Origin of the sequence: Halovulum marinum, assembly GCF_009697225.1 — a bacterium.
GTDB classification, from domain to species: domain Bacteria; phylum Pseudomonadota; class Alphaproteobacteria; order Rhodobacterales; family Rhodobacteraceae; genus Halovulum; species Halovulum marinum.
Genome location: NZ_WIND01000002.1, coordinates 226284 through 451371 on the forward strand (window position 1 = coordinate 226284; position 225088 = coordinate 451371).

Below are 225088 nucleotides of genomic sequence, written 5' to 3' on the forward strand. Positions count from 1 at the left end.
ATGTAGGCCGAGGACAGGGTCGAGATCATCGAGCCGCGCACCACCTGCAGGATCAGCCCGAACGGGCGGATGAACAGCACCCCGATCGGCAGGATCCAGTGCCAGGGCGTGCCGGTGCCGCTGGTCGGCACCCAGCCCAGGTTGACCGAGAACAGCACGATGGCGACGATGGCGATCCAGAAGTCCGGCGCGCTGGCGCCGATCAGCGAGAAGAAGGTCGCCAGCCGGTCGAACAGGCCGCCGACGCGGAACGCCGCCAGCGAGCCGATGACGATCGCCAGCAGCGTGACCAGGACCATGGTGATGGCGGCCAGTTGCAGCGTCCAGGCAAAGCCGCGCAGCACCGCGTCGAGCGCCGGTTCCGCGCGCCGGATCGACATGCCGAAGTCCAGCCGCGCCAGATCGCCGACGAAGCGGCCGAACTGGACCATCAGCGGGTCGTTCAGCCCGTGGATGTTGCGGAAGTTCTCGCGCGCCTCCTGGCTGGCGTCGAGCGGCAGGTACAGGTCGGTGGGATCGCCCGTCAGCCGGCTGAGGAAGAACACGAGGATGATCAGCCCGACCAGCGAGATCGCGCTGGCGATCGCGCGTTTGCCCAGAAAGCCTTTCATGGCGGCGCCCCTTTCGGTCCGGGGGCGGACGGCGCCGCCCCCGGAATTCGTCCGTCAGTTGAACGAGACCTGCGACAGCTGCAGCTCGCTGTTGGTGCGGATCGTCGGGGTGAAATCCAGGCGCGGGTTCACCCGGCTGAAGCCCACCATGTGGAACAGCTGCACGTCATAGACCTTGTCGGTGTGGATGTACTTGAACAGCTCGGCCCACTTCGCTTCGCGCTCGTCGCCGGTGGCGGTGGTCGCGTCGAGGATCATCGCGTCGAGCTCGGGGTCGCGCACCGCCGACTGCAGCCCTTCGGAGGCGTACTTGAAGAACACCGAGAACACCGGGTCGCCGTTGGCATTGTCATGCTGCGCGGCGACGATCTCGGGGCGACGGTCCTCGGGGAAGGGGTTGGAGTAGTGCTCCAGCCACTCGGCCACCTCGACCATCTGCAGCGACATGTTGAAGCCGGCGTCCTGCCACATGGCCAGCAGCGCCTCCATCGTCTCCAGCACGTTGCCCCAGTTGTTGGTGCGCCCGATCAGCGTGATCTCGGTGTCGACCGGCACGCCGTCGGCGCGGGCCTCCTCGAGCAGCGCCCTGGCCTTTTCCAGATCGAAGGGATAGGGCTCCAGGTCGTGGTTGTAGCCGATCGTCGACGGCGGCACGAGCGCGGTGGACAGCAGCGTGCCGTCGGCCAGGATCGTGCCCACGAACGCCTCGCGGTCGACGGCGTAGTTCAGCGCCTGCCGGACCCGGATGTCGTCCAGCGGCGCCATCGTGGTGTCGGGCCGCATGTAGACGCTTTCCGAGTTCGGGTACGAGAAATCCATCGACGCGTCGGAGGCGTCCTGCAGCGCGATGTTCGGCGCGATGTCGGCCTCGCCCGCCGCCACCATCGCCGCGCGCACCGCCGAGTCGGACCGGAACACATAGGTGGCGTTCCTGACCGCCGGCTCTTCGCCCCAGTAGTCCGGGTTCAGCGACAGCTTGATGTGCTGGCCGCGGGCGTATTCGTCGAAGGTGTAGGGCCCGGTGCCGACCGGCGTCTCGACGAACGAATCCATGGCCGTTTCCGAAGGCACCACGGTCACGGTCGACATCAGCAGCGGCAGGATCGGCTGCGCCGGGTCGGCGGTGATCTCGATCGTGGTGTCGTCCACGACATTGGTGGTCAGATCGATGCCGCCGAAGAACTTGGCGCCGATCTCGCACGAGATCTGCTCGGACTTGATCCGCTCCAGCGAATGCGCGACGTCGGCGGCGTCCAGCGCGGTGCCGTCATGGAAGCTCACGCCGCTGCGCAGGTTGAACCGCCAGGTGCCGTTGCCCTTGTCTTCCCAGCTTTCGGCCAGGCGCGGCTGCAGGCCCGATCCGGGCACCAGCTCGGTCATGGTCTCGGCGATGTTCTGCAGCACCACCCGGCCGACGTTGGACCGCGACGCCTCGCAGGGGTCGACGATGTCCAGTTCCTCGGACAGCACGACGGTGATGCTGTCCTCCTGCGCCGCCACCTGACTCGCGCCGGCGGCGGCGAGCATGGCCGCGGCAATGCACACGGTTCTTCGGATCATAGGGTCCTCCCACACTGTGCGGCCGAGGTGCGGCCGCGGTTTCCGCCATCCGTTCACAGCGGACGACGTGGTTTTCGCTGCCCCGCGACCTTAGCGTGTCGGGGCCGCGGCGATATTTCAATACTGGATCACTGCGATACAAAACTTGTATCGTGGATCCGGCCGGCGCCCCGCCGGCACGGCGGAGGCGCGATGGGCAGCGGCAAGTTCGAACTCAACCAGCTGCGCTGCTTCGTCTGCGTCGCCGAGGAGCTGAGCTTCCGCCGCGCGGCGCTGCGGCTGAACATGACGCAGCCGCCGCTGTCGCGGCAGATCATGATGCTGGAGCACGCCGTCGGCGCGCGGCTGCTGGACCGCAACAACCGCGTCATCCGCCTGACCGCGGCCGGGCAGAGCTTCCTGGCCAGCGCGACCGAGATCCTGGAGCGGGCCGAGTTCGCGGTGCTCAGCGCCCGCCAGGCCGAGCGCGGCGAGATCGGCGGCGTCGAGATGGGGTTCGTGCCCTCGGCGGCGTTCGGCTTCGTGCCGACGATCATCGCGGCGCTGTCCGAGCGGCTGCCGGACGTCACCTTCAACCCGATCGAGATGATGAGCTACGAGATCGTCGAGGCGCTGCGCTCGGGGCGGCTGGACTTCGGGCTGACCCGCTCGCGCGGCACCGAGGCGCAGCTCGACACCGTGCGGGTGATCAGCGAGACGTTCCTGCTGGCGCTGCCCGCCGACCATCCGCTGGCCGCGGCCGCCGAGGTGCGGCTGGGCGATCTCGACGGGCAGGCGTTCATCGGCTACTCGACCGAGCGCGGCGGCCATCTGCGCCGGGTGCACCAGGGGCTGTTCGCCGCCGCCGGGATCGCCCCGCGCCTGGTGCAGGAGGTCAGCCAGACGCACACCGTGCTGGCGCTGGTCGACCGCGGCCTGGGCGCGGCGCTGGTGCCGGCCTCGGCCGGCGCGCTGCGCATGACCAACCTGACCTTCCGGCAGATCCGCATCCCGGCGCGGTTCCGCTCGGACATCTACCTCGCCTCGGGGCTGCGCCGCACCGGCGCGCTGCAGCAGCGGGTGCGCGGGGTGATCCGCGACGCGCTGGCCGAGTACGCCGGGGCCGGGCCGGCCTGACCCCGGACGCGGCGGGCGCGCGGTCATATCCACCGGCTCCGCCGGGTGCGCGCGGTCCGCGCCATCATCAGCGAGGCGGCGAAGATCACCGCGCCGCCGACATAGGTCTGGAGCGGCACCAGCTCGCCGAAGAACAGGTAGGCGAGGGCGGCCACCACTGGCAGCCGCAGGAAATCGAACGGCACGATCAGCGAGGCGTCGGCCAGCGACAGCGCGCGGGTGACCAGGCCCATGTTCAGCGCGCCGATGACGCCCTGGGCGGCCAGGAACAGCCATTGCTCGGCGGTCGGCGTGACCCAGACCAGCGCCGCCGGAACCGCCGCGATCGGCACCGTGACGATCAGGTTCCAGGCCACCAGCGTCTCGGTCCGGTCGCGCGCCGACATCGGTTTCAGGATCAGCTGGATGATCGACAGCAGCAGCGCGCCCAGCAGCGCGAACAGCAGCCCCGGCGGAATGCCGTCGTGCTGGCCGGGACGCAGGATGATCACCACGCCGGCGAACCCGGCGATCACCGCCAGCACCCGCGCCGCCTGCGGCCGTTCCGACAGGAACGCCCAGGCGCCGATGGTGACGAAGATCGGCGCGGTGAAGGCGATCGCGGTCACGTCCGCCAGCGGCGCCAGCGCGAAGGCGGCGAAGAACGCCACCAGCGAGCCCAGTTTCAGCGCCGCGCGCACCACGTGCATCCAGCGGTAGCCCGAGCGCAGCACGCCGGGCCGCATCAGGATCCAGGGCAGAAAGACCAGCAGCCCGAACAGCGCCCGGGTGAAGCCGATCACGAAAGGATGGACGTCGGGCGAGACCGACCGCACGATGACCGCGTCGATCGCGTTCAGCACCGCGACCAGAAGCATGAGGATCACGCCCAGGACCGCCGCCCGATCGGTGTCGCTGGCCTTCAGGCTGCCGGTCATGTCGTCGGTCGTCCCCCCTGCGGCGACTCGGCGGTCGCCTTCTGCCTGGCCGCCAGTGTTGGCGGGAGCGAGCAATATGTCAACTGTCTTGCAGGGGCGGTGCCGGACGCTGATCGGATCGCAGAAATAGTTGTGCATTTCTAATCCATTGCTGGTTGCATGGATCTTGCGCGATGACTGATGACATCAGTTACAACTTGACAACTTGTGTTTTGCACCGCATTGGTGCGGCGAGTGACCAGGGGGGATGCAATGGACGCCAGCGACGATACCGGCCTGCCGGAGCCCACGCCCGACCGGATCGCGGCGGGGATGGACGGGGTGCTGCGGCCGACCGCCCCCGGCCGGCGCGAGGCGTTGCTGCCGTCGCCCTGCGTGCAGAATCACGCCGCCTTTCTGGCGCTGCAGCCGCAGGGGCTGGCCTGCCTGTGGTTCGGCGGCTCGCTCGAGGGCAAGGCCGACATCTCGGTCTACCGCTCGGAGCTGGACGGCGGAACCTGGCGCGCGCCGCAGGCGATCAGCGACGACCCCGACCGTTCCGAGCAGAACCCGATCCAGTTCGACGCGCCGGACGGACGCCGCCTGTTCCTCCACACCGCGCAGCCCGGCGGCGATCAGGATGCCTGTGTCGTGCGCCTGCGTGCCGAGGGCGGCCCACCGCGGGACCTGCCGCTGCCGCGCGGCACCTTCGTGCGCGCGCCGGTTCAGGTGCGCGCGGACGGCGCCTGGCTGCTGCCGCTGTTCCGCTGCGTGCCGCGGCCGGGGCAGCGCTGGACCGGGGCGCACGACACCGCGGCGCTGGCGATCAGCGCCGATCGGGGCGAGACCTGGCGCGAGATCGAGGTGCCCGGCTCGACCGGCTGCGTGCACATGACCCTGGTGCCGCTGGGCGACGGGCGCATCGCCGCGTTCTTTCGCCGGCGGCAGGCGGATTTCGTCCATCGCAGCGAAAGCGCCGACGGCGGCGAAAGCTGGAGCGTGCCGCAGCCGACAGACGTGCCCAACAACAACTCGTCGATCTCGGTGGTGCCGCTGCCCGACGGGCGGCTGGCGATGGCCTGCAACCCGATCAACGCGGCGATGCACCCGGACCGACGGGCGTCGCTGTACGACGAGCTGGGCGACGATACGCGCCCCAGCGCCAGCGGCGGCTGCAATCCGGTCTGGGGCGTGCCGCGCGCGCCGCTGAGCCTGTGCCTGTCCGAGGACGGCGGCCGCAGCTTCCCGCTGCGCCGCGTGGTCGACGACAGCCCCGGCACCTGCCTGTCGAACGACAGTCTCGACGGCCGCAACCGCGAGCTGTCATACCCGTCGCTGGTGGCGCACGCGGACGGCACGCTGGATCTGGCCTATACCTTCTTCCGGCGCGCGATAAAGCACGTCAGGCTGGCGCCGGACTGGACGGAGACGACATGATCGGAATCACCATCGGCGACCCGGCGGGGGTCGGCCCGGAAATCACCCTCAGGGCGGTGGCGGACATGGCGCCCGCGGATCGGGCGCGCACGCGGATCTACGGCTGCCGGCGCACGCTGGCGGCCGCCGAGGCCGCCATTGGCGTGCCGCTGGCGGACGGGGTGGCGGTGGTCGACCTGCCGGTGGCGGACGCGCCGCTGCCGTTCGGCGCGGCGGACCCGCGCGCCGGCGACGCCGCATACCGCTTCATCGCCGCGGCGGTGGCGGCGGCCGAGGCCGGCGAGATCGGCTGCATCGTGACCGCGCCGATCAACAAGGCGGCGCTGAACGCCGCCGGGCACCATTACGACGGCCACACCGGCATGCTGGCGGCGCTGACCGGCGAGACCCGCGCCTTCATGCTGCTGGCGTCCGCGCGGCTGAAGGTGATCCACGTCTCGACCCATGTCAGCCTGCACGACGCCATCGACCGGGCGACGCCCGAGCAGGTGCTGGCGACGATCCGCGCCGGGCACGCGCACCTGCGCCGCATCGGCATCGACGCGCCGCGGATCGCCGTCGCCGGGATCAACCCGCACTGCGGCGAGGGCGGGCTGTTCGGCACCGAGGACGACACCCAGGTCGCCCCGGCGGTCGAGGCTGCCCGCGCCGGGGGCATCGACGTGACCGGTCCGGTGCCCGCCGACACCGTGTTCCACCGCGCCTATCAGGGGGCGTTCGACCTGATCGTCGCGCAGTACCACGACCAGGGCCACATCCCGATCAAGCTGGTCGCGTTCGACACCGCGGTGAACGTCTCGCTGGGGCTGCCGATCGACCGCACCTCGGTCGACCACGGCACCGCCTTCGACATCGCCGGCAAGGGTGTCGCCAGCCACGAGAACATGAACGAGGCGATCGCCTATGCGCGCCGCCTGGTCGCAGGAGGAAAGACGTGACCCATCAGATCAGCGGCGTGCACTGCGCCGCGGCGACCCCGGTGACCGCGGACGGCGCGCCGGACCTGGCGCTGTTCACCGCACACTGCCATGCGCTGCTGGAGGAGGGCTGCCACGGCATCGCCATGCTCGGCACCACCGGCGAGGCGAACAGCTTCGGGCTGCGGCAGCGGATGGCGCTGCTGGACGGCGTCATCGACGGCGGCGTGCCCGCCGCGACGCTGCTGCCCGGCACCTCGGCGCCCTCGGTCGCGGACACGGCCGAGCTGACCGCGCACGCGGTCCGGTCCGGGGCGAAGGGCGTCGTGCTGCTGCCGCCCTACTACTACAAGGGCGTCGGCGACGAGGGGCTGTACCGGTTCTACGCCGGCGTCATCGAGGCGGTGGCCGACGACCGCCTGCGGGTGGTGCTGTACCACATCCCGCAGGTCACGCAGATCCCGCTGGGCCACGAGCTGATCGCGCGGCTGCTGGAGGATTTCCCCGGCATCGTCTGCGGCATCAAGGACAGCAGCGGCGAGATGCCGAACATGGAGGCGATGTGCCGCCGGTTCCCGCAGCTGGGCGTTCTGGCCGGGGCCGATCCGCTGATGCTGCCGCTGCTGCGGATGGGCGGCGCGGGCTGCATCACCGCCACCTCGAACCTGCGCGCGGACGCGCTGCGGGTGGTGTGGGACGGCTGGCAGGACCCCGCGCGGGCGGCGGAGGTCGCGGCGGCGCAGGCGCGGATCGACGCCTGGCGGACGCTGACCAACCGCCACGTTCAACTGCCGACGGTGAAGGCCATGCTGGCCCGCAGCCGCGGCAATCCGGGCTGGCTGGACCCGCTGCCGCCGCTGGTCGAGCTGACCGAGGCGCAGCGGCAGGACGTGTGGGACGAAATGGACCGCCTGGGCGGCTGAGGAGCGGGCGATGAGCGACATATCCCGGGCGATCACCCTGAACCTGCCGCCGCGGATCGAGATCGGCAAGGGCGCCGCGGCGCGGCTTGGCGACTGGGCCGCGGGATACGCGCGCGTGCTGGTGATCGCGCAGCCGGTCACCGCGGGCATGGTCGGCCGGCTGGGCCTGAGCGGCGAGATCACGGTGTTCGACGCCGTCGCGCCGGAGCCCAAGGACAGCGACCTCGAGGCCGCGCTGGCCGTCGCCCGCTCGGTGCGGCCGGATCTGGTGGTCGGGCTTGGCGGCGGCTCGGTGATGGACGTGGCCAAGCTTGTCGCGGTGCTGTGGAACGGCGCGCAGACGCTGGCGGACGTGGCCGGGCCGAACCGGGTGGCGGGCAGGCACGCGGCGCTGGCGCAGGTGGCGACCACCGCCGGCACCGGCTCGGAGGGCGGGATCCGCGCGCTGATCACCGACGGCGCCACCGGCATGAAGGTGGCGGTGGAAAGCCCGCACATGCTGGCGGACCTGGCGGTGCTGGACCCGGAGCTGACGATGACCGTGCCGCCCGCGGTCACCGCCGCCACCGGCATCGACGCGCTGGCGCATTGCGCCGAGGCGTTCACCAGCCTGCGGGCGCACCCGCTGATCGACGGCTACGCCCGCATGGGCATCGCCCTGGCCGGCCGTTTCCTGGCCCGCGCCGTCGCCGACGGCGGCGATGCCGAGGCGCGCGGCGGCATGCTGCTGGCGTCGTTCTACGGCGGGCTGTGCCTGGGGCCGGTGAACACCGCCGCCGGCCATGCGCTGGCCTATCCGCTGGGCACCCGCGCCGGACTGCCGCACGGGCTGAGCGTGGCGCTGCTGTTTCCGCAGGTATTGGCGTACAACGCCCCCGCCAGCGCCGACAAGACCGGCGAGATCCTGCGGATGCTGGGGCTGGAACCGGCGGCCGAGCCGCAGGCGGTGGCCGGCCAGACCAAGGATTTCTGCACCGCGCTGGGCATGACCATGTCGCTGCAGGCGCACGGCGTCGCGGCCGGCGATCTGCCCGGCTGGGCCGCCGAGGCGCACGGCATCCGCCGGCTGATGGACAACAATCCGCGCGACATGACCGTCGAGGCGGTCGAGGCGATCTACCGCGCCGCGTTCTGATCCTCAGGCCCGGGGCGGGTCAGCCCGGGGCCCTCGAACAGCCGGTCGCGCGAGCCGATCAGGTGCCGGCGCATCAGCGTCTCGGCCAGCGCCGGATCGCGATCGACGATCGCGTCGTGGATCGCCCGGTGCTCGTCGAACACGTGACGCAGGCCGTCGGGCGTGGCCTTCAGCGACTGGCCGTGGAACTGCATGCCGACGGCGATGTGTTCCTTCAGCGCCTCCATCGCGGTGGTGAAGTAGCTGTTGTCGCTGGCGCGGGCGATCGCGCCGTGGAAGGCGAAATCGGCATCCTCGCGGTGGCGCTTGCGGGCGGTGGCGTCGCGCATGATGTCCAGCGCGGCGCGGATCTCGGCCAGGTTGGCCTCGGTCCGGCGCTCGGCCGCGGCGGCGGCCACGGCCGGCTCCAGCGTCAGCCGGAACTCGTAGCAGCGCTGCAGCCCGGCGATGCTTTCCAGCGGGCCGAAGCCCAGCGGTTCGCGCACGCCGGGCTGGCGCACGAAGCTGCCCGCGCCGCGGCGCGAATAGATCAGCCCCTGGTCGCGCAGCCGTTTCAGCGCCTCGCGGATCACCGGGCGGGAGACCTGGAACTCGGCCGCCAGGTCGAACTCGGTCGGAAGCCGCTCGTCCGCGGCGTAGGCGCCGGACTTGATCGCGTGCATCAGCCGGTCGAACACCATGTCGCCGAGGTTGCGCCGGGTGCGCGGCGTGCGGCGGTCGGTGCGGGTGCCGGGGGCCATCGCGTCAGGCCCCGACGCCGGCGGCCACGCCGGCCAGCCGGAGCAGCGCGTCGGCGTCGCCGAAGCCGCCGGACTTGGTGACCACCACCTGGTCCCCGGCGCGGCACAGCGGCAGCCCCGGCAGCGCCTCGCCGCGCACCTCGAGCAGCGCGATCCCGAGCCGGTCCAGCGCCGCCTCGGCGGTGGCGCCGCCGGTCAGCAGCATGCCGCGCGCCCGGCGCAGATGCGGCGCCAGCGTTTCGGCGAAGGCGCGGGCGACCCGGTCCGGCGGAACGCGGCCGTCCTCGGTGGCCTGCAGCAGCGTCAGCTCCGCCGCCGGCGGCGGTGCGGTGGGCGCGGCCGGTAGCCCCGACGGGCAGGGCAGATGGTGCAGGTCCGGGCAGGCGGCGCGCAGCCGCGCCACCTGCGCGAGGGTGATCGGATCGGTCGAGCCGACGGCGATGCAGGCGGGCCGCGGAAGCGCCGGATCGACGGTCAGCGGCGGTGCCGACATGAGCCCCGCCAGCGCCTGGGCCAGGCCGCGCGCGCCGACCAGCACGGCCGCGGCCGGCGCTGCGGCGACCGCCGCGGCGATGTCGGCCTGCACCTCGGCGTCGGGCGCATGCGCCCGGTCGGCGGCCAGACCCAGCGCCCGGCGGACCGGGACCGGATCGGCAACGCCGAAGCCGCACAACGCGCCGTCGCGGACGACGCGGCCGAAATCCGGGATCGCCGGCAGCACCAGGAACCGCCGGTCGCCGAACGCCGCAAGCTCGGCCGGGATGTTGCCCTTCAGCCGCGAGTCGATCTTCTTCATCACCCGCACGTCGGGCGGCAGGCTGGCCAGCACCTCGGCCACCGCGCGGGCGGCGGCGGGGGCCGAGATCTCGCGCGATCGGGTCGATACCGCGACCACCGCCGCGCCCCGCGCCAGCGCGTCGGGCAGCGCGGCGGGCGAGGTCGCCGCGACCACGCCGCCGGCGATGCCCGCGAACGGCGCCGAGGCGTCCAGCGCACCGGTCAGGTCATCGGCGACTATAACGAGTCTGGGGGCGATCATCGGGCGCTGCTGGACCGTGGTGAATTTGTATGATGATTTCAGATTAACCCTTACAGGTCAACGCGCTTTATCTTTGCTGTTGATTACATCCGGGGGGCGGCGGGCGCGCCCGTGCGCACTCAGTTCATGTAGCTGCCGCCGTTCGCGTTCAACGTCTCTCCGGTCACGAAAGCCGACTGGTCCGATGCCAGGAACAGGACCACGTCGGCGATCTGCTCGGGCGTGCCGAGCCGGCCCAGCGGCACCCGCCCGAGGACCGTCTGGCGGTAGTCCGGCGGCCATTGCGCGGTCATGTCCGTCTCGACCGGGCCGGGGCAGACCGCGTTGACCCGGATGCCGTGCGGCGCCATCTCCTGCGCCAGGTGCATGGTCAGGTAGTTGACCGCCGCCTTCGAGGCGCCATAGGCCGGCGCGGCGTTGCGGTGCGGGGTCTTCGCCGCCGAGGAACTGACGTTGACGATGCTTCCGGCGCCGCGCGCGATCATCGCCGGCAGCACCGCGCGGCAGAAATGCAGGGTGCCGTTGAGGTTCACGTCCAGCACCCGCTGCCAGTCGGAAAACGCCATCTCGAGCGTGCCGGAGCGGGTGTTGATGCCGGCGTTGTTGACCAGGATGTCGACCGCGCCGAACCGCTTCGCTGCGGCGGCGCCGACCGCGGCGGCGGTGTCCTGCCGCGCCACGTCGCCGGCGACGGTCAGCGCCTCGGCGCCCAGTTGCCGGCAGGCCTCGGCCACGTCCTCCAGCAGGTCGGCCCGGGTGCCGTTCAGCACCAGGCGGGCGCCGCCTTGCGCCAGCCGCAGCGCGATCGCCCGGCCGATGCCGCGGGTCGCGCCGCTGACGATGGCAGTCTTTCCGTGCAGCATGACAGGTCCCCTTGTCCAGCGGTGCAGATCCATCCCTGCACCGGCCGCGGGCGCGGGGGCCATCGCCGGGATTCGATCTTGACGGGCCGGCCGCGACGGGGGATCAGTTTACCGCGAATGGAATAAATACCGAACGGCATTCATCGGCAGGATCCGGTCACGGCAGTCTTGTCATACCAAACGGCACCATTCGGCTTGCCTGCCGGGCGCGATCGCGGCATGTATCGGCCCGCGGGTGACGCTGCGGCAGGGGCCGCGGCAGCCGGCGCCGGATCGGTCCGGTCACGGGATCAAACGAAGGGCGGCGCAACCGCCAAGGAAGGGAAATGGCATGAAATTCGTACGTTTCGGCGAGCGGGAGAATGAGAAACCGGGCGTTCTGGACGCCGACGGCACGATTCGCGACCTGTCGGGGAAGATCGACGATCTGGCGGGCGATGTCCTGACCGACCTGGACACGCTCAAGGGCGTGGACCTGGCCGCGCTGCCGGCGGTGTCCGGCGCGCCGCGCCTCGGCCCGCCGGTGGCGGGCACCGGCAAGTTCATCTGCATCGGCCTGAACTACGCCGATCACGCCGCGGAATCCGGTCTCGAGGTGCCGCCCGAGCCGGTGATCTTCATGAAGGCCACCAGCGCGATCTGCGGCCCGAACGATCCGATCATCGTGCCGCGCACCAGCGAGAAGACCGACTGGGAGGTCGAGCTGGCGGTGGTGATCGGCAAGCGCGCGAAATACGTCTCCGAGGACGAGGCGATGGCGCATGTGGCCGGCTACGCGATCACCAACGACGTCTCCGAGCGCGCCTTCCAGGCCGAGCGCGCGGGGCAGTGGACCAAGGGCAAGTCCTGCGACAACTTCGGCCAGATCGGGCCCTGGCTGGTGACCCCGGACGAGGTCGCCGACCCGCAGCAGCTGAAGATGTGGCTGACGGTGAACGGCAAGACCATGCAGGACGGCAGCACCGCGACGATGGTCTACGGGGTGAAGTTCCTGGTCAGCTATCTCAGCCAGTTCATGACCCTGCACCCGGGCGACGTGATCTCGACCGGCACGCCGCCGGGCGTGGGCCTGGGCATGAAGCCGCCGCAGTACCTCAAGCCCGGCGACGTGGTCGAGGTGGGCATCGAGGGCCTGGGCCAGCAGCGCCAGGACGTGGTCGCCGACGACTGACGGCGCCGGCCCGTTTCCGCGCCGGTCGGTTCCGGCGCGGATGCCGTTTGGGCCGCGACCCCGAGTCGGGGTAGACTTCCGCCGGCATACATTCATGCCAGAGGGGGGAACGCGATGAGCGTCGCACGTGTCACGGAAATCTCGGCCACGTCCGCGAGCAGTTTCGAGGATGCGGTCAACAAGGGCGTTGCCCGCGCGTCCGAGACGTTGCGCAACGTCAAGTCGGCCTGGGTCAAGGAGCAGCAGGTCCGGATCGACGGCTCCAAGATCGTCGAGTACCAGGTCAACCTGATGGTGACCTTCGTCCTCGAGGACTGACCGAATGGCGTCGCTCGCCGGCGTCACTCGGTGGTGAAGGTGCCGCGCCAGAGCTCGAGGAACCGCGCCCGTTTCTGCCGGTCGAGGCCGACCAGCAGCACCGGCGACAGCGGGATCTGGCGCAGCACCGCGCTGCCCGAGGGCAGCGTCAGCAGCGTCTCGTCCGGCTCGTCCAGATCGACGATCAGCCGCGCGGCGGCCAGTTCGCGCCGGCCGGCATCCGACAGCAGGAAGTCCAGCAGCAGCCCCGCGTCGTCGGGGTTGCGGGCGCCGGCGGGCAGCATCGCCGCGCGCGACAGCACCAGCGTGTAGTCGTCGGGGGCGACCACCGCCAGGTTCGGCGCGGTTTCGGCACGGGCCAGCGCATACGAGCCCAGCACGTTGTACGCGACCAGGAACCGGCCGGCGATCACGCCGTCGATGATCTCGGCCGAGCAGCAGGTTGCGACCGCGCCCGAGCGGCCGAACGCCTCGATCAGGCTGCCGAAGGTGGTGGCCTGCCGCGAATCCACGAACGCGAACAGATAGCCCAGCCCCGACGCCTCGATGTCGTAGGTGGCGACGCGGCCGGCGTAGGGGCTGTCGGCGGGCCGCAGCAGGTCGATCAGGTCAAACCGCGAGCGCGGCGCCTGGCTGGCCGGCACCAGGTCGCGGTTGTAGACCAGCACCGCCGGCTCGCGGGTGATGCCGAAGATCTCGTCGCGCCAGCTGGCGCCCGCCGGCAGCCGGTCGGTGCGCGCCGAGCGGTAGGGGCGGGCGCAGCCGTCGTTGACCAGCTTCACCAGCTGGTCGACGGCCGAGCTGATCAGCAGGTCCGCGTCCGCCGCGTCGGCGGTGCAGGCGGCCTCGCCGGCGGCGTAGAGCCCGTTCGAGCTCCATTGCTCGTATTCGACGCGCACCTCCGGGCTCGCGGCGACGAAGGCGCCGAGCACCGGGCCGAACAGCGCGATGTCGGTGGTGCCGCGCACCAGCAGCGTGCGCGGCGCGTCGGTCGCGCCGAAGCCGCGCGTCGCCTCGGGGTCGGCCTGCGCCGATGCTTCCGGCGCCAGCAGCAGCAGCGCGAGCCCGAGCAGCGCGCGCAGGCTCATGCGCCGCCCCGGTCCGCGGCCGGCAGGTCGATCGCCGCCTCGAACGTGCCGCCGGCGGTGCGGCGGAACGCCAGCCGCCCCTTGTGCGCGGTCGCCACCGCCTGGACGATGGCCAGGCCCAGCCCGGCGCTGTCGGCGCTGACGCCGCGGCTGCGCGCGAAGCGGGCGCCGGCGTCGGCCCATTGCGCCGCCGGCATGCCGGGCCCCGCATCGCGCACCGCGATGCAGGCGGTGCCGGCGGCGACGCGCACCGTCAGGGTGACCGGCGGCTGCCCGTGGCGCAGGGCGTTGAGTACCAGGTTCTTGCTGGCCTCGACCAGCGACAGCGGATCGCCCTCGGCCCAGACCGGGTCCTCGGGCAGGTCGAGATGCGGGCGGATGCCGTCGCCCAGCAGGTCGTGGTCGGTCTGCTCGAGCGTGCGGATCGCGACGGTGCGCAGGTCGATGCGCGCCAGCGCCGCCGAATCCGCGCGGTGGATGATCAGCGCGTGGCTGAGCAGCTGGTCGGCCAGCCGGCCGAGGGTGACCGAGCGGCGGTGGATCCGCGCGACGGCGGCGCGCAGGCGCTCCGGGTCGGTCTCGTCGGCGGCCAGCTCGGCCTGGGCGCGCACCGCGGCGATCGGCGTGCGCAGCTGGTGCGAGGCATCGGCGATCAGGTTGCGCATCACCCCGACCTGCCGGTCGAGCCGCGCCACGAACCGGTTCAGCGCCGCGACCAGGCTGGCGATCTCGCGCGGGACGGCGACGGTGACCGGGGTCAGGTCGTGCGGCGGCCGCCCGGCGATGTCGCGCTCGATCCGGCGCAGGGGCTGCAGCGCCGAGCGCACCGCGAACACGGCGAGGCCGGACATCACCAGCCCGGCGATGCCGGCGGCGATCAGCGCGTTGCGGGTGATCTGGTTGGCCAGACGCGCGCGGGCGCGGGTGGTCTGCCCGACCAGCACCTCGACCACCCCCGAGAAGCTGCGTTCGGCGAACGGCCGGCGGACGTGGGCGACGCGCACCGGCTCGCCGCGGAAGGTGGCGTTGAAGAAGGTGGCCTGCGACGGCGGCGGGCGCAGCGTGTCATAGCCGGTCAGCAGCCGGCCGGCGGGGTCGTGGATCGCGTAGACGATGCGATCGTCCGGGGCGAGCGAGAGCAGTTCGAACGCCGAGACCGGCAGGTCCACCACCACCTCGCCGCCGCGCACCGACAGCGCGTCGGCGATCTGCGTCGCCGCGCCGATCAGCAGCCGGTCGTAGGACTGCTGTGCGGCGCTGCGGCCGTAGGCCAGCGCCGCCACCCCGACCGCGATCCCGCCCAGCGCGAAGATCAGCGCCAGCGCCCCCGCCAGCCGCGCGGTCAGCGACAGGCGCAGGGCCGGGCGGCGGTCAGCCCTCGACGACAAGCTGGTACCCCAGACCGCGCAGCGTGCGGATCGCGACCGAACTGCCGTCGAGCTTGCGGCGCAGGCGCGCGACGTAGATCTCGACCGTGTTCGGCCCGACCTGGTCGTCGTCGAACGAGAACATCCGATCGAGGATCCGCTGCTTGGGGATCACCCGGCCGCGGTCGGCCAGCAGCGCCTCGAGCAGGCTGAACTCGCGCCGGGTCAGCGCCAGCGGCCGGCCGGCGGCCTCGACGGTGCTGCCGGCGGGATCGAACACCAGATCGCCGAACCGCACCGTGCCCGAGCGGTCCGGGCCGGTGCGCCGCGCCAGCGCCCGGACCCGCGCCTCGAGTTCGCGCAGGTCGAACGGCTTGACCAGGTAGTCGTCGGCGCCGCCGTCCAGCGCCGCGACCCGGTCGTCGATGTCCGAGCGCGCGGTCAGCATCAGCACCGGCGTCGCCTTGCGCCGCGCGCGCAGCGTGCGCAGCACGTCTGTGCCGCTGCCGTCGGGCAGGCCGATGTCCAGGATCGCCACGTCGTAGTCCTGCACCGCGATGCTGTCCTGCGCCGCCTCGACCGAGGCGACGTGATCGACCGCGTCGCCGCGGCGGCGGAAGCTTTCGGCCACCGCGTCGGCGACATCGGTGGTATCCTCGACCAGCAGGATGCGCACCCGCGCCGTCCCTCCCTGACTGCGGCTCTTGCCGGCCGCCGGTCCACTATAGGTGCCGCCGGGGCGGGTGCAATCCGCGCCGGCTTCGGCCGATGACAGGTTGGTGACAGCTTGGCGCTGTATCAGGCCGGGGTCCGGGCCGTGCGTCCGGGGCCAACGAGACACAAACGAGGAGGAAACCACGATGTCGCATCCCGTCACCCTCAAGCGCGGTATCGCCGCGACGCTGATCGTCCTGGGCGCCGCGACGGCCGCGCCGGCGCAGGACTTCGCGCCCGAGTCGCCCGAGTGCATCGCCCCCGCCAACCCCGGCGGCGGCTGGGACTTCACCTGCCGCCAGGTCGGCAAGTCGCTGCAGGACCTGGGCATGATCGACAAGACCATGCAGGTGGTGAACCTGGCCGGCGGCGGCGGCGGCGTCGCCTTCGCCGAGGTGGTGAACAAGCGCAACGACCAGAACGACCTGATCGTCGCCGCCTCGACCGCGACCGCGACCCGTCTGGCGCAGGGCGCCTATCCGGGCAACACCCGCGACCAGGTGCGCTGGCTGGGCACCATCGGCGCCGACTACGGCATGATCGCCGTCGCCGCCGACAGCGAGGTCGAGACCCTGCCGCAGTTGCTGGACATGATCAAGGAAGACCCGCGCTCGGTCTCGGTCGCGGGCGGCTCGGCGGTCGGCGGATGGGATCACCTGAAGGTGCTGATCGCCGCGCAGGCCGCCGGCATCGAGGACGTGCGCCAGGTCAAGTACATCGCCTTCAACGGCGGCGGCGAGGCGGTGACGCAGCTGCTGGCCGGCTCGGTCCAGGCGTTCACCGGCGACATCTCCGAGGCCAAGGGCTTCGTCGATTCGGGCGACATCAAGGTGATCGCCGTGCTTTCGCCCGAGCGTCTGCCGGGCGAGTTCGCCGACTTCCCGACCGCCAAGGAGCAGGGCATCGACGTGGTCGGCGCCAACTGGCGCGGCTTCTACGCGCCGGGCAACATGAGCGACGACGCCTACAACTTCTGGGTCGACACCATCGGCAAGCTCTACGACACCGAGGAGTGGAAGCAGGTGATGGCGCAGAACGGCCTGGCCCCGCTGGACCTGCAGGGCGAGGAGTTCGAGGCCTTCGTCGCCGATTCGGTCGGCAGCATCACCGAGATCTCCAAGGAAATCGGCATCATCAAGTGATGCGATCCGGCCGGCCCCGGGATCCGGGGCCGGCTGCAACCAACATTGGGCGGGAGGGGCGCATGAGCGACCGCGTGTTCGGCGGCGTCGGCCTGGCGCTGGCGGTTTTCTACATCTGGCAGGCCACGCTGATCGAGGAAAGCTTCATCCAGGACATGGTCGGGCCGAAGATGTTCCCGTTCATCATCGGCGCCGTGCTGGGCCTGTCGAGCCTGTGGTTCCTCCTGCGGCCCGATCCCTCGCCGCGCTGGCCGGGCGCGGGCCGGCTGTTCGAGATCGGCATGGCGGTGGCGGTGATGGTCGCCTATACGATCATGCTGCCCGAGCTGGGCTTCGTGATCGCGACCGCGATCGCCTCGGCCTACCTGACCTGGCGGCTGGGCACCCGGCCGCTGCAATCCGTGGTCGCGGGCGTCGCGACCTCTCTGGGCATCTATGTGGTGTTCCGGCTGATCCTTGGCCTGTCGCTGGCCAAGGGTCCGCTGGGGTTCTGAGAGAGAGGGACCGATGGACGTTCTTGCATCCCTTGGCGACGGTTTCGTCGTCGCGCTGACCTGGCAGAACCTGCTGCTGGCGCTGCTGGGCTGCCTGCTGGGCACGATCATGGGCGCGTTGCCGGGGCTGGGCCCGTCGAACGGCGTGGCGATCCTGATCCCGCTGGCCTTCACCCTGGGCCTGGGCGCGACCCCGGCGCTGATCCTGCTGACCTCGGTCTACTATGGCGCGATGTACGGCGGGCGGATCAGCTCGATCCTGCTGAACATTCCCGGCGACGAGCCGGCGCTGATGACCTGTCTCGACGGCTATCCGATGGCGCAGGCCGGCCGCGCCGGCGAGGCGCTGGCGCTGTCCGGCATCGCCTCGTTCGTCGGCGCGTTCTTCGCCACCTGGGGGCTGGTGTTCCTGGCGCCGCAGCTGGTCAAGGTCGCGCTGCTGTTCGGGCCGGCCGAGTACTTCGCGCTGTTCACCCTGGCCTTCGCGACGCTGGGCGGCATCGCCTCGACCAACCAGGCCAAGGCGGCGTTCGCCGCGGCGCTGGGGCTGGGGCTGGCGACGGTCGGCGTCGACGGGCAGACCGGCGTGCCGCGCTTCACCTTCGGCGAGGTGCATCTGTACGACGGCATCGACTTCCTGGTCGCCATCGTCGGCCTGTTCGCGCTGTCCGAGGTGCTGATCTTCCTCGAGCACCGCGGCACCGACGCCGACGTCACCGGGCGCAAGATCGAGGTCGGCCGCATCGTCCCGTCCTGGAGCCTCGTGCGCAGCTGCATCCCGACCATGGGGCGGACCACGGTGCTGGGCTTCATCGCCGGCGTGCTGCCGGGGGCGGGCGCGTCGCTGGGCTCGTTCATCAGCTACTCGATGGAAAAGCGGCTGGTGGACCGCGAGGGCACCTTCGGCAAGGGCGATCCGCGCGGCGTCGCCGCCCCCGAGGCCGGCAACAACGCCGCCGCCGGCGGCGCGCTGGTGCCGATGCTGGCGCTGGGCGTGCCCGGCTCGGGCACCACTGCGGTGCTGCTGGCGGTGCTGCTGGCGCTGAACATCACGCCGGGGCCGCTGCTGTTCCAGAACAACCCCGACGTGGTCTGGGGCCTGATCGCGGCGCTGTTCATCGGCAACTTCATGCTGCTGGCGATGAACATCCCGATGGTGGGCCTGTTCACCCGCGTGCTGCTGGTGCCGCCGCGGCTGCTGATGCCGGTGGTGGCGATGGTCAGCTTCGTCGGCATCTACGGCATTTCCGGCTCCAGCTTCGATCTGCAGGTGATGGTCGGCTTCGGGGTTCTGGGCTGGGTGCTGCGCAAGCTGGACGTGCCGCTGGTGCCGGTGATCCTGGGCACGCTGCTGGGCAACGAGATGGAGGCGAACCTGCGCCGGGCGCTGACGATCTCGGACGGCGACTGGTCGGTGCTGGTCGGCAGCCCGCTGGCGATCACGCTGTGGGTGATCGCCGTCGTCGGCTTCGTGCTGCCGATCCTGTTCGGCAAGGTGCTGAAACGCCGGATGCGGATGTCCCGCGACGAGGAAGGCGCGCTGACCGACTGAGAACGCGCCGGCACGCCGCCGGCTGCCGCATTACCCGGCGCGGCGCGGCCCGGGCCCCGCGCCGCCGTTGACAAGCGCCGTTCCGGGCCCGAACACTGCCGCGAAACGGCAGCGGAGGACGGCATGAGCGCAGCGGAAGCGGACCGGGGGCAGGGCGCGTGAGCCTGGGCGTCGGCGTCATCGGGGCGGGCATCATGGGCGCCGATCACGCCCGCATCATCCGCGAGGAGACGGCGGATGCGCATCTGGTCGGCGTCGCCGACGCCGACCTGGCGCGCGCCGAGCGCGCCGCGGCGGGGGCGCGCGCGGTCACCGACGGCATGGCGCTGATCGGCGCCGGCGACGTCGACGCGGTGATCGTCGCCTCGCCCGATCCGACCCACGCGCCGCTGACGCTGGCGGCGATCGCGGCCGGCAAGCCGGTGCTGTGCGAGAAGCCGCTGGCGGTCACCCCCGAAGACTGTCTGCGCATCGCCGAGGCCGAGGCGAAGGCCGGCCGCAAGCTGGTGCACACCGGCTTCATGCGCCGGTTCGATCCGGCCTATGGCGAGCTGAAGGCGGCGATCGACGGCGGCGGCCTGGGGCCGGTGCGGCTGCTGCATTGCCTGCACCGCAACCAGTACGTGCCCGGCTGGTTCCAGCCGCAGATGGCGATCACCAATTCCTTCGTCCACGAGATCGACGTCTGCCGCTGGCTGCTGGGCGCCGAGTTCGTCGCCGCCACGGTGATCCCGTCGACCTCGGACGCGTACGATCCGCTGGGCGATCCGCTGCTGATCGTGCTCGAGACCGACGCCGGGGCGCTGGTCTCGACCGAGGTGTCGATGAACGCCGAATACGGCTACCACGTCCACGCCGAGGCGGTGTGCGCGCGCGGCACCGTGGCGATGGCCGAGCCGGCACGCACCCTGACCCGCACCGACGGCGCGCGGCGCAGCGGCTATCCGGTCAACTGGATCCCGCGCTTCGCCGACGCCTACCGGATCCAGGCCCGCGCCTGGGTGGCGGCGATCGGGCAGGGCTCGGTTGACGCGCAGGCGGCGGACGTCTGGGACGGCGCGGTGGCGACGATCCTGGCCGAGCAGATCGTCGAGGCGCTGCGGACACGGCGGCGGGTGGCGCTGGAGTTGCCGCCGCGGCCGCAATGAACAGCGCCGGCGGCTAGCCTTCGATCCGCTCGATCATCCTGTAGTCGCGGGCGTAGTGCGCGCGGATGATCGTCCGGGCCCGGTCCGAGACCGCGACCGGGGTCGGTGCGGACTGCCGGTGCCGGTGCCGGAACGGCTCGGCGGCGGCCTCGCCGACGATGCCGGCCATCGCCCGGTGCAGGCCGCGCAGCGGGATCGCGTGGCTGTACCGGATCGGCATCAGGTGATCCGCCTGCGGCCGGCAGTGCGGATCGGCGTTCAGCCGGGCGAACTCGCAGAACCGCTCGAAACTGCCCGGTTCCTCGCCCATGGTGCGCCGGTAGGTCGCCAGCAGATCGGTGTTGGTGTCCCGGTCGAGGATCTTGTTGCGGTACAGGCTGACCAGCCGCTCCTCGGGGTCGCGCCAGACGAAGATCGTCGCATCGTGCCGCCGCCACGGCCGCCACGGGTGCGCGCGCGCAATTTCGGCGATGTGCGTCGCGTCATCGTAGCCCAGCGCCGCCTTGAAGGTCGAGCAGCCGTTCTTGCGGATGTAGGCATAGGCGATCAGCCTGCCGCCCAGCCGGAACGACAGGTGGGTGCGGCCGATCCGGGGCGGGAAGCGGTTGTCGTACATGGCGGCAATGTGGGGTCCGGCGGCGGCGGACGCAATCGCCCGGCGGCAACGAGAAGGGCCAGCCGCGCTTGGCGGCTGGCCCCCGGGGTCCGTGCCGGCGGGGCTACTGCGCCAGGCAGTCGCCGGCGTTGGCGTTGGTGCAGACGTCGAGACCGGTGAAGATCGGATCCTCGACATCCTTGCCCTCGGCGAGGTCCTTCATGATGAACATCGCCCTGTAGCCCATCTCGAACGGCCGCTGGCCGACCTGGCCGTTGGACAGCCCGTCGCTCAGCTGCTCCATCTGCATCGGCAGGGTGTCGGCGACGATGATCGACATCTCGCCGGAATCCATCCGGTCCTTGTAGGGCTCGACGGCCTGGCGATAGGCGTTGTCGAACCACTGCGTGAACGCGCCGGTCGACACGAACGCGGTCAGGTCCGGGTTCGCCGACAGGATGTCGGTCATGCCCTGCACCGCCTTGTTGCCGTCGTCGTCGGTGATCAGCGGACAGCCGGAAATCTCGGTCCAGCCGCCCTGGCCGCTCAGCGGGTCGCCCGGCGGGGTGCCCAGCGTCTCGCCGGACAGGGTCTCGCGGATGCCGAGCAGCCGCTCGTTGTGGTTCGCAGCCGCGGCGCCGCCGGTCTGCAGGCAGATGGTGCCGCCGTCCGGGTGACGCTCCATGGTGAGCTCGGCGAGGTTCACGCCGATATCGTAGTTCTTGGTGCCGACATAGGTGCTGCGCAGCGCCTTGTCCTCCTCCAGCAGGTCCGAATCCCAGGTCATCACCGGAATGCCGGCGTCGGCCGCCGCCTTCAGCGCCTTGGCCATCGCCGGCGCGTTCGACGGCGCCACGGCGATGCCGTCGACGCCCTTCGAGATCAGGTCCTGCACGATCTGGATCTGCTCCATCTCGGTGTGCTCGCCCGGGCCGATGTACTCGCAGGTGACGTCGGGCAGTTCTTCCTGCGCCTTGTTGCAGCCGTCGCGCGCCAGGTCGAAGAACGGGTTGTTCATCGCCTTCGGCACCAGCGCGAATGTGTAGTCCTGGGCCAGTGCCGCTCCCGGCATCAGCAACGCGGCCAGCGCCGCAGCAGTCATCAGTCTTCTCATGGTTCCCTCCCTTGGGGTCAGTGGCACGGGCGGCTTGGTTTTTATTGCCGCCCGCGGTTGCGGATCTGTTCCAGAAGCACCGCGAGGATCAGGAACAGTCCGACGAAGAACTGCTGCCAGAGCGCGTCGATGCCCGCCAGCAGCAGAGAGTTCCGGATCAGCTCCATCAGCGCGGCGCCGATCGGCGCGCCGACGGCGTAGACCACGCCGCCCATCAGGTTGGCGCCGCCGATCACCGATGCGGCGATCACGTTCAGCTCGTACGTCAGCCCCAGCGCGTTGGTGACCGAGCCGAACCAGCCCACCATCAGGAACGCGGCCAGCCCGGCGCAGAGCGAGCTGAGCATGTAGACCGAGACCACGACCCGCTCGACCGGGATGCCGGCCAGCTTCGCCGCGTGGGCGTTGCCGCCGATGGCGATCACCCAGCGGCCCCAGATCGAGTAGCGCCACACCCACCAGAACACCGCCGTCAGGATGATCAGCACCCAGACCGGGTTCGGCACGCCGATGACGCTTTCGCCGCCGATCCATTCGAACAGGTCCTGGTCGGGGCCGAACTCGTAGATCATCTTGTTGTTGGACACGACCATGGCGATCGAGCGCGCCATCGCCAGCATCCCCAGCGTCACCACGAATGGCGCCATCCTGAGATAGGCGATCAGCACCCCGTTGACGAAGCCGACCGTCGCCGCCGTGGCCATGCACGCCAGAAAGCCGAAGACGATGCCGTAGCCGGCCTGCATCACCAGCCCGGCGACGATCCCGGCCAGACCCATCAGCGAGCCGACCGACAGGTCGATGCCCGCGGTGCAGATCACCGCCGACATGCCCAGCGCCATGATTCCGAAGAAGGCGAAGTTGCGGGTGATGTTGAACAGGTTGCGTTCGCTGAGGAACACGTCCGAGACGAAGTTCATCACGATGCCGATGGCGATGATCGCGACGAACACCCAGAACGGCTGCGTGCGGATCGCCGCCTGCAGTGCCGTCATCTCGCTGCGCGAGGTGATGCTGTCGTCGATCTCGGCGTGCGAGCGGGCGGCGCCCTGTTTTTCGGTGGTGTCGGTCATGCGTGCTCTATCGCCCCCGTGATCAGGCCGGTGACTTCTTCCGGGCTGGTTTCGCCGATGTGCTTGTCGGCGACCTTGGCGCCGCGCCGCAGCACCGCCACGCGGTCGCAGACCGCGAACACGTCGGGCATGCGGTGGCTGACCAGGATCACCGCGTGGCCGGTTTCCTTCAGCCGTTCGATCAGCGCCAGCACCTCGGCCACCTGCCGCACCGAGATCGCCGCCGTCGGCTCGTCCATCAGCACCAGCTTGGGGTCCGACAGCCGGGTGCGGGCGATGGCGACCGCCTGCCGCTGGCCGCCCGACATCTGCCGCACCAGATCGCGCGGGCGGGTCTCGGACTTGAGCTCGCCGAACAGCTCGCCGGCGCGGCGGTACATGTTGCGGTAGTCCAGATAGCGGATCGGGCCGAACGACTTTTTAAGCTCGCGGCCCAGGAACACGTTCGCCGCCGCGGTCAGGTTGTCGCACAGCGCCAGGTCCTGGTAGACGATCTCGATCCCGTTCTCGCGGGCGTCCAGCGGCTTGTGGAAATGCACCTCCTGGCCCTCGATCCGCAGCCGGCCGCCGGTCGGCGGAAAGTTCCCGGCGATGATCTTCATCAGCGTCGACTTGCCGGCGCCGTTGTCGCCCATCAGGCCGACCGCCTCGCCCGCGGCGACGGTCAGATCGATGCCCTGCAAGGCGTGGATCGCGCCGAAGCTTTTCGTGATGCCGTCGAGCTCCAACAGGCTCATCACATCCCTCCCGGTATCGGCCGCGGCACTGCTGGCCAGTTCTTTTTGTCGTGCCGTCAGACGAGGATCGTCACAGAGGGCGGCAGTTGTCAATAATTTGTTCAACTATGGATTTAATGCCGAAATGCCGAAATGCCGAAACGCCGGGCCGGCGCGGCCGCTACCGGTTCGGGCGCGACAAGACGAAGGCCGCCGCCGCGGCCAGCACGACGCCCTGGATCGCCAGCATGTAATGCGGCGCGTCCAGAAACAGCACCGAGCCGGCGAAACTGACCGCCATCGCCGCGCAGGCGACGGCCTTCCAGCGCGGGGCGATGGCGCCGGTTCGCTCCCAGTCGTCGACGATCGGCCCGAAATGCCGGTGCCCCATGATCCGTTGGCGCAGCGCCGGCGAGCCCTTGCCGAAGGCGAGCGCGGCCAGGATGATGAAGGGCGCGGTCGGGATCACCGGCAGCAGCGCGCCGATCACGCCCGCCAGCAGAGCCGCGCAGCCCAGCCCGGTCCACAGCGCCTTCGAGCCTGCCGTGCGCACATTCTCCGCGCCGGCGGCGCGGGTCCTGTCCGCAGCGGGTGTGTCGTTTTCGGTTGATGTGTCCACGCGTCCTGAACAAAGCGTCCGCGCCCCTCGCGTCAAGGGGCAGGTCTTGAATGTTCGGGAATAGTTCGCTGTAGTCCGCGTGCGGGTTCCCCGGAAATTCCGGCGTTGCGCGCCGGTGTCGGGATGCACGGAGGTCCGGATGAAGATCGAGATCGACGAAGGCGGCGTCACCGTCGCGGCCGACGAGATTGCACCGCTGCTGGGGCTGGCCCCGGCCGAGGTGCGGGCGAAGATGCGCTCGGGCGAGATCACCACCATGCATGAACAGGGCACCGGAGACGACGCCGGCCGGTTCCGCGTCACTTTCTTTTACGCCGGGCAGCGCCTGCGGCTGACCTGCGCGGCGGACGGCACCGTGCTGAGCCGGGTGCAGAACCCGGTCAAGCCGCCGCCGGTCAGGAAATAGGCCGGTCCCGGGGTCAGTCCTTCGCCCGGTCGCCGGCGGGGGCGCGCAGCCTGATGTCCACCTGCGGCCGGCTGTCGCCCGACAGGAATTCGTCGTAAAAGGCCACCAGGGTCGGCTTCGGCCGGCCGGGAAAGGCCCGGTCCCAGCGCCCGGTGTAGCTGACGAAGATGCCGCGCCGGTGTTCGGGCCGGGGGGCCGCGCCCGCCGGGCGGCTGGCGACCAGCTGGCCGCGGTAGTCGCATTTCAGCTGCCCGTCGACCCAGATCCGGAGGTAGCCGTCCGGCGTGGTCGCGAAATTGGTGTTGACCACGATGTCCACCCAGCGGCCGCGCGCGGCCGCCATGTCGAACAGCCGGCACACATGGCCCCCGTTCTGCGCCGGACCCCAGCCGCGGCTTTCGGCCATGTCGGCAAGCTGCACGGCCACGTCGCCGGTCTGGTCCGGCAGCGGCGTGCAGATTTCCGGGCGACAGGTTTCGCCGCCGGCTTCGCCCGTGCCGGTCTGCACCAGGCGGAAGATCGCGGGCGATGCGCCGGCAAGCTTCCACTGACCGACCACGACGCGCAGCGCATTGTCGGCGGCGAAGGCCGGGATGGTAGCGTTGTAGAAGCTCCAGCCGTACCAGATGTCGGTGTCGAGCCGCGCGGAAACCGCGCTGTCGTCCTGCCGGATCTCGGCCCGGTAGCGGGGCGCGCCGCAGTCGCTGCCGCCGCAGTCGCCGTCGCGCAGTTCGAACCGCTCGCTGCGGCGGCCGGCGCGCACCGGCTCGTCCGCCTGCGCAAAGCGGAAGGCATGCTCGGCCGGGCTGAACAGCCTCTCGTAGTTCGCGGGGCCGCCGGTGCGCGGGCCGCCGCACGCGGCGAGAAGCGCAAGGGCCGCTCCGACGGCGATCCAGCGGGTGGTGGTCGGCATTCTCGCATTCCTCGGCGGTACGCAGGCAAGGCTTCCGGCCCCGGATCTGTGAAGTTGCCGACAGCCCAAGGTCAAGCGACGATGTTCCAAATACCCGCATGGATTGTAAACATCGTCGTCTTTCGCTTCACGAATGTAAATTGACGCCCGGAAACAACAAATCTGTTGCATTCCGGCAACCAATCCGGATCAGACATGATTCTGCCAAGAATGCCATCTATCGGCTTGCTCGCGTTGGAATACGGTGACGCAAAAAAAACAGGGGCCGAGGCAGGAATGGCTAGGATCAGCATCTTTGGAATAGGCTATGTCGGCGTCGTTTCGGCGGCATGTCTGGCGCGGGATGGCCACGACGTCATCGCGGTCGATGTCGATGCCGGCAAGATCGCGGCGATCAACGCGGGACTGGCGCCGATCGTCGAGACCGGCCTCGACGAGCTGGTCGAGGAGGTCGTCGCCGCCGGCAGGCTTCGGGCCACCGACGACGTCCAGCACGCGATCGACGCGACCGAGCTGTCCTTCATCTGCGTCGGCACGCCCAGCGCCGAGGACGGCAGCGTCGGCCTGGGCTACGTCGAGACGGTGTGCCGCGACATCGGCCGGGCGCTGGCCCGCAAGGACGGGCGCCATGCGGTGGTGATCCGCTCGACGACCGTGCCGGGCAGCACCGAAGGCACCTGCATTCCCGCGCTCGAAGCCGCCTCCGGCAAGCGCGCGGGCGCGGATTTCGGCGTCGGCTACTACCCCGAGTTCCTGCGCGAAAGCACCGCCATCAAGGACTACTACGATCCGGGCCTGATCGTGTTCGGCGCGCTGGACCCGGCGACCGCCGAGACGCTGACGGCGCTGAACGCGCCGCTGGGCTGCAAGATCCACGCGGTCGACCTGCGCACCGCGGAAATGGTCAAGTACACCTCGAACACCTGGCGCGCGGTCAAGGTCACCTTCGCCAACGAGATCGGCAACATCGCCAAGTCGGCCGGCCTGGACGGGCAGACGGTGATGGAGATCCTGTGCTCGGACAGCAAGATCGCGCTGTCGCCCTATTTCATGCGGCCCGGCTTCGCCTTCGGCGGCTCGTGCCTGCCCAAGGACGTGCGCGCCCTGCGCCACATGGCGGCCGCGAACGGCACCGCCACGCACCTGCTCGACGCGGTGCTGGAGGCGAACGCGGCGCAGATCGCCCGGGCCGAGAAGATGGTGCGCGACGCCGGGCACAGCCGCGTCGGCTTCGTCGGGATCAGCTTCAAGCCCGGCACCGACGATCTGCGCGAAAGCCCGCTGGCCGAACTGGCCTCGCGGCTGATCCGCGCCGGGGTGCAGGTGGACATCTACGATCCCTACGTGTCCGAGGCCTACAGCAGCGGGCACAGCGCCGCCGGCCGCGGCAACGACGTGATCCCGGACCTGAAGGACCGGCTGATCGACGATCTCGACCGGCTGATCGAGGGCGCCGGCGCGGTCGTCATCGGCAACCTCTACAACGAGACCGTGAGCCGGCTGGAAGAGGCCGCGGCCAACGTGCCGATGCTGGATCTGACGCGGCTGAACCGGCGCCTGGTCTCGGGCGGCCGGTACCAGGGCATCTGCTGGTAGGCCGCCGATGATGATGGCGCTTTCGCATGCCGCGTACCTCGCGGTCGTGGTGCTGCTTGCGGCGACGGTTCAGCCGTCGCACCTGGGCACGCTCGACGGGGCGCGGCAGACGATCGTCATCATCGGCTTTCTCGGCGCCTGGCGCTATTCCTGGGCCGCGCTGAACTTCACCCGCGCGGTGATCTTCCGCAGCTTCGTCTATCCGCGGCGCAAGGCGCGCCGGCACCGGCAGTTCCGGCAGCGCAACGCGCCGTCGCACGCCTACTTCCTGGTCACCTCGTACATGGTCGAGCCGGAGGTCACGGTGCCGGTCTACCGCGCGCTGTTCGCCGCCGCGGCCCGCGCCCGCGACGGCGCGACGATCGTCACCTCGGTGGTCGACGGCGCCGACGAGCGGCTGATCCGCGGCCTCTACAACAGCATGCTCGCCGACATGACCGGGGTGGAGCTGGTGATCGACCGGATCGCGGCCAACGGCAAGCGCGACGCGATGGCGCGGACCTTGCGGATCATCGGCCGCAAGTGCCCCTCGCACCGCGACATCGTGGTGTTCGTCGACGGCGACACCATCGTGCCGCAGGATATCGTCGCCGCCTCCGCGCCGGTGTTCACCGACCCCAAGGTCGGCGCGCTGACCACCGACGAGGGCGTGCTGATCGAGCGGCGGAACCTGTTCCGCGACTGGTTCGTGCTGCGCTTCAACCAGCGCCAGATGATGATGTGCTCGATGGGGCTCGGCAACCGGGTGCTGACGCTGACCGGCCGGATGTCGGTGTTCCGCGGCGATCTTGCGACCGATCCCGAGTTCATCGCGGCGATCAACGGCGACTACCTGGACCACTGGCGGCTGGGGCGGGTCAGGTTCCTGACCGGCGACGACAAGTCGACCTGGTTCTGGCTGCTGAAGAACGGGTACGAGACCGCCTACCTGCCCGACGTGCGGTCCTGGTCGATGGAGACGCAGCCCAGGCCGACGTTCCTGGACAGCTCGCGCACCCTGATGGTGCGCTGGTTCGGCAACATGATGCGCACCAACGGCCGGGCACTGCGGCAGAGCCCGCGCAAGATCGGCTTCTTCACCTGGTGGTCGGTCCTGGATCAGCGGCTGTCGATGTGGACGACGCTGGTCGGGCCGATCACGGTGATGCTGACCGCGATCTTCGAGACGCCGGCGATCATCCCGCTGTACATCGCCTGGGTGATGGCGACGCGCTATCTGTTCTGCGCCATCATCTCGGCGTTCTGCGGCACCTGGTTCCCGATCACCCATCCGCCGCTGCTGTACTTCGGCCAGGTCGCCGGGGCGCTGGTGAAGACCTTCGTCTTCTTCCGGCTCGACCGGCAGAAGTGGACGCGCCAGTCCGGCGGCGGCGGGGCGGTGGGGGCCGTTTCCGCGCTGGCGGACCGGCTCCGCTCGGCGGATTCGGCAGTGCACCACGCCCTGGCGCTGGTGTGGCTGACGATCGGCATCATGTTTCTGATCAAGGTCTGAGGTATCCCCGTGCGCGCCGTGCGAACCGACACCGTAGAAGAGCCTCCCCTCATGGCCTCCCGGATGCGCGAGGTGCCGCCCGGCTTCGCGTTCGACAAGGAACATCCCGTGGTTCCGATCCCGTTCCGCGCCTGGATCGGCGACCGCCGGTTCGAGGGCCGCGGCCTGTCGGTGGCGGCGGCGCAGGTGACGCTCGACGCGCCGCCGGACCCGGCGCTGCTGAACAGCCGCCATGTCGCCCGGCTGGCGTTCGACTTCGAGGACTTCTCGATCAGCCTGTACCCGGAGATCGCGGTCGGCGAGGGCGCGGGGCCGGGCGAGCTGACGCTGCGGTTTCTCGAGCCCACCGGGCCGCACCTGCCGCAGCTGCGCTACATCCTGAACAGCTTCATCGCCGGCGACTTCGTCTCGCTGGGCGCGATGATGGCCTATTCGGGACCGACCAGGCCGAAGGATCCGAAGGCGAAGGACGGCGGCAAGTCGCGCCGCTACCTGCGCAGCATCGCCGCGATCGGGCTGTCGCTGGCGCTGATCGCCGCCGCCGGGCAGACGCTGCTCCAGCGCTATACCCAGAGCTACGAGGCGCGGCCGGCGTTCATCAACCGCGCGGGCAACGACATGCGCGCCACCAGCGCCGGCCAGATCACCTATCTGAACACCGCCGCCGGCGCCGGCGAGGTCGTTTACTCGATCAGCGCGAATAGTGGCGATGTTTTGAACTTCCAGTTGCCGTGCGACTGCGAAGTGTCTGTTGTGGATGGAATTTTCGAGGGCGCGACAGTTCTTCCCGGCGACCCAATTCTGTCGATTTTCGACTCTAGCGTTAACGTCAGAGTGGAGTCGCTGATGAGCGTCGAAGGGGTGTCGAAAGCCATGGGTGGGGAACAGGTCTTGCTGGATCTGAGCGACGGGCGCTCCGTGCCGGTCCGGGTCCTGCTGTCCGCGGCGACCGATGCGGCCGCGGCGCGCGGCGATCTGTATCTGCCGGTCACGATGGTCGCCGAAAGCGGCGACTTCGATGTCGACGACATCGGCAAGACCGCGCGGATCAGGTTGGTCAGGCCGGTGTTCGGCGGCTCGCTTGCTTGGCCCGGAGGACAGCAATGACCACGATCACCCCGCTCATCATCTGCGGCGGCAACGGCACCCGGCTGTGGCCGGTGTCGCGCGTACAGAGCCCGAAGCAGTTCCAGCGGGTGGCGGGGCCCGGGTCGGCGAGCTTCTTCCAGTCCGCCGTGCAGCGGCACCGGATCGACGGCTTCGGCCGGCCGCTGGTGGTCACCGGCGCGCGGCATGCGCGGACGGTTTCGGATCAGCTTCAGCAGATCCAGTGCGACGCCGATATCCTGTGCGAGCCGATGGGCCGCAACACCGGCCCCGCGGTGCTGGCGGCGGCGCTGCACCTGCTGCCGCGCGATCCGCAGGCGCTGATCCTGGTGGTTCCGGCGGACCACGTCATCGAGGGCAATCTGAACGAGGCGGTCCTGGCGATGGCGCCCGCGGCCCGCGACGGCCGCATCGTCACCTTCGGCATCACCCCGCGCTACGCCGAAACCGGGTTCGGCTACATCACCGACGGCGGCGCGATCGAGGCGCATCCGGGCCTGCACCGCGTCGAGGGCTTCGTCGAGAAGCCGCCGAAGGACCGCGCCGAAGCGCTGGTCGCGGGCGGCAGCGCCTACTGGGCCTCGGGCATCAGCCTGTTCACCGCCGCGACGATCGTGGACGAGTACCGCCGCTTCGATGCCGCGACCGTGGCCGCGGTCGAACGCGCCATGGCCGCCGCGGTGCCGGCGCGGCAGGGCCTGATGATCGACCGCGACGCCTTTGCCGAGGCGGTGGCCGGCGCGACCGAAAGCGTGGTGTTCGAGCGCACCGACCGCATCGCGCTGTGCCCGCTCGACGTCAGCTGGAGCGACGTCGGCAGCTGGACCGCGATGTACGGCATCTCCAAGCGCAACCGCCAGGGCAACGTGCTGCAGGGCGACGTGCTGGCGCTGGAGACGCAGAATTCCATGGTCCGTTCGGACAGCCGGCTGGTCACCGTGGTCGGGATGAGCGACGTGATCGTGATCGACACCGAGGACGCGCTTCTGGTCGCCAGGGTCGGCCACTGCCAGAGCGTGAAGCAGATCGCCGAGCACCTGAAGGCGCAGCAGCGCGCCGAGGCCGAGCGCCACCTCGGCACCACGCGCGAGTGGGGCGCGGTCAAGCAGATGGTCGCCAGCGCGCATTTCAGCATGTCGTCGCTGACCGTCAACCCGGGCGCGTCGGTCAGCATCCTGCCGCTGCCGGGGGCCGAGCTGGTGGTGGTGAACGGTGAGGCCCGGCTGGGCGCAGGCGGCGGGACGACGGTGCTCGCCACCGGCGAGCGGACCGTGCTGGATCCGGCCGCCGCCGTGCGGGTCACGAACGCGACCGATGCGCCGCTGGAAGTGCTGCACATGGCGAACGCGGCCAGCGACGCCGTCGAGCCGGACATCGCAGCCGCGCGGTATGCCTAAAATTTTAGACAAACTGTCGCTGATCGCGTTGATCCTGTTCGGGTCGGCGGCGCAGGCGTCGCCGGATGCGGTCGGGGTCGGGCTGCGCCAGCAACTGCGCGGCCTCGAGGCCGCGCTGGCCGACGCGGGCAATGCGCAGCTGTCCAACCGGGCGTTGCTGCAGCGCGCGGGCCTGATGGCCGCCGACGCGGCGCCCGCCGCGGTCACGCCGATCCGGGCCGGGCCCGGCCCGGACCCGGAGGCGCAGGTCGAGATCGAGATGATGGACGCCCGGCTGGCCCTGGGGATGCTGGCGCAGGCCTTCGGCGAGGCGGATAACGACATCGTCCTGGCGGCGCGGGCGACGCGCCGTCCCGGGGCGCTGGTGGTGCGCCAGGGCGTCGCGAACCTGGCCGATCTGCGGCTGTTTCTCGATCTCTACGGCATGCCGGCCCTGGCCGGGCCGCGCGGCACGCTGGACCTGAGGGTGCCGCTGCTGGTGATGCCGGACGCGGCGCTGGCGCTGGCCCCGGGGCAGGGCCTGCGGCTGAGCCGGACCCATGGCGCGTTCCTGGTCAACATGGGCACGCTGCGCGTCGCCGGGGCCGAGATCTCGGTCACCGGTCCCGCCGCGCCCGCCAGCCCGGCGTTCGTGCCCTTCGTCGCCACCGCCGGCGGCGGCGCCGTCGAGGTGACCGCTGCGCGGGTCTCGGGGCTGGGCTTCGGCCAGACGGCGAAATTCTCGGGGTTCTCGGTGCTCGGCAACGGTCTGGCGGCGCGTCCGCGCGCCAGCGTGATCCGCGGCAGCCGGATTTCCGACATCGTGTCACTGTCGGTCGCCGGGGTCGCCGGCATCGTCGTCGAGGACAACCGGTTCCGCCGCATGCGCGGCCGCGCGCTGGTGCTCAGCGCCGCCACCGGCGCGCGGGTCCGGGGCAACATCTTCCACGACGGCGTGCCCAACAACGCGATCCGCGTGACCGACGGATCGGCGCGCGGCATCGTCGAAGACAACGTGGTTCTGGGCGGCAGCCGCTCCGGCATCGTCGTCGACGCCAGCAGCCATGCCACCACGATCCGCGGCAACACGGTCTGGCGCCGCGACGGCGGCGGGATCAAGGTCGACCGCGCCGACTGCGCGCTGATCGGCCGCAACACCGTGATCGACAACCGCCAGAAGGGCATCGAGGTGCGCACCAGCCAGGGCACGCGGGTCACGGGCAACCGGGCGATCGCCAACAGCAGCGCCGGGCTCTGGGTCTCGGCGCAGGACGCGGGCACGCTCACCTACCTGGTGGGCAATGTCGTCGCCGCGAACGGCGCCGGCATGGCCACCGCAAGCGCGGGGCGCATGTACCTGGCCGGAAACGATTTCTCAAACCAGTTTCCGCGCTTTCTGCACGGCGACGTCGCGCGGCAGAGCGCGCTGATCGCGCGGGATCTGAAGGGCCTCGAGCCGATGCTCATCACGGGCGCCGGCGGGCAAGCGGCGGCACGCCCGCCATCGCCCTGCACAGACGCGGGCTGAGGCCGGCAGAAGCGGGGCGCCAAGGGCAGGGACAGCGACGGGGGGCCATGAGACTCGATTGCAAGGCATTGCTGCTGGCGGCCGCGCTGCTGGCGCCCGCCGTGGCCGGGGCGCAGGTGCGCTCCGCCTACGGCTGCGAGGGGCTTGCCGACGCGCCGCAGGTGGCCAGCGTCGAGGGCCGCGCCGGCGTGTTCTACCGGCTGATCCCCGATCTGCAGATGGAGCAGCCGTTCCCCGACGAGGTGGTGGCCGACGTCGCCCGCCTGTCGCGCGCGCTCGCCGCCAACGGCACGCGGCTGGTCTATGTGCCGGTGCCGCCGAAGGGCGTCGGCATGCCGCAGTATCTGCCGGCCGAAGCGTCCGACCACGGCTTCGACCCCGAAATCGCCGCCACGGTGCATGACGATCTGATCCGGCGGTTGCAGGACGCGGGCGTGGCCGCGGTGAATCTGCGCCGCGCGTTCCGCGCGCTCGGCCCCGGCGGGCAGGCCTATTTCGGCACCGATCCGCGCCTGACCGCCGCCGGCGCGCGCGCCGCCGCCCGCGCCATCGCCGCGGCGATCGGCGACGCGGTGCCGGATGCCCGCCGCGGCGACAGAAGGTTCGTGACCGTGCCTGCCGGCAGCGTGGACCTGCGCTCGCACCACCGGATCCTGCTGCAGCGCCACTGCGCCGCCACACTGCCGCCGGTCCGGACCGAAACCTTCCGCACCGACGCGGTCGAGGCTGCCGGCAGCGATCCGCGGCGCGAGATCTTCGCCGAGCGCAGCGAAAGCGGTCATATCGCCCTGGTCGGCACCGAGATCAGCGCCCCGCCCGAGGTCAACCTTGCCGGCTTCCTGTCGGAGTTCACCGGCATGGACGTGATCCAGTTCTCGCTGCCCGAGGGCGGCGCCTTCGGGGCGATCTCGTCCTACATGACCTCGCGGCGGTTCGCCGACGCGCGGCCCGCGGTGCTGGTGTGGGAGAACCCGCTGCAGTACAACCTGGCGCAGTTCGGCGACCAGCCGATGCGCGAGCTTCTGGCGGCGGCCTCGGACGCGTGCCGGACGCCGCTGGCGTTCAGGGTGGCGCCGGGCGGCCGCCGGCTGTCGGCGGATCTGGCGGGTCTCGACCCGGGGCGCGGCTACACCCTGTTCCTCGACGCCGACAGCGATGGTATCGACCGCGCGACCTTTCACCTGCAGACCGCCGCCGGGCGGTCGCGCAGCCGCACGGTCGTGCGCGCGCCCGGCCAGGTCCGGACCGGCCGCTTCTACGTCCCGGCGGACGGGCTGTGGGCGCAGCCGGCGACCGCGGTCGAGGTCGATCTGCCGGCGCCGGCCGGCGCCTCGGTGACGCTGGCCGCCTGTCCCTACGGCGCGGAGGGGTGAGATGACGCGGATCCTGCCATGCCTGCTGACCGCGCTGCTGGTCGCGCTGCACCCGACGCCGGTGGGGGCGCAGGCGCGCACGCTCGACCTGGTGTTCATGCCCCCCGAGATCGAGCCGCGGGACCTTTGCCTGCCGGCCGAGGCGGATCCGGCGCCGGACGATGCGTCGGCCGGCGCGGGCGACGGGGTGCTGACCGAGGCGAAGCGCATCGCGCTCCTTGCCGCGGACATCCGCCGCTACCAGCGCGAGGACGCCGCGCGCTGGTTCGACTTCATCGACGCGCTGATCGCCCGCCGCGAAGTGCTGGACGAGGGCTTCGCCGGAATGCCGGCGCTGCTGGCCCGGGTCGAGCTGTACATCGACGCCGGCCGGCTGGAGGCGCTCGAAGCCGCCGGTCTGGTGCCGCAACTGCGGCAGCGGCTGGACGAGCTGTCGACCGGGCGGCAGCTGACGCTGGCGCAGTTCCACCTGACCGGGATCGGCACGCCGCCGGACCCGGAGTTCGCCTGGGGCGTGATCCGCGAGGCGGCGTTCGCCGGCCATCCCGACGCGCTGATGATGATCGCGCGGCGCCAGCTGGCCGGCGAGCAGGTGCCGGAATGGGATGCGCCGCTCGACCTGACCGCGACGATGGCGTTCAGCGGCATGCTGGGGCAGATGAACGCCTCGGTCTGCCGCCGCGCCGAGCGCATCGCGCGCGAATTCGACGACGGCGGCCTGGTCGCCCCGAACCCGCGGATCGCCTATGCGTGGCGCCGGTTCGCCGCCGACATGGGCGGCCGCGACGCGGCCTGGCGCGTGGTCGGGCATCACCTGGGCAACCGCGGGGTGGCGCGCGACAACAGCCTGATCGCACACTATCTGGAAGTGGCGCTGGAGCGCGGCTTCCGCCCCGACGCGGACCAGGCCGCGCGCCTGCTGGCCTCGGACGCGATCGACGCGCCGCGGCTGCGCGACATGCTGCTGTTCGCGCCCGGCGGCGCCGACACGCGGCCGACGCTGGCGCCGCTGCTGCAGCTGTCGGTCTCGCCGCAGGGGCCGGAGCCGTCCCGCGCCAGCCCCTACCTGCAATACCTGCGCGAGATCGCGGCGCTGGACGCCGCGCCGGGCCGGGTGTTCACCGAGCTGGCCGAAGAGGTGCTGCTGCGCCGCGGCCGCTGGGCCGGGGAGGCCGAGGCCGCCGCCTTGCTGGAGGAGGCGGTGCGGCGGGCCGATCCCGAGGCGATGCGGATGCTCGCCGGCTTCTTCACGCGCCATCGCGACGATCCGGACCGGATCGACCGGGCCGTGGACCTTCTGGGCGAGGCGGTCTCGCGCTTCGGTCTCGCGACCGCGATGGACGATCTCGACGCGCTGTTCCGCTGCCGCGTGCCCGACGCGCCGCAGACCGGGCCCGCCGGGCACTGGGCGCGGGCCTATCGCGCGGCCGGCACCGGGGCGGTGTTCGTCAACCCCACCGATGTGGTCGCGCTCGATCCGTTCGCGACCCCGGATCTGGTGGCGCGGATCCAGTCGCAGGCGCTCGAGGGCCGCACCGCCTCGCTGGCGAACCACCTGCAGCGGCTGCAGATGGACCCGATGACGACCGAGCGGGCGCGACGCTACTGGGCCGACCGGCTGGACAACTCGGAAAAGGCGCTCGAGGAATACGCCAAGCTGGAGTTCGAGCTGGCCACCGGCGTCGGCGACCGGCGCCGGGCGATCGAGCTGCTGCGGCGGGTCTACCTGCACAACGGCGTGACCACCGCGCTGGACCTGGCGATCGCGCTGATCGAGAGCAACGGCCGCGATCCGCAAGTGGCCGCCGAGGTCGAGGAACTGCTGACGCTCGCGGGGAACCGCGGCGAGGGCGCCGCGATCCGGCTGCTGGCGCGGCTGGTCGCCGACCGCCGGCCGATGCGGCAGACCTATGCCGCGTTCGCCGCGCAGATCGAGGCGCGCGGCGACTTCCTGGCGCTGATGTTCGCGATCCCGTTCGTCGAGCCGGAGGTCGCGGCCGACTATCTGGGCCGCGCGGTGGCGCTGATGAACTGCGGCACCAAGGACGTCGTCGAGATGGCCGACGCCCACGCCGTGCTGAACGACGCCGAAGCGGTGCTGCACTGGCAGCGGGTCGGGCTGGCGATGGAGTCGGGCAACGTGCTGGCCAAGCTGCGCCTGACCGACCGGCAGATGGAGAGCTATCGCCAGGGCCGCGCCCCGGACGAGTACGAGGTCTACACCCGCGCCGCGCTGGACGGCGACGTCACCGCCTACCGGCAGCTTTTCCGCCTGACCGCGAACCCGGCGCTGGAGACCTTCGCGCCGCATGCCGCCGCCGGCTACATCGCCGCGCTGCTGGACGCCGGCGACGAGGGCGATCTGCGCTGGGTGCAGGCGCAGTACCGCGATGCGCCGGACGGCGTGCGCGTCGCGGTCGCGCGCGTCGTCGATCTGCGCGGGCTGTACCGCCGCGCGGCCGCAGCCGGCGACGTCCGCTCGATGCTGGAGCTGGGCCTGTTGCTGCGCGACACCGCCTCCGACGGCGATGACCTGCCCGACTCGGCCCGCTGGTTGAAGAAGGCGGCCGACAACGGCAGCATTCCGGCGATGAGGGAACTGGGGCAGGTGCTGGCGTACGGCATCGGCGTGCCCCGCGACAGGCAAGGGGCGATGCTATGGCTGGAGAAGGCGACCGCCGCCGGAGACGAACAGGCCGCCCGGCTGGTCCGTCTGCTGGGGCTGCTCTCGGACGGCTGACCGGGGCCGCGCTGGTGCTGGCGGCGGTCGCCGCGCTGCCGGGCCCCGCCGCCGCCGAGACGCCCGGTGCGAATTGCGCGCCGGCGCCGGCGCCGGTGCAGGCGCTGGCCTACGGCAGCCGCTACGCGGACGGCAGCGAGAACCGGACCAGGCTGGATGCCGATGCCGACGCCGAGGTCGACGCCGCGCTGAAGCCGGTCGACGATTTCCTGCGCGACCTGGCCGACCGCGCCAACGGCGTCCACGCGCCCGGCGCCGACCCGCCCGCGATCGCCGCCTGCGTGCTGGCGCGGCTGGCGCCCTGGGCCAGGGCCGACGCCCTGGCCGAACTGGACACCACCGCGGCGCGGCTGACCGCCGGATCGCGGCTGGCGGCGTTCGCGCTGATCCTGCGCCAGGTGGTGCCGCACGCCGGCGCCGGCGACGGCGACAAGGTCGGGCTGGTTTCCGACTGGCTGGCGCGGCGGGTCGTCGCGCAGATGCGCTTCTGGGAGCAGGACGCCCCCGAGGGCGCGCGCCAGGGCAACCTGCGGGCATGGGCGGCGCTGGCCGCCGCCGCCACCGCCGATCTGACCGACGACGCGATCATGCGCGGCTGGGCGGCGTGGTCGACCGCGCACGTTCTGTGCACCGCCAACCCCGACGGCAGCCTGCCGCAGGAGATGACCCGCGGCCGCTGGGCGCTGCACTACCAGCTGCACGCGGTCGCCCCGCTGGCGGTGTCGGCGGCGCTGCTCGAGCCGCGGGGCTTTCCGGTTGCCGGGCGCTGCGGCGCCGCGCTGGCGCGGGTCGTGCGCTACACCGTGTCCGAGCTGGACGACGGCCGGCTGACGCAGGCGCGCACCGGCGAGGTGCAGACTTTCTTCGACGGCACCCGCCAGCTGGAAGGGTTCAACCTGGCCTGGCTGGAGGCCTACCTGACGCTGGACCCGGACCCGGCGCTCGAGGCGCTGGCGTCGGTCTGGCGGCCGCTGAGCCATTCCAAGCTCGGCGGCGACCAGACCGCGATCTGGGCGGCGGAGCGCGACCGCTAGGCGCGCCGCACCCGGCTCAGCAATAGCGCTCGGGGCCGATCCACTGCGACTCGTTGTACCGGTCGCCGTGCGCCCAGCCCACCGGCAGAACCTTCTCGATCCGGGCCATGTCGGCGTCCGACAGCGCCAGGTGCATGCCGGCCGCCAGCTGCTTCATGTGCGCCACGTCGCGGGTGCCGGGGATCGGGATCACGTGCGGCCCGCGGTGCAGCAGCCAGGCGATCGCCAGCGCCGCGGCGCTGGTGCCCATCTCGGCCGCCAGCCGGGCGAAGCCCGCCGCCTGCGCGAGGTTGGCCTCGAGGTTCGGCGACATGAAGCGCGGGTTGCGGCTGAGGAACTCCAGCGCCGCGACCTTCTCGCGGGTGGGCGGGGTGTCGGTCAGCAGCCCGCGGCCCACCGGCGAGAACGCGACCAGCGCGGTGCCCAGCTCGGCGCAGGCCTGGATCAGCCCGAGGTCGGGATAGCGCACCGCCAGCGAATATTCCGACTGCACCGCCGCCACCGGATGCACCGCCGCCGCCCGGCGCAGCGACCAGGGCGCGATCTCGGAATAGCCGATGTGCTCGACCTTGCCGGCGCGCACGAAGCCGGAAAGCGTCTCGGTCACCTCCTCGATGGACAGGCGCGGGTCGCGGCGGTGGACGTAGAACAGCGTCACCCGCTCCACCCCCAGGCGCTTCAGGCTGCCGTCCAGTTCGGCCTCTAGGTGCGCGCGGCTGTTGTCGAAGCCGCGCGCGCCGGTGTCCGGATCGCGGGTGATCCCGGCCTTGGTGGCGATGCGGAACGGCGTCTCGCCGCGCTGACGGGCCAGGTAGCTGCCGATGTACTGCTCGGACACGCCCCTGCCGTAGACGTTCGAGGTGTCGATGTGGTTCACGCCGGCGTCGCGGGCGGCATCCAGCACCGCGTGCGCCTCGGCCTCGGTGGCGGTGCCGTAGACACCGGCGAAGGACATCGCGCCGACGCCGATGGCCGAGACGTCGGGGCCCGCGGCCCCGAGCTTCCTGTGCTGCATGGTTCTCTCCGGATTGGTCCTGTGGATCAGGCGGTAAGGTGGCGCGCGGTCAGCGCCAGGAAATCGGGCATCGCCGCGCTGCCCAGGCCCGGCGTATCCAGCGAGCCCAGCGTCAGCGCGCCGTCGCGGATGTTCAGCACCACCGTATCGCCGGGGCGGTGATACAGGTCCGGGTGCGCCTGCAGGAAGCCGTCCTGCTCGGCCGCCGAGGCGCCGGCGAAGCCGTGCATGTAGTGATGGCCGTTGCGCTCGACATGGGTGCAGCCGATCAGCGCGACCAGCGCCAGATCCTGCTGCACGGCGATGCCGGCCTGCGTGGTCAGGTCCTCGGCCGACATGAAGTAGCGGTCGGTGCCTTCGGTGTCGTTCCAGTGCGCGCAGCGCGCCCGGTTCAGCAGCGAGCGGTAGAAACCCTTGCAGGACTTGGACGAGACGCCGGTATAGCCCAGCCTGCGGGCCTCGACGAAGGCGTCCAGGCTGCCGTCGGATTCGTCGATCTCGACCGGCTTGACGCGCGCCAGCGGCGAGATGTCGGACGACAGCGCCACGGCGCGGCCGATCGGCTGCTCGATGAACAGCACCGATGCGTGCAGCCGCCGCAGCGCCGGGGTCTCGCCGATGCGGCGCCACAGCGCCAGGATGCCCTCGACGTCGGCGTACTGCTCGTTGCCGTCCAGCGTCGCGGCGTAGGCGGGCAGCCGGTCCAGCACCGCGGCGATCCGTGACAGCCGGTCGATGTCGGCCTCCAGGTCGCCGCCGACCTTCAGCTTGAAATGGGTCACGCCGTACTCGTCGATCACCTGCTCCAGCGTCTCGGGCAGACCGTCGCCGACGCGGGTTTCCTCGGTCACGTCCGCGGCGGTGATCGGATCGACCATGCCGACCGTGTGCCGCAGCGCGATGCTGGCCGCGGGCTGGCGCGCGCGCAGGAACGCCTCCAGGTCGAAGCCGTCCAGTTCGGGCGTCAGCCGGCCGTCGAGGCCGAAGATGTTGCCGCGCGCGCCGGCGAAGACGCTGGCGTCGTGCAGCCGCAGCAGCGCGTCGAGGATCGCCCGGTCCAGCAGCGCGGTGCCGAAGCTGGCGACCAGCGGCGGCAGCGAGGCCATCGCGCAGTGCTCGGCGTGTTCGGCCGCGCACGCCGCGTGCAGGCCGAAGGCGGACTGCGCCGTCCGCTGCGCGGAACAGGTCTTGGCGGCGATCGCCAGCGCGTGGCGCAGCTGGTCGAAATTGTCCTCGTTGCTCAGCCCGGGCGACTTGTCGAACCATTTCGGCGCCAGCATCTCGGCGGCGATGCCCCAGCCCTCGCGCCCGTCGCCGGTGCGGATCCGGGCGTGGACGAAGATCTGCGGGGCGGCGGTCAGCGTCACCACGCCGAAGCGGAACGGCATGCGGAACGGGGTGTCGCGCTCGAAGAACGCGACCTCTTCCAGGGTCAGGGTGGGGCTGTCTGTCATCTCGGGCCTTGCGTTGCACCGTGGCTGGGTCCGGCCGCGCGCGCCGCGAAGCCGAAATCGCGAATGCCTTCCTTGCTGGGCGACAGTTTCACGGATCGGCTCCGGACCGGCGACCGGGGTCGCGTTACCTACCGAACGGTAGGTTGCGTTCAGCATCGCGCAGGTCGCGCCGCATTACAAGGGGCGGGCTAGCGCGGTCCTTGCACCGGGCGCACCGGCCGGGACCCGGGCCGGGCGGTCAGGCCGGACCACAGCGCCGCGGCGACGATCAGCGCGGCGCCCAGCACGAAGAGCAGGGTCAGCGCCTCGCCGAAGACGAGGTAGCCGACCGCCGACGCGATCACCAGCGAACCGTAGCCCAGCACCGCCAGGTACGCCGCCTCGGCGCGCTTGTGCGCCTGCAGGAAGCAGAACTGCCCGGACTGCGCGAAGACGCCGATCGCCAGCAGCGGCAGCCACTCGCCGCCCGCCACCGGCTGCCAGGACAGCGCCGCGAACGGCGCCGTGACCAGCGCCAGCCCGCCGGTGTAGAAGCCCATCAGCACCAGGGTCGGCGTGGCCGCCAGCCTGCGGGTGACGATCACCGCCCCGGTGCCGGTGGTCACCGTCACCGCCAGCGCCGCCAGACCGGGGCCCGAAGGGACCGGGCCCCAGGGCTCGACCGCGACCAGCACGCCGGCCAGCCCGACCAGCGCCGCGATCCAGCGCCGGCCGGGGATGCGCTCGCGCAGGATCAGCGCGGCCATGACCATCAGCATCAAGGGCCGGGTGAAGTTGATCGCGGTGAACAGCGCAATGGGCACCCGGGCGATGGCGAAGAAGCTGCTGACCAGCGTCACCGAGGACAGCACCACCCGCAGCAGGTGCAGGCCCGGATCGGCGGTCAGGCCGAAGGCGCGCCGCTGGCGCCAGATCCACGGCAGCATCAGCGCCAGGCCGACCAGCGCACGCAGGAACACCAGCTGCACCGCCGGGTAGTCCAGCCCCATCGCCTTGACGATCGACAGCGCCCAGATGTTCAGGCTGAAATCCGCGATCAGCCAGGCGCCGCCGGACAGGTTCCGCGGCGCCGCGGCGGCCTCAGTCATCGCGCGGCGTCACCAGGTTCGCCATCAGCCGGAACGCGCCGGGGGTCAGCCGCTCCATCTGGTGATGCAGGATCAGCGCGGTGTGGATGTGCCGCCCCCTGCCGATCTCCGCCGCCAGCAGCGCGCCGGTCAGCGGCGCCTCGCCATCGTCGTGCATCGACAGCAGCGCGGTGTAGGCCGGGTCCCAGTCCTTCGCGAAATAGAGCCCGCGCTCCTTGTGCCAGTTCGCCCAGTCGTCGGGGCCGATCCGGTTGGGCGTGTTCAGCGCGGGATGGTCCGCCAGCACCGTGACCCGGGCGTTTTCATCGGTGACGCGCCAGCGCAGCGAGGGTTGGCCGATCTCCAGCCGCGCGGGCGGGATCGTGTCCGGGTCCCACGCGTCCCAGGGCCGGTGATAGAGCGTGACCAGCGTGCCGCCGGCGCGCACCCAGTCGTTGATCCGCGGCATCGCCTGCGCCAGCCCGGCGCGAAAGCGCATGGCGAAGATGCCGACGAGCAGCGTGTCATAGCCGGCAAGCGCGCCCTCGCTGGCCAGCTCGGCGTCGGTCAGGGCGGTGACATCCACGCCGATGGCGGCCAGCCAGTGATCCACCCGGTCGTTGCCGCCGCCGATATAGCCGATGCGGGCGTCGGGCAGGGCGACGTTCACCGCGCGCACGGTGACGACGGCAGGCGTGGCCAGGGCGCGGGGCGCAACGTGTCCGTGGGCGATCCGGCGGACGCTTTGCGCCGGCTGGCCGTCGAGCGTCAGGGTCAGGCGGTAGGCGCCTTCGGGCAGGACCGCGGGGGCGGTGACGCGGAAACCGGTCTCGGTCCGCTCGGCCTGCCAGCCCTCGGGCAGCGTCAGGGCCGGCTCGGCCCCGGCGGGGGCGACGTCGGTCAGCGTCAGCGCCAGCGTCCGGGTGTCGGTCGCGGTGTTCAGCACCGCGGCGGCGGGGCTTGGCGCGGCAGAACGGGCGGGCAGCACGACCGGCGCGGGACGCAGCGGCAGCACGGTTTCCGAGGTCTGGCCGCGGGCGGTGATCCGCACCGAGACCGCCGGGGCCGGCGGCGCGCCGGGCAGATAGCTGTCGGGGTAGGGATCGCCGGGCCGTGCCGTGTCTCCGACGCTCAACGTGATCGCGTCGCCCCGGGTATCGGCGATCCAGCCGTGGGGCAGGATGGGCTCGACCGACAGCGCCTCGGCGCGGCCGGATCGGGTTTCCAGCGTCACCCGCACCGCATCGCCGGGGCGGGCGAAGTCGCGGTCGGCGACGGCGTGAACATCGACCCCCGCCGCCAGCCGGATCAGCTGCGAAAGCTGCTGCGCCTTGCGGGTCAGCTTGTGCCCGAAAGCGGCGCGCTGCGGGTCGGTCAGCGCGCCGGTCCCGCGCCGCAGGGCGGCAAGTGCGGCGCTGGCCTCGGCAAGGATCGCCTCGGCATCCGGGAAGGCGGTGCGGGCGGCGTCCATGCGCGCCTGCGCTTCGGCCAGGTGGGGGCAGTCCTTCAGGTCGGTCAGCTTGACCGCCAGCCCGGAGGAGAGCGACGCGCCGGCGCCGTCGACCCGGTCATCGGCCAGGTGCAGCGGCCAGTCGCGCTCGGTCCCGGCGGGCACCCATTTGCCCATCGCCTGCGTCGCGTGGCAGGCGCGGGACTGCTGGCCGATGCGCTCGAAGCTCCAGCCGGTGACCGGGTCGCGCCCCGCACCCGGCACGGTGAGCGTCGCGGTGGGCGGCGGCAGGTCGTCGTCATAGGCCTGACCGGCGCCGGACCAGGCCGGCAGGAACAGCTTCTTCACCTGCCAGGGCGGCAGGTCGGTGCCCGGAAACGCGGGATCTGCGGCCAGGTCCATCACGAGGTGCGCGGCCTCGGTCATCGCGCGGTGGTGGCCGTGCTGGCCGGGCACGTCCAGGAAGGTCGGGCAGATGATGTCGGGCCGCTCGCGCCGCAGGATGTGGACGAAACGCGCCAGGGTCCGGTCCTTGCCCCAGCGGCCCAGAGTCTCCTTGCCGGATTTCGAGAAGCCGAAGTCGAAGATCGCGTCCCCGGGCCCTTCGGACAGCCAGTACATGCGCAGGCCCAGCACGTCGCAGGCGGCCTCCATCTCGGCGGTGCGCAGCACGCCCAGCGCGGCGCCGGATTCGGTGCCGATGTCGTTCTGCCCGCCCTCGCCGCGGGTCGCGCAGGCGCAGGAGATGTCGATGCCGTCGCGCCAGGCCAGCGCCGCCAGCAGCGCCGAGGTCTCGTCGTCCGGGTGCGCGCCGGTGTTCATGAAGCTGACCACGGTCTGCAACGGTTGCAGGGCGCGCCACAGTTCGACGATCAGCGGGTGGCGGGCCTCGTCTTCCAGGCGGGCGCGATCGGTCAGGGGCATGGGAAATCCGTTCGGTTGCAGTCTCAGAAGGTGCCCACGCGGGGCGTGAACGCGCGGTCGAGGATCAGCGCGGCGGCGCCCAGCGTCGCCGTCAGCCGCCCGCACGAGCCGCGGGCCAGCCGCGGCCGGGTGCGGTCCGGGCGGTTGGAGACGCTCGCCGCAGGCAGGTCGATCCGGGCGATCAGCGCGTCGAGCACCGGGGCCGGCATCGCGCCGCCAAGGAACACGGTTTCCGGGTCGAACAGGTTCTCGACGACATGCACCGCCTGCGCCAGCGCGGGGGCGGCGCGGTCCAGCCAATGCGTGACGGCGGGGTGCCCCTGCAACGCCTCCAGCGCCTCGACGCTGCCGGCCTGCAGCCCGGCGTCGGCCAGGTGGTGCTCGATCGACAGGCGGCTGGCCAGGTTCTCCAGCCGCTCGGGGCCTTCGGGCGTGGCGATGCTCAGGTGGCCGATCTCGCCGGCGTTGCCGAACGCGCCGGCGACGCGCTGCCCGGCGCTGACCAGCCCCAGGCCGAGGCCGGTGCCGAAATAGAGATAGGCGTAGGTCTGCAACCCCTGCGCCGCGCCGGTGACCCGTTCGGCCATGGCGGCGGCGTTGGCGTCGTTGTCGAATTCGATCGGCAGGTCCAGCGCCTCGGCGAACACGGCGCGCGGGTCGAGCTGCTGCCAGCCGGGCAGATCCGACTCGGCGCCCGACAGGCCGGTGACGCCGAACGGGCCGGGCATCACCACGCCCGCGCCCAGCGTCCTGTCGCCGGAGCGGGCGTGCCGCGCGGCGATCTCGGCCCGCAGCCGCGCGATCGTGCCCAGCACGGTGCCGGGGTCGGCGCGCTCCAGCGCCGCGCGCCGGGTGAAGACCGCCGTGCCCTCGAGGTTCAGCAGCGCGATCAGCAGCGCGGTGGGGCGCACCTCGATGCCCAGCGCATAGGCGCCTTCCGGGTCGATGGCATATTGCACCGGCGGGTGGCCGCGGCCGTTGCCCAGGCGGCCGGTCTGGCGGATCAGCCCGTCGGCCTGAAGCTCGGCGATGATGTTCGAGACCGCCTGCGTCGACAGCCCCGAGGCGCGCGCGATCTGCGCCCGGCCCATCTGCCCGCCGGCATGGACGTGCCCCATCACCAGCCGGCGGTTGTGGCTGCGCGCGCGTTCGGCGTTGGCGCCCTGGAGAGAGAGGACCGAGACCATGGATCGTGATTAACTCAACTGTGTTGATTGCTCAAGAAGTTTGAGTTAATGCTTCGGAACAGGCGGCGGGACAACGCCGCCGCCGCGGCGCCGGCGCGCCGCGAAGCGAAAGCAGCAGGGGCGGCCGGTCACGGCGCCCGACAACCGGGAGACCACCCAATGTTCAGATCTGTTCGGATGACGGCCCTGGCCGGGATGACCAGCGCCGCGGCGCTGCTGGCCGGTCCTTCCGCGGCCGTCGAGATCGAGTACTGGCAGTACTTCTTCGACGCCCGCGTGACGGCGATGGAGCAGCTGATCGCCAGCTTCGAGGAAGCCAACCCCGACATCACCGTCACCATGACCCACTTCCCCTATGCCGACTACCGCACCAAGGTCGCCGCGGCGATCCCGGCGGGCGAGGGGCCGGACGTGGTGCAGCTGTTCTACGGCTGGCTGAACGACTATATCGAGGCCGACCTGATCCAGCCGCTGCCCGAGGAAAGTTTCCCGGCTGCCGAGATCGACGAGCAGTATTTCCCGATGGTCCAGGCGATGAAGGTCGACGGGCAATACTACGCGCTGCCGACCGCGGTCCGCTCGCTGGCGCTGTTCTACAACGAGCGGCTGTTCGAGGAGGCCGGGATCGACGGCCCGCCCGAGACCCTGGACGAGCTGGTCGAGTCCGCGAAGGCGCTGACCAAGCGCGACGGCGCCGGCAACATCACCCAGGTCGGCATCACCGCCGGGATGACCGCGCAGGACCACCACTGGTGGCGCGAGGGGCTGGTGCGCCAGTTCGGCGGCGAGCCCTATGCCGACGACTACAAGACGGTGAACTACGACACCGACGCCGGCAGGGCGGCGCTGAAGTACTATTCGGACCTGTTCCTGGGCGAGGAGCCGGTGTCGGCGATCGGCTTCATGGACGAGCCGCAGGCGGCGTTCAAGGCGGGCCGCGCGGGCATGCACATCGACGGCTCGTTCCGCATCGGCTCGCTGGCCGACGTGCGCGGCCTTGAATGGGGCGTGGCCGAGCTGCCGGCGGGGCCGGACGGCACCAAGTCGAACTATTCCAGCTACTGGGTGAACGCGATCACCACCAAGGCCGAGGGCGAGAAATACGACGCCGCGGTCAAGTTCCTGGAGTACATCACCTCGGACGAGGCGATGCAGGTGTGGCTCGACGTGGTGGGCGAGCTGCCCGCCAAGCCCTCGGTCGGGATGACCGAGGAGAATGCCAGCGACCCGGTGTTCGGCCCCTTCATCCGCGGGCTGGAGAACGCGCACACCACGCTGTTCGCCAACGAAAGCGCGCAGCGTCAGCTGATGGTCGAGATGGTCGAGCGCATGCAGCTTCAGGACATGCCGCTGGAGGAGAGCCTCGCCATCGCGGCGCAGGAGGAGCAGAAGATCCTCGACGAGTACTACGGCAAGTAGGCGCGCCGCGTCCCGGCCTGCCGGCCGGGGTCGTGGCAGGGCGGCGGCGCGTTTCCCCAAGATGCGCCGCCGCCCGCCGCAAGGAGAGACCACCGGGATGCAGCTCTACCGCAACCTCACGATCCGGCAGAAGCAGATCGCCTGGGCCTGGGCCTTCCTGGCGGTGCCGGTGCTGTTCTACGGCGTGATCCGGTTCTACCCGACCGGCAACGCGATCCTGATCAGTTTCCAGGACTGGAACCTGCTGGGCTCGCGCACCTGGACCGGCCTCGACAACTACCAGAAGCTGGCGGCGGACCCGGTGTTCTGGAAGGTGTTCGGGAACACCTTCCTCTACCTGCTGATCGGCACGCCGCTCAGCCTGGTGCTCAGCTTCGTCATCGCCTATCACCTCGACAAGCTGCGCTTCATGCACGGCTTCCTGCGGATGCTGTACTTCCTGCCGTTCATGACCAGCGCCGTCGCCATGGCCTGGGTCTGGCGCTGGTTCTACCAGCCGGTGCCGACGGGGCTGTTCAACAACTTCCTCAGCCAGGCCGGGATCCCGCAGATCGAGTTCCTGAACTCGACCACCAACGCGCTGCCGTCGGTGCTGGCGCCGGCGGTCTGGGCCGGGCTCGGCTTCCAGATCATCATCTTCATGGCCGGGCTGCGGGCGATCCCGGTCAGCTACTACGAGGCCGCCAAGATCGACGGCGTCGGCTGGTTCACGGTGCTGACGCAGATCACCCTGCCGCTGCTGCGCCCGACCATCGTGTTCATCGTCGTGTTCAGCTCGATCGGCTTCCTGCGGATCTTCGACCACGTCTTCAACATGACGACGAACAACCCGGGCGGGCCGCTGAACTCGACCAAGCCGCTGGTGCTGATGATCTACGACACCGCCTTCAACGCGTTCGACATGGGCTATGCCGCCGCCCAGACGGTGGTGCTGTTCCTGATCCTGCTGGTGGTCAGCCTGGTGCAGCTGCGCCTGCTGCGGAGCGACTGAGATGGCCGTGACCGACCAGATCCGCCCGACCACCGCCGCGGTGCTGGACACCCGCCCCGAGCGCAAGCCGCGCAACCTGGGCCAGATCATCCGCTGGACGCTGCTGTTCCTGGGCGGCGTGCTGATGATCATGCCGATCGTCTACATGATCTCGACTTCGCTGAAGTGGCCGCACGAGGTCTACAACGTCAACCTGATCCCCGAAGAACCGACGCTCGAGAACTATACCTACGTTCTCGAGGACGGTCGGTTCTACATGTGGTTCTGGAACTCGATCATCATCGCGACGATCACCACGGTCTCGAACCTGTTCTTCGACAGCCTCGTGGGCTACACGCTGTGCAAGTTCCGCTTTCCTGGGCGGCAGCTGGTGTTCATCGCGATCCTGTCCACGCTGATGATCCCGACCGAGATGCTGGTGATCCCGTGGTATCTGATGTCGCAGTCCTTCGGCTGGCTCGACAGCTACTGGGGCATCATGTTCCCCGGCCTGATGACCGCGTTCGGCACCTTCCTGATGAAGCAGTTCTTCGAAAGCGTGCCCGACGACTTCATCGAGGCGGCGCGCATCGACGGGCTGAACGAGCTGCAGATCTGGTGGACCGTCGCCATGCCGCTGGTCAAGCCGGCGCTGGCCGCGCTTGCGATCTTCGTCTTCCTCGGCAACTGGACCGCATTCCTGTGGCCGCTGATCGTCACCAACTCGGTCGACATGTACACGCTGCCGGTGGGGCTGTCCGGCTTCGGCGACGAGGCCGACGTGGCGTGGGAGCTGATCATGACCGGGGCGGCGATCTCGACCATCCCGACGCTGGTGGTGTTCCTGATCTTCCAGCGCTTCATCATCCGCGGCGTGGTCATGGCGGGACTGAAGGGATGAGCGGCGCTGCGGAAAAGCCGGTGAAAGCTCCGGCGGACGCCTCCGGGCGCGGCCGCGCGCAGCGCCCGGAGGGCGGCGCCGAGGCCCCCTTGGTGCGCACCGACCGGCTGGACCACGTGCATCTCTACGTGCAGGAGGTGCCGGTTTCGGTCGCCTGGTACCGCCGGGTACTCGGCCTCGTTCCGTACGGCGAGTGGGATCCGGACGAGGCCCGGCCGCCGCATCCGACCTTCCTCGCGCCGTCGACCGGCGGGCACCACTGCGTGTCGCTGTTCGTCGGCGACCGCCCGCGCGGCGGCGACCGGACGGTGGCGTTCCACGCCGGGGAACGCGGCTTTCTGGGCTTCGCCCGCGCGCTGCCGGCAGAGGGCGTGCCGGCGCACGACGGCCGGCCGCTGACGCTGGCCGATCACAACGACTACGGCATGGCGATCACCTTCAACTTCCTCGATCCCGACGGCAACCACCTCGAGCTGGTCACCTACGATCACCGGCCGGTGCGCGCCGCGCTGGCAGGCATGATGCGATGAGCGACACCTCCGTCTTCCCCGATCCGGTCTACCGCGACACCGTGCTGGCGCCGCTGTTCGAGGGCGTGAAGGCGCATTACGCGCGGCACATGGACAGCATCAACCGCGCGCATCTGGTGATGCTGGTCGAAACCGGCATCCTGACGCGCGGGCTGGGCGCGCAGATCGCCGCGGCGCTCGACGCGATCGGCAAGCAAACCGATGTCGCCGCGCTGAGCTACACCGGCGAGCACGAGGACTATTTCTTCCTGGTCGAGGCCGAGCTGCGCCGCCGGCTGGGCGATCCGGGCGGCGCGCTGCACACCGCGCGCTCGCGCAACGACATGGACCACACGCTGTTCAGGATGGAACTGCGCGCGCGCGCCGAGGCGGCGCTGACGCTGATGCTGGACCTCGCCGCCGCGCTGACCGACAAGGCCGAGGCCGAGGCGGAAACGCTGATCGTCGCCTACACCCACGGCCAGCCGGCGCAGCCCACGACCTTCGGCCACTACCTGGCCGCCGCCATCGAGGTGCTGCTGCGCGATGCGACGCGCCTGAGCGCCGCCATCGACGGGCTGGAGCATTGCCCGATGGGCGCCGCCGCGATCACCACCTCGGGCTTTCCCGTCGACCGGGTGCGGATGGCCGACCTGCTGGGGTTCGAAAGCCCGCAGGTCAACAGCTACGGCTGCATCGCCAGCGTGGACTACGTGACGGGGCTGTATTCCGCGCTGAAGCTGGTGTTCGTGCATCTGGGCCGCGTGGTGCAGGACATGGCGTTCTGGTCCAGCTTCGAGGTCGGGCAGCTTTACGTGCCCGACAGCCTTGTGCAGATCAGCTCGATCATGCCGCAAAAGCGCAACCCGGTGCCGATCGAGCACATGCGCCACCTGGCCAGCGTCACCGCCGGGCGCTGCGACATGATCGTGAACACGATGCACAACACGCCGTTCACCGACATGAACGACAGCGAGGGCGAGGTGCAGCAGGCCGGATATGCCGCGTTCGGGTCGGGCGGCCGCATGCTGGCGCTGCTGACCGCGTTCCTGCCCGCGTGCGGGGTCCGCGCCGACCGGGTGGCGGCGAACATGGACGCGGCCTGCGTGACGATCACCGAACTCGCCGACACGCTGGTCCGCGACGAGGGGCTGAGTTTCCGCCAGGCGCACGAGATCGCCGCCGATACCGCCCGCGCGGTGATCGCGATGGAAGCACCGCTGCGCGACGGCCATGCCGCCTTCGCCGAGGCGTTCGAGACACGGGCAGGGCGCAGGACCGCGCTGGACGCGGCCGCCTTCCGCACCGCGGTCGCGCCCGAGACCTTCGTCGCCCGCCGCGACCGGCTGGGCGGTCCGGCCCCCGCGGCGCTGGCCGCCGCGCTGGCCGACAGCCGCACCGCACTGGGCGCGCTGCGCACCGGCTCGGGCGCCAGAACAACCCGCCGCGCCAGCGCCGAACAGGCCCTGGCCACGGCATTCGCATCGCTGACGGAGGTCTGAGCCTTGGCCAATCTGGCGCTGAAGAAACTGGTGAAGGCCTATGGCCAGACCGAGGTGCTGCACGGCATCGACCTGGAGGTGGCCGACGGCGAGTTCGTCGTCTTCGTCGGCCCCTCGGGCTGCGGCAAGTCCACCACGCTGCGGATGATCGCGGGGCTGGAGGAGGTGACCTCGGGCACCATCGAGATCGGCGGCCGGGTGGTCAACAACCTGGAGCCGAAGGAACGCGACATCGCCATGGTGTTCCAGAACTACGCCATCTACCCGCACATGAGCGTGCGCAAGAACATCGCCTTCGGCCTGCGCACATCGAAGATGTCGCGCCCCGACAAGGAGGCGCGGATCGACGAGGTCGCGGCGATCCTGGGAATGACCGACCTGCTGGCGCGCAAGCCCAGCCAGCTTTCCGGCGGCCAGCGCCAGCGCGTCGCCATCGGCCGGGCGATGGTGCGCGATCCGGCGGTGTTCCTGTTCGACGAGCCGCTGTCGAACCTCGACGCGCAGCTGCGCACGCAGATGCGTCTGGAGATCAAGAAGCTGCACCAGCGCGTCGGCAACACGATCGTGTTCGTCACCCACGACCAGGTCGAGGCGATGACCATGGCCGACCGGATCGTGATCATGAAGGACGGCCACATCCAGCAGGTCGGCACGCCCGATCAGGTCTATCACCGGCCCGCCAACACCTTCGTTGCGCAGTTCATCGGCGCGCCGTCGATGAACATGCTGGACGGGCAGCTGGTCGACGGGCGGATCCGGCTGGCCGCCGGCGCCCCGCTGGAGATGAGCGTGGCGCGGCCGCCAAGCGGTGCGTCGGTGGTGCTGGGCGTGCGCCCGGACGATCTGGCGCCCACCGACGCGGCGCCGCTGATCGAGGGCCGCGTCTCGGTCCGCGAGCCGCTGGGCGCCGAGACGCTGATCTATGTCGAGACCGCCTCGGGCGAGATCGTCGCCAAGGCCGACGGCCGCAACCCCCCGGCGGTGGGCGAGGTGGTGCGGCTGGGCGCGGATCCGGCGAACATGCACCTGTTCGACCGCGACACCGGGATGGTGCTGACGTGAGCGAGACGCGCCGTCCGCCGGGCTCCGCGGGCGCGGGCGTGCTGTGCATCGGGCGGCTGTACTGCGATCTGGTGTTCACCGGCGTGCCGCGGATGCCGACGCTGGGCACCGAGGTGTTCGCCGAGGCGCTGGGCCTGCACGCCGGCGGCGGGGCCTACATCTCGGCGGCGACCTTCGCCGCGCTGGGGCGCCGGGCGGCGCTGGCGGCGACGCTGCCGGCCGCGCCGTTCGACGCCGTGGTCACGCGCGAGGCCCGCGGCGCCGGCGTCGATCTGGCGCTCTGCAGGCCGGGCGTGCCCGGCGCCGAGCCGCAGATCACCGTCGCCATCGCCCATGGCGGCGACCGGGCGTTCCTGACCCGCGCCACCGGGCCGGCGCTGCCGCCGCTCGACGCCGCGGCGATGGCCGCGTCGGGCGCGGCGCATCTGCACATCGGCGAGCTGCGCACCCTGAAGGAGTCGCCGGGGGTGCTGGACGCGGCCCGTGCGGCGGGGATGACGGTCTCGCTCGACTGCAGCTGGGACGATGCGCTGAGCGCCCGGGACGCGGCGCTGATCGCGGCGGTGGACGTGTTCCTGCCGAACGAGGAAGAGGCCGCGCGCCTGGCCGAGCTGGGCGTGGCGGCGGGCGCGGCGCCGCTGACCGTGGTCAAGCGCGGCGCGGCTGGCGCCGACGCGCTGACCGGCGGACGCCGGCTGACGGTGCCGGGGCTGGCGGTGCCGGTGGCCGACACGACCGGGGCCGGGGATGCGTTCAACGGCGGCTTTCTCGACAGCTGGCTCGCCGGCCGCGCGCTGGACGACTGCCTGCGGGCGGGCAACGCCTGCGGCGCGGCCTCGGTGCAGGCCGCGGGCGGCACCGGCGGGCTGGGCGCGATCCGCGCCGCCGCCGGCTCTGCCGCCGGGCGAAGCAGGATCGCGAATTGACGGCCGGGGCCGGGGCGCGCACCGCCGCGCCCCGTCGCCTTGCCGAACGCCATGAGACAAGGATCGACATGACTGCAACCACGATGATGCGACGCGAAATCGACGAGATCCCCGCCGCCGCCGCGCGCCTGCTGGACGCCGCACCGCAAGACCGCTTCCGCGCCGTGGGCCGCGCGCTGGGGCGGATCGGCCCGCGCGCGGTCGTGACCGTGGCGCGGGGCTCGTCCGACCATGCCGCGACCTGCCTGAAATACGCCATCGAGCTGTCGGCCGGGGTGCCGGTGTCGTCCGTGGGGCCGTCGGTCGCGTCGATCTACGGCGCCGCGCTGCACCTGGACCGGGTCGTGGCGCTTGGCGTCAGCCAGTCGGGACGCAGCGGGGATCTGGTGGCGCTGATGCGCGCCTGCCGCCAGGGCGGCGCGCAGACGCTCACCCTGACCAACTCCGTCGACAGCCCGCTGGCCGGCGCCGCCGCGACCGTGCTGGACCTGTGCGCCGGGCCCGAGCACGCCGTCGCGGCGACCAAGAGCTTCACCAACTCGGTGCTGTCGGGGCTGTGGCTGCTGGCGTACTGGCGCGGCGACGACGGCCTGCAGGCGGCGCTGCGCGCGGCGCCGGACCGGCTGCAGGACGCGCTGGCGCTGACCGCCGCGCCGCTGCGCGAGGAGCTGACGCGCACCGACCGGCTGGTGGTGATCGCCCGCGGCCCCGGCCTGGGCATCGCCGCCGAGGTGGCGTTGAAGGCGATGGAGCTGTGCGGCATCCACGCCTCGGCCCATTCCTCGGCCGAGGTGCTGCACGGCCCGTCGGCGATCCTGCGCGACGGCTTTCCCGTGCTGGCGCTGGGCGAGCCGGCCGAGGCCGGGCTTCAGGACACCATCGACCGGCTGGAGGGGCAGGGCGCGCGGGTGCTGACCGCCCCCGCCGTCACGCCGCTGCACCGCTTCCTCGATCCGCTGCTGCAACTGGCCCCGGTCTACGGCGCGCTCGAGGCTGCGGCGCGGATCCGCGGCCGCAATCCCGACCGGCCCGAGTTCCTGGCGAAGGAGACGCTGACCGTCTAGGGCGGACGGCTCACAACCCCAGCGCCGCCTCGGCGGGAGTGTGCTCCTGGCCCAGCGCCGCGGCGACGGCCGGATGGGTGATCCTGGCGTCGCAGACGTTGAGCCCGGCGCGCAGGTGCGGGTCCTCGATCAGCGCCGCCTTCCAGCCCTTGTCGGCGATCGCCAGCGCGTGCGGCAGGGTGACGTTGTTCAGCGCGTAGGTGCTGGTGCGCGCCACGGCGCCGGGCATGTTGGCGACGCAGTAGTGCACGATGCCGTCGATCACGAAGGTCGGGTCGGCATGGGTGGTCGGGTGCGAGGTCTCGAAGCAGCCGCCCTGATCGATGGCCACGTCCACCAGCACCGCGCCGCGCTTCATCTGCGACAGGTGTTCCCGGCGCACCAGCTTGGGCGCGGCGGCGCCGGGGATCAGCACCGCGCCGATCACCAGGTCGGCGCGGGTCAACTCGTCCTCCAGGTTCATCTGGCTGGCAAAGCGGGTCGTGGCGCGGGCCTCGAAATGCGTGGCCAGCCGCTCCAGCACGTCGGCGCTGCGGTCCAGGATGGTGGTGTGCGCGCCCAGCCCGACCGCCATCTGCGCGGCGTTGAACCCGACCACGCCGCCGCCGATCACCGTGACCCGCGCCGGCGCCACGCCGGGCACGCCGCCCAGCAGCACGCCGCGCCCGCCGCGGTGGGTCTCGAGCGCGTTCGCCCCCGCCTGCACCGACAGCCGCCCGGCGACCTGGCTCATCGGCTTGAGCAGCGGCAGCCCGCCGCCGCCGCCGGTGACCGTCTCGTAGGCGATGCAGACCGCGCCCGAGGCCATCAGCTCGCGGGTCTGGTCCGGGTCCGGGGCCAGGTGCAGATAGGTGAACAGGATCTGCCCGGCGCGCAGCATCCGGCGCTCGTCGGGCTGCGGCTCCTTGACCTTGATGATCATCTCGCCGGCGGCGAACACCCCGGCGGCGTCGCCGGCCACCTGCGCGCCGGCGTCCGCATAGTCCTGGTCGGTGGCGCCGATGCCTTCCCCGGCGCCGGTCTGGACGGTCACCGCGTGCCCGTGGCGGCAGCACTCGGCCACGCTTTCCGGCGTCAGTCCGACCCGGTACTCGTGATTCTTGATCTCCTTCGGAACGCCGATGTGCACCTGAAACCTCCCGTTTCGTTGCTGCCGCGTCTGGACGGGCGCGCGGACCTTTGCCGACGATTGCCGCCCTGCCGGTGCGGGTCAAGCCGCCGCCGCCGCCCGAGCCGATTGACATCGGGGAAGGCCGTATGTTACCAACCGGTAGGTAATAACCGGGAGGACACCATGAACGCACTCAAGACCACCGCCGCGGCACTGGTCGGACTTGGCCTGGCGGCCGCGCCCGCGCTGGCCCAGTGGCAGCCGGACAAGCCGATCAACATCATCGTGCCGTGGTCGGCCGGCGGATCGACCGACCAGGTCACCCGCGTCGTCGCGCCGATCCTCGAGGAAGCGCTGGGTACGCCGGTGGTGGTGGTGAACCAGCCCGGCGCCTCGGGCTCGATCGGCACCAAGGCGGCGCTGGACGCGCCGCGCGACGGCTATACCTGGACCGCGAACGCGATCGCCAACAACGCCACCTATGCGGTCACCGGCCTGATCGAGGACACCTCGATCGACGACTACCAGATCTACCTGCACGTCGCGAACGTGCCGGTGGTGTCGGTCAACGCCGACGCGCCCTGGCAGGATTTCGGCGAGCTGCTGGAGGCGATGAAGGAGGCCGAGGCGGTCAAGGTCGGCACCGCCGGGGTGAACTCCTCGGGGGGGATGGCGCTGGCCGCGATCAAGGAGGCCGCCGAGGGCGAGCTGGGCGCGCGGATGGTGACCTATGACGGCGGCAACCCCGCCGTGCTGGCCGCCGCCGCCGGCGAGGTCGACGCCACCACCCAGCTGGCGGTGGAGCAGACCGAGATGATCAAGGCCGGCAAGCTGCGCGCCCTGGCGGTGCTGTCGGACAAGGAACTGGTCGTCGAGGGGCTGGACCCGATCCCGCCGATCACCGACTGGCTGCCGGACATGCACGTCGCGCCGGACTATTTCGGCGTGTTCATCCCCACCGGCGCCCCGCAGGAGGTCTACGACACCGTCGACAAGGTCTGGCAGGAGCATGTGATGGGCTCCGAGGCGCTGCAGACCTACGCCAGGGACCGCGGCGCGGTGTTCGATCCCAGCTTCGGCACCGCGGCGCGCGACAAGGCGATGCCGGTGGTGATCGCCGAGGCCTGCGCCCGGGTGACCCGCGGCGAGGCCGTGGTCGATCCGTCCGAGATCGGCATCGACTGCCCGGCCGAGTGATCCGGCCGCCGCACGCCGGGCGCGGCCCGGCGTGCGGAACCGACCGACCCCTCCTCGCGACCATGCCGGCCCGTCCCGGCGGAAGGTACTGAACATGCGCTTCGATTCGCCTGCAGCGGACCGGGTGACCGCCCTTGTATTGTTCGCCCTCGGGGCGGCGATGAGCTACGGCGGCTTCACCATGGACCGGCTCGAGATCCGGCAGATCCATCCCGCCAGCATCCCCGGGCTGGTGCCGATGCTGCTCGGCGCGACGCTGATGGTCTGCGCGGCGCTGCTGGCGCTGGGCGCCCGCGGCGCGGCGCGGCCGGCGCGGCCGTCCGATGGCGGGGCGCCGGGCGACGGTCCGTCGCTGGCGAACCTGGCCTTCACCGCGCTGTGGAGCGGCGTCTACGCGCTGGCGCTGGTCGGCACGCTGCCGTTCTGGGCGGCCACGGCGCTGTATGTGCTGGTGTTCGCCGGCTGGTTCCTGATCCCGGCCGCGGGCGGCGGCGCGCGGCTGCGCACCGCGCTGCTGCTGGCGCTGTTCGCCGGCGGCATGGCTGTGGGCATCTCGGCGCTGTTCCGCTTCGGCTTCCTGGTGCGGCTGCCATGATCGACGGGCTCGCCTCCATGGGCAGCGCGCTGCTGGCCTTCATGACCCCGATGGGGATCTTCCACGTCGCCTGGGCGACGCTGCTGGGCATCCTGGTCGGCAGCCTGCCGGGGCTGACCGCGACCATGGGCGTGGCGCTGCTGACCACGCTGACCTACACGCTGGAGCGCGACAGCGCGATCCTGGTGCTGATCTGCATGTATGTCGGCGCGATCTACGGCGGCTCGCGCAGCGCGATCCTGCTGAACATTCCCGGCACGCCCGCCAGCGCCGCGACCTCGCTCGACGGCTTTCCGCTGGCGCAGCGCGGCGAGGCCGGCTACGCGATGGCGCTGGCCACCGCCGGCTCGGCGCTGGGCACCGTCGTCGGCATCCTGCTGCTGGTGGTGCTGGCGCCGCTGCTGGCCGAGGTGGCGCTGAACTTCGGCTCGTTCGAATTCTTCTGGCTGGCGGTGTTCGGCATCGTCATCTCGGGGCAGCTGACCGGCGGCGTCAGCCCGCTGCGCGGCTACATCGCCGGGCTGCTGGGCCTGTCGGTGGCGATGATCGGCTCGGAAGGGCTCCACGCCCATGTCCGGTTCACGCTCGGGGTTCCCGAGCTGAACGGCGGCATCGGGCTGATCCCGGCGATGGTCGGCGCCTTCGGCTTCGCCGAGGTGCTGACGGTGATGTGGCGCGGCAAGCCGCGGCTGGTCGGCGCCGACCTGCGCGAGGACCGCACCCTGCCGCGGCTGGCCGACCTGTGGCGCTACAAGTTCACCATCGGCCGCTCGGGCGTGATCGGCACCATCGTCGGCATCATCCCCGGCGTCGGCGAGGACATCGGCGCCTGGGCCAGCTATGCCGTGGCCAAACGCATCAGCCCCGAGCGCGACCAGTTCGGCAAGGGCTCGAAAGAGGGGCTGACGGCGGCCGAGACCGGCAACAGCGCGGTCGTGCCCGGCGCGCTGATCCCGGCGCTGACGCTGGCGGTGCCCGGCTCGGCCCCGGCGGCGGTGCTGATCGCGGCGCTGTTCATCCACGGCGTGCGGCCCGGGCCGATGATCATGCTGGAACAGCCCGACTTCATCTATTCGGTCGCGGCGATGCTGCTGCTCGCGACCGCCGCGATCCTGATCTACGGGCTGTCGCTGACCCGCGCGTTCATCCAGGTATTGCGGATCCCGCGCGAGTTGCTGATGCCGGTGGTGTTCGTGCTGTGCGTGATCGGCCCCTACGCGCTGACCCAGCGGGTGTTCGACATCTGGGTGATGGTCGCCTTCGGGCTGATCGGCTTCGTGCTGCGGCAGATGAACTACCCGATGGCGCCGCTGGTGCTGGGCATCATCCTGGGCGATCTGCTGGACAAGAACCTGCGCCGCGGCCTGACGCTGAGCGACGGCAGCCTCGAGCCGTTCTTCACCCGGCCGGTCAGCGCGCTGTTCGCGGCGGTGATCGCCGCCAGCATCCTGCTGGGCCTGGCGCCGGTGCGCCGCGGCCTGGCCCGTCTCGCCGGCATCGCCGGGGGCCGCGCATGACCGCGCGCGCCAAGCCCAAGCCCCGCCGCCGCGACGCCGCGGCCTCGCGCCGGCGGATCCTGGATGCCGCGCTGGACGAGTTCGCGCGGCTGGGCCACGCCGGCGCGCGCATCGACTCGATCGCCGAGGCCGCCGGCGTCAGCAAGCCGATGATCTATTCCTACTTCGGCGACAAGGAAGAGCTCTACAAGGCGGCGCTGCGCGAAAGCTATGTGCAGATCCGCCAGGGCGAGCGCGAGCTGGACATCGAGCACATGGCGCCCGAGACGGCGCTGCGCGAGCTGGTGCGCTTCACCATGCAGCACTTCGTCTCGAAGCCCTGGTTCATCTCGATGCTCAACACCGAGAACCTGATGGGCGGGCAGGCGATCGAGGACATCGCCGACGTCGCCGAGATCCAGTCGCCGCTGATCGCCAACATCCGCGGCATCCTCGACCGGGGCGTGGCCGAAGGCCGGTTCCGCGCCGGCGTCGATCCGGTCGAGCTGTACGTGACCATCGCCTCGCTCTGCTATTTCCCGGTGTCCAACAAGCTGACGCTGCGCGCGGTGTTCAAGGTGCCGGTCGACCAGCCCTGGCTGGACGCCCGCGCCGAAATGGCCTCGGACATGATCATCGCCTACCTGCGCCGCACTGCGGACCGCCCCATGAACGACGACAACACCTGAGAGGAACACGACAAGATGAGACAACAGCGTATCGGCATCGTCATGCATGGCGTCACCGGCAGGATGGGCATGAACCAGCACCTGATCCGCTCGGTGCTGGCGATCCGCGACCAGGGCGGCGTGATGCTGTCCGACGGCGCCTTTCTGGTGCCGGACCCGATCATCGTCGGCCGCAACGCCGAGAAGATCGAGGCGCTGGCCAAGAAGCACGGGGTCGAGCGCTGGACCACCGACATGGACGCGGCGCTGGCGAACCCGGACGACACGATCTTCTTCGACGCCGCCTCGACCCAGATGCGCCCCGGCCTGCTGGCCCGCGCCATCGAGGCCGGCAAGCACGTCTATTCGGAAAAGCCCGTCTCCGAGGGGCTGGAGGAGGCGATGAAGATCGCCCGGCTGGCCAGGCAGAAGGGCGTCAAGAACGGCATCGTGCACGACAAGCTGGATCTGCCGGGCCTGCTGAAGCTCAAGCGCCTGCGCGACAGCGGCTTCTTCGGCAAGATCCTCAGCGTGAAGGGCGAATTCGGCTACTGGGTGTTCGAGGGCGACTGGATGCCGGCGCAGCGCCCCAGCTGGAACTACCGCGCGCAGGACGGCGGCGGCATGATCTCGGACATGCTGTGCCACTGGCGCTATGTGCTCGACAACGTCGTCGCGCCGGTCAGGTCGGTGTCGTGCCTGGGCTTCACCCACATCCCCGAACGCTGGGACGAGAACGGCGAGGCCTACAAGGCGACCGCCGACGACGCCGCCTATGCCACCTTCCTGCTGGAGGGCGACATCGTCGCGCACATCAACTCCAGCTGGTGTACCCGCGTGCGCCGCGACGACCTGGTGACCTTCCAGGTCGACGGCACCCACGGCTCGGCCGTCGCCGGCCTGCACAAGTGCTATTCGCAGCACCGCGTCAACACGCCCAAGCCGGTCTGGAACCCGGACGAGCCGCAGACCCTCGACTTCTACGCCGACTGGGAGGAAGTGCCGGACAACACCGTCTTCGACAACGGCTTCAAGGTGCAGTGGGAGCAGTTCCTGCGCCACGTCGCCGAGGATGCGCCGTGGCACTACACGCTGCTCGAGGGCGCCAAGGGCGTGCAGCTGGCGCAGGCCGGCTACCAAAGCTCGAAAGAGCGCCGCTGGGTCGATCTGGAACCGCTGGAGGTCTGAGCATGACAACCCTGAACCTGCCCGGCGGCGCGGTCACGCTGACCGCCGGCCCGGCCCCCGAGGCGCCGCACGGCTGGACCCGTACCGCCTATGCCGCCGCGCATGTCGTGAACGATCCGCTGGCGGACTGCGACCCGTGGCTCGATTGCCCGATCGACTGGGACCGCACGCTGGCCTTCCGCGAGCATCTGTGGTCGCAGGGCTTCGGCGTCGCCGAAAGCATGGACACCGCGCAGCGCGGCATGGGCCTGGACTGGCCCACCTCGCTTGAGCTGATCCAGCGCGCCACCCGGAACGCCAAGGCGGGCGGGCACCTGATCGCCTCGGGCGCCGGGACCGACCACCTGACCCCCGGCCCGGACGTGACCGTGGACGACGTGATCGCCGCCTACGAGCAGCAGTGCGAGGCGGTCGAGGCCGCCGGTTCGCGCGTGATCCTGATGGCGTCCCGCGCGCTGGCGCAGGCCGCGAAGGGCCCCGAGGATTACGCTCGTGTCTATGGCAGGGTTCTGTCGGGCCTGTCGCAGCCGGCGATCCTGCACTGGCTGGGCGAGATGTTCGACCCCGCGCTGGCAGGCTACTGGGGCTCGGGCGACCACATGTCGGCGATGGACACCTGTCTTGAGGTGATCGAGGCCAATGCCGCCAAGGTCGAGGGGATCAAGATCTCGCTGCTGTCGGCCGAGAAGGAAATCGCCATGCGCCGCCGCCTTCCCGAGGGCGTGACGATGTATACCGGCGACGACTTCAACTACCCCGAGCTGATCGCCGGCGACGCGCAGGGGCATTCCCACGCGCTGCTGGGCATTTTCGATCCGATCGCGCAATCCGCCTGCCGCGCGCTGAACCGGCTGGGGCAGGGGGATCTGGACGGCTACCATGCCGAGTTCGGCCCGACCGTCCCGCTGTCGCGGCACATCTTCAAGGCGCCGACGCGCTTCTACAAGACCGGCGTGGTGTTCATGGCCTACCTGACCGGCCACCAGGATCATTTCACCATGATCGGCGGGCAGGAAAGCACGCGCTCCACGCTGCACCTGGCCGACATCATCCGCATGGCGAACGATGCGGGCCTGTTCGCGGACCCTGACCTGGCCGCCGCGCGCGCCCGGCCGGTGTTCGCCGCGCGGGGGGTGGCGCCGTGAGCGGCGTCGCGCCGGATCGCCTGTCGCTCAACACCGCCACGGTGAAGGAGAAATGGGGCCTGGCCCAGGCCATCGACGGCTGCCAGCGCCACGGCCTCGGCGGTATCGCCCCGTGGCGCGACGTGCTGCAGGATATGGGCGTCGCCAAGGCGGCGCGCGCGATCCGCAATGCCGACCTGACCGTCACCGGCCTGTGCCGGGGCGGCTGGTACACCGCCGAGGGCGCGCTGACGCAAGCGGTGATCGACGACAACCGCCGCGCCGTGGACGAGGCCGCCGAGATCGGCGCCGAATGCCTGGTGATGGTGGTCGGCGGCCTGCCCGAGGGCTCGCGCGATCTCGAGGGCGCGCGCGCCATCGTCGAGGAAGGGCTGGCAAGCACGCTGGAATATGCCCGCGAGAGCGGCGTGAAGGTCGCGATCGAGCCGCTGCACCCGATGTACGCCGGCGACCGGGCCTGCGTGAACACGCTGGGGCAGGCGCTGGACATCTGCGACCGGCTGGGCGCGGGCATCGGCGTCGCCGCCGACGTCTATCACATCTGGTGGGATCCGGACGTGAAGCCGCAGATGGCCCGCGCCGGCAAGGACAGGCTGATGGCGTTCCACATCTGCGACTGGCTGGTGCCGACCCGCGATCTGCTGACCGACCGCGGGATGATGGGCGACGGCGTGATCGACATCCCCGGCCTGCGCGCCGCCGCCGAGGCCGCGGGCTTCGACGGTCTGTGCGAGGTCGAGATCTTCTCGGCGCTGAACTGGTGGAAGCGCGATCCGGACGAGGTGCTTCAGATCATCGTCGAACGCGGACGCTCGGCCTGCTGAAGAACGCCGGCGGGGCTCCGGCCGCGCCCGCCACTGCCGGTCCGGACGGCTCCGGCCCGAAGCGGTTCCGCCCGCTTTCGCCGCGCGCGGCTTTCCCTCCCCGATGCCCCCGCAGGCCGTGCAGGAAAGCCGCCCGGGACGCGCCGGCGCGGTCGAACCGGTCTGTCCAATCATGGTATCTCCGCATTTGGTCTGGACAATTTCGCACTGTCTGCGTATCGGTAGGACCACGAAAAAGCGCGCAAACGGGCATATCCGGGAGGTATCACTCATGAAATTCAGCAGCTTGACCGCAGGAGTTCGCGCAGGTCTGGCGATTCTGGCCCTCGGCGCCGGCCTCGGAGCGGTCGGACCAGTCGCGACCGGCGCGGCGATCGCGCAGGAGTTTCCGCAGAAGCCGATCCAGATCATCGTGCCGTTCAAGCCCGGCGGGCGCACCGACGTCGTCGCCCGCCTGCTGGCCGAGAAGATCCAGCAGAACGGCTGGCTGTCGCAGCCGATGGCGGTGATGAACGCCGACGGCGGCGCCGGGGCGAACGCGGTCAACCAGATGCGCCGCGGCGGCGACGACGGGCACACGATCGTGCACTGGCACCACCAGGCGCTGATCGCCATGGCGATGGGGCTGGGCGACTTCAGTTTGGATGACTTCAAGTCCATCGGCTACACCGGCGGCGGCAGCCCGGTCTGGGTGGTCCGCGCCGACAGCGAGTTCGACACCTTCGAGCAGCTGGTCGCGCACCTGAAGGCCGAGCCGCGTTCGCTGGTCGAGGCGGTGGGCATCGGCACCATCCCGCATTTCGTCGGCGCCATGCTGGCCAACGAGGCCGGGTTCGAGACCCGCTACGTCACCGCCAACAGCGGTGCCGACCGGCTGCGGCTGATCCTGGGCGGCAACGCCGACATCGCGCTGTTCGCGGCGTCGGAATACCTGGCGCAGGCCGAAGGGCTGAAACCGCTGATCTATTTCGGCCGCGAGCGTCTGCCGGACCTGCCCGATGTGCCGACCGCGATCGAGCTGGGCTACGACGTCTCCTGGGCCAACCCGAACTGGTGGCTGGCGCCCGCCGACACGCCAGACGCCGCCATCGAGGCGCTGCAGGGCGCGCTGGAGAAGGCGATCGCCGACCCCGAGATCGTCGAGTACTTCACCGGCAACACCCTCGAGCCGTACTGGACGCCGGGCGACGAAGCGATGGCCGACGCGCAGAAGCAGCTCGAGGCGTTGCAGGCGGTCGCGGCGACGATCCAGTAAACCGGCGCGCCGGGCGTCCTGCGCCCGGCCGCTGACGGAACATCGGAAATGCATCGCAAGCACCTGAAATACTGGGGTGACATCGCCCTTGCCGTGCTGGTGTTCGGCGGCGCCGCGGTGCTGCTGATCGGCGCGGCCGAGCTGCCGCCGCCCCGGTTCGAGCCCTTGGGGTCGGCCGCCGTGCCGCGCGGCCTGGCGGCAATCCTGATCGTCCTGGGGCTCTGGGTGGCGGTGCGCGCCGTGCTCGGGATGCGGGCGGATGCGCCGGTTGCCAGCCCGGAAGGCACCGCATCCCACCCGCTGCGCAGCCTGGGCGTTCTGGCCGCGCTGATTGCCTATGTCGCCGCGCTCGATCTCGGGCAGCTGCCGTTCCTGCCGATGACGGCGCTGTTCCTGGCGGCGTCGGGCACGATCCTGTCCGGCGGCGGCTGGAGACCTGCACTGGTCTACGGCGCACTGGGGCTGGCGCTGGCAGGAGCGCTGTCCTTCATCTTCTCGAACTTCCTCTACATCGAGATCGGCTGAGCCATGCTGGACGCCTTCGCCGCGCTGATGGACTGGCACAACCTGGTGCTGCTGCTGGTCGGCACCGGCCTGGGCATCGTGATCGGCGCGATCCCGGGCCTGACCGCCTCGATGCTGATCGCGCTGACGCTGCCGCTGACCTTCCACATGGACCCGGTCAACGCGGTCACGCTGCTGATCGGCGAATACGTCGGCGGCATCTCGGGCGGGCTGATCACCGCGATCCTGCTCAGGATGCCCGGCACGCCCGCCTCGATCGTGACCACCTTCGACGGCTACCCGATGGCGCAGTCGAACCGCGCCGAGCGGGCGCTGGCGCTGGGCATCATGGCCTCGGTCGTCGGCGGCATCATCTCGTGGGGGTTCCTGGCCGGCATGTCGCCGGCGCTGGCCCGCTTCGCGCTGAAGTTCGGCCCGTGGGAGTACTTCACCCTGGTGCTGATGGCGCTGGTCATGCTGGCGGTGCTGGCGCAGGGCTCGCTGGTCAAGGGGCTGCTGGCGGCGGCGCTGGGCATGGCCTTCGCGCTGCCGGGCATCGACAGTTCCATCGGCCAGGCGCGGCTGACCTTCGGCTCTTCGGCGATGCTGTCGGGGTTCGGCCTGCTGCCGGTGCTGATCGGCGCCTTCGCCATCAGCCAGGTGTTGCGCGACGCGGCGCAACCCATCAGCAACAAGAAGATCGAGATCCCGAAACGCCGCCTGCCGGTGCATCTGTCCGATGCGCGCACGCACGGGCCGAACATGGTGCGTTCGTCGCTGATCGGCACCTGGATCGGCCTGCTGCCGGGCATCGGCGGCAACATCGCGGCGCTGGTCAGCTATTCCACCGCCAAGCAGCTGTCGAAGGAGCCCGACCGCTTCGGCACCGGCCACGAGCCCGGCGTGGTCGCGGGCGAGTCCGCCAACAACGCCGCCATCGGCGGCGCGCTGATCCCGCTGATCACCATGGGCATCCCCGGCAGCGTGACCGAGGCGATCCTGATCGGCGCGCTGACGATCCACAACCTGCAGCCGGGGCCGCTGCTGTTCCAGAACGCGCCCGAGATCGCCTATGGCATCATCGCCGCCTACCTGCTGGCGAACCTGTTCATGCTGATCATGATGTGGGGCGCGGTCCGCTACATCGCGCAGCTGGTGCGGCTGCCGCGCGCCGGGCTGCTCAGCGTGATCCTGGTGTTCTGCGTCGTCGGCTCCTACGCGGTCAACTCCAGCTTCGTCGACGTCTGGGTGATGATCGCCTTCGGCGTCATCGGCCTGGGGCTGGAGGCGGCGCGCGTCCCGCTCGGCCCGTTCGTGATCGGCTTCGTGCTCAGCCCGATCGCCGAGGAACAGCTGCGCGCCTCGCTGATGCTGTCGGACGGCAATGCGCTCGAGATCTTCCAGCGGCCCTACGCGCTGCTGTTCCTGGCGCTCGCCGTGCTGACCGTCGCCTGGCCCGCTATCCTGCAGCGGATCGCGCGCAGGCGGAGGGTTTCGACATGAGCGCGCTCGACCTGCCCGGCGGGGGCCGGCGCTATCTTCAGGTCGCCCAGCAGCTGGCCGACCAGATCAACGACGGCGAGTACGCCACCGGCGAACGCCTGCCGCCCGAACGGGACCTGGCCAGCCAACTCGGCGTCAGCCGCACCACGGTGCGCGAGGCGCTGCTGGCGCTGGAGATCATGCGTTTCATCGAGATCCGCGTCGGCTCGGGCGTCTATGTGCTGTCGGAACACCTGCGCGACCGCGACCGGGGCGATCTGATCGCCACCGACGCCGTCGGCCCGTGGGAGGTGCTGGAAGCGCGCCGCGTGGTCGAGGGCCACTCCGCCTATGCCGCCGCCCAGCGCGCGACCGACGCGCAGCTCGACGCGATCGAGGCGGCGATGGAGCGCATGGCCGCCGCCATCGACGACATCCCCGTGTTCGACCAGGCCGACGTGGAGTTCCACGCTCTGATCGCACAGGCCGCCGGCAACGGGGTCATCGAAAGCTACGTCGCGCACCTGTGGCGGATGCGCGAGAGCAACCTCTGGAGCCGCTGGTACGACCTGACGCGCAAGCCGTCGAACCGCCGCCGCTCGGTCCAGGACCACCGCGACATCCTGCGCGCGATGCGCCGCCGCATGCCCGAGAACGCCAAGACCGCCATGCAGGCGCATGTCGACGTGCTCGGCGACCGCTTCTTCGAGCTGAAGCTCGAACCAACCGACCGAAAGGACTGACCTTGACCGACGCGTCGCTCGACAAGCCCGACATCGTCCTGATAGTCACCGATCAGCAGCGCTACGACACCATCGCCGCGCTGGGTGCGTCCCACATGGACACGCCGAACATCGACCGGCTGGCGGAACGCGGCGTGACCTTCAGCAACTGCCATGTCACCGCGCCCAGCTGCGTGCCGTGCCGCGCCAGCCTGTTCACCGGCTATTACCCGCACACCAATGGCGTGCTGGCCAACGGCCAGCCGTGGAGCCGCACCTGGGTCGAGGATCTGGCCAATGCCGGCTACCGCACCGTCAACATCGGCAAGATGCACACCATCCCCTACGACGCCAAAGCCGGCTTCTCCGAGCGCTACACGGTCGAGAACAAGGACCGCTTCATGGAGGGGCGCTGGTATTTCGACGAATGGGACAAGGCGCTGGCCAGCCACGGGCTGAAGAAGCAGCAGCGCGTCGAGTACCGCAAGCGCGACGACTACCGCGACGCGCTGGGCGCCTTCCTGTGGGAACTGCCCGAGAAACTGCACTCCGACAATTTCGTCGGCGAGACCGCCAGATGGTGGCTGGAAACCAAGCCGGTGCAGGAGCCGCTGTTCCTGGTCGTCGGCTTCCCCGGACCGCACCCGCCCTATGACCCGACGCCGGACTACGCGCAGAAGTACATGGACCGCGACCTGCCGCTGCCCGAGTTCACCGACGAGGATGCGGCCCATCTGCCGCCGCCGCTGACCGAGAAGCGCCTCCATGATGTCGAGGTGGATCACGATTCCGTCGCGTGGAAGCTGAACCCGACGCGGGACGAACTGCACAGGATGCGCGCCTACTACTACGCCAATGTCGAGATGATCGACAGACAGGTGGGCGGGATCCTGGACACGCTGGAAGCGCGCGGGCGGCTGGACAACACCATCATCATCTTCACCTCGGATCACGGCGACAACCTGGGCGACCACGGCCTCAGCCAGAAATGGGCGCCCTACGAGGAAGTCACCCGCGTGCCGCTGATCGTCAGCGCGCCGGAACGCTTCACGGGCGGGCGCGAAGTGGACGCGCTGGTGCAGCTGTTCGACCTCGGCCCGACGATCCTGGAATGGGCGGGGGTGGCGCCCGACCCGACCTTCGAGGCGGTCTCGCTGAACCCGGCGCTGGAGGGGCGCGCGTTCGCAGGCCGCGATCACGTGTTCTGCGAGCAGGGCGGCGACGTGAACCTGACCGGGGCCAGCTTCGTGACCATGGTCCGCTCGGACACGCACAAGCTGGTGCACTACCAGGGCGCGGACTACGGCCAGCTGTTCGACCTGCAGGCCGATCCGCGCGAGCGGCGCAACCTGTGGGACGACGCGAACGCGGCGCCGGTCAAGGCCGAGCTGATGCAGGTGCTGATGAACTGGCACATCGACAGCGCGGTGGCGACGCGGAACGCCCGCCGCCTGATCGTCGCGCCGCAGGCCGAGGTCGCGATCTGAGCCGGCGGCGCGGGGCTGGACAGTCCCGCGCCGCTGCGGCACCAAGGTCAGCGGGGCATCCGGCCCCGCCGGGAGCCGCCCATGCACATCGCCTGCACCACCATGACCGGCCGCGGCGGTACCGACCGCCTGCTGGCCTCGGTCGCGCAGCGCCTCGCCGCCGAGGGGCTGACCGCCTGCGGCGTGGTGCAGATCAACAGCAACTGCGGCCCCGACCGGCCCTGCGACATGGACGTGGCGGTGCTGCCCGACGGCCCCAGCTTCCGGATCTCGGAAACCCGCGGCCCGGGCGCCCGCGGCTGCCGGCTGGACCCCGACGCGCTGGAACGCGCCGTGGCCGAGGTCGCGGCCCGGCTCGGGCCCGGCACCGACCTGCTGATCGTCAACAAGTTCGGCAAGCACGAGGCCGAGGGCCGGGGCTTTCGCGACGTCATCGCCCAGGCGCTGGCGCTGGACGTCCCGGTGCTGGTCGGGGTCAACGCGCTTAACGTCGACGCCTTCGCCGCCTTCGCCGGCGGCATGGAGGCGCGCCTGCCACCCGACGAGGCGGCGATCCTGGCCTGGGTGCGGGCGCACCGGCCGGCCCGCCCCCGGCGCGCTTGACAAGCACGGATCGCAGCGGCGATAACGGCTTGATTTTCGTCATACCATAATCGCCGGCCCGCGCATGCTGGTCGGCCCACTGCGGAGGACTCCCACCATGCCGGCGATCCGTTCGGTCGAATGCGACCTGTTCCGTATCCCCCTGGCCGAGGTGCTGAGCGACGCCAAGCACGGCGATCACACCCATTTCCAGCTGGTCACGGTGCGGATCGCGCTGGACGACGGCACCGAGGGCACCGGCTATACCTACACCGGCGGCTATGGCGGCGACGCGATCAAGGCGATGGTGGACACCGACCTCAGGCCCTGGCTTCTGGGCCGCGACGGCGGCGACATCGACGCGGTCCATGACGGCATGCAGTGGCTGGTGCATTATGTCGGCCGCGGCGGCATCGCCTCGTTCGCGATCTCGGCGGTGGACATCGCGCTGTGGGACGCGCGCGGCAAGCGCGAGGGCAGGGCGCTGTGGCAGATGGCCGGCGGCGATACCGACCGCTGCCGCGCCTATTGCGGCGGCATCGATCTGAACTTCCCGCTGCCCAAGCTGCTAGACAGCATCCGGGGCTATCTCGACCGGGGCGCCGACGCGGTGAAGATCAAGATCGGCCAGCCCGAGCTTGCCACCGATATCGAACGGATCGCCGCGGTGCGCGAACTGCTCGGCCCGGACCGGCATTTCATGGTCGACGCCAACTACGGCATGAGCGTCGCTCAGGCGATCGAGGCCTCGAAGGCCTTCGCGCGCTTCAACCTGACCTGGTTCGAAGAGCCGATCATCCCTGACGACTACGACGGTTACGCCCGCATCACCGACGAAACCGGCATGCCCGTCGCGCAGGGCGAGAACCTGCACACGATCCACGAATTCGAGCAGGCCGTGGCGCGGTCGAAACTGGCGTTCCTGCAGCCCGACGGATCGAACTGCGGCGGCATCACCGGCTGGCTGCGCGCGGCGAAACTTGGCGCCGACGCGGGCATCACCGTCTGCAGCCACGGCATGCAGGAGCTGCACGTCAGCCTGGTGTCGGGCTTTCCCGGCGACGGCTGGATCGAGGTGCACTCGTTCCCGATCGACCAGTACACCACGCGCCCGCTGCGGCTGCAGGACCACCGCGCCGTGGCGCCGTCCGAGCCCGGCACCGGGGTGGTGTTCGACTGGGACCGGCTGCGCGCCGCGCACGACCCGGCGCGCTGAGCCTCAGCGCGCGCTGTCGAACGTCACCCGGACATATTCCCAAGCCGAGCGCAGGTGATCGGTCAGCGCACGCTCGGCCGCCTCGGGGTCGCGCTCGACGATGGCGTCGAAGATCGCCTTGTGGCTGCCGTAGTTGACCCTGTTCCGCTCCGGATAGCGCTGCATCCGCAGCCAGTGCGGCGACAGCCAGGCAGCATAGGCCGCGTGCACGGCAGGGAACACCGGGTTGCGGGTCATGCGGTAGAGCACGCCGTGAAACTCGGTGTCGGTGCGGTAGAAGTCCTCGGAATCGTCGATCGCCGCGCGGTTCGCCTCCAGCGCCGCGGCCAGCATCTCGATGTCGGCCTTGGTGGCGGACAGGGCGGCGTCGCGCACCAGCCCGCGCTCGATGAAGATCCGGGTGTCGAACAGGTTGCGCACGTCGGTGCTGTCGACCAGCAGGTGGCGGATGATGCCGCCGATGCTGTCGACGGCGGTGCGGTAGTCGGGGCGCTTCACGATCGGCCGGTGGCGCGGGCGGCTCTGCAGCATGCCGCGCGCGCTCATCATGATGATCGCCTCGCGGATCACGGTGCGACTGGCGCCGAAGCGCTGAATCAGGTCGCGCTCGGCCGGCAGCGGCCGGCCGTCGGGCAGGGTGCCCGACAGGATCTCTGCTTCCAGCGCGCTGACCACCGCGTCGGCCGCGCGGCTGTCGCCCGGAACCTCGTCCTCGAGTCCGGCGGGGTGGGCAAGGTCGTGTTCGCTGTGTTGCGCCATGTACACCGGTTCCCGTCGTTCGCTGCCGTTCCATCGCACAAGGCGCGGCCGACCGCCAGTTGCGGACGGTCGCGGATCGCGACAGCGGGAAATGTATCATACAAAAATTGCTCCGTGCCAAAAATTTGGTACGACAAGAATTGATTCCGTGTTGACTGAACAATAACCCGCAGCCTATCGTCACGTCAGCAACGATAAGACCGAACAGGGAAAACGCGTGACGCACCGTCGACCGAACGTCATTCTCATCTCCTCCGACCAGCAACGCGGAGATTGCATTGGCGCCGACCGGCGCAACGTGCGCACGCCGAACATCGACCGCATCGGCCAGGCGGGCGCGCGGTTCGCGAACTGCATCACGCCGCATCCGATGTGCATGGCCGCCCGCGCATCCATCCTGACCGGCAAGCTGCCCTATACCCACGGCGTGCGCGACAACGGCCGCGACCTGGACCCGGGGTTCGGCGCGCAGGGGCTGGGCGGGATCTTCGGTTCTGCCGGTTACGCCACGCATTTCATCGGCAAGGCGCATTTCACCTCGCACCAGACGTTCGCGCCGACCGGCCAGCCCGAGAACTACCAAAGCGCGGCGGACTGCCCGCCGGACTGGTCCGGCCCCTATTTCGGCTTCGACAACCTGCAGATGATGCTGCGGCCCCACCACCACACCCGCTGGTACGACCTGCCGCAGGGCCTGCATTACGAACGGTTCCTCGACCGCGACGGCAAGGGACAGGAGCGGTGGGACCGCGCCAAGGAAGCCCTGCCGCCCGAGACCGGCCATTTCCAGGCCTGGCGCTCGAAACTGGAGGAGCCCTGGCATTCCACCGCCTGGATCGGTGACCGCGCCGTCGAGATGATCGCAGGGCAGGGTGACGACCCGCTGCTGGCCTGGGTCTCGTTCCCCGACCCGCACCCGCCGTTCCTGTCGCCGCTGCCCTGGGGCAGCATGTACGACCCGGACGAGGTGGATCTGCCGAACCACTACGAACTGGATCTGGACCGCCGTCCCCGCTGGCACCACGGCTTCCTGCACAACCCGATCCGCACCAGCCAGGGCACCGAGCACAACGCCCGCGGCGTGAACTGGGGCGGCAAGGGCGAGATCACCGAGGCCGCGCTGCGCCAGATCACCGCGATCTACTACGGCATGATCTCGAACATCGACGCCCAGGTGGGGCGGGTGCTGGACGCGCTGGCCGCGAAGGGTGCGCTGGACAACACCTATGTCATCTACATCAGCGACCACGGCGAATGGCTGGGCGATCACGGCCTGCTGCTGAAGGGGCCGATGCTGTATGACGGCCTGCTGCGGGTGCCCTGCCTGATGCAGGGACCGGGGGTGCCGCAGGGCAGGGTGATCGACGATCCGGTCAGCACGCTCGACCTGCGCGCGACGCTGTCGGACCTGTGCGCGGTCGAAGCCGCGCCCGACAACGGCGCCTCGCTGCGCGGGCTGCTGGACGGCACCGCCAGCCGCGACTTCGCCTGTGGCGAATGGGAGGTGGACGAAGGCCGCTCGGGCATCTCGCTGGACCTGCGCACCGTACGAACCGCGCGCCACCGGCTGTCGCTCGATCTGCAGTCCGGCACCGGCGAGCTTTACGACCTGCACGACGATCCCGACGAGATGGACAACCTGTTCGACGATTCTTCCGGCGCGTCAGCCCGCAAGGAACTCACCGACATGATCCGATCCCGCCCCGACGACATGATCCCCGCCGCGCCCCGCGTCGGCTGGCACTGAGCACGAAAGAGACCGCATGACCAAGATTGCCGCCATCGAACCGATCCTCGCCCGCGTCGGGGTCCGCAACCAGTTGCTGGTCAAGATCACCACCGAGGACGGCATCACCGGCTGGGGCGAGTCCGGCCTGTCCTCGCGCGAGCACAGCGTCGCCGCCAATGTCCGCCACTTCGCCGATTTCCTTGTCGGGCAGGACAGCCGGCAGATCGGCCGGATCTGGCAGGAAAACTATCGCAGCCAGTATTTCGAGGGCGGGCGCGTCTTCACCGCCGCCATGTCGGCGATCGACATTGCGCTCTACGACATTCTCGGCAAACGGCTGCAGGTGCCGGTCTACCAGCTTCTGGGCGGCAGGCACCGCGACAAGGTTCCGGCCTTCGCAACGACGAATGCCTCGGATATCGACGGCACGCTGGAGCAGATCAGCATGCTGCAGGAGGGCGGCTGGGACTGTATCCGCATCCTGCCCGGCATCTGGAACACCGGCGAGATCTTCGAGCCGCGCAAGTCCATCGCCGACACCGCCGAGCGCCTGATCGCCGTGCGCGAGCACGTCGGCCGCGAAATGACGCTGGGCATCGACTATCACCACCGGCTGTCGCTGGCCGAGGCGGCAAGCTTCTGCAACATGCTGCCCGCCGGCACGCTCGACTTCCTGGAAGAGCCGATCCGCGACGAGACCCCCGAGGCCTATCGCACCCTGCGCACGATGACCGACATCCCCTTCGCCGTGGGCGAGGAATTCGCGTCGAAATGGCAGGCCGGCCCCTACATCGAGCAGGGGCTGACGCAGTACATGCGGCTGGATATCTGCAACATCGGCGGCTTCACCGAGGCGATGAAGGTCGCCGGCTGGTGCGAGCGGCATTACATCGACCTGATGCCCCACAACCCGCTGGGCCCGGTCTGCACCGCCGCGACCGTGCACCTGGGCGCCGCCGTTCCGAACTGGTCCTGGGTCGAGACCCGCCAGGCCCCGACCGAGAACCTGGGCTTCCACGATCCCGGGCTGTTCCCGGTGCAGGTGCAGATGGACGGCCCCTTCTACATCACCCCCGACGCGCCGGGCCTGGGCGTCGAGGTCGACGAGGATGCGATCCGCGCCGCCGGCACGCCCGAGCATGTGGAGCCGCCGCACCTGAAGCGGCCCGACGGGTCGGTGACCAACTGGTGAAGCGACCAGAAGAAACAGCAGAGGAGGAAATGATGACCCTGATTCCCAAGCGCGGATGGCGCGCGACGCAGGTCGCGGCGGCTTGCCTTGCGTTGGCGCTCTCGGGGCCCGCATGGGCCTGGCAGGAGGCGCCGATGCTGAGCAAGATGGTCGAGGCCGGCGAGATTCCCCCGGTGGACGAGCGCCTGCCGGCCGAGCCGCTGGTGCAGGAGGTCGTCGAGCAGACCGGCGAGTACGGCGGCACCCTGCGCCGCGCGATCCTCGGCGGCGGCGACCAGCACAACATCGTGCGCACCATCGGCAGCGACAACCTCGTGCGCTGGGATTGGAACTGGAGCGAGGTGAAGCCGAACATCGCCAAAAGCTGGGAGGTCTCGGACGACGCGACGACCTTCACCTTCCACCTGCGCGAAGGCATGAAATGGTCCGACGGCGCGCCCTTCGGCGCCGACGACATCATGTTCTGGTACGAGGACGTGTTCCTGAACCCCGACCTGACCCCGGTCAAGGACATCAACTTCGTCGGCGCCAGCGGCCCGGTCGAGGTCACCAAGATCGACGACCTGACCGTCGAGTTCAAGTTCGGCGAGCCGAACGGGCTGTTCATTCAGAACCTGGCCTACGGTTTCAGCTACTACCCGACGGTGTTCGCCAAGCACTACCTTTCGCAGTTCCACGAGAAGTACAATCCGGACGTGCAGGCGCTGGTGGATGCGGAACCGGCGGCCTCGGACTGGGTGCAGCTGTTCAACCTCAAGGCCGGGCCGATGGACACGCCGCTGTTCTGGCAGAACCCGGACCGCCCGACGCTGCACGCCTGGCACCTGACCAACGCCTACGGCTCGACCGACCGGGTCGAGGTGGTGCGCAACCCGTACTACTGGAAGGTCGACGAGGACGGCAACCAGCTGCCCTATATCGACCGCATCACCTATGACCAGGTCGAGGACGTCGAGACGATCCTGCTGAAGGCCTTCAACGGCGAGATCGACCTGATGCTGCGCCACATCGGCCGGCCCTCGTACAAGGCGGTGCTGACCGACAACATGGAGCGCGGCAAGTACCGGTTCTTCGACGTGAACGACCTGCCGGCGAACTCGATGATCGTGATGATGAACCTGACCAACAAGGACCCGGTCAAGCGCGAGGTCGTGAACAACAAGGACTTCCGCATCGGCGTCAGCCACGCCATCAACCGCCAGGAGATCATCGACCTGCTGTACTTCGGCTCGGGCTATGCCGCCCAGTCGGCGCCGCAGCCGGGCTCGGAGTTCTTCAAGGAGGAGTACCAGAAGCAGTACACCGAGTTCGACCCGGACCTGGCCAACGAATACCTCGACAAGGTCATGCCCGAGAAGGACGCCGAGGGCTTCCGCCTTGGTCCCGACGGCAACCGCTTCCAGCTGATCTTCCTGGTCGCCGACGTGTTCGGCCTGCAGTACCCGGACGCGATGGAGCTGATCAAGGGCTACCTGGCGGATGTCGGCGTGGACATCCAGGTGCGCGCCACCGACCGCTCGCGGCTGATCGCCCTGCACACCGCGAACGAGCAGGACGCCTATCTGTGGAACTGCGGCGGCGGCCAGAAGGACGCCTACACCGCGCCGCTGTGCTACCTGCCGATGCCGTCGAACTCGGTCAGCTGGGCGCGCGAATGGGCCAAGTGGGCGACCGACAAGTCCACCGGCGAAGAGCCGCCCGAGGAGGTCAAGGCGATCCTGGCGAAGTACGACAGCGTCAAGGCCGCCCCCACGCCCGAAGAGCAGCACGACCTCATGGCCGAGCTGATCGAGATGGCGATGGACCAGTTCTTCACCGTCGGCCTGGTGCAGAACGAGCCGGTCTTCGGCCTGGCCCGCAACAACGTGCGCAACGTACCCGACCCGCTGCCGATCGCCGGCCAGCTGTGGTTCCCGGCGCCCTACGTCGCGCAGGTCTACTACGAGGGCGGTCAGTCTCTCCCCTGACCATCCGGCCTGCGGCCCGGCATACTTCGCCGGGCCGCCCTTTCACACCCGATCGACCCGGAGCCGACCGATGAGATTGCCGCACGGCACTGCAACGCGAAAGGCGCCCTGAGATGCGCGGCTTCCTGCTCCGCCGCCTGCTCTACATGATCCCGACGCTGTTCCTGGTGTCGATCACCACGTTCATCATCATCCAGCTGCCGCCCGGCGACTACCTCGACGCGCTGGCCGCCGACATGGGCGAGGCCGGGGTCGAGAACACCGCCGTGATGGAGGCCCTGCGCCAGCAGTACGGCCTCGGCCAGCCGATGTACGTGCAGTACTTCAAGTGGATGAAGGGCATCCTGCTCGAGGGCAACTTCGGCATCTCGTTCGAGAAGAACGTGCCCGTCAACGACCTGATCTGGGACCGGCTGGCCTGGACCTTCGGCATCTCGATCCTGACGCTGATGTTCATCTGGTTCACCGCGCTGCCGATCGGCATCTACTCGGCGGTGCGCAAATACTCGGTCGGGGACTATGTCGCCACCTTCTTCGGCTTCCTCGGCCTCGCGATCCCGAACTTCCTGCTGGCGCTGGTGATGATGTACGTCGCCTTCAAGTACTTCGGCCAGAGCGTCGGCGGCCTCGTCAGCCCGGAATACTTGAACCAGCCGTGGAGCTGGGCCAAGTTCGTCGACCTGCTGCAGCACATCTGGATGCCGATCTTCGTCGTCGGCACCTCGGGGGCGGCGGCGCTGATCCGGATCATGCGCGCCAACCTGCTGGACGAGCTGTACCGCCCCTACGTCGTCACCGCCCGCGCCAAGGGCATGAGCGAGTTCCAGTTGCTGCTGCGCTACCCGGTGCGCGTGGCGCTGAACCCGTTCATCTCGACCATCGGGTGGATCCTGCCGACGCTGGTCTCGGGCGAGATCATCGTCGCCGTGGTCATGAACCTGCCGACCACCGGCCCGCTGCTGCTGCGCGCGCTGCTGGTGCAGGACATGTACCTGGCCGGCTCGATGATCCTGATCGTCAGCGTGCTGACGGTGATCGGCACCCTCATCTCCGACCTGCTGCTGGCCTGGGTCGATCCACGGATACGCTACCAATGACCATGACGCAGACCGAGCTGGCGAATGCCGCCGAAAGCAACATCGACCCGACGCCCATCGTCCTGGGGCCCTGGGCGCTGGTCTGGCGCAAGTTCCGCCGGCACCGGCTGGCGATGGTCTCGGCGGTGGTGGTGATCTTCATCTATCTCGTCGCGATCTTCGCCGAGTTCCTGGCCCCGTTCCCGACCGACCAGACCAGCGTGCGCCATACCTTCGCGCCGCCCCAGCCGCTGGCGCTGTTCGTGACGGACGCGGACGGCACCCGCTTCCGGCCCCATGTGAAGGGCCTGAAGATGGAGATCGACCGCGAGGCGATGCGCCGCTCGTTCGCGGTGGACGCGGAACGGATCATCCCCGTCGGCTTTTTCGTGAAGGGCTACGAGTACAAGCTGCTGGGCCTCATCCCGGCGAACCGCCATTTCTTCGGCCCGCTGGACCCGCGCGATCCGATGTACCTGTGGGGCGCCGACCGGCTGGGCCGCGACATGTTCAGCCGGATCGTCATGGGCACCCGCGTGTCGATGTCCATCGGCCTTGTCGGCGTCGCCGTCTCGCTGGTCATCGGCGTCGCGATGGGCGGGCTGTCGGGCTACTACGGCGGCTGGGTGGACACGCTGATCCAGCGCTTCATCGAGTTCATCCGCTCGGTCCCGACGATCCCGCTGTGGATGGGGCTTGCCGCCGCGATCCCGCTCGACTGGCCGCCCTTGCGAACCTATTTCGTGGTGACGGTGATCGTGTCGATGATCGGCTGGACCAGCCTTGCGCGAGAGGTCAGGGGCAAGTTCCTGTCCCTGCGCGGCGAGGATTTCATCACCGCCGCAAGGCTCGACGGGCTGACCGACCGCGAGGTGATCCTCAAGCACATGGTGCCCAGCTTCTCCAGCCACATCATCGCCTCGCTGACGCTGGCGGTGCCGCTGATGATCCTGGCCGAAACCTCGCTGTCGTTCCTGGGCATCGGCCTGCAACCGCCGCTGGTCAGCTGGGGCACGCTGCTGAAGGAAGCGCAGAACATCCGCTCGATCATCGAGGCGCCCTGGCTGCTGATCGCCCCCGGCTCGGTCATCGTGGTCGCCGTGCTGGCCCTCAACTTCCTGGGAGACGGTCTTCGTGACGCAGCCGACCCCTATTCCAACTGAGCCCGCGCCGCTGCTGCGGATCGCGGGGCTGAAGACCCATTTCTTCACCGACGACGGCGTGGTGAAGGCCGTGGACGGCGTCGACCTGACCGTCGAGCCGGGCAAGACGCTTTGCGTGCTGGGCGAGTCCGGCTGCGGCAAGTCGATCATGGCGCGCTCGATCCTGCGCATCGTGGACCGGCCCGGCCGCATCGTGGGCGGCTCGATCACCTACCGGGCCGCCGACGGCCGCTCGGTGGATCTGGCGGCGATGTCGCCGACCTCTGCGGCGATCCGCCAGATCCGCGGCAGCGACATCGCGATGATCTTCCAGGAGCCGATGACCTCGCTCGGGCCGATCCAGAAGATCGGCAAGCAGATCGTCGAAACCATCCTGCTGCATCGCAGGATGTCAAAGGCCGAGGCGAAGGAAACCGCGATCGAGATGCTGAACCGCGTCGGCATTCCCCGCCCGCGCGAGCGGTTCGAGGCATATCCGTTCGAATTGTCCGGCGGCATGCGCCAGCGCGCGATGATCGCGATGGCGCTGTGCTGCCAGCCGCGCCTGCTGATCGCGGACGAGCCGACGACCGCGCTGGACGTGACCACGCAGGCCCAGATCCTCGACCTGATCGCGGACCTGAAGGAAGAGTTCGGCATGGCGGTCATGCTGATCACCCACGATCTGGGCGTCGTGGCCGAGGTGGCCGAGGACGTGGCCGTGATGTACCTGGGCAAGGTGGTCGAAAAGGGCGACGTCTATTCGATCTTCGAGGAACCGAAGCACCCATATACCCGCGCGCTGCTGGAATCCGTGCCCCGGCTCGGCGTCAGGCACGCGGGCCGGCTGCCCGCGATCGAGGGCATGGTCCCGCACCCGCTGGTCCGCCCCACCGGCTGCCCGTTCCGCACCCGCTGCCGCGCGTTCATGCCCGGCATATGCGACGTGCACCAGCCCGAGCTTCAGCGCCAGGGCCGCACCGACGTGGCCTGCTTCCTCCACAACCCGGTGCCCGCCCATGGATGACCAGACCCCGATGGACGACGTGATCCTGGACGTGCGCGACCTGTCGATGCATTTCCCGGTCCGCGCCGGCATGTTCGGCAAGACCCATTCCGCCGTCCGCGCCGTCGACAACGTCTCCTTCCAGGTGCGGCGCGGCGAGACCTTCGGAATCGTCGGCGAAAGCGGCTCGGGAAAGACCACGCTGGGGCGCTGCATCATGCGCATCCTCGGCCCCACCGGGGGCGAGATCGGCTATGCCAGCGAAGGCGCGGGCATGGTCGACCTGGCCGCGGTCGAGGACGCCCAGATGCGCGACCTCTGGCGCGAGATCCGGATGATCTTCCAGGACCCGCAATCCTCGCTGAACCCGCGCCTGCCGGTGATCGAACTGGTCGGGCAGGTGCTGCGCAAGGCCGAGGGGCTGAAAGGCGCGGCGCTGGCCGACCGGGTGGCGGACCTGCTGAAGAGCGTCGGCCTGCGCCCCGAGATCCTGCACCGCTACCCCGCCGCCTTCTCGGGCGGGCAGCGCCAGCGCATCGGCATCGCGCGGGCACTGGCGACCAAGCCGCAACTGGTGATCGCCGACGAGGCGGTCTCGGCCCTCGACGTGTCGATCCAGGCGCAGACCCTGAACCTGCTGCAGGACCTGCAGGAGGAGTTCGGCCTGACCTACGTCTTCATCGCGCATGACCTGGCGGTGGTCGAGCACATCTGCGACCGCGTCGCCGTCATGTTCCTGGGCGAGATCGTCGAGCTTGCCGACACCGAGACCCTGTTCGCCGCGCCCAGGCACCCGTACACCCGCGCGCTGCTGTCCGCCGTGCCGGTGCCCGATCCGCGCCAGCGCTCGGACCGCCGCCTGCGCGCCGCCGCGCCCGCCGAGGTGACCGACACCGCCACCGCCTGCAAGTTCGCCGCCCGCTGCCCCCACGCCCGGGACCTCTGCCGCCGCCAGCGCCCGCAGAAACGCACGGTGGGCGGGGCAGAGGTGCTGTGCCACTTCGCCGGAGAGATCTAGCGCCGGTTCGGCTTTCCCTTCGTCACCCGCTTGACCATCTTCCCGAACTGCTTGTCCCGCGCCCGGCGCTCGGCCAGCGAGGCGCTGTTGTGGCTGTCCTCGGCGGCCAGCTTGCGCCAGCGGGCGAGGCGGGCGGGGTCGAGCGTGCCGTCGCCGATGGCCGCTTGCACCGCGCAGCCCGGTTCGGTCCGGTGCCGGCAGTCGCGGAACCGGCAGGCGGCGGCAAGCTCGGCGATGTCGGCAAAGACCTCGGCCAGACCCTCGGCGGCATCCGTCAACTGAAGCTCGCGCATGCCGGGGGTGTCCAGCAGCCAGCCGCCGCCGGGCAGGCGGTGCAGCTGGCGGCGGGTGGTGGTGTGGCGGCCCCTGGCGTCGTCCTCGCGGATGCCCTGCGTGGCCAGCGCCTCGCCGGTCAGCGTGGCGATCAGGGTTGACTTGCCGACACCCGACGAGCCGACGATCCCCACCGTCTGGCCTTTGCCGCACCAGGGGGCCAGCCGTTGGGCGGCCGTCCGGTCGCGGGCGTCGAGGATCTCGACGATCAGGCCGGGGCTCAACGCCTCGGCTTCGGGCACCAGCGCCTGCGCATCGTCGCTCAGGTCCGCCTTGGTCAGCACGATCACCGGCGTCACCCCGGCACCGCGCGCGAGCGCGAGGTAGCGCTCCAGCCGGGCCGGGTTGAAATCCTGGTTGCAGGATGTGGCGATGAACAGCGTGTCGATGTTGGCCGCGATCAGCTGCCGCTCCCGGTCCGAGCCGGGGGCGCGGCGGGCGATCAGGCTGAACCGCTCCAGCAGGCGCACCGGGCGCAGGGTTTCCGGGTCGACCAGCAGCCAGTCGCCGACGGTGGCGGGGCCGCCGCGCGCATCCGGGACCGGCGGCGCGTGGCCGTGCAGTTCCGCGCCGCGGACCGTCAGGCCCGAGCGGTTGATGGTCAGCACCCGGACCGGGGCGCGGGCGGTGTATTCCTCGGCGTCGAGTTGCGCGGTGAAATGCGGCCGCCAGCCCAGCGCGGCCAGGTCGGGCGTGGCGTAGGCCAGGTGCAGCACCGGCTCGCCGGTGGCCGCGTCGGTGCCCTCGCCGGTCACGGTGAAGCCGTAGGCGGCGTAGAACGCGCGGGCCGCGGGGTTGCGGGTGAACACCTGCAGGCTCAGCGCGCCGCGTGCGGCCACGGCGCGGTCCAGCAGGGCGCGGCCGAGGCCGCGGCGCTGGTGGGCGGGGGCGACGAACAGGCCGCCGACCTCGGAGCCGAGCAGCGCGACGAAGCCGGCGACGCGGCCGCCGGCCTCGGCCACCCAGGTCTCGGCGGCGGGCAGGTGGACGGTGCGGATCGTCTCGGCGTGCTGGTCGTGGAAGCCGCCGGGCAGGAAGTCGTGCGCGGCCGAGGCGGCGGCGTGCCAGACGGCGACGACGGCATCGGCGTCCTTGGGATCATAGGGTCGGATCATGGGTTCCGGTCTTTCGATCGATCAGGCGGGAAGCGGCGCAGCCGCCCGGCCCGCGCGGGGCGGGCGGGAGGGTCGACCGCGGTGCGAGGGGCGGCCTTTCGGCGGCCCGGCCTGATCAGGTCATGAAAGCTCCGTTCTGGGTGGCGGATCATACCCGAGCCGGGGCGGTCTGAAAAGGGGCACGACAGCGTGCCAACCGCAGATTTCACCGTGAAGACCCCATCAACTACCTGTTTTTGAACGGAAACAGAATCCTGAAACTGGATTAACGCCGGAAACCCGGCGCTGGCCGCGCCGCCCGCCAGGCCGCGCGCGCCGGCGGCGCGGCGCCGGACCGGAAGATCGCCGCGACCGCGCGGCGGCATTCCGGCGCGGCGCCGCCGCGGCGGCAGGGTGCGCCGGATGCCGCCTTGCATTCCGCCTTCGTCCGCGGTCATCTGGGCGCCGGCCCGATCGCGGGCGGCGACGGCGACAGCAACGGCAAAGGCAACGGCAACGGCAAAGGCAGCACAGGGCAGCATGGGCGCGACGAAACCCCTGGCCGAGGGCCCCGCAGAGCCGCGGCCGGTGTCCAACACCGGCCGGGCGGCGGCAGAACTGCGGCGGATGATCTTCAGCGGCGAGATGGCCGCCGGCTCGGACCACCTGGAAAGCGAGCTGGCGGCGCGGCTGGGCATGTCGCGCACCCCGGTCCGCGAGGCGACGCTGATGCTGCAGGAGCAGGGGCTGCTGCAGGTGCGCCCGCGCAAGGGCGTGCGCATCCGGCCGGTGTCGCCCGACGACATGCGCGAGATCTACGAGGTGCTGACCGAGATGGAGAGCCTGGCCGCCGAGCGCGCCGCCCGCGCCCGGCCCGGCGCCGCCGCGCTGGCCGCGCTGGGCGAGGCCATCGCCGAGATGGAGCGGGCGCTGGACCGGGGCGACCGAGAGGCCTGGGCCGAGGCCGACGACCGTTTCCACGCCGAGCTGGTGCGGCTGGGCGGCAATTCCCGCGTGTCGGGCATCGTCGCGCGGATGGCCGACCAGGTGCGCCGGGCGCGCAGCGTCACGCTGCACATGCGGCCGCTGCCGGTGCAGTCCAACACCGATCACCGCCGGGTGCTGGAGGCGATCCGCGCCGGCGATGCCGGGGCCGCCCGCCGCCTGCACCGCGCCCACCGCACCGCCGCCGGCGAGATGCTGGTGGCGCTGCTGGAAAGGCACCGGCTGCGGCAGCTGTAAGCCGGCGCCGGCCCTGCTGGACGGCGGTCAGGTCACCTGTCAGGTCACCTGGACGTGCAACTCGCCGATGCCGGCGATCTTCGCCGCGATCCGGTCGCCGCGGCTGACCGGCCCGACCCCCGAGGGGGTGCCGGTCAGGATCACGTCGCCCGCCGCCAGCGTGAAGTGGCGCGACAGCACCGCGATCAGTTCCGGCACCTTCCAGATCATCTGGTCCAGATCGCCCTCCTGGCGCAGCTGGCCGTTGATGCTGAGCTCGATCCGGCCGGCGGCGGGGTGGCCGAGGGTCTCGGCCGGGTGCAGCGGCCCGCACGGCGCGGCGCGGTCGAAGGCCTTGCCGATCTCCCACGGGCGGCCGGCCGCCTTCGCCTCGGCCTGCCGGTCGCGGCGGGTCATGTCCAGCGCCACCGCATAGCCGTAGACACGGCGCAGCGCGCGGTCGACGGCGATGTCGGCGCCGCCCGAGCCCAGCGCCACCGCCAGCTCGACCTCGTGGTGCACCTCGGTGCTGGCGGGCGGGTAGGGGAAGGTGCCGGTGGCATCCAGCGCGTCGGCCGGCTTTAGGAAGAAGAACGGCGGCTCGCGGTCCGGATCGTGGCCCATCTCGATGGCGTGGGCGGCGTAGTTGCGCCCGACGCAGTACACCCGCCGCACCGGAAAGGTCTTGTGCGTGCCCGCGACGGGCAGCACCGGGCGCGGCGGCGCGTCGATCACGTGGTCGGTCATGGCGGTCCCCTGTCGTCTGCCGCGCACAGTCGGACAATGCCGGACCGGGTGCAAGATCAGTCGTCGCCCTTCTTCTCGGGCTTGTCCTTGCGGCTGGTGCCGGCCATTTCCTCGAGCTCGCTTTCGGACATGCTGTCGTACATGTCCTTCGACGCGCCCTGCAGGTCCGAGACCCGGGTATCGCCGCGCTTGGCGGACAGCGCCGCGCCGGCGGCTTTCTGCTGCGCTTTCGACTTGGCGGGCATGGCGTCCTCCTTCGTTGCGTTTGCGTTTGCGGTTGCGGTTGCGGGTTGGCGCGCCGCCGTCAGCGCCGGCGGGCGCGCCGTCCCGCCGCCTAAACCGCCGCCGCCTGCATTGGTTCCGGCATTGGTTCCGGCAATGGTTCCGGCAATGGTTCCGGCGGCCGCACGGCCGCGCCAAACCCCGCGCCAAACCCCGCGCCAAACCCCGCGCCAAAACTTCACGCGTAATGGAACTTTTGGCGCGGTTCGCGTCTTTGGTAGTAACCGCGCCGCCGGATCGGCGGTGGCGGGGGGGAAGTCACCGGTGGATGCGAAACCCGGAACGGACCTGTTCGCGCCCGCGCGCAGGACCGGATGAAACAGTATTTGTGCCCTGTGAAGGAGGTACTTGAAAATGACCGGCTCTTCGACCGAGTTCGACATGGACCGAACAGCGGAAGACGCGCGCTCTGCCGCCAGGGATCTGAAGGACGAGGCGGCCGGCCGCCTGGCCCAGGCCCGCGACGCCGCGGTAGACAGCGCCGCCTCCGGCGCCGAGACCGCCAAGAACCGAACCGCCGACGAGGTGTCGTCGGTGGCGACCGCGCTGCGCCGCGCCTCGGACGAGCTGCGCCAGGGCTCGCCGCAGGAGCGGACCTTCGGGCAGATCGCCGAGTCGCTGGCCGAGCTGTCGGACGGGATCCGCGACAAGGATCTGCGCGACCTGGTGCACGACGCCTCGGCGATCGCCCGCCGCAACCCGCTGGCGTTCCTCGGCGGCGCCGCGCTGCTGGGCTTTGCCGCGACGCGGTTCGCCAAGGCCGGCCAGCGGGGTCAGGCGTTCGGTTCCGGCACCGGCCAGGGCAGCGCCTACGGCGCCGGCGGCTATGGCACCGGCGCCGGCGGTTACGGCACCACCACCGGCGACGGCTATCGCCCCGACATCTCGGAACGTGCCGAGGCGGCGATGCCGCCGCGCAGCGCCGCGCCGGCCACCGCCTATCCCGCGCCCGCGGTGAAGCCATCGGAGGACTCGTGATGCCGGAAGATCAAGCCAAGACGCGCGGCGGATCCACCGCCGGTCTGCTCGGGGACATGCTGCAGCACGTCAGCAGCCTGGTCCGCAACGAGGTCGACCTGGCCCGCGCCGAGGTCAGCGAGAGCGTCGGCCGCGCCAGCGGCGCGGTGGTGATGCTGATCGTCGCCGCGGTGCTGGGCCTGACCGCGCTGGATGTGCTGGCCGCGGCCGCGGTGGCGGCGCTGGCCCAGGGCGGGATGTCTGCCGGCTGGGCGGCGCTGATCGTCGGCGGCGTGCTGGCGATCGTCGCGCTGCTGCTGGCGATGCGCGGCCGCCGCAACCTGAAGCTTTCCAATCTTGCCCCGCGCCGGACCGCGAAGAACGTCCGCCGCGACGCGAACACCGTCAAGGAGATCTACAATGGCGACTGATACCCGCAGCGCATCCGAGATCGAGCGCGACATCGAGCAGGAGCGCGCGCAGTTCCGCGACACCGCCCAGCAGTTGCAGGATCGCTTCTCTCCCGACCGCCTGCTGGGCGATCTGGGCCGCGAGTTGCGCGACTACGGCAGCGACTACGGCCGCTCGGTCGCGCGCGTCGTGCGCGACAACCCGGTGGGTCTGGCGCTGACCGGCATCGGCCTTGCCTGGCTGGCGTTCGGCGGCCGCGCCGGCGGCGCCGACCACAGCCGCGGGGGCGGCGGCGTCTACGGCCGCTCGGCCGCAGGTCACGGCCGCCGGGCCGACCCGATGCTGCTGGACGACGAGGACTACGCCGGCGGCTATGACCCGAACAGCTACGGCCCGAACAGCTACGGCACGGACAGCGCCGACAGCAGCTTTCCGAGCTGGGCGCGCGAGGACGACCACTACAGCGACCCCTGGGCCGGCGGCGACGCCGGCGGGCAGGGCGCGCTGGGCCGCGCCGGTGACGTTGCCGGTGACGTCGCCGGCCGGGCCCCCGACGGCGCCGCCGGCTGGGCCGACAGCGCCGGCAGCGCCGCGGGCGGCGCCTATGCCAGCGCGCGCGAGCATGCCAACCGCCTGCGCCAGGGCGCGCAGGAGACCGGCGCCGACTTCCAGGCGCGGATCTCGCGGCTGCGCGCGCGTCTGGCCGAGGGCACCGAGGACCTGTCCGACAGCGCCCGCGAGCGGGTGATCGCCGCCCGCGCCCGCGCCGTCGAGGCGCGCGACAAGGCCCGCCGCGCCGCCTCGCAGGGCGGTGCCGCCGCCACCGAGTTCTTCCGCGACCAGCCGCTGGTCGCCGGCGCGCTGGCGCTGGCCGCCGGCGCGGCGCTGGGCAGCGCGCTGCCGCGCAGCCGCACCGAGGACCGGTGGATGGGGGCCTACAGCGACTCGCTGTTCGACGAGGCCGAGTCGATCTATCGCGAGGAGCGCGCCAAGCTGGAGCGCGTCGCCGAGGCCGCCGGCGAGGAAGCCAAGGACATCGCCGACGAAGCCGGCAAGGCGCTGAAGCAGTCCGCGGAAGCCGCGCGCGAAAAGGCCGGGGAGGCCGCCGATCGTATCGGCGAGGCCGCCAAGGACGAGGCCGACCGGCAGGACCTGGGCCGGCCCCACCACTGACGCGCCGGACCGCGCGCACGTTCCCTGGACCGTGCGCGCGCACCCCGCGCCCGGCTTGCCGGGCGCGGGCCCAACCGCCGCCAGACCCTTGCCCGCCGGAGCCGCCATGCCCCATCCCGGAGAGTTCGCCGAAGGCCCGCTTGCCATTCCCACCGCCGGCTGGAAGGCGATCCTGCTGCGGGTGAAGGACGAGATCTCGGCCGACCGCATCGGGCTGGTCGCCGCCGGGGTGGCGTTCTACGGCCTGCTGGCGCTGTTCCCGGCGGTGGCCGCGCTGGTCGCGATCACCGGGCTGGTGATGGACCCGCAGGCGGTGGCCGAGCAGCTGCAGCAGGCGACCGCGGTGATGCCGGCCTCGGCCGCCGAGATCATCCGCGGCCAGGTCGACGATCTGGTCGCCAGCGGCGAGACCGCGCTGGGGCTGACCGCCGCGATCGGCATCGCGCTGGCGATCTATTCCGCCTCGAAGGGGGTAAGCGCGTTCATGCAGGGGCTGAACGTCGCCTGGGACGAGACCGAGGACCGCGGCTTCGTGCGCCGCACCGCGACGGTGCTGGCGCTGACCGCGCTGATGGTGCTGGGCGCGGCCATGGGGCTGGTGGTGGGTCCGGCGGTGCCGGCGCTGCTGTCCTTCGTGCAGCTGGGGCCGATCACCGAGTTGTTGATCGTCGTCGCCCGCTGGCTGGTGATGGCGCTGCTGGCGGCCCTGGGCATCGCCGTGCTGTACAGGTACGGGCCCAGCCGCGCGCCGGCGCAGTGGCGCTGGCTGATGCCGGGGGCGGTTCTGGCCTGCGTGCTGTGGCTGGCGGCCTCGGCCGGCTTTTCGGTCTATGTCGAGAACTTCGGCTCGTACAACGAGAGCTTCGGCGCCCTGGCCGGGGTGGTGATCCTGCTGATGTGGCTGTGGATCTCGGCCTATGTGCTGCTGCTGGGCGCCGAGCTGAACGCCGAGGCCGAGGCGCAGACCCGCGCCGACACCACCGCCGGGCGCGGCATGCCGATGGGCGAGCGCGGCGCCCGCAAGGCCGACACCGTGGCGGGGTCCGCCGACGGCTGAGCCGGCGGCGCGACTCCGGCGTTGCGGGTTCGGCACCGGGGTCTCTGGATTCTCGCGAAAGGATATTGTACCGTCCGCCGCGAGGCGCTTCGTTTCGGCCCCGTCACGCACCAACCCCCCGCGGTTTTCCGCCCGGGGCGTGCCTTTCCTGGACCAGTGCGGCGATCATCCCCGGGGATGCGGGGGTGCCGCCGGCGCCCCGCCACTGCCGCCCGGCGCGCTTTGCAGCCGGCGGCGCCGGGCAATTTCCGCCCGCGCCAAGACCGCCCCGATCCTTCCGGCTCGAGGCCAGACCATGAGAGGAATGCCCGTGACGGCCACGATGTCCGCCCCGCAACCGACGCAGATCGACGCGCTGCGCCATGTGAAGGCCGCCGACTGGGGGCGGGGGCTGGGGGCGCTGGTGCGCATCACCCGGATGTGCTTTCGCCACCCCTGGCAGGCCGGCGCCGCGATCGTCGCCACGATCGTCGCCGCCACGCTGCAGCTGACGATCCCGCAGCTGCTGGGCCGCGCGGTGGACCACACCCAGGCGATCGTCGCCGGCTCGGGCGATGCGGCGGACCGGGCGCTGATGACCACCGCGCTGACGCTGCTGGCGGTCAGCGCGGCGCGCGGGCTGTTCACCATGGTGCAGAACTACTTCGGCGAGTCGGTCGGCCACCATGTCGGCTACGAGCTGCGGCTGGCCTGCTACGAGAAGATCCAGCGGCAGAGCTTCGCGTTTCACGACCGGATGCACTCGGGCGAGCTGATCACCATCGGCATGCTCGACCTTGAGGGGGTGCGGATGTATTTCTCGACCGGCTTCATCCGCGTCGTGCTGCTGTCGATCCTGATCGGCGTCGGCGCCTGGCTGCTGCTGTCGATGGACGTCGGGCTGGGCCTGGTGGCGCTGAGCTTCGTGCCGTTCGTCGCCTGGCGGTCCTCGGTCTCGCGGCTGAAGCTGCGCAAGACCTGGCTGGAGCTGCAGGACCGGCTGTCGGTGCTGACCCGGGTGATGGAGGAGAACCTCGGCGGCATCCGCGTGGTGCGCGCCTTCGCCGGGCACCGCTACGAGATGTTCAAGTTCGACCGCGCCTCGAAGACGGCGCTGGGCCTGGCGCACGAGCGCGTCGGCCTGCGGGTGCGCAACACCAGCATGATGACGTTCTCGTTCTTCGCGGCGATGGGGCTGGTGCTGTGGATCGGCGGCGGCAAGGTGGTGAGCGGGCAGATCACCGTCGGCGAGCTGGCCTCGTTCCTGGCGTTCATGACCATCCTGCAGATGCCGGTGCGGCAGCTGGGGCTGATGGTGAACTCGTTCGCGCGCGCCTCGACCTGCGGCGGGCGGCTGTTCGCGTTCCTCGACCTGCCGGTCGACATCGCGGACGCGCCGGGCGCGCGGCCACTTGAGATCACCGACGGCACGCTGCGCTTCGAGGGCGTCGGCTTCGCCTATCCCGACAATCCGGGCAAGCCGGTGCTGGAGGGCATCGACTTCGAGGTGAAGCGCGGCCAGACCCTGGGCATCGTCGGCGCGCCGGGCAGCGGCAAGTCGACGCTGGTGCACCTGATCCCGCGGTTCTACGACGCCACCGAGGGGCGGGTGAGCCTCGACGGGCAGGACATCCGCAAGGTGCCGTTGCACGATCTGCGCCAGGCGGTGGCGCTGGTGCAGCAGGACAGCTTCCTGTTCACCACCACGATCGAGAACAACATCGCCTATGCCGACCCCTGGGCCGAGGACAAGCGGATCCAGGGCGCGGCGGCCTCGGCGCAGCTGCACGACTACATCCTCGGGCTGCCCGGCGGCTACGGCACCGTGGTCGGCGAGCGCGGCGTTTCGCTGTCCGGCGGCCAGCGCCAGCGCCTGTCGATCGCGCGCACGGTGATGCAGGAGCCGGCGGTGATGGTCTTCGACGACTCCACCGCCGCCATCGACGCCGCCACCGAGCAGCGGATCCGCGGCGCGATGAAGGACTACGCGAAGGACCGGGCGACGATCGTGATCGCGCACCGGCTGAGCTCGGTGATGCACGCCGACCAGATCCTGTTCCTCGAGGGCGGCCGCATCGTCGAGCGCGGCACCCACGAGGAGCTGCTGGCGCTGGGCGGGCGCTATGCCGCGCTGCACGAGTTGCAGGTCCGCCCCGAGGGCGACGTGCTGGACGATCTCGGGGGGAACGGGCAATGACCACGGGCGAGCTGGAAGTCAACGTCAACGATGTGCGCGACGACGGCCGCCGGCCGGTGCGCGCGGTGGTCGGCTCGCACCGCATCGAGGAGGCGATGTTCGGCCGCGTCTTCGACGGCAAGGTGGTCGGCCGGATCTGGACCTTCGTGCATCCCTACCGGCGCCGGGTGGCGCTGGCGGTGGCGGCGGTGCTGACCTTCACCGCCATGCAGCTGACGGTCCCGCTGATCATCCGCTACGCCATCGACGACGGCATCGCCGGCGCCGCCGCGGGGCCGGGCGCGGGGGCTGACGCGGCGAACGGCGCGCTGGGCTGGTACGCCGCCGCCTTCGCCGTCGCCGTGCTGATCAACTACGCCGCCAGCTACCTGCAGGAGAACACCGTCGGCCAGGTCGCCGAGAACGTGCTGTTCGACATCCGCCGGGCGATGTTCCAGCACCTGCAGCGGATCTCGCTGTCGTTCATGGACAAGACCGAGGTCGGCCGGCTGATGTCGCGGCTGCAGGGCGACGTCAACTCGATGCAGGAATTCCTCGAGACCTGCGTGCTGTCGGTGGGCGACGTGGTGCTGCTGTTCGGCATCGTCGGCGTCATGCTGTGGCTGGACGCGCAGCTGGCCGCGCTGGTGCTGGCGGTGATCCCGGTGCTGTTCCTGGTGCGCATCGTCTGGCTGCCGCGGGCGCGCAAGGCGTTCATGGCCGCGCACGAGACCAACTCGGTCGCCAACGGCGCGCTGGCCGAGGCGATCCATGGCGTGCGCGCGGTGCAGGGCATGGACCGGCAGGGGGTGAACTTCGCGCTGTTCAACGAGCTGGCGCGCAAGAACCTGGCGGCGCACCTGCGCGCCAGCCGCTATGCGCAGGTCATGGTGCCGATCGTCGACACGCTGACCGGCATCGCCATGGCGGTGGTGGTCGTGGTCGGCGGCGCGATGGTGCTGAACCGGACGCTCGAGGTCGGGGTGATGGTCGCGTTCATCTTCTACATCCAGCGCTTCTTCGACCCGATCCGCTCGCTGACCATGCAGTATTCGGTGATGCAGCGGGCGATGGCCTCGGGGCAGCGCCTGACCGAGGTGCTGGACGTCGAGCTGGACGTGACCGACAAGCCCGGCGCGGTGGCGCTGGGACCGCAGATGGACGGCTCGGTCGAGTTCCGCGACGTGACCTTCGGCTACGACCCCAGGCACCCGGTGCTGCAGGACGTCAGCTTCCGCGTCGCCCCCGGCGAGACGGTGGCGCTGGTCGGCCCCACCGGGTCCGGCAAGTCCAGCGCGATGGCGCTGGTGCACCGGTTCTACGACGTGCAGCGCGGCCAGGTGCTGGTCGGCGGGCACGACGTGCGCGACGTGACCCAGGACAGCCTGGGCGCGCAGATCGCGATGGTGCTGCAGGAGCCGTTCCTGTTCACCGGCTCGGTGCTGGAGAACATCCGCTACCGCAAGACCGACGCCACCGAGGACCAGGTGATCGAGGCCGCCAGGGCGGTCGGCGCGCACGACTTCATCGAGGCGCTGCCCGAGGGCTACCGGACCGAGCTGGGCGAGCGCGGCGGCAACCTGTCGCTGGGCCAGCGGCAGCTGATCAGCTTTGCCCGCGCGCTGGTCGCCGACGCCAGGATCCTGGTGCTGGACGAGGCCACGGCGAACATCGACAGCTACACCGAGGCGCAGATCCAGAAGGCGCTGGTGACGCTGCTGAAGGGGCGCACCGGGCTGGTGATCGCGCACCGGCTGGCGACGATCCGCGGCGCCGACCGGATCATCGTGCTGCAGAACGGGCGGCTGGTCGAAAGCGGCAGGCACGACGCGCTGATGGACGGCGGCGGGCTGTACTCGCGGCTCTACCGGCTGAACTACGCCAGCTTCGACGACATCCCCGACGCGGCGGTGAAGGCCGAGGCGACGGCGCGCTCGGCCAGCTGAGGCGGCGAAAGCGACAGGGGCTTTATCGGTGGCAGGCTCGAATCGTTGCGTGGATTGGTTAATGGGCGGATGCTCCGCGGGTGGGTAAACACACCTGGAGGAGCGCAAGGTGGCAATATTCGACAAGATGAACGCGGCGGTCCGGGATGAGGACGCGGATGCCTACCTCGCCCTCTACGGGGACGATGCCGTGTTCGTGCGGCATCAGTCGGGCGAGATCATGGACAAGGCGAGTTTCAGCACGATGATCCGCAAGATGGTCGGATCTGGCGACATGAAGATGGGCGAGCGGCGCTGCATCTACGAGAACGACGACATTCTGGTCGTGCATTCCGTCAACGACTATCCGGATGGAACGCGCGAGGCCGTGCTGATGGCCTGCACGCTGACCGACGGCAAGATCAGCCGGGTCGAGACCGGAGCGACGCCGCTGGCAAAATGAGCCGGCGCCAAGCTCTGCCCGTCGCTGCCTTCGTCACGGGTGACCGACCGGGTGTCGCCCCGGCATCCTGACGCGGTGGCGCCCCCGAGGCGCCGTCGCACGGGCCGGCGCTGACGGACAGGGCAACCGCTGCGCCGGCGCCGAAGGTACGACCCGGCGCGATGGCGTTGGCACGTCTTCGCCCCCTGACGGGTCCAATGCCACCGAAGGCGCGCGTCGTGGCGCCTTGCGGCCCTGCATGGACACCGGGGCGTGGCCGGTTGGCAGGACGCCGGACGGCACTTGCGCGCGCACCGTTTCACAAAGGTTTCACCCGCCCGTCCAACCGGCTATCACACTCGAAACGACAGTGGAGAGCCGACATGTTGCGCAACGACCAGCTCGACGCCTGGGACCGCGAGAGCTTCCTGCATCCCTCGACCCATTGGGGCCAGCACGCGCGCGGCGAAAGTCCGAACGCGATCATCACCGGGGGCAGCGGCTCGTTCATCGAGGACCGCGACGGCAAGCGCCTGCTGGACGCCTTCGCCGGGCTGTATTGCGTCAACGTCGGTTATGGCCGCACGCAGATCGCCGAGGCCATCGCCAAGCAGGCGCATGAGCTGGCCTATTACCATTCCTATGTCGGCCACGGCACCGAGGCGTCCGTCACTTTGGCGCACATGGTGCTGGAGCGCGCGCCCGAGCACATGAGCAAGGTCTACTTCGGGCTGGGCGGGTCGGACGCGAACGAGACCAACGTCAAGCTGCTCTGGTACTGCAACAACATCCTCGGCCGGCCGAAGAAGAAGCGGATCATCAGCCGCTGGCGGGGCTATCACGGCTCGGGGCTGGTGAGCGGCTCGCTGACCGGGCTGGACCCGTTCCACCGCGCGTTCGACCTGCCGCTGAGCCAGGTGCTGCACACCACCGCGCCGTACTATTTCCGCCGCGAGAAGCCCGAGCAGAGCGAGGCGCAGTTCTCGGCGCAGTGCGCCGCCGACCTGGAGGCGCTGATCGAACGCGAGGGCGCCGACACCATCGCCGCGTTCATCGCCGAGCCGGTGCTGGGCACCGGCGGCATCGTGCCGCCGCCCAAGGGCTACTGGGAGGCGATCCAGCCGGTGCTTGAGAAGCACGACATCTGGCTGATCGCCGACGAGGTGGTCACCGGCTTCGGCCGGCTGGGCACGATGTTCGGCTCGGAGCATTACGGGCTGAAGCCGGACATCATCACCATCGCCAAGGGGCTGACCTCGGCCTATGCGCCGCTGTCGGGCTCGATCGTCTCGGACAAGGTGTTCGCGGTGCTGGAGCAGGGCACCGACACGATGGGGCCGATCGGCCACGGCTGGACCTACTCGGCGCACCCGATCGGCGCCGCCGCCGGCGTCGCCAACCTGAAGCTGATCGACGAGCTGGGGCTGGTCGAGAACGCCGGCACGGTCGGCGCGCACCTGCGCGCGGCGCTGGCCGAGGCGGCCGGCGGCCATCCGCAGGTCGGCGACGTGCGGGGCGAGGGCATGCTGGCCGCGGTCGAGCTGGTCGCCGACCGCGACGCGCGGCGGTTCTTCGATCCGGCCGGCGCCACCGCCGGCAAGGTGGTCGCCGCCATGCGCGAGCGCGGCGTGATCGCCCGCGCCATGCCGCAGGGCGACATCATCGGCTTCGCGCCGCCGCTGAGCCTGAGCCGCGAAGAGGCCGAGACCGTCGCCGGCGTCACCGCCGAGGCGCTGAAGGCGGTGCTGGGCTGAGCCGCGCCGCGCCGACCGCCACGGCCGGGCGCGTCCGGCCGTGGCCGCGGCCAGCTTGCGGCGCGGCGCGCGCCGGGCGACAATCGGACGCGGGATGAGGATCGGCCAGGTCTTCTATGCGACCGCGCTGGCGATCATGGTCGGCTGGCTGCTGTGGATCGGCAAGCCGGTGCTGCTGCCGGTGATCGCGGCGCTGATGTCGGTGTACGTGCTGTCCGCCGCCGCCGACAGCATGGGCCGGCTGCCGCTGCTGGGCCGTCTGCCGGCCTGGGCGCGGCGCACGCTGGCGCTGATCGGCTTCGCCATCTTCGTGGCGCTGATGTTCGCGCTGGTGGTCAACAACTTCGCCCAGGTCGCCGGCGCGCTGCAGCGCTACGAGAGCAACCTCGAGGGGCTGGTGACCCGCACCGCCGGGCTGCTGGGGCTGGAGAACGAGCCCACCTGGGAAAACCTGCGCCGCGCCACCATCGACCGGTTCGACATCCGGCCGCTGATCGCGCCGCTGCTGCTGTCGCTGCGCGGGCTTGGCACGACGCTGTTCCTGCTGGTGCTCTACGCCACCTTCTTCATGGCCGAGCGCGGCCAGCTGGCGGCCAAGCTGACGCTGGCGATGGGCAGCGCCGACGACGGCGCGCGGGCGCTGGACGTGCTGCGCCGGATCAACGACCGGATCGGCCGCTACCTGGTGGTCAAGACGGTGGTGAACGCGATCCTCGGCGCGCTGTCCTACGCGATCATGCTGCTGCTGGGGATCGAGTTCGCGCTGTTCTGGGCGGTGCTGATCGCGTTCCTGAACTACATCCCCTACATCGGCTCGCTGGTCGGGGTGGTGTTCCCGGTGCTGCTCAGCCTGGCGCAGTTCGGCTCGCTGGCGATGGCGGCGCTGGTGACGGTGGCGCTGACCGCGGCGCAGGTGTTCGTCGGCGGCTGGCTGGAGCCGCGGATGATGGGCCGGGCGTTCAACCTCAGCCCGTTCGCGGTGCTGCTGGCGCTGGCCGCCTGGAGCGCGCTGTGGGGCCTGCCCGGCGCGGTGCTGGCGGTGCCGCTGACCGCCAGCCTGGTGATCGTCATGGCCGAGATCCGCGTCACCCGCCCGGTGGCGATCATGCTGTCGGCCAGCGGCCGGGTCTGAACCGCGGCGGGGCGCGCCGCGACGGATTCGGGCCGCTCCGGGCTTCCCCTTTGCGCGGGCCGGTGGTACGCAACACCCGGAGCCGGCGTAGCTCAGCTGGTAGAGCAGCGCTCTTGTAAAGCGAAGGCCGGGGGTTCGAATCCCTCCGCCGGCACCAGGTCCTTTACCTGTCAGATCCTGATTTTCCGTTTCAATCCAGAGGCTTGAAGCCACTCTCGGCGGTCAGTCGCAAAAACCTTGCAAAAAAGTCGGGATTTAATCTTGACGGTTTTCGTCGGATGTCGCATCCATCGGGACGAACGCAACCACCGGACCCGAGGAGTTTATCTTGACCCGTACCGGACTTGCCGCCCTGCTGGCGGCCTCGACCATCCTGACCGCGACCGGCGCCGCCGCCCAGGGCGAGCTGAACGTCTATTCCTCGCGCCATTACGACGCCGACGACCAGCTCTACGCCGCGTTCGAGGAACAGACCGGCATCACCGTCAACCGGATCGAGGCGGACGCGGACGAACTGATCGCCCGGCTGACCGCCGAGGGGCAGAACTCGCCCGCCGACGTGTTCCTGACCGTGGACGTGGGCCGGATCTGGCGCGCCGACGAGGCCGGGCTGCTGCAGCCGGTCGAGTCCGAGGTGCTGGAGGCGCGCATCCCCGCGTATCTGCGGCACCCCGAGAACCGCTGGTTCGGAATCTCGCAGCGCGCGCGGATCATCTTCTACGACCGCGAGGACGTCACCGAGCCGCCGCTGACCTATGCCGAACTGGCCGACGACCGGTTCGAGGGGCAGGTGTGCATCCGCTCGTCCTCGAACATCTACAACCAGTCGCTGCTGGCCGCGATCATCGCGAACGAGGGCGAGGAGGCCGCCACCGAGTGGGCCGCCGGCGTGGTCGAGAACTTCGCCCGCGATCCGCAGGGCGGCGACACCGACCAGCTGCGCGGCATCGTCTCGGGCGAGTGCGACATCGCCGTCGCCAACACCTACTACTTCCTGCGCGCCCTCGAAGGCGGCGTCGACGGCGTCTCGGAGGACATCGCGCGCATCGGCTGGGTGTTCCCGAACCAGTCCACCACCGGCGCGCATGTCAACGTGGCCGCCGCCGGCGTCGCCGCCCATGCGCCGAACAAGGACAACGCGGTGAAGTTTCTGGAGTACCTGGCGACCGACGAGGCGCAGGCCTTCTTCGCCAACCAGAACAACGAGTACGCGGTGGTGCCGGGCATCGCCCTGGCCGAGGTGCCGGCGAAGATGGGCCTGTTCCGGCAGGACGATCTGAACCTGTCGGCGCTGGGCGAGAACCAGCCCAGGGCGCAGCAGATCTTCAACCAGGTCGGTTGGGAGTGATCCCGGCCTGACATTCGGCCGGGGTTGAGGGACCTCTTCGGCCGAAGCTTGCGGGCGCCTCTTCGGGGGCGCCCGTTTTCGTCAGGTGTCCAGCCGGTACTTCAGGAACCGGGCCCCCGCGTGGTCTGTCGCGCCAATCGGGCGCGCACCGATCCGATCCAGCGCCCGCAGCCGCGTACGCGTGGGCGGCAGCAGGAACGTGACGAAGGGGATGCGGTCGTCAGATCGGGCGAATGCCAGCGCCTGCGCCGTGATCCGCAAGCCCAGTCCGAAGCGGTCGGGCCGGAGCACCAGGCCGAAATCCCATTCGTCACCCTCTTTCTGGAAGCCGCCCCAGCCGACATAGTCCTCTCCGTCGAGGAAGGCCCAATGGCCCAGACCGTCCCGCGCCCAACACGTTTCCTTTGCCGCGACGAACTGCGCCACTGTGTCCAGATCCCAGGTGCCGGTCAGCAGCGGCATGTGCTCGGCGACGCGGGGATCGGTCATATGTGTCAGGATCAGGTCCGGCGCTATACGCGACAGGCGCGAGAAGGTGATCGGCGGGGCGGGCATCGGGGACATCCAACGGCGAAACAGACGCCGCATTTGGGCGTCGGGCCGCGCCTTGGTCAAGCGCGCCACCGTCACCATCCCGCGAGCGGCGCTAGATCCCGTGGCTGCGATCGTAGGCGTTGGGGGCCGGAAAGGAATACCCGGCCAGTCGCTCGGCCGGCGGGGTGAAGACCTCGATCCCCAGCGGATAGCAGGCGGCGGTGTCCGACGAATGTTCGGCGCCGCAATCGCCGCCGGGGCAGGCGGACAGGCCGACCAGCAGGTCGATCTCGGCGAAGAACTCCAGGTGATCGCCCGGGCGCACCGGGCTGGCCTTCATGAAGTACTGGTGGGTGTCGGCGGTGAAGCCGGTGCACATGAACACGTTCAGCACGTCGTGCACCAGCGGCTCGACCTCGGCTGCCGGCCGGCCGGTGTGCCGCGCCAGCGCGCGGGTCAGGTTGGAGTGGCAGCAGTGGTGGTAGTCGCCGCCGCTCAGCAGCCGGTTGGTGTAGGGATCGCAGCGGGTGCCGATCACGTCGTGCACCGAGCCGCCGTCGGCGTCGAAGCCGTACCAGTCCAGCGTGTCGTCGGTGATCGTCGCCATCGGCCGCAGCGCCGGGAAGGTCGACCACATCCGGTCGCCGGTCGACAGGTGCGTGCCGTGCAGCGCGCGGGTCTTGCCGGAGTAGAACCGCTCGGACAGATCGTGCGCGTTCCACAGGTTCAGATCGCCGACCTGCGGCCCTTCGACCGAGACGATGCGGAAGAAGCTGCCGCGGGGCACCGCGACGCAAAGCGCCTCGCGCGGGGGCACGGTGTGGCGGCCGGCGGGCGCGGCCGCGGCGCGCAGCGCGCGCAGTGCGTCGAGGTCCGGCGCCGGCAGCGTCTCGACCGGGTAGCAGGTCACCTGCGCTACCGCGCGGCGGGCGGCGGCATCCTCGGGGGCGGGGTGTTGCGGGCGTGTCGGTTTCATCGGCGCTCCGGTCAGACCGAGGTGCTGGCCGCCATCGCCGCCGAGCGGCGGCCGACGGCGTGCCGCGCCAGCGTGCGGCACAGGATCACCACCGGCACCAGGCCGAAGGCGACGATCACCAGCGAGGGCAGGGCGGCCTCCTGCAGGCGCTCGTCGGCGGCGAGGCGGTAGGCCTGCACCGCCAGCGTGTCGAAGTTGAACGGGCGCAGGATCAGCGTCGCCGGCAGTTCCTTCATCACGTCGACGAACACGATCAGCAGCCCGGTGACCATCGAGGTGCGGATCAGCGGCAGGTGCACCCGGCGCACCAGCCCGCCGGGGGTCATGCCCAGCGTGCGCGCCACCGCGTCGATGTTCGGGTTCACCGTGGTGATGCCGGTGTCGAAGGCCGACAGCGCCGCGGCCATGAAGCGGACCATGAACGCCAGCACCATCACCCAGATCGAGCCGGTGAACAGCAGCCCGGTCGAGACGCCGAAGCTCGCGCGCATCCACGCGTCCAGCGCGTTGTCGAGCCCGGCGAAGGGCACCATCAGCCCGACCGCGATCACCCCGCCGGGCACGGCATAGCCCAGCCCCGCGATCAGCGTCATCGCCCGGTTCAGCCGGGTGCGGCGCAGCCGGGCGCGGGTGCCGATCAGCACCGCCGCCGCCATCGTCACCACCGCCGCGACCGAGGCGACCAGCAGCGAGTTGCGGATGAAGCCGAGATAGCGCGCCGAGAGCAGCGACTGCTCGGCGCCGACCGCCATCTCGGCCAGGATCAGCAGCGGCAGCGCGAAGCCGAAGATCACCGGCAGCGCGCAGGCCAGCGTCGCGCCCCAGGCGGCGCCGCCGCGCAGCACCTGCGGCGTCATCACCGCGCCGGCGCGCGGCGGATAGCGCTTGGCGGCGCCGCGCTGCACCCGCTCGATCGTCGCCAGGACCAGCGCCGCGCCCAGCAGGCACAGCGCCAGCTGCGCCGCGGCGGTGCGGTCGCCGAAGGCGAACCAGGCCTGGTAGATGCCGGTGGCGAAGGTCTGCACGCCGAAATGGGCGACGGTGCCGAAATCGGCGATCGTCTCCATCACCGTCAGCAGCACGCCGCCGGCGATCGCCGGGCGCGCCATCGGCAGGCTGACGCGGAAGAACGCGCGCCACGGCCCGTGGCCCAGCACGCGCGCGGCCAGGTAGCCGCCGAAGCTTTGCTGCAGGAAGGCGGCGCGGGCCAGCAGGTAGACGTAAGGATACAGCACCAGCACCAGCATCAGCGCCGCCCCGCCAAGCGAGCGGATCTCGGGGAACCAGTAGTCGCGCGGGCCCCAGCCGGTGACCGCGCGCAGCCAGGTCTGCACCGCGCCGGGATGGTCCAGCAGGTTGGTGTAGGCATAGGCCAGCACATAGGCCGGGAACGCCAGCGGCAGCGCCAGCAGCACCTCGAGCAGCCGCGCGCCGGGAAAGCGGCAGGTCGTGACCAGCCAGGCGGTGCCGGTGCCGATCACGCCGGTGCCGGCGCTGACCATGGCGACCAGCGCCAGCGTGGTCAGGGTGAACCGCGGCAGCACCGTTTCGGCCAGCGAGCGCCAGGCGTCCAGCGTGCCGGTCGCGGCGGCCAGCGCCACCGCCACCACCGGCAGCAGGCACAGCCCGGCGGCAAGCCAGGCGAGGATGGTCAGCAGGCGATCGTTCATCGTCCCTCCGCGCGCGCACGGCGCAGCCGCGCCCCCGAGCCTATAGCGGAACCGGGGGCGGGTGGGAAACCCGGGCGCTGTGCCGCAGGGCGCTCAGCGCGGCCACCACGCCACCCCGGCCGGGGCGATCTCGCGCCCCTGCCAGGTCACGGGGTGGGCGGCGTAGTTGAACGCGAAGCGGTGGCCGGCGGTGTCGCGCAGGCGCAGCCCCTCGGGCAGGTCCTCGGTGGCGATGCCCGCCCCCTCGCACAGCGCGCGCACCATCTGCCCCAGCGCGGCCGCGTCCGGCCAGCCGGCGAGGTAGAACAGCTTGCCCGACGCAACCATCGCCGGGCGCCCGTCGGCGGTCGCCTGCACGACCGCGGCGGACCCGTCCAGATGCTCGAACCAGTGCGCGAAGGCGCCGCCCTGCGCCAGCGGCACCTGCGCGCCCGGCGGCAGGCTCTCGACCCGGTCCACGACCACGTCGAGCCCCGGCAGCGCCGGCGGCAGCGGCACCGGGATCGCGAACTCTTCGGTCTTGGAATTGGTGCGCGGCCCGGCGACCACCGTCGTCTGCCCGGCGGCGATGGCCTGGCGCAGCGCGCCGGGCAGCGTCATCAGCCCCGGCGCGAACACCAGTTTCCACGGCGACAGGTCGGCGGTGCCGGGCGCGATGATATCGACCGACAGCCCGGCCTTGCGCAGCCCGCGGTAGACCGCCAGCGCCAGGCGGAAATAGTCGAAATCCGCGCCCTGCGGCTGGATCTCCCAGGCCCAGGCGGAGGCGTAGTCGAACACCAGCGCCACCGGGGCGCGGGCCGGATCGACCTCGGGCATGTCCGCGATTTCCCGCGCCACCTGTGCCGCTTCGGCCAGCGCCGGGGCCGGGGCGCTGTCGGGGCGCAGCAGGCCGGCGTGCATCTGTTCCTGCGCCATCGGCGCCTGCCGCCAGCGGAAGTAGCTGACCGCCTCGGCGCCGTGGGCGAACGCCTCCCACGCCCACAGCCGCGCCATGCCGGGCAGCGGCGCGGGGTTCCAGGGCGCCCAGTTCACCGGACCGGGCTGCTGTTCCATCACCCACCAGCGGCCGCGGCCGACGCCGCGGTAAAGATCGTGGTGGAACGCCTGCATGTCCGGATCGCCCTGCCGCAGGTAGGCGGCCTTGTGTTCGGGCGTCGCCTCCAGCCGGTCCGACAGGAAACCGAGCGGGTAGCTGTCCCAGCTGGCGATATCCAGGTCCGCGCCGACGGCCCAATGGTCGAACTCGGTGATCCGGCCCATGTAGTTGTGCACCAGCGGCGCGTCCGAGTGCCGGCGCAGGACCTCGGTCTGGGCGCGGTTGAAGCGCACCACCTGGTCCGACGAGAACCGGCGGAAGGCCATGACATGCGCCGGGTTCGGCTCGGTCACGGTCAGGTTGGGCAGCCCGATCTGCTCGAAACTGGCGTAGTCCATCGACCAGAACACGTTGCCCCAGTCGCGGTTCAGTTTGTCGATCGACTGATAGCGCTGCGCCAGCCAGTCGCGGAACGCCGCCCGCGCGGCGGCGGAATAGCTGAGGGTCGTGTCGTGGCAGCCGTATTCGTTGTCGGTCTGCCAGGCGACCAGTCCGGGGTGCCGGCCGTAGCGCTCGGCCATCAGGGTCACGATCCGGCGGCATTCCTGCACATAGCCTGCGTGGCTGAAACAGTAGTGCCGGCGCGAGCCGAAGCCGCGCGGGCGGCCCTGCGCGTCCACCGCCAGCATGTCCGGGTGCCGGTCCAGCATCCAGCGCGGCGGCGTCGCGGTCGGCGTGCCCAGCACCACGCCGACGCCGGCGGCGTGCAGCGTGTCGATCGCGCGGTCCAGCCAGCCCCAGTCGAGCCGGCCCGGTTCCGGCTCCATCCGGGACCAGGCGAATTCGCCGATGCGGGCCCAGGCGATGCCGGTGTCGGCCATGCGGCGGGCATCCTCGGCCCAGATTTCCTCGGGCCAGTGTTCGGGGTAATAGCAGACGCCGAGCTGTCGGTTCATCGCCTCAGCCTTTCACGGCCGCATCGTAGGCGGCGACCATCTCGCGCGCCGTCGCGCCGACCTGCCCGGCGGTCTTTCCGGGCTTGTAGAGCGCGCTGCCCAGACCGAAGCCGTCGGCGCTGGCGGCGATCCAGTCGGCGAAGCTGTCCGGGCCGACGCCGCCGACCATGTAGATCCGGGTGCCTTCGGGCATCACCGCGCGGATCGCCTTCAGCCCCCCGGTGCCCAGCAGCGAGGCGGGAAAGATCTTCAGCCCGTTCGCGCCGGCGTGCAGCGCCGCGAAGCATTCGGTCGGGGTCAGCACGCCGGGAAAGCTTTGCATCCCCAGCGCCCGCGTCGCGGCGATCACCTGCGCATCGGCGTTGGGCGAGACCACCAGCTTGCCGCCCGCCAGCGAGACCTGGGCGACGTCGTCCAGCGTCAGCACCGTGCCGGCGCCGATCAGCGCGCGGCCTTCGAACGCCCGGGCCATGATGCGGATGCTGTCGAACGGCTGCGGAGAGTTCAGCGGCACCTCGATCCGGTCGATGCCGGCGGCGATCAGCGCGGCGGCGACCGGCTCGGCCTCGGCCGGGGTGATGCCGCGCAGGATGGCGATCAGGGGACGGCTCATGGAAATTCTCCTTCAGATCAGGGCGCGGGCCGCGATCAGCCCCGCCAGCGTGATGTCGGTGGTGTCGGGCTGCGCCGCCGCGACGCCCTGCGGGCGCAGCGCCTCGGCATAGGCGCGCGCAAGCCCCGGCGCGCCGATCAGCGCCACCTGCTGGCCCAGCCAGTAGGGCCGCGTGGCGGCCAGCTCCGCGCCGATCAGCAGCCCGGACAGCCGCGCGCGGGCGCGCTCGGGCGGCAGCTCGTGCAGCAGCGTTCCCGCGCGCAGCCCGAACAGCCGTGCGGCCATCATCTCGGGCCGGGCGATGGCCTCGTCCACCGCCTCGGCGAAGGCCTCGTCATCCCAGCCGTCGGCGGCGGTGGTGTGGCGCAGCACCGATTGTTTCGCCAGCAGCGAGAACATCTCGCCGGTCATGAAGGTGCGGAAGCTGACCACCTCGCCGGCGCTGATCTGCACCCACTTGGTGTGGGTGCCGGGCAGGCACAGCACGCCGTCGAAGCCGGGGCTGCGGTGCAGGAAGCCGGCGATCTGGGTCTCCTCGCCGCGCATCACGTCGGCGGGGCGGTCCTGGGCCAGTCCGGCGATGATGCGCACGTCAAGGCGCGGGTCGGCGGCCGGGGCGCTGACCATCGCGCCGTCGACCGGCGTGCACGGCACCCGGCGGTAGGGCGCTTCGGTCCAGCCCTGCCGTGCGCCGACCATGCCGCAGGCGACGACCGGGGTGGGGCCGTCGCCCAGCCAGTCCGAGACCGACTCGAGCAGCGCGGCCTCGAACTGTTCGGGCGCCAGCGCGCCCATGCCCTTGTCCGAGCCGCCGGCGGCCACCGGCCGGTCGCCCTGCATCGCCCAGGCACGCAGGTTCGAGGTGCCCCAATCGACGGCGATCCAGTCGGCGGTCATGGAAAATATCCTTCATGTTCGTCAGGTTGCGCGACGGTGTGAACCTATAGCCTGACCCCGTTGACGGTCCACATCGTGTTCGGAAACGCGTTCGGCAGCTGCAGCCCGGCCTGCATCAGCGCCGTGCCCGACAGGTCCACCGCCTCGCCCTTGGCCAGCGGCGACAGATCCGACCGGTTCAGGGTGGCGGTGACCTCGCCGGGGTTTTCCAGCTGCACGCGGTAGCGCGCCGCCGGGTCCAGCCCCGACAGCCGCAGCGGCCGGGCAAGGATCTGCCGGCTGGCGTCCATCTGCGCGGCGAAAAGCGCGAACTCGCTGCCGTCGCGGGCGACGTGCATCTCGGCGATCACGTCCGGGTCCGCGCTTTCCAGCCGGTGCAGGCGGCCGGTGTGCAGCAGCCCGCGCCGCGCCTTGAAGCGGGCGATGGCGGCGGTCAGCGCCTCGGTTTCCGCGTCCGACAGTTCGGCCAGATCCATCTCGACGCCCATCGCGCGGGTGCCGGCAACGGCGGCGCGGAATTCCATCGGCAAGACGCGGCCCGAGGTGTGGCAGACCCGCGGCCCGACATGAGAGCCGGTGATCTCGGGCGGGAAGAAGCAGGACGCGCCGCGCTGGATCCTGACCCGCTCCAGCGCGTCATTGCTGTCCGAGGCCCAGAACCGGTGGGTCAGCGACAGGATCTCGAAATCCACCCGCCCGCCGCCCGAGGAGCAGCTTTCGATCTCGACGTTCGGGTGATCCGCGCGGATGGCCGCGAACAGGCGCGCGACCGCCGCCGCCTGCGCCGGGTCCGACACCGGCAGCTGCCGGTTATGGTCCCATTTCAGATAGGCGATGTCATAGTCGGACAGGATCCTGCCGATCGCGTCGCGGATGTATTCCGCCGGGCCGGGCTTGCGGAAGTCCAGCACCAGCTGGTTGCGGCCGCGGACCTGGTCCGCCGGGCCCAGCACCCAGTGCGGGTGCGCGCGGTAAAGATCGCTGTCCTCGTTGATCATCTCGGGCTCGACCCAGAGGCCGAACTCCATGCCCTCGGCCTTCACATGGTCGATCAGCGGCGTCAGCCCGTCCGGCCACTTGCGCCGGTCGATGGTCCAGTCGCCCAGGCCGGAGGTGTCGTCGTCGCGCACGCCGAACCAGCCGTCGTCCAGCACGAAACGCTCGACGCCCAGACCGGCGGCCCGGCTCGCCAGCGCCTTCAGCTGGTCGAGCTTGTGGTCGAAATAGACCGCCTCCCAGCAGTTGTAGTGCACCGGGCGCGGCCTGGCCGGGTCCGGGAAGCGCACGACGTGTTGGCGGACATGCTCGTGGAAGCCCTGCGAGACACCGTTCAGCCCGTCGCCCGAGCGGGCGGCGATCAGCGTCAGCTCCGGGAAGTCGGCCGCGTCCGCATCGCTCAGATCGACGCCGAAGCGGATCTGGCGGCGGCCGTCGGGCAGTTCCTCGGCGGCCAGCGTGTGGCCGCCGGAATGCGCCAGCGTCAGGCCCCAGGCCTCGCCGCCGGTTTCGGTCGTGCCGCGGGCGGGGATCAGGATGCCGGGGAAACGCTCGTGGCTGGTGCGCCCGCCGGGGGCGGCGGTGCTGTGCGCGCCTTGGGCCCAGGGGACGCGGTTCATCTGGAACTCGCCGGTCCAGCGGCCGGTGAAGGTGACGATCTCGTCCGAGGCCTGCGGGCCGGGCAGCACCGGCGCCGCCAGTGACACCGGGCGCACACCGTCGCCCGCGATCTTCAGCGTCAGCGCGATGACGCCGCTTTCGGCATAAGGCGTCGCGGTCAGTTTCCAGTCGAGGCCGGTGCCATCATCGCGGAAGCCAAGCACCAGCGCCTCGCCGTCCTGCTCCGAGGCGAAGCGGAATGCGGTGCGCACCGGCACGCCCGCGGCGTCGAAGGCGACCAGCCCCGGCTGCCCCTGGAACTGGCGGCCGCGCTCGGGGGTCAGCGACACCTCGGCGACCTCGTCCAGCATCCCGCCGGCAGGCGCGATGCGTCCGGCGGCGGCGAGCGTGTCGAGGTTCTCGTCGCCGGGCAGGGGCGCGGACCAGTAGACGACCTCGGGCAGGCGGCCGTCGAAACTGGCCAGCACCATGGTCTGCGCCGGCGTGTCAAGCCGCCAGCATCGGATCATTTCACCGCCCCGAGGGTCAGCCCGGCGATGAAGTGGCGCTGCATCAGGAAGAACATCGCCACCGGCGGCAGCGCGGCGACGATGCTGCCGGCGCTCATCAGGTGGTAGGCGGCGCGGTACTGCGCGTTGAAGCTGGTGATGCCGGCGGTGACCGGCTGGCTGTCGGCGCCCTGGGTCAGCACGATCGCCCAGAAATAGTCGTTCCAGATGAAGGTGAAGATCAGCACCGCCAGCGCCGCCAGCGCCGGTTTCATCAGCGGCAGCACGACGTACCAGAAGATCCGGAACTCGCTGACGCCCTCGACCCGGGCGGCCTCGATCAGCTCTTTCGGCAGGGCGCGGATGAAGTTGCGCATGAACAGCGTGCAGAACCCGGTCTGGAAGGCGATGTGGAACAGCACCAGCCCGGTCTTGGTGTCGTAGAGGCCCATGTCCAGCGTCAGCTCGCGCACCGGCACCATCAGGATCTGGAACGGCACGAAGTTGCCCGCCACGAACATGAAGAAGATCCAGATGTTGCCGCGGAAGCCGTAGATCCCCAGCGCGAACCCGGTCATCGACGACAGCGCCACCGCGCCCAGCACCGTCGGCACGGTGATCAGCACCGAGTTCAGCAGATAGCGCGGCATGTCCGAGCCGGCGAACACCAGCCCGTAGTTCTCGATGAAGTTGAACGACGACGGCCAGCCCCAGTAGTTCGCGCTGGCGAAATCGCCGTCGGGCTTGATCGAGAACACGGCCACCGCGATCAGCGGCAGCAGCCACAGGATCAGCGCGAAGGGCAGCAGCGTCTGGTAGGTCAGCTGCCAGGGCCGCGAGGTCTTCGCGATGGGTGTCGGGAACATCAGTTGTCCTCCCGCTGGGGCCGGCCGGCCTGCGCCGTCAAGGGCAGCAAGGCCCGGATCGTGTCATGAGAATGCGTCGGCCGGTGGCGAGGCTCGTCCTTCGGTGCGACCGCGCCGATGCCGGCGGACATCTTGCCGCCGGGCGTCCGGACCTCGCCGCCGCCTTGGCGCCCGGAGACCGGAAAGCCGCCGCGGATCGCGGGGACGGTCGTGCGGAACCGGTGCCCGGCCATCACCGGCCCCTCTCGTCGCGGTACATCTTGGTCAGGAAGAAGGTGATGTAGACCATCATGATCAGGAACAGCACCACCGCGATGGCCGCGCCATAGCCGTAGCGGAAGCCGTATTCGCTGAGCGCCACCTCGAACATGTAGAAGGCCAGCACCCGGCTTTCGCCGAACGGGCCGCCGTTGGTCATGATCGAGATCAGGTCGAACGAGCGCAGCGCGCCGATGATCGTCACCACGAAGGCGATGAAGGTCGCGGGCTTGAGCTGCGGCAGCACCACGTACCACAGCATCCGCGCGCCCTTGGCGCCGTCCAGCCGGCCGGCCTCGATCTGCTCGGGGTCGACCGCGTTCAGCCCGGTCAGGTACAGGATCATGCAGTACGCGGTCTGCGGCCACAGCCCGGCGGCGATGATGCCGTAGGTCACGTAGCGCTCGTCGCCCAGCACGTTGATCGGGCCGGCGCCGAAGGTGCCCAGGATCGTGTTCAGCAGCCCGAAGGTCGGGTCGTAGAACCAGCTGAACACCAGCCCCACGACCACTTGGCTGATCACGAACGGAAAGAAGAACAGCGACTTGTAAAGCCGGATGCCGACCACCGTCTGGTTCAGGAACAGCGCGATGAACAGCCCCGCCGGGATCGCCAGCATGTACAGCACCAGCCAGATCACGTTGTTGCGCAGCGAGGTGTAGAACGCGTCGTCGTAGTAAAGCTCTTCGTAGTTGTAGAGCCCGACGAACGTCTTCTCGCCCAGCCCGTCCCACTGGTAGAACGAGATCTGGAACGACTGGAAGATCGGGAAGATCACGTAGAACAGGAAGAAGATCATCCCCGGCGCCAGGAAGATCCACGGCGCGAGCCGGATCTGGTTGCGGCGCCACCAGCTGCGCGCCACCGCGGGCGGGGCGACGTGGGTGGTGGGAAGCACGGGCTGGGTCATGGGCTGTGGGCTCCGGCTTGGACGGCGGCGGGGCGCAGGGCCGGGGACCATGCGCCGCCAGCGGCGGGACGTGCCGGGGGCGGGCGCGCCGCCCCCGGACCGGGTCAGGTCACCTGTCAGGTCACTTGTAGATCCGGGCGCGGGTGCGCTCGAGCCGGTCGAGGATCCGGTCCAGGTTGTCCGGCTTGACCATGAACTCCTGGAAGCCCTCCATCGCGACCTTGGCCATCTCGGCCGGGAAGTCGCGGTCGAAGAACTGCGCGACGCCGCCGGGGCTGTTCGAGGACAGCATCTCGAAGCCCTGGTTCAGGAACTCGTCGTCGTCGACCGAGGACTGCGCGTTGACCGGCAGCTGGCCCAGGTTCTCGCCGTTGTTGATCCGGGTCTGCACGTCGGGCGAGACCACGAAGCGCAGGAAGGCGCGCGCGGCGTCCTTGTTCGAGGCGTTCGCCGGGATGTGGAAGGTATCGGTCGGCGCGTCCTCGGCCAGTTCCACGTCCGGATTGATCGCCGGGAACTGGTAGAAGTCGAGCTGCTCGTCGGTCAGCCCGGCCTCGCGCAGCGGCGCGACGGCGAAGTTGCCCATCAGATAGGCCGCGGCCTCGCCGTTGACCATGAAGGGCAGCGCCTCCTGCCAGGAATAGGCGGTGTGGTTGTCGATGTACGCGCCCATGTCGATCAGCTCGCGCCAGTTGGCGAAGGTCTGCTTCACGCGCTCGTCGGTCCACGCGATCTCGCCGTTGGCCAGCGCCATGTGGAAGTCGTAGCCGTGGGTGCGCAGGTTCAGGTAGTCGAACCAGCCGCCGGCGGTCCACAGGAACTTGGTGCCGATGGTGAAGCACTTGCGCCCCGAGTCCAGGATCGCCTGGCAGTTCGCCTTGAACGCGTCCCAGGTCTTCGGCTCTTCCAGGCCCAGTTCGTCGTAGATGTCCTCGCGGTAGTACACGCCCCACTGGTAGTAGGTATAGGGCACGCCCCACTGCTTGCCGTCGATGGTCATCGCGCCCTTGGTCGAGGCCAGGTTGTCGGCGATCTCGGGCTCGGCCCACAGGTCCGACACGTCCTCGAACAGACCCGCCTCGACATAGGGCTTCATCCGGTTGGCGGCGTACCAGGTGGCGACGTCGGGCGCGTTCGCGGTCAGGAAGTTGCGGATCTGCGTCTTGTAGGCCTCGCGGTCGATGATCGTGGTCTCGATGTTCAGGTCCGGGTGCTGTTCCTGAAACTGCGCGATCATCTGCTCCATCGTCGCGCGCGGCGCCGGGTTGGAGGTGTCGAGGAAGATCTTCAGATCGCCGCTCAGGCTGTCCTGTCCGAAGGCCGCGCCGGCTGCCAGCGCAAGGGCGGCCGCCCCGGCGAGGGTCGAGGTCAGGGTGTATCGCATCGGTGTTCTCTCTCCCTTGGTTGTTCCATTATTCGGAACTTGGTTTTAGATATTGAAATCTTAACCGCGAATCACCTATGTTTGTCAACAGCCGCACAGATCAAAATCGGGCCGAACGACGGGCCGAACGACGGGCCGAAAGACGTCCCGAAAGACGGGGCGCGCGGGCAGGAGGGTGGAAATGGCGACGGGCGACGGCACGGTCGGAAAGGCGCTGGAGGTTCTGGACAGGGTGGCCGGCTTCGGCCGCCCGGTGCGGTTCTCCGAGCTGCTGGCCGGCAGCCCCTATCCCAAGGCGACGCTGTACCGGCTGCTGCAGACGCTGGTGCACCAGCGGATGCTGACCTACGACGCCGACCGCGCCGCCTATGCGCCGGGCATCCGCCTGGTGCGGCTGGCGCACAACGCCTGGACCCATTCGACGCTGGCGCCGATCGCGCGCCAGCACCTCGACGCGCTGGCCGCCGAGATCGGCGAGACCGTGCACCTGGCGCAGCTGGACCACGCGCAGGTGCTGTACGTCGACAAGCGCAGCTCGGCGGTGCCGGTCGAGATGATCAGCCAGACCGGCAAGGTCGGCCCGGCCTACTGCACCGGCATCGGCAAGGCGATGCTGGCCTTCCTGCCGCTGGACCTGCTGGACTGGGTGCTGTCGCAGCAGTCCTTCCACGCCTTCACCGCCGCCACCATCACCTCGGAGCGGGCGCTGCGCCGCGAGCTGGAGCAGATCCGCGCCGAGGGCCACGCCTTCGACCGCGAGGAGCACGAGCCGGGGATCATCTGCATCGCCGCGCCGATCCTGACCCCCAAGGGCGGGCTGCTGGGCGGGCTGTCGGTGACCTCGACCACCCGGCGCCGCGATCTCGACGACCTGGCGCCGCTGGCGCCGCGGCTGAAGGCGACCGCCGTCCGGATCGCCGCCGATGCCGAAAGCTGGCACTTTCCGGACCAGACCCCGAAACCCCTGCCCGGCCGGACCGGGACCTGACGGAGAACGAAAGCATGACCGGAGTGACCCTGAACAAGGTCATCAAGCGCTATGGCGACACCCAGGTGATCCACGGCATCGACCTGGACATCGCGGACGGCGAGTTCTGCGTCTTCGTCGGCCCCTCGGGCTGCGGCAAGTCCACGCTGCTGCGCATGGTCGCCGGGCTGGAGGAGACCACCGACGGGCGCGTCAGCATCGGCGCCCGCGACGTCACCCACGAGGACCCGGCCGAGCGCGGCGTGGCGATGGTGTTCCAGACCTACGCGCTGTACCCGCACATGACGGTCGAGGAGAACATGGGCTTCGGGCTGAAGATGAACGGCCACCCGAAGGCCGAGATCAGGCAGAAGGTCGGCGAGGCCAGCCGGATCCTGAAGCTGGACGACTACCTCGGGCGCAAGCCCAAGGCGCTGTCCGGCGGCCAGCGCCAGCGCGTCGCCATCGGCCGCGCCATCGTCCGCGGCCCCGAGGTGTTCCTGTTCGACGAGCCGCTGTCCAACCTCGACGCCGAGCTGCGCGTCGAGATGCGGGTCGAGATCGCGCGCCTGCACAAGGAGATCGGCGCGACGATGATCTACGTCACCCACGACCAGGTCGAGGCGATGACCCTGGCCGACAAGATCGTGGTGCTGCGCGCCGGCCGGATCGAGCAGGTGGGCGCGCCGCTGCAGCTTTACAGCGACCCGGACAACCGCTTCGTCGCCGGCTTCATCGGCAGCCCGTCGATGAACTTCCTGAACGCCACCGTCGAGGCCGGCCAGCTGCGCGTGCCCGGGCTGGGCGACGCGCTGCTGCCGACCGGCGTGGCGTTGCCCGGCGACGGCGCCAGGGTCGTTGTCGGCGTGCGCCCGCAACACCTGACGGTCGATCCCGCCGGCGACAGCCACGCGGTGGACATCACCGAGGCGCTGGGCGGCGTGTCCTACGTCTATCTCGACGCCGCCACCGGCGAGCGGCTGATCGTCGAGGCGCACGAGGACCAGCCGACCGCCACCGGCGGCCGCGTCGGGCTCGGCCTCGATCCGGCCCGGGTCATGGTGTTCGACGCCGAAACCGAGGCGCGGCTGCGCTGAGCGGTGCGTCGCACCGGCCGCCGCGGACGCTGATCGTCCTGGCCCATCCGGAGCCGCGCGCGTTTACCGCGGCCTGGGCCGGGGCGACGGCGGCCGCCTGCCGCGCGCTGGGGCAGGGGGTGACGGTCTCGGATCTCTACGCCGCCGGGTTCGATCCGGCCGAGCGCGCGGCGCACTACCCCGGCCGGGCGGGGCGGTTCGACGTCATGGCCGAGCAGGACCGCGCCGCCGCCGAGGGGCGGCTGCCCGGCGACGTCGCCGCCGAGCTGGCCCGGATCGCCGCCGCCGACCGGGTGATCTTCCACTTCCCGCTGTGGTGGTTCGCGCCGCCGGCGATGCTGAAGGGCTGGTGCGAACGGGTGCTGGTGCACGGCGTCGCCCACGCCAGTCGCCGCCGCTTCGACACCGGCCCGTACCGCGGCAAGACCGCGCTGTTCTGCGTCACCACCGGCGCCAGCGCCGCCGAATCCGGCCCCGACGGGCGCGAAGGCGACAGCCGGCTGCTGCTCTGGCCGCTGGCGCAGACGCTGCGCTACTGCGGCTTCGCGGTGAAGCGGCCGGTGCTGGTGCACGGCGTGCACGGTTTTCACCGCGGCGCGGCGCGCGCGGCGCTGGAGGCCCGGCTGGAACGGGTGCTGCGCGACCAGCAGGCGGTGATCGCCGGCTTCGAGGCGCGGCCGGCGCTGCGCTTCAACGCCGACGCCGAGTTCGACGCCGACGGCCGGCTGCGCCGGGGGGCCGAAAGCGTGACCCCGTTCATCCGCCACCGCTGAGCCGTCCCGACGCCGCGGATTTTCCTGCGCACGGCAAGACCTTGCCTGTTTCCGAACGCGCCGCGCTGCGTTACCAAGGCGGGACCGAACTCAACAGCACGGCCGCCGCTTGCCCACACCCGACGACATCTCGCGCCTGATCGCCCGCGTCGCGCTTGCCGACCGGCCGGCCTTCGATTCGCTTTATGCCCACACCTCGGCGAAACTTTTCGGCGTCGTGCTCCGTCTCTTGAATGACCGGGCCGAGGCGGAGGACGCGCTGCAGGAGGTGTTCGTGAAGGTGTGGCAGCGCGCGGACCGGTACACGGTTTCGGGGGCAAGCCCGATGTCCTGGCTGATCGCGATCGCGCGCAACCATGCCATCGACCGGCTGCGGGCGCGGCGCGGGCCGGCGGCGCCGATCGACGTCGCCGCCGAGATCGCCGACCCGGCGCCGTCGCCCGAGGCCGCGACCGTCGCCGCCTCCGAGCGCGGCCGGATCGAGAACTGCCTCGGCCGGCTCGATACCTACCGCGCCTGGGCGGTGCGGGCGGCCTATCTTGAGGGGCACTCGTACCGGCAGATCGCGGATCGACTGGATGTGCCGCTGAACACGGTACGGACCTGGCTGCGCCGCAGCCTTCTGAAGCTGAGACAGTGTCTGGAAGAATGAGCGAACCGACGTCATATCCCGGTCCCGAGGACGACGACGCCCTGGCGGCGGAGTACGTCCTGGGCGTGCTCGGCGCCGAGGAGCGCGCGGCGGTGGCGGCGCGCGCGGCGCGCGAGGCCGGCTTCGCCGCGCGGATCGCGGCGTGGGAGGGGCATCTGGCCGGCCTGGACCGGCACTTCGCCGAGGTCGCGCCGCCGGCGTCGGTGAAGCGGGCGCTGGACCGCCGGCTGTTCGCCGACGCCGCGCCGCGCTCCGGGCCGCTGTCGCGGCTGCTGAACAGCCTGGCGCTGTGGCGGCTCGGCACGCTGGCGGCGGTCGCCGCGCTGGTGCTGGTGCTGGCCACCGACCTGCGCCGGCCGCAGGAGCTGACGCTGGTGCTGAGCCTGGACAGCGCCGACACCGCCTACGGCTTCGTCGCGCTCTACCGGCCCGGTGCGGGCGGGGTCGAGGTGGTGCAGACCGGCGGCGGCGCGCCCGACGACGGCGATCTGGAACTGTGGGTGTTCGACGCCGCCGGCGCGCCGCTGTCGCTGGGCGTGGTCGACGGCACCACGCCGCCCGATCCGGGGGCGCTGGGCGCGCTTGTCGATGGCGCCGACGTCGCGGTGACGCTCGAGCCGCCGGGCGGCTCGCGCGGGCGCGGCCCGCAGGGGCCGGTGGTGGCGACCGGGCGGGTGATCGGGCTGTAGGTCCGGTGTCGCGGTGCCCGCGGCGGCGCGGGCAGGGCGCCCCGCTGCCCGCGCTGGCCCCTGGCGGCCGGAGGTTGCGTGCGCCGGGTCGCGACGCGTTGCAGACGGAACGGGCCCCGCGAAGGGGGCCCGTCGGTCGCTGTCTGGATTTGCCGTTGTCTGGATTTGCCGCTGTCTGGATTTGCCGTTGTCGGGATTTGCCGTAGTCGGGATTCGCCGTAGTCGGGATTGGTCGCGGCGCGGGCCGGGCTCAGCGCCCCGAGGCCACCACGTCGGTCTGATCGCGCAGATAGTCCTGGCGCGCCTCGATCGAGGCGATCACCGTCGGGTCCGCGCACTTGTCGCGCAGGAACGCGAACTCGTGGCGCGCGCGTTCGGGCAGGGCGGCCTGCACCGGGCGGGTGTCGCCGCCGCCGGTCAGGTTCACCCCCGCGGCCGAGCCGGAGCGCGGCGCAAGGATCGGCCCGCCGCCGATGCCGCCGCCGCCCGAGCGCGACACCGTGCCCGAGGCGCCGGCGTAGAACCGGGGCAGCCCGGTCGGGTTGACCATCGGGCGCGCGGTCTCGGTCGCGGCGGTGTCCTCTTCCTCGCCCTCGAGCGGGAAGCCGACGCCCAAGTCGGACCCGGGAACGAAATCTTCGGCATCCGGCGAGACGCGCGCGTTCAGCGTCGCTTCGCTGCCATCATAGCCCGAGCCGCCGAAGCTGTCGGCGTCCTGGATCGAAACCACGATGTCGTTGCTGCTTTTCCTGGAGCTGTCGCCGATCAGCGCCATCACCGGCACCGCCATCATCACCACCGCCGCGACGGCGACCAGCCATTCGGTCGAGGAAGCACCCTTTTCGTCCGCACCGAACGTGCCGAGCGACTCGCGAACCGACGCAACATGCTTACCACCGACCATTACCATTAACCTTTTATTCACGCGGGCCGACTTGGCCCAAACCCTGCACTCGCATGTAATAATACCTCAACCCTACCAAGAAGTTAATCCCGGAGAAAACGCTATCCCGCCAGGAAAATCGTAGAAAAAAGAGTGAATTCAAGACGTTGAGAATGTGGCGAGAAAAAGTCGCTTTTACATTCATTTGTTCATAACTGACGAGGTATCGCACGATGGAATTAACAGAATCGTGAGAACCGTCACAAGGCTCGGCGCCGAGGGGCTGTGCGCCGCGCCGTCGGCGGCGGCCCGCCGACGATTTGAAGCCGGCGCCGGCGAGGCACAGGTAGGGGAGGCCGACGGGCGGTGCGCCGCCCGAAATCCACCTCGGGACAAAGGGATTGTCCATGACCTGCAAGAAGACCATCACCCGCTTCGCCGCCGCGACCGCTGCCGCGCTGACCCTCGGCGCCGCGCTGCCGGCCGCCGCCCAGACCGGTGCCGAGACCGGCGCCGAGACCGGCACCCAGACCCTGCCCGGAACCGCGGCCGACCCGATGGCGCCGCCGCCGGCGCCGGAGACCTCGGCCAAGCCGGCCGCGCCGCTGCCCGGTGCGGCGCAACCCGACGCCAGCGCGGCGTTCTCCGACGAGAAGCTGGAAGCCTTCGTGTCCGCCGTCTCGGACGTGCGCGACATCGGCTTCGACTACTCGGCGCAGCTTGAGGCGGTCGAGGACGAGGCCGAGCGCAGCGCGCTGATCGCCGAGGCCGAGACCGCGATGGTCGCGGCGATCGAGGGAACCCCGAACCTGACCGTCGAGGAATACCAGCAGATCGGCGTCCGCGCGCAGCAGGACGAGGCGCTGGGCCAGCGCATCGCCGCGATCATCTCGGAGGCGCCGGCGCAGTGACGCCGCGCCCGGGGGGCCGGCGCGCCGGCCCCCCGGCAGACCGCAGCCGTGCCACGGGCCGGAAGGCGGGCGGCTGGTTCCGGGATCGCGGCGCTGGCCTTCGCCGGCGGGCATGGTATCCATGGGCGCAAACCCGGAGCCCAGCCGTGCCCGCGACCGCAGACCCGACAGCATCCCCGGAAGAACACCGGTACCTGACCACCCGCGAGGTCGCCGAGCTGCTGCGGGTGAAGGAGCGCAAGGTGTACGATCTGGCGGCGGCGGGCGAGATCCCGCACGTGCGGCTGATCGGCAAGCTGCTGTTCCCGGCGGACCAGATCCGCGCCTGGATCGGCGGCGGCGGCGCCGCGGCCGAGCGGCCGGCGGTGCTGGCCGGCTCGCACGATCCGCTGCTGGACTGGGCGGTGCGCGAATCCGGCTGTGGGCTGGCGACGCTGTTCGAGGGCAGCGGCGGCGGGCTCGACCGCTTCGCCGCCGCCGAGGCGGCGCTGACCGGGCTGCACATCCCCGAGGACGGCGGCTGGAACGTCGCCACGGTCGCCGCGCGCGCGCCAGGCGGCTGCGTGCTGCTGGGCTGGGCGCGGCGCAGCCAGGGGCTGATCCTGGCGCCGGGGCTGGACGGGCAGGTCGCCGGGATCGCCGACCTGAAGGGCCGCCGGGTGATCCTGCGCCAGCCCGGCGCCGGCGCGCGGGCGCTGTTCGACCGGCTGGCCGGCGACGCCGGGCTGGAGGGCGCCGAGTGCCTGGCCCGCCCGGCGCGCACCGAAACCGATGCCGCGCAGGCCGTCGCCGCGGGCGAGGCCGACGCCGCGCTGGGCCTGCGCGCGGCGGCGCTGCCCTACCGCCTGGGGTTCGTGCCGCTGGTCGAGGAGCGGTTCGACCTGCTGGTCGACCGCCGCGCCTATTTCACCCCGCCGGTGCAGGCGCTGCTGGCGTTCGCGCGCTCGGGCGCGTTCCGCGACAAGGCGGCGGCGATGGGCGGCTACGACCTGGCGCCGCTGGGCGCGGTTCGCTGGCTGTCGCCCTGAGGCCGCCGGCCGCGGCTCAGCCGGTGCTGGCGTCGTCCGGTTTCGCGGCGTTGGGGAAGAACAGCTGCCGGCCGTCGATCCGGTAGCCGGCGATCGCGGCCTGGCCCTCGGCCGAGATCACCCAGTCGACGAAGACGCGGGCGGCCTCGGCCCTGACGTTCGGATGCGCCTCCGGGTTCACCGCGATGATGCCGTACTGGTTGAACATCTGCGGATCGCCCTCGACCGCGATCCGGTAGTCGCCCTTGTTGCCGAAGCTGATCCAGGTGGCGCGGTCGGTCATCACGTAGGCGCCCATGCCGGTGCCCGCGTTCAGCGTCGCGCCCATGCCCGAGCCGGTCTCGCGGTACCAGCCGCCCGAGGCGGCGGCGACGTCGATCCCGGCCTGCTGCCACAGCCGCAGCTCGGCCTTGTTGGTGCCGCTGTCGTCGCCGCGCGAGACGAACGGCGCCCCGGCCGCGGCGATCTGCGCCAGCGCGGCGACGGCGTCGGTCATGCCGGCGACGCCGGCCGGGTCGGCGGGCGGGCCGACGATGACGAAATCATTGTACATCACGTCGTGGCGCGCGACGCCGTGGCCGGCGGCGACGAACGCCTCCTCGGCCGGCCGGGCGTGCACGAACAGCACGTCGCCGTCGCCGTTCTCGGCGTTGCGGATCGCCTGGCCGGTGCCGACCGCGACCACCCGCACCTCGATCCCGGTCTTGGCGGTGAACAGCGGCAGGATGTGGTCGAACAGCCCCGAGTTCTGCGTCGAGGTGGTGGACTGCACCACGATGAAGGGGGCGTCCTGGGCGGCGCCGGGCGTGGCCAGCGCGGCGGCGGCCAGCGCGGCGAGGGCAAGGAACGGACGTCTGAACATCGAGGATCTCCCGGATATGAAAGCGTGCGGCCCGCTCAGGGGCCGAGGTGCAGCCGCCCCTCGAGCCAGGCGCGCGCGGCCTCGGAGCGGGGACGGCTCAGGACCTGCGCCGCCGGGCCGTGCTCGGCGACGCGGCCGGCGTGCAGGAACACGATGTCGTCGGCCAGCCGGCGCGCCTGGCCGGCGTCGTGGGTGACCAGCGCGACGGTGACGCCGTCGGCGTGGGCGGCGTCGACCGCCTGCTCGATCAGCGCGGTCGAGGCCGGGTCCAGGCTGGCGGTGGGCTCGTCCAGCAGCAGCAGCTCGGGCCGGCACGCCAGCGCCCGCGCGATCGCCAGCCGCTGCTGCTCGCCGCCCGACAGCACCCGCGCCGGGCGGTGCGCCAGCGCCGTCAGCCGGGCCTGCTCCAGCGCCGCCTCGGCGCGGGCGCGGCGCGCGCACCGGGGCACGCCCCGCACCGCCAGCGCGAAGCGCAGGTTCGCCAGCACCGAGCGGCGCAGCATCACCGGCGTCTGGAACACCAGCGCCTGCCGCGCCCGCGCCCGGCGGTCCAGCGGCGCGCCACGCCACAGCACCGTGCCCGAGGTCGGGCGGATCAGCCCGTGCATCAGCCGCAGCAGCAGGCTCTTGCCGCTGCCGTTCGCGCCCATGACCACGGTGCGCCGGCCGGCGGCGAAGCTGCAGCTCACGCCGTCGAGCAGCGCCTGCCCGTCGGCGCGCAGCGTCAGGTCGCGCGCCTCGGCCAGCGGCACCGGCGTCAGGCCCCGGCGGAGCAGGGGCGCGCCGCAGAACGGCTCGTCTGCGTGCATCCGGACCTCACGCATAGGCCGCCCTCACCGCCGAGGCGCGCAGCGCCATCACCGCCGCGTTCACCGTCAGCGCCAGCGCCAGCAGCACCACGCCCAGGGCCAGCGCCAGTTCCAGGTTACCCTTCGAGGTCTCCAGCGCGATCGTCGTGGTCATCACCCGGGTGACGTGGTTGATGTTGCCGCCGACGATGATCACCGCGCCGACCTCGGCCACCGCCCGGCCGAAGCCGGCCAGCACCACCGTCAGCAGCGAATAGCGCGCGTCCCACAGCAGCGCCGCGACCCGGTGCGCCGGGCCGACGCCCAGCGAGGCGAACTGCTCGGCGTATTCGCCGTGCAGGTCCTCGACCACCTGCCGGGTCAGCGCGGCGATGATCGGCGTGACCAGCACGGTCTGCGCCACGATCATCGCCGCCGGGGTGTACAGCAGCCCCAGCACCCCCAGCGGCCCGGACGCGGACAGGCTGAGGTAGACCAGCAGCCCGACGACCACCGGCGGCAGCCCCATCAGCGCGTTCATCAGCACCACCACCGCGGCGCGGCCGGGAAAGCGGAACGCGCCCGCGACCGCACCCAGCGGCAGCCCGAGCACGCAGCCCAGCGCCACCGCCGACAGCGTCACCCGCAGCGACAGGCCGATGATCTCGACCAGGTCCGGATCGCCCGAGAGGATCAGCGCCAGCGCCTGCCCGAGAACCTCCGCGAAGCCGTCCATGCTTGCATTCCTTCCGGCATTTCGGAAATAATGCACAAGAACGCAGCGGAATCCAAGCCCGGAGCGGCTTCGGAGTCCCTCGCCGGAGGTGTCGCCATGTCCCGGCCGCCAGACGACGGCATCCGCCCGCAGGAGGTCGCGGTGACCGCGCCGCCGCCCGGCGACGCGGCGCTGCGCTTCATCGGCCGAATCCGCACGCCGTGGACGGCGCGCGCCGACTGTCCGCGCCAGGGCCGGGCGGACGGGCCCGAATGCCGGATCGAGCTGTTCGCGCCCTGGGACCGGGCGCTGGCCGGGCTCGGGGCGCACGCCCGCATCGAGGTGCTGTACTGGCTGGACTGGGCGCGGCGCGATCTGGTGCTGCAGCACCCGCGAGGCGACGGCCGGCTGTTCGGCGCCTTCGCGCTGCGCTCGCCGGTGCGGCCGAACCCGATCGGCACCGCCGAGGTGGCGCTGCTGGCCGTCGAGGGCGCTGTGCTGCGGGTGCGCGGGCTCGACTGCCTCGACGGCACGCCGCTGCTGGACCTCAAGCCGGCGCGCGCCGGCTTCACCCCCGAGGCGCCGCCGAAACCGGGCGTTGCGGGCTGAGCGGCGCGAAAAACCCGGCCCCCGACCGCGTGCCGCGCCCCGGCTCCGGTTGACCTTCGGGGGGCGTGGGGCTAGGCAATTCCGGGAGTGCACCGCGGAAGCCGACCCGCCCGCGCATGGGAGTGTCCGATTTGGAAGAACTGCTGCGAGAATACCTGCCGATTCTGGTGTTTCTCGGCCTGGCGATCGCGCTGGGCCTGATCCTGATCCTGGCCGCGGTCGTGATCGCGGTCCGCCATCCCGACGCCGAGAAGGTCAGCGCCTACGAATGCGGCTTCAACGCCTTCGACGACGCGCGGATGAAGTTCGACGTGCGGTTCTACCTGGTGTCGATCCTGTTCATCATCTTCGACCTCGAGGTGGCGTTCCTGTTCCCCTGGGCCGCCAGCTTCCAGTACCAGGGGCTGTTCGGCTTCTGGTCGATGGTGGCGTTCCTGGGCGTGCTGACCGTCGGCTTCGCCTACGAATGGAAGAAGGGAGCCCTGGAATGGGAGTGAGCACCAACGTCGCCACCGCCGGCCCCGACAAGGAGGCCGCGACCCGCGCGCTGTCGACCGAGTTGCAGGACAAGGGTTTCCTGCTGACCTCGGCCGAGGCGGCGATCAACTGGGCGCGCACCGGCAGCCTGCACTGGATGACCTTCGGGCTGGCCTGCTGCGCCGTCGAGATGATGCACACCTCGATGCCGCGCTACGACCTGGAACGCTTCGGCACCGCGCCGCGCGCCAGCCCGCGCCAGTCCGACCTGATGATCGTCGCCGGCACGCTGACCAACAAGATGGCGCCGGCGCTGCGCAAGGTCTACGACCAGATGCCCGAGCCGCGCTATGTGATCTCGATGGGCTCGTGCGCCAACGGCGGCGGCTACTACCACTACAGCTATTCGGTGGTGCGCGGCTGCGACCGGATCGTGCCGGTGGACATCTACGTGCCCGGGTGCCCGCCGACCGCCGAGGCGCTGCTCTACGGCATCCTGCAGCTGCAGCGGAAGATCCGCCGCACCGGCACCATCACCCGCTAAAAACAAGGGGGCACCGCATGGAAGAGGCGCTTGCAGAGCTGGGCGGGCTGATCGCCCAGCGCCAGGAGGAGGCGATCATCGACGCCCGCGTCGTGCGCGGCGAGCTGGTCGCCACCGTCGGCACCGCGACGATCCCGGCGTTCGTGAAGTTCCTCAAGACCGACTCGTCGTGCCAGTTCACCACGCTGATCGACATCACCGCGGTCGACTATCCGCAGCGCGAGCGGCGCTTCGAGGTGGTCTACCACTTCCTGTCGATGACCCAGAACCAGCGCATCCGCGTCAAGGTCGCGGTGCGCGAGGACGAGATCGTGCCCTCGATCACCGACATCCACCCCGCGGCCAACTGGTTCGAGCGCGAAGTGTTCGACATGTACGGGATCATGTTCTCGGGCCATCCCGACCTGCGCCGGATCCTGACCGACTACGGCTTCCGCGGCCACCCGCTGCGCAAGGACTTCCCGACCACCGGCTATGTCGAGGTGCGCTACGACGAGCTCGAGAAGCGCGTCGTCTACGAGCCGGTGCAGCTGGTGCAGGAATACCGCCAGTTCGACTTCATGAGCCCGTGGGAGGGCGCCGACTACATCCTGCCCGGCGACGAGAAGTCCGAGGGCGAGGCGCGCTGAATGACCCGAGTCGCCACCCCCTGCCGCGTCTGCGCCGTGCCCGCCGGGGCGGCGCGCGCGCCGCGGCCGAACCCGGACCGGGCCTACGCCCCGGACCCGAACTTCGCCCCGAAGCCATACTTCGCCCCGGACCCAAACACGGAGGTCATGCCATGGGCATCCTTTCCTGGCTAGTGAGCGCGGTGCTGCTGGGCGTGCCGCTGTACCGGCTGTTGCCGCGCGCGGGGATGAACCCGCTGCTGGCGCTGCTGGCGCTGGTGCCGTTCGCGGGGATCGTGGTGCTGTGGATCATCGCCTTCCGCAGCTGGCCCGGCGACAACGTTTCCGAAAGGTTCTGAGCATGGACGGCTCTCGTGACGACGCGCTGACCACCGAGCAGCAGATCCGCAACTTCAACATCAACTTCGGCCCGCAACACCCTGCGGCGCACGGCGTTCTGCGTCTGGTGCTGGAGCTTGACGGCGAGATTGTCGAGCGCTGCGATCCGCACATCGGCCTGCTGCACCGCGGCACCGAGAAGCTGATGGAAAGCCGCACCTACCTGCAGAACCTGCCGTATTTTGACCGGCTGGACTATGTCGCGCCGATGAACCAGGAACATGCCTGGTGCCTGGCGATCGAGCGGCTGACCGGTACCCCGGTGCCGCGCCGCGGCAGCCTGATCCGGGTGCTGTTCATGGAGATCGGCCGGGTCCTGAACCACCTGCTGAACGTGACCACGCAGGCGATGGACGTCGGCGCGCTGACGCCGCCGCTGTGGGGCTTCGAGGAACGCGAGAAGCTGATGGTGTTCTACGAGCGGGCCTGCGGCGCGCGGCTGCACGCGGCCTACATCCGGCCCGGGGGCGTGCACCGCGATCTGCCGCCCGAGCTGCTGGACGACATCCGCACCTGGGCCGAGGAGTTCCCCGCCAGGGTCGACGACATCGAGGGCCTGCTGACCGAGAACCGGATCTTCAAGCAGCGCAACGTCGACATCGGCGTGGTCACCCGCCAGGACGTGATGGACTGGGGCATGTCCGGGGTGATGGTGCGCGGCTCGGGGATGGCCTGGGACCTGCGCCGGGCGCAGCCCTACGAGCTGTACGACGAGTTCGACTTCAAGATCCCCGTGGGCAAGAACGGCGACTGCTACGACCGCTACCTGTGCCGCATGGAAGAGATGCGCGAGTCGACGAAGATCATCCTGCAGTGCCTTGACAAGATTGCAGAAACCGACGGCCAGCCGGTGATGCACCGGGGCAAGATCAGCCCGCCGACGCGGACCGACATGAAGACCTCGATGGAGGCGCTGATCCATCACTTCAAGCTGTACACCGAAGGCTTTCATGTGCCCGAGGGCGAGATCTATGCCGCGGTCGAGGCGCCCAAGGGCGAGTTCGGCGTCTACCTGGTCTCGGACGGCACCAACAAGCCGTACAAGACCAAGCTGCGCGCGCCCGGCTTCCTGCACCTCGCGGCGATGGACCACATGCTGCGCGGCCACCAGCTGGCCGACGTCTCGGCGGTGCTGGGCTCGCTCGACATCGTCTTCGGCGAGGTCGACCGGTGAAGTGTACTTGGTCAGTGGCGCTTGGCATTGCGTTGGCAATGTTCTCTCCTACCGCGAACGCGGAGGGCAATCGTGGTGTCGTGGGAAATGAGGACGTTGCGTATTTCTGCGCGGATACCGCTGAGCATGTTCGTCTACTTGATTTCGCTCTGAATTCTATTGTGGAGGAACCTGGCAGATATGGTCAATCTGCGGGGAAATTACTTGTAGAAAAGACTAATGATCTTCTGGCCGTTGAGCGCAAGCTGAAGGTGGTTTCGGGCCCTAGTGTGTATAATTTCCTCTTCGTACCAGATAGCAAAATCTTAGAGTTACTCAGGGGCGCGGATGAATTAAACAGGCTAAGCTATCGTGAGCCTGGTTCAGACAGAACAATGGCGAAGATGCAGGAGTTTTCGCTGCTATCTAATACAATTCAGAAAGATTTGCCGCTTCTTTGTCGTTCGGACTTCCAATCAGAGTAGGTTACAATGCTCCGCCGTCTCCATCCCGAACAGCCCGACAGCTTCGCCTTCACCGAGGCCAACTTGGACTGGGCCAAGTCGCAGATCGCCAAGTACCCCGAGGGCCGGCAGGCCAGCGCCATCATCCCGCTGCTGTGGCGCGCCCAGGAGCAGGAGGGCTGGCTGACCCGCCCGGCGATCGAGGCCGTGGCCGAAATGCTGGACATGGCCTATATCCGCGCCCTCGAGGTCGCCAGCTTCTACTTCATGTTCCAGCTGCAACCGGTTGGGTCCGTTGCGAACATACAGGTCTGCGGCACCACGTCCTGCATGATCTGCGGGGCCGAGGACCTGATCGCCGTCTGCCGCGAGAAGATCGCGCCGGACCCGCACCAGCTGTCCGCCGACGGCAGGTTCAGCTGGGAAGAGGTCGAGTGCCTGGGCGCCTGCGCCAACGCGCCGATGGCGCAGATCGGCAAGGACTACTACGAGGATCTGACCGCCGAACGGCTGGGCGAGATCATCGACGCGCTGGGCCGCGGCGAGGTGCCCGCGCCCGGGCCGCAGAACGGCCGCTTCGCCTCGGAGCCGCTGGGCGGGCTGACCTCGCTGCAGGAGTTCGCCGGCGATCACGACGCCAACGCCTCGGTCACCCGGGCGCTGTACTGGGGCGACACCGTGGCGCGGATCCGGGGCGACGAGCAGCCCGCCGGCGTCGCGCCGCCGGCGCGCACCCACCCAGAGGCGGGCGGCCCCGGCGAGGCGCAGGACAGCGCGCCGGACGCGCAGCCGCCGTCGGACGCGCAGAAGATCGGCCACCCCGAGGTCGACAAGTCCGAGGAGGGCCGCCCGGTCGGCATCGAGGGCCCGCGCGGCGGCCAGCCCGACGATCTGAAGCAGATCACCGGCGTCGGCCCCAAGCTCGAGGCGCTGCTGCACCAGCTGGGATTCTACCATTTCGACCAGATCGCCGCGTGGACAGATGCCGAGATTGCCTGGATCGACACCAATCTGGAAGGTTTCAAGGGCCGTGTGACCCGTGATAACTGGGTCGAGCAGGCCCGCGACCTGGCATCCCGCAAGGAGGGCTGAGCTGCGCCGCGGCCGCATGACGGCACGCCGGCAGGGAGACGAGCGCATGACCGAGAAGAAGCCGAAGCCGGATCTGGTGGACGACGAACGCACATTGTGGATCGGCGCCGCCGTCGCCGCGGTGGTGTTCGCGCTGGCGCTGATCGTCTCGGTGCATGCGCTGCTGGCGCTTGTGCTGGGGCTGCTGCTGTTCGGGGTGCTGGGCTGGATCCTGCACGTCAACCTGGGATTCGATCTGCCGAGGACCGGTGCGCGGGGGCCCGGCGCGGGCGCCGCCGCGGTGCCTCCGGCGCCGCATCCGGCCGCCGCGCAGCCGGCCCCGGCCGCACCGGATCCGGCCGCCTCGAACGCGGCGCCCGCTGCGCCGGCGGGGACCGCGCCGCAGTCGCCGCCCGCGGCCCGGACCGGGCCGCCGGTGCAGGCCAGCACGCCGCTGCCGGGCGAGGCCGATCTGGCCGGCCGCAAGGGCGCGTGGCGCTATGAAGCGGCCGCCGGGGGTGACGCCGACGACGGCGCGGCGCCCGTTGCGGCCGCGCCGGACGTCGCCGGCCGGCCGCAGGGGCTGGAGGCGCCGCGTGCCGGCGGCAAGGACGATCTGAAGCGGATCAAGGGCGTCGGCCCGAAGCTGGAGCAGACCCTCAACGACCTGGGCTATTACCATTTCGACCAGATCGCCGGCTGGACCGGCGCCGAGGTCGCCTGGGTCGACGAGAACCTCGAGGGCTTCAGGGGCCGGGTCACCCGCGACGACTGGGTCGGGCAGGCGCGGCAACTGACCGCGGGCGGCTGAGCGGCGCCGGGCGCGCGCCGCCGCGACCGGGGCACGACGACGGACGACACGACGACGAACGACAGGACGAGCAACGGAAACGGAAGGCCGGCGACAGGTGCCAGGACCCTCGGACAAGACCGGCAACGCCCAGGTGCGGCTCGCCACGATCGTGATCGTGGCGGCGTTCGCGCTGTGGATGGCGGGGTCGGCGCTTGGCGGGGCGCTGGGGCTGCCTGTGCGTTTCGCGTTCCTTCTGGATCTGATGTGCATCGCGGCTCTGGTCTGGGCGCTCGCGGTGCTCTACAGGGTCTGGCGGCGCCGCCAGGACAACGGAGTTTGAGGCATGCTTGAGGACAAGGACCGCATCTTCACCAACCTCTACGGGATGCACGACCGGTCGCTGCAGGGCGCGCGGGCGCGGGGCCACTGGGACGGCACCGACGCGCTGATCCAGCGCGGCCGGGACGCGATCGTCGACGAGATGAAGAACTCTGGCCTGCGCGGGCGCGGCGGCGCGGGCTTTCCGACCGGGCTGAAGTGGTCGTTCATGCCCAAGGAATCGGACGGCCGGCCGCACTACCTGGTGGTCAACGCCGACGAGTCCGAGCCCGGCACCTGCAAGGACCGCGAGATCATGCGCCACGATCCGCACACGCTGATCGAGGGCTGCCTGATCGCCAGCTTCGCGATGGGCGCGCACGCCTGCTACATCTACCTGCGCGGCGAGTACATCCGCGAGCGCGAGGCGCTGCAGGCGGCGATCGACGAGTGCTACGACGCCGGCCTGGTGGGCCGGAACGCCGCCGGCTCGGGCTGGGATTTCGACATCTACCTGCACCACGGCGCCGGCGCCTACATCTGCGGCGAGGAGACCGCGCTGCTGGAAAGCCTGGAAGGCCGCAAGGGCATGCCGCGGCTGAAGCCGCCGTTCCCGGCGGGCGTCGGCCTCTACGGCTGCCCGACCACGGTGAACAACGTCGAGTCGATCGCCGTCGTGCCGACGATCCTGCGCCGCGGCGCGGACTGGTTCTCGTCGTTCGGCCGGCCGAACAACGCCGGAACCAAGGTGTTCGCGATCTCGGGCCACGTGAACCGCCCCTGCGTCGTCGAGGAGGCGATGTCGATTTCCTTCGAGGAGCTGATCGACCGGCACTGCGGCGGCATCCGCGGCGGCTGGGACAACCTCAAGGCGGTGATCCCCGGCGGCTCGTCGGTGCCGTGCCTGCCCGCTTCGGCGATGAAGGAGGCGATCATGGACTTCGACTGGCTGCGCGAGCAGAAGTCGGGTCTGGGCACCGCCGCGATCATCGTGATGGACCAGTCCACCGACATCATCAAGGCGATCTGGCGGCTGTCGAAGTTCTACAAGCACGAGAGCTGCGGCCAGTGCACGCCGTGCCGCGAGGGCACCGGCTGGATGATGCGGGTGATGGACCGCCTGGTGCGCGGCGAGGCCGAGGTCGAGGAGATCGAGATGCTGCTCGACGTCACCAAGCAGGTCGAGGGCCACACCATCTGCGCGCTCGGCGACGCCGCCGCCTGGCCGATCCAGGGCCTGATCCGGCATTTCCGCGACGAAATCGAGGACCGCATCAAGGCGCAGAAGACCGGCCGCGTCAGCGCGGTGGCGGCCGAGTAGGGCCGGCGCCCGGCACAGCGACAGCGAGGAGAGGCAGACATGGACGCGATCACCGGCTACGCGCACGCCATCGTCTCGCTGGCGCTGTTCGCGGTCCTGGCGCTGGCGCTGAATCCCTGGGCCGGGATCGCGCGCGGCCGGGCCGGGCTGGTGCCGGGGCAGATGCCCGAACCGGACTACGCCAGCCGGGCCTTCCGCATCACCCGCTCGTATCAGAACACGGTCGAGATGACCGGCGTGTTCGCCGCCGTCGTCGCCGCGGCGGTGCTGGCGGGGGCAAACCCGTTCTGGGTCAACCTGCTCGCCTCGCTGGCGCTGGTCAGCCGGATCGCGATGATCTTCGTGCACGTCCAGGGCATCGGCAAGGCGAACAACGGGTTGCGCACGATCTTCTTCGTGGCCGGCTGGGCGATGATGCTGCTGCTGGCGCTGATCGCCGCGGTCGCGGCGGTCTGAGGCCGGGGATGGAGCATCACCTCGCCCAGCTGAACGTCGGCCGCCTGGTGGCGGCGCCCGGCGATCCCCGCGTCGCCGAGTTCATGGACAACCTCGACCGGGTCAACGGGCTGGGCAAGCGGATGCCGGGGTTCGTCTGGATGATGGAGGGCTCGGGCGCGCCCGGCACCGGCAACACCGACAACAACATCGGCGACGACCCGCGTTTCGTCGCCAACCTGACCGTCTGGGAAACCCCCCGGGCGCTGGAGGAATTCGTCTGGAACACCGTGCACCGGCAGTTCTACGAGCGTCGCGCCGCGTGGTTCGAAGTGCTGGGCGAGATGCATTTCGCGATGTGGTGGGTGCCGAAGGGCCACCGCCCGACGCTGGACGAGGCGCTGGCGCGGCTGGCGCATCTGCGCGTCCACGGCGACAGCGACCACGCCTTCGGCTGGGCGCATCTGCGGGACCGGGCGACGCGGTGGCGGCAAGGGCGCTGCGCGCCGGTGGCCGCCGAATGAGCCGGGCGGCGCGGATCGCGGTCGCCGCGGCGCTGTCGGCGCTGGCCGCCGGCGGGGTGTCGGCGCAGGCGGCGGCGACGCTGCCGCCGGGCTATCCGCGCGCGGTGTTCGACTGGGCGGTGCATGCCGACCTGGCCGCGCGGGTGGCGCGCGGCTGCCGCGGCATCGGCCTGAATTCCGAGCTGGCCGACGCCCGCCTCGGCGTGGCGCTGGCGCAGGCGTTCTCCTCCGGGACCGCGTACCTGGCATGGGCCGGGCGCCCGGGCCGCGCCGCCGAGGAGGCCCGCGTCCGCGCGCTGGTGGCCGGGACGGTCGCCCGCCTGGGCGCCGACGCCGGCTACGACATCGCCGACCGCGACCAGCTCTGCGCGCTGGGCCGGGCGCAGATCGCCGCCGGCACGCCGGCGGGCGAGCTGCTTTTCACGGGGGGCCGCCGATGAGCCGGGCCGCCCCTGACGCCGCGTCGAATAAGCCGCTTCCGGGCCTTGCGGTCCGGGCGCTCTTTCGCGATGTTGCGGCGCAAGACGCGCCGGCGGATTCCGCCCCCGCCGGCCGCGCCCACGATCCGAGGACCACATGAGCGATTTGCGCACCATCATCATCGACGGCCATGAGGTCGAGGCCGATCCGCGGCTGACCCTGCTGCAGGCGTGCGAGCAGGCCGGGGTCGAGATCCCGCGCTTCTGCTATCACGAGCGGCTGTCGATCGCCGGCAACTGCCGCATGTGCCTGGTCGAGGTCGTGGGCGGACCGCCCAAGCCCGCCGCCAGCTGCGCGATGCAGGTCAAGGACCTGCGCCCCGGCAAGGACGGCGCCCCGCCCGAGGTGCGCACCACCTCGCCGATGGTCAGGAAGGCGCGCGAGGGGGTGATGGAGTTCCTGCTCATCAACCATCCGCTGGACTGCCCGATCTGCGACCAGGGCGGCGAGTGCGACCTGCAGGACCAGGCGATGGCCTACGGCATGGACTTCTCGCGCTACCGCGAGCCGAAGCGGTCCTCGATCGACCCGGACCTGGGGCCGCTGGTCGCCACCAAGATGACCCGCTGCATCAGCTGCACCCGCTGCGTGCGCTTCATCACCGAGGTCGCCGGCATCCCCGAGCTGGGCCAGACCGGCCGCGGCGAGGACAGCGAGATCACCTCGTATCTGGGCGCGATGCTGACTTCGGAGCTGCAGGGCAACGTCATCGACCTGTGCCCGGTCGGCGCGCTGACCTCGAAGCCCTACGCCTTCACCGCGCGGCCCTGGGAGCTGAGAAAGACCGAAAGCATCGACGTGATGGACGCGCTGGGCAGCTCGATCCGCGTCGACACCAAGGGTCGCGAGGTGATGCGCATCCTGCCGCGCAACCACGACGGCACCAACGAGGAATGGCTGGCCGACCGCTCGCGCTTCGTCTGGGACGGGCTGCGCCGGCAGCGGCTGGACCGGCCCTATGTCCGCAAGGGCGGCAAGCTGGCGCAGGCGACCTGGGGCGAGGCGTTCGCCGCGATCGGCGATGCCGTGAACGGCAAGGCCGTCGCCGCGGTCGCCGGCGATCTGGCCTCGGTCGAGGCGATCTACGCGCTCAAGGCGCTGGTCGGCGGCGCCGGCGGCAGGCTCGAGTGCCGCACCGACGGCGCGCGCCTGCCCGAGGGCAACCGCGCCGCCTATGCCGGCACCGCGCGGATCGAGGACATCGACGCCGCGCGGCGCATCCTGCTGATCGGCGCCAACCCCCGCAACGAGGCCCCGGTGCTGAACGCGCGCATCCGCAAGGCGTGGCTGAGGGGCGCCGAGGTCGGCATGGTCGGCGAAGCGGTGGACCTGACCTACGACTACGACCACATCGGCACAGACCGCGCGGCGCTGCGACGCGTCGTCGACATGGGCGGCAACGACGAGATCCGCGACACCCCGAGCATCGTGATCGTCGGCCAGGGCGCGCTTCGGGGCGACGATGGCGCCGCGGTGCTGGCCGCCGCGCAGAAGATCTGCGCCGACACCGGCAGCGGCCTGCTGGTGCTGCACACCGCCGCTGCCCGCGTCGGCGGCATGGATATCGGCTTCACCACCGAGGGCGGCATCGACGCGGCGCTGGACGGCGCCGAGGTGATCTACAACCTGGGCGTCGACGAGATGGACATGCCCGACGGCGCCTTCGTGATCTACCAGGGCAGCCACGGCGACCGCGGCGCGCACCGCGCCGACGTGATCCTGCCCGGCGCCGCCTGGACCGAGGAGCCGGGGATATTCGTCAACACCGAAGGCCGCCCGCAGCAGGCGTTCCGCGCCGGCTTCCCGCCGGGCGCCGCGAAGGAGAACTGGGCGATCATCCGCGCGCTGTCGGCCGAGCTGGGCGCGACGCTGCCGTTCAACTCGATCGAGGAGCTGCGCGCGCAGATCTTCGAGGCGCATCCGCACCTGGCCGAGCTGGACGAGGTGCCGCAGAACGCCGGCGACCAGCTGGCGCCGGGCGAGCTGGGGCAGGGCGACTTCCCCGCCGCGGTGGGCGCGCATTTCCAGAGCAACCCGATCGCCCGCGCCTCGACGGTGATGGCGGAGCTTTCCCGACTGGCTGCCGAGCGCAGGCAGCCGCTGGCGGCGGAGTAAGACATGGCGGAATTCCTCGCGACCCCATTCGGAACGTTCCTGCTGATCCTCGGCCAGAGCCTGCTGGTCGTCGTCAGCGTGCTGCTGGCGCTGGCGTTCCTGATGTACGCCGACCGCAAGGTCTGGGCCGCGGTGCAGATGCGCAAGGGCCCGAACGTGGTCGGCCCGTTCGGCCTGCTGCAAAGCTTCGCCGACTTCCTGAAGTACATCGTCAAGGAAGTCGTGGTGCCGGCGGGCGCGGACAAGCCGGTGTTCTTCCTGGCGCCGATGATCGCCTTCGTGCTGGCGGTGATCAGCTGGGCGGTGATCCCGTTCAACGACGGCTGGGTGATCGCCAACCTGAACGTCGGCATCCTCTACATCTTCGCGGTGTCCTCGCTGGAAGTGTACGGCGTGATCATGGGCGGCTGGGCGTCGAACTCGAAATACCCGTTCCTGGGCTCGCTGCGCTCGGCCGCGCAGATGATCTCGTACGAGGTGTCGATCGGCTTCATCATCGTCGGCGTGCTGATCTCGACCGCGTCGCTGAACCTCAGCGACATCGTCACCGCGCAGCGCGGCGACTGGGGGCTGATGTCGTGGTACTGGCTGCCGCACCTGCCGATGGTGGTGCTGTTCTTCGTCAGCGCGCTGGCCGAGACCAACCGCCCGCCGTTCGACCTGCCCGAGGCCGAGGCCGAGCTGGTCGCCGGCTACCAGGTCGAGTATTCCTCGACGCCGTTCCTGCTGTTCATGATCGGCGAGCTGATGGCCGTGGTGCTGATGTGCGCGCTGATCACCATCCTGTTCTTCGGCGGCTGGCTGACGCCGATTCCCGGCGTGTCCGAATGGTGGATCCTGGGCGACGGGCTGCACTGGATGGTCATCAAGATGGCGTTCTTCTTCTTCCTGTTCGCCATGGTGAAGGCGATTGTGCCGCGCTACCGCTACGACCAGCTGATGCGCCTGGGCTGGAAGGTGTTCCTGCCGATGTCGCTGGGCTGGGTGGTGATCGTCGCCGGGCTGGCGATGGTCGACGGCGAGGACGGCAACCTCGGCGGCCTGTGGGCGCGCTGGACCCCGGCCGTGGTCGTGGCCGAGTGATCCGCGGCGCGGCATATCTGCTGGCCACGCTGGCGGCGGCGCCGGTGGCGGCGTCCGTCGCCGCGGCGCAGGACCTGGCGGTGATCGGCGCCTGCAGCGGCGTGCCGCTGGACGCCGGCGCCTGCGACGCCGACGCGCTGGCGGCGGAGCTTGGCCTGCTGGGCCCCGCCGACGTGCAGATGTTCCGCCCCTACGGCATGGAAAGCTTCGCGATCCTGACCGCGCTGCACTACGGCGCCTCGGCGCTGTACTTCGCCGCCGAGGGCGAGGGCTGCACCGCCGAGGAGGAGCGCGCCGCGGCGGTCGAGATCTGGTCGCTCTGGGTCGACCTGCCGGCCGGGGTGCCGCAGGCCGTCGCCGAGCGTTTCGCCGTCTACGACGGCGTGATGGACAACATCATTCAAATGGAGGTCGGGTGCTGAAATGACCGCGATCGACTGGACACGCGCCACGCGCTACTTCCTGCTGGCCGACTTCCTCGGCGGCTTCAAGCTGGGGCTGAAGTACTTCTTCGCGCCCAAGGCGACGCTGAACTACCCGCACGAGAAGGGCCCGCTTTCGCCCCGGTTCCGCGGCGAGCACGCGCTGCGCCGCTATCCCAACGGCGAGGAACGCTGCATCGCCTGCAAGCTGTGCGAGGCGATCTGCCCGGCGCAGGCGATCACCATCGACGCCGAACCGCGCGCGGACGGCTCGCGCCGGACCACGCGCTACGACATCGACATGACCAAGTGCATCTACTGCGGCTTCTGCCAGGAGGCGTGCCCGGTGGACGCGATCGTCGAGGGGCCGAACTTCGAGTTCTCGACCGAAACCCGCGAGGAACTCTACTACGACAAGGACAAGCTGCTGGCCAACGGCGACCGGTGGGAGGCAGAGATCGCCCGCAACCTTGAGATGGACGCGCCTTACCGGTAACGAGCGGGCCACGACCAGCGCCGGCCCCCCGCCCGGCGCCAACTGAACGAGGGACAGATCCATGGGCTTTGCCGCCTTCGCCTTCTATCTTTTCGCGATCACCGCCGTCGTCTCGGGCGGGCTGGTGGTGCTGTCGCGCAACCCGGTGCACTCGGTGCTGTGGCTGATCCTGGCGTTCATCTCGTCGGCGGGGCTGTTCATCCTGCTGGGCGCCGAGTTCGTGGCGCTGCTGCTGGTGATCGTCTACGTCGGCGCGGTCGCGGTGCTGTTCCTGTTCGTGGTGATGATGCTGGACGTCGACTTCGCCGAGCTGCGCGGCGAGTTCTCGCGCTACGCGCCGATCGGCTTCCTGCTGGGGCTGGTGATCCTGCTGCAGCTGGGCTTCGCCTTCGGCGCCTGGGAGGTGACCGAGCAGGCCGCCGCGCAGCGCGCCGCGGTGACCCCGGCGCCCGAGCAGGTGCAGAACACCGTCGCGCTGGGGCAGCTGATCTACACCCGCTACATCTTCCTGTTCCAGGCTGCGGGCCTGGTGCTGTTCGTGGCCATGGTCGGGGCCATCGTGCTGACCCTGCGCCACCGCACCAACGTCAAGCGGCAGGACATCCTGGCGCAGATGTACCGCGATCCGGCGGCCTCGGTCGAGCTGAAGGACGTCAAGCCGGGGCAGGGCATCTGATGCGCGCCGGGGCCGTGATCGCCGTCATCGCCGTGCTGGCCGCGGCCGCCCCGGCGGCCGGGCCGGCCGCGGCGCAGACGCCGCCGGCGCCGCCGCCGGTGCAGCTGCCGGTGAAGACCTATCCGGAGATCACCACCTTCGGCGGCTCGGACGCGCCGGTGGCGGCGGACGGGCAGGCGGTCTACCAGCTGTACTCGGCGCAGAAGGAGGCCGGGCGGCCCTGGGTCGGCGCGGTGTTCGTGCGCCGGATGGGCGGCGCGGCGACCTATCTCAGCCGCGCCTACGACTGCGCCGCCGGCACCTGGCGCTGGCTGGGCGAGGCGGCGCGGCCGGACCGGATCAGCCTGTCGGTGACCTCGCTCGACCAGACCCGGCGCCGGGCGCTCGTTCCCGGCTCGATCGAACACAGACTTGCCCATTACGCCTGCGCGCTCTGAGGAGAAGACCATGACCCGAACCGGCAGCGCCCCCCTTCGCGACAGATCGGAGACCCGAGCATGATCGGCCTGTCCCATTACCTGACCGTCGCCGCGATCCTGTTCGTCACCGGCATCTTCGGGATCTTCCTGAACCGCAAGAACGTGATCGTGATCCTGATGTCGCTGGAGCTGATGCTGCTGGCGGTGAACATCAACTTCGTCGCCTTCTCGTCCTTCCTTGGCGATCTGGCGGGGCAGGTGTTCGCGCTGTTCGTGCTGACCGTGGCCGCGGCCGAGGCCGCCATCGGGCTGGCGATCCTGGTCTGCTTCTTCCGCAACCGCGGCACCATCGCGGTCGAAGACATCAACGTGATGAAGGGCTGAGGCATGGCGACGATCATCCTTTTCGCGCCGCTGGTCGGCGCCCTGATCTGCGGCTTCGGCCACCGGTTCATCGGCGAGAAGGCGGCGACGATGACCGCCACCGCGCTGCTGTTCCTGTCGGCGCTGCTGTCCTGGGTGGTGTTCCTCGGCCACGACGGCGACCAGGTCGCCACGGTCGAGCTGTTCCGCTGGATCGAGAGCGGCAGCATGTCGGCCTACTGGGCGGTCCGGCTGGACACGCTGACCGCGGTGATGCTGGTGGTGATCACCACCGTCTCGGCGCTGGTGCACCTCTATTCCGTCGGCTACATGGCGCATGACGAGAACTGGAAGAAGGGCGAAAGCTATTGTCCCCGGTTCTTCGCCTACCTGTCGTTCTTCACCTTCGCCATGCTGATGCTGGTGACCGCCGACAACCTGGTGCAGATGTTCTTCGGCTGGGAGGGCGTGGGCGTCGCCTCGTACCTGCTGATCGGCTTCTACTACCGCAAGCCCTCGGCCAACAACGCGGCGATGAAGGCGTTCATCGTCAACCGGGTCGGCGACTTCGGCTTCGCGCTGGGCATCTTCGCGTTGTTCTACCTGACCGACTCGATCCAGTTCGACGTCATCTTCGGCGCCGCGCCGGACCTGGCCGCGACCAGCCTGAGCTTCCTGTGGATGCAGGTGAACGCGGCCGAGCTGATCGCGGTGCTGCTGTTCATCGGCGCTATGGGCAAGTCGGCGCAGCTGTTCCTGCACACCTGGCTGCCGGACGCGATGGAGGGCCCGACCCCGGTGTCGGCGCTGATCCACGCCGCCACCATGGTCACCGCCGGGGTGTTCCTGGTCGTCCGCATGTCGCCGCTGTTCGAATACGCGCCCGGCGCGCTGACCATGGTGACGGTGATCGGCGCCTCGACCGCGTTCTTCGCCGCGACCGTGGGTCTGGTGCAGAACGACATCAAGCGGGTGATCGCCTATTCGACCTGCTCGCAGCTGGGCTACATGTTCGCCGCCGCCGGCGTCGGCTTCTATCAGGCGGCGATGTTCCACCTGTTCACCCACGCCGCGTTCAAGGCGCTGCTGTTCCTCGGCGCCGGCTCGGTGATCACCGCGATGCACCACGAGCAGGACATGCGCAACTACGGCGGGCTGAAGGACAAGGTGCCGCTGACGTTCTGGACGATGATCATCGGCACGCTGGCGATCACCGGCGTCGGCATCCCGTTCAGCTACGACCTGGTGGGCGTGCCGATCGGGCTGGCCGGGTTCGTGTCGAAGGACGCGATCATCGAGGGCGTCTACGCCGGCAACTCGGTCTATGCCTTCGGGCTGCTGTTGATCGCGGCGCTGTTCACCAGCTTCTACTCCTGGCGGCTGATCTTCATGACCTTCTACGGCGAGCCGCGCGGCGACATGCACGCGCACGAGCATGCGCACGAGAGCCCGCGGGTGATGACCGTGCCGCTGGTGGTGCTGGCGGTCGGCGCGGTGCTGCTGGGCACGGTCTACTACAAGCCGTTCGTCGGCAGCTCGGCCGAGAAGTTCTTCGGCCCCTCGGTCTACAACTACACCGGCGCCGAGGCCAGCGATCACGCCGCGGCCCCTGCCGCCGACACCGGGGCCGACCCTGCGGCCGATTCTGCGGCCGATTCTGCCGCCGAACCCGAGGCGCCGGCCGTGGCCCGTGACCAGGCCGACGCGCCCGCCGCGGACGCGCACGCCGCCGGCGACGGCGCGGCGGCCGCCGACCTGTCGCGCCTCGATGAGCGCGAGTTCGTGCTGCACGCCTATCACGGCGTGCCGGAGTGGGTGAAACTGGCGCCGTTCGTGGCCATGCTGCTGGGTCTGGGCACGGCCTATCTGTTCTACATCGCGCGGCCCGAGCTGCCCGGCCGGCTGGCCGCGGCGAACCCGGGCCTGTACCGCTTCCTGCTGAACAAGTGGTATTTCGACGAGCTCTACGACGTGCTGTTCGTGCGTCCGGCGCGCGCCATCGGCCGCTTCCTGTGGAAGCAGGGCGACGGCGCGACGATCGACGGCGGCATCAACGGGCTGGCGATGGGGGTGGTGCCGTTCTTCACCCGCGTCGCGGCGCGGGTGCAGTCGGGCTATGTGTTCCACTACGCCTTCGCGATGTTCATCGGGCTTGCGGCCCTTCTGACCTGGATCCTGCTGAGGGCGTTTAGCTGATGGACAACCTGCTTTCCCTGGTCACCTTCCTGCCGCTGATCGGTGCGGTGGTACTGATGCTGTTCCTGCGCGGCGAGGACGAGGCGGCGCGGCTGAACGCCAAGCGGCTGGCGCTGTTCACCACGCTGGCGACCTTCCTGCTGTCGCTGGCGGTGATCTCGGGCTTCGATCCGAACGACGCCGGCTTCCAGTTCGTCGAGGAATCGGAATGGATCGGCGGGCTGACCTACAAGCTGGGCGTCGACGGCATCTCGGTGCTGTTCGTGATGCTGACCACCTTCCTGATGCCGATCACCATCGGCGCCTGCTGGTCGGTCGAGCACCGGGTGAAGGAATACATGATCGCCTTCCTGGTGCTCGAGACGCTGATGATCGGCGTGTTCGTGGCGCTGGACCTGATCCTGTTCTACTTCTTCTTCGAGGCCGGGCTGATCCCGATGTTCCTGATCATCGGCATCTGGGGCGGCAAGGAACGGATCTACGCCGCGTTCAAGTTCTTCCTGTACACGCTGCTCGGATCGCTGCTGATGCTGGTGGCGATGCTGGCGATGTACGTCGACGCCGGCACCACCGACATCGTGCGGCTGCTGAACCACGACTTCAGCTCGCAGGCGCTGGACCTGTTCGGCTTCCAGATCATCGGCGGGCTGCAGACGCTGCTGTGGATCGCCTTCTTCGCCAGCTTCGCGGTGAAGATGCCGATGTGGCCGGTGCACACCTGGCTGCCGGACGCGCACGTGCAGGCGCCGACCGCCGGCTCGGTGATCCTGGCGGCGATCCTGCTGAAGATGGGCGGCTACGGCTTCCTGCGCTTCAGCCTGCCGATGTTCCCGGTGGCGAGCGACCTGATGGCGAACTTCGTGTTCGCGCTGTCGGTGATCGCGATCATCTACACCTCGCTGGTGGCGATGATGCAGGAGGACATGAAGAAGCTGATCGCCTATTCCTCGGTGGCGCACATGGGCTTCGTGACCATGGGCATCTTCGCGGCGAACCGGCAGGGCGTGGACGGGGCGATCTTCCAGATGATCAGCCACGGCTTCATCTCGGGCGCGCTGTTCCTTGCGGTCGGGGTGATCTACGACCGCATGCACACGCGCGAGATCGACGCCTACGGCGGGCTGGTGATCCGGATGCCGGCGTTCGCGCTGATCTTCATGCTGTTCACCATGGCCAACGTCGGGCTGCCCGGCACCTCGGGCTTCGTCGGCGAGTTCCTGACCCTGGCCGGCGCGTTCCAGGCCAACACCTGGGTCGCGTTCTTCGCCACCACCGGGGTGATCCTGTCGGCGGCCTACGCGCTGTGGCTGTACCGCCGCGTGGCGTTCGGCGACCTGATCAAGGAAAGCCTGCGCTCGATCCGGGACATGGACCGGCGCGAGCGGCTGCTGTTCGCGCCGCTGGTGGCGATGACGCTGCTGCTGGGGATCTATCCCAGCCTGGCGCTGGACCAGATCGGGCCGTCGGTCGCGGCGCTTCTGAACAACTACGAGCTTGCGCTGGCCGAGGCGCAGACGCAGCTGGCCGAGAACTGAGGGAACGCGGATGTTTGCCCAAGACCTGAACACTGTCCTGCCCGAGGTCGCGCTGGCGGTCTATGCCATGGCCGCGCTGATGGCCGGCGTCTTCGGCCTCGTGAACTCGCGCGTCGTGCTGTGGACCACGGCGGCGGTGCTGGCGACCTTCGGCGCCTGGATCGGCGTCTCTCCCGGCGGCGAGACCACCGCCTTCGCCGACAGCTTCGTCAACGACGGCTTCGCCCGCTTCGCCAAGGTGGTGCTGCTGTGGGGCGCGGCGGCGATGCTGCTGATCAGCGACGAGTACCTCGAGCGCAACAGCCTGCTGAACTACGAGTACCCGGTGCTGGTGGCGCTGTCGGTGGTCGGGATGATGGTGATGGTCTCGGCACACGATCTGATGGTGCTGTACCTGGGGCTGGAGCTGCAGTCGCTGGCGCTGTACGTGATCGCCGCCTACCGGCGCGACTCGGTGCGCTCGACCGAGGCCGGGCTGAAGTACTTCGTGCTCGGCGCGCTCAGCTCGGGGATGCTGCTCTACGGCGCCTCGCTGACCTACGGCACCGCCGGAACCACCAACCTCGCCGGCATCGGCGCGATCGTCAGCGCCGGAGACATCTCGGTCGGGCTGCTGTTCGGGCTGGTGTTCCTGTGCGCCGGGCTGGCGTTCAAGGTCTCGGCGGCGCCGTTCCACATGTGGACCCCGGACGTCTACGAGGGCGCGCCGACGCCGGTCACCGGCTTTTTCGCCACCGCGCCGAAGATGGCGGCGGCGGGGCTGTTCGCGCGGGTGCTGTTCGACGGCTTCGCCGGCGCGGTCGCCGACTGGCAGCAGATCCTGGCGTTCCTGTCGCTGGCCTCGATGCTGCTGGGTTCGGTCGCCGCGATCGGCCAGAGCAACATCAAGCGGCTGATGGCCTATTCCTCGATCGGCCACATGGGCTATGCGCTGATGGGCCTGGCCGCGGGAACCGAGGCCGGGGTCGGCGCCATGCTGCTCTACATGGCGATCTACGTGACCATGAACGTCGGCGTGTTCGCCTTCATCCTGAACATGACCCGCGACGGCACCGGGGTCACCGACATCGCCGCGCTCGGCCTCTACAGCCGGGTCGATCCGGCGCGGGCGCTGTGCCTGGCGGTGCTGATGTTCTCGCTGGCCGGGCTGCCGCCGCTGGTCGGGTTCTGGGCCAAGTTCGTGGTGTTCCAGGCCGCGGTCGACGCCGGCCTGGTCTGGCTGGCGGTGATCGGCGTGGTCGCCTCGGTGATCGGCGCGTTCTACTACCTGCGCATCGTCTACCTGATGTACTTCGGCGAGCCGGTCGACGCGCTCGACGGCACCATGCCGCCGCTGCACTGGGCGGCGCTGGGGGTCAGCGCGGCGGCGATGGTGCTGGGCGTGGTGAACCTGTTCGGCGTCGACGCGATGGCCGCCGCCGCCGCCGCGACGCTGGTGAATTGACCGGCCCGGCCGGTTCCGGGGCCGGGGATGGGGCCGGCGATGGCGCCGGCATCCGCCGCGTCGTGCTGGCCCGGACCGACAGCACCAACGCCGAGGCGCTGCGCCGCCTGGCCGCGGGCGAGGCGGCGCCGTTCTGGGTGCTGGCCGACCGCCAGACCGCCGGGCGCGGCCGCCGCGGCCGGCCCTGGGTGTCGCCGGCGGGCAATTTCTACGGCAGCGTCGCGCTGCGCCCCGGCGGCGACGCCGGGCAGGCGGCGCTGCGCAGCTTCACCGCCGCGCTGGCGCTGGCCGAGACGCTGGACGGGCTCGGGCTCGACCCGGCGCGGCTGGCGCTGAAATGGCCCAACGACGTGCTGCTGGACGGGCGCAAGCTGGCCGGAATCCTGCTGGAGGGCACCAGCCAGCGCGGCGCGCTGGCGCTGGTGGTGGGGATCGGCGTCAACCTCGCCAGCGCGCCGCCGCCCGGCGCGGTCGAGCCGGGCGCGGTGCCGCCGGTGGCGCTGGCCGAGGCCGGGCTGCGGCTGACGCCCGACGCCTTTCTGGACGCGCTGGCGCCGCGCTTCGCCGCGCTCGAGGCCGAATTCGCGGCCCGCGGCTTCGAACCGATCCGCGCCGCCTGGCTGGCGCGTGCGGCGCGGCTGGGCCAGCAGATCACCGCGCGGCTGCCGGGCCGGCAGATCACCGGCCGGTTCGAGACGGTGGACGAGACCGGGGCAGTCGTTCTAGATACCCCCGCCGGCCGGCAGCACCTGCCGGCGGCCGACATACACTTCTGACGGAAGGGCGGATCTGCCCATGCTTCTGGCCATCGACGTCGGCAACACCAACTGCGTCTTCGCGCTGCACGACGGCACGCGCGAACTGGCGGCGTTCCGCTGCCGGACCGAGCACGCCCGCACCGCCGACGAATACTACGTCTGGCTGCAGCAGCTGATGACGCTGAACGGCATCGCCGGGCGGATCACCGACGTGATCGTGTCCTCGGTGGTGCCGCAGGTGGTGTTCAACCTGCGGGTCCTGTCGGACAAGTACTTCCGCACCCGCCCGATGGTCGTCGGCAAGCCCGAGGTCGCGCTGGGCGTGCCGGTGCGCGTCGACGCCGACACCACCGTCGGCGCCGACCGGCTGGTGAACACCGTCGGCGCCTACGACCGCTACGGCGGCGACCTGGTGGTGGTCGATTTCGGCACCGCCACCACCTTCGACGTGGTCGGCCACGACGGCGCCTACGAGGGCGGGGTGATCGCGCCGGGCGTCAACCTGTCGCTCAAGGCGCTCAGCCAGGCCGCCGCGGCGCTGCCCTACATCGACGTGACCCACCCCGAAAAGGTCGTCGGCACCAACACCCGCGCCTGCATGCAGTCGGGGATCTACTGGGGTTACATCAGCCTGATCGAGGGCGTCTGCGCCCGCATCGCCGCCGAGCGCGGGCGCGAGATGAAGGTGGTCGGAACCGGCGGCCTGTCGCCGCTGTTCGACCAGGGGACCGACGTCTTCGACCACATCGACACCGATCTGACCATTCACGGGCTCGTGCTGATCCACGCCCGCAACAGCCCGAAAGCGAAATTGACCGTATGACGAATGATCCGAAACTGACCTACCTGGCGCTTGGCGGCGCCGGCGAGATCGGCATGAACATGTATCTCTACGGCTACGGGCCGGTGGGGGCGCAGCGCTTCATCCTGGTCGACACCGGCGTGACCTTTCCGGACATGGACGGCTCGCCCGGGGTCGACCTGATCATGGCCGACCCCGGCTTCATCGCCGCGCGCGCCGACCGGCTGGACGGGATCCTGATCACCCACGCCCACGAGGATCACGTCGGCGCGCTCGGCCACCTGTGGCCGCGGCTGCAGGCGCCGGTCTACGCGCGCCGCTTCACCGCGCTGATCGCCCAGCAGAAGCTGGAGCGGGCCGGCCAGGACCCGAAGATCGTGCGCACCGCCCCGGCCTGGCCCGAGACGGTCGAGATCGGCCCGTTCCGCGTCGGCTTCGTGCCGGTGTCGCACTCGATCCCCGAGGCCTCGGCGCTGGTGATCGACACCCCCGCGGGCCGCATCCTGCACACCGGCGATCTGAAGCTGGACCAGACGCCGCTGGTCGGCGAGCCGTGGGACCCGGCGCGGTTCCGCAGCATCGGCGACGACGGCGTGAAGGCGCTGGTCTGCGATTCGACCAATGTGTTCTCGCCGCACCACGGCCGCTCCGAGGCCGACATCGTCGGCCCGGTCGAGGCGCTGATGGCCGAGGCCAAAGGCCTGGTCGTCGCCACCACGTTCGCCTCGAACATCGCCCGGCTGCGCACGCTGGCGCAGGCGGCGCACGACCAGGGCCGCTCGGTTGTGGTGCTGGGCCGGGCGATGAACCAGATGATCCAGAACGGCTTCGCCACCGATGTGCTGCCCGACTTCCCGCCGGTGGTCGACGTGCAGGACGCCGAGGGCATCGCCCGCGGGAACCTGTTCATGCTGGCCACCGGCAGCCAGGGCGAGCGCCGCGCCGCCACCGCGCAGCTCGCCTCGCAGGGCTATCGCGGCTTCCGCCTGAAACAGGGCGACACCTTCCTGTTCTCGTCCAAGACCATCCCCGGCAACGAGAAGTCCGTCGGCCGGATCCTGAACCAGCTGTCCGAGCAGGGCGTGCGGGTGATCGACGACAGCGACGGGCGCTACCATGTCTCGGGGCATGCCAACCGCCCGGACCTGGAACAGGTGCACACGCTGGTGCGCCCGGCCAACGTGATCCCGATGCACGGCGAGCACCGCCACCTGGTCAGCCATGCCGAACTGGCCCGCAGCCACGGCCGCACCGGCGTGGTCGCCGCCAACGGCGCGGTGGTCGACCTGACCGGCCCCGAGGCCGAGGTCATCGATCAGGTCGAGACCGGGCGGCTCTACCTCGACGGCCGGGTGCTGATCGGCGCGATGGACGGCGTGGTGCGCGAGCGCATGCGCATGGCGCTGCGCGGCCACGTCATCGTCTCGGTGCTGCTCGAGGGCGACGGCAGCATGGCCGACGCGCCCTGGGCCGAGATCGTCGGCCTGCCCGAGACCGGCGCCGGGCGCAAGCCGGTGGCCGAGATGATCGAGCAGGCGGTGGACGCGGCGCTGTCCGGCGCCAAGCGCGCGGCGCTGCGCGACGATGCCGAAGTCGAGAAGCTGGTCGAGCGCGCGGTGCGCACCGCCGCCGACGAGCTGGTCGGCAAGAAACCGGTGACGACGGTGCTGATCAACCGCTTCGAGGGCTGACGCCACACCGCCGCCGCGGGACAGGCCCACGCAAGAGAAAACGCCGCGCCGGGATCCCGGCGCGGCGTTTTTCATGTCTGCTGCGGGGCCGGCTCAGCTGGCCTTCTTCTCCAGCTCGGCCTCGGCCTTGACCGTGTCGATCACCGACGAGGCCGAGGCGCGGGCGCGCGGCTTGCGCTGGCGCGGCGCGTCGGCGGCCGGCTGCTTCGGTTCGGCTGCTGTCTCGGCCGGTGCTTCGACCTCGGCCCCGGAGTTCGGAGCCTCGGCTTCTGTGGCCTCGGCTTCGGCGACTTCGGCTTCCGGGGCCGGTCCGGCATCGGGCTGCGCCCCGGCGGGCACCGCGTCGGTGCTGGCTTCTGCCGGGGTTCCGGTCTCGGTCACCGACTTGGGGTCGGCCTCGGGATCGCCTTCGGAACCGGCGTCCGGCGCGGGCGCGGTGTCGCCGGCAGTGTCCTCGGCGGTGTCCTCGGCGGCCTTCCTGGCGCTGCGGCGGCGCCGCGGCTTCTTCGGCTTCTCGTCCGCTGCGGCCTCGGCGGCCTCGGCGGGCGTTGCGGCCGGGGCAGGGGCCTGCTCGGCCGCGTTCCCCGCATCCGCCGTATCGGCGCCGGCCTCCGCCGTCTCGGCAGCGGCGTCATCGGCCTTCCGGGCGGTCTTCTTGCGGCGCGGCTTCTTATTCGGCTTGTCCTCGGCCGCCGGCTCCGGCGCGGTCTCGACCGCCTCGGAGGTCTCGGTCGCGGTCTCCGCCTCCGCGGCCACCGCGTCGTCCTCGTACGGCTCCTCGTCGTCGCCGCCGCCCGCGCCCGGCAGGTCGGCCAGCGCCTCGCGCAGATCGCGGGTCATGAACGCGGGGACATGATCGCCCATGCCGACGACACGGTTGGTGTCGTTGCGGCCCCGGCGCCCGCGGGAGCGGTCGCTGCCCCGGTCGTTGGCCCGGTCGCCGGTCCGATCACTGGCCCGATCCTGACCGCGATCGCCGGACCGGTCGCTCGCGCGGTCGGCACCGCGTTCGCCGGACCGTTCGCTGCTCCGGTATTCGGTCCGGGATTCGGTCCGGGTTTCGGTCCGGGTCTCGGCCACCGGCGCCTCGACGGTCTCGGCGGCGTCGTCACGACGACGGCTGCGCTCGCGGGTGCGGCTGCGCGGCGCGGCGCGGCGTTCGTCCTGCTCCGCGGGCGTGTCCTCGGCGGCGGCGGAGGTGCCCAGCGGGTTGTCGATCACCGGGATCGGCTTGCCCAGCAGCTCCTCGACCTTGTCGAGATGCTTCTTGTCGGCCGGAACGTACAGCGACAGCGCCTTGCCCGAGCGCCCGGCGCGGCCGGTGCGGCCGATGCGGTGAATGTAATCCTCGGAATGGATCGGGATGTCGAAGTTGAACACATGGCTGACGCTGGGAATGTCTAGACCGCGCGCGGCGACGTCCGAGGCGATCAGCAGCCGCAGCGACTTGTCGCGGAACGAATCCAGCGTCCGGGTGCGGATCGACTGGTCCAGATCGCCGTGAATCGGCGCGGCGTCGTAGCCGTGCTTGGTCAGCGACTTCGCCAGCACGTCCACGTCGCGCTTGCGGTTGCAGAAGATGATGCCGTTGGTCAGCGCCGGGCCCTCGGCGTCGATCAGCGCGCGCAGCGCGGCGCGCTTCTCGCTGTCGGCGCGGTCGCGGCGCGACGGGGCGATCTTGCACACCGCCTGCTCGATGGTCTCGGCGGCGGTGGCCTGGCGGGCGACCTCGACCCGGACCGGGTTCGACAGGAATTCCTGGGTGATGCGGGTGATCTCGGGCGCCATCGTGGCCGAGTAGAACATCGTCTGCCGGGTGAACGGCGTCAGCTTGAAGATCCGCTCGATGTCCGGAATGAAGCCCATGTCGAGCATCCGGTCGGCCTCGTCCACCACCATGATCTCGATCCCGGTCAGCATCAGCTTGCCGCGCTCGAAATGGTCGAGCAGGCGGCCGGGGGTGGCGATCAGCACGTCGACGCCGCGGTCGATCAGCCGGTCCTGGTCCTTGAAGCTGGTGCCGCCGATCAGCAGCGCCATGCTCAGTTTAATGTGCCTGGAATAGGTCTCGAAGTTCTCGGCGACCTGGGCGGCCAGCTCGCGCGTCGGCGCCAGCACCAGCGAACGCGGCATCCGGGCGCGGGCGCGGCCCTTGGCCAGCAGCGTCAGCATCGGCAGCGTGAAGCTGGCGGTCTTGCCGGTGCCGGTCTGGGCGATGCCCAGCACGTCGCGGCCGTTCAGGGCGTGCGGGATCGCCTCGGCCTGGATCGGGGTGGGGGTTTCGTAACCGGTATCGGTCACGGCTTGCAGAACCCGCGGGTCCAGATTCAGATCTGTAAAAGCTGTCATTGCTCGCTGTTTTTCAGGTGCGGCTACAGGTACGGCCGCAAAAACAACGCGGCCAGCATTCCCGGATCGGAATGGCTCGTGCGGCTTCACATAAGCCATCGCGGCCCGCAGGTCAACGTGCGCGCCGGTTCCGCGCCGCAATGCCACAGCCCGCGCGGCTTTGATCCCGGCCGCGGCCGCGCTATACCTGCACGCCGAGCGCCGCGCGAGACGCGCACCCCGCGAACCTAAGCGAAAGGGCCGCCGATGAACGTCGCCCCCCCGAAAGGCCCGCGTGGCATGGCGATGCTGCGCGTGGCGGGCATCCGTCACTGGACCGACCGCACGTTCAGCTTCACCTGCGAGCGGCCCGACAGCCTGCGCTTCCGCTCGGGCGAGTTCGTGATGATCGGGCTGATGGACGGCGAAAAGCCGCTGCTGCGCGCCTATTCCATCGCCTCGCCCAGCTGGGACGAGACGCTGGAGTTCTATTCGATCAAGGTGGCCGACGGGCCGCTGACCTCGCGCCTGCAGCACCTGCGCGACGGCGACCAGATCGTGATGCGGCCCAAGCCGGTCGGCACGCTGGTGCACGACGCGCTGCTGCCCGGCAGGCGGCTGTTCCTGTTCTCGACCGGCACCGGCATCGCGCCCTTCGCCAGCGTGATCCGCGACCCCGAGACCTACGACAAGTTCGACCGGGTGATCCTGACCCACACCTGCCGCGAGCGGGGCGAGCTGGCCTATGGTCTCGATCTGGTCGAACGGATCCGCACCCACGAGTTCCTGCCCGAGATCGTCGGCGACAAGCTGACCCACATCGCCACCACCACCCGCGAGCACAGCCCGCAGATGGGCCGGATGACCGACTGGATCCGCGACGGCCGGCTGGCCGCGGCCAGCGGCGGGCCGCTGGACCCGGACACCGACCGGGTGATGATCTGCGGCTCGATGAACATGCTCAAGGAACACAAGGCGCTGTGCGAGGCCGCCGGCATGACCGAGGGCGCGAACTCCGAGCCCGGTCATTTCGTGATCGAGAAGGCCTTCGTGGACTGACCCTTGGGAACCGAGATCTACGTTCAGGGCTACCGAAACAGGCGGCCCGCCGGGCTCGGCGCAGACCGGGTCCGCGCGATCCTTGGTGTCTGCGGACCGGGCCCCCTGTACCGGCTTGCGTATGACGACGCGCATCATTGCGAGCTGTCGCTGACCGGGCGGACAGGCCTCGCCACCAGTTTCGCCATACTGCGCCCATGCGACCACCCGGCGCTGTGGCTGGCGCTGTTCGCGGTTCTGACCGAGGGCCCTTACGTTCTTTTCGCGCCCGACGGCAATGCGCCGGTCGCGGCGGGTCAAACCCCCGACCTGCCATCCGGCATGGCCGACGCGCTTGGCGCCCCGGTGATCGTCGATACCCCCGGGGCGATCCGTCCCGCGCTTTTCGGCTGAGCCGCTCAGAAGAACTCGTAGGTATCGGCGTGGTAGTCCTGCAGGAACACGTCGGCGCGGTCGATGTCCGCCAGCGCCAGGTTCTTGAACGTGACCTTCTCGTCGTAGCTGCGGCCGTCGCCGTCGGTGCCCTTGCGCACCAGCACCGCGTCGCCGGCGCCGTTCTGGTTGAACTTGTAGGCCACCCCGTCGTCGGTGAAGTTGGCCAGCGTCGACAGATCGCCCGCGCCGAACCGGTCGGCCAGGCTTTCGCGCACCGGCGCGCTGCCCGCCGGCATCGTGCTGTCGACGCTGGCGAAGACGAACGCGTCCTCGGTGCCGTCGAAATCGCGGATCGCGGCGCGGGTGCGCTCGGACGCCTGCTCGACGGTGCCGAAATCGTCCCAGAACCCGTTGTCGGCGATGAAGTCGTCGGCGCCGGTGCCGCCGAACATCGCCACCCTGCCGAACTCGGCCACCAGGGTGTCGTCGCCGCCCTGGCCCTTCAGCGTCGCCAGCAGCACCGCCGCCTTGAGGATGTCGTCGCCATAGCCGCCCATCCCGAAGCTGCGGCCCGCCGCGCCCAGCCCGTCGCCGCCGGGCAGGGCCTGCTCCAGCTCGATCTTGTCGCGGCCGCCGGCGCCGATCAGCCGGCCCTCGCCCAGCATCTCGTCGCGGGTGCCGAAGGCGCGGACCACGCTGCCCGGATCGATGCTGATGTAGTCGGGGGTGTAGCCCGAGATGCCGGCGATCCCGGCCTGCAGCGCATAGCCGCCGGCGATGCCGTACTCGCCGAGCATCACGAACTGGTATTCCGCGCCGCCCGAGACGGTGAACGAGGTGGTGTCGGTCAGGTAGCTGTAGACCACCTCCAGCGTGGTGCCGGGGGCGCCGAAATCGGCGAAGGTCGTGGTCAGGCTGACCGGCAGGCCGAACAGTTCGTCATAGATCACGCCATCGACGTCGCCCGCCGCCAGCGCATCGATCGCGCCCAGTTCCGCCCGGAAGTCCACCGCGCTGTTGAATGTGAAAAGGGCCAAATTCGCCTCCCGCTCCCCGTGTCCCGAGGCGAGGATACGCCGGTTTTGAGGCGAAATCAGGGCTTTCGCGGCGGGTCGCGGTCGCTCCGGTGCCGTCGGACCGGCCGGACCCGCCGGTCCGGCGCACGCGCGCGACATCGACCGAGGACACCGGCATGCCCTCGGCGCCGGTCCTCGGCGCCGGCGAAACCGCGTACCCCGGCGCGCACCGGCGCGTCGTCCGCGGGTTCTTCGGTGAGATCGGGCTTGCCGTCGCCGAACGCGAACGGCTCCGCGCCCTCACATCCGACGCGCCGGGTCTTGCCGGCGGTGACGGTGATCGGATCGTTGCCCCTGCCGCCTTGCAGCCAGGAACGGGCCGGCTCGATGATCGCTCCGTCGCTGCGGGCACGCCGGCGTCGGCCGACCTTCCGCCGTCGCCGCGTCCGGTCGGTACGTCGCCCCCGGCGTCAGGAAGTCGTCGCCGACGGCACGGGGGTGATCCTCGGCCGCCGACGCTCAGACCAGGGTTTCCTTCACCGCCGTCAGGCGCAGCTCGGGATGGTCGCGCTCGACCCGGTCGATGTCCCATTGCAGGCGGGTCATGTACACCGGATCGCCGTCGTGGTCCTGGGCGATGTGGCCCTTGTTGGCCTTCACGAACGCGTCGATCTTGTCCGGGGGCCCGTTCACCCAGCGCGCCGAGGTGAACTGCGTCGGCTCGAACCGCACCGGGATGCCGTATTCCAGCTCGATCCGGCTGGCCAGCACCTCGAACTGCAACTGGCCGACGACGCCGACGATCCAGCCCGAGCCGACGGTCGGCTTGAACAGCTTGCTGGCGCCTTCCTCGGCGAACTGGGTCAGCGCCTTTTCCAGGTGCTTGGCCTTCATCGGATCGGTCGCGCGCACCGATTGCAGCAGCTCCGGCGCGAAGCTGGGGATGCCGGTGAAGCGCAGCGTCTCGCCCTCGGTCAGCGCGTCGCCGATGCGCAGTTGGCCGTGGTTCGGAATGCCGATGATGTCGCCGGCCCAGGCGTCCTCGGCCAGCTCGCGCTCGTTCGCCAGGAACAGCACCGGGTTCGAGATCGCCATCGGCTTGCCCGCCCGCACATGCATCAGCTTCATGCCACGCCTGAAATGCCCCGAGCACAGGCGCACGAAGGCGACCCGGTCGCGGTGCTTCGGGTCCATGTTCGCCTGAACCTTGAAGACGAAGCCGGAAACCTTTGTCTCGTCGGGGGAAACCTGCCGCTCGGCCGCCGGGCGCACCTGCGGCTGCGGGCCGTAGTCCCCGATCCCGTCCATCAGCTCCTGCACGCCGAAACTGTTGATCGCGCTGCCGAACCAGATCGGCGTCAGCGTGCCGTCCAGGAACGCCTGCCGCTCGAACGGCGGCAGCAGCGCGCGCGCCATCTCGACCTCTTCGCGCAGCTTTTCCAGCAGGTGCGCCGGGACGTGCTGCGCGATCTTCGGGTCGTCCAGCCCGTCGATCTTGACGCTCTCGGCCTTCACGTTGCGGTCGGCGCGGTCCATCAGCTCCAGCCGGTCGTTGAGCATGTCGTAGCAGCCGATGAACTCGCGGCCCATGCCGATCGGCCAGCTTGCCGGGGTCACGTCGATCGCCAGGTTCTCCTGGATCTCGTCGATGATGTCGAAGGTCTCGCGGCTTTCGCGGTCCATCTTGTTGCAGAAGGTCAGGATCGGCAGGTCGCGCAGGCGGCAGACCTCGAACAGCTTCTGCGTCTGGCTTTCCACGCCCTTGGCGCCGTCGATCACCATGATCGCCGCGTCCACCGCCGTCAGCGTGCGATAGGTGTCCTCGGAGAAGTCCGAGTGCCCCGGCGTGTCGACAAGGTTGAACCAGAACTCCCTGAACTCGAACGACATCGCCGAGGCCGAGACCGAGATGCCGCGGTCCTTCTCCATCTGCATGAAATCGCTGCGCGAGCGCCGCGCCTCGCCCTTGGCGCGGACCTGGCCGGCCAGCTGGATCGCGCCGCCGTACAGCAGGAACTTCTCGGTCAGCGTGGTCTTGCCGGCATCGGGGTGGCTGATGATGGCAAAGGTGCGGCGGCGCCCGATCTCGGGCGGCAGGTCGGGGGCATTGTGCGAACGGTCCGGCATGGCCGCCATATAGGCGCGAACCCCCGGCCTTCACAAGCCGCGCGAAGGGCTTCACAGCGCCGCCGCGCGCCGCTATCACCGACGCCCCGGAACCGGCCGCCGAGTCGCCATGTCCTACAGCCCGCTCGTCCTGCGTCTGGCCGCCTGGTCGATCGCCGTCGCCCTGGCGGTGCTGGCGCTGAAGCTGGGCGCCTGGTGGATCACCGGCTCGGTGGCGCTGCTGTCGGACGCGCTGGAAAGCATCGTCAACGTGGTCTCGGCGATGCTGGCGCTGTCGGCGATCCGCTACAGCCGCCGCCCGGCCGACGCGGGGCACCCGTTCGGCCACCACAAGGCGGAATACATCTCGGCGGTGGCCGAGGGGGTGATGATCGTGGTCGCGGCGCTGCTGGTGCTGAACGCCTCGCTGCCGGCGCTGATCGCGCCGCGCCCGCTTGCCGCGCCGCTGCCGGGGCTGGCGCTGAACGCCGTCGCCGCCGCGTTCAATGCCGGCTGGGCGCTGCTGCTGATCCGCATCGGCCGGGCGCAGCGCTCGCCGGCGCTGGCCGCCGACGGGCGGCACCTGATGACCGACGTGGTGACCTCGGTCGGGGTGCTGGCGGGGCTCGGGCTGGCGCTGGCCACCGGCTGGGCGATCCTCGATCCGCTGCTGGCGATCGTGGTCGCCGGCAACATCCTGCGCGAGGGCTGGCGGGTGATCGCCGGCTCGCTGGGCGGGCTGCTGGACAGCGCCGTGGACGAGGACTGCGCGCAGGCGATCCGCGCCGCCATCCTCGCCCATGCCGACGGCGCGATCGAGGTGCACGACATCCGCACCCGCCACGCCGGCCCCGCCACCTTCATCGAGTTCCACATGGTGGTCGACGGCGCGATGAGCGTCGCCAGATCGCACGACATCTGCGACCGGGTCGAGCGCGCGCTCGAGGCGGCGGTGCCCGGCGCACAGGTGCTGATCCACGTCGAGCCGGGACACAAGGCCAAGCCGGGCGCGCTGCCGGTCAAGTAGCCTCGGTCAGCGCGAACGACGCCAGCTCGGTGTAGCGCGGCCCGCCGGGGGTCAGCGTCGAGCGGTAGAGCCCGAACCCCGCCACCGCGATGCGGAAATCCACCGCCGCCGCCAGCCCGGCGATATAGCGCGCCAGCGCCGCCTGCTCGTCGGCCTGCAGCCGGTGGCCGAAGCGCAGCAGGGTTACGTGCGGGCGGAACCGCCGGCGCGGCAGCTCCAGCCCGGCGGTCCGCAGCGCGCCGCGCACCCGCTCGTGCAGGTGCAGCAGCGGCGGGTCGGACTGCGCCGGGGCGTGCAGCACCCGCGGGTTGCGGCCGCCGAAACAGTCCAGCCCGCGCAGCCGCATCTCGAACGGCGCGGCGCGCACGCCGTCGTCCAGCGCGCGGGCGGCCTCGGCCAGGGCGTCGGGCCGGACCTCGCCCAGGAAGGCCAGCGTCAGGTGCAGGTTGTCCTCGTCGACGGCGCGGCCCAGCGGCGCCTCGGCCTGCACCCCGGCCAGCGCCTCGCGGACGTGGCCGGGCAGGGGGATGGCGACGAAGCTGCGCATCCCCGCCGCGGCCGGTCAGTCGGTGATCCGCGCCACCAGCGCCTGCCACTCGCCCTCGTAGCTGGCGCCGGGGGCGGTTTCGGCGCGGCGGTACCAGTACTTGGCGTTGGCCTCGTCGCCCTCGATCCGGTGCGCCAGCGCGTGGATCGCGTCGAACACCTGCTCGCCCTCGTGCTTCTGGGCGATCTCGTGCGCCCGGTCCCATTCCGCGCCCATCTCGAAGTCGCCCTTGCGCAGCCACCACAGCGCCGCCAGCGCCGGGGTCAGGTCCTCGGGCGGGGTCGGGCGGTCCAGGGTCTGGGTCAGGTCGATCATGCCCGGAAAGCTAGGGCGCGGGCGGCGCCCGGTCAACGCGGATCACAGCCAGCGGCGGGTGCGCGATGCGAAGGCGGTGTAGTCGGCGCCGAAGCGCCGGGTCAGGTAGGCTTCCTCGCGCAGCACCACGCCCCGGTGCAACGCCGCCCAGACCACCGGCGTCAGCAGCAGGGTCCAGTCCAGCGACAGCGCCAGCGCCAGGCCCGGCTGCGCCAGCACCATGCCCAGGTACATCGGGTTGCGGGTGAAGCGGTAGGGCCCGGACTCGACCAGCCGCAGCGCCGGGCGGCGCGGGTTCACGTTGGTCGCGGCGGCGTCGAAGCAGCGCTTGCCCCACCATGCCAGCGCCACCGCCGCAACGGTCAGCGCGGCGCCGGCCAGGCTTGCCGCGTGCAGGCCGGGCGGCGGCAGCCAGCCAAGCGGCACGAGCCATTCCAGCAGCGCGCCCAGCACCGGCCCGGCCAGCGCCACCAGCGGCGGAAAGACCAGGACGTCGGGCGTCTCGTTCGCGCTCGGGGCGGGCTCCATGCGCGGCAGTATGCGGCCGGCCGGGCGCGCGCTCAAGCGCCGCGTTTGCCGCGTCTACGAAGTTTTCATGAATGGTATCCCAGCAAGATCATGGACTTGAGGGGGTTTTCACGGGGAAATCCCCCTGTTTTCACCTTGACAGCACCGCCGCCGCCGCATGAACTCCGCGCGAATTTCAAACGAAGGGAGACCGCAATGGATCTGGGCATCAAGGGCCGCAAGGCGATCGTCTGCGCCGCGTCCAAGGGGCTGGGCCGGGGCTGCGCCGAGGCGCTGGCCGCCGCCGGGGTGGAACTGGTGATCAACGCCCGCACCGCCGACACGCTGGAGCGGACCGCGGCCGGGATCCGCGACCGCTACGGCGTGCCGGTCACCGCCGTCGCCGGCGACATCACCGACCAGGCGGTGCGCGCGCAGGTCCTGAAGGCGGGCGAGGGCGCCGACATCCTGGTCAACAACGCCGGCGGCCCGCCGCCGGGCATCTGGTCCGACTGGAGCCGCGAGGACTTCCTCAAGGCGCTCGACGCCAACATGCTGACCGCGATCGCGATGATCCAGGGTGCCGTTCCCGGCATGATGGAGCGCGGCTGGGGCCGGGTGGTGAACATCACCAGCCAGTCGGTGAAGGCGCCGATCCCGGTGCTGGGCCTGTCCAACGCCGCCCGCGCCGGGCTGACCGGCTTTGTCGCCGGCACCTCGCGGCAGGTGGCCGAGAAGGGCGTGACGATCAACAACATGCTGCCCGGCATCCACGCCACCGACCGCGCCGGCTCGCTCGACAGCAAGGTCAGCGACGAGCAGGGCATCACCGTGGAGGAGGCGCAGGCCCGCCGCGCCGCCACCATCCCCGCCCGCCGCTACGGCACCCCCGAGGAATTCGGCGCGATGTGCGCCTTCCTGTGCTCGGTCCACGCCGGGTTCATCGTCGGGCAGAACATCCTGCTGGACGGCGGCGCCACCAACGCGACGATCTGAGTTCGCACGCCGCGGCGGGGTTGCAGGCGCGGGGGGGCGTTGCTACATCGCCCCTCAAACCTGATCGAAACAATCGGATAGGCCGTGGAGCAGACCCTGCCGCGACTCGAACTCAGGGACGTGTCGTGCCGCTTCGACGGCGCCGCCGTCGTCGACCGGCTGTCGCTGAGCCTGCTGCCGGGGCAGGTGACCTGCCTGCTGGGCCCGTCGGGCTGCGGCAAGTCGACGACGCTGCGCATGGCCGCGGGGGTGGAGCGGGCCAGCGCCGGCGAGATCCTGATCGACGGCGACGTGGTCGCCGGACCCGGCGCGCACCTGCCGCCCGAAGCGCGCGGCATCGGCATGATGTTCCAGGATTTCGCGCTGTTCCCGCATCTGACCGTGCGCGGCAACGTCGGCTTCGGGGTGCGCGGCGCGGCCCGCGACCGGGTCGACGAGCTGATCGCCCGCGTCGGCCTGTCGGACAAGCTGGACAAGTACCCGCACCAGCTGTCGGGCGGCGAGCAGCAGCGCGTCGCGCTGGCCCGCGCGCTGGCCCCGCAGCCGCGGGTGATGCTGATGGACGAGCCGTTCTCGGGGCTGGACAACCGGCTGCGCGACGGCATCCGCGACGACACCCTGGAGATCCTGAAGGAGGAGGGCGCCGCCGTCCTGCTGGTCACGCACGAGCCCGAGGAGGCGATGCGCATGGCCGACCAGATCGCGCTGATGCGCCGCGGCCGGATCGTGCAGCAGGGCGCGCCCTACAACATCTACAACAACCCGGTCGACGCCGAGGCGGCGGCGTTCTTCAGTGACATCAACGTGATCCATGGCGTGGTGAAGGATTTCCAGTGCGAGACGCCGTTCGGGCCGTTCTTCTGCCCGAACCTGCGCGACGCGGCGGACGTCGAGATCATCATCCGCCCGCAGCACCTGAAGATCGACTTCGACCGGCAGGGCTCGGGGCCGCTGCCGACCACCGCCGACGGCGTGCCGGCGCGCGGCGCGGTGGCGCGGGCGCGGTTCATGGGCCACGAGAGCCTGGTCGACCTGCGGATGGAGCACGACGGCTCGATCCTCAAGGCGACGATCCCCGGCGTGTTCCTGCCCAAGGCGGGCACGCCGCTGTGGCTGTCGATGCGGCGCGACCGCTGCTTCGTGTTTCCCTGCACCCGGCAGAGCCGGCTGGGCGATCCCTGGCTGCACGCCAAGGTGCAGGCATGAGCCGGATCGTGGTGCTGACCGGGGCCGGGATCTCGGCCGAATCGGGGCTGGCGACGTTCCGCGGCGACGACGGCACCTGGAACAGCGTGCGGCTCGAGGACGTGGCGACGCCCGGGGCCTTCGCCCGCGATCCGGCAAAGGTGCATGCGTTCTACAACGCCCGCCGCGTGCAGGCGGCGCAGGCGCAGCCGAACGCCGCCCACGTCGCGCTGGCGCGGCTGCAGGCGGAATGGCCGGACGCGGTGCTGCTGGTCACCCAGAACGTCGACGGGCTGCACGAGCGCGCCGGCGCCGCCGAGGTGGTGCACATGCACGGGCAGCTGGACCGGGCGCTCTGCGCCGGCTGCGGCGCCGGCACCCCCTGGGTCGGCGCGATGAGCGCCGCCGACGTCTGCACCGCCTGCGGCCGGCCGGGCGGCATGCGCCCCGACATCGTCTGGTTCGGCGAGATGCCCTATCGGATGGAGCTGATCGAGGCGGCGCTGGCGCAGGCCGACCTGTTCGTGGCGATCGGCACCAGCGGCACGGTCTATCCGGCCGCCGGTTTTGTCGAGATCGCCGCCGCCGCCGGCGCCCGGACGGTGGAGCTGAACCTGGAGCCGACCGGCAACCCGCGGTTCCACGAGGTGCGCACCGGCCCGGCCGGCGAAATCGTGCCGGCGTTCGTCGCGGGGCTGCTGAACCGCCCGGCCGGGGGCAATTAATGGCCCCCGGGGCGCGCTTTGCCCTTTTCCCCGGCGGACGCAATCAATAGATAGAGGGCTCAGGGAGAGTGTGGGCGCCACGACGGCCTCGGGCCGCACGCGCCAATGATATCGGAGACACCCCATGCTGAACAACATCGGTTTGCCGGGCATCCTGCTGATCGCGATCGTCGTGCTGGTCCTGTTCGGACGCGGCAAGATCTCGTCGCTGATGGGCGAGGTCGGCAAGGGCATCACCAGCTTCAAGCGCGGCCTGAGCGAGGGCAAGCAGGAGCTGGAGGACGCCAGCCACGAGGGCGACAGCGCCCGCGACGTGACCCCGGAGAAGGACAAGGCCTGAGCCGCATCCGGGACCGCGCATCATGTTCGACCTCGGCTGGCTTGAGCTGATCGTCATCGGCATCACCGCGCTGATCGTGGTGGGCCCCAAGGACCTGCCCGGCCTGTTCCGCAACGTCGGCCGCTTCATGGGCCGGATGCGGGCGATGGCGCGCGAGTTCCAGCGCTCGATGGAGCAGGCCGCCGACGAGAGCGGGCTGAAGGAGGCGACCAAGGGCCTCAACGACCTGCACGATCTGCACAGGAGCCCGGCGAAATCGGCGCGGAGCTATGCCCGCGACATGATGAAGGGCGACGAGCCCGCCAAGCCGGACGCGACCGCCGCCCGCGACGCCGAGGCGCTGGAGGACGAGGTCGCCTATGCGGCCGAGCGCGATCCGGTGCCGGCGCGCAAGGCGGCGTCCGGGTCCGCGCCAGCACCCGAGCCAGCACCCGCGCCAGCGCCCGAGGCGGCACCCGAACCGGCGTCCGCAGGGGCCGCGCCGGACAGCGCCGACGATCCGCTGCCTGCGGCCGAGCCGCGCGAGAACCGCGAGAGCTGAATGTCGCACGAAGACCAGATCGACGATACCTCGGCGCCGCTGATCGAGCATCTGGCCGAACTGCGCTCGCGGCTGATCCGGGCGATCATCGCGTTCGTGATCGCGATGCTGGCGAGCTTCACGGTCTGGAACCCGATCTACAACTGGCTGGCGCGGCCGATCTGCAGCCAGCTGGCCGAGCGCGGCCAGGACTGTTCGCTGGTGATCATCAAGCTGCAGGAAGGCTTCATGACGGCGATCCAGATCTCGCTGTTCGGCGGCTTCGTGCTGGCGTTCCCGATCATCGCGCACCAGCTGTGGCGGTTCGTGGCACCGGGGCTGTACCGGTCCGAGAAGAACGCCTTCCTGCCGTTCATCGTCGCCTCGCCGGTGCTGTTCCTGATGGGCGCCAGCTTCGCCTACTATGTGGTGCTGCCGCTGGCGTTCGACTTCTTCCTCGGCTTCCAGCAGGGCGCGGGCGTGGCGCCGGTCGATCCGGCCGCCGACCCGGTGGTGGTGGGCGAGACCGCGCCGGTCGAGGCCGAGGGCATCAGCATCGCCTTCATGGGCTCGATGCAGGAATATCTGGGCCTGACGATCAAGTTCCTGCTGGCCTTCGGGCTGTGCTTCCAGCTGCCGGTGCTGCTGACGCTGATGGGCAAGGCCGGGCTGGTCTCGGCCGAGGGGCTGCGCCGGACCCGGAAGTACGCCGTCATCGGCATTCTTGTGCTGGCGGCCGTGGTGACGCCTCCGGACGTGATCACCCAGGTGATCCTGTTCGCCGTGGTCTACGCGCTTTACGAGATCTCGATCCAGCTGGTCGCGATCGTCGAGCGCAAGCGCGAGGCGCAGCTGCGCGCCGAGGGCTATTACGACGACGAGGACGACGAGACCGAAGCCGAACCGCGGCCCGGAGAATGACCGAACAGTTGCTGACCCGCATCGCCGAGGCGCTGGAGCGCATCAGCCCGCCGCCCCTGGCCAGCCCCGACTTCAACCGCGCCAGCGCCTTCGTCTGGCACACCGGGCCCGACCGGCTGGTGCCGGTGCCGAAGGTCAACCGGGTGCCGATCGAGCTGCTGGTCGGCATCGACCGCTCGCGCGACACGCTGCTGGAGAACACCCGCCAGTTCGCGCGCGGCTATCCGGCGAACAACGTGCTGTTGTGGGGCGCGCGGGGCATGGGCAAGTCGAGCCTGGTCAAGGCCGCCCACGCCGCCGTGCTGCGCGAGGTGCGCGGCCTGAAGCTGATCGAGATCCAGCGCGAGGACCTGCCCTCGATCGCCCGGCTGCTGGGCCTTTTGCGCGATGCGCCCGGGCGGTTCGTGCTGTTCTGCGACGATCTCAGCTTCGATCACGACGATCATCACTACAAGTCGCTGAAGGCGATCCTGGACGGCGGCGTCGAGGGGCGGCCGGACAACGTGATCTTCTACGCCACCTCGAACCGCCGGCACCTGATGCCGCGCGACATGATCGAGAACGAGCGCGCGACCGGCATCAACCCCTCCGAGGCGACCGAGGAGAAGGTCTCGCTGTCCGACCGGTTCGGGTTGTGGCTGGGCTTCCACCCCTGCGACCAGGACCGTTTCCTGGCGATGATCCGCGGCTATGTCGACGCGCTGGGCATCGACATCGACGATGCCACGCTGCGCGCCGGGGCGATCGAATGGCAGCAGACCCGCGGCGGGCGCTCGGGCCGCGTCGCCTGGCAGTACGTCACCGACCTTGCGGGCCGGCGCGGCGTGGCGCTGGCGCTGGAATAGCCGTCAGCCCGGCTTGACGGCGGTGAACCGCAGCCGGACGTAGTCGGCGATCCAGCCCTCGCGCGGGTCCTGCAGGTCCGACAGCAGGGCGAGGGCGCGCTCCAGGACCCGTGCGCGGGTCTGCTCCGGCAGGCCTAGCAGGAACGGCCCGGCGAAGGTCTCCAGCCAGCCGGCCATGCCGGTGGGCAGTGGCGTGGGCCGGGGAAACAGCCGCATTTCCGTCACCTGCAGCCCGGCGCGCTCCAGCCGCTCGCGCTGCAATGTCGGCGAGGGGAAATCCCACGGGTTGCGCGCGCGTTCGGGCAGCCGCTCGGCCTGCAGCGCGGCCTTCATCGCGGTGACGATGGCGGCGATGTTGCCGAAGCCGCCCTGTTCCGCCACCAGCCGCCCGCCGGGGCGCAGGGCGCGGGCGATGTTCGCATGCACCGTTTCCGGCGCGCGCATCCAGTGCAGCGCCGCGTTCGAGAACACCGCGTCGTAGGCGGCGGCGCCGAACGGCTGGTGCGCGTCCCGCTCCAGCACGGCGATGCCCCTGGCGCGGGCGGCGGCGGCGAGCGCGGGGTCCGGCTCCAGCCCGGTGACGGACGCGCCCGCGGCGGCGATCCGCGCGGTCAGCACGCCGTCGCCGCAGCCCAGGTCGAGGATCGCCTCGCCCGGCTGCGGGGCCAGCGTGTCCAGCAGGTCGGCGGCAAGCAGCGGCACGAAGCCGGCGTTGGCGGCGTAGCCCTGGGCGCTCCAGACCTGGCCGGCGGCGGGGGTGGCAGGATCAGGCATCGGCGGGGGCTCCGGTTCAGGGGGCAATCAGCCGCGGGCGCAGCCTGGACATCATTCCCCGCTCGTCCGCACCGTCGGCGGGCGGAGACGGTCTTGCCGGCGTTCGCGGCCCGCGCGGCGTCCCGGCAGGTGACGCACGCAGCGGCGGCCGCGACCGGATCAGAGCCCGAGGAACGGGCCGGGATCGACGCTGTCGGTGCCGCGGCGGACCTCGAAGTGCAGGTTCGGCTGGTCGCCGGCGGCGACCGAGCCGATCTGCTGGCCGCGGCTGACCTTGTCGCCCTTGCTCAGGCTGACGTCGGTGACGCGGCCGTAGACGGTCATCATGTTGCCCTCGTGACGGATCAGCACGATGGTGCCCAGACCGCCCAGGGATTCCGAGATCAGCGCCACCTCGCCGTCGCTGGCGGCGCGCACCGGCGCGCCGGCGGCAGCCGAGAAGTCGATGCCCTCGTTGCGCTTGGTGCCGCCGTCGGGGTTGTAGCCGCGCAGCACGCCGCCGGCGGCGACCGGCATCGCCAGCATCGCGTCGGCGCTGCGCTGCGCCGCAAGGTTGGGCGAGGGCGGCGGCGGCGCGTCGTCGATGTCTTGGTCCGCCGGCAGCGGGTTGGCCGCGCTGGGCGGCGGCAGGATCGGCGTCGAGGTGCCCGGCGGATTCGCGGCCGCGACGCGCTCGGGCTGTGGTGCGGCGGCTTGCTGGGCCGGTTGCTGGGCCGGTTGCGGGGCCGGCTGCGCGGCCTGCGCCGCCGGGGCGGGTGCCGGCTGCGATGCCGCCGCGCGCAGGCGCGTGTCGGCGACCGGGATCAGCAGTTCCTGGTTGACGCGCACGGTCATGTCGGAGCCGAGCCCGTTCCATGCCGCCAGCGCCCCGATCGAAACGCCATAGGTGCGGGCGATGGAATAGGCGGTCTCGCCGGCCTGGACCCGGTGCCGGGTCGGATCGATGACGGTCGTGCTCTGGCCGTTGTTGAAAGGGTTCTCGCCCTGCACGCCGGGCGTCGCCGCCGGGGCGGCGCTGCCCAGCGGCGCGCTCTCGATCGCCGAGGCGGCGATGTCGGCGCTCCACACGCCGCCGGTGACCGGGCCGGCGGTGACGCTTTCGACCGTCGCCGGGGTGCCGCCGACGTCGCGCGGCAGCGCGATCACCTCGCCCGCGCGGGGGCGGTAGGTGACCGGCAGGCCGTTGTGGCGCGCCAGTTCCTGCGCGTCGAGGCCGACGCGCTGCGCCATCCGCGCCACGTCGTCGCCGTCCTGGGCGACCATGACCTGATAATTGGCATAGGTGATCACGCCGCGGCTGTCGGGCTGCGGCCGGGGCAGGGTCCGGGTCACGTCCTCGGCGGGTCTGGCGCCGCCGAACATGTCGCCGATCGTGCCGCGGCTCTCGCCGCAGGCGCTCAGGGAAACGCCCAGCGCCAGGGCCAGGGCCAGCTGCGCGCCACGCTTGGGAAAGCTCGTCATCATCAGTAACCGCCTGTACCGTGCGCTTGCCGCGCCTATTCTTGCTCGTCGGGGGCGCGGCAGCCGTTGCCGCTGCCTGCGCCGCGGCGCCTAGTCCGTGGCCATCCCTTCGACCAGCGGCACGAAGCGCACGTCGCCCAGGCTCTGATACTCGAGCCCGTCCTCGGTTTTTACCACCTTGAGGAGCGTTTGCACAGTATCCGATTGGCCGACCGGCAGCACCATGATGCCGCCGACGCGCAGCTGCCTTGCCAGCGGCCCGGGAACGTCCTCGGCGGCGGCGGTCAGCAGGATCCGGTCGAACGGCGCCTGCTCGGGCAGGCCCAGCGCGCCGTCGCCCGAGATCACCACGACGTTGGTCAGGTCCAGCCGGCGCAGCAGCGCCTCGGCGTTGCGGGCCAGGGTGCGGTGCCGCTCGGTGGTGTAGACCCGGCGCGCCAGGTGCGACAGGATCGCCGCCTGGTAGCCCGAGCCGGTGCCGACCTCGAGCACCTTGCAGCGCCGCGTGACCTGCAGCGCCTGGGTCATCAGCCCGACCACCGAGGGCTGCGAGATCGTCTGCCCGCTGCCGATCGGCAGCGGCACGTCCTCGTAGGCGCGGGACTTGAAGATGCCGTCGACGAAGTCGGCGCGCGGCGTGCTTTCCATCGCCGACAGCACCGCGTTGTCGGTGACGCCCCGGGCGCGCAGGCCGAGGATGAACTGCATCCGGGTCTCGACGTCAGAGACCATGCAGCGCCTCGGCCAGTGGCTTGACCAGCGCGCGCGCGGTCAGATCGGCCCGCAGCGGGGTGACGGTGGCGTAGCCCTGCACCGTCAGCTTCGAATCCGAGCCCTCCTCGGTCTGCTCGTTGGCGCGCACGCCGTGCTTCAGCCAGTAGTACTGCCGGCGGTTCGGCGCGATCACCGGATCGACGGTGAAGCTGGGCATCGGCCGGTGGCCCTGGAAGCAGGCTTTCACGCCCCTGACCTTGTCCGCCGGGCAGGCGGGGAAGTTGACGTTGTAGAACACGCCGTAGCGCTCGTCGTGCCAGGTGGCGCGCTGCAGCAGCGCGCGGCAGATCCGCGGCGCGTGCGCGATCGCGGCGTCGAACGGCACGTCCAGTTCGGTGTTGCCGGGACCGTAGTACTGCGACAGCGCGATCGCCCGCAGCCCGTGCAGCGCACCTTCCATCGCGCCGGCGACGGTGCCGGAATAGACCACGTCCTCGGCCACGTTGTGGCCGCGGTTGACGCCCGAGATCACCAGGTCGGGCGCGGCGTCGCGCATCAGATCGCCCAGCGCCACCATCACGCAGTCGGCGGGCGAGCCCTCGACCGCGTAGCGCCGCGGCCCGTGCTTTTCCAGCCGCATCGGCCGCACATAGGACACCGCGTGGCTGACCGCCGACTGTTCCAGCACCGGGGCGACGACCCAGACCTCGCCCGAGGGGCCGGCCAGGTCTTCGGCGATCACCTCGGCCGCGGCCAGACCGGGGGCGGTGATGCCGTCGTCGTTGGTGATCAGGATGCGCATGGCGGGAAGCCCCGGATGGTTGAGTCCCCGCCGTTCTAGGCCGCGCGGGCGGGGTGGTCCATAGCCCCGGCCGGGGTTTTCGCCGCGCGCGGCGCCGGGTGTTGCGGATCGGTCGCCGGCCGCGGCCCGGTCAGTCGGCGATGTCGGGGCTGTCCATCCGCCGCCGCGAGACCGGCCGCCAGGCGTGGCCGGTCAGCCCGCGGTCCGCGGCCCGGTCGCGCGCCGCGTCCAGCAGCCGCGCGGCGCGCCCGCGCAGTCCCGGCAGCAGCAGCGGGTCGAGCCCGGTCCAGGGAACGAACGGCGCGCGGCGCAGGGTGGCATAGATCTCGACCCGCACCGTCGCCCTGGGGCTGGGCGTGCGGCCGTGGAAGGCGTGGGTGTCGGCGACGATCAGCGTGTTGCCGGGCACCGCCATCGGCACCGGGTCGGGCAGACCCATCTGCCGCAGATCCTCGGGACCGACGCGGAACGAGCCGCGCGCGGTGTAGGTGTTGGCCGCGTCGCTGGCCGCGATCGACTGCCGCCGCTCCCATTCCAGCCGCCGCGGCGTCGCCTTGTGCGAGCCGGGCACGAAGCGGAACGGGCCCTCGTCCTCGGCGATGTCGTGCAGGAACAGCCAGGCCTTGGCGATCGGGTGGAACGTGTCCATGTGCAGGCTGGTCTGCGGATCGGTCTCGCCCCGCTCGGGGTTGGCGATGATGATCTGCAGGTAGCAGAACGGCTGCGCGTAGTGCGCGGCGACGTAGCGCACGATGTCCTTCAGCCGGGTCTTCTGTGCCGCCGCGACGCAGGCCGGCAGGGCGGCGGCGTCGTCCGGGTCCAGCGTCACCCGGCGGGTGACGGCCAGGCCCTGGCGCATTTCGCGCGGGGCGGCCTCGTGCGCGAACGCCTCGGCGCGGACCCGCTGGTAAAGCTCGGCGGGCAGGAAGTCGTGCACCACGACGAAGCCGTCGCGGGCGAACTGCGCGCGTTCGTCCGCGGTGACGTCGACGAACGGCCGGATCAGGCGGCGCCGGAACGCCGCCATCCGGTCGGCCCAGCGCACGCGGGCGACGTGCAGCCCGTGCCGGTTCGCCCAGTGCGAGCCGATCACCGGGTTCTTCACGAACGACTTCGCCCCGGTGAAGACCTGCGCCAGGTGCACCGGGAACAGGGCGACGCGGCGCAGGGCGGTCATTTCAGCGCGCCCTCGGCGGTGATGACGCCGGCGCCGCGCATGTAGGGGCGCAGAACCTCGGGGATCTCGATCGCGCCGTCGGCCTGCTGGCAGTTCTCGACCACCGCGATCAGGCAGCGGCCCACCGCCAGCCCCGAGCCGTTCAGCGTGTGCACGAACTCGGGCCTGGCGTCCGGCTCGGGGCGGAAGCGGGCGTTCATCCGCCGGGCCTGGAATTCGCCGGTGGTCGAGCAGGAGCTGATCTCGCGGTAGGTGTCCTGGCCGGGCAGCCAGACCTCGATGTCATGGGTGCGCTGCGCGCCGAAGCCCATGTCGCCGGTACACAGCACGACGGTGCGGTAGGGCAGGTTCAGCGCCTCGAGGATCGCTTCGGCGCAGCCGGTCATGCGGTCGAGTTCCGCGCGACTGTCCTGCGGCCTGACGATCGAGACCATCTCGACCTTCTCGAACTGGTGCTGGCGCAGCATGCCGGTGGTGTCCTTGCCGGCGCTGCCGGCCTCGGAGCGGAAACACTGGGTGTGCGCGGTCAGGCGGATCGGCAGCCGGTCGGCGCTCAGGATCTCGCCCGCGACGGAGTAGGTCAGCGTCACCTCGGAGGTCGGGATCAGCCACCAGCCGTTGGTGGTCTGGTAGCTGTCGTCGCCGAACTTGGGCAGCTTGTCGGTGCCCAGCATCGCCTCGTCGCGGACCAGGACCGGGGTCCAGGTTTCCTCCAGCCCGTTCCTGGTCACATGGGTGTCGACCATGAACTGCGCCAGCGCCCGGTGCAGGGTGACCATCGCGCCGCGCATGACGACGAACCGGCTGCCGGACAGCTTGGCGGCGGTGGCGAAGTCCAGGCCGGGGGCGGCGCCGGCGATCTCGAAATGCTCTTTCGGCGGGAAGTCGAAGCTGCGCGGGGTGCCCCAGCGCCTGATCTCGACGTTGTCGTCCTCGCTGGTGCCGTCGGGCACCTCGTCCAGCGGCAGGTTGGGCAGGCGCAACAGCAGATCGTCCAGTTCCGCCTGCGCGGTGCGGGCGTCCTCTTCCAGCCGGGCCTGCTCGTCCTTCTTGTCGGCGACCATCCGGCGCAGGCGCTGGAACTCGTCCTCGTCGCCGCAGGCCTTGGCGGCGCCGATCTCCTTGCTGGCGCGGTTGCGCGCGGCCTGCGCCTCCTCGGCGGCGTGGATCGCGGCGCGGCGGCGGGCGTCGATGGCCAGGATCCGGTCCGACACCGGGGCCTCGCCCCGGCGGGAGAGGCGGGCGTCGAACCCCTGCGGGTCGTCGCGGATCAGGCGAATGTCGTGCATCGGTCCGGCCTTGGGTGATGAATCGTCGGCGCGATCTATGGCACAAAGGCCGCGGTTAAAAAAGCCGCCCCCCACATCGCCCGGCCCGTTGCCGGGACATCGCCGAGCCGGCGATGCGGGAGCTCCGCTGTCGCGACAGGCTAGCGCGGGGCACGCCGATGGAGAGGATGCTGCGGCGCGCGCGCCGCCGGCGGCGCAGGTTCCGGGCGGAACGGACGACGCGCGGCTGGCGCGAAACGGCCTCGTGCCTTGCGGGTTGCCGCGTCGGTCGGGGCTGCGTCGGCGGCTGCGCCGGCCGGGGCTGCGCCGGCTCCGGGCAGGGCGTCGGAACCCGTCTGCAGGCGGCCGGAAATTCGCCGCCGCCCTCTTTCATCCCGGCATCGCACCGCTTAGGTCCGGGTTGCCTTGCCAAGGCGGGGGCGGCCCAGTAGGGTCCGCGCGATTTCCGGGGCCGGAGCGATCTGCGGCCCGCGTGCACGAAGGAACTGACCATGTTTGCAACTCCTGCCTATGCCCAGGCTGCCGGTGGCGGCGCCATCGGCGGCCTTGCCGGCTTCGTCCCGATCATCCTGATCTTCGCGATCATGTACTTCCTGATGATCCGGCCGCAGCAGAAGAAGATGAAGCAGCACCAGCAGATGGTCGCGGCGCTGCGCCGCGGCGACCAGGTGGTGACCCAGGGCGGGCTGATCGGCAAGGTGACCAAGGTCAAGGACGACAACGAGATCGAGGTCGAGCTGGCGGCCGATGTGCGCGTGCGCGTGGTCAAGAACACCGTCGCCCAGGTCATCAGCAAGACCGAGCCCGCCGAAGCGGCGAACAACTGAGGTTCGTGCGCCCATGCTCCAGTACCCGACGTGGAAGAAGGTTCTCGTCCTTCTGATCTGCCTGGCCGGCATCGTCTTCACCCTGCCCAACGGTTTCTACGGCCGGGTGGAGCAGGCCAACGACGCCCGCGCCGCGCTGGAGGCGGGCGCCGCGCCGACCTCGGAGATGACCGCCGCGCTCGAGGGGTGGCCCGGTTTCCTGCCGGCGACGCTGGTCAACCTGGGCCTGGACCTGCGCGGCGGCGCGCACGTTCTGGTCGAGGTGCAGGTCGAGGACGTCTATGCCGAGCGGCTGGAGGCGCTGTGGCCGGAGGTGCGCGACGCCCTGCGCGACCTGCGCGGCCAGGTCGGCACGATCCGCCGGGTCGAGACCACGCCGGGCGAGCTGCGGGTGCGCATCGGCGAACAGGCGGCGATGAACGCGGCGGTCGACGCGGTGTACGGGCTGACGCAGCCGGTGGCGACGCTGACCGGCGCCGGGGCGCGGGACTACGAGGTGCGGGCGGACGGCGACGAGCTGGTCGTCACCCTGTCCGAGGCCGAGAAGACCGCCACCGACAACCGCACCATGGAGCAGAGCCTGGAGATCATCCGCCGCCGGGTCGACGAGACCGGCACCCGCGAGCCGACGATCCAGCGCCAGGGCGAGGACCGGATCCTGGTGCAGGTGCCCGGGCTGGGCTCGGCCGAGGAGCTGCTGGCGATCATCGGCCAGACCGCCAAGCTGACCTTCCACGCGGTCGAGCAGGTCACCGGCGAGGCCGACGCGCAGACCACCGGGGGCAACCTGCTGTTCCCGGCGATGGACCAGGAGGGCGTCTATTACATCCTCGAGCGCCGGCCGGTGGTCTCGGGCGAGCAGCTGGTCGACGCGCAGCCCGGCTTCGACCAGAACGGCCGGCCGGCGGTCACTTTCCGGTTCAACCCGGCGGGCGGGCGCGCCTTCGGCAATTTCACCGCCGAGAACATCGGCCAGCCGTTCGCCATCGTGCTGGACGAGCAGGTGATCTCGGCGCCGGTGATCCAGAGCCACATTCCCGGCGGCAGCGGCATCATCACCGGCAACTTCAGCCTGGAGGAATCCACCCGGCTGGCGATCCTGCTGCGCGCCGGCGCGCTGCCGGCCGAGATCCAGGTGCTGGAACAGCGCACCATCGGCCCCGAGCTGGGGCAGGACAGCATCGACGCCGGCCGCATCGCCAGCCTGGTCGCGTTCGTCGCGGTGATGGTCTACATGGCGCTCAGCTACGGCCTGTTCGGGCTGTTCGCCAATCTTGCGCTGATCCTGAACGTGGCGCTGATCTTCGCGCTGCTGGCGATCATCGGCGCGACGCTGACGCTTCCGGGCATCGCCGGCATCGTGCTGACCATCGGCATGGCGGTCGACGCCAACGTGCTGATCTTCGAGCGGATCCGCGAGGAGCTGAAGAATTCCCGCGGACCGGCGCGGGCGATCCAGCTTGGCTACGAGAAGGCGTTCTCGGCGATCGTGGACGCCAACATCACAACCTTCATCGCGGCGGTGATCCTGTTCGCCATCGGCTCCGGCCCGGTGCGCGGCTTCTCGATCACCCTGGGGCTGGGCATCATGACCAGCCTGTTCACCGCGCTGATGGTCACCCGCCTGTTCGTGTCGATGTGGTTCGACGCGCGCCGGCCCAAGACGATCGAGGTCTGAGCCATGCGTCTGAAACTCGTTCCCGAACAGACGAACTTCGACTTCTTCCGGCACTCGCGGCTGACGCTGGGCCTGTCGGGGCTGCTGATCGTGGTCTCGCTGGTGCTGTTCGCGGTGCAGGGGCTGAACTTCGGCATCGACTTCCGCGGCGGCACGATGATCACCGCCGCGACCGAGACCGAACCGGACGTCGGCGACTACCGCCGGACGCTGGGCGCGCTGGATCTGGGCGATTTCACCGTCAGCAGGATCTACGACCCGGCGGCCGAGATCACCGGCTCGGTGCCGAACCAGGTGGCGATCCGGATCGAGCAGACCGACGACGACCCGGCGATCCAGGCCGACGTGATCGTGCAGGTCAAGGCGGCGCTGTCCGAGACCTTCCCCGGCATCCGCTTCCTGCAGACCGACAGCGTCGGCGCCAAGGTCTCGGGCGAGCTGGTGCAGAAGGGCGTGCTGGCGATCGTGCTGGCGGTGGCGGCGGTGCTGTTCTACATCTGGCTGCGGTTCGAGTGGCAGTTCTCGGTCGGTGCGGTCGCGGCGCTGGTGCACGACGTGATCCTGACCATCGGCGTCTTCAGCCTGGTGCAGCTGGAGTTCAACCTGGCGATCATCGCCGCGATCCTGACCATCGTCGGCTATTCGCTGAACGACACCGTGGTGGTGTTCGACCGGGTGCGCGAGAACCTGCGGCGCTACAAGCAGACGCCGCTGAGGGACGTGCTGAACATGTCCATCAACGAGACGCTGTCGCGCACGATGATGACCTCGGTCACCACGCTGCTGGCGCTTGGGGCGTTGTATGTGCTGGGCGGCGAGGTGATCCGCGGCTTCACCTTCGCGATGATCTGGGGCGTGATCGTCGGCACCTATTCGTCGGTCTTCGTCGCCTCGGCGATCCTGCTGCGGCTGGACGTCAAGCGCGACTGGGACAAGGAAGAGCCCAAGTCCGGGACGAGCTTCGCCGACGTGGATGCCTGAGCCGCTGGCCCCGGCGCTGGTCTCGGCGCTGGTTTCGGCGCTGGACCAGCCGGGGCTCTGGTGGCTGGCACTGACGATCTTCGTCGCCGGCGTGGTGCGCGGCTTCACCGGCTTCGGCACGGCGCTGATCTATTTGCCGATTGCGGGCATCTTCCTGCCGCCGGCCGCCGCGATCCTGTCGCTGGTGGTGCTGGGGCTGGGCAGCGCCATCGTGCTGATCCCCAAGGCCTGGCCGCAGGCCGAGCGCGGCGACGTCGCGGTGCTGACGCTGGGCGCGGTCGCGGCGATGCCGCTTGGGGTGGCGCTGCTGGTGCTGCTGGACGATGCGACGGTGCGCTGGACGATTGCCGCGGTCGCCGCCGTGACGCTGGCGCTGCTGCTGTCCGGGCGGCGCTATCGCGGCCGCATCGGCCGCGCCGGGCAAGCGGCGGTCGGCGCGATGTCGGGCCTGGTCGGCGGCGCCACCGGGCTGACCGGGCCGGTCACGATCCTGTTCTACCTCGGCTCCGCGGATCGTCGCGCGGCCACGGTGCGGGCCAACACGATCCTGTTCCTGGCGCTGATGGACATCGCGCTGATCGCCAACATCCTGCTTGCCGGTCTGGGGGGCGCGCAGCCGATCTGGCTTGGCCTGGTCCTGATGCCGGCCTACATGTGCGGGGCACAGGCCGGCCAGATGCTGTTCAGGCCCGGGCGCGAGCGCGTCTATCGCGCCGCCGCCTGCGCGGTGATCGCGCTGGCGATCGCGACCGGGCTGCCGGTGTTCGACTGAAGGGAGGCGCGCATGCAGGTCAACGAGACGGGATTCGGCGGGCGCACGCCCGTCGACGGCTACGGTCCCGGCGTGTTCCGCGTCGCCGGCGGGCTGCGCGAGGGGCCGCTGGCGCTGCTGCCGGACGGCCCGGTGGACTGGCCCGGCCTGCCCGAGGTGAAGGCGTTCCTGGACCGGGCCGAGCAGATCGACGTGCTGCTGGTCGGCATGGGCGACGAGATCGCGCCGCTGGCGCCGGTCACCCGCTCCGCGCTCGAGGAGGCGGGAATCGGCGTCGAGGTGATGGGCACCGGCCCGGCCTGCCGCACCTACAACGTGCTGCTGTCTGAGGGCCGGCGCGTGGCGCTGGCGGCGATGCCGGTGACCCGCACCGGCGGCTGAGAAAATCCTTTTCTTTCCGATGCCCGGCGGAACTTGGCGCGGGTGCGGCGGTTGGCTATATGAACGGCAGGGCCCGTCCGGAGTCTCCGGCCGCCTGGCCCCTGAAAGACAGAGAGGAATTCATCATGGCTTTCGAACTTCCCGACCTTCCCTATGCCCATGACGCCCTCGCCGACGCGGGCATGTCGAAGGAGACGCTGGAGTTTCACCACGACATTCACCACAAGGCCTATGTCGACAACGGCAACAAGCTGATCTCGGGCACCGAGTGGGAGGGCAAGTCGGTCGAGGAGGTCGTGAAGGGCACCTACCAGGCCGGCGCCGTGGCCCAGTCCGGCATCTTCAACAACGCCTCGCAGCACTGGAACCACACCCAGTTCTGGGAGATGATGGCGCCGGGCAGGAAGGCCCTGCCGTCAGAGCTGGAAAGCCGCCTGAAGGACGCCTTCGGCTCGGTCGACAAGTTCAAGGAAGAGTTCTCGGCCGCGGGCGCCGGCCAGTTCGGCTCGGGCTGGGCCTGGCTGGTGGTCGATACCGACGGCAGCCTGAAGGTCACCAAGACCGAGAACGGCGTGAACCCGCTGTGCTTCGGCCAGACCGCGCTGCTGGGCTGCGACGTGTGGGAGCATTCCTACTACATCGACTTCCGCAACAAGCGCCCGGCCTATCTGACCAACTTCCTCGACAACCTGGTGAACTGGGAAAACGTCGCCGCGCGCCTTGCCGCCGCCTGACGACGCCAGACCGGTCGCAACGGCCCCCGAGGCACCCGCCCCGGGGGCCGTTTCCGTGCGGGGGGAGAACCTGCGCGGCGTCGCCGCCATCGTCTCGGCCTGCACGATCTGGGGTCTGTCCGGGCTCTACTTCGGCCGGATCCGGCAGGTGCCCGCGGTCGAGGTGCTGGCGCACCGCGTGGTCTGGAGCCTGCTCTTCTTCCTGATCCTGTTCGCGATCCAGGGCCGGCTGCGGCCGCTGCTGGCGCTGGTCGGCCGCGGCGGCGCGCCGCGGCGCATCGCGCTGGCGTCGCTGGCGATCTCGAGCAACTGGCTGGGCTATGTCTGGGCGGTGCAGAACGGCCACGCCACCGAGGCCAGCCTGGGCTACTACATCTTCCCGCTGGTCGCCGTCGTGCTGGGCTACATCGCCTTCGGCGAGCGGTTCAGCCGCCTGCAGATGCTGGCGATCGCGCTGGCGCTGAGCGCGGTCGCGGTGCTGACGGTCTGGCTGGGCCAGCCGCCGTGGATCTCGCTGTTCCTGGCCGGCACCTTCGGCATCTACGGGCTGATCAAGAAGGGCATGGCCGCCGGTCCGGTGCTGTCGGTCGGGGCCGAGACGCTGCTGCTGGCGCCGCTGGCGCTGGGCTGGCTGCTCTGGCTGCACGTGAACGGCGGCGGCGCCTTCCGCGACAGCGCCGGCGCGGTCGGCTACCTGATGCTCTCGGCGGGGTTCACCGGCGTGCCGCTGGTGCTGTTCTCCTACGCCTCGCGGCGGCTGCGCTATGCCACGCTGGGGCTGGTGCAGTACCTGAACCCGACGTTGCAGTTCACCGTGGCGATGCTGTATTTCGCCGAGCCGTTCGGCCGCGCGCACGCGGTCGCCTTTCCGCTGATCTGGGCCGGGGTGGCGCTGTACTGCCTGGACCTGTGGCGTCAGGAGAGGCTGCGCAGCGCCGCGCGCAGCTGATCGGGGCTGTCGACCACGCGCAGGAACTCGAGGAACGAGCGGTCGGCGAAGCCGCGGTCCACCAGGTGCGCGATCATGGTGATCAGCGGTCCCCAGTAGCCGGCGGTGTTGAGCAGGAACAGCGGCTTCTCGTGCAGGCCCAGCTGGCGCCAGGTCAGCACCTCGAACAGCTCGTCCAGCGTGCCCGCGCCGCCGGGCAGCGCGACCACCGCATCGGCGTTCATGAACATCACCTTCTTGCGCTCGTGCATGGTCTCGGTGACGATCAGCGTGGTCAGGTCGGCCTTGCCGGCCTCGCGCGCCATCAGGTGCGCCGGGATCACCCCCAGAGTCTCGGCGCCGCCGGCCTGCGCGGTGCGCGCGACGCGCCCCATCAGCCCGACGTCGCCGGCGCCGTAGACCAGCCGGAAGCCGTTCTCGGCCAGCAGCGCGCCCACCGCCTCGGCGGCCGCGGCGAAGGCCGGATCGCTGCCGTCGCGCGAGCCGCAGTAGACGCAGACCGACAGACGCGGCTGCTGGGACATGCGGCGCGGGCTCCTGACTTGTAAGTTTCCTGCAATTGCCGCATTTTGGCGTCCAACCGGGTGAAAAGCGACCGATTTCGCGGGGGCCGTTGCAATCGGTCGCGGACCCGGCGGAAGACGAGGGCGCGATGTCGCAACAAGGCGAGACTGCAATGGCGACCGGGCGGCCGGACCGATGGGCCCGCGCCGCGGTTCCGCTGCTGTTGCTGGCGGCCTTCGGCGGGGCGGCGTGGCTGCTGCAGCCGGACGCCGGACCGGAGGCGCCGCAGACCGCAGAGGCGCCGGTGGCGCACGATCCGATGGCGCCGCCGGTGGAGGCGCTGGCCGCGCCGGTGGTGGACGCCGCACCCGCCGGAACCGCGGCGGACCCGGCAGCTGCGGACGTCGACGGCGCACGCACCGCGGATGCGCCCGCCGCATCGCCGGCCGCGCCGGCGAGCCCGGCCGCGGCCGATCCGGCCATGATCGAGAGCGAAACCGCCAGCATCGCGCCGCCCGCGAACCAGCCGCGCGCGAACCAGCCGCCTGCGCCGGACGCCGCCGAAGCGCCGGCCGCGAGGATTGTGGCGGCGTCGGAAGCGCCCGCCGCATCGCCGGTGGCCGCAGTACCGGCGGCGCCGGAGCCGATCCAGAAGCCGGTTCCGGAACCGACCCCCCCGGACCCGGCGTCGGCGGCGACCGCCAGTCCGCCCGCCGCCGCGCCCGCCCGGAACGTCGCCGCCGCGCCGGTGCCGGCGGTGCCGGCGCAGGACGAGGCGGCGACGGCGGAAGCGGCCGCGATGCCTTCCGGCGCCGCGCCGGCGGCAGAGACGGGCGCCGCGCCGGCGGCAGAGTCGGGTGCCGTGCCGGCGGCAGAGACGGGTGCCGTGCCGGCGGCAGAGACGGGCGCCGCGCCGGCGGCGACGGCGGCCGTAGCCGTGCCGGCGGCGCAGGACAGCCGGCCCGCCTCTGCGGTGGCGGCGGTGCCCGCGGACGATCCTGCCGCCGCCGCGCCGGTCGCGGCGCAGCCCGGTGCCGCCGGCGACGCGGCGGACATGCCGGAAGATGCGCCCGTGGTCGCGGCGGACAGGGCCGAAGATGCGACCGTGGTCGCGCCGGCGCCATCCGCCAGCGCCACCGCGCCGCAGGGCGCGGCCGGTCCCGAGCCGTCTGCGGGCGACGAGGTGACGCTGAGCGCGAGCCTGGACCCGCGCCCCGAGACCGATCCCGCCCGACCCAGCCTTCCGCCCGAGAAGGTCAGCGCGGCGCCGCCGGCCCCGAGCTTCGATCTGATCCGCATCGACGCCGGCGGTGGCGGCGTGGTCGCCGGCCGGGCGCAGCCGGGCGCCGTGGTGCAGGTGATGGCGGGCGATCTGACACTGGCCACGGTCGAGGCCTCGGCCCGCGGCGAGTTCGTGGCCTTCGTGCAGACCCCGGACAGCGACGAGGGCCAGGTGCTGTCGCTGATCGCGCGGACCGGGCAGGCGGCCGCCGAGGGCACCGAGGACGTGCTGGTGCTGCCGTCCGCCGCGCCGGACGCCGATCCGGCGCCGCCCACGGTGGTGCGCGCCGGCGAGGAGGCGGTGCGCGTCGTGCAGCCCTCGGCGCTGGGCAAGGTCGACGGCGTGACCCTGGACGCGATCAGCTATGACGAGGCCGGCGAGGTGCGCCTGTCGGGCCGCGCCCCCGGCGCGCAGCCGATCCGGATCTACCTGGACGGCGCCGCGGTCGGCACCGCGCGGTCCTCGGACGCCGGCGTCTGGGACGCGCGCGTCGAGGGGATCGACGCCGGCCGCTATGTGCTGCGGGTGGATGCGCTGACGGCCGACGGCGGCGTGGCGAGCCGCGCCGAAAGCCCGTTCCAGCGCGTCTATCCCAGCGCCCAGCAACGCGCGAACCCCGGCCAGGTCACGGTGCAGCCGGGCAACAACCTGTGGCTGCTGGCGCGGGCACGCTACGGTCAGGGCATCCTCTACACGCAGATCTTCGCCGCCAACCGCGACGCGATCCGCGATCCCGACCTGATCTATCCGGGGCAGATCTTCGCGCTGCCGGACGAGAGCGAATTCGCCCGCTGAGCTTGGCGCGGCGAAAACGGGACCTTATCTGCAGCCAATGCGCCGAACATCCACTCGCCCCCTGCCAACCGACCCGGACACCGTCGAGCGCCGCTCGGCGCTGCGCACGATCCGCCGGGTGCTGCCCTATCTCTGGCCCGAGGGGCAGACCTGGGTAAAGGTGCGGGTGGTGCTGGCGATGGCGGCACTGGTGCTGGCCAAGGTCGCCACCGTCGCCGTGCCGGCCTTCTTCGGCTGGGCGGTGGACGCGCTGGCGCCCAAGGCCGGCGCCGAAAGCCCGGCCTATCTGCTGATCGGCTCGGCGGTCGGGCTGGTGGTGGCCTATGGCGCGGTGCGGGTGGCGGGCGTCGGCTTCAACCAGTTGCGCGACGCGATCTTCGCCCGCGTCGGACAGCGCGCGCTGCGCCGGCTGGCGCTGGAGACGTTCCGCCACATCCACGCGCTCAGCCTGCGCTATCACCTGACGCGCAAGACCGGCGGGCTGAGCCGGATCATCGAGCGCGGGGTCAAGGGCGTCGAGTTCCTGCTGCGCTTCCTGCTGTTCTCGATCGGTCCGCTGGCGCTGGAGCTGGCGATGGTCTGCGTGATCTTCGCGCTGGCGTTCGGCGGCGGCTACCTGGCGGTGGTGGCCGCGACCATCGTCGCCTATGTCGCCTTCACCTTCCGCGTCACCGAGTGGCGGGTGAAGGTGCGCCGGAAGATGAACGAGGAGGACACCACCGCCAACCAGCGGGCCATCGACAGCCTGCTGAACTTCGAGACGGTGAAGTATTTCGGCGCCGAGCGGCGCGAGGCCGAGCGCTACGACAGCGCGATGCAGGGCTACGAGCGGGCGGCGGTCACCACCTCGCTGTCGCTGGCGGGGCTGAACTTCGGACAGTCGTTCATCATCACCGTCGGCCTGGTCGGGGTGATGGTGATGGGCGCGCTGGCGGTGCAGGACGGCACCTTCACCGTCGGCCAGTTCACCATGATCAACGCCTACATGGTGCAGATCACCTTGCCGCTGAACTTTCTCGGCACGGTCTACCGCGAGATCCGCCAGGCGCTGGTCGACATGGGCGAGATGTTCGACCTGCTGGAGGTGCCGCCCGAGGTCGCCGACAAGCCCGGCGCGACGCCGCTGCAGGTGAACGGCGGGCGCATCGCCTTCGACGAGGTGAAGTTCGCCTATGACCCGGACCGGCCGATCCTGAAGGGCATCAGCTTCGCGGTCGAGGCCGGGCAGACCGTCGCCGTTGTCGGCCCCTCGGGGTCGGGCAAGTCCACCATCGGCCGGCTGCTGTTCCGGTTCTACGACGTCGCCGCCGGGCGGCTGAGCATCGACGGCCAGGATGTGCGCGACGTCACCCAGGAAAGCCTGCGGGCGCAGATCGGCGTGGTGCCGCAGGACACGGTGCTGTTCAACGACTCGATCGGCTACAACATCGCCTACGGCCGCCCCGACGCCACCCGCGAGCAGGTCGAGGCGGTCGCCCGCTCGGCGCAGATCCACGACTTCATCCAGTCGCTGCCGCAGGGCTACGACACCCAGGTCGGCGAGCGCGGGCTGAAGCTGTCGGGCGGCGAGAAGCAGCGCGTGGGCATCGCCCGGACGCTGCTGAAGAACCCGCCGATCCTGCTGCTGGACGAGGCCACCTCGGCGCTGGACAGCGAGACCGAGCAGGGGATCCTGGACGCGCTGCGGGCGATGGGGCAGGGCCGCAGCGTGATCACCATCGCGCACCGCCTGTCGACGGTGGTGCACGCCGACCAGATCGTCGTGCTGGAGGCCGGCGAGGTGGTCGAGCGCGGCACCCACGACGCGCTGCTGGCCGCCGGCGGGCGCTATGCCGGCATGTGGGCCCGCCAGCAGAGCGAGCAGGCCGAGGACGGCGCGGACACGGCCGGGGACGACGCGGGGGCCGCGGCGCGGATCGCCTGAACCGGATGGCGGGCCGCTATTCCGCCGCCCGCGCCACCGGCGTGGTCAGGCGCAGCGGCGCCGGGCGGTCATCCCAGATGATTCTTTCGGCGGGTGCCTGGCGGGCGCGGCGGCCCAGCGCCAGGTCGCGGCGCAGGCGGCTGTCGCGGCTGCGGAGCAGGGCCAGCGCGCGGACCCAGGCACCGTAGGCGCCCTTGCCGGCCCAGACCCGCACCGCCAGCATCGCCGGCGTCACCACCAGCGTCAGCACCGTTGCCACGCCGAGGCCGAACACCACCGCGGTCGCCAGCTGCTTCCACCACAGCGCGGTCGGCGCGTTCAGCGAGTAGCCGCCGCCGATGAAGTCCACCGACAGGCCGACGACCATCGGCGTCAGCCCGGCGATGGTGGTGATCGTGGTCAGCAGCACCGGGCGGATGCGCGCCTCGGCGGTGCGCACGATCGCCTCGATCCGCGGCATGTAGCGGCTGTATTCCTGGTAGGTGTCGATCAGCACGATGTTGTTGTTCACCACGATCCCGGCCAGCGCGACGATGCCGGTGCCGGTCATGATGATCGAGAACGGCTGACCCATCACCAGCATGCCGATCAGCGAGCCGGTGACCGACAGCACCACCGCCAGCAGCACCAGCAGGGCGTTGTAGATCGAGTTGAACTGCGCCAGCAGGATCACGAACATCAGCCCCAGCGCGCCCATGAACGCGCTCATCAGGAACGCCTGGCTTTCGGCCTGGTCCTCCTGGTCGCCGGTCCATTCGTAGCTGACCCCGGCCGGCAGCGGGTCGCCCGCGTCCAGCCACTCGGTCAGTTTCTGGATCTCGGCGGTGGCGTTGCCGCCCTCCTGCACGTCCGCCTTGACATCGAAGTAGCGCTGGCCGTCGACGCGGTCGATCTGGCCCAGCTTGGCCACCGGCTGCCGGGTGACGAAGTTCGCCAGCGGCACCAGGCCCTGGTTGGTGCGCACCCGCAGCGTATCGAGCGTGGACAGCACCCGGTCCTCCTCGGGCAGGCGCACGCGGATGTCGATCTCTTCGTCCGAGCTGTCGACGCGCATGGTGTCCAGGGTCAGCCCGCGGGTCACCAGCTGCACCATCGCGCCCACCGCCGCCACGTCGGCGCCGTAGCGGCCGGCCTGCTCGACGTCGACGTCGATCTGCCAGTCGATACCGGGCAGCGGGCGGGTATCCTCGACGTCGACCAGCGTGTCGGTGGCGTCGAACTTCGCGCGGGCCACCTCGGTCGCGGCCAGCAGCTGCTGCCAGTCGTCGCCCTTCAGGCGCAGGTGCACGGGCTTGCCCTGCGCCGGGCCGCCCGCGGCCTCGGAGATCTCGGCCTCGATGCCCGGCACCTCGGCCAGGCGCTCGTTGATCCGCGCCAGGATCGCCTTGCCCTTGCCCTCGGGGCCGAGGGCGTAGCGCGCCTGCCAGTCGTCCAGCTCGATCTGCACCTGGCCGACGGCGTCCAGCGGCGTGGTGCTGCCGGGCGCCTGCGCCAGCCCGCCGGCGCCGGAGAAGGCGAAGATCGACTCTACCCCGTCGGTGCCGGCGATGATGTCCTCGACCTCTGCGACCAGTGCGTCCTTTTCCTCGAGGCTGAGGTTGCCGCGGGCGCGGACATAGGCGATGGCGCGCTCGGGCTCGGTCTCGACGAAGAATTCGACGCCCTTGTTGTTCTCGCCGAAGTAGCCGAACACGCCGAACACGAAGAAGGCGACGGCGGCGACCGAGACGAACGGCATCACCGGGTTGCCGGCGATCAGCTGGATGAAGCGGCCGAACGGCGTGCGCCGGTAGGTGCCCTGCGGCACCGGATCGGGCGCCGGGCGCAGCAGCGAGCCGCCGAACAGCGACAGCATCACCCAGCTGACCACGAACAGCAGCAGCCCGGGCAGGGCGCCGCCGGCCGAGAACAGGAACAGGAAGCCGAACCACAGCCCGGCGACGAACGGCAGCGTCAGCGCCGCGCGCAGCATCCACGGCAGGCGCTGGCGCAGCGCCGCCGAGCCGCGGGTGATCGCGCGGCTGAAGCGCCCGGCGACGCCGCCGACCACCGGCAGGTAGATCAGCGCCACGATCAGCGAGGCCGACAGCACGAAGATCAGCGTCACCGGCAGGTTGCCCATGAACTCGCCGGCGACGCCCGGCCAGAACAGCATCGGCAGGAACGCGCACAGCGTCGTCGCCGTGGACGAGACGATCGGCCAGAACATCCGCTTGGCGGCCTCGCGGTAGGCGGTCATCGGGCCGGTGCCCTGCTGGATGCGCTTGTCGGCGTATTCGACCACCACGATCGCGCCGTCGACCAGCATTCCCACCGCCAGGATCAGGCCGAACATCACGATGTTCGAGATCGCCATGCCGAACACCGCCAGCAACGCGAAGCACAGCATGAACGAGGTCGGGATCGCGAACCCCACCAGCAGCGCCGAGCGGATTCCCAGCGCGCTGAGCACGACGATCATCACCAGCGCGATCGCGGTCAGCACCGACGCCTCGAGCTGCGTCACCATCGAGGCGACGTCGCGCGAGGTGTCCATCGAGAAGTCCACCCGGATCGCCGACTGCAGTTCCGCCGGCCATTCGGAGACCTCGTCGGCCACCGTCTGACGGACCAGCTCGGCGGTGTCGATGACGTTGAAGCCCTTGCGCTTGACCACCTGCAGCGCGACCGAGGTGCGGCCGTTGTAGCGCGCGGTCCCGGTGCGGTCCTCGAAGGTCAGGCGGATGTCGGCCAGATCGCCCAGCGTGATGGTGCGATCGCCGTTCACCTTGACCGGCAGGCGATAGACGTCCTGCGGCGTGTCGAACGCGGCGGGGATCTTGACCGAGAACGCGCCGCTGTCGCCCTCGACCTCGCCCGCGGCGATCAGCTGGTTGTTGTTGACGACGACGTTGATCAGATCGCCGGCGGTGACGTTGTAGGCCTCCAGCTTCAGCGGGTCGATCAGCACTTCCAGCATCTCGTCGCGTTCGCCGGCGATGCCGGCCTCCAGCACCGGGCCCAGCGCCTCGACGCGGTCCTGCAGGTCCTTGGCCACGCGCAGCAGCGTGCGGTCCGGCAGATCCCCCGACAGCGAGATCACCAGGATCGGGAATTCCGAGAAGTTGATCTCGTTGATCGTGTACTGCTCGGCGCCCTGCGGGAAACTGGCCTGCGCCTGGTTCACCTTGTCGCGCACGTCGGCAAGGGTCTCGGTCTTGTTCCAGCCGAACTCGAACTCCAGCGCGACGCCGGCATAGCCCTCGGCCGCCGTCGAGGTCATCGACTTGAGCCCGTCGAGGTCCTGCAGCTTGGTTTCCAGCGGCTTGACCAGCAGCTTCTCGCTGTCCTCGGCGGAAATGCCGGGGAACGGCACCGACACGAACAGCGCCGGCACCTCGATGTCCGGCTCGCCCTCTTTCGGCAGGCCGATGTAGGCGGAGACGCCCGCGGCGATGGACAGCAGCACGAAGGCCAGGATCATCCTGGCCCGCGACGATGCCCAGTCGATCATGCCGGTCATAGCGCCTCCTCGCGGTAGGTGACGCGGATCGGGCTGCCGTCGCGGATGAAGTCCTGGCCGGTGACGATGACCTCGGCGGTGTCGGGCAGGCCCTGGACCCAGACGCCCTCGCGCTCGTCGCGGATAAGCGTCACCGGCACGAAGCGCGCGGTGCCGTCGCGATTGACGCGCACGCCCAGCCGGCCGTCGTCGTCCAGGGTCAGCGCCGACTGCGGTAGCAGGTGGCCCTTCTCGCCGTCGAGCGCGATCAGGATCTCGGCGCTGACCCCGTCGCGGATCGCGCGGTCCGGGTTCGGCACCTCGACCTCGATGCGGAAGGTCCGGGTCAGCGGATCGGCCGAGCGCGAGATGAAGCTGACCTCGCCGCGCAGCTCCTGGCCGGAGATCAGCCGGGCGCCGGCCTCGCTGCCCGGCGACAGCCGCTCGATGTCCTGCTCGGGCACGAACGCGACCAGCCGGATCGGGTCGAGCGAGATCAGCGTGGCGCAGGCGCTGCCGGGCTGCAGCAGGCTGCCCAGCTCGGCGGTGTCGGTCTCGAGCAGCCCGTCGAACGGGGCGGTGATGGTCAGCCGCTCGATCTCCTTCTCGGCCTGGTCGACCATGGCCTGCGCGCTTTCCAGCGCCGCCTGCTTGGACACCGCGTCGGTCTCGGACGAGAAGCCGCGCTCGGCCAGCCGGGTGGCGGCGTTGAAGTTGACCTCGGCCTCGCGCAGGCGGGCGCGGGCCTCGGCCAGCGAGGCCTCGCGGGTGCCGGGGTCGAGCTGGCACAGCACCTGGCCGGTCTCGATTCGGCTGCCCTTGCGGATCGGCTCGGAGACGATCAGGCCGGTGGTCTCGGAGCGCACCTCGACCTTGCGCGCGGCCTCGGTCGCGCCGCTCAGGCTGAGCATGCGCTGCACGGTGCGCGCCTCGGAGCGCAGCGCCACCACCGTGACCGGCGCATCCTCGGCGGTCGCCTGCGCCGGCGTGGCCGCGGCGTCGCCGCCGGGGGCGCCGTTCGCCAGCGCCTTCAGCGCGTCGCGTTCCATGATGACGAAATAAAGCGCAACGGCGACGAGCAGCGCGGTCAGGATCGAGGAGAATCGCATGGGTCTTATCCGTTTCTGCGTCCCCGGAAATCTTCGGGTCGCTCTTTGGACGCGCGGCCGAACGCATTGCCGACACTTTCCGCGCTATGTAAGCGGTTGTTACTTACGCTGCAATCTCCCCGCGTGAAATTTGTCACGAGGGGTTTCGGCTTGGCAATGTTCTTTGCCCCTGTTTAAGGTCCCGCCCCAGCCGTAGGAGGTACTTTCGTGTCGGATTATGATTCCTTTCTCGACGAGGTGACCGAAGAGGTACGCCGCGACCGGATGATCGGATTTTTGCGCCGCAACGCGATCTGGATCGCGGCGGCGGTGATTCTGATCGTCGGCGGCGCGTCGGCATGGGAGTGGCGCAAGGCGCAGGCCCGGGCCGAGGCCGAGGCCCGCGGCGCCGCGCTGTGGGCCGCGCTGGAGGCGGAGGATCCCGCCGCGCAGGCGGCCGCGCTGGACGGTATCGACATGGCCGGCAGCGGCGATGGCGCCGCGCTGCTGGCGCTGCACCGGGCCGCGATCGCCACCCAGGCCGACGACCGCGAGGCCGCGGTCGCGGCGCTGCGCGAGGTCGCCGGCCGCGCCGACGTGTCGCCGGCGCTGCGCGACGTGGCGCGGCTGAAGCTGGTCGGCGCCGGCCACGGCATCGTCGACGCCGAGGAGCGGCTGGACATCCTGCAGCAGCTGACCGCCGAGGGCCACGCGCTGCGGGCGCTGGCGCTGGAACAGCAGGCCCTGATCCGCCTGGAGCAGGGCGACGTGCCCGGCGCCGTGGCCGATTTCCGCGCCATCGGCGAGGATCCGCGCGCCGGGGCCGACGTGCGCGACCGGGCGCAGCGCCTGGTGGTGGTGCTGGGCGGTGACGAGGTGCGCGAGGATGGATGACCTGATGCACCGCCGCCGCCCGCGCCTGCTGCCCGCCGCCGCCCTGGCCGCACTGCTGGCGCTGGCCGCCTGCACCGAGAAGGAATTCATCCTGCCCGGCGAGCGCGAGGGCATCCGCCCGCCCGAGGCCGCTGTCGATATCCAGGGCGCGCCGCCGCCGCTGCGCCTGCCGGCCAGCCGGGCGAACGCCGACTGGACGCATCTGAACGGCGATCCGACCCATCTGTCGCCCGCCGTCGCCCTGTCGGGTGCGCCGCGGGTGCTGTGGACCGCCGACATCGGCGAGGGCTCGGCCAAGCGCCAGCGGCTGTCGGCGGCGCCCGTGGTCGCCAACGGGGTGGTCTACACCATGGACGTGGCCTCGGTGGTGACCGCGGTCTCGACCTCGGGGCGGGTGCTGTGGCGCAGCGCGCTGGCCCCGCCGCGCGAGCGCCCGACCGAGGGCTTCGGCGGCGGGCTGGCCGCCGGCGACGGCGCGCTGGTCGTCACCACCGGCTATGGCGAGGTGCTGCGGCTGGACCCGGCCGGCGGCGCGGTGCAGTGGCGCACGGCGGTCGAGGGCCCGGTGCGGGCTGCGCCGACGCTGGCCGATGGCCGGGCGATGGTCGTCGCCCGCGGCGACCTGGCCTATGGCATCGACCTGCAGACCGGCGCGATCGACTGGCGGCTGCAGGGTCTGGGCGAGGGCGCGGGGCTGTACGGCGGCGCCAGCCCGGCGGTGCGCGGCCCGGTGGTGATCTTCCCGTTCGTCACCGGCGAGGTGCGCGCGGCGCTGGTGCGCAACGGGCTGACCGTGTGGTCGGCGTCGATCACCGGCGGGCGCCGCGACGAGGTGCGCTCGCTGATCAAGGACATCTCGGGCGATCCGGTGATCGACTTCGACGTGGTCTACGCCGCCAACCAGGCCGGCCGCCTGGTGGCGCTGGACCGGCGCAACGGCGAGCGCATCTGGACGCAGCAGGACGGCTCGTACGGGCCGGCGCTGCCGGTGGGCGACTCGGTGTTCCTGGTCACCGACGCCGCCGAGGTGATCCGCGTCGCCGCCAGCGACGGCCGGGTGCTGTGGCGCCAGCCGATGCCCGAATGGATCGACCCGGCGCGGCGCAAGCGCGCGGTGCCGCACTTCGGCCCGCTGCTGGCCGGCGGCCGGCTGATCGTCGCCTCGGGCGACGGCGTGCTGCGCAGCTTCGATCCGACCAGCGGCCGGCCGCTGGGGCAGGTGGCGCTGCCGGGGCCGGCGGCGGCGCATCCGGCGATCGCGGGCGGCGTGCTCTACGTCGTCACCGGGGACGGTCGGCTGGTGGCGCTGGGCTGAGGCTTTCCCTTGCGCCGGTTCGGGTGTAAGCCCCCGGCTTCTGGCATCGAGGGAGACCCGCAATGGGGTTCACTGTCGCGATCGTGGGCCGGCCGAACGTCGGCAAGTCCACGCTGTTCAACCGGCTGGTCGGCAAGCGCCTGGCGCTGGTCGACGACCAGCCGGGCGTGACCCGCGACCTGCGCGAGGGCGCCGCGCGGCTGGCCGACCTGCGCTTCACCGTGATCGACACCGCCGGGCTGGAGGACGCCACCGACGACAGCCTGCAGGGCCGGATGCGGCGGCTGACCGAGCGCGCCGTGGGCCTCGCCGACGTCTGCCTGTTCCTGGTCGACGCCCGCGCCGGGATCACCGCGCTGGACCAGGCGCTGGCCGACCTGCTGCGTCGCGCCGGCGCCGAGGTGATCCTGGTCGCCAACAAGGCCGAGGGGCAGGCCGGCTCGGGCGGGACCTGGGACGCCTTCGGTCTGGGCCTGGGCGAGCCGGTGGCGGTGTCCGCCGAGCACGGCGAGGGGATGCAGGAGCTTTACACCCGGCTGGCGCCGCTGGTCGACGCCGCCGAGGAAGCGGCGCAGGCGGTGCAGGTCGAGGCCGAGACCGACGTCACCCTGGACGAGGACGCGCAGGACGAGGCCCGGCCCGGCCCGCGACCCGGCAAGCCGGTGCAGATCGCCGTGGTCGGCCGCCCGAACGCCGGCAAGTCGACGCTGATCAACCGTATCCTGGGCGAGGACCGGCTTCTGACCGGTCCCGAGGCCGGGATCACCCGCGACTCGATTTCGGTCGAGATCGACTGGGGCGGGCAGCCGATGCGGGTGTTCGACACCGCCGGCATGCGCAAGAAGGCGCGGGTGCAGGAGAAGCTGGAGAAGCTGTCGGTGGCCGACGGCCTGCGCGCGGTGAAGTTCGCCGAGGTGGTGGTGCTGGTGGTGGACGTGACCTCGCCGTTCGACCAGCAGGACCTGCGCATCGCCGACCTGGCCGAGCGCGAGGGCCGCGCGGTGGTGGTCGCGGTCAACAAGTGGGACCTGGAGACCGACAAGTCGAACCGGGCGCGCGAGTTGCGCGAGGCGTTCGGGCGGCTGCTGCCGCAGCTGTCGGGCGCGCCGCTGGTGCTGGTCTCGGGGCTGACCGGGCAGGGCATGGACAAGCTGCGCGAGGCGATCCTGTCGGCTTACGGGGTGTGGAACGCGCGAATCCCGACCGCGAGGCTGAACACCTGGCTGGCGGGCGAGGTCGCGGCGCATCCGCCGCCGGCGCCGGGCGGGCGGCGGATCAAGCTGCGCTACATGACCCAGGCCAAGACCCGGCCGCCTGGGTTCGTCGTCTTCGCCTCGATCCCCGAGGCGGTGCCGGAAGCCTACAGGCGGTTCCTGGTCAACGGGCTGCGGCGCGATTTCGACCTGCCCGGCACGCCGATCCGGCTGCACCTGCGCGGCGGCGCCAATCCCTACGAGGGCAAGAAGCCGCGCAAGAAGACCAAGCTGGACAAACACCGGAAGCGGTGAGCCAGCGGAGGCGCTGGCGCGCCGGGGTCTTTTCCCCCCGCCGCCGGCTTGCGCCGCCGGCGGGGCCCGTGGCGCGCGCGGCCGGCGCGGCCCTCGATCCGCGGCGCGGCTCAGAGCAGAGAGAGCAGGCGTTCGGCCTCGTCGGCGGGGGCGGCGAGAACGCCGCGGTCCTCGCCCGGGAAGAACCGGGCGCGCAGGCCGGTGGGCATCGGCGCCGGGCGGAACAGCGTGACTTTGGGGCCGATCCTTTCGCATTCCCGGCGCCAGCTTTCCGCGATCGCGCCGGCGGCGGCCTTGCTGGCGCCGTAGGCGCCGAAGAACGGCTCTCCGGCACGGTCGTCGATGGCGAACACCGCGTGCCCCGCCGGCGCGGCGCGCAGCAGCGGCGCACACATGAAGATCAGCCGCTGCGTGGCGCGCGCGTTCACCGCCATGCAGCGGTCGAGATCCTTCGCGGTGACGTGATCGGCCATGCTGAGGGGCGCTGCGTGCGCGGCGCAGTGCACCAGCAGGTCGAGCCGCCCCCAGCGGTCGTGGATCGCGCGGCACATGCGGGCCAGACCGTCGTCGTCGGTCACATCGAGCGGCACCAGCGTGCTGCTGCCGGGGGTTTCGTCGATCGCGTCGGCCAGCTCCTCGAGCGCGCCGGTGGTGCGGGCGAGGGCGACGACATGGGCGCCGCGGCGGGCGAGGCCGAGCGCGGTGGCGTGACCGAGGCCGCGCGTGGCGCCGGTGACGAGGGCGATGGTCTGGTCTGTCATGGCTGCGTCAGTCGGGATCCGTCAGGTGAGGTCTGAGGTCGTGTCCGGCGGCGCCGTAGAGATCCAGCAGCCGGTCGAAGGAGATGCCGTCGCGCTGCGCCTGGGCGAGCGGGTGGCCGGAGGACGCGTGAACCTCGAGCCGCGGGCGCTCGCCGGTCGGGCCGGGCAGCAGGTTGCAGGGCAGCGGCGCGTCGGTGTCCCAGCCGGGCAGGCGGTTAGCCAGCCAGGCGAAGCAGCCCGCGAAGCCCTGGCCGGCCAGCGCGGCCTCGAAACTGTCGGCGTGAACGCTGGCCCAGGGGCCGTAGGCGAAGGTTTCGTCCGTTCCCGGGATCGGCAGGATCAGCACCGTGCGGACGAAGCGGTCGTCCCCGAGGATGCAGGCGTCGGCGGTCAGCCGGTCCGCGTCCACCTCGAGTTCGGCGCGGTCGCCGCGCAGCCCGTGGGGCCAGGCCGCAGGGGCGCCGAAGCCGATGTCCATCGGGCCGGCGAAGCCGCGGCCGCAGCAGGCGCAGGTGTAGCCGGCGTCGGTGAACCGCCGCCAGCGCGGGTCCTGCGCCAGATCGCTCATGCGCTGCGTTTCAGCTGGAAGCCCCGTTCGATCATGTCCGCCGGGCTGACCGGATAGTCGCCCGAGAAGCAGGCGTCGCAGTACTGCGGCCTGGCGTCGTCGCGGCCGTTTTCCTCGCCCGCGGCGCGGTACAGCCCGTCGAGCGAGACGAAGCGCAGCGAATCGACGCCGAGATGGGCGCGCATCTGCTCTTCGGACATGGTCGAGGCGAGCAGCTTGTCCTTCTCGGGGGTGTCGACGCCGTAGAAGCAGGGCCACTGCGTCGGCGGGCTGGCGATGCGGAAATGCACTTCCCTGGCGCCGGCGTCGAGGATCATCTCCTTGATCTTGCGGCTGGTGGTGCCGCGCACCACCGAATCGTCGACCAGCACGATGCGCTTGCCCCTGATCAGCGCCCGGTTGACGTTCAGCTTCAGCCGCACGCCCATGTTACGGATGTGCTCGGCCGGTTCGATGAAGGTGCGTCCGACGTACTGGTTGCGGATGATTCCCATCGCGTAGGGAATGCCCGATTCCTGGCTGTAGCCGATCGCCGCCGGGGTGCCGCTGTCGGGCACCGGACAGACCAGGTCGGCCTCGACCGGGGCCTCGCGCGCCAGCTCCACGCCGATCCGGCGGCGGGTCTCGTAGACCGACTTGCCGCCGATCACACTGTCGGGGCGGGAGAAGTAGACATGCTCGAACACGCAGAACCGGGGGCGCTGCCGCTCGAAGGGAAAGAAGCTTTCGACGCCGTCGGCGGTGATGATGACCATCTCGCCGGGCTCGACCTCGCGCAGGAACTCGGCGCCGATGATGTCGAAGGCGCAGGTCTCCGAGGCCAGCGCGAAGCCGTCGCCGACCCGGCCCAGCATCAGCGGGCGCACGCCCAGCGGGTCGCGCACGCCGATCAGCTTGGACCGGGTCATGGCGACGATCGAGAACGCCCCCTCGACCCGGCGCAGCGCGTCCTTGATCCGCTCGGGGATGTTGCTCTGGATCGAGCGCGCCATCAGGTGGATGATGCATTCGGTGTCCGAGGAGGACTGGAAGATCGAGCCGCGCTCGATCAGTTCGCGCTTCAGCGCCACCGCGTTGGTGATGTTGCCGTTGTGGGCGATGGCGCAGCCGCCCATCGCGAACTCGGCGAACAGCGGCTGCACGTCGCGGATCTGGGTCTGGCCCTTGGAGCCGGCGGTGGAATAGCGCACGTGGCCGATGCCGAGGCTGCCGGGCAGCGTCTCGATGACGCTGGCCTTGGTGAAACTGTCGCGCACATAGCCGAAACGCCGGGCCGAAGCAAACCCGACCTCGGGGGCATAGGTGACGATGCCGCCCGCCTCCTGGCCGCGGTGCTGGAGGGCGTGCAGGCCCAGCGCCACGAACTGGGCCGCGTCGACGACGCCGATCACGCCGAAGATGCCGCACTCCTCGCGCAGCTTGTCGTCGTCGAAGGGATGGCTGAGAAGCCGGGCGTCGTCGGGCATGTCCACTCCGCAAAACGCGTTCGGGCGCCGATATAGGCGCCCGACACGGGATTGTCACGAGGGCGTTGCGGCCTTATTGGCCGGCGCCGTCATTTTCCGCCGGGGTTTCCGGTGTATCGGCGCTGTCCAGCGGCTCGCCGCCGCAGGGGCGCGTCAGTTCGGCGTAACGATCGGCGATCCAGGTCGGCGCGTCCTCGGGCAACTGTTCGGCCAGGTCGGTCTGCGCCTGGGCGAGGATCTCGACCGAGCGGCTGTTCTCGACCATCGCGATGCCCTCGCCCTCGGCGATCAGCTGATCATAGACGATCAGCGCGACGATCACCAGCAGCGCGCCGCGGGCGATCCCGAACAGAAAGCCCAGCCCCTGGTCCACCGGCCCCAGCGCAGAATTCTGCACCGCGCCCGAGATCAGCGGCGTGAAGATCGACACCACGATCAGCGCGCCGACGAAGACGATGCCGAAGGCGGCGATCATGCCCAGCTCGCAGTTCTCGCCGATGACGTCGCTGACCACCGGGATCTCGGCCATCAGCGGCTCGACGTCCGGGGCGAAGATGAAGGCGGCGATCGCGGCCGCGACCCAGCCGACGATCGACAGGATCTCGCGTATGAAGCCGCGGGAATAGGCCAGTAGGGCCGACACGGCGAGCACAAGCAGCACGCCGCCGTCGACCAGCGTAAATCCTTCCATCCTTCGTCCCCTCAGCGCGTGTTTTCGGGTTCTATGGCACCAAACGTGCTTTCGATAAAGCCCCTAAGACTTTCCGATTGCTGTATCTTCAGCGGTGTGGCTTCCAGGAACTTCAGCCCCGATGGGGTGAAGGCCTGGGCAAATCCGAGTTTGTGCGCCTCGCGCAGGCGGGCATCGGCCTGGGAGACCGGGCGCAGCCCGCCCGACAGGCTGATCTCGCCGAACACGGCGGCGTCGGACGGCAGGGCGTGGTCCTCGCGCGCCGAGACCAGCGCCGCGGCGACCGCGAGGTCGGCGGCGGGCTCGCCGATGCGCAGCCCGCCGGCGACGTTGAGATAGACGTCGAAGCCGGCGAAGGCGATGCCGCAGCGGGCCTCGAGCACCGCCAGGATCATCGCCAGCCGGGCGCCGTCCCAGCCCACCACAGACCGGCGCGGCGTGGCCAGCGGCGAGGCGGCGACCAGGGCCTGGATCTCGACCAGCACCGGGCGGGTGCCCTCGATCCCGGCGAACACCACCGCACCGGGGGTGCGGGTCTCGCGGTCGGACAGGAACAGCTCGGACGGGTTGGCGACCTCGGCCAGGCCGCGGCCGGTCATCTCGAACACGCCGATCTCGTCCGCCGGGCCGAAGCGGTTCTTGACCGCGCGCAGGATGCGGAACTGGTGGCCGCGCTCGCCCTCGAAATAGAGCACGGTGTCGACCATGTGCTCGACCACCCGCGGGCCGGCGATCTGGCCATCCTTGGTGACGTGGCCGACGAGGATCACGCTGACCCCGCGGCGCTTGGCGAAGCTGGTCAGATCGTGCGCCGCGGCGCGGACCTGGGACACCGAGCCGGGGGCCGAGCCGACCTGGTCGGACCACATGGTCTGGATCGAATCGATGATCGCCAGCGTCGGCCGGGTCTTGTCGAGCGTGGCGATGATGTCGCGCAGGTTGGTTTCGGCCGCCAGCTGCAGCGGTGCGTCGGCCAGCCCGAGGCGCCCCGCGCGCATCCGCACCTGGGCGGCGGCCTCCTCGCCGGTGATGTAGACGACCTGCGCCCCGCCGCGGGCGAAATCGGCGGCGGCCTGCAGAAGCAGGGTCGACTTGCCGATCCCCGGATCGCCGCCGACCAGGATCGCCGAGGCCGGCACCAGCCCGCCGCCCAGCACCCGGTTCAGCTCGTCGATGCCCGAGACCCGGCGTTCCAGCGGCCGCTCTTCGGCGGACAGCGGGCCGAGATCGATCACCCGGCCGCCGGTGGTGCGTCGCGGCCCGCTGTCCAGCGGCGCGTCCTCGACGATGGTGTTCCAGGCGCCGCAGGCATCGCAGCGCCCGGCCCATTTCTGGTGCGCGGCGCCGCAGGCATTGCAGGTGAAGCGGGGTGGTCTTGCCATCCGTCCGGGTCTATCCGCCGAACGGCAGGCGGGCAAGCAGCGCCGCGCCGAACAGCAGCTGGAACGCGGGTAACAGCCGGTTCCAGCCGCGCTCGAGCGCCAGCGCGGCCAGCGCCGCGAGGCACAGCAGCGCGCCGGCGGCCTGCGCCGCGCCCCACCAGCCGAGCGACAGGCACGCCATCGCCGCCAGCGTCAGCGCCGCGGCGGCGGCGTGCGCCAGGCGCAGCCGGCCCGCCGCGCGGTAGATCTGAACCGCCGAGAACAGCGTCGCGGCGAAGATCCCCGCCGCCACCAGGATGCCGATCAGCAGCTGGATCACCTGGTCCATGCCGCCGCCCGTGTCAGGTGGGTGACGGCCATCGAGACCAGCACGCAGGCGGTGAACAGCCACAGGCCCCAGGCGGTCTCGACCCGGCCGACGCCGACGCCGCGGGCCAGCACGATGTAGACCGCGACCAGGAACACGTCGGCCATGGCGAGCTTGGACAGCGCGCCGAGCACCGGAAGGCCGCGCGGGCCGAGCGCGCCGAAGTGGATCAGCGCCAGCCAGGCGGTCTTGGCCGCCGGCGCCGCCACCGCCAGCAGCGCCACCAGCGCGGCCAGCGCGCGGTCCTCGCCCCAGAGCGCACGGATGCCGGTGAGCACCGAGATCTCGTCCAGGCCGAACAGCGGCAGCAGCCCGGCGCGCGCCAGAGGCGCGACCCAGGATACCGGGAACAGGACCAGCAGCGCGAGGTTCGTCCAGCGCAGCACCTGCCGGCCGGCGCCGCGGGGGCGGCGTCCGCCGGGGGCATCGAGCCCCCGCCGCCCGCCCGGCGCCGCGATCTGCGATCCCGCGCCGGCGGCGCCCGGGGCGGCGGAAGGTGCGCGCGGGGCCGGCATCGGCCTAGCGCACGGCCTCGATCGGGCCCTCGGCGCTGCCGGTGATGAACTGGGTGAGATAGGGATCGCCCGAGGTTTCCATCTCGCCGACCGGGCCGGTCCAGCGCACCTTGCCGTCGTGCAGCATCGCCACCTTGTCGGCGATCGCCCGCACCGAGCTCATGTCGTGGGTGATGGTGACGGCGGTGGCGCCGATCTCGACCACGATCTCGCGGATCAGCTCGTTGATGACGCCGGACATGATCGGGTCGAGCCCGGTGGTCGGCTCGTCGAAGAAGATGATCTCGGGCTGCGCGGCGATGGCGCGGGCGAGGCCGACGCGTTTCTGCATGCCGCCCGACAGTTCGGCCGGGAACAGGTCGGCGACCTCGGGGTTCAGCCCGACGCGGCGCAGCTTCTCGATCGCGACCTCGCGCGCCTCGGCCCGCGGCATCTTCTGCTTGCCGCGCACCAGCCGGAAGCCGACGTTCTGCCACACGGTCAGGCTGTCGAACAGCGCGCCGCCCTGGAACAGCATGCCGAACCGCGCCAGGAACGCGTCGCGGTCGCGGCCCGCCGGCGTGCCGTCGATCAGGATCCGCCCGGCGTCGGGATGCACCAGCCCCAGCACGCACTTGATCGTCACCGACTTGCCGGTGCCCGAGCCGCCGATGATCACCATGCTCTCGCCCGGGGCGACGTCCAGCGTCACCCCGCGCAGCACCTGTTTCGGGCCGAACGACTTGTGCACGTCCTGGAGCGAGATCTTGGGAGTGGTCATGCGGAGAAGAACACCTCGGTCAGCACGTAGTTGGCGGCGAGGATCAGGATCGAGGCGGTGACCACGGCGTTGGTCGTCGCCTGGCCCACGCCCTGTGCGCCGCGGCCCGAATTGTAGCCGTGATAGCAGCCCATCACCGCGACGATGAAGCCGAACACGGCGGCCTTGACCAGCCCCGAGAGCACGTCCCACACCTCGAGGAAGTCCACCGTCACCTTGATGTAGTTCGCGCCCGAGAAATCCAGCCGCGTCACGCCCACGGCATAGCCGCCGAGAATGCCGATCAGATCGCCCACCAGCACCAGCGCCGGCAGCGTCAGCGTCGCCGCCAGCACCCGCGGCACCACCAGGTACTTGATCGGGTTGGTCGACAGCGTGGTCAGCGCGTCGATCTGCTCGGTGACCCGCATGGTGCCAAGCTCGGCGGCGATCGAGGCCGAGACCCGGCCGGCGACCATCAGCCCGCCCAGCACTGGGCCCAGCTCGCGCACCATGCCGATGGCGACGATCGACGGCACAACCGACTCGGCGCTGAAGCGCGCGCCGCCGGCGTAGATCTGCAGCGCCAGCGCACCGCCGGTGAACAGCGTGGTCAGGCCGACCACCGGCAGCGAGAAGTAGCCGATCCGCAGCATCTGCAGGCCAAGTTCGCGCACATAGAGCGGCGGGCGGAACAGGTGCGAGAGCGTCAGCAGGATGAACAGCACGATGCGGCCGACCGAGCGGCACAGCTCGATCACCGAGCGGCCGATCGAGGCCAGGATGTCGTCGATGATGCCGATCACCGCCATGGATGAGCCTTCCGCCTGTTCACGCCGCGCCCTTGTAGACGCGATCGAAGCGCGGGCCAAGGCTGGTCAGCACCTCGTAGCCGATGGTCCCGGCGGCCTCGGCGACGGCATCGATGCCCTGATGCGGCCCCAGCAGCCGCAGGCTGTCGGGATCGGCGTCCAGGTGCGTCACGTCGACGGTCACCAGATCCATCGACACGCGGCCGACGCCGGGGCAGGGCACGTCGCCCGCCCAGTAGCTGACGCCGCGGCCCAGCGCCCGGTGCAGCCCGTCGGCGTAGCCGGCCGCCAGCGTGGCGATCCGCCGCGGCGCGGGCGCCCGCCAGGTCGCGCCGTAGCCGACGCTTTCGCCCGGCTGCACCTCGCGCACCTGGATCACCGGCAGGTCCAGCGCGAGCACCGGGCGCGCGGCCGCGAACGGCAGCCCGCCGTAAAGGCCGATGCCGGGCCGGGTCAGGTCGAACCGGAAGTCGCGGCCCATCACCGTGCCGCCGGTGGCGGCCAGCGACAGCGGCACGTCCCGGAAACTTCCGGCCATGCCGCGGAACGCGGCCAGCTGCGCGGCGTTCTGCGGGTGATCGGGCGTGTCGGCGCAGGCGAGATGGCTCATCACCAGCCGCAGGTCGAGCCCTGCCAGATCGAGCGCGGCAAGCTCGGCCGGCTCCAGCCCGAGGCGGTTCATGCCGCTGTCCAGTTGCAGCCCGCAGGGGGCGCCGGGGCAGGCGGCGCGGAACGCCGCCACCTGTGCCGGGCTGTTCAGCAGTGGCCGGGCGTCGGCGGCGGACAGGGCCTGCGCGTCGCCGGGCATGATCCCGCCGAACACCCAGATCACCGGCCCCGGACCCAGCGCCGCGCGCAGCGCGACGGCTTCCTGCGCGAGGGCGACGAAGAAGCTGCGCGCCCCCGCCGCCGCCAGCACAGGGGCGACCCGTGCCACGCCGAGCCCGTAGGCATCGGCCTTGACGACCGCGCCGGTCTGGCAGCCGGGGCCGGAAAGCGCGTCCAGCGCGGTCCAGTTCGCGGCGATCGCCGAGAGGTCGATGGTCAGGGTTCCTGCGGGCACGTCGGGCGGTCCCAAGATCGTTTCTTGCTGCTCGGGCGGCAGTGTGCGGGTTTGCGGCGCGCGCGCAAGGCGCGATTTTGACGTCGCGGGGCAGCGGGCCGCTTTGCCGTCGGTGCGGACCGGGGTAACCTGATGTGGGCGATGCTGCGCCTGCGGTGCAGGCCGGGAATGAGGGCGATCGGCGTCGCCCGGATCGTCCATCGTCAGCCCGGCGTGCGCGTTCGGGGCGGTTGACCCGGGGTGCGGCCGTGCCAGCTTTCCGGTGGCCGAACAAAGGGAGGGGAGCGATGCAGGACAAGTCGGCGGAGGTCGGAATGACGGTCCGGGTCACCGGGCGCGTGCAGGGCGTCGCCTATCGCGCCTGGCTTTGCGACCGGGCGCAGGCATCGCAGGTGCGGGGCTGGGTGCGGAACGAGTCCGACGGCACCGTGTCGGCGCTGCTGGTCGGGGCCGAGAACGCCGTGACGGCGCTGATCGCCGAGATGGAGCGGGGACCGGGCGCCGCCGAGGTCGCGGAAGTGCTGGCGGAACCGGCGGAGATCTTCGAGCCGCAGACCGGATTCAATGTCGTGCAATGACCGGGCCGGCGGTGCGATGCGCTGCTGCCTGGCCGACCGGAGAAGGTGTTTCGCGGTGAAACGCCCGGCCTCTCGGACGTTCCACCGCGAAACGGCTGCTCAACCGAAATCGTCCTCGCCGCTGCCGTAACCGCGCGCCAGATTGCCGAAGCGGGTAAACCGTCCCTCGAACGACAGCTCGACCGTGCCGATGGGGCCGTGGCGCTGCTTGCCGATCACCACCTCGGCCTTGCCGTGCAGGCGGCTCATCTCTTCCTGCCACTTCATCATCGCCTCGACGTTATGTTCGCCGGGCTTCTCGCGCTCCTTGTAGTATTCCTCGCGGAACACGAACATCACCACGTCGGCGTCCTGCTCGATCGAGCCCGACTCGCGCAGGTCCGACAGCTGCGGGCGCTTGTCCTCGCGGTTCTCGACCTGGCGCGACAGCTGCGAGAGCGCGATCACCGGGATGTTCAGCTCCTTGGCGATCGCCTTCAGGCCCTGGGTGATCTCGGAGACCTCGTTGACGCGGCCCTCGGTCCTGGACGAGGCCGGGCGCACCAGTTGCAGGTAGTCGACGATCAGCACGTCCAGCCCGTGCTGGCGCTTCAGCCGGCGGGCGCGGGCGGCGAGCTGGCTGATCGGCAGCGCCGGCGTGTCGTCGATGAACAGCGGGCAGGTTTCCAGCGACTTCGCCGCCTCGACGAAGCGGCGGAACTCGTCCTCGGTCAGCGCGCCCTTGCGGATTGCGTCCGACGGCACCTCGGCGGCCTCGGACAGGATGCGCGCGGCCAGCTGTTCGGCCGACATCTCGAGCGAGTAGAAGCCGACCACGCCGCCCTCGATGGTGCCTTCGGAGCCGTCCGGCTTGCGGCCCTTCTTCCATGCCTTGGCGATGTTGAAGGCGATGTTGGTGGCCAGCGAGGTCTTGCCCATCGACGGCCGCCCGGCGAGGATCAGAAGGTCCGACGGGTGCAGACCGCCCAGCTTCCTGTCCATGTCGATCAGCCCGGTCGAGATGCCGGCGAGCCCGCCGTCGCGCTGGTAGGCGGCGTTGGCGACGTTCACCGCCTCGGTCACCGCGCGCAGGAAGCTTTGGAAGCCGGACTCGACGTTGCCCTGCTCGCCCAGCTTGTACAGCTGCTGCTCGGCCTCGACGATCTGCTCGCGCGGCTCGCTGTCGGTGCGCACGGTGGCGGCCTTGAGGGTGATCTCCTCGCCCAGTTCCATCAGCTTCCGGCGAATCGCCAGATCGTAGATCAGCTGCGCGTAGTCGCGCGCGGCGAACACCGAGATCGCACTGGCGCCGAGCCGGACCAGGTAGGCGGGACCGCCCAGCTCGGCCAGGCCGGGGTCGTCCTCCATGAACGCTTTCAGCGTGACCGGCGAGGCGAGGGCGTTCTTCTGGATCCGGGCGGCCGCGATCTCGAAGATGCGGGCGTGCACCGGATCGTAGAAATGGGAATCGTTCACCACCGCGGCGATGCGGTCGTAGACCTCGTTGTTGACCAGAAGCGCGCCCAGAAGCGCCTGCTCGGCCTCGATGTTGTGAGGGACGGTGCGTTCCCGGGTGTCGACGCCGCCTGAGCCGTCTGCCATCTCTGCTCTCTTTCTGCCGACCCGTTGGGGGGCGGTCGGGTCCGCACGACATATCATGGAAGAAGTTATCCCCGGCATGTGAAAGTCGGGGATAACCGGGGTGGGCGAAGAAAAACGGCCCGCGCCGGGGCGCGGGCCGTTCAGGTTCCGGCGATCGGCGTGGCGTCAGCCGCGGTCGTCCGCGCCGCTGTCGCGCGCCTGATCCTCGGGCGTCTCGACGATGCCGACATCGTCGTCGTCCAGCGCCGCGGCGCCGACGTCGTCGAACAGCTCGGCGATGTCGAACTCGGCCGCGGCCTCTTCCTCGGCCTGCAGTTCCTGGATCGACTTGCCCGACGCCTGCAGCGCGGCCTCGTCCTGGCTGCGGGCGACGTTCACGGTGATCGTCACCTCGACCTCGGGGTGCAGCACGATCTGCGTCTCGTGCAGGCCCAGCTCCTTGACCGGACGGTCCTGGCGGACCTGGCCCCGGTCGACCGAGAAGCCGGCCTCGGTCGCGGCGTCGGCGATGTCGCGGGTGGTGACCGAGCCGTAGAGCGCGCCGGAGTCCGATGCCGAGCGAATAACGATGAAGGTCTGGCCGTCCAGTCGCTGGGCCAGCGCCTCGGCTTCCTTCTTCGTTTCGAGGTTGCGGACCTCGAGCTGGGCACGCTCGGCCTCGAAGCGCTTCATGTTCGCTTCGGTGGCGCGCAGAGCCTTGCCCTGCGGCAGCAGGAAGTTGCGCGCATAGCCGTGCTTGACGGAGACGACATCCCCCATCTGCCCGAGCTTGGCAACGCGTTCGAGAAGTACGACGTCCATGTCAGCTCCTCCTTATTTCACGGCGTAGGGCAGAAGCGCCAGAAAGCGGGCGCGCTTGATCGCACGGGCCAGCTCGCGCTGCTTCTTCGACGACACCGCGGTGATCCGCGACGGGACGATCTTGCCCCGCTCGGAGATGTAACGCTGCAGCAGCTTGACGTCCTTGTAGTCGATCGTCGGCGCGTTGGCACCGGAGAACGGGCAGGACTTGCGGCGGCGGAAAAACGGTTTGGCAGCCATTGTTTAGCTCTCCTTCGTTCAGTCGCGACGCGGACGGTCGCCACGGTCACCGCGATCGCCGCGGTCACCCCGGTCGCGGCCACGGCCACGCTCGTCCTTGGCGGCTTTCGCCTGCAGGACCACCGACGGGCCTTCCTCGTGCCCGTCGACCTTGATGGTCATGACGCGCATCACGTCGTCGTGCAGGCGCATCAGGCGCTCCATCTCGTGGACCGCGTCGGAAGGGGCGTCCGAGCGCACGAACGCGTAGTGGCCCTTGCGGTTCTTGTTGATCTTGTAGGCCATGGTCTTGAGGCCCCAGTACTCGGTGCCGACGACCTTGCCACCCTGGTCAGAGAGGACCTGGCCGAAGTGCTCGATGAGGCCTTCGGCCTGCGCGTTGGACAGATCCTGACGCGCGATGAAGACGTGCTCGTAGAGAGCCATTCTTGTCACCATTTTCAGGCGCGCTTCAAAATGCCGGCTTGCGCGACCTCCGGGCCGGCATACGAGGGGCGACGCGGGTTCAGTGCTTCGGAGGTCCGCGGGTTCTACGCCAATCGGCACGAATTGCAAGGCCGATGCGCGGCGGATCGCTGGACGCGCCGGGCCTGCCGCGCTAGACGGGTCATTCAACGCAAGACGGAGCAAGGAATGACGCGCGCGTTTCTGTTTCCGGGCCAGGGCGCCCAGACCATCGGCATGGGCAAGGACCTGGCCGAAGCCTATCCGGCCGCGAAGGCGGTGTTCGACGAGGTCGACGCGGCCCTTGGTGAAAAGCTGTCCGCCCTGATCTGGGATGGCGACATCGAGACGCTGACGCTGACCGCGAACGCGCAGCCGGCGCTGATGGCGACATCGATCGCGGCGATGCGCGCGCTGGAGGCCGAGGGCGTCGGCGTGGAAAGCGCCGCCTTCGTCGCCGGGCACTCGCTGGGCGAGTACTCGGCGCTGTGCGCCGCCGGCGCGCTGAGCCTGGCCGATACCGCGCGGCTGCTGCGGGTCCGCGGCAAGGCGATGCAGGAAGCGGTGCCGGTGGGCGAGGGCGCGATGGCCGCGATCCTCGGGCTGGACCTGGCCGGGGTGAAGGCGCTGGCCGAGGCGGCCGCGGAAGGCCAGGTCCTGAGCGCCGCGAACGACAACGACCCGTCGCAGGTGGTGATCTCGGGGCATCGCGAGGCGGTCGAGCGGGCCGTCGCCATGGCCAGGGACAAGGGCGCGAAGCGGGCGCTGATGCTGCCGGTCAGCGCGCCGTTCCATTGCGCGCTGATGCAGCCGGCAGCACACGTCATGGCGGAGGCGCTGAGCCACGCCGACATCCGCGATCCCAAGGTGCCGCTGGTCGCCAACGTCGCGGCGCACTCGGTCAGCGACGCGATGGTGATCCGCAACTACCTGGTGGACCAGGTCACCGGCCCGGTCCGCTGGCGCGAGAGCGTCGAGTGGATGGCGGCCAGGGGCGTCGACGAGTTCGTCGAGGTCGGCGCGGGTAAGGCACTGAGCGGCATGGTGCGCCGCATCGCCAAGGATGCGGCCGTGCGCGCGGTCAACACCGCTGCCGACGTGAAATCCATGGCAGGAGGCAACTGATGTTCGATCTTACCGGCAAGACGGCACTGGTCACCGGCGCCTCGGGCGGCATCGGCGGCGAGATCGCGCGGGCGCTGCACGCGCGGGGTGCGACGGTGGCGCTGTCGGGCACCCGCACCGAACCGCTGGAGGCGCTGGCCGCCGAACTGGGCGATCGCGTCCACGTGCTGCCCTGCAACCTGTCCGATGCGGCCGCCGTCGAGGCGCTGCCCAAGCAGGCGGTCGAGGCGATGGGCGCGCTGGACATCCTGGTGAACAACGCCGGCATCACCCGCGACAACCTGTTCATGCGCATGTCGGACGAGGAATGGGCGCAGGTGATCGAGGTGAACCTGACCTCGACCATGCGGCTGTGCCGGGGCGTGCTGCGCGGCATGATGAAGGCGCGCGCAGGCCGGATCGTCAACATCAGCTCGATCGTCGGCACCACCGGCAATCCGGGGCAGGGCAACTACGCCGCCTCCAAGGCCGGGATGGTGGGCATGTCGAAGTCGCTGGCCGCCGAGGTTGCCAGCCGCGGCATCACCGTGAACTGCATCGCGCCCGGGTTCATCACCACCGCGATGACCGACAAGCTGGGCGACGCGCAGAAGGAAAAACTGCTGGGCGCGATCCCGGCGGGCCGCATGGGCGAAAGCGGCGACATCGCTGCGGCGGTGGTCTATCTGGCGTCGGACGAGGCCGGATACGTGACCGGGCAGACACTGCATGTGAACGGCGGTATGGCAATGATTTGAGGCAGTTGCGTGCCGGATACGGCGGAGATACCAGCCCGTTTTCGCCGGCCGCATTTGCATTTGCCATCCACGGAGAGTGTGGTATAGCGCCCCGGTAATCGGCGGGGCCGGCTTAGACGGTCTTGCCCGTGGTGGTGCTGTGCCGCCGCGCGGTATAAGACCGCGATAGGGACTACAAATTGCGTGCCCGCGCAGAAGGGCCGGGATACATGAGGAAGAACCAATGAGCGACGTCGCAGAACGCGTTAAGAAAATTGTGGTCGAGCATCTGAGCGTCGACGAGGACAAGGTGACCGAGAGCGCCTCGTTCATCGACGACCTCGGCGCGGACAGCCTGGATACCGTCGAGCTGGTCATGGCCTTCGAGGAAGAGTTCGGGATCGAGATCCCCGATGACGCCGCCGAGACCATCCAGACCTTCGGCGACGCGGTGAAGTTCATCGAGAACGCCAACTGAGCGACGCCGACACCGGCCGTATCCTGAAGAGGGCGCCCTGCGGGGTGCCTTCTTGCATTAGGGCGCTACTTTATGGCGTCATCTCCCGTTCGCTTGCCGCTGCCGGCGCGCTCGGGTAAGCAGGACAAGCAGTCAAGAGAACGAACAGGAGCAGGCATGCGTCGTGTCGTGGTAACGGGCCTGGGGATGGTTTCGCCGCTGGCGGCCGGGGTCGAGGAGACCTGGTCGCGGCTGCTGGACGGGCGCAGCGCCGCCGGGACGATCAGGCAGTTCGATGCCGAGCACCTGGCGACCAACTATGCCTGCGAAGTGCCGCGCGGCGACGGGACCGACGGCACGTTCAACGCCGATGACTGGCTGTCCTCGAAGGATCAGCGCAAGGTCGATCCGTTCATCCTGTTCGGCATCGCCGCCGCCGAGATGGCGGTGCAGGACGCCGGGTGGGCGCCCGCGGACGATCGCGGGCAGGAGCGTACCGGCGTGCTGGTCGGCTCGGGCATCGGCGGGCTTGGCACGATCTACGAGAACGCCAAGACGCTGATGGAGAAGGGCCCGCGCCGGGTGTCGCCGTTCTTCGTGCCGGCGGCCCTGATCAACCTGGTCTCGGGGCAGATCTCGATCAAGTACGGCTTCCGCGGCCCGAACCATTCGGTGGTCACCGCCTGCGCCACCGGTGCGCACGCGATCGGCGACGCCGCGCGGCTGATCATGCTGGACGACGCCGACGTGATGATCGCCGGCGGCGCCGAGAGCGCGATCAACGAGCTGGGCATCGCCGGGTTCAACGCCTGCAAGGCGCTTTCGACCAAGCGGCGCGACGACCCGGCCCATGCCTCGCGTCCCTGGGACAAGGATCGCGACGGGTTCGTGATGGGCGAGGGTGCCGGCATCGTCGTGCTGGAGGAGTACGAGCACGCCAAGGCGCGGGGTGCGAAGATCTATGCCGAGGTCACCGGCTACGGCCTGTCGGGCGATGCCTACCATGTGACCGCCCCGGCCGCGGACGGCGATGGCGCCAAGCGCGCGATGCGGGCGGCGATGGCACGGGCGGCCGTGAACCCGGGCGACGTCCATTACGTCAACGCGCACGGCACCTCGACCATGGCCGACGTGATCGAACTGGCGGCGGTGACCGAGGTGATGGGCAACCACGCCGGCGAGCTGACGATGACCTCGACCAAGTCGTCGATCGGGCATCTTCTGGGCGCCGCCGGCGCGGTCGAGGCGATCTTCTGCATCCTCGCGTTGCGCGACCAGGTCGCGCCGCCGACGATCAACCTGGACGATCCCGCCGAGGAGACCGTGGTCGACCTGGCGCCGAAGGCGGCGCGCGAGCGCAAGATCGACATCGCCATGTCGAACTCGTTCGGCTTCGGCGGCACGAACGCGTCGCTGATCCTGTCCCGCGTCTGAGGAGAGCGCAATGGCGCGCCATCTGGCCGCGAACGGCATCACCCTTCTGATCGTGGCGCTTGTCGTTGCGATCGGCATGCTGGAATGGGGGCGGGGCCAGTTCGCCGGTCCCGGCCCGCTGACCGAGGACACCGTCGTCGAGGTGCCTTCGGGGGCCAACCTGAGCCGGGTCACCGACGAGCTGACCGAGGTTGGCGCGATCTCGCATCCCCTGGTGTTCCGGATCGCCGCGCGCATGCAGGGCGCGGATGAGGAGCTGAAGCTGGGCTGCTATGCGCTTCCGGCGCGCGCGACCATGGCCGAGATCCTGGAGCGGGTGACCACCGCCCGCGGCTCGCAGGCGTGCTATCAGGCGACGTTCGTGGTGAACAACCGCGGCACGCGCCTGCGGATCCGCGATGCCGCCGGGGGCACCGAGATCGAGACGGTCGAGCTGGACGAGGGCCTGCAGGCGGTCGACGCGGAACTGGACGCCGGCGGATCCGTGCAGATGCGCGTCTCGGTCGCCGAGGGCCTGACGGTTCGCGACATCCTGACCGGGCTGGCGCAGGTTCCCTATCTTTCGGGCGATGTGGCGGAGACACCGGCGGAGGGCATGCTGGCGCCGGACACCTACGAGTTCACGCGCGAGATGGAGCGGGCCCAGCTGGTGGCGCGGATGCAGACCGTGCAGGAGACCCGGCTGGCCGAGGCGTGGGAGAGTCGCGGAGAAGACCTGCCGGTGGACAGCCCGGAAGAATTGCTGACCCTCGCCTCGATCGTCGAGAAGGAAACCGGCGTCGCCGAAGAGCGCGGTCTGGTGGCGGCGGTGTTCGCGAACCGGCTGCAGCAGGGGATGCGCCTGCAGACCGACCCGACGATCATCTACGGCATCACCCGCGGCGGCGAGCCGATGGAGCGCGAGATCTCGCGCTCGGATATCGACGGGGTCACGGAACGGCAGCTGCATGGCGAGGTGCAGTACAACACCTACCAGATAGACGGTCTGCCGCCGGGGCCGATCGCGAATCCGGGGCGGGCGTCGCTGATGGCGGCCGCGGCGCCCGACGAGTCGCCCTACCTGTTCTTCGTCGCGGACGGCACCGGCGGCCATGCCTTCGCCGAGACGCTGGACGAGCACAACCGCAATGTCGCCAACTATCGCGCGCTGAACGCGGGGCAGTAGACGGAAATTCCGATGCAACCTGAAATTGCATCTTGACGAACCGTACGCTCTAGGGTATACCTCTAGGCACACTGGATGAATTGCGAACGCGGCCCCGGAAACGGGCGCCGCGTTTTCTTTTGGTCCGGTCGTTCACCACAGCAAATTGGATGACGCATGACCGAGGGGACGCTTTCCGAGGCGCTGCCGGACGGCGGTCGGCTGGGTGCCGCGCGCGCTGTCTACGGCCGCATCTTCCGGGCTTTGCAGGACTCGCTGAGTCGGCTGGAATCCGGCGAGGAGACCGCCGCCGAGGCGCGGCATCGGCAGGACCTTTTCCGGGCGCATATCAAGCAGTTGCAGTCCGTCTTTGAGATCGAGGGTTCAATTGACACGCTTGGCAATACCATCGCAGCGGGCCGGATCGATCTGGAGGCGGCTCGAAATGAAATCCGTGACCGACTTGCTCGGCTCCGCGAGCGCATCGCAGGTCGAGGAGTTTCTGGGCAGCCTGAGTGACAATGCCGTCGCGGCGCTGCCGTACCTGTTCGAGCACTGGGCGCATGTGAACCACCAGCTGCCCCCCGCGGGCGACTGGACCACCTGGGTGGTGCTGGGCGGACGCGGTGCCGGCAAGACCCGGACCGGGGCCGAATGGGTCCGCGCCCAGGTCGAGGGACCGGTGCCGGATGCGCCGGGCAAGGCGCGCCGGGTGGCGCTGGTCGGCCAGACCTATGACCAGGTGCGCGACGTGATGATCCAGGGCGACAGCGGCATCCTTGCCTGCTCGCCCCCCGACCGGCGGCCCGAGTGGCAGGCCAGCAAGCGCAAGCTGGTCTGGCCGAACGGGGCCGAGGCGCAGGGTTTCTCGGCCGCCGATCCCGAGGCGCTGAGAGGCCCGCAGTTCGATGCCGCCTGGTGCGACGAGCTGGCGAAATGGAAGAAGGCCGAAGAGGCCTGGGACATGCTGCAGTTCTGCCTGCGGCTGGGCGACGATCCGAGGCAGGTGGTCACCACCACGCCGCGCAACACGCAGATTCTGCGGGACCTGCTCGAAGAGCCGACCACGGTTCGGACGGCCGCTCCCACGGATGCGAACCGCGCGTGGCTGGCCGCAAGCTTCCTGGAGAAGATCACCGCCAAGTATCGCGGCAGTCGGCTGGGTCGGCAGGAGCTGGACGGCGAGTTGCTGAAGGACACCGAGGGCGCGTTCTGGACGCTGGACATGCTGGACGGCGGCCGGGTGCGCGAGGTGCCGCCGCTGGACCGGATCGTGCTGGCGATCGACCCGAACGTCAGCAAGGGCAAGAACGCCGACGCCTGCGGGATGGTCGTGGCCGGGGCTGTCACCAAGGGCGAGCCGGGCGACTGGAAGGTCTATGTCCTGCAAGATGCCTCGATCCGGGGCGCGGGGCCGAGCGAATGGGCCGGGCGCGCGCTGTCTGTGGCCGAGGACTGGAACGTGGACCGGGTCGTCGCCGAAGTGAACCAGGGCGGTGACCTGGTGGAACTGGTGCTGCGCGGGATCGACCCGAACGTGTCCTACGCCAAGCTTTACGCCAAGCGCGGGAAGTCGGTGCGGGCCGAGCCGGTGGCGGCGCTCTACGAGCAGGGCCGCGTGCATCATGTGGGCGGATTCCCCGAACTCGAGGACCAGATGACCCAGATGACGCGCACCGGCTACAAGGGGCAGGGCAGCCCCGACCGGCTGGATGCGCTGGTATGGGTGGTCTGGGAACTGGTGATCAACCAGATGTCCGACAGCGGCGGTCAGGCGCGGATCCGCACGCTTTAGGCCATATGCGGCGCCTTGCGGGCGGCGACCTTGCCCCTTGGGGCATTCACGAACAATTCGGAGGCGGGAACGCATGGTATTCAAGCTGTTACGAACGGCCCGGCCGGCTGCGGCCGAAACCAAGGCCTCGGCCGCGGCGGCCGTCGTCGCGGTCCATGGCGCGGGCCGGGCGGCCTGGTCGCCCAGAGACACGGCGTCGCTGACGCGGACCGGGTTCGTCGGCAACCCGGTCGGCTTTCGCTGCGTCAAGATGATCGCCGAGGCCGCCGCGGCGGTGCCGGTGACGGTGCAGGACGCGGCGCGGCGCTACGAGCTGCATCCGCTGGCGGCGCTGCTGGAGCGCCCGAACCCGGGGCAGGGCCGCGCGGCGCTGTTCGAGGCGCTGTTCGGCCAGCTGCTGCTGACCGGCGACGGCTATCTGGAAGCGGCGGGCGAGACCGTCGAGGGGCTGCCGGCGGAACTGCATGTGCTGCGCTCGGACCGGATGAACGTGGTGCCGGGGGCCGATGGCTGGCCGGTGGCCTACGAGTACAAGGTCGGGGCGAAGAAGCACCGGTTCGACATGAGCGCCGGAACGCCGGTGCTGCACATCCGCAACTTTCACCCGCAGGACGATCACTACGGCATGAGCCCGATGCAGGCCGCCGCCGTGGCGGTGGACGTGCACAACGCGGCGGCGACATGGACCAAGGCGCTGCTGGACAACGCCGCGCGGCCCTCGGGGGCGATCGTCTACAAGGGCGCGGACGGCGCCGGGCAGCTGGGCGCGGACCAGTACGGGCGGCTGCGGGACGAGCTGGAGTCGAACTATGTCGGCGCCCGCAACGCCGGCCGGCCGATGCTGCTGGAAGGCGGGCTGGACTGGAAGCCGATGGGGTTCTCGCCGGCGGACATGGAGTTCCACAAGACCAAGGAGGCGGCCGGGCGCGAGATCGCCCTGGCGTTCGGTGTGCCGCCGATGCTGATGGGGTTCCCCGGTGACAACACCTATTCCAACTATCAGGAGGCGAACCGGGCGTTCTATCGCCTGACGGTGCTGCCGCTGATCGGCAAGACGCTGGCGGCGATCAACGGCTGGCTGCCCGAACGGTTCGGGCCGGAGCTGAAGCTGCAGATGGACCTGGACAACATCCCGGCGCTGGCCGCCGAGCGCGAGGCGCTGTGGCGGCGCGTGTCCGATGCCGATTTCCTGACACAGGCCGAGAAGCGGGCGCTGCTGGGGCTGCCGCCCGTCGCCGAGGACGGATGAGCGCGCGCGGTCAGCGCACCACGGGGTCACGTTTTCTGTACGAGCCGTTCGACGCCACCTCGGCGCGGATCGACGCGCACGAACGGATCACCGAGGAACGCTGGATGAACCTGGAGCGACGCCTGCAAGTCATCGAGGGGCTGCTGGACCGCATGGAGCGTCGGTTGTGGCTCGTGGTCTTCGGCGTCGCCGCCTTTCTGGCCGGCGAGGTCGCGGTCTCTCTTCTTTCAACGACGCAATGACGGGAATTGTCATGGGTGGACACAGGCAGGCCTTTGGCCTGGAGACGAAGTATTGCGCATTCGGTGACGGGCTGGCGCTGAGCGACTGCGTGATCGAGGGCTATGCCAGCCTGTTCGGCGCGGTCGACCAGGGCGGCGACGTGGTCCAGCGCGGCGCCTACGACGGCAGCCTGCGCCGGATCGCGCGGGGCGGGCGCCGGGTGAAGATGCTGTGGCAGCACGACCCGACCCGGCCGATCGGCGTCTGGGACGAGGTGCGCGAGGACGAGAAGGGCCTCTATGTGCGCGGCCGGGTATTGTCCGAGGTGCAGAACGGGCGCGAGGCGCTGGCGCTGCTGGAGGCGGGCGCGATCGACGGGCTGTCGATCGGCTATCGCACCCTGCGCTCGGAAAAGGCGGCCGCGGGGCGGTCGCTGCTGGAAATCGATCTTTGGGAGGTATCGGTGGTCACGTTCCCGATGCTTCCCGAGGCGCGGGTGCAGACCGGCGAGGATGCCGTGTCCGACATCGCGCGAGACCTGGCGGAGGCGTTCGCGGCCGCCCGGGAGCAGATGACGTGAGCGATCGCGTCGAACCCAAACCAACATCATCGAGGACGGATGTGATGCACGAGACGGAATCCAAGACCCGTGCCGCGACGCCTGGGCCCGCTGGGGGCGGCGCCCATGAGGTGAAGGCCGCCATGGCCGGATTCGTGAACGATATCATCGCGATGCAGAACGAACTGAAATCCCGGATCAAAGAACAGGAACATCGTTTGACCATGCTTGACCGCAAGACCCTTACCGCCGCCCGCCCCGCGCTCGACGTCCGCGCCGAAGCCGATGTGCCGCACAAGAAGGCCTTCGGCGCCTACCTGCGCTCGGGCGACGACGACGGCCTGCGCCACCTGGAGATCGAGGGCAAGGGCCTGAGCGCCGGCGTCGCGGCCGAAGGCGGCTATCTGGTCGACCCGCAGACCGCCAACACCATCACCGGGGTGCTGCGCGACGCCAGCTCGATCCGCGCCATCGCCAACGTGGTGACGGTCGAGGCGACCGCCTACGACGTGCTGGTGGACCACACCGACATCGGCTCGGGCTGGGCCACCGAGACCGCCAGCGTCACCGAGACGGCGACCCCGCAGATCGAGCGCATCTCGATCCCGCTGCACGAGTTGTCGGCGCTGCCGAAAGCCAGCCAGCGGCTGCTGGACGACAGCGCCTTCGACGTCGAAAGCTGGCTGGCCACGCGCATCGGCGACAAGTTCGCCCGCGCCGAGGGCGGCGCGTTCATCAACGGCGACGGCGTGGACAAGCCGAAGGGCTTTCTGACCTACACCGCGGTCGCCAACGACACCGCCGCCTGGGGTCAGCTGGGCTATGTGGCGACCGGCGCGGACGGCGACTTCTCGTCCACCGAGCCGGCGGATGCGGTCGTCGACCTGGTCTACAGCCTGGGCGCGCGCTATCGCGCCAACGCCACCTTCGTGATGAACTCGAAGACCGCCGGCGCCGTGCGCAAGATGAAGGACGCCGACGGCCGCTTCCTGTGGGCGGACAGCCTGTCGGCGGGCGAGCCGGCGCGGCTGATGGGCTATCCGGTGCTGATCGCCGAGGACATGCCCGACATCGCCAGCGGCGCCACCGCCATCGCCTTCGGCGATTTCGGCGCGGGCTACACCGTGGCCGAGCGCCCGGACCTGCGCATCCTGCGCGATCCGTTCAGCGCCAAGCCGCACGTGCTGTTCTATGCCACCAAGCGCATCGGCGGCGATGTCAGCGACTTCTCGGCGATCAAGCTGCTGAAGTTCTCGCTGACCTGAGGGCGGCGACGCGAAGCCATCGGGGGCGTCCATCGGGGCGCCCCTTTTCTTTTCGGCCCAAGGGAGGCGCGCATGAGCGGCTATCTGATGAAACCCGCCTCGGAAGAGGCGTTGGCGCGGATCGACTGGACGCAGGGCTATCTGGAGCCGGGCGAGGAAGTCTCGGCCGATCTGGGCTGGGCGGTCAGCCCCGGTGGCGAGATCGCGGTGCAGGAACAGCGGGTGGATGGCACCGCGTCGTACGCCAAGCTGGCCGATGGCGTGCCGGGCCGCGTCTACATGGTCAGCGCCCGGGCGCAGACCAGCCGCGGCCGCGCGCTGGAGCGGGCCATCGTCGTGCGCATCTCGGCCTGAGGGGAGCATCATGAACCTTGTGGAACTGAACACGCCGGTCGCGGCGGCGATCCCGGTGCGCGCGTTCGCGGATCATCTGCGGATGGGCACCGGCTTTGCCGACGACGGCGCGCAGGACGGGCTGCTGGAGAACTATCTTCGGGCGGCGATCGCCGGCATCGAGGCGCGCACCGGCAAGGTGGTGCTGGCGCGCGACTTTTCCTGGGATGTGACGTGCTGGTACCGGGACGGGCGCCAGGGCCTGCCGGTGGGGCCGGTGACGGCGATCCAGTCGGTGACGGTGATCGATGCCCAGGGAACCGAGACGATCGTCGATCCGGGGCAGTACCGGCTGCGGCAGGATCTCTATCGCCCCGAGATCGTCGCGCCGCGCCTGCCGGTGATCCCGGCGCACGGGCTGGCGCGGATCGTCTTTACCGCCGGGTTCGGCCCGGCGTGGAGCGACGTGCCCGCCGATCTGGCGCATGCGGTGTTCCTGCTGGCCGCCACGAACTACGAGGCGCGCGCCGATCATGCCGGTCTGGGCGCGACCATGCCGTTCGCGGTGCTGTCGCTGATCGAGCGTTTCAAGACGGTGCGGTTGCTGGGGGACGTGCTTTGAAGCTGCCGAAGCTGACGCGCAGGCTGGCGCTGGAGGAGCGTGTCCGCACGTCCGACGGTATGGGCGGGCACGAAGGTGCCTGGACCCAAGTCGGGCAGTTGTGGGCGGAATTGGTGGCGCGGACGGGAAGCGAGGGTTCTGTCGGCGGGCGCGCAGCGTCCCGGCAGGTCTGGCGCATCACGGTCAGGGGCGCGCCTGACGGCGCCCCCTCCCGTCCGCGCCCGGAGCAGCGGCTCCGGGAGGACAACCGCGTTTTCAACATCCTGAGCGTCGCCGAGGCCGACCCCGAGGGGCGGTTTCTGGTGTGCCGCGCGGAAGAGGGGCTGGCGGTATGAGCTATGCGTTGTCATCGGCCTTGCAGACGGCCGTCTACCAACGACTGAGCGGGGATCCGGCGCTGATCGACCTGGTTGGCCAGGAAATTCACGATGCGCCGCCGCAACTGGCCCCGGCCGAGACGCCCGACCTGCATGTCTCGCTGGGCGAGGAGCGGGTGAAGGACGGCTCGACCAAGACCAGCAGCGGCTCGGTCCATGATTTCACGGTCACGGTGCATGCACGGACGGAAGGGTTCTCGCGGCCGAAGGCGGCGGCGGCGGCCGTCTGCGAGGCGCTGCTGGGCGCCGATCTGACATTGACGCGCGGGCACCTGGTGGACCTGCGGTTCCTGTCGGCGCGCGCCGACAGGGGCCGCCCGAACGAGACACGACGCGTCGAGCTGCGCTTCCGCGCGGTTCTGGAAGACATCTGAACACGAGGGGACAGCCATGGTGGCGCAAAAGGGCAAGGATCTGTTGATCAAGATCGACATGAACGGGTCCGGCAGTTTCGAAACCGTCGCGGGGCTGCGGGCCACGCGCATCACCTTCAACGCCGAGGCGGTGGACGTGACCAACCTGCAAAGCTCGGGCGGCTGGCGCGAATTGCTGGGCGGGACCGGCGTGCGCTCGGCCGCGATCTCGGGCTCGGGCGTGTTCCGGGACCAGAACACCGACGAGCGGGCGCGGCAGATCTTCTTTGACGGGGACATTCCGAAGTTCCAGGTGATCATCCCGGACTTCGGCATCGTCGAGGGGCCGTTCCAGATCACCTCGATCGAGTATTCGGGCAGTCACGACGGCGAGGCGGTCTACGAGATGTCGATGGCCTCGGCCGGGGCACTGAACTTCGCGGCGGTCTGATGGCGAACCCGTATCGCGGAGAGGTGGCGCTGACGATCGACGGCGAGGCGCGCGTTCTGCGGCTGAGCCTGGGCCGGCTGGCGGAACTGGAAGAGGCGCTGCAGACCGGAAGCCTGGTGGCGCTGGTGGAGCGGTACGAGAGCGGGCGCTATTCGGCGCGCGATCTGGTGACGCTGCTGGCCGCCGGGCTGGGCGTGCCGCGCGAGGAACTGGCCGGGGCCGACATCGAGGGCGGCGCGGTCGCCGCCGCGCGCGCCGCCGCCGAGCTGCTGCGCGTCACCTTCCAGGTGCCGGAGGAATCGTGACCCGCATCGCCTGGCCCGCGCTGATGCGCGCGGGGATGATCGAACTGGGCCTGCGCCCGGACGAGTTCTGGGCGCTGACCCCGGCCGAGCTGATGTTCCTGGCCGGCGGCGGCCAGAGCGCGCGCGGCGCACTGTCGCGCGACGGGCTGGAGGCGCTGCTCGCGCGGTTCCCCGACAAGCAGAATGGAGGGTCCGATGGCGGATCTTGAGAACGACCTTGCACGGCTGGAGGGCACGATCCAGGGGCTGGAGAGCTCGATCTCGGGCGCCGAGAGCATGACCACCGCGTTCCGCAGCGAGATGGAGGACGTCACCTCGTCGATGCGGACGGCGAGCCGGGACGCCTCGACGCTGTCGCGGTCGCTGGGCACCAGCCTCAAGCGGGCGATGGACGATCTGATCCTGGATGGTGCGAAGCTGTCGTCGGTGCTGGGCGGCGTCGGGCGCAGCATGGCCGGGTCGGTTCTGAGCACGGCGGTGAAGCCGGTGCAGGATGCGCTGGGCGGGGCGGTGGTCACCGGTCTGAACGGTCTGCTGGGCGGCGTGTTCGCCAACGGCTCGGCGTTCTCCTCGGGGCGTGTCCGCGCCTTCGCCAAGGGCGGCGTGGTCGATGGCCCGACGACCTTCCCGATGCGCGGTGGCACCGGACTGATGGGCGAAGCCGGACCGGAGGCGATCATGCCGCTGAGCCGCGGTCCCGACGGACGCCTGGGCGTGCGGACCCAGGGCGGCGGGCGTCCGGTGCAGGTGACGATGAACATCTCGACCCCGGACGCGGACAGCTTTCGCCGGTCCCGCACCCAGATCGCGGCCCAGCTGAGCCGCGCGCTGGGGCAGGGGCGTCGCAACCAGTGAACGGAAGAAAGAGCGCACCATGAACTTTCACGAAGTACGCTTCCCGGTCTCGCTGTCGTTCGGCTCGGTCGGCGGGCCGGAACGGCGCACCGAGATCGTCACGCTGTCGAACGGCGCCGAAGAGCGCACCACGCCGTGGGCGCATTCCCGCCGCCGCTATGACGCCGGCTTCGGCATGCGCTCGCTGGACGATCTGGAGGAGCTGATCGGGTTCTTCGAGGCCCGCAACGGGCAGCTTTTCGGTTTTCGCTGGAAGGACTGGACCGACTACAAGTCCTGCCTGTCGTCGGGCACGCCGCAGGGGACCGACCAGCGGATCGGCACCGGCGACGGCAGCACCACCGAATTCCGGTTGAGCAAGACCTACAGGTCTGGCGAGGCAAGCTATTCCCGCCCGATCACCAAGCCGGTCGAGGGCAGTGTACGGGTCGCCATCGGCGGCGACGAGAAACAGCTGGGCGCGGATTATTCCATCGATCACCGCTCCGGCATGGTCCGGTTCTCGTCGCCGCCGCAGATCGGCGCGCCGCTGAGTGCGGGGTTCGAGTTCGACGTCCCGGTGCGGTTCGACACCGACCGGATCGAGGCCAGCGTGGCCAGCTTTTCCGCCGGCGAGATCCCGTCGGTGCCGGTGATCGAGGTGCGGATCTGATGGCGGGTGCAGAAACGCTGAAGGCGCGTCTGGCAGAGGGTGCGACGCGCCTGGCCAGATGCTGGGAGATCTGCCGCAAGGACGGCACCCGGCTGGGTTTCACGGATCACGACTGCGCCCTCGAGTTCGACGGTCTGGTGTTCGAGGCAAATGCGGGCCTTGATGCCGGCACGCTGGAGCGGTCGATCGGCCTGAGCGTGGACAATGTCCAGGCGGTCGGTGCGCTGCGCTCGGACCGGGTGTCCGAGGCGGACATCCTCGCCGGGCGCTATGACGGTGCCGAGGTCCGGCAGTGGCTGGTCGACTGGTCGGACCCGGACGCCCGGCTGGAGCTGTTTCGCGGCAGCCTGGGCGAGATCCGCACCGGCAGCGGCCGGTTCGAGGCCGAGTTGCGCGGGTTGAGCGAGGCGCTGAACCACCCGGTCGGGCGGGCGTATCTGAAAACCTGCGACCGGGAACTGGGTGATGCAAAGTGCGGTGTCGATCTTGACGATCCGCGGTTCTCGACCTTGGGCGCTGTCGCCGAGGTCGGGGATCGGCGCGCGCTTACGTTCTATCCGGGCGCCGAGTTCGACCCCGGCTGGTTCGAGGGCGGAGCCCTGACCTGGACCGATGGTGCCAATGCCGGGCTGGACGGTCTGGTCCGGGCCGACCGGGCGTCCGGCGCCGGGCGGGAGCTGACCCTGTGGGCGGAGGCGAAGGCCGGGATCCGGCCGGGCGATCGGTTCCGGGTCGTGGCCGGGTGCGACAAGCACATCCGCACCTGCCGGGCCAAGTTCGCGAACGCGCTGAACTTCCGCGGCTTTCCCTACATGCCCGGCGACGACTGGGTGACGGCTTACCCGCGCCAGGGCGCGACCGGGGGCGAGACCGCCCGTTACTGGGCGGAGGCGCGCGATGAGTGACATCGTCGCCGCGGCGCGCGGCTGGATCGGAACGCCCTACGTTCATCAGGCCAGTCTGAAGCATGTCGGTTGCGACTGCCTTGGCCTGCTGCGCGGCGTCTGGCGCGAGGTCAACGGACCGGAGCCAGAACGGACGCCGGCCTACACGCCCGACTGGGGCGAGCCCGAGGGCGCCGAGCGGCTGCTGGATGCCGCGGCGCGGCATCTGTTCGAGGTCCGGCTTGTCGATGCCGAGCCGGGCGACGTGCTGGTGTTCCGGATGCGCCGCAGGGCGATCGCGAAGCATGTCGGGATCCTGGCGGGCGTCGCCCCGGGGGCGTTCATCCATTCCTACAGCGGCAAGGGAGTCGTCGAGTCCCCGCTGAGCGCGGCCTGGGCCGCGCGGATCGCAGCGGTGTTCCGGTTACCCTGAAAGGATAGACTATGGCGACAGTGGTATTGGCCGCGGCGGGCGGCGCCATCGGCGCGTCCGTCGGCGGGGCCGTGCTTGGGGTTTCCTCGGCGGTCATCGGCAAGGCGGTCGGCGCGACGGTGGGCGCGTGGCTTGACCAGCGCCTGTTCGGCGAAGGCTCGGCCCCGGTCGAGGTCGGCCGGCGCGACCAGCTTCGGCTGACCGGCTCGCGCGAGGGGGCGGCCATGGCGCGGGTCTGGGGACGGATGCGGCTGGGCGGCCAGATCATCTGGTCGAGCGGCTTCGTCGAGGACGTGCGCACGCGCGGTGGCGGCAAGGGCACCGGCGCGGCACCCAGCACCAAGGAGTATTCCTATACGGTCAGCCTGGCGATCGCCTTGTGCGAGGGAAGCATCGCCCGCGTGGCCCGGGTCTGGGCGGACGGGCAGATCGTGGATCTTTCGACGCTGGACATGCGCGTCTACCGCGGCGACGAGGCGCAGCTGCCGGACCCGCTGATCGCGGCGAGCGTTCCGGAGGGCGAAGCGCCGGCGTTTCGCGGAACCGCCTATGTCGTCATCGAGAATCTCGCGCTCGGGCTCTACGGCAACCGCATTCCGCAGTTCTCGTTCGAGGTGGTCCGCCGTCCCGAGGGCGCGCAGGACGACCCCATCGACCAGATCCGGGCGGTGGCGCTGGTGCCGGGCACCGGCGAGTATGCGCTGGCGACCGAGCCGGTCAGCTTTGCCATCGGCAAGGGCGAGACGCGGATCGTCAACGTCAACAACCACGAGGGGCGACCCGATGCGCAGGTGGCCATCGACAACCTGGTGGCCGAGGCGCCGGGTTGCGCGGCCGCCTCGCTGGTGGTCAGCTGGTTCGGCACCGACCTGAGATGCGGATCCTGCGAGATCCTGCCGAAGGTCGAGCAGACCGACCTGGACGGGGGCGGGATGCCGTGGACCGTGTCCGGCCTGGACCGCTCCGGTGCGCCGCCGGTCAGCCGGATCGACGGGCGGCCCGGGTTCGGCGGAACGCCGGCCGATGCCTCGGTCCTTCAGGCCATCGATGCGCTGAAGGCGGCCGGCCAGTCGGTGATGTTCTATCCCTTCGTGCTGATGGATATCCGGGCCGGCAACGGCCTGACGGACCCGTGGACCGGGGCCGGCGATCAGCCCGAGGTGCCATGGCGCGGCCGGATCACATGTTCCGTCGCTCCCGGCCGGGCCGGCTCGCCCGACACGACCGCGGCGGCAGCAACGGAAGTCGCCGATTTCTTCGGGATGGCGCAGCCGGAGGATTTCTCGCTCGTCGACGGGGCGGTGGTCTATTCCGGCCCTGACGAGTGGTCCTATCGCCGGTTCATCCTGCACTACGCGCACCTCTGCGCGGCATCCGGCGGGGTCGATGCCTTCTGCATCGGGTCCGAGCTGCGGAGCCTGACGCAGCTGCGCGATGCTCCGGACGCTTTTCCGGCGGTGCGTGCCTTGCGCACGCTGGCGGCCGACGTGCGGGCGGTGCTGGGGACCGACGTGAAGATCGGCTATGCCGCCGACTGGTCGGAATACTTCGGTCACCATCCGGCGGATGGCTCGGGGGATGTCTGGTATCACCTGGACCCGCTGTGGTCCGATCCGCAGATCGACTTCATCGGGATCGACAACTACATGCCGCTGTCGGACTGGCGCGACGGGACCGACCATGCGGACGCCGATGCCGGATCGATCTACGAGCTCGGCTATCTGATGGGCAACATCGAGGGTGGCGAGGGCTATGACTGGTACTATCCCTCTTCGGCGGCGCGCGAGGCCCAGCTTCGTGCGCAGATCGAGGACGGCGCCTACGACGAGCCATGGACCTTCCGCTACAAGGACATCCGCAACTGGTGGAGCAGGTTCCACTGGAACCGCGTCGGAGGCGTGAAGCAGGCCGCCCCGACCGACTGGCAGCCCGAGGGGAAACCGATCTGGTTTACAGAACTGGGCTGTCCGGCGATCGACAAGGGCACCAACCAGCCCAACGTGTTCGTCGACCCGCTGTCGTCCGAGAACGCGATCCCGCACTATTCGGACGGCGGCCAGGACCGGTACATCCAGCAGCGTTACCTGCAGGCGATGCATCTGTACTGGAACGATGTGTCGATCAATCCCCGCAGCCGCGTCTACGAAGGTCCGATGGTGGACATGTCGCACGCATTCGTGTGGGCGTGGGACGCACGTCCGTGGCCGGATTTCCCCCAGCGGATGGATGTGTGGTCCGACGGGCGGAATTTCGCGTTGGGCCACTGGATTTCGGGCCGGACCCACCTGGTCGGGCTTGGCGAGACCGTGAAGGAGATCTGCGAGCGCGGCGGACTGGCGGATGTCGATGTCAGCGGGCTTCACGGCGTGCTGGCGGGATATCACGTCGAGGCGACGGAGACGGCGCGGGAAAGCCTGCAGCCGCTGATGCTGGCCTATGGCTTCGATGCCTTCGAGCGCGAAGGCAGGTTGGTCTTCCGGAATCGTGGCGGCGCGGCCGTGTGCAGCCTGAACCGCGATCAGCTGGCGGTCCCCGGAAATGATGGCCCGCTGGTCGAGGTGACCCGGTCGCCGGAGGCGGAGATGCCGGCGCGGGTGCGGATATCGTTCGTGCATCCCGAGAAGGACTACCAGACGGTGACGGCGGAGGCGCAGATGCCCGGCGCCGAGGCGCTGTATTCCGCCGGCTCGGACCTGCCGGTGGCGATGAGCCACGCAGAAGCCAATGCGGTGGCGGCGCGCTGGCTGGCGGAGACCCAGGTTGCGCGGGATCATGTGACGTTCTCGTTGCCGCGCTCGATGACAGATGTGGGGGCCGGCGACATTGTCCTGCTTCCGACCGGGGGTGGGACCGGCCGGTTCCGGGTCGATCGGGTAGAGGAGGCGGTTGGCCGTACGGTACAGGCCGTGAGGGTGGAGGATGGCATCTATCGGCGGATTCCCTTCATTCCGGAATTGATCGTTGGTGGTGGTCCGAATGACCGAGGTGCGCCGCACGTCGAGGTCATGGACCTGCCACTTCTCACCGGGGAGGAAATCCCCCATGCACCGTGGGTCGCGGCCGCGCAGGTTCCCTGGAGCGGCCCGCTGGCGATGGCGACTGCGGCGCAGGATTACGACTATCGGCCGCAACCGTCGCTGGTGCGCAGCAGCGTCGTGGGAACGACTCTTTCGCCATTGCCCGCGGCGCAGCCCGGGCGGTGGGCAGAGCAAAGCGTCGATATCGCGCTGAGCGAGGGACCGCTGCTTTCCCGTCCGCAGCAGGACGTGCTGAACGGTGCCAATGTCGCGGCACTCAGGGGGGCCGGCCACGCCGACTGGGAAGTCATCCAGTTCCGGGAGGCGGAGTTGATCGCCGAGCGGACCTATCGGCTGAGCGGTCTGCTGCGTGGACAGGCGGGAACCGACGGCGTGATGCCGCTCACCACCGCAGCGGGCGCGGATTTCGTGTTGCTCGACGGCAGCGCGGAACAGCTTGAGCTGCCGCTGGATGCGCTCGGACTGGAGCGGCACCTGCGGGTGGGTCCGGCCGGCCGTCCATTTGACGACCCGAGCTACCGGCACCTGGTGTTCTCTCCGGCCGGGGCGGGATTGCGGCCTTACACTCCGGTGCATGCCACGGCACGGCGTGGCGGGGCCGGAGCGATCGACCTGCGATGGGTGCGAAGAACCAGGACAGGCGGCGACAACTGGGCCATTGCCGACGTCCCGCTCGGCGAGGTGAGCGAACGCTACCAGGTCCGGGTTCTGAGTGGATCCGCGCTGCTGCGCGAAACGGAAGTTGGCGCCGCTTTCTGGACCTACACCGCGGCAATGCAGGCCGCCGACGGCGCCCCGGCCGACTTGGAATTCCGGATAGCCCAGATATCGGACACATACGGCCCCGGCCTTCAAGCAAGGATCTATTTCAATGAATGAGACATATCAGCATGGTCTGCCCCTGCTTGCGGGCGGGCAGGCGCAGAAGCACGTGACGGTGAACGAGGCCCTCTCGGTGCTTGATGCTGTCGCCCAGTTGCGGATCGTCAGCCGAGATCTGACGGTGCCGCCGCAAGCCGCGGTGGACGGCCAGACCTACGTCGTGCCGTCCGGCGCGACAGGTGCGTGGGCGGGGCAGGAAGGCCGCATCGCGCTTTGGGCGAACGGCGGCTGGAAATACTTCCAGCCGCGGATCGGCTGGGTGGCGTGGTGCGAGGCTTCCGGCGCCTCGATGACCTTTGACGGCGTCGACTGGCAGGAAGATGCCGTTGTCACCAGCGGCTCCGGCGCGGGAACGCTGTTCCGCATCGCGGAAGTCGACCACACGGTTTCGCCCGGACCGATCTCGGTGGCGACGGGGCTGCTGCCGGCGGGCGCCGTCGTCTTCGGCGTCACCGGGCGGGTGATCGAGGCAATCACCGGGGCAGCGAGCGCCTGGACGCTCGGGGCCGGAACGTCCCCGGACAGGTATGGCACGGGTTACGGTATCGCGCGAAACTCCTGGGCGTCGGGGCTGACGTCGCAGCCGTTGGCGTACTACAGCGACACGGATCTGGTACTCACCGCCGAAGGGGGTGATTTTTCGGGGGGCATGGTCAGGCTGGCGGTGCATTATATGCAGATGATCGTTCCGAGGCAGACGTGATGTTGTCGCGATTTGCCAGTGCGCTGCGGCGGTGGTGGTGGACGGATCCCGCTTCGCGAGCGCAGCGGATCTATCGCTTCGTGCCGCGGTAGGCGGCACATCAGGTCTGGTCCCGTAGCCGCGGATCGCAGTCTGACGCGCGCGGGCGGCGCCCGATCAATTCTGAGTTCATCGCAGCATGGGTGCTTGATTTCCGGGCGGAGTGATAAGATGTGTTGGGCCAAGCCGTACAAGGAGGCCCCCGGCATGCCTGAACACGCGACGTTGCTTGCGGAAGTCGATCCCATCTGGTCTCGAATCCGCCTTGAGGCGGAAGAGATCGTGCGTGACGAGCCGCTGATGGCGGCGCTGGTGCACTCGGGGATATTGTACCACAGGTCTCTGGAAAGCGTCCTCAGCTTCCGCCTCGCCCAGAAACTGTCTTCCGAGGAGATGCCCGAACTGATCCTTCGGGAGATACTGGACGAAGCCTATGCCGAGGACGCTTCGCTGATCGATGCCGCGCGAGACGATATCTCGGCGGTCTTCGAGCGTGACCCGGCCTGTCACCGGCTGATCCAGCCCTTGTTGTTCTTCAAGGGTTATCAGGCACTTCAGGCTTACCGCCTGGGCCATTTCCTGTGGGCGCACGGCCGGCGCGACCTTGCCTACTTCGTGCAGATGCGGACGTCGGAGATTTTCGGTGTCGATATCCACCCGGCTGCGCGTGTCGGAAAGGGGATCATGATCGATCACGCGCACTCGATCGTGATCGGCGAGACGGCGGTCGTGGGCAACAATGTCTCGATGCTGCACTCGGTCACATTGGGCGGCACGGGCAAGGAAGACGATGATCGGCATCCAAAAATCGGAGACAATGTTCTGATTGGCGCCGGCGCCGCGATCCTGGGAAACATTCGCGTCGGGGATTGCTCGCGGATCGCTGCCGGATCCGTGGTGCTTGAGGAAGTGCCGCCGTGCAAGACCGTTGCCGGGGTTCCCGCCCGCATCGTCGGAGAGGCGGGCTGTTCGGAACCAGCGAAATCCATGGACCAGTTGCTGCGTGGCGAAGTGACCGAATAGGCCGCGCCGTTAGCAAAGTGGAAAGGCCGGGACAGGGTCCCGGCCTTTGTTGTTCTGCCGGCCGCTCAGGCCAGCATGTTCATCGGCGCTTCGAGATAGCCTTTGACGGCGGCAAGGAATTCCGCGCCGAGCGCTCCGTCGATAACGCGGTGATCCACCGACAGGGTTACCGACATGACGGTGGCGACCTGCACCGCGCCGTCGCCATCGACGACCGGTTTCCGGACGCCCGCACCGACCGCAAGGATCGAGGCGTGGGGCGGGTTGATCACCGCATCGAAGTTCTCCACCCCCATCATGCCGAGATTCGAGATCGCGAACGACCCGCCCTGATACTCGTGCGGCGCCAGCTTGCGTTCGCGCGCCCGCTTGGCGAGGTCCTTTATTTCCGTGGAAAGCCTGGACAGCGTCTTGCTGTCCGCGTCGCGCAGAACCGGCGTGAACAGGCCGCCCTCGATCGCGACGGCGACGGCGACATCCGACGGCTTCAGCTTCAGCACCCGATCAGCAGCCCAAACGGCATTGCAGTCCGGCACGTCCTGCAGCGCCAGCGCGCAGGCCTTGATGATGAAGTCGTTGACGGAAAGCTTGATACCGCGCCCCTCGAGCGACTTGTTCAGTTGAGAGCGGAACTTCAGAAGCGTGTCGATCTGGATGTCGCGCCGCAGGTAGAAGTGCGGGATGGTCTGCTTCGCTTCGACCAATCGCGTGGCGATGGTCTTGCGCATCCCGTCGAGCTTGACCTCTTCATACTCCCGATCGGCATACATCTTGGCCACCGTCTCGGCGGACATTCCCTGCGGCGTCGGGGGTGCGGCGGCTTGAGGCTTGCTGTCGGCGGCCTTCTGCTGGGTTGCCGCTGCAGGCTGAGCCTTGGCGTTCTCGACGTCCGCCTTGACGATGCGGCCGCGCGGCCCCGAGCCGGTGATCTGGCTTAGATCGAGGCCCTTGTCCTTTGCGATGCGACGGGCGAGCGGGCTGGCAAAGATCCGGCTGCCGTCGCCGGAGGAGGATGCTGCCGGCGCCTTTGCGGCGGCGGGGGCCTGATCCCGACCGTTGCCTTGCTGAACTTCGGGCTTCGATGCGGGTTCTTCCTTGGAGGCCGCGGCAGCTTCTTCCTTGGCAGGTGTGTCGCCGATGTCGTCGGCGCTTTCGCCCTCTTCCAGCAGGATGGCGATCGGCTCGTTGACCTTCACGCCCTCGGTTCCCTCGGAGATCAGGATCTTGCCGACGACGCCTTCCTCGACGGCTTCGAACTCCATCGTGGCCTTGTCGGTCTCGATCTCGGCCATGACGTCGCCGGAGGCGATCGAGTCACCTTCCTTGACCAGCCATTTGGCCAGAGTTCCTTCCTCCATCGTCGGGGAAAGCGCGGGCATCAGGATGTTGATGGGCATCTGTTCTTCCCCTCAGCGATAAGTCACGGACTTGACCGCGTCGATGACGTCCTTGGTGGTCACCAGCGCCAGCTTTTCCAGATTTGCGGCATAGGGCATCGGCACGTCCTTGCCGGTGAGGTTGATCACCGGGGCGTCGAGATAGTCGAACGCCTGCTGCATCAGCACGGCCGAGATGTGATTGCCGATCGAAGCCACCGGCCAGCCTTCCTCGACGGTGACGCAGCGGTTGGTCTTTTTCACCGACTCGATCACCGTGACGGTGTCCATCGGACGCAGGCTGCGCAGATCGACCACCTCGGCAGAGATCCCCTGTTCGGCCAGTTCGTCCGCCGCCTGCAGTGCATAGGTCATGCCGATGCCGAAGCTGACGATGGTCACGTCGCTGCCCTGGCGCCAGATTTTCGCCTTGCCGATGGGAACGGTGAAGTCGTCCAGGTCGGGCACGTCGAAGCTGCGGCCGTAGAGGATCTCGTTCTCCAGGAAGATCACCGGGTTCGGATCGCGGATCGCGGATTTCAGCAGGCCCTTGGCGTCGGCCGCCGAGTAGGGCTGGCAGACCTTCAGGCCGGGGATCTGCGCATACCAGGCGGCGTAGTCCTGGCTGTGCTGGGCGCCGACCCGGGCGGCGGCGCCGTTCGGGCCGCGGAACACGATCGGAGAACCCATCTGCCCGCCTGACATGTACAGCGTCTTGGCCGCCGAGTTGATGATCTGGTCGATCGCCTGCATGGCGAAGTTGAAGGTCATGAACTCGACGATGGGGCGCAGCCCGGCGAAGGCGGCCCCGACGCCCACGCCGGCGAAGCCATGCTCGGTGATCGGGGTGTCGATCACGCGCTTGTCGCCGAACTCGTCCAGCAGGCCCTGGCTGATCTTGTAGGCGCCCTGATACTCGGCGACTTCCTCGCCCATGAGGAACACGTCGCCGTCGCGGCGCATTTCCTCGGCCATTGCGTCGCGAAGGGCTTCGCGCACGGTCTGGGTCTTGAAGGTGGTGCCCTCGGGGACTTCCGGCTCGGCCGGGATCGTCACCGCGGCGGCGGGTGCGCTGCCGGGCGCCTTCACCGCAGGCTCGTCGATCGCCGGCTCGTCAGCGTCAGGGGCTGCGGCGTCAGGGGCTGCGGCGCCGTCACCCTGCTTCGCGCCGCCCGCCGGCGCGGCGGAACCGGCGCTGTCCGCAGCCGAGGCGTCCTCGCCTTCCTCCAGCAGCACGGCGATCGGCTCGTTGACCTTCACGCCTTCGGTGCCCTCGGAAATCAGGATCTTTCCGATCACGCCTTCGTCGACGGCCTCGAATTCCATCGTCGCCTTGTCGGTCTCGATTTCGGCCAGGATGTCGCCGGAGGAAACGGTGTCGCCCTCCTTCACCAGCCATTTGGCGAGGGTGCCTTCCTCCATGGTCGGCGACAGCGCCGGCATAAGTATGTTCGTAGCCATATCAGCAAGCCTCTCGGGCGGCCTGCGCGCGGGCAGACCGGGTCATCTGGGAACAAGCGGTGGCGGCGTCGCCGCCGATGGGGCAGGGGCGCCGCATCTTCAGCCGGCTTCGGCGTAGATGTCGGTCCACAGTTCCTCGACGGCGGGTTCGGGGCTGTCCTGCGCGAACTGCGCCGCGTCGTTGACGACGCCCTTGATGTCCTTGTCGATCTCTTTCAGCTCGTCCTCGGTCGCGTGCTTGCCCTTCAGCAGAAGGTCGCGAACCTGATTGATCGGATCGCGCTCGTCCCGCATCTTCTGCACTTCCTCGCGGGTCCGGTACTTGGCCGGATCCGACATCGAGTGCCCGCGATAACGGTAGGTCATCACTTCGAGGATGTAGGGGCCGTTGCCGTCGCGGCAGTGCTTGACCGCCTTTTCGCCCGCGGCCTTGACCGCCAGGACGTCCATGCCATCGACCTGCTCGCCCTCGATGCCGTAGGCGACGCCGCGCTCGTAAAGCGTCTTCGACTTGGTCGACCGCTTGACGCTGGTGCCCATGGCGTACTGGTTGTTCTCGATCACGAAGATCACCGGCAGATCCCACAGCTCGGCCATGTTGTAGGTCTCGTAGACCTGGCCCTGGTTCGCCGCGCCGTCGCCGAAGTAGGTGAAGCAGACATTGTCGTTGCCGCGATACTTGTTCGCGAACGCGATGCCCGCACCCAGAGGCACGTTGGCGCCGACGATGCCGTGGCCGCCGTAGAAGTGTTTCTCCTTCGAGAACATGTGCATCGAGCCGCCCTTGCCGCGGGAATAGCCCCCCTCGCGGCCGGTCAGCTCGGCCATGACCCCCTTGGGATCCATCCCGCAGGCGATCATGTGCCCGTGGTCGCGATAGGTGGTGATGCGCTGGTCGCCTTCCTTCGCGGTGGCCTCGAGCCCCACGACAACGGCTTCCTGGCCGATGTAGAGGTGGCAGAACCCCCCGATCAGACCCATGCCGTACAGCTGACCGGCCTTCTCTTCGAAGCGGCGGATCAGCAGCATGTCGCGATAGTATTGCAGCAGCTCGTCCTTCGAGGCCGCCGGTTTCTTCGCGCGGCCCGAGCTGCGCCTGGTGGTTGTCGCCATTCCATCCCCCCGGGATAGTTTAACATTAAACTATTCTATTATACGGGGCATGTTAGCAGAATTCCACAGCCCACGTCGAAAAAGATCGACAGGGGCCGACGCGCCTTATCTGATGATGATTTCGTCGCCCCGGGCCAGCCCCAGCACCTTGCGCGCCTGCTCGTCCAGCAGGTCGAGGTCCAGGTAGTCGGTGGACATGCGGCGAGTCCGGTTCTCGATCACCTCGCGCTCGGCCTGCAATGCCGCAAGCTCGGCCTCGAGCTTTTGCGCCTGCGCTTCGACCTGGATCCGCCGGAAGGTGCCGTAGTCGCCCTGCACGGCGGCATAGGTGAAATAGCCGATCGCGGCGATCACGAAGATCGAGAACGCCATTCCGAAGAACGTTCTGGTGCCGGCGGTCTGCTCGGTCATGTCACTGCCCCTGCACTCTCTGATGGGTGCCTCGGACCACTATTGCACAGACGAATCGCTTTGGGAATCCGCGTTCTCACCGCATCGGCGCGTTTGTGGCCGGGCCGCCCCGCACGGCGACCCGGCCGGACGTCGATCAGGCCTTGCCCTTGTAGATCTCGACCAGCTTGCCCAGCATCTCCAGAGCGTCGCCGCGCTCGCGCTGGAAGGTGTTGCGACCGATGATCGAGCCGTTGCCGCCGCCGTCGCGGATTGCGCGGGCATCGTCGTAGACGCTGTCGGTGCCCTTCTTCGAGCCGCCCGAGAACACCACGATGCGCCGGCCGTTGAACGCCGAGCGCATCACGTCCGCGACCCGCGCGGCCTGGGTCGAGAGGTCGATCTTCTCGGACTCGTAGACCTTCTTGGCCTCGGGCAGGGACAGGTGATCGGTGGACAGCTTCACCTTGATCACGTGCGCGCCCAGCAGAGCCGCGATCTGCGCGGCGTACGAGGCGATGTCCGCCGCCGTCTCGCCGTCCTTGTCCAGCGCCTCTCCGCGCGGGTAGGACCAGATCACCGTCGCGAGGCCCTTGGCCTCGGCCTCTTCGCGCATCGCCGCGATGTCCGAAAACATGTCGAGCGCCGCCGACGAGCCGGGATAGACGGTGAAACCGATGGCCGCGCAGCCCAGCCGCAGCGCGTCGTCGACGCAGGCGGTGATCGCTTGGGTCTTCGGCGCTTCCTTCGGGATCAGCGAGTTCGCCGAGTTCACCTTCAGGATCGTCGGGATCTGTCCGGCGAAGGTGTCGGCGCCGGCCTCCAGCATGCCCAGCGGGGCCGCATAGGCGTTCAGTCCCGCGTCGATCGCCAGCTGGTAGTGATAGTGCGGGTCATATGCGGGCGGGTTCGGCGCGAAGCTGCGTGCCGGTCCGTGCTCGAATCCCTGATCGACGGGAAGGATGATGACCTTGCCGGTGCCGCCCAGCTTGCCCGTCATCAGGATCCGGTTCAGATTGGCTTTCACACCGGGCGTGGTGCCCTCGTAGTTCGCCAGGATCTTCTGAACGGTACGCGTTGATTTCATGGTGTTTCCCCAGGGCCAAAGAAGGTGAAATCTGCGTAGCCGGTCGCGGCGGGCCGGTCAACTGAACCGGCGCGCCTCAGCCCAGCGCCGCGACGCCGGGCAGGGTCTTGCCCTCCAGCCATTCCAGGAACGCGCCGCCGGCGGTCGAGACATAGGTGAACCGCTCGGCGGCGCCGGAGCCGTTCAACGCCGCGACGGTGTCGCCGCCGCCGGCCACCGAAAGCAGTGCGCCGGCCTCGGTCATCCGGGCGGCCTCGGCCGCGGCGGCATCGGTGGCGGCGTTGAACGGCGGGATCTCGAACGCGCCGAGCGGGCCGTTCCAGACCAGCGTCTTCGCGGTCTCGAAGGCCGCGACCACGGCGGCGATGCTGTCCGGGCCGGCGTCCAGGATCATCGCGTCGGGCGGGCAGGCATCCGCGGGCACGGTCTGCGACGCGGCCCCGGCCTTGAACTCCTTCGCCACCACCACGTCGCTGGGCAGCAGCAGGGTACAGCCCTTCGCCTCGGCTTCGGCCATGATCGCGCGCGCGGTGTCGGCCAGATCGTGTTCGCACAGCGACTTGCCCACGTCGATGCCCTTGGCGGCGAGGAAGGTGTTGGCCATGCCGCCGCCGATCACGATCGTGTCCACCTTTTCCAGCAGGTTGCCCAGCAGGTCCAGCTTGGTAGACACCTTGGCGCCGCCGACGACGGCGACCAGCGGCCGCTCGGGCTCGGACAGCGCTGCCTCCAGCGCCTTCAGTTCGGCCTCCATCAGCCGCCCGGCGCAGGACGGCAGGCGGTGCGCCAGCCCCTCGGTCGAGGCATGGGCGCGGTGCGCGGCCGAGAACGCATCGTTGCAGAAGACATCGCCCAGTCTCGCAAGCTGGTCGGCGAACGCCGGGTCATTGGCCTCCTCGCCGGGGTGGAAGCGGGTGTTCTCCAGCAGCAGCACGTCGCCCGGCTCGAGGTCCGCGACCGCGGCTTCGGCGGTGTCGCCGACGCAGTCGTCGGCGAACCGCACGTCGCGGCCCAGCACGTCCGACAGCGCCTGGCGGGTGATTTCCAGGCTCATCTCGGGGACGACCTTGCCCTTCGGGCGGCCGAAATGCGCCAGCAGCACCGGCTTTCCGCCGGCCTTGAGGATCGCATCGATCGTGGGCTTGATCCGGTCCATCCGCGTGGTGTCGGTCACGTGCCCGTCCTCGACCGGGACGTTGATGTCCACGCGGGTCAGCACGGTCTTGCCGGACAGGTCCATGTCGTCGAGCGTCTTCCAGGTCACGGCGTCATCCTTTCGGTTGTCAGCGCCAGAATGCGATCCAGTTGGTCCAGTCGAACAGCTTGCGGCCGAGCCAGAGCAGCACGGCGCCGTCCAGATAGACCCGGTCGGCCCAGGCCAGGCCCAGCACGACCAGGATCACCAGAAGCGCCTGCCAGATCCGCACCGCGGTCAGCGCCGGATCAGAGCAACGCCTCGGCCCGTTCCACCACCGCGTCGGCGGTGATGCCGAAGTGCTTGAACAGATCGCCCGCGGGGGCCGAGGCGCCGAAGCTTTCCATGCCGACGAACCCGGCCTTGGCGGCCGAGCCGCGCTCGCCGGTCAGCCAGCGGTCCCAGCCATAGCGCAGCGCCGCCTCGATGCCGATGCGCACCGGCCCGCGCGGCAGCACGCGGGCGCGGTAGCGATCGTCCTGCTGCTCGAACAGCTCCTCGCACGGCATCGATACGACGCGGGTGCCGATCCCCTTGGCCTCGAGCTGCGTCTGCGCCTCCATCGCCAGGCTGACCTCCGAGCCGGTGGCGAGCAGGATCACCTGCCGCTTGGCGGTGCTTTCCGACAGGATGTAGGCGCCCTGCGCCGACAGGTTCTTCGTGCTGTGCCTGGTGCGCACCGTCGGCAGGCCCTGCCGGGTCAGCGCGATGACGCTGGGCCGGTCGGGGGTTTCCAGCGCGCACTGCCAGGCCTCGGCGGTCTCGACCACGTCGGCCGGACGGTACACGTTCAGGTTCGGCATCGCGCGCAGCGCGGCCAGATGCTCGACCGGCTGGTGCGTGGGGCCGTCCTCGCCCAGACCGATGCTGTCGTGGGTCATGACATAGATCACCCGCTTGCCCGACAGCGCCGAGATCCGCATCGCGCCGCGCGCGTAATCCGAGAACACCAGGAAGGTGCCGCCGTAGGGAATCACCCCGCCGTGCAGCGCCAGGCCGTTCATCGCCGCCGCCATGCCATGTTCGCGGATGCCGTAGTAGACATAGCGCCCGTTGCGGTTGCCGGGCTCGAACGTGCCCATGTCCTTGGTCAGCGTGTTGTTCGAGCCGGTCAGGTCGGCCGAGCCGCCAATGGTCTCGGGCAGGGCCTTGTTGATCACCTCCAGCACCATCTCCGACGCCTTGCGGGTGGCGACCTTCGGCGCGGCGGCGCTCTGCTCGGACTTGAAATTGCGGATCTGGTTGGTCAGCGCCTTGGGCAACTCGCCGGCAACGATACGGTCGAACTGCTCGCGGCGGCGCTTGCCGAGGCCCTCGAGGCGCTCCTCCCAGGCGGTACGGGCGGCGGCGCCCTGGGCGCCGATGGCGGCCCAGGCGTCGCGCACGTCCTGCGGGATCACGAACGGCTCGTGGCTCCAGCCGTAGATCTCGCGTACCGCGGCGATCTCGTCCGCGCCCAGCGGCGAGCCGTGGGCGCCGGCGGTGTCCTGCTTGTTCGGCGCGCCGTAGCCGATATGGGTGCGGCAAGCGATCAGCGACGGCTTGGCGCTGGCCTTGGCTGACAGGATCGCCGCGTCGATCGCGGCCGGGTCATGGCCGTCGCACTCGAACACGTCCCAGCCGGCGGCGCGGAACCGCGCCGGTTGGTCGGTGATGTCCGATTTCGACACCTTTCCGTCGATGGAGATGCCGTTGTCGTCCCACAGAACGACAAGTTTCGACAGCTGCTGCTTGCCGGCCAGGCCGATCGCCTCGTGGCTGATGCCTTCCATCAGGCAGCCGTCGCCGACGAAGACGAAGGTGTGGTGATCGACGATCCGCGGCGAGAATCGCGCCGACAGCGACGCCTCGGCCATGGCCATGCCCACCGCGGCTCCCAGACCCTGGCCCAGCGGCCCGGTGGTGGTCTCGATGCCCTTCGCGAAGCCGTATTCCGGATGCCCGGCGGTCTTCGAGCCGAGCTGCCGGAAGTTCTTCAGCTCGTCCAGCGTCATGTCGTCGTAGCCGGTCAGGTGCAGCAGCGCGTACAGCAGCATCGAGCCGTGGCCGTTGGACAGCACGAAACGGTCGCGGTCCGGCCAGTCCGGCGCTTTCGGGTCGAACTTCAGGTGCTTTTCGAACAGGACCGTGGCGATGTCGGCCATGCCCATCGGCATGCCGGGGTGACCCGAGTTGGCCGCCTCGACGGCGTCCATGGCCAGCACGCGCAGCGCGGCGGCCTTGGCGAAATGCTCGGGGTGGCGGGTACGAAGATCCTGTGGGGTCACTGATCGGCCTCTGTGCAGCGGAAAGCGGAGCGGCTCCGGCCCCGCAAGGGGACCGCATCGCACCAATACCGATTGACCCCGAAGGGTCAAGCGCGTCGGAGCGGGATGAGACGCGAGGGGCCGGAATTTCGGGGATGCAGAGCGGCGCCGGATTGGCATAGACTGCTGCAAGAACGCGGCGCAACATCCGCAGAAACAAGGAGAGGTTCCCAAATGGACGAGCTCAGGGCACTCGAGACGCGGCTGGAGAAGGCGCTCAGCGTGCTGGAACAGGCCGATGGCGCGACCGGCGCCGGTAACGCCGGTCGCCTCGCCGAGCTGGAAGCCGAGAACCGCGCGTTGTCCGAACGCCTCGAGCAGGTCACCGGCGAGCGCGAGAAGGATCTTGCGCAGCTCGACACCCTGATCGCCCGTCTGCGCCCGCTGATCGAGGAGACAGCATGATGCCCGAGACCGCGCTGAACATCGGCGGCCGCGAATACCGCGTGGCGTGCAACCCCGGCGAGGAAGATCAGCTGCAACAGGCCGCGGCGCTGCTGGACACCGAGGCGCAGAGCCTGCTGAAGGCGCTGGGCCGCGTTCCCGAGACGCGGATGCTGCTGATGTCGGGGCTGATGCTGGCCGACCGCACGACCGAGATCGCGATCCAGGCGCAGGCCCTGCAGAAAGAGGCGCAGTCGCTGAAATCCCGCCTGCGCGAGGCCGAGGACCGGGTGGCCACGCTCAGCTCGCAGGCCTCGGCCGCCGGCAACGGCGCCGATACCGCCGAGATCGAGGAAGCGCGCCGCACCGCGGAAGCCGCCATTGCCACGCTCGAGGCCGCAACCCTGCGGGTCGAGCGCATGGCAGCGGAACGGCGGGCCTGACCGGCCCGCCGCGCCAGACGTGAAGAAACCGGCTCAGGCGGGTTGATTCGCCTCGCGAATCTTCTCCGCGGCGGCCTTGTCGAAGGCGACGCCGTTCTTCTCGAACATCTCGTCCAGCTCGCCCGACAGGGTCATCTCGACGATGATGTCGCAGCCGCCGACGAACTCGCCCTTGATGTAAAGCTGCGGGATCGTCGGCCAGTCCGAGAAGCTCTTGATGCCCTCGCGCACGGCGTCGTCGGCCAGCACGTTCACGTCCTTGAACGGCACGCCCATGTAGTTCAGCACGCCCGCCACCTTGGACGAGAATCCACATTGCGGCATCTGCGCGGTGCCCTTCATGTAAAGCACCACGTCGTTCGAACCTACCTCGTCGCGGATGCGGTCGTGTACAGCGTCGCTCATGTCCTTGTCCTTTGCCTCTGGCGCCGGCCGGGCCTGCGCCGTTTCAGTCCTTCGCGTTCCCGCCGTTGTCCTGCGGGGCGGCGTCCTTGTCCAGATCCTTGCCGCGGATCGTGATCGGCGGCACCTTCGGCCGGTGGCGACGGCGGATCCGCTTGAGCAGCAGCAGATAGACGAAGATCGCGACGACCGCGATCAGGAACGCCTCGGCCGACCAGGGCATGCGGTCAGGCGTCCCGCGGCCGCGTGGTCAACGCCAGCGCGTGCAGCTCGCCCGCGGTGCCGTCCATCTTGCCCTTCAGCGCCGCATAGACAAGCTGATGCTGCTTGACCCGGCTCAGGCCGCGGAATTCGTCGGCGACCACGGTGGCGGCGTAATGGTTGCCATCGCCGGCCAGGTCCTTGATCTCGATGTCGGCCGTGGGGAAGGCCTCGCGGATCAGGTTTTCGATTTCGCGGGCTTCCATCGCCATCTGCGGCTGCCTCCTTCGATCGGGAACATCTGGTGAATCTAGGCGTGGGCCGCAGCGCTTGCAAGTTCGGGCCCGCTGGTGATCGCGTCCAGCCCACCGCGATGCGCGGCAGCCAGCTCGGCCAGTTTCACCGCCGTGCCGGCCAGTGTCACCGCGTCGCCGCCGAAGCGGCCGACGACCGCCGCCGGGACGCCGTGCGCCGTCGCAAGGTCCAGCAGCGCCTGCGGCTCGGACGTGGCCAGCAGGTATCGGCCCTGGTCCTCGCCATAGAGCGCGCCAAGCCCGGAGACGTCCAGCGTCACCCCGACCCCGCCGGCCAGTGCCATCTCGGCCGCAGCGACGGCAAGGCCGCCGTCCGCCACGTCGTGCGCGGCGCGCAGCAGGCCCGCATCGCGCGCCGCCAGGACCAGCTCGCCCGCCGCGCGCTCGGCCGTCAGGTCCACCGCCGGCGCGTCGCCGCCGCGATCGCCCAGCACCTCGTGCGCAAAGGCCGAGGCGCCCAGGTGCCCGCCCTGCGGCCCGATCCGCACCAGCGCGTCGCCGTCCTGCGGCCGGGTGCCGATCGCGTCGGACAGGTGCGCCAGCAGACCCACCGCGCCGATCGTCGGCGTGGGCAGGATCGCGCTGCCGTCGGTCTCGTTGTAAAGGCTGACGTTGCCCGAGACCACGGGCATGTCCAGCGCCTCGCACGCCGCGCCGATGCCTTTGATGCAGCCCACGAACTGGCCCATGATCTCGGGCTTTTCGGGGTTGCCGAAGTTCAGGTTGTCGGTGACCGCAAGCGGCCTCGCCCCGGTCGCGATCAGGTTGCGATAGGCCTCGGCCACAGCCTGTGCCCCGCCGCGCTCGGGATTGGCCTTGCAGTACCGCGGCGTCACGTCGGCGGTGAAGGCCAGCGCCTTGTCGGTGCCGTGCACGCGCACGATCCCGGCGTCCGAGCCCGGACGGCGCATCGTGTCCGCCCCGACGCTGGTGTCGTACTGCTCGTAGACCCAGTGACGCGAGCAATGGTTGGGGCTGCCCATCAGCGTCAGCAGCGCCTCGGCCGCGTCGACCTCGGGGATGTTGCCCAGCGGGGCCGGCGCCGGAGGCTCGACCCAGGGCCGGTCGTATTCGGGGGCCTCGCCCGACAGCGCCTTCAGCGGCAGGTCGGCGGCGACCTCGCCGTTCATGCAGATCAGGAAGCGATCCTCGGGGATGGTCTCGCCGACGATGGCGAAATCCAGGTCCCACTTGTCGAACACGGCCTTGGCCTCGGCCTCCTTCTCGGGGCGCAGGACCATCAGCATCCGCTCCTGGCTTTCCGACAGCATCATCTCGTAGGCGGTCATGTTCGCCTCGCGCACCGGCACGCGCTCCAGATCCAGTCGGATGCCCAGATTGCCCTTGTCGCCCATCTCGACCGCCGAACAGGTCAGCCCGGCGGCACCCATGTCCTGGATCGAGATCACCGCACCGGTCGCCATCAGCTCCAGGCAGGCTTCCATCAGCCGCTTCTCGGTGAACGGATCGCCAACCTGCACCGTCGGGCGCTTTTCCTCGATCGTGTCGTCGAACTCGGCCGAGGCCATGGTCGCACCGCCGACGCCGTCGCGGCCGGTCTTTGCGCCCAGATAGACCACCGGCATGCCGACGCCGCTGGCCGCCGAGTAGAAGATGCCGTCCGCGCGCGCGATCCCGGCGGCGAAGGCGTTCACCAGGCAGTTGCCGTTGTAGGCCGGATCGAAGCGCAACTCGCCACCCACGGTGGGCACGCCGAAACAGTTGCCGTAGCCGCCGACGCCGGCGACCACGCCGGCCAGCAGGCCGGGGGTCCTGGGATGACCGGGCGCACCGAAGCTCAGTGCGTTCATCGCCGCCACCGGCCG

Annotated in this window: 225 protein-coding genes, 1 tRNA gene and 1 pseudogene (2 of these 227 only partly in view); 145 read left to right on the top strand and 82 right to left on the bottom strand. The window is 70.4% G+C overall.

Features of this window, described 5'->3' with window-relative positions; all coding sequences use genetic code 11:
- Positions 1 to 611, bottom strand: partial view of an ABC transporter permease gene (locus tag GE300_RS04120; protein ID WP_154445178.1) — the 5' portion only. It extends 304 nt beyond the left edge of the window; the window shows 611 of its 915 coding nt (coding positions 1-611); the start codon lies at positions 609 to 611; the stop codon falls past the left edge of the window.
- A gap of 54 nt (positions 612 to 665) precedes the next feature.
- Positions 666 to 2171 carry an ABC transporter substrate-binding protein gene (locus tag GE300_RS04125; protein ID WP_233416761.1) on the bottom strand — a complete coding sequence of 502 codons (1506 nt, stop codon included), beginning with the start codon at positions 2169 to 2171 and terminating at the stop codon, positions 666 to 668.
- Positions 2172 to 2363: 192 nt separating this feature from the next.
- Here GE300_RS04125 and GE300_RS04130 point away from each other — a divergent pair, with 192 nt between their 5' ends.
- A complete protein-coding gene (locus GE300_RS04130; protein ID WP_154445180.1) occupies positions 2364 to 3287 on the top strand; it encodes a LysR family transcriptional regulator in 924 nt (307 codons plus the stop codon).
- 23 nt (positions 3288 to 3310) lie between these two features.
- Here GE300_RS04130 and GE300_RS04135 read toward each other — a convergent pair whose 3' ends face one another.
- Positions 3311 to 4204: a DMT family transporter gene (locus GE300_RS04135; RefSeq protein ID WP_154445182.1), complete on the bottom strand. Its 894-nt coding sequence runs from the start codon at positions 4202 to 4204 to the stop codon at positions 3311 to 3313.
- A 252-nt stretch (positions 4205 to 4456) separates the two neighbouring features.
- Here GE300_RS04135 and GE300_RS04140 point away from each other — a divergent pair, with 252 nt between their 5' ends.
- The 4 genes from GE300_RS04140 to GE300_RS04155 are packed head-to-tail and all read left to right on the top strand — an operon-like array spanning position 4457 to position 8595.
- Complete coding sequence (locus GE300_RS04140; RefSeq protein WP_154445184.1) at positions 4457 to 5620, top strand: sialidase family protein; 1164 nt, start codon at positions 4457 to 4459, stop codon at positions 5618 to 5620.
- The gene (pdxA, locus tag GE300_RS04145; protein WP_154445186.1) at positions 5617 to 6558 is read left to right on the top strand and encodes a 4-hydroxythreonine-4-phosphate dehydrogenase PdxA; all 942 of its coding nucleotides are present in this window, start codon (positions 5617 to 5619) and stop codon (positions 6556 to 6558) included. Before GE300_RS04140 ends, pdxA begins: the two co-directional genes overlap by 4 nt.
- Positions 6555 to 7460, top strand: a complete 906-nt coding sequence (locus GE300_RS04150; RefSeq protein ID WP_325063091.1) for a dihydrodipicolinate synthase family protein — start codon at positions 6555 to 6557, stop codon at positions 7458 to 7460. The genes pdxA and GE300_RS04150 overlap by 4 nt, the downstream gene beginning before the upstream one ends.
- 10 nt (positions 7461 to 7470) lie before the next feature.
- Positions 7471 to 8595: an iron-containing alcohol dehydrogenase gene (locus tag GE300_RS04155; RefSeq protein WP_154445188.1), complete on the top strand. Its 1125-nt coding sequence runs from the start codon at positions 7471 to 7473 to the stop codon at positions 8593 to 8595.
- On the opposite strand, the gene GE300_RS04160 is transcribed toward GE300_RS04155, so the two are convergent.
- From GE300_RS04160 to GE300_RS04170, 3 genes are all read right to left on the bottom strand, one after another.
- Positions 8577 to 9335, bottom strand: a complete 759-nt coding sequence (locus GE300_RS04160) for a FadR/GntR family transcriptional regulator (protein ID WP_154445190.1) — start codon at positions 9333 to 9335, stop codon at positions 8577 to 8579. The two genes, GE300_RS04155 and GE300_RS04160, sit on opposite strands and share 19 nt — an antisense overlap.
- A 4-nt stretch (positions 9336 to 9339) precedes the next feature.
- The gene (locus tag GE300_RS04165) at positions 9340 to 10374 is read right to left on the bottom strand and encodes a four-carbon acid sugar kinase family protein (RefSeq protein WP_154445192.1); all 1035 of its coding nucleotides are present in this window, start codon (positions 10372 to 10374) and stop codon (positions 9340 to 9342) included.
- 119 nt (positions 10375 to 10493) lie between these two features.
- Complete coding sequence (locus GE300_RS04170; RefSeq protein ID WP_154445194.1) at positions 10494 to 11237, bottom strand: SDR family NAD(P)-dependent oxidoreductase; 744 nt, start codon at positions 11235 to 11237, stop codon at positions 10494 to 10496.
- A 331-nt stretch (positions 11238 to 11568) separates the two neighbouring features.
- On the opposite strand from GE300_RS04170, the gene GE300_RS04175 reads away from it, so the two are divergent.
- Positions 11569 to 12408 (top strand): fumarylacetoacetate hydrolase family protein, encoded by an 840-nt coding sequence (locus GE300_RS04175; RefSeq protein WP_154445196.1) that lies wholly within the window; start codon positions 11569 to 11571, stop codon positions 12406 to 12408.
- A gap of 114 nt (positions 12409 to 12522) precedes the next feature.
- Positions 12523 to 12726, top strand: coding sequence for a dodecin family protein (locus tag GE300_RS04180; protein WP_154445198.1), 204 nt, complete (start codon positions 12523 to 12525; stop codon positions 12724 to 12726).
- A gap of 23 nt (positions 12727 to 12749) precedes the next feature.
- Here GE300_RS04180 and GE300_RS04185 read toward each other — a convergent pair whose 3' ends face one another.
- Genes GE300_RS04185 through GE300_RS04195 form a run of 3 tightly spaced genes read right to left on the bottom strand, consistent with a single transcriptional unit; the run spans position 12750 to position 15857 of the window.
- Positions 12750 to 13814 (bottom strand): ABC transporter substrate-binding protein, encoded by a 1065-nt coding sequence (locus GE300_RS04185; protein WP_154445199.1) that lies wholly within the window; start codon positions 13812 to 13814, stop codon positions 12750 to 12752.
- Entirely contained in the window at positions 13811 to 15202 is a 1392-nt protein-coding gene (locus GE300_RS04190; RefSeq protein WP_233416762.1) for a sensor histidine kinase, read from the bottom strand. The genes GE300_RS04185 and GE300_RS04190 overlap by 4 nt, the downstream gene beginning before the upstream one ends.
- On the bottom strand, positions 15186 to 15857 hold the full coding sequence (locus GE300_RS04195; RefSeq protein ID WP_325063092.1) for a response regulator transcription factor: 672 nt from the start codon (positions 15855 to 15857) through the stop codon (positions 15186 to 15188). Before GE300_RS04195 ends, GE300_RS04190 begins: the two co-directional genes overlap by 17 nt.
- A gap of 184 nt (positions 15858 to 16041) precedes the next feature.
- Between GE300_RS04195 and GE300_RS04200 the strand changes: the two genes are divergently transcribed.
- The 4 genes from GE300_RS04200 to GE300_RS04215 all read left to right on the top strand — a co-directional run bounded on the left by GE300_RS04200 (position 16042) and on the right by GE300_RS04215 (position 20231).
- Complete coding sequence (locus GE300_RS04200) at positions 16042 to 17037, top strand: Bug family tripartite tricarboxylate transporter substrate binding protein (protein ID WP_154445200.1); 996 nt, start codon at positions 16042 to 16044, stop codon at positions 17035 to 17037.
- 62 nt (positions 17038 to 17099) lie between these two features.
- A complete protein-coding gene (locus GE300_RS04205) occupies positions 17100 to 17531 on the top strand; it encodes a tripartite tricarboxylate transporter TctB family protein (RefSeq protein WP_154445202.1) in 432 nt (143 codons plus the stop codon).
- 13 nt (positions 17532 to 17544) lie between these two features.
- On the top strand, positions 17545 to 19083 hold the full coding sequence (locus GE300_RS04210; protein ID WP_154445204.1) for a tripartite tricarboxylate transporter permease: 1539 nt from the start codon (positions 17545 to 17547) through the stop codon (positions 19081 to 19083).
- Between the two features lie 158 nt (positions 19084 to 19241).
- Positions 19242 to 20231: a Gfo/Idh/MocA family protein gene (locus tag GE300_RS04215; RefSeq protein WP_325063093.1), complete on the top strand. Its 990-nt coding sequence runs from the start codon at positions 19242 to 19244 to the stop codon at positions 20229 to 20231.
- 13 nt (positions 20232 to 20244) lie between these two features.
- Here the strand turns inward: GE300_RS04215 and GE300_RS04220 are convergent, their stop codons facing one another.
- The 5 genes from GE300_RS04220 to GE300_RS23675 form a co-directional block, all read right to left on the bottom strand.
- Positions 20245 to 20847 carry a sulfotransferase family 2 domain-containing protein gene (locus GE300_RS04220; protein ID WP_233416763.1) on the bottom strand — a complete coding sequence of 201 codons (603 nt, stop codon included), beginning with the start codon at positions 20845 to 20847 and terminating at the stop codon, positions 20245 to 20247.
- 103 nt (positions 20848 to 20950) lie between these two features.
- Positions 20951 to 21940: a sugar-binding protein gene (locus tag GE300_RS04225; protein ID WP_154445208.1), complete on the bottom strand. Its 990-nt coding sequence runs from the start codon at positions 21938 to 21940 to the stop codon at positions 20951 to 20953.
- Between the two features lie 41 nt (positions 21941 to 21981).
- On the bottom strand, positions 21982 to 23013 hold the full coding sequence (locus GE300_RS04230; protein ID WP_154445210.1) for an ABC transporter permease: 1032 nt from the start codon (positions 23011 to 23013) through the stop codon (positions 21982 to 21984).
- Complete coding sequence (locus GE300_RS04235; protein WP_154445212.1) at positions 23010 to 23750, bottom strand: ATP-binding cassette domain-containing protein; 741 nt, start codon at positions 23748 to 23750, stop codon at positions 23010 to 23012. The genes GE300_RS04230 and GE300_RS04235 overlap by 4 nt, the downstream gene beginning before the upstream one ends.
- Before the next feature lie 160 nt (positions 23751 to 23910).
- Positions 23911 to 24348, bottom strand: a complete 438-nt coding sequence (locus GE300_RS23675; RefSeq protein WP_325063094.1) for a YbaN family protein — start codon at positions 24346 to 24348, stop codon at positions 23911 to 23913.
- A gap of 139 nt (positions 24349 to 24487) precedes the next feature.
- Between GE300_RS23675 and GE300_RS04245 the strand changes: the two genes are divergently transcribed.
- The gene (locus tag GE300_RS04245) at positions 24488 to 24754 is read left to right on the top strand and encodes a DUF6522 family protein (RefSeq protein WP_154445216.1); all 267 of its coding nucleotides are present in this window, start codon (positions 24488 to 24490) and stop codon (positions 24752 to 24754) included.
- A 13-nt stretch (positions 24755 to 24767) separates the two neighbouring features.
- On the opposite strand, the gene GE300_RS04250 is transcribed toward GE300_RS04245, so the two are convergent.
- Entirely contained in the window at positions 24768 to 25667 is a 900-nt protein-coding gene (locus GE300_RS04250) for a heparin lyase I family protein (RefSeq protein WP_233416764.1), read from the bottom strand.
- 276 nt (positions 25668 to 25943) lie between these two features.
- Between GE300_RS04250 and GE300_RS04255 the strand changes: the two genes are divergently transcribed.
- Genes GE300_RS04255 through GE300_RS04290 form a run of 8 tightly spaced genes read left to right on the top strand, consistent with a single transcriptional unit; the run spans position 25944 to position 37913 of the window.
- Positions 25944 to 27263 carry a UDP-glucose dehydrogenase family protein gene (locus tag GE300_RS04255; RefSeq protein ID WP_154445220.1) on the top strand — a complete coding sequence of 440 codons (1320 nt, stop codon included), beginning with the start codon at positions 25944 to 25946 and terminating at the stop codon, positions 27261 to 27263.
- Positions 27264 to 27270: 7 nt separating this feature from the next.
- The gene (locus tag GE300_RS04260) at positions 27271 to 28755 is read left to right on the top strand and encodes a glycosyltransferase (protein WP_233416765.1); all 1485 of its coding nucleotides are present in this window, start codon (positions 27271 to 27273) and stop codon (positions 28753 to 28755) included.
- A gap of 51 nt (positions 28756 to 28806) precedes the next feature.
- Complete coding sequence (locus GE300_RS04265) at positions 28807 to 29862, top strand: hypothetical protein (RefSeq protein WP_154445222.1); 1056 nt, start codon at positions 28807 to 28809, stop codon at positions 29860 to 29862.
- A complete protein-coding gene (locus tag GE300_RS04270) occupies positions 29859 to 31259 on the top strand; it encodes a mannose-1-phosphate guanylyltransferase/mannose-6-phosphate isomerase (protein ID WP_154445224.1) in 1401 nt (466 codons plus the stop codon). The genes GE300_RS04265 and GE300_RS04270 overlap by 4 nt, the downstream gene beginning before the upstream one ends.
- Entirely contained in the window at positions 31252 to 32766 is a 1515-nt protein-coding gene (locus GE300_RS04275; RefSeq protein WP_154445226.1) for a right-handed parallel beta-helix repeat-containing protein, read from the top strand. The genes GE300_RS04270 and GE300_RS04275 overlap by 8 nt, the downstream gene beginning before the upstream one ends.
- Before the next feature lie 47 nt (positions 32767 to 32813).
- On the top strand, positions 32814 to 34139 hold the full coding sequence (locus tag GE300_RS04280; RefSeq protein ID WP_154445228.1) for an alginate O-acetyltransferase AlgX-related protein: 1326 nt from the start codon (positions 32814 to 32816) through the stop codon (positions 34137 to 34139).
- A 1-nt stretch (position 34140) separates the two neighbouring features.
- On the top strand, positions 34141 to 36879 hold the full coding sequence (locus GE300_RS04285) for a tetratricopeptide repeat protein (protein WP_154445230.1): 2739 nt from the start codon (positions 34141 to 34143) through the stop codon (positions 36877 to 36879).
- 14 nt (positions 36880 to 36893) lie between these two features.
- Positions 36894 to 37913, top strand: a complete 1020-nt coding sequence (locus GE300_RS04290) for an alginate lyase family protein (RefSeq protein WP_325063095.1) — start codon at positions 36894 to 36896, stop codon at positions 37911 to 37913.
- 16 nt (positions 37914 to 37929) lie between these two features.
- Here GE300_RS04290 and GE300_RS04295 read toward each other — a convergent pair whose 3' ends face one another.
- The 5 genes from GE300_RS04295 to GE300_RS04315 all read right to left on the bottom strand — a co-directional run bounded on the left by GE300_RS04295 (position 37930) and on the right by GE300_RS04315 (position 45010).
- Positions 37930 to 38928 (bottom strand): aldo/keto reductase, encoded by a 999-nt coding sequence (locus GE300_RS04295; protein WP_154445234.1) that lies wholly within the window; start codon positions 38926 to 38928, stop codon positions 37930 to 37932.
- 26 nt (positions 38929 to 38954) lie between these two features.
- Positions 38955 to 40382 carry an enolase C-terminal domain-like protein gene (locus GE300_RS04300; RefSeq protein WP_154445236.1) on the bottom strand — a complete coding sequence of 476 codons (1428 nt, stop codon included), beginning with the start codon at positions 40380 to 40382 and terminating at the stop codon, positions 38955 to 38957.
- A 188-nt stretch (positions 40383 to 40570) separates the two neighbouring features.
- A complete protein-coding gene (locus tag GE300_RS04305; RefSeq protein ID WP_154445238.1) occupies positions 40571 to 41470 on the bottom strand; it encodes a DMT family transporter in 900 nt (299 codons plus the stop codon).
- Positions 41463 to 43823: a PIG-L family deacetylase gene (locus GE300_RS04310; RefSeq protein ID WP_154445240.1), complete on the bottom strand. Its 2361-nt coding sequence runs from the start codon at positions 43821 to 43823 to the stop codon at positions 41463 to 41465. Before GE300_RS04310 ends, GE300_RS04305 begins: the two co-directional genes overlap by 8 nt.
- Before the next feature lie 23 nt (positions 43824 to 43846).
- A complete protein-coding gene (locus GE300_RS04315) occupies positions 43847 to 45010 on the bottom strand; it encodes an ROK family transcriptional regulator (protein ID WP_154445242.1) in 1164 nt (387 codons plus the stop codon).
- A 159-nt stretch (positions 45011 to 45169) separates the two neighbouring features.
- Here GE300_RS04315 and GE300_RS04320 point away from each other — a divergent pair, with 159 nt between their 5' ends.
- From GE300_RS04320 to GE300_RS04355, 8 genes are all read left to right on the top strand, one after another.
- The gene (locus GE300_RS04320; protein WP_154445244.1) at positions 45170 to 46429 is read left to right on the top strand and encodes an extracellular solute-binding protein; all 1260 of its coding nucleotides are present in this window, start codon (positions 45170 to 45172) and stop codon (positions 46427 to 46429) included.
- A 97-nt stretch (positions 46430 to 46526) separates the two neighbouring features.
- Complete coding sequence (locus tag GE300_RS04325; RefSeq protein WP_154445246.1) at positions 46527 to 47420, top strand: carbohydrate ABC transporter permease; 894 nt, start codon at positions 46527 to 46529, stop codon at positions 47418 to 47420.
- A 1-nt stretch (position 47421) separates the two neighbouring features.
- Positions 47422 to 48300, top strand: a complete 879-nt coding sequence (locus GE300_RS04330; RefSeq protein WP_154445248.1) for a carbohydrate ABC transporter permease — start codon at positions 47422 to 47424, stop codon at positions 48298 to 48300.
- Positions 48297 to 48830 carry a VOC family protein gene (locus tag GE300_RS04335; protein ID WP_154445250.1) on the top strand — a complete coding sequence of 178 codons (534 nt, stop codon included), beginning with the start codon at positions 48297 to 48299 and terminating at the stop codon, positions 48828 to 48830. Before GE300_RS04330 ends, GE300_RS04335 begins: the two co-directional genes overlap by 4 nt.
- Positions 48827 to 50311, top strand: coding sequence for an argininosuccinate lyase (locus tag GE300_RS04340; RefSeq protein ID WP_154445252.1), 1485 nt, complete (start codon positions 48827 to 48829; stop codon positions 50309 to 50311). The genes GE300_RS04335 and GE300_RS04340 overlap by 4 nt, the downstream gene beginning before the upstream one ends.
- 3 nt (positions 50312 to 50314) lie before the next feature.
- Positions 50315 to 51373 (top strand): ABC transporter ATP-binding protein, encoded by a 1059-nt coding sequence (locus tag GE300_RS04345; protein ID WP_154445254.1) that lies wholly within the window; start codon positions 50315 to 50317, stop codon positions 51371 to 51373.
- Complete coding sequence (locus tag GE300_RS04350) at positions 51370 to 52299, top strand: carbohydrate kinase family protein (RefSeq protein ID WP_325063096.1); 930 nt, start codon at positions 51370 to 51372, stop codon at positions 52297 to 52299. The genes GE300_RS04345 and GE300_RS04350 overlap by 4 nt, the downstream gene beginning before the upstream one ends.
- Before the next feature lie 68 nt (positions 52300 to 52367).
- Positions 52368 to 53363 (top strand): SIS domain-containing protein, encoded by a 996-nt coding sequence (locus GE300_RS04355; protein WP_154445256.1) that lies wholly within the window; start codon positions 52368 to 52370, stop codon positions 53361 to 53363.
- A 10-nt stretch (positions 53364 to 53373) separates the two neighbouring features.
- Here the strand turns inward: GE300_RS04355 and ald are convergent, their stop codons facing one another.
- The gene (gene ald, locus GE300_RS04360; protein WP_325063097.1) at positions 53374 to 54492 is read right to left on the bottom strand and encodes an alanine dehydrogenase; all 1119 of its coding nucleotides are present in this window, start codon (positions 54490 to 54492) and stop codon (positions 53374 to 53376) included.
- 165 nt (positions 54493 to 54657) lie between these two features.
- Here ald and GE300_RS04365 point away from each other — a divergent pair, with 165 nt between their 5' ends.
- From GE300_RS04365 to GE300_RS04430, 14 genes are all read left to right on the top strand, one after another.
- Positions 54658 to 55671, top strand: a complete 1014-nt coding sequence (locus GE300_RS04365; RefSeq protein ID WP_154445258.1) for a Bug family tripartite tricarboxylate transporter substrate binding protein — start codon at positions 54658 to 54660, stop codon at positions 55669 to 55671.
- 94 nt (positions 55672 to 55765) lie between these two features.
- Entirely contained in the window at positions 55766 to 56266 is a 501-nt protein-coding gene (locus GE300_RS04370) for a tripartite tricarboxylate transporter TctB family protein (protein WP_154445260.1), read from the top strand.
- Positions 56263 to 57783 (top strand): tripartite tricarboxylate transporter permease, encoded by a 1521-nt coding sequence (locus tag GE300_RS04375; RefSeq protein ID WP_154445262.1) that lies wholly within the window; start codon positions 56263 to 56265, stop codon positions 57781 to 57783. The genes GE300_RS04370 and GE300_RS04375 overlap by 4 nt, the downstream gene beginning before the upstream one ends.
- Positions 57780 to 58451: a TetR/AcrR family transcriptional regulator gene (locus tag GE300_RS04380; protein ID WP_154445264.1), complete on the top strand. Its 672-nt coding sequence runs from the start codon at positions 57780 to 57782 to the stop codon at positions 58449 to 58451. Before GE300_RS04375 ends, GE300_RS04380 begins: the two co-directional genes overlap by 4 nt.
- Positions 58452 to 58466: 15 nt before the next feature.
- Positions 58467 to 59618 carry a Gfo/Idh/MocA family protein gene (locus tag GE300_RS04385; RefSeq protein WP_154445266.1) on the top strand — a complete coding sequence of 384 codons (1152 nt, stop codon included), beginning with the start codon at positions 58467 to 58469 and terminating at the stop codon, positions 59616 to 59618.
- 2 nt (positions 59619 to 59620) lie between these two features.
- On the top strand, positions 59621 to 60763 hold the full coding sequence (locus GE300_RS04390) for a dihydrodipicolinate synthase family protein (protein ID WP_154445268.1): 1143 nt from the start codon (positions 59621 to 59623) through the stop codon (positions 60761 to 60763).
- Complete coding sequence (locus GE300_RS04395) at positions 60760 to 61587, top strand: sugar phosphate isomerase/epimerase family protein (RefSeq protein WP_325063098.1); 828 nt, start codon at positions 60760 to 60762, stop codon at positions 61585 to 61587. Before GE300_RS04390 ends, GE300_RS04395 begins: the two co-directional genes overlap by 4 nt.
- Positions 61588 to 61858: 271 nt before the next feature.
- The gene (locus GE300_RS04400; protein ID WP_233416766.1) at positions 61859 to 62842 is read left to right on the top strand and encodes a Bug family tripartite tricarboxylate transporter substrate binding protein; all 984 of its coding nucleotides are present in this window, start codon (positions 61859 to 61861) and stop codon (positions 62840 to 62842) included.
- 48 nt (positions 62843 to 62890) lie between these two features.
- A complete protein-coding gene (locus tag GE300_RS04405; RefSeq protein WP_154445272.1) occupies positions 62891 to 63367 on the top strand; it encodes a tripartite tricarboxylate transporter TctB family protein in 477 nt (158 codons plus the stop codon).
- Positions 63368 to 63370: 3 nt separating this feature from the next.
- Complete coding sequence (locus GE300_RS04410; protein WP_154445274.1) at positions 63371 to 64849, top strand: tripartite tricarboxylate transporter permease; 1479 nt, start codon at positions 63371 to 63373, stop codon at positions 64847 to 64849.
- Positions 64846 to 65571: a FadR/GntR family transcriptional regulator gene (locus GE300_RS04415; protein ID WP_154445276.1), complete on the top strand. Its 726-nt coding sequence runs from the start codon at positions 64846 to 64848 to the stop codon at positions 65569 to 65571. The genes GE300_RS04410 and GE300_RS04415 overlap by 4 nt, the downstream gene beginning before the upstream one ends.
- A 2-nt stretch (positions 65572 to 65573) precedes the next feature.
- Complete coding sequence (locus GE300_RS04420; protein ID WP_154445278.1) at positions 65574 to 67037, top strand: sulfatase family protein; 1464 nt, start codon at positions 65574 to 65576, stop codon at positions 67035 to 67037.
- Between the two features lie 81 nt (positions 67038 to 67118).
- Entirely contained in the window at positions 67119 to 67640 is a 522-nt protein-coding gene (locus GE300_RS04425) for a DUF2478 domain-containing protein (protein WP_154445280.1), read from the top strand.
- Between the two features lie 97 nt (positions 67641 to 67737).
- The gene (locus tag GE300_RS04430; RefSeq protein ID WP_154445282.1) at positions 67738 to 68835 is read left to right on the top strand and encodes a mandelate racemase/muconate lactonizing enzyme family protein; all 1098 of its coding nucleotides are present in this window, start codon (positions 67738 to 67740) and stop codon (positions 68833 to 68835) included.
- A 3-nt stretch (positions 68836 to 68838) separates the two neighbouring features.
- On the opposite strand, the gene GE300_RS04435 is transcribed toward GE300_RS04430, so the two are convergent.
- Positions 68839 to 69594, bottom strand: a complete 756-nt coding sequence (locus tag GE300_RS04435) for a FadR/GntR family transcriptional regulator (RefSeq protein WP_154445284.1) — start codon at positions 69592 to 69594, stop codon at positions 68839 to 68841.
- 217 nt (positions 69595 to 69811) lie between these two features.
- On the opposite strand from GE300_RS04435, the gene GE300_RS04440 reads away from it, so the two are divergent.
- The 7 genes from GE300_RS04440 to GE300_RS04470 all read left to right on the top strand — a co-directional run bounded on the left by GE300_RS04440 (position 69812) and on the right by GE300_RS04470 (position 78724).
- Positions 69812 to 71341 carry a sulfatase family protein gene (locus GE300_RS04440; protein ID WP_154445286.1) on the top strand — a complete coding sequence of 510 codons (1530 nt, stop codon included), beginning with the start codon at positions 69812 to 69814 and terminating at the stop codon, positions 71339 to 71341.
- 16 nt (positions 71342 to 71357) lie between these two features.
- Positions 71358 to 72515: a mandelate racemase/muconate lactonizing enzyme family protein gene (locus GE300_RS04445; RefSeq protein WP_154445288.1), complete on the top strand. Its 1158-nt coding sequence runs from the start codon at positions 71358 to 71360 to the stop codon at positions 72513 to 72515.
- 32 nt (positions 72516 to 72547) lie between these two features.
- Positions 72548 to 74482, top strand: a complete 1935-nt coding sequence (locus GE300_RS04450; protein ID WP_154445290.1) for an ABC transporter substrate-binding protein — start codon at positions 72548 to 72550, stop codon at positions 74480 to 74482.
- Positions 74483 to 74595: 113 nt separating this feature from the next.
- Entirely contained in the window at positions 74596 to 75579 is a 984-nt protein-coding gene (locus GE300_RS04455; RefSeq protein WP_154445292.1) for an ABC transporter permease, read from the top strand.
- Positions 75576 to 76721, top strand: coding sequence for an ABC transporter permease (locus GE300_RS04460; protein WP_154445294.1), 1146 nt, complete (start codon positions 75576 to 75578; stop codon positions 76719 to 76721). Before GE300_RS04455 ends, GE300_RS04460 begins: the two co-directional genes overlap by 4 nt.
- Positions 76693 to 77727: an ABC transporter ATP-binding protein gene (locus GE300_RS04465; RefSeq protein WP_325063099.1), complete on the top strand. Its 1035-nt coding sequence runs from the start codon at positions 76693 to 76695 to the stop codon at positions 77725 to 77727. Before GE300_RS04460 ends, GE300_RS04465 begins: the two co-directional genes overlap by 29 nt.
- Complete coding sequence (locus tag GE300_RS04470) at positions 77720 to 78724, top strand: ABC transporter ATP-binding protein (protein WP_154445296.1); 1005 nt, start codon at positions 77720 to 77722, stop codon at positions 78722 to 78724. The genes GE300_RS04465 and GE300_RS04470 overlap by 8 nt, the downstream gene beginning before the upstream one ends.
- Here the strand turns inward: GE300_RS04470 and rsgA are convergent.
- Together rsgA and GE300_RS04480 are read right to left on the bottom strand one after the other, a co-directional pair.
- Complete coding sequence (gene rsgA / locus GE300_RS04475) at positions 78721 to 80172, bottom strand: ribosome small subunit-dependent GTPase A (RefSeq protein ID WP_154445298.1); 1452 nt, start codon at positions 80170 to 80172, stop codon at positions 78721 to 78723. The two genes, GE300_RS04470 and rsgA, sit on opposite strands and share 4 nt — an antisense overlap.
- A complete protein-coding gene (locus tag GE300_RS04480; protein WP_154445300.1) occupies positions 80169 to 80609 on the bottom strand; it encodes a hypothetical protein in 441 nt (146 codons plus the stop codon). Before GE300_RS04480 ends, rsgA begins: the two co-directional genes overlap by 4 nt.
- A gap of 82 nt (positions 80610 to 80691) precedes the next feature.
- On the opposite strand from GE300_RS04480, the gene GE300_RS04485 reads away from it, so the two are divergent.
- Positions 80692 to 81393 (top strand): GntR family transcriptional regulator, encoded by a 702-nt coding sequence (locus tag GE300_RS04485; protein ID WP_154445302.1) that lies wholly within the window; start codon positions 80692 to 80694, stop codon positions 81391 to 81393.
- A gap of 39 nt (positions 81394 to 81432) precedes the next feature.
- Here the strand turns inward: GE300_RS04485 and GE300_RS04490 are convergent, their stop codons facing one another.
- Together GE300_RS04490 and GE300_RS04495 are read right to left on the bottom strand one after the other, a co-directional pair.
- Positions 81433 to 82119, bottom strand: coding sequence for a fumarylacetoacetate hydrolase family protein (locus GE300_RS04490; RefSeq protein WP_154445304.1), 687 nt, complete (start codon positions 82117 to 82119; stop codon positions 81433 to 81435).
- A 56-nt stretch (positions 82120 to 82175) separates the two neighbouring features.
- Positions 82176 to 82364 carry a DUF3008 family protein gene (locus GE300_RS04495; RefSeq protein WP_154445305.1) on the bottom strand — a complete coding sequence of 63 codons (189 nt, stop codon included), beginning with the start codon at positions 82362 to 82364 and terminating at the stop codon, positions 82176 to 82178.
- A 391-nt stretch (positions 82365 to 82755) separates the two neighbouring features.
- On the opposite strand from GE300_RS04495, the gene GE300_RS04500 reads away from it, so the two are divergent.
- The 11 genes from GE300_RS04500 (at position 82756) to GE300_RS04550 (ending at position 94755) form a co-directional block, all read left to right on the top strand.
- A complete protein-coding gene (locus tag GE300_RS04500; protein ID WP_154445307.1) occupies positions 82756 to 83379 on the top strand; it encodes a hypothetical protein in 624 nt (207 codons plus the stop codon).
- Entirely contained in the window at positions 83379 to 83789 is a 411-nt protein-coding gene (locus tag GE300_RS04505; RefSeq protein ID WP_154445309.1) for a phage holin family protein, read from the top strand. The genes GE300_RS04500 and GE300_RS04505 overlap by 1 nt, the downstream gene beginning before the upstream one ends.
- Positions 83779 to 84942, top strand: a complete 1164-nt coding sequence (locus GE300_RS04510; protein WP_154445311.1) for a DUF3618 domain-containing protein — start codon at positions 83779 to 83781, stop codon at positions 84940 to 84942. Before GE300_RS04505 ends, GE300_RS04510 begins: the two co-directional genes overlap by 11 nt.
- A 106-nt stretch (positions 84943 to 85048) precedes the next feature.
- Positions 85049 to 85999, top strand: a complete 951-nt coding sequence (locus GE300_RS04515; protein ID WP_154445313.1) for a YihY/virulence factor BrkB family protein — start codon at positions 85049 to 85051, stop codon at positions 85997 to 85999.
- Positions 86000 to 86303: 304 nt separating this feature from the next.
- Entirely contained in the window at positions 86304 to 88175 is a 1872-nt protein-coding gene (locus tag GE300_RS04520; RefSeq protein WP_154445315.1) for an ABC transporter ATP-binding protein, read from the top strand.
- A complete protein-coding gene (locus GE300_RS04525; protein WP_154445317.1) occupies positions 88172 to 90100 on the top strand; it encodes an ABC transporter ATP-binding protein in 1929 nt (642 codons plus the stop codon). Before GE300_RS04520 ends, GE300_RS04525 begins: the two co-directional genes overlap by 4 nt.
- A gap of 109 nt (positions 90101 to 90209) precedes the next feature.
- On the top strand, positions 90210 to 90542 hold the full coding sequence (locus GE300_RS04530) for a nuclear transport factor 2 family protein (RefSeq protein WP_154445319.1): 333 nt from the start codon (positions 90210 to 90212) through the stop codon (positions 90540 to 90542).
- Between the two features lie 362 nt (positions 90543 to 90904).
- Entirely contained in the window at positions 90905 to 92275 is a 1371-nt protein-coding gene (locus GE300_RS04535) for an aminotransferase (protein ID WP_154445321.1), read from the top strand.
- Positions 92276 to 92369: 94 nt separating this feature from the next.
- Complete coding sequence (locus GE300_RS04540; RefSeq protein WP_154445323.1) at positions 92370 to 93407, top strand: AI-2E family transporter; 1038 nt, start codon at positions 92370 to 92372, stop codon at positions 93405 to 93407.
- A gap of 81 nt (positions 93408 to 93488) precedes the next feature.
- Positions 93489 to 93564: transfer RNA gene (locus GE300_RS04545), tRNA-Thr, on the top strand.
- Positions 93565 to 93732: 168 nt separating this feature from the next.
- Positions 93733 to 94755: an extracellular solute-binding protein gene (locus GE300_RS04550; protein WP_325063120.1), complete on the top strand. Its 1023-nt coding sequence runs from the start codon at positions 93733 to 93735 to the stop codon at positions 94753 to 94755.
- 81 nt (positions 94756 to 94836) lie between these two features.
- Here GE300_RS04550 and GE300_RS04555 read toward each other — a convergent pair whose 3' ends face one another.
- The 11 genes from GE300_RS04555 to GE300_RS04605 all read right to left on the bottom strand — a co-directional run bounded on the left by GE300_RS04555 (position 94837) and on the right by GE300_RS04605 (position 106963).
- A complete protein-coding gene (locus GE300_RS04555) occupies positions 94837 to 95310 on the bottom strand; it encodes a GNAT family N-acetyltransferase (protein WP_154445578.1) in 474 nt (157 codons plus the stop codon).
- Between the two features lie 91 nt (positions 95311 to 95401).
- Entirely contained in the window at positions 95402 to 96265 is an 864-nt protein-coding gene (locus GE300_RS04560) for an urea carboxylase-associated family protein (RefSeq protein WP_154445327.1), read from the bottom strand.
- Between the two features lie 11 nt (positions 96266 to 96276).
- Entirely contained in the window at positions 96277 to 97935 is a 1659-nt protein-coding gene (locus GE300_RS04565) for an ABC transporter permease (RefSeq protein ID WP_154445329.1), read from the bottom strand.
- A 93-nt stretch (positions 97936 to 98028) separates the two neighbouring features.
- Positions 98029 to 99930, bottom strand: a complete 1902-nt coding sequence (locus GE300_RS04570; RefSeq protein ID WP_154445331.1) for a beta-galactosidase — start codon at positions 99928 to 99930, stop codon at positions 98029 to 98031.
- A 4-nt stretch (positions 99931 to 99934) separates the two neighbouring features.
- Positions 99935 to 100543 carry a 2-dehydro-3-deoxy-6-phosphogalactonate aldolase gene (locus GE300_RS04575; RefSeq protein ID WP_154445333.1) on the bottom strand — a complete coding sequence of 203 codons (609 nt, stop codon included), beginning with the start codon at positions 100541 to 100543 and terminating at the stop codon, positions 99935 to 99937.
- A gap of 12 nt (positions 100544 to 100555) precedes the next feature.
- Positions 100556 to 101440, bottom strand: a complete 885-nt coding sequence (locus tag GE300_RS04580; protein ID WP_154445335.1) for a 2-dehydro-3-deoxygalactonokinase — start codon at positions 101438 to 101440, stop codon at positions 100556 to 100558.
- A gap of 44 nt (positions 101441 to 101484) precedes the next feature.
- Positions 101485 to 103566 (bottom strand): alpha-galactosidase, encoded by a 2082-nt coding sequence (locus tag GE300_RS04585; RefSeq protein ID WP_154445337.1) that lies wholly within the window; start codon positions 103564 to 103566, stop codon positions 101485 to 101487.
- Positions 103563 to 104411 (bottom strand): carbohydrate ABC transporter permease, encoded by an 849-nt coding sequence (locus GE300_RS04590; protein WP_154445339.1) that lies wholly within the window; start codon positions 104409 to 104411, stop codon positions 103563 to 103565. The genes GE300_RS04585 and GE300_RS04590 overlap by 4 nt, the downstream gene beginning before the upstream one ends.
- A complete protein-coding gene (locus GE300_RS04595) occupies positions 104411 to 104644 on the bottom strand; it encodes a hypothetical protein (protein WP_154445341.1) in 234 nt (77 codons plus the stop codon). Before GE300_RS04595 ends, GE300_RS04590 begins: the two co-directional genes overlap by 1 nt.
- Entirely contained in the window at positions 104644 to 105579 is a 936-nt protein-coding gene (locus GE300_RS04600; RefSeq protein WP_154445343.1) for a carbohydrate ABC transporter permease, read from the bottom strand. The genes GE300_RS04595 and GE300_RS04600 overlap by 1 nt, the downstream gene beginning before the upstream one ends.
- 121 nt (positions 105580 to 105700) lie before the next feature.
- Positions 105701 to 106963: an ABC transporter substrate-binding protein gene (locus tag GE300_RS04605; RefSeq protein ID WP_154445345.1), complete on the bottom strand. Its 1263-nt coding sequence runs from the start codon at positions 106961 to 106963 to the stop codon at positions 105701 to 105703.
- 181 nt (positions 106964 to 107144) lie between these two features.
- Between GE300_RS04605 and GE300_RS04610 the strand changes: the two genes are divergently transcribed.
- From GE300_RS04610 to GE300_RS04630, 5 genes are all read left to right on the top strand, one after another.
- Positions 107145 to 107951, top strand: a complete 807-nt coding sequence (locus GE300_RS04610) for an IclR family transcriptional regulator (RefSeq protein WP_154445347.1) — start codon at positions 107145 to 107147, stop codon at positions 107949 to 107951.
- Between the two features lie 14 nt (positions 107952 to 107965).
- Positions 107966 to 109027, top strand: a complete 1062-nt coding sequence (locus GE300_RS04615; protein ID WP_154445349.1) for an ABC transporter ATP-binding protein — start codon at positions 107966 to 107968, stop codon at positions 109025 to 109027.
- 32 nt (positions 109028 to 109059) lie between these two features.
- A complete protein-coding gene (locus GE300_RS04620; protein WP_325063121.1) occupies positions 109060 to 109800 on the top strand; it encodes an NAD(P)H-dependent oxidoreductase in 741 nt (246 codons plus the stop codon).
- A 109-nt stretch (positions 109801 to 109909) separates the two neighbouring features.
- Complete coding sequence (locus GE300_RS04625) at positions 109910 to 110452, top strand: sigma-70 family RNA polymerase sigma factor (protein WP_154445351.1); 543 nt, start codon at positions 109910 to 109912, stop codon at positions 110450 to 110452.
- Entirely contained in the window at positions 110449 to 111141 is a 693-nt protein-coding gene (locus GE300_RS04630; RefSeq protein ID WP_154445353.1) for an anti-sigma factor, read from the top strand. The genes GE300_RS04625 and GE300_RS04630 overlap by 4 nt, the downstream gene beginning before the upstream one ends.
- Before the next feature lie 250 nt (positions 111142 to 111391).
- Here the strand turns inward: GE300_RS04630 and GE300_RS04635 are convergent, their stop codons facing one another.
- Positions 111392 to 112045, bottom strand: coding sequence for a hypothetical protein (locus GE300_RS04635; protein WP_154445354.1), 654 nt, complete (start codon positions 112043 to 112045; stop codon positions 111392 to 111394).
- A 386-nt stretch (positions 112046 to 112431) separates the two neighbouring features.
- Here GE300_RS04635 and GE300_RS04640 point away from each other — a divergent pair, with 386 nt between their 5' ends.
- Together GE300_RS04640 and GE300_RS04645 are read left to right on the top strand one after the other, a co-directional pair.
- Positions 112432 to 112935 (top strand): DUF4168 domain-containing protein, encoded by a 504-nt coding sequence (locus tag GE300_RS04640; RefSeq protein ID WP_154445356.1) that lies wholly within the window; start codon positions 112432 to 112434, stop codon positions 112933 to 112935.
- A gap of 146 nt (positions 112936 to 113081) precedes the next feature.
- The gene (locus GE300_RS04645) at positions 113082 to 113963 is read left to right on the top strand and encodes a helix-turn-helix transcriptional regulator (RefSeq protein ID WP_325063101.1); all 882 of its coding nucleotides are present in this window, start codon (positions 113082 to 113084) and stop codon (positions 113961 to 113963) included.
- 16 nt (positions 113964 to 113979) lie between these two features.
- Here GE300_RS04645 and GE300_RS04650 read toward each other — a convergent pair whose 3' ends face one another.
- From GE300_RS04650 to GE300_RS04660, 3 genes are read right to left on the bottom strand one after another with little or no spacing between them, the layout of a single operon-like run.
- Positions 113980 to 114825 carry a substrate-binding domain-containing protein gene (locus GE300_RS04650; RefSeq protein WP_154445358.1) on the bottom strand — a complete coding sequence of 282 codons (846 nt, stop codon included), beginning with the start codon at positions 114823 to 114825 and terminating at the stop codon, positions 113980 to 113982.
- 35 nt (positions 114826 to 114860) lie between these two features.
- Positions 114861 to 115634: an ATP-binding cassette domain-containing protein gene (locus tag GE300_RS04655; protein ID WP_154445360.1), complete on the bottom strand. Its 774-nt coding sequence runs from the start codon at positions 115632 to 115634 to the stop codon at positions 114861 to 114863.
- Between the two features lie 7 nt (positions 115635 to 115641).
- The gene (locus tag GE300_RS04660; protein ID WP_154445362.1) at positions 115642 to 116349 is read right to left on the bottom strand and encodes an ABC transporter permease; all 708 of its coding nucleotides are present in this window, start codon (positions 116347 to 116349) and stop codon (positions 115642 to 115644) included.
- Positions 116350 to 116445: 96 nt separating this feature from the next.
- Between GE300_RS04660 and tsaA the strand changes: the two genes are divergently transcribed.
- The 27 genes from tsaA to GE300_RS04795 all read left to right on the top strand — a co-directional run bounded on the left by tsaA (position 116446) and on the right by GE300_RS04795 (position 139524).
- A complete protein-coding gene (gene tsaA / locus GE300_RS04665; RefSeq protein ID WP_154445364.1) occupies positions 116446 to 116937 on the top strand; it encodes a tRNA (N6-threonylcarbamoyladenosine(37)-N6)-methyltransferase TrmO in 492 nt (163 codons plus the stop codon).
- Positions 116938 to 117068: 131 nt separating this feature from the next.
- Positions 117069 to 117434, top strand: coding sequence for an NADH-quinone oxidoreductase subunit A (locus GE300_RS04670; RefSeq protein ID WP_154445366.1), 366 nt, complete (start codon positions 117069 to 117071; stop codon positions 117432 to 117434).
- Entirely contained in the window at positions 117425 to 117958 is a 534-nt protein-coding gene (locus GE300_RS04675) for a NuoB/complex I 20 kDa subunit family protein (RefSeq protein ID WP_154445368.1), read from the top strand. The genes GE300_RS04670 and GE300_RS04675 overlap by 10 nt, the downstream gene beginning before the upstream one ends.
- 17 nt (positions 117959 to 117975) lie before the next feature.
- On the top strand, positions 117976 to 118587 hold the full coding sequence (locus tag GE300_RS04680) for an NADH-quinone oxidoreductase subunit C (protein ID WP_154445370.1): 612 nt from the start codon (positions 117976 to 117978) through the stop codon (positions 118585 to 118587).
- A gap of 152 nt (positions 118588 to 118739) precedes the next feature.
- Complete coding sequence (locus GE300_RS04685; RefSeq protein ID WP_154445372.1) at positions 118740 to 118925, top strand: hypothetical protein; 186 nt, start codon at positions 118740 to 118742, stop codon at positions 118923 to 118925.
- A 2-nt stretch (positions 118926 to 118927) separates the two neighbouring features.
- Positions 118928 to 120139: an NADH-quinone oxidoreductase subunit D gene (locus GE300_RS04690; RefSeq protein WP_154445374.1), complete on the top strand. Its 1212-nt coding sequence runs from the start codon at positions 118928 to 118930 to the stop codon at positions 120137 to 120139.
- Between the two features lie 14 nt (positions 120140 to 120153).
- Complete coding sequence (locus GE300_RS04695) at positions 120154 to 120603, top strand: hypothetical protein (protein ID WP_154445376.1); 450 nt, start codon at positions 120154 to 120156, stop codon at positions 120601 to 120603.
- Between the two features lie 6 nt (positions 120604 to 120609).
- The gene (nuoE, locus tag GE300_RS04700) at positions 120610 to 121674 is read left to right on the top strand and encodes an NADH-quinone oxidoreductase subunit NuoE (RefSeq protein ID WP_154445378.1); all 1065 of its coding nucleotides are present in this window, start codon (positions 120610 to 120612) and stop codon (positions 121672 to 121674) included.
- 46 nt (positions 121675 to 121720) lie between these two features.
- Positions 121721 to 122464 carry an endonuclease gene (locus tag GE300_RS04705; RefSeq protein ID WP_154445380.1) on the top strand — a complete coding sequence of 248 codons (744 nt, stop codon included), beginning with the start codon at positions 121721 to 121723 and terminating at the stop codon, positions 122462 to 122464.
- Positions 122465 to 122561: 97 nt separating this feature from the next.
- The gene (locus tag GE300_RS04710; protein ID WP_325063102.1) at positions 122562 to 122786 is read left to right on the top strand and encodes a DUF5337 domain-containing protein; all 225 of its coding nucleotides are present in this window, start codon (positions 122562 to 122564) and stop codon (positions 122784 to 122786) included.
- A gap of 3 nt (positions 122787 to 122789) precedes the next feature.
- Positions 122790 to 124085 carry an NADH-quinone oxidoreductase subunit NuoF gene (gene nuoF, locus GE300_RS04715; RefSeq protein ID WP_154445382.1) on the top strand — a complete coding sequence of 432 codons (1296 nt, stop codon included), beginning with the start codon at positions 122790 to 122792 and terminating at the stop codon, positions 124083 to 124085.
- 39 nt (positions 124086 to 124124) lie between these two features.
- Positions 124125 to 124541 carry an MAPEG family protein gene (locus GE300_RS04720; RefSeq protein ID WP_154445384.1) on the top strand — a complete coding sequence of 139 codons (417 nt, stop codon included), beginning with the start codon at positions 124125 to 124127 and terminating at the stop codon, positions 124539 to 124541.
- A gap of 8 nt (positions 124542 to 124549) precedes the next feature.
- Positions 124550 to 125044, top strand: coding sequence for a DUF3291 domain-containing protein (locus GE300_RS04725; RefSeq protein ID WP_154445386.1), 495 nt, complete (start codon positions 124550 to 124552; stop codon positions 125042 to 125044).
- Positions 125041 to 125484 (top strand): hypothetical protein, encoded by a 444-nt coding sequence (locus tag GE300_RS04730; RefSeq protein WP_154445388.1) that lies wholly within the window; start codon positions 125041 to 125043, stop codon positions 125482 to 125484. The genes GE300_RS04725 and GE300_RS04730 overlap by 4 nt, the downstream gene beginning before the upstream one ends.
- A gap of 136 nt (positions 125485 to 125620) precedes the next feature.
- Complete coding sequence (nuoG, locus tag GE300_RS04735; protein ID WP_154445390.1) at positions 125621 to 127639, top strand: NADH-quinone oxidoreductase subunit NuoG; 2019 nt, start codon at positions 125621 to 125623, stop codon at positions 127637 to 127639.
- Between the two features lie 3 nt (positions 127640 to 127642).
- Positions 127643 to 128722 (top strand): NADH-quinone oxidoreductase subunit NuoH, encoded by a 1080-nt coding sequence (gene nuoH, locus GE300_RS04740; RefSeq protein ID WP_154445392.1) that lies wholly within the window; start codon positions 127643 to 127645, stop codon positions 128720 to 128722.
- Positions 128719 to 129144: a hypothetical protein gene (locus GE300_RS04745; RefSeq protein ID WP_154445393.1), complete on the top strand. Its 426-nt coding sequence runs from the start codon at positions 128719 to 128721 to the stop codon at positions 129142 to 129144. Before nuoH ends, GE300_RS04745 begins: the two co-directional genes overlap by 4 nt.
- Position 129145: 1 nt before the next feature.
- Positions 129146 to 129640: an NADH-quinone oxidoreductase subunit NuoI gene (nuoI, locus tag GE300_RS04750; RefSeq protein WP_154445394.1), complete on the top strand. Its 495-nt coding sequence runs from the start codon at positions 129146 to 129148 to the stop codon at positions 129638 to 129640.
- Positions 129641 to 129701: 61 nt separating this feature from the next.
- Positions 129702 to 130316, top strand: coding sequence for an NADH-quinone oxidoreductase subunit J (locus GE300_RS04755; protein ID WP_154445395.1), 615 nt, complete (start codon positions 129702 to 129704; stop codon positions 130314 to 130316).
- Entirely contained in the window at positions 130316 to 130753 is a 438-nt protein-coding gene (locus GE300_RS04760) for a hypothetical protein (RefSeq protein WP_154445396.1), read from the top strand. Before GE300_RS04755 ends, GE300_RS04760 begins: the two co-directional genes overlap by 1 nt.
- 60 nt (positions 130754 to 130813) lie before the next feature.
- The gene (gene nuoK, locus GE300_RS04765) at positions 130814 to 131119 is read left to right on the top strand and encodes an NADH-quinone oxidoreductase subunit NuoK (protein ID WP_154445397.1); all 306 of its coding nucleotides are present in this window, start codon (positions 130814 to 130816) and stop codon (positions 131117 to 131119) included.
- Between the two features lie 3 nt (positions 131120 to 131122).
- The gene (nuoL, locus tag GE300_RS04770) at positions 131123 to 133294 is read left to right on the top strand and encodes an NADH-quinone oxidoreductase subunit L (RefSeq protein WP_154445398.1); all 2172 of its coding nucleotides are present in this window, start codon (positions 131123 to 131125) and stop codon (positions 133292 to 133294) included.
- Positions 133294 to 134829, top strand: coding sequence for an NADH-quinone oxidoreductase subunit M (locus tag GE300_RS04775; protein ID WP_154445399.1), 1536 nt, complete (start codon positions 133294 to 133296; stop codon positions 134827 to 134829). Before nuoL ends, GE300_RS04775 begins: the two co-directional genes overlap by 1 nt.
- A 10-nt stretch (positions 134830 to 134839) precedes the next feature.
- Positions 134840 to 136273, top strand: a complete 1434-nt coding sequence (gene nuoN / locus GE300_RS04780; RefSeq protein WP_154445400.1) for an NADH-quinone oxidoreductase subunit NuoN — start codon at positions 134840 to 134842, stop codon at positions 136271 to 136273.
- A gap of 62 nt (positions 136274 to 136335) precedes the next feature.
- Positions 136336 to 137049, top strand: a complete 714-nt coding sequence (locus GE300_RS04785; RefSeq protein ID WP_325063103.1) for a biotin--[acetyl-CoA-carboxylase] ligase — start codon at positions 136336 to 136338, stop codon at positions 137047 to 137049.
- 19 nt (positions 137050 to 137068) lie between these two features.
- Positions 137069 to 137854, top strand: coding sequence for a type III pantothenate kinase (locus tag GE300_RS04790; protein ID WP_154445402.1), 786 nt, complete (start codon positions 137069 to 137071; stop codon positions 137852 to 137854).
- A complete protein-coding gene (locus GE300_RS04795; RefSeq protein WP_154445403.1) occupies positions 137851 to 139524 on the top strand; it encodes a ribonuclease J in 1674 nt (557 codons plus the stop codon). Before GE300_RS04790 ends, GE300_RS04795 begins: the two co-directional genes overlap by 4 nt.
- Before the next feature lie 810 nt (positions 139525 to 140334).
- Here GE300_RS04795 and GE300_RS04800 read toward each other — a convergent pair.
- A pseudogene (locus GE300_RS04800) lies at positions 140335 to 141873 on the bottom strand (DEAD/DEAH box helicase); the annotation flags it as partial.
- A 246-nt stretch (positions 141874 to 142119) separates the two neighbouring features.
- Between GE300_RS04800 and GE300_RS04805 the strand changes: the two are divergent.
- The gene (locus GE300_RS04805; RefSeq protein WP_154445405.1) at positions 142120 to 142911 is read left to right on the top strand and encodes a ferredoxin--NADP reductase; all 792 of its coding nucleotides are present in this window, start codon (positions 142120 to 142122) and stop codon (positions 142909 to 142911) included.
- Between the two features lie 3 nt (positions 142912 to 142914).
- Positions 142915 to 143304 (top strand): hypothetical protein, encoded by a 390-nt coding sequence (locus tag GE300_RS04810; RefSeq protein ID WP_154445406.1) that lies wholly within the window; start codon positions 142915 to 142917, stop codon positions 143302 to 143304.
- 5 nt (positions 143305 to 143309) lie between these two features.
- On the opposite strand, the gene GE300_RS04815 is transcribed toward GE300_RS04810, so the two are convergent.
- Both GE300_RS04815 and GE300_RS04820 read right to left on the bottom strand, forming a co-directional pair.
- Positions 143310 to 144323, bottom strand: coding sequence for a hypothetical protein (locus GE300_RS04815; RefSeq protein ID WP_154445407.1), 1014 nt, complete (start codon positions 144321 to 144323; stop codon positions 143310 to 143312).
- 498 nt (positions 144324 to 144821) lie between these two features.
- Positions 144822 to 146429, bottom strand: coding sequence for a peptide chain release factor 3 (locus GE300_RS04820; RefSeq protein WP_154445408.1), 1608 nt, complete (start codon positions 146427 to 146429; stop codon positions 144822 to 144824).
- Positions 146430 to 146538: 109 nt separating this feature from the next.
- On the opposite strand from GE300_RS04820, the gene GE300_RS04825 reads away from it, so the two are divergent.
- A complete protein-coding gene (locus tag GE300_RS04825) occupies positions 146539 to 147435 on the top strand; it encodes a cation diffusion facilitator family transporter (RefSeq protein WP_154445409.1) in 897 nt (298 codons plus the stop codon).
- Here the strand turns inward: GE300_RS04825 and thpR are convergent.
- The 3 genes from thpR to GE300_RS04840 are packed head-to-tail and all read right to left on the bottom strand — an operon-like array spanning position 147428 to position 148825.
- Positions 147428 to 147982, bottom strand: coding sequence for an RNA 2',3'-cyclic phosphodiesterase (gene thpR, locus GE300_RS04830; RefSeq protein WP_154445410.1), 555 nt, complete (start codon positions 147980 to 147982; stop codon positions 147428 to 147430). The genes GE300_RS04825 and thpR overlap by 8 nt on opposite strands.
- A gap of 15 nt (positions 147983 to 147997) precedes the next feature.
- Positions 147998 to 148297: a hypothetical protein gene (locus GE300_RS04835; RefSeq protein ID WP_154445411.1), complete on the bottom strand. Its 300-nt coding sequence runs from the start codon at positions 148295 to 148297 to the stop codon at positions 147998 to 148000.
- Positions 148298 to 148339: 42 nt separating this feature from the next.
- The gene (locus tag GE300_RS04840; RefSeq protein WP_154445412.1) at positions 148340 to 148825 is read right to left on the bottom strand and encodes a methyltransferase family protein; all 486 of its coding nucleotides are present in this window, start codon (positions 148823 to 148825) and stop codon (positions 148340 to 148342) included.
- A gap of 195 nt (positions 148826 to 149020) precedes the next feature.
- Here GE300_RS04840 and GE300_RS04845 point away from each other — a divergent pair, with 195 nt between their 5' ends.
- The 7 genes from GE300_RS04845 to GE300_RS04875 all read left to right on the top strand — a co-directional run bounded on the left by GE300_RS04845 (position 149021) and on the right by GE300_RS04875 (position 154336).
- Positions 149021 to 149800: an SDR family oxidoreductase gene (locus tag GE300_RS04845; protein ID WP_154445413.1), complete on the top strand. Its 780-nt coding sequence runs from the start codon at positions 149021 to 149023 to the stop codon at positions 149798 to 149800.
- An 84-nt stretch (positions 149801 to 149884) separates the two neighbouring features.
- Positions 149885 to 151006, top strand: coding sequence for an ABC transporter ATP-binding protein (locus GE300_RS04850; RefSeq protein WP_325063104.1), 1122 nt, complete (start codon positions 149885 to 149887; stop codon positions 151004 to 151006).
- The gene (locus GE300_RS04855; protein WP_154445414.1) at positions 151003 to 151710 is read left to right on the top strand and encodes an NAD-dependent deacylase; all 708 of its coding nucleotides are present in this window, start codon (positions 151003 to 151005) and stop codon (positions 151708 to 151710) included. Before GE300_RS04850 ends, GE300_RS04855 begins: the two co-directional genes overlap by 4 nt.
- Positions 151711 to 151834: 124 nt before the next feature.
- Entirely contained in the window at positions 151835 to 152050 is a 216-nt protein-coding gene (locus GE300_RS04860; RefSeq protein ID WP_154445415.1) for a twin-arginine translocase TatA/TatE family subunit, read from the top strand.
- 22 nt (positions 152051 to 152072) lie between these two features.
- Entirely contained in the window at positions 152073 to 152591 is a 519-nt protein-coding gene (tatB, locus tag GE300_RS04865) for a Sec-independent protein translocase protein TatB (protein WP_154445416.1), read from the top strand.
- A complete protein-coding gene (tatC, locus tag GE300_RS04870; protein ID WP_154445417.1) occupies positions 152592 to 153491 on the top strand; it encodes a twin-arginine translocase subunit TatC in 900 nt (299 codons plus the stop codon).
- Positions 153488 to 154336, top strand: coding sequence for an ATP-binding protein (locus GE300_RS04875; RefSeq protein ID WP_154445418.1), 849 nt, complete (start codon positions 153488 to 153490; stop codon positions 154334 to 154336). The genes tatC and GE300_RS04875 overlap by 4 nt, the downstream gene beginning before the upstream one ends.
- Positions 154337 to 154339: 3 nt before the next feature.
- Here the strand turns inward: GE300_RS04875 and GE300_RS04880 are convergent, their stop codons facing one another.
- The 6 genes from GE300_RS04880 to serS form a co-directional block, all read right to left on the bottom strand.
- Positions 154340 to 155110: a class I SAM-dependent methyltransferase gene (locus GE300_RS04880; RefSeq protein ID WP_154445419.1), complete on the bottom strand. Its 771-nt coding sequence runs from the start codon at positions 155108 to 155110 to the stop codon at positions 154340 to 154342.
- Between the two features lie 159 nt (positions 155111 to 155269).
- On the bottom strand, positions 155270 to 156574 hold the full coding sequence (locus GE300_RS04885; RefSeq protein WP_154445420.1) for a M23 family metallopeptidase: 1305 nt from the start codon (positions 156572 to 156574) through the stop codon (positions 155270 to 155272).
- A gap of 87 nt (positions 156575 to 156661) precedes the next feature.
- Positions 156662 to 157303 carry a protein-L-isoaspartate(D-aspartate) O-methyltransferase gene (locus GE300_RS04890; protein ID WP_154445421.1) on the bottom strand — a complete coding sequence of 214 codons (642 nt, stop codon included), beginning with the start codon at positions 157301 to 157303 and terminating at the stop codon, positions 156662 to 156664.
- Positions 157293 to 158087 carry a 5'/3'-nucleotidase SurE gene (gene surE, locus GE300_RS04895; protein WP_154445422.1) on the bottom strand — a complete coding sequence of 265 codons (795 nt, stop codon included), beginning with the start codon at positions 158085 to 158087 and terminating at the stop codon, positions 157293 to 157295. The genes GE300_RS04890 and surE overlap by 11 nt, the downstream gene beginning before the upstream one ends.
- A gap of 130 nt (positions 158088 to 158217) precedes the next feature.
- Positions 158218 to 159264, bottom strand: coding sequence for a phytanoyl-CoA dioxygenase family protein (locus tag GE300_RS04900; RefSeq protein ID WP_154445423.1), 1047 nt, complete (start codon positions 159262 to 159264; stop codon positions 158218 to 158220).
- The gene (gene serS / locus GE300_RS04905) at positions 159261 to 160553 is read right to left on the bottom strand and encodes a serine--tRNA ligase (RefSeq protein WP_154445424.1); all 1293 of its coding nucleotides are present in this window, start codon (positions 160551 to 160553) and stop codon (positions 159261 to 159263) included. The genes GE300_RS04900 and serS overlap by 4 nt, the downstream gene beginning before the upstream one ends.
- Positions 160554 to 161044: 491 nt before the next feature.
- On the opposite strand from serS, the gene yajC reads away from it, so the two are divergent.
- The 7 genes from yajC (at position 161045) to rarD (ending at position 166875) form a co-directional block, all read left to right on the top strand.
- Positions 161045 to 161380: a preprotein translocase subunit YajC gene (gene yajC / locus GE300_RS04910; protein WP_154445425.1), complete on the top strand. Its 336-nt coding sequence runs from the start codon at positions 161045 to 161047 to the stop codon at positions 161378 to 161380.
- Positions 161381 to 161393: 13 nt separating this feature from the next.
- A complete protein-coding gene (gene secD / locus GE300_RS04915; RefSeq protein WP_154445426.1) occupies positions 161394 to 163058 on the top strand; it encodes a protein translocase subunit SecD in 1665 nt (554 codons plus the stop codon).
- A 3-nt stretch (positions 163059 to 163061) separates the two neighbouring features.
- Positions 163062 to 164039 carry a protein translocase subunit SecF gene (secF, locus tag GE300_RS04920; protein ID WP_154445427.1) on the top strand — a complete coding sequence of 326 codons (978 nt, stop codon included), beginning with the start codon at positions 163062 to 163064 and terminating at the stop codon, positions 164037 to 164039.
- Positions 164032 to 164811 carry a sulfite exporter TauE/SafE family protein gene (locus tag GE300_RS04925; protein WP_154445428.1) on the top strand — a complete coding sequence of 260 codons (780 nt, stop codon included), beginning with the start codon at positions 164032 to 164034 and terminating at the stop codon, positions 164809 to 164811. Before secF ends, GE300_RS04925 begins: the two co-directional genes overlap by 8 nt.
- A 12-nt stretch (positions 164812 to 164823) precedes the next feature.
- Positions 164824 to 165192 (top strand): Mth938-like domain-containing protein, encoded by a 369-nt coding sequence (locus GE300_RS04930; RefSeq protein WP_154445429.1) that lies wholly within the window; start codon positions 164824 to 164826, stop codon positions 165190 to 165192.
- Positions 165193 to 165317: 125 nt separating this feature from the next.
- Complete coding sequence (locus GE300_RS04935; RefSeq protein ID WP_154445430.1) at positions 165318 to 165926, top strand: superoxide dismutase; 609 nt, start codon at positions 165318 to 165320, stop codon at positions 165924 to 165926.
- A gap of 55 nt (positions 165927 to 165981) precedes the next feature.
- On the top strand, positions 165982 to 166875 hold the full coding sequence (rarD, locus tag GE300_RS04940; protein WP_325063105.1) for an EamA family transporter RarD: 894 nt from the start codon (positions 165982 to 165984) through the stop codon (positions 166873 to 166875).
- On the opposite strand, the gene GE300_RS04945 is transcribed toward rarD, so the two are convergent.
- Complete coding sequence (locus tag GE300_RS04945) at positions 166842 to 167399, bottom strand: LOG family protein (RefSeq protein WP_154445431.1); 558 nt, start codon at positions 167397 to 167399, stop codon at positions 166842 to 166844. The genes rarD and GE300_RS04945 overlap by 34 nt on opposite strands.
- Before the next feature lie 152 nt (positions 167400 to 167551).
- Here GE300_RS04945 and GE300_RS04950 point away from each other — a divergent pair, with 152 nt between their 5' ends.
- Together GE300_RS04950 and GE300_RS04955 are read left to right on the top strand one after the other, a co-directional pair.
- On the top strand, positions 167552 to 169456 hold the full coding sequence (locus tag GE300_RS04950; RefSeq protein ID WP_154445432.1) for a LysM peptidoglycan-binding domain-containing protein: 1905 nt from the start codon (positions 167552 to 167554) through the stop codon (positions 169454 to 169456).
- 37 nt (positions 169457 to 169493) lie between these two features.
- The gene (locus GE300_RS04955) at positions 169494 to 171380 is read left to right on the top strand and encodes an ABCB family ABC transporter ATP-binding protein/permease (protein WP_154445433.1); all 1887 of its coding nucleotides are present in this window, start codon (positions 169494 to 169496) and stop codon (positions 171378 to 171380) included.
- A 16-nt stretch (positions 171381 to 171396) separates the two neighbouring features.
- Here the strand turns inward: GE300_RS04955 and GE300_RS04960 are convergent, their stop codons facing one another.
- Positions 171397 to 174882, bottom strand: coding sequence for an efflux RND transporter permease subunit (locus tag GE300_RS04960; RefSeq protein WP_154445434.1), 3486 nt, complete (start codon positions 174880 to 174882; stop codon positions 171397 to 171399).
- Positions 174879 to 175970 carry an efflux RND transporter periplasmic adaptor subunit gene (locus GE300_RS04965; protein ID WP_154445435.1) on the bottom strand — a complete coding sequence of 364 codons (1092 nt, stop codon included), beginning with the start codon at positions 175968 to 175970 and terminating at the stop codon, positions 174879 to 174881. The genes GE300_RS04960 and GE300_RS04965 overlap by 4 nt, the downstream gene beginning before the upstream one ends.
- A 207-nt stretch (positions 175971 to 176177) precedes the next feature.
- Between GE300_RS04965 and GE300_RS04970 the strand changes: the two genes are divergently transcribed.
- The 3 genes from GE300_RS04970 to der all read left to right on the top strand — a co-directional run bounded on the left by GE300_RS04970 (position 176178) and on the right by der (position 179666).
- Positions 176178 to 176843 carry a tetratricopeptide repeat protein gene (locus GE300_RS04970; RefSeq protein ID WP_325063106.1) on the top strand — a complete coding sequence of 222 codons (666 nt, stop codon included), beginning with the start codon at positions 176178 to 176180 and terminating at the stop codon, positions 176841 to 176843.
- On the top strand, positions 176836 to 178158 hold the full coding sequence (locus GE300_RS04975) for an outer membrane protein assembly factor BamB family protein (protein ID WP_154445436.1): 1323 nt from the start codon (positions 176836 to 176838) through the stop codon (positions 178156 to 178158). The genes GE300_RS04970 and GE300_RS04975 overlap by 8 nt, the downstream gene beginning before the upstream one ends.
- 62 nt (positions 178159 to 178220) lie before the next feature.
- Positions 178221 to 179666 (top strand): ribosome biogenesis GTPase Der, encoded by a 1446-nt coding sequence (gene der / locus GE300_RS04980; RefSeq protein ID WP_154445437.1) that lies wholly within the window; start codon positions 178221 to 178223, stop codon positions 179664 to 179666.
- A 110-nt stretch (positions 179667 to 179776) separates the two neighbouring features.
- On the opposite strand, the gene GE300_RS04985 is transcribed toward der, so the two are convergent.
- The 10 genes from GE300_RS04985 to alr all read right to left on the bottom strand — a co-directional run bounded on the left by GE300_RS04985 (position 179777) and on the right by alr (position 188030).
- Positions 179777 to 180427 carry an SDR family NAD(P)-dependent oxidoreductase gene (locus tag GE300_RS04985; RefSeq protein ID WP_154445438.1) on the bottom strand — a complete coding sequence of 217 codons (651 nt, stop codon included), beginning with the start codon at positions 180425 to 180427 and terminating at the stop codon, positions 179777 to 179779.
- 7 nt (positions 180428 to 180434) lie between these two features.
- A complete protein-coding gene (locus tag GE300_RS04990) occupies positions 180435 to 180995 on the bottom strand; it encodes a DUF2199 domain-containing protein (RefSeq protein ID WP_154445439.1) in 561 nt (186 codons plus the stop codon).
- Positions 180992 to 182461 carry an amidophosphoribosyltransferase gene (gene purF / locus GE300_RS04995; RefSeq protein WP_154445440.1) on the bottom strand — a complete coding sequence of 490 codons (1470 nt, stop codon included), beginning with the start codon at positions 182459 to 182461 and terminating at the stop codon, positions 180992 to 180994. The genes GE300_RS04990 and purF overlap by 4 nt, the downstream gene beginning before the upstream one ends.
- Positions 182462 to 182534: 73 nt before the next feature.
- Complete coding sequence (locus GE300_RS05000) at positions 182535 to 183152, bottom strand: CvpA family protein (RefSeq protein WP_154445441.1); 618 nt, start codon at positions 183150 to 183152, stop codon at positions 182535 to 182537.
- Between the two features lie 11 nt (positions 183153 to 183163).
- Positions 183164 to 184534, bottom strand: a complete 1371-nt coding sequence (radA, locus tag GE300_RS05005) for a DNA repair protein RadA (RefSeq protein WP_154445442.1) — start codon at positions 184532 to 184534, stop codon at positions 183164 to 183166.
- A gap of 10 nt (positions 184535 to 184544) precedes the next feature.
- Positions 184545 to 184862, bottom strand: a complete 318-nt coding sequence (locus tag GE300_RS05010) for a hypothetical protein (protein WP_154445443.1) — start codon at positions 184860 to 184862, stop codon at positions 184545 to 184547.
- Positions 184850 to 185287, bottom strand: a complete 438-nt coding sequence (locus GE300_RS05015; protein WP_325063107.1) for a paraquat-inducible protein A — start codon at positions 185285 to 185287, stop codon at positions 184850 to 184852. Before GE300_RS05015 ends, GE300_RS05010 begins: the two co-directional genes overlap by 13 nt.
- Positions 185288 to 185420: 133 nt before the next feature.
- On the bottom strand, positions 185421 to 186176 hold the full coding sequence (locus GE300_RS05020; RefSeq protein WP_154445445.1) for an ABC transporter ATP-binding protein: 756 nt from the start codon (positions 186174 to 186176) through the stop codon (positions 185421 to 185423).
- A complete protein-coding gene (locus GE300_RS05025; RefSeq protein WP_154445446.1) occupies positions 186173 to 186967 on the bottom strand; it encodes an MlaE family ABC transporter permease in 795 nt (264 codons plus the stop codon). Before GE300_RS05025 ends, GE300_RS05020 begins: the two co-directional genes overlap by 4 nt.
- A 19-nt stretch (positions 186968 to 186986) precedes the next feature.
- A complete protein-coding gene (gene alr, locus GE300_RS05030; protein WP_325063122.1) occupies positions 186987 to 188030 on the bottom strand; it encodes an alanine racemase in 1044 nt (347 codons plus the stop codon).
- A 287-nt stretch (positions 188031 to 188317) separates the two neighbouring features.
- Between alr and GE300_RS05035 the strand changes: the two genes are divergently transcribed.
- The gene (locus tag GE300_RS05035) at positions 188318 to 188608 is read left to right on the top strand and encodes an acylphosphatase (RefSeq protein ID WP_154445448.1); all 291 of its coding nucleotides are present in this window, start codon (positions 188318 to 188320) and stop codon (positions 188606 to 188608) included.
- A 99-nt stretch (positions 188609 to 188707) separates the two neighbouring features.
- Here the strand turns inward: GE300_RS05035 and GE300_RS05040 are convergent, their stop codons facing one another.
- The 4 genes from GE300_RS05040 to rpsF form a co-directional block, all read right to left on the bottom strand.
- Positions 188708 to 190189 carry a replicative DNA helicase gene (locus GE300_RS05040; RefSeq protein ID WP_154445449.1) on the bottom strand — a complete coding sequence of 494 codons (1482 nt, stop codon included), beginning with the start codon at positions 190187 to 190189 and terminating at the stop codon, positions 188708 to 188710.
- A gap of 165 nt (positions 190190 to 190354) precedes the next feature.
- Positions 190355 to 190990 carry a 50S ribosomal protein L9 gene (gene rplI / locus GE300_RS05045; RefSeq protein WP_154445450.1) on the bottom strand — a complete coding sequence of 212 codons (636 nt, stop codon included), beginning with the start codon at positions 190988 to 190990 and terminating at the stop codon, positions 190355 to 190357.
- A 12-nt stretch (positions 190991 to 191002) separates the two neighbouring features.
- The gene (gene rpsR, locus GE300_RS05050) at positions 191003 to 191230 is read right to left on the bottom strand and encodes a 30S ribosomal protein S18 (RefSeq protein ID WP_154445451.1); all 228 of its coding nucleotides are present in this window, start codon (positions 191228 to 191230) and stop codon (positions 191003 to 191005) included.
- An 18-nt stretch (positions 191231 to 191248) separates the two neighbouring features.
- Positions 191249 to 191656: a 30S ribosomal protein S6 gene (gene rpsF, locus GE300_RS05055; RefSeq protein ID WP_154445452.1), complete on the bottom strand. Its 408-nt coding sequence runs from the start codon at positions 191654 to 191656 to the stop codon at positions 191249 to 191251.
- Between the two features lie 207 nt (positions 191657 to 191863).
- Here rpsF and fabD point away from each other — a divergent pair, with 207 nt between their 5' ends.
- The 25 genes from fabD to cysE all read left to right on the top strand — a co-directional run bounded on the left by fabD (position 191864) and on the right by cysE (position 212590).
- A complete protein-coding gene (gene fabD / locus GE300_RS05060; protein ID WP_154445453.1) occupies positions 191864 to 192799 on the top strand; it encodes an ACP S-malonyltransferase in 936 nt (311 codons plus the stop codon).
- A complete protein-coding gene (fabG, locus tag GE300_RS05065) occupies positions 192799 to 193536 on the top strand; it encodes a 3-oxoacyl-[acyl-carrier-protein] reductase (protein ID WP_154445454.1) in 738 nt (245 codons plus the stop codon). Before fabD ends, fabG begins: the two co-directional genes overlap by 1 nt.
- A 223-nt stretch (positions 193537 to 193759) precedes the next feature.
- Positions 193760 to 193993: an acyl carrier protein gene (locus GE300_RS05070; protein ID WP_154445455.1), complete on the top strand. Its 234-nt coding sequence runs from the start codon at positions 193760 to 193762 to the stop codon at positions 193991 to 193993.
- A 156-nt stretch (positions 193994 to 194149) separates the two neighbouring features.
- Positions 194150 to 195406, top strand: coding sequence for a beta-ketoacyl-ACP synthase II (gene fabF, locus GE300_RS05075; protein WP_154445456.1), 1257 nt, complete (start codon positions 194150 to 194152; stop codon positions 195404 to 195406).
- Positions 195407 to 195416: 10 nt separating this feature from the next.
- On the top strand, positions 195417 to 196571 hold the full coding sequence (gene mltG / locus GE300_RS05080) for an endolytic transglycosylase MltG (protein WP_154445457.1): 1155 nt from the start codon (positions 195417 to 195419) through the stop codon (positions 196569 to 196571).
- 156 nt (positions 196572 to 196727) lie between these two features.
- Complete coding sequence (locus tag GE300_RS05085) at positions 196728 to 197069, top strand: hypothetical protein (protein WP_154445458.1); 342 nt, start codon at positions 196728 to 196730, stop codon at positions 197067 to 197069.
- Complete coding sequence (locus GE300_RS05090) at positions 196996 to 198345, top strand: DNA-packaging protein (protein WP_154445459.1); 1350 nt, start codon at positions 196996 to 196998, stop codon at positions 198343 to 198345. The genes GE300_RS05085 and GE300_RS05090 overlap by 74 nt, the downstream gene beginning before the upstream one ends.
- 73 nt (positions 198346 to 198418) lie before the next feature.
- The gene (locus GE300_RS05095) at positions 198419 to 199594 is read left to right on the top strand and encodes a phage portal protein (protein WP_154445460.1); all 1176 of its coding nucleotides are present in this window, start codon (positions 198419 to 198421) and stop codon (positions 199592 to 199594) included.
- Complete coding sequence (locus GE300_RS05100) at positions 199591 to 199836, top strand: GTA head formation protein, RCAP_rcc01685 family (RefSeq protein WP_154445461.1); 246 nt, start codon at positions 199591 to 199593, stop codon at positions 199834 to 199836. The genes GE300_RS05095 and GE300_RS05100 overlap by 4 nt, the downstream gene beginning before the upstream one ends.
- A gap of 11 nt (positions 199837 to 199847) precedes the next feature.
- Positions 199848 to 200396, top strand: coding sequence for an HK97 family phage prohead protease (locus GE300_RS05105; protein ID WP_154445462.1), 549 nt, complete (start codon positions 199848 to 199850; stop codon positions 200394 to 200396).
- A gap of 44 nt (positions 200397 to 200440) precedes the next feature.
- Positions 200441 to 201640: a phage major capsid protein gene (locus tag GE300_RS05110; protein ID WP_154445463.1), complete on the top strand. Its 1200-nt coding sequence runs from the start codon at positions 200441 to 200443 to the stop codon at positions 201638 to 201640.
- 72 nt (positions 201641 to 201712) lie between these two features.
- Positions 201713 to 201994, top strand: coding sequence for a phage fiber-tail adaptor protein (locus GE300_RS05115; RefSeq protein WP_154445464.1), 282 nt, complete (start codon positions 201713 to 201715; stop codon positions 201992 to 201994).
- A 10-nt stretch (positions 201995 to 202004) separates the two neighbouring features.
- Positions 202005 to 202595 (top strand): head-tail connector protein, encoded by a 591-nt coding sequence (locus GE300_RS05120; protein ID WP_154445465.1) that lies wholly within the window; start codon positions 202005 to 202007, stop codon positions 202593 to 202595.
- Positions 202592 to 202930, top strand: coding sequence for a head-tail adaptor protein (locus GE300_RS05125; protein WP_154445466.1), 339 nt, complete (start codon positions 202592 to 202594; stop codon positions 202928 to 202930). The genes GE300_RS05120 and GE300_RS05125 overlap by 4 nt, the downstream gene beginning before the upstream one ends.
- Positions 202927 to 203346: a DUF3168 domain-containing protein gene (locus GE300_RS05130; RefSeq protein WP_154445467.1), complete on the top strand. Its 420-nt coding sequence runs from the start codon at positions 202927 to 202929 to the stop codon at positions 203344 to 203346. Before GE300_RS05125 ends, GE300_RS05130 begins: the two co-directional genes overlap by 4 nt.
- A gap of 16 nt (positions 203347 to 203362) precedes the next feature.
- Positions 203363 to 203776, top strand: coding sequence for a phage major tail protein, TP901-1 family (locus GE300_RS05135; protein WP_154445468.1), 414 nt, complete (start codon positions 203363 to 203365; stop codon positions 203774 to 203776).
- Positions 203776 to 204081: a gene transfer agent family protein gene (locus GE300_RS05140; protein ID WP_154445469.1), complete on the top strand. Its 306-nt coding sequence runs from the start codon at positions 203776 to 203778 to the stop codon at positions 204079 to 204081. Before GE300_RS05135 ends, GE300_RS05140 begins: the two co-directional genes overlap by 1 nt.
- Entirely contained in the window at positions 204078 to 204290 is a 213-nt protein-coding gene (locus tag GE300_RS05145) for a rcc01693 family protein (RefSeq protein ID WP_325063108.1), read from the top strand. The genes GE300_RS05140 and GE300_RS05145 overlap by 4 nt, the downstream gene beginning before the upstream one ends.
- Complete coding sequence (locus GE300_RS05150) at positions 204277 to 204936, top strand: phage tail tape measure protein (protein ID WP_154445470.1); 660 nt, start codon at positions 204277 to 204279, stop codon at positions 204934 to 204936. The genes GE300_RS05145 and GE300_RS05150 overlap by 14 nt, the downstream gene beginning before the upstream one ends.
- A 19-nt stretch (positions 204937 to 204955) precedes the next feature.
- Complete coding sequence (locus tag GE300_RS05155; RefSeq protein ID WP_154445471.1) at positions 204956 to 205588, top strand: DUF2460 domain-containing protein; 633 nt, start codon at positions 204956 to 204958, stop codon at positions 205586 to 205588.
- Entirely contained in the window at positions 205588 to 206493 is a 906-nt protein-coding gene (locus tag GE300_RS05160) for a DUF2163 domain-containing protein (RefSeq protein ID WP_154445472.1), read from the top strand. Before GE300_RS05155 ends, GE300_RS05160 begins: the two co-directional genes overlap by 1 nt.
- Positions 206486 to 206905, top strand: coding sequence for an NlpC/P60 family protein (locus GE300_RS05165; protein ID WP_154445473.1), 420 nt, complete (start codon positions 206486 to 206488; stop codon positions 206903 to 206905). The genes GE300_RS05160 and GE300_RS05165 overlap by 8 nt, the downstream gene beginning before the upstream one ends.
- 11 nt (positions 206906 to 206916) lie before the next feature.
- The gene (locus tag GE300_RS05170) at positions 206917 to 210822 is read left to right on the top strand and encodes a baseplate multidomain protein megatron (RefSeq protein ID WP_154445474.1); all 3906 of its coding nucleotides are present in this window, start codon (positions 206917 to 206919) and stop codon (positions 210820 to 210822) included.
- Positions 210815 to 211528, top strand: a complete 714-nt coding sequence (locus GE300_RS05175) for a DUF2793 domain-containing protein (RefSeq protein ID WP_154445475.1) — start codon at positions 210815 to 210817, stop codon at positions 211526 to 211528. Before GE300_RS05170 ends, GE300_RS05175 begins: the two co-directional genes overlap by 8 nt.
- 246 nt (positions 211529 to 211774) lie before the next feature.
- Positions 211775 to 212590, top strand: coding sequence for a serine O-acetyltransferase (gene cysE, locus GE300_RS05180; protein WP_154445476.1), 816 nt, complete (start codon positions 211775 to 211777; stop codon positions 212588 to 212590).
- A 65-nt stretch (positions 212591 to 212655) separates the two neighbouring features.
- Here cysE and GE300_RS05185 read toward each other — a convergent pair whose 3' ends face one another.
- From GE300_RS05185 to tkt, 8 genes are all read right to left on the bottom strand, one after another.
- Positions 212656 to 213987, bottom strand: a complete 1332-nt coding sequence (locus GE300_RS05185) for a pyruvate dehydrogenase complex dihydrolipoamide acetyltransferase (RefSeq protein ID WP_154445477.1) — start codon at positions 213985 to 213987, stop codon at positions 212656 to 212658.
- A gap of 12 nt (positions 213988 to 213999) precedes the next feature.
- Positions 214000 to 215427, bottom strand: coding sequence for a pyruvate dehydrogenase complex E1 component subunit beta (locus GE300_RS05190; protein ID WP_154445478.1), 1428 nt, complete (start codon positions 215425 to 215427; stop codon positions 214000 to 214002).
- A 99-nt stretch (positions 215428 to 215526) separates the two neighbouring features.
- Positions 215527 to 216540 carry a pyruvate dehydrogenase (acetyl-transferring) E1 component subunit alpha gene (pdhA, locus tag GE300_RS05195; protein WP_154445479.1) on the bottom strand — a complete coding sequence of 338 codons (1014 nt, stop codon included), beginning with the start codon at positions 216538 to 216540 and terminating at the stop codon, positions 215527 to 215529.
- Between the two features lie 105 nt (positions 216541 to 216645).
- Positions 216646 to 216951 (bottom strand): FtsB family cell division protein, encoded by a 306-nt coding sequence (locus tag GE300_RS05200; RefSeq protein ID WP_407647684.1) that lies wholly within the window; start codon positions 216949 to 216951, stop codon positions 216646 to 216648.
- A 136-nt stretch (positions 216952 to 217087) separates the two neighbouring features.
- Entirely contained in the window at positions 217088 to 218017 is a 930-nt protein-coding gene (locus tag GE300_RS05205) for a class I fructose-bisphosphate aldolase (RefSeq protein WP_154445480.1), read from the bottom strand.
- A gap of 76 nt (positions 218018 to 218093) precedes the next feature.
- Entirely contained in the window at positions 218094 to 219281 is a 1188-nt protein-coding gene (locus GE300_RS05210; protein WP_325063109.1) for a phosphoglycerate kinase, read from the bottom strand.
- A 19-nt stretch (positions 219282 to 219300) separates the two neighbouring features.
- Positions 219301 to 219444, bottom strand: a complete 144-nt coding sequence (locus GE300_RS05215) for a glyceraldehyde-3-phosphate dehydrogenase (RefSeq protein ID WP_325063110.1) — start codon at positions 219442 to 219444, stop codon at positions 219301 to 219303.
- A 16-nt stretch (positions 219445 to 219460) separates the two neighbouring features.
- Positions 219461 to 221479, bottom strand: coding sequence for a transketolase (tkt, locus tag GE300_RS05220; RefSeq protein ID WP_325063111.1), 2019 nt, complete (start codon positions 221477 to 221479; stop codon positions 219461 to 219463).
- Positions 221480 to 221692: 213 nt separating this feature from the next.
- Between tkt and GE300_RS05225 the strand changes: the two genes are divergently transcribed.
- The gene (locus GE300_RS05225) at positions 221693 to 221923 is read left to right on the top strand and encodes a hypothetical protein (protein ID WP_154445482.1); all 231 of its coding nucleotides are present in this window, start codon (positions 221693 to 221695) and stop codon (positions 221921 to 221923) included.
- Positions 221920 to 222345 (top strand): cell division protein ZapA, encoded by a 426-nt coding sequence (locus tag GE300_RS05230; protein WP_233416768.1) that lies wholly within the window; start codon positions 221920 to 221922, stop codon positions 222343 to 222345. The genes GE300_RS05225 and GE300_RS05230 overlap by 4 nt, the downstream gene beginning before the upstream one ends.
- 33 nt (positions 222346 to 222378) lie before the next feature.
- Here the strand turns inward: GE300_RS05230 and grxD are convergent, their stop codons facing one another.
- The 4 genes in view from grxD to purL are tightly spaced (at most 43 nt apart) and all read right to left on the bottom strand, a layout consistent with a single transcriptional unit that may run on beyond the window.
- Positions 222379 to 222750 carry a Grx4 family monothiol glutaredoxin gene (gene grxD / locus GE300_RS05235; RefSeq protein WP_154445483.1) on the bottom strand — a complete coding sequence of 124 codons (372 nt, stop codon included), beginning with the start codon at positions 222748 to 222750 and terminating at the stop codon, positions 222379 to 222381.
- A gap of 43 nt (positions 222751 to 222793) precedes the next feature.
- On the bottom strand, positions 222794 to 222970 hold the full coding sequence (locus GE300_RS05240; RefSeq protein WP_154445484.1) for a hypothetical protein: 177 nt from the start codon (positions 222968 to 222970) through the stop codon (positions 222794 to 222796).
- Between the two features lie 4 nt (positions 222971 to 222974).
- On the bottom strand, positions 222975 to 223220 hold the full coding sequence (locus tag GE300_RS05245; protein WP_154445485.1) for a BolA family protein: 246 nt from the start codon (positions 223218 to 223220) through the stop codon (positions 222975 to 222977).
- Between the two features lie 38 nt (positions 223221 to 223258).
- Positions 223259 to 225088: the 3' portion of a phosphoribosylformylglycinamidine synthase subunit PurL gene (purL, locus tag GE300_RS05250; RefSeq protein WP_325063112.1), read on the bottom strand. The gene runs 378 nt beyond the window's last position; the window shows 1830 of its 2208 coding nt (coding positions 379-2208); its start codon lies off the right edge, out of view; the stop codon is at positions 223259 to 223261.

Coding starts and splice junctions, on each gene's coding strand:
- GE300_RS04315 (WP_154445242.1), bottom strand. CDS start 45,010: ATGGTCTCGGTCCTCTCTCTCCAGGGCGCCAACGCCGAACGCGCGCGC.
- GE300_RS04795 (WP_154445403.1), top strand. CDS start 137,851: ATGACGAATGATCCGAAACTGACCTACCTGGCGCTTGGCGGCGCCGGC.
- GE300_RS04330 (WP_154445248.1), top strand. CDS start 47,422: ATGGCCGTGACCGACCAGATCCGCCCGACCACCGCCGCGGTGCTGGAC.
- GE300_RS04505 (WP_154445309.1), top strand. CDS start 83,379: ATGCCGGAAGATCAAGCCAAGACGCGCGGCGGATCCACCGCCGGTCTG.
- GE300_RS04540 (WP_154445323.1), top strand. CDS start 92,370: ATGAGGATCGGCCAGGTCTTCTATGCGACCGCGCTGGCGATCATGGTC.
- GE300_RS05160 (WP_154445472.1), top strand. CDS start 205,588: ATGGCGGGTGCAGAAACGCTGAAGGCGCGTCTGGCAGAGGGTGCGACG.
- GE300_RS04880 (WP_154445419.1), bottom strand. CDS start 155,110: ATGCCTGATCCTGCCACCCCCGCCGCCGGCCAGGTCTGGAGCGCCCAG.
- GE300_RS04155 (WP_154445188.1), top strand. CDS start 7,471: ATGAGCGACATATCCCGGGCGATCACCCTGAACCTGCCGCCGCGGATC.
- GE300_RS05000 (WP_154445441.1), bottom strand. CDS start 183,152: ATGGAAGGATTTACGCTGGTCGACGGCGGCGTGCTGCTTGTGCTCGCC.
- GE300_RS04720 (WP_154445384.1), top strand. CDS start 124,125: ATGGACGCGATCACCGGCTACGCGCACGCCATCGTCTCGCTGGCGCTG.
- GE300_RS04200 (WP_154445200.1), top strand. CDS start 16,042: ATGTCGCATCCCGTCACCCTCAAGCGCGGTATCGCCGCGACGCTGATC.
- nuoL (WP_154445398.1), top strand. CDS start 131,123: ATGGCGACGATCATCCTTTTCGCGCCGCTGGTCGGCGCCCTGATCTGC.
- GE300_RS04305 (WP_154445238.1), bottom strand. CDS start 41,470: ATGACTGAGGCCGCCGCGGCGCCGCGGAACCTGTCCGGCGGCGCCTGG.
- cysE (WP_154445476.1), top strand. CDS start 211,775: ATGCCTGAACACGCGACGTTGCTTGCGGAAGTCGATCCCATCTGGTCT.
- GE300_RS05230 (WP_233416768.1), top strand. CDS start 221,920: ATGATGCCCGAGACCGCGCTGAACATCGGCGGCCGCGAATACCGCGTG.
- GE300_RS04355 (WP_154445256.1), top strand. CDS start 52,368: ATGACTGCAACCACGATGATGCGACGCGAAATCGACGAGATCCCCGCC.
- GE300_RS04335 (WP_154445250.1), top strand. CDS start 48,297: ATGAGCGGCGCTGCGGAAAAGCCGGTGAAAGCTCCGGCGGACGCCTCC.
- GE300_RS04225 (WP_154445208.1), bottom strand. CDS start 21,940: ATGAGAAGACTGATGACTGCTGCGGCGCTGGCCGCGTTGCTGATGCCG.
- GE300_RS04510 (WP_154445311.1), top strand. CDS start 83,779: ATGGCGACTGATACCCGCAGCGCATCCGAGATCGAGCGCGACATCGAG.
- GE300_RS04340 (WP_154445252.1), top strand. CDS start 48,827: ATGAGCGACACCTCCGTCTTCCCCGATCCGGTCTACCGCGACACCGTG.
- GE300_RS05140 (WP_154445469.1), top strand. CDS start 203,776: ATGGCGAACCCGTATCGCGGAGAGGTGGCGCTGACGATCGACGGCGAG.
- GE300_RS04805 (WP_154445405.1), top strand. CDS start 142,120: ATGAACGTCGCCCCCCCGAAAGGCCCGCGTGGCATGGCGATGCTGCGC.
- GE300_RS05115 (WP_154445464.1), top strand. CDS start 201,713: ATGAGCGGCTATCTGATGAAACCCGCCTCGGAAGAGGCGTTGGCGCGG.
- fabD (WP_154445453.1), top strand. CDS start 191,864: ATGACGCGCGCGTTTCTGTTTCCGGGCCAGGGCGCCCAGACCATCGGC.
- thpR (WP_154445410.1), bottom strand. CDS start 147,982: ATGCGCAGCTTCGTCGCCATCCCCCTGCCCGGCCACGTCCGCGAGGCG.
- GE300_RS04775 (WP_154445399.1), top strand. CDS start 133,294: ATGGACAACCTGCTTTCCCTGGTCACCTTCCTGCCGCTGATCGGTGCG.
- GE300_RS04950 (WP_154445432.1), top strand. CDS start 167,552: ATGGCGACCGGGCGGCCGGACCGATGGGCCCGCGCCGCGGTTCCGCTG.
- GE300_RS05205 (WP_154445480.1), bottom strand. CDS start 218,017: ATGAAATCAACGCGTACCGTTCAGAAGATCCTGGCGAACTACGAGGGC.
- GE300_RS04135 (WP_154445182.1), bottom strand. CDS start 4,204: ATGACCGGCAGCCTGAAGGCCAGCGACACCGATCGGGCGGCGGTCCTG.
- GE300_RS04525 (WP_154445317.1), top strand. CDS start 88,172: ATGACCACGGGCGAGCTGGAAGTCAACGTCAACGATGTGCGCGACGAC.
- nuoG (WP_154445390.1), top strand. CDS start 125,621: ATGAGCGATTTGCGCACCATCATCATCGACGGCCATGAGGTCGAGGCC.
- GE300_RS05120 (WP_154445465.1), top strand. CDS start 202,005: ATGAACCTTGTGGAACTGAACACGCCGGTCGCGGCGGCGATCCCGGTG.
- GE300_RS04630 (WP_154445353.1), top strand. CDS start 110,449: ATGAGCGAACCGACGTCATATCCCGGTCCCGAGGACGACGACGCCCTG.
- GE300_RS04820 (WP_154445408.1), bottom strand. CDS start 146,429: ATGCCGGACCGTTCGCACAATGCCCCCGACCTGCCGCCCGAGATCGGG.
- GE300_RS04590 (WP_154445339.1), bottom strand. CDS start 104,411: ATGTTCCCGACACCCATCGCGAAGACCTCGCGGCCCTGGCAGCTGACC.
- GE300_RS05150 (WP_154445470.1), top strand. CDS start 204,277: ATGGCGGATCTTGAGAACGACCTTGCACGGCTGGAGGGCACGATCCAG.
- fabG (WP_154445454.1), top strand. CDS start 192,799: ATGTTCGATCTTACCGGCAAGACGGCACTGGTCACCGGCGCCTCGGGC.
- secF (WP_154445427.1), top strand. CDS start 163,062: ATGCGTCTGAAACTCGTTCCCGAACAGACGAACTTCGACTTCTTCCGG.
- rpsR (WP_154445451.1), bottom strand. CDS start 191,230: ATGGCTGCCAAACCGTTTTTCCGCCGCCGCAAGTCCTGCCCGTTCTCC.
- GE300_RS04325 (WP_154445246.1), top strand. CDS start 46,527: ATGCAGCTCTACCGCAACCTCACGATCCGGCAGAAGCAGATCGCCTGG.
- GE300_RS04310 (WP_154445240.1), bottom strand. CDS start 43,823: ATGCCCCTGACCGATCGCGCCCGCCTGGAAGACGAGGCCCGCCACCCG.
- nuoK (WP_154445397.1), top strand. CDS start 130,814: ATGATCGGCCTGTCCCATTACCTGACCGTCGCCGCGATCCTGTTCGTC.
- GE300_RS04730 (WP_154445388.1), top strand. CDS start 125,041: ATGAGCCGGGCGGCGCGGATCGCGGTCGCCGCGGCGCTGTCGGCGCTG.
- GE300_RS05200 (WP_407647684.1), bottom strand. CDS start 216,951: ATGACCGAGCAGACCGCCGGCACCAGAACGTTCTTCGGAATGGCGTTC.
- pdhA (WP_154445479.1), bottom strand. CDS start 216,540: ATGGCGACAACCACCAGGCGCAGCTCGGGCCGCGCGAAGAAACCGGCG.
- GE300_RS04210 (WP_154445204.1), top strand. CDS start 17,545: ATGGACGTTCTTGCATCCCTTGGCGACGGTTTCGTCGTCGCGCTGACC.
- GE300_RS04180 (WP_154445198.1), top strand. CDS start 12,523: ATGAGCGTCGCACGTGTCACGGAAATCTCGGCCACGTCCGCGAGCAGT.
- GE300_RS04935 (WP_154445430.1), top strand. CDS start 165,318: ATGGCTTTCGAACTTCCCGACCTTCCCTATGCCCATGACGCCCTCGCC.
- GE300_RS04260 (WP_233416765.1), top strand. CDS start 27,271: ATGATGATGGCGCTTTCGCATGCCGCGTACCTCGCGGTCGTGGTGCTG.
- GE300_RS04130 (WP_154445180.1), top strand. CDS start 2,364: ATGGGCAGCGGCAAGTTCGAACTCAACCAGCTGCGCTGCTTCGTCTGC.
- rpsF (WP_154445452.1), bottom strand. CDS start 191,656: ATGGCTCTCTACGAGCACGTCTTCATCGCGCGTCAGGATCTGTCCAAC.
- GE300_RS04640 (WP_154445356.1), top strand. CDS start 112,432: ATGACCTGCAAGAAGACCATCACCCGCTTCGCCGCCGCGACCGCTGCC.
- GE300_RS04555 (WP_154445578.1), bottom strand. CDS start 95,310: ATGCCCGCCCCGCCGATCACCTTCTCGCGCCTGTCGCGTATAGCGCCG.
- GE300_RS04585 (WP_154445337.1), bottom strand. CDS start 103,566: ATGATCCGATGCTGGCGGCTTGACACGCCGGCGCAGACCATGGTGCTG.
- GE300_RS04565 (WP_154445329.1), bottom strand. CDS start 97,935: ATGAACGATCGCCTGCTGACCATCCTCGCCTGGCTTGCCGCCGGGCTG.
- GE300_RS04495 (WP_154445305.1), bottom strand. CDS start 82,364: ATGCCCGCCAAGTCGAAAGCGCAGCAGAAAGCCGCCGGCGCGGCGCTG.
- secD (WP_154445426.1), top strand. CDS start 161,394: ATGCTCCAGTACCCGACGTGGAAGAAGGTTCTCGTCCTTCTGATCTGC.
- GE300_RS04515 (WP_154445313.1), top strand. CDS start 85,049: ATGCCCCATCCCGGAGAGTTCGCCGAAGGCCCGCTTGCCATTCCCACC.
- GE300_RS04790 (WP_154445402.1), top strand. CDS start 137,069: ATGCTTCTGGCCATCGACGTCGGCAACACCAACTGCGTCTTCGCGCTG.
- GE300_RS04220 (WP_233416763.1), bottom strand. CDS start 20,847: ATGTACGACAACCGCTTCCCGCCCCGGATCGGCCGCACCCACCTGTCG.
- radA (WP_154445442.1), bottom strand. CDS start 184,534: ATGGCAAGACCACCCCGCTTCACCTGCAATGCCTGCGGCGCCGCGCAC.
- GE300_RS04285 (WP_154445230.1), top strand. CDS start 34,141: ATGACGCGGATCCTGCCATGCCTGCTGACCGCGCTGCTGGTCGCGCTG.
- GE300_RS04375 (WP_154445262.1), top strand. CDS start 56,263: ATGATCGACGGGCTCGCCTCCATGGGCAGCGCGCTGCTGGCCTTCATG.
- GE300_RS04635 (WP_154445354.1), bottom strand. CDS start 112,045: ATGGTCGGTGGTAAGCATGTTGCGTCGGTTCGCGAGTCGCTCGGCACG.
- GE300_RS04205 (WP_154445202.1), top strand. CDS start 17,100: ATGAGCGACCGCGTGTTCGGCGGCGTCGGCCTGGCGCTGGCGGTTTTC.
- GE300_RS05040 (WP_154445449.1), bottom strand. CDS start 190,189: ATGGCAGACGGCTCAGGCGGCGTCGACACCCGGGAACGCACCGTCCCT.
- GE300_RS04705 (WP_154445380.1), top strand. CDS start 121,721: ATGACCGAGAAGAAGCCGAAGCCGGATCTGGTGGACGACGAACGCACA.
- GE300_RS04490 (WP_154445304.1), bottom strand. CDS start 82,119: ATGACCGACCACGTGATCGACGCGCCGCCGCGCCCGGTGCTGCCCGTC.
- GE300_RS04445 (WP_154445288.1), top strand. CDS start 71,358: ATGACCAAGATTGCCGCCATCGAACCGATCCTCGCCCGCGTCGGGGTC.
- GE300_RS04400 (WP_233416766.1), top strand. CDS start 61,859: ATGAAATTCAGCAGCTTGACCGCAGGAGTTCGCGCAGGTCTGGCGATT.
- GE300_RS04575 (WP_154445333.1), bottom strand. CDS start 100,543: ATGAGCCGTCCCCTGATCGCCATCCTGCGCGGCATCACCCCGGCCGAG.
- GE300_RS04855 (WP_154445414.1), top strand. CDS start 151,003: ATGAGCCGGATCGTGGTGCTGACCGGGGCCGGGATCTCGGCCGAATCG.
- GE300_RS04380 (WP_154445264.1), top strand. CDS start 57,780: ATGACCGCGCGCGCCAAGCCCAAGCCCCGCCGCCGCGACGCCGCGGCC.
- GE300_RS04885 (WP_154445420.1), bottom strand. CDS start 156,574: ATGATGACGAGCTTTCCCAAGCGTGGCGCGCAGCTGGCCCTGGCCCTG.
- GE300_RS04320 (WP_154445244.1), top strand. CDS start 45,170: ATGTTCAGATCTGTTCGGATGACGGCCCTGGCCGGGATGACCAGCGCC.
- GE300_RS05090 (WP_154445459.1), top strand. CDS start 196,996: ATGAAATCCGTGACCGACTTGCTCGGCTCCGCGAGCGCATCGCAGGTC.
- GE300_RS04825 (WP_154445409.1), top strand. CDS start 146,539: ATGTCCTACAGCCCGCTCGTCCTGCGTCTGGCCGCCTGGTCGATCGCC.
- GE300_RS04520 (WP_154445315.1), top strand. CDS start 86,304: ATGCCCGTGACGGCCACGATGTCCGCCCCGCAACCGACGCAGATCGAC.
- GE300_RS04985 (WP_154445438.1), bottom strand. CDS start 180,427: ATGACAGACCAGACCATCGCCCTCGTCACCGGCGCCACGCGCGGCCTC.
- GE300_RS04965 (WP_154445435.1), bottom strand. CDS start 175,970: ATGCGATTCTCCTCGATCCTGACCGCGCTGCTCGTCGCCGTTGCGCTT.
- tatC (WP_154445417.1), top strand. CDS start 152,592: ATGTCGCACGAAGACCAGATCGACGATACCTCGGCGCCGCTGATCGAG.
- GE300_RS04535 (WP_154445321.1), top strand. CDS start 90,905: ATGTTGCGCAACGACCAGCTCGACGCCTGGGACCGCGAGAGCTTCCTG.
- GE300_RS04450 (WP_154445290.1), top strand. CDS start 72,548: ATGACCCTGATTCCCAAGCGCGGATGGCGCGCGACGCAGGTCGCGGCG.
- GE300_RS04295 (WP_154445234.1), bottom strand. CDS start 38,928: ATGCAGCACAGGAAGCTCGGGGCCGCGGGCCCCGACGTCTCGGCCATC.
- GE300_RS04605 (WP_154445345.1), bottom strand. CDS start 106,963: ATGCGATACACCCTGACCTCGACCCTCGCCGGGGCGGCCGCCCTTGCG.
- GE300_RS04560 (WP_154445327.1), bottom strand. CDS start 96,265: ATGAAACCGACACGCCCGCAACACCCCGCCCCCGAGGATGCCGCCGCC.
- purF (WP_154445440.1), bottom strand. CDS start 182,461: ATGCCCGACGACGCCCGGCTTCTCAGCCATCCCTTCGACGACGACAAG.
- GE300_RS04610 (WP_154445347.1), top strand. CDS start 107,145: ATGGCGACGGGCGACGGCACGGTCGGAAAGGCGCTGGAGGTTCTGGAC.
- GE300_RS05020 (WP_154445445.1), bottom strand. CDS start 186,176: ATGACCACTCCCAAGATCTCGCTCCAGGACGTGCACAAGTCGTTCGGC.
- GE300_RS04840 (WP_154445412.1), bottom strand. CDS start 148,825: ATGGAGCCCGCCCCGAGCGCGAACGAGACGCCCGACGTCCTGGTCTTT.
- GE300_RS04265 (WP_154445222.1), top strand. CDS start 28,807: ATGGCCTCCCGGATGCGCGAGGTGCCGCCCGGCTTCGCGTTCGACAAG.
- GE300_RS04600 (WP_154445343.1), bottom strand. CDS start 105,579: ATGACCCAGCCCGTGCTTCCCACCACCCACGTCGCCCCGCCCGCGGTG.
- GE300_RS05095 (WP_154445460.1), top strand. CDS start 198,419: ATGGTATTCAAGCTGTTACGAACGGCCCGGCCGGCTGCGGCCGAAACC.
- GE300_RS04300 (WP_154445236.1), bottom strand. CDS start 40,382: ATGACAGACAGCCCCACCCTGACCCTGGAAGAGGTCGCGTTCTTCGAG.
- GE300_RS05010 (WP_154445443.1), bottom strand. CDS start 184,862: ATGGACCAGGTGATCCAGCTGCTGATCGGCATCCTGGTGGCGGCGGGG.
- GE300_RS04280 (WP_154445228.1), top strand. CDS start 32,814: ATGAGACTCGATTGCAAGGCATTGCTGCTGGCGGCCGCGCTGCTGGCG.
- GE300_RS04435 (WP_154445284.1), bottom strand. CDS start 69,594: ATGGCGCAACACAGCGAACACGACCTTGCCCACCCCGCCGGACTCGAG.
- der (WP_154445437.1), top strand. CDS start 178,221: ATGGGGTTCACTGTCGCGATCGTGGGCCGGCCGAACGTCGGCAAGTCC.
- nuoH (WP_154445392.1), top strand. CDS start 127,643: ATGGCGGAATTCCTCGCGACCCCATTCGGAACGTTCCTGCTGATCCTC.
- GE300_RS05035 (WP_154445448.1), top strand. CDS start 188,318: ATGCAGGACAAGTCGGCGGAGGTCGGAATGACGGTCCGGGTCACCGGG.
- GE300_RS05240 (WP_154445484.1), bottom strand. CDS start 222,970: ATGCCCTGGTCGGCCGAGGCGTTCCTGATCGCGGTCGTCGCGATCTTC.
- GE300_RS04165 (WP_154445192.1), bottom strand. CDS start 10,374: ATGATCGCCCCCAGACTCGTTATAGTCGCCGATGACCTGACCGGTGCG.
- GE300_RS04460 (WP_154445294.1), top strand. CDS start 75,576: ATGACCATGACGCAGACCGAGCTGGCGAATGCCGCCGAAAGCAACATC.
- GE300_RS04170 (WP_154445194.1), bottom strand. CDS start 11,237: ATGCTGCACGGAAAGACTGCCATCGTCAGCGGCGCGACCCGCGGCATC.
- GE300_RS05185 (WP_154445477.1), bottom strand. CDS start 213,987: ATGCCCATCAACATCCTGATGCCCGCGCTTTCCCCGACGATGGAGGAA.
- GE300_RS04890 (WP_154445421.1), bottom strand. CDS start 157,303: ATGGTCTCTGACGTCGAGACCCGGATGCAGTTCATCCTCGGCCTGCGC.
- GE300_RS04245 (WP_154445216.1), top strand. CDS start 24,488: ATGAAGATCGAGATCGACGAAGGCGGCGTCACCGTCGCGGCCGACGAG.
- GE300_RS04845 (WP_154445413.1), top strand. CDS start 149,021: ATGGATCTGGGCATCAAGGGCCGCAAGGCGATCGTCTGCGCCGCGTCC.
- GE300_RS04270 (WP_154445224.1), top strand. CDS start 29,859: ATGACCACGATCACCCCGCTCATCATCTGCGGCGGCAACGGCACCCGG.
- GE300_RS04760 (WP_154445396.1), top strand. CDS start 130,316: ATGCGCGCCGGGGCCGTGATCGCCGTCATCGCCGTGCTGGCCGCGGCC.
- GE300_RS04455 (WP_154445292.1), top strand. CDS start 74,596: ATGCGCGGCTTCCTGCTCCGCCGCCTGCTCTACATGATCCCGACGCTG.
- GE300_RS04160 (WP_154445190.1), bottom strand. CDS start 9,335: ATGGCCCCCGGCACCCGCACCGACCGCCGCACGCCGCGCACCCGGCGC.
- GE300_RS04960 (WP_154445434.1), bottom strand. CDS start 174,882: ATGACCGGCATGATCGACTGGGCATCGTCGCGGGCCAGGATGATCCTG.
- GE300_RS05170 (WP_154445474.1), top strand. CDS start 206,917: ATGGCGACAGTGGTATTGGCCGCGGCGGGCGGCGCCATCGGCGCGTCC.
- GE300_RS04385 (WP_154445266.1), top strand. CDS start 58,467: ATGAGACAACAGCGTATCGGCATCGTCATGCATGGCGTCACCGGCAGG.
- GE300_RS04990 (WP_154445439.1), bottom strand. CDS start 180,995: ATGAGCGATCTGGCGCAGGACCCGCGCTGGCGGCGGTTCACCGACGCC.
- GE300_RS04405 (WP_154445272.1), top strand. CDS start 62,891: ATGCATCGCAAGCACCTGAAATACTGGGGTGACATCGCCCTTGCCGTG.
- GE300_RS04725 (WP_154445386.1), top strand. CDS start 124,550: ATGGAGCATCACCTCGCCCAGCTGAACGTCGGCCGCCTGGTGGCGGCG.
- GE300_RS04410 (WP_154445274.1), top strand. CDS start 63,371: ATGCTGGACGCCTTCGCCGCGCTGATGGACTGGCACAACCTGGTGCTG.
- GE300_RS04235 (WP_154445212.1), bottom strand. CDS start 23,750: ATGAGCCTGTTGGAGCTCGACGGCATCACGAAAAGCTTCGGCGCGATC.
- GE300_RS04185 (WP_154445199.1), bottom strand. CDS start 13,814: ATGAGCCTGCGCGCGCTGCTCGGGCTCGCGCTGCTGCTGCTGGCGCCG.
- GE300_RS04680 (WP_154445370.1), top strand. CDS start 117,976: ATGGAAGAGGCGCTTGCAGAGCTGGGCGGGCTGATCGCCCAGCGCCAG.
- GE300_RS04925 (WP_154445428.1), top strand. CDS start 164,032: ATGCCTGAGCCGCTGGCCCCGGCGCTGGTCTCGGCGCTGGTTTCGGCG.
- GE300_RS04615 (WP_154445349.1), top strand. CDS start 107,966: ATGACCGGAGTGACCCTGAACAAGGTCATCAAGCGCTATGGCGACACC.
- nuoI (WP_154445394.1), top strand. CDS start 129,146: ATGACCGCGATCGACTGGACACGCGCCACGCGCTACTTCCTGCTGGCC.
- GE300_RS04415 (WP_154445276.1), top strand. CDS start 64,846: ATGAGCGCGCTCGACCTGCCCGGCGGGGGCCGGCGCTATCTTCAGGTC.
- GE300_RS04690 (WP_154445374.1), top strand. CDS start 118,928: ATGGACGGCTCTCGTGACGACGCGCTGACCACCGAGCAGCAGATCCGC.
- GE300_RS04230 (WP_154445210.1), bottom strand. CDS start 23,013: ATGACCGACACCACCGAAAAACAGGGCGCCGCCCGCTCGCACGCCGAG.
- GE300_RS04595 (WP_154445341.1), bottom strand. CDS start 104,644: ATGGCCGGGCACCGGTTCCGCACGACCGTCCCCGCGATCCGCGGCGGC.
- GE300_RS05225 (WP_154445482.1), top strand. CDS start 221,693: ATGGACGAGCTCAGGGCACTCGAGACGCGGCTGGAGAAGGCGCTCAGC.
- mltG (WP_154445457.1), top strand. CDS start 195,417: ATGGCGCGCCATCTGGCCGCGAACGGCATCACCCTTCTGATCGTGGCG.
- GE300_RS04955 (WP_154445433.1), top strand. CDS start 169,494: ATGCGCCGAACATCCACTCGCCCCCTGCCAACCGACCCGGACACCGTC.
- GE300_RS05100 (WP_154445461.1), top strand. CDS start 199,591: ATGAGCGCGCGCGGTCAGCGCACCACGGGGTCACGTTTTCTGTACGAG.
- GE300_RS04275 (WP_154445226.1), top strand. CDS start 31,252: ATGCCTAAAATTTTAGACAAACTGTCGCTGATCGCGTTGATCCTGTTC.
- nuoF (WP_154445382.1), top strand. CDS start 122,790: ATGCTTGAGGACAAGGACCGCATCTTCACCAACCTCTACGGGATGCAC.
- GE300_RS05165 (WP_154445473.1), top strand. CDS start 206,486: ATGAGTGACATCGTCGCCGCGGCGCGCGGCTGGATCGGAACGCCCTAC.
- GE300_RS04480 (WP_154445300.1), bottom strand. CDS start 80,609: ATGACCGCGGACGAAGGCGGAATGCAAGGCGGCATCCGGCGCACCCTG.
- tatB (WP_154445416.1), top strand. CDS start 152,073: ATGTTCGACCTCGGCTGGCTTGAGCTGATCGTCATCGGCATCACCGCG.
- GE300_RS04975 (WP_154445436.1), top strand. CDS start 176,836: ATGGATGACCTGATGCACCGCCGCCGCCCGCGCCTGCTGCCCGCCGCC.
- GE300_RS04580 (WP_154445335.1), bottom strand. CDS start 101,440: ATGACCGCCGACTGGATCGCCGTCGATTGGGGCACCTCGAACCTGCGT.
- fabF (WP_154445456.1), top strand. CDS start 194,150: ATGCGTCGTGTCGTGGTAACGGGCCTGGGGATGGTTTCGCCGCTGGCG.
- GE300_RS04140 (WP_154445184.1), top strand. CDS start 4,457: ATGGACGCCAGCGACGATACCGGCCTGCCGGAGCCCACGCCCGACCGG.
- GE300_RS04500 (WP_154445307.1), top strand. CDS start 82,756: ATGACCGGCTCTTCGACCGAGTTCGACATGGACCGAACAGCGGAAGAC.
- GE300_RS05025 (WP_154445446.1), bottom strand. CDS start 186,967: ATGGCGGTGATCGGCATCATCGACGACATCCTGGCCTCGATCGGCCGC.
- GE300_RS04250 (WP_233416764.1), bottom strand. CDS start 25,667: ATGCCGACCACCACCCGCTGGATCGCCGTCGGAGCGGCCCTTGCGCTT.
- GE300_RS05175 (WP_154445475.1), top strand. CDS start 210,815: ATGAATGAGACATATCAGCATGGTCTGCCCCTGCTTGCGGGCGGGCAG.
- GE300_RS04365 (WP_154445258.1), top strand. CDS start 54,658: ATGAACGCACTCAAGACCACCGCCGCGGCACTGGTCGGACTTGGCCTG.
- GE300_RS04945 (WP_154445431.1), bottom strand. CDS start 167,399: ATGTCCCAGCAGCCGCGTCTGTCGGTCTGCGTCTACTGCGGCTCGCGC.
- GE300_RS05245 (WP_154445485.1), bottom strand. CDS start 223,220: ATGGCGATGGAAGCCCGCGAAATCGAAAACCTGATCCGCGAGGCCTTC.
- GE300_RS05130 (WP_154445467.1), top strand. CDS start 202,927: ATGAGCTATGCGTTGTCATCGGCCTTGCAGACGGCCGTCTACCAACGA.
- yajC (WP_154445425.1), top strand. CDS start 161,045: ATGTTTGCAACTCCTGCCTATGCCCAGGCTGCCGGTGGCGGCGCCATC.
- GE300_RS04900 (WP_154445423.1), bottom strand. CDS start 159,264: ATGACCGCCCTGCGCCGCGTCGCCCTGTTCCCGGTGCACCTGGCGCAG.
- GE300_RS05070 (WP_154445455.1), top strand. CDS start 193,760: ATGAGCGACGTCGCAGAACGCGTTAAGAAAATTGTGGTCGAGCATCTG.
- grxD (WP_154445483.1), bottom strand. CDS start 222,750: ATGAGCGACGCTGTACACGACCGCATCCGCGACGAGGTAGGTTCGAAC.
- GE300_RS04430 (WP_154445282.1), top strand. CDS start 67,738: ATGCCGGCGATCCGTTCGGTCGAATGCGACCTGTTCCGTATCCCCCTG.
- surE (WP_154445422.1), bottom strand. CDS start 158,087: ATGCGCATCCTGATCACCAACGACGACGGCATCACCGCCCCCGGTCTG.
- nuoN (WP_154445400.1), top strand. CDS start 134,840: ATGTTTGCCCAAGACCTGAACACTGTCCTGCCCGAGGTCGCGCTGGCG.
- GE300_RS04930 (WP_154445429.1), top strand. CDS start 164,824: ATGCAGGTCAACGAGACGGGATTCGGCGGGCGCACGCCCGTCGACGGC.
- rplI (WP_154445450.1), bottom strand. CDS start 190,990: ATGGACGTCGTACTTCTCGAACGCGTTGCCAAGCTCGGGCAGATGGGG.
- GE300_RS05135 (WP_154445468.1), top strand. CDS start 203,363: ATGGTGGCGCAAAAGGGCAAGGATCTGTTGATCAAGATCGACATGAAC.
- GE300_RS04675 (WP_154445368.1), top strand. CDS start 117,425: ATGGGAGTGAGCACCAACGTCGCCACCGCCGGCCCCGACAAGGAGGCC.
- GE300_RS05190 (WP_154445478.1), bottom strand. CDS start 215,427: ATGGCTACGAACATACTTATGCCGGCGCTGTCGCCGACCATGGAGGAA.
- GE300_RS05105 (WP_154445462.1), top strand. CDS start 199,848: ATGGGTGGACACAGGCAGGCCTTTGGCCTGGAGACGAAGTATTGCGCA.
- GE300_RS04685 (WP_154445372.1), top strand. CDS start 118,740: ATGGGCATCCTTTCCTGGCTAGTGAGCGCGGTGCTGCTGGGCGTGCCG.
- GE300_RS04755 (WP_154445395.1), top strand. CDS start 129,702: ATGGGCTTTGCCGCCTTCGCCTTCTATCTTTTCGCGATCACCGCCGTC.
- GE300_RS04660 (WP_154445362.1), bottom strand. CDS start 116,349: ATGGACGGCTTCGCGGAGGTTCTCGGGCAGGCGCTGGCGCTGATCCTC.
- tsaA (WP_154445364.1), top strand. CDS start 116,446: ATGTCCCGGCCGCCAGACGACGGCATCCGCCCGCAGGAGGTCGCGGTG.
- rsgA (WP_154445298.1), bottom strand. CDS start 80,172: ATGATCCGACCCTATGATCCCAAGGACGCCGATGCCGTCGTCGCCGTC.
- GE300_RS04370 (WP_154445260.1), top strand. CDS start 55,766: ATGCGCTTCGATTCGCCTGCAGCGGACCGGGTGACCGCCCTTGTATTG.
- GE300_RS04175 (WP_154445196.1), top strand. CDS start 11,569: ATGAAATTCGTACGTTTCGGCGAGCGGGAGAATGAGAAACCGGGCGTT.
- GE300_RS04860 (WP_154445415.1), top strand. CDS start 151,835: ATGCTGAACAACATCGGTTTGCCGGGCATCCTGCTGATCGCGATCGTC.
- GE300_RS04470 (WP_154445296.1), top strand. CDS start 77,720: ATGGATGACCAGACCCCGATGGACGACGTGATCCTGGACGTGCGCGAC.
- pdxA (WP_154445186.1), top strand. CDS start 5,617: ATGATCGGAATCACCATCGGCGACCCGGCGGGGGTCGGCCCGGAAATC.
- GE300_RS05110 (WP_154445463.1), top strand. CDS start 200,441: ATGCACGAGACGGAATCCAAGACCCGTGCCGCGACGCCTGGGCCCGCT.
- GE300_RS05155 (WP_154445471.1), top strand. CDS start 204,956: ATGAACTTTCACGAAGTACGCTTCCCGGTCTCGCTGTCGTTCGGCTCG.
- GE300_RS04875 (WP_154445418.1), top strand. CDS start 153,488: ATGACCGAACAGTTGCTGACCCGCATCGCCGAGGCGCTGGAGCGCATC.
- GE300_RS04125 (WP_233416761.1), bottom strand. CDS start 2,171: ATGATCCGAAGAACCGTGTGCATTGCCGCGGCCATGCTCGCCGCCGCC.
- GE300_RS04650 (WP_154445358.1), bottom strand. CDS start 114,825: ATGTTCAGACGTCCGTTCCTTGCCCTCGCCGCGCTGGCCGCCGCCGCG.
- GE300_RS04655 (WP_154445360.1), bottom strand. CDS start 115,634: ATGCACGCAGACGAGCCGTTCTGCGGCGCGCCCCTGCTCCGCCGGGGC.
- GE300_RS04835 (WP_154445411.1), bottom strand. CDS start 148,297: ATGATCGACCTGACCCAGACCCTGGACCGCCCGACCCCGCCCGAGGAC.
- GE300_RS04255 (WP_154445220.1), top strand. CDS start 25,944: ATGGCTAGGATCAGCATCTTTGGAATAGGCTATGTCGGCGTCGTTTCG.
- nuoE (WP_154445378.1), top strand. CDS start 120,610: ATGCTCCGCCGTCTCCATCCCGAACAGCCCGACAGCTTCGCCTTCACC.
- GE300_RS04425 (WP_154445280.1), top strand. CDS start 67,119: ATGCACATCGCCTGCACCACCATGACCGGCCGCGGCGGTACCGACCGC.
- GE300_RS04485 (WP_154445302.1), top strand. CDS start 80,692: ATGGGCGCGACGAAACCCCTGGCCGAGGGCCCCGCAGAGCCGCGGCCG.
- serS (WP_154445424.1), bottom strand. CDS start 160,553: ATGCACGACATTCGCCTGATCCGCGACGACCCGCAGGGGTTCGACGCC.
- GE300_RS05085 (WP_154445458.1), top strand. CDS start 196,728: ATGACCGAGGGGACGCTTTCCGAGGCGCTGCCGGACGGCGGTCGGCTG.
- GE300_RS04390 (WP_154445268.1), top strand. CDS start 59,621: ATGACAACCCTGAACCTGCCCGGCGGCGCGGTCACGCTGACCGCCGGC.
- GE300_RS04570 (WP_154445331.1), bottom strand. CDS start 99,930: ATGAACCGACAGCTCGGCGTCTGCTATTACCCCGAACACTGGCCCGAG.